The organism is Candidatus Nitrospira nitrosa, assembly GCF_001458735.1.
In the GTDB taxonomy this organism is placed as follows: domain Bacteria; phylum Nitrospirota; class Nitrospiria; order Nitrospirales; family Nitrospiraceae; genus Nitrospira_D; species Nitrospira_D nitrosa.
This window is the reverse complement of the sequence record NZ_CZQA01000010.1, coordinates 56,938-287,623: the sequence shown is the minus strand read 5'-3', so window position 1 is coordinate 287,623 and position 230,686 is coordinate 56,938. Positions and strand designations below refer to the sequence as shown.

Sequence of the window (230,686 nt, the reverse complement as noted above, 5' to 3'; positions counted from 1 at the left end):
TTGGTCGGCGTCAGTGAGCCGATGCAACAGGTGCTGGAGTTTGTGCAAAAGGTCGCCGACAGCGACAGTACGGTCATGATCCAAGGTGAGAGCGGCACCGGCAAAGAGTTGGTTGCCCGCATGCTCCACTTCAACAGCCTGCGGAGGGACCGCCCGCTGGTTCCGGTCAACTGCGGGGCCATTCCTGAAAACCTGCTGGAGTCCGAACTCTTTGGACACGAAAAGGGTGCCTTCACCGGCGCCACGCATTCGCGGATGGGTCGGTTTGAATTGGCGAACGGCGGGACGATCTTTCTTGATGAAATCGGCGAGATGAGTCTCCCGTTGCAAGTGAAACTCCTGCGGGTGTTGCAGGAACGGGAGTTTGAACGAGTCGGCGGCAATCGTACGATTCATGTGGATGTACGCATTATCGCGGCGACGAATCAGGATCTGGAGCTGCAGGTGGAGGAACGGCGATTTCGGAAGGATCTCTTCTATCGGCTCAATGTCATTCCCATTGTGATTCCTCCACTTCGAGAACGACGAAGTGATATCCCGTTGCTGATCGAGCACTTTCTGACTCGCTTCAATCAGAGTAAGCATACGGATGTGTCGGGCTTTTCGTCAGATGCGCTGCAGTTCTTGATCGAGTACGACTGGCCCGGCAACATTCGCGAGTTGGAGAATATGATCGAGCGATTGGTCGTTCTAAAAAAACAGGGGACGTTGGCGGTCGAAGACTTGCCTCCCAAAATCGGTCGCCGGTCGATCGCGCCTGAATTCAAGGAGCAGTTCATTCGGTTCAACGACGATGGGATCAACCTCTCGAGAGAGGTGGAGCAGTACGAAAAGCATCTCATCATGGAAGCGTTGCGCAAAGCGAATGGTGTCACCTCCAGAGCCGCGCAGTTACTCCACTTGAATCGAACGACGTTGGTTGAAAAGCTGAAACGCAAGGGGGTTGATCCTCGCTCCCATGTGGAAACCCTTCCGCTCTGGCCCCGCATATCCAGTCAAAAGATTGACGACCTTCCGACCTAGTCGATGCCAGTCCTGACGCGATTCGTGTAGATTCTCAATTCCTCGCGATAATTCTCCTGATTTTCCTCATGTTTTGGGCTGATGCGAAGGGCATGAGCCTTGCTGGTGTCTTCCCGCTGTGAATCTATGCCGTCTTCCATATGTCCGACTGATTGTCCTGCTCGTCGTCTGGACAGTCGTGCCTTCGGTGGCCATTGGACAGACACTTCCCTCCGGGAAGAGTTCCAGTAGCCCTGTCGGTAGCCGGCCGGCAGCGGTGAAAAGCCAGGCGCCGGTTGAACGACTTGCTCTGTTATTGCCGGACGATGGTCCACGGCTGGAAGGGCAGTCGACCGGGATCGATGGGTTGGCGTGGCAGGAGGGGCAGTCTGCCTACAAGAAGCAAGCGTGGGCAGAGGCGCAACGATTCTTTGCGAAGATTGTCACGGATTACCCTGAAAGCCCGCTTGTGCCGTCCGCGAAAGCGTTTCTCATTGAACTGGCTCTTCGTGAGGACTCCTCAGGCCAAGGTCGCGCGTTGGGAATCCAGGAGTACAAGAAACTCGTGCGAGACCATCCGCAGTCGGTCAATGCTCGGCGAGCAGAGTGGCGGATCGGGGATCTGTACTTTGAACAAGGCTGGTATCAAGAGGCTCAGGTCTTCTATGAGCAAGCGATGGCTCATGCGGAGAGCCGTCACTTTGACGGTCCACGCTCGTTGCTCGGTCTGGGCTATGCGTATATGGCCATGGGCAAGTGGAGCGAGGCTGAGCATGCCTTTTCAAATGTGCGCACACGGACTGAGCAAGAGCCGCTGTTGCAAGGTGCCACGTTGGGGATGGCCCATGCCTTGTATCGGCAACAGCGATACGCGGACGCGCAACCGCTCTTCGACCTCGCCTATCGACGGTGGCCTCGTCTGGTCAAAGCTGACCCACTTGCGCTTCAACGGTTCGCGGTGACGGAAATCAGGCTTCAGCATGAGGCATCCGCGAGAGAGTTGCTCCTGTTGTTATACAATTTATATCCCCGCCACGAACATACGCCTGCGGCGCTGTTGCAGCTTGCCGAGAGCCTAAGGGCCGGTGCCAACCAGCGACTCGCGGAGTTTGTGTACGCCCTCATTCCGGCGCTCTATCCCTATAGCGTGCCGGCCACGACGGCCAAGCTCCGCTTGGCGGTTCAGCAGACGGAGATGATGCAGGCCGGGGGAGTCGAGTCAATCGGCCGCACGGTCAGTGCCATGATGCACGATGTTCCGACCCCGTTCCAGAGTGCCGCATCGTATCGGTCCTTATTGGAAGACATTGCCACGCGAGAAGCGGCGAACCCAGCCGGGAGCGAGGCGCTCTTTTACCTGGCGAAGGCCGCAGAGCAGAGCAACGACATGCACCGGGCGATTGGCCTCTACCGGGATATCACTCTGAAGACGGGGCAGGTGAATGATCCCTGGGCTGCAAAAGCCGTCGACCGCCTGGCTGTACTGCTGACTCCATGGATTGAGGCAGCGATCGCATCTCAGGATGATCTGACGGTGGTCAGTCTGTTCCATCGGCAGGGAACCGTGGCGAGACAACGCTATGCGCGATCACCACTCTTGTTGCAGATTGCCGACGCGCATCGCCGGCTGGGATTCGCGGCAGAAGGCAGCAGTCTGTACCAGCAGGTGATTAAGGTCCACAACGATCCGGCGTTGATCGAGCCGGCTTTGATAGGGCTTGGGAAAATCTATCTGGATCAGCGCGACCCCGATGCGGCGCGGAAGGTGTTTGAACGATACCGTTTTCAGTTTCCGCTTGGAACCTACGAAGGGGAAGTCGTGCTGTTGCTGGTACAGGCGATGCGGCAGCAGCGAGACATGCAGGGCCTTCTGCATCTGTGCCGCACATGGCTGTTGCGCCATCCCGGTCATCGAGAGCGTCCGGCGATGTATCTTCAGCTGGCTAGGACGTTGGGAGAGCTGGACAAGCTTGAAGAGTCGGCTCTGGCCTATGAAGAAGGCTTCAAGGCCGGGGCCGTCGCGTCTTCCGAGACGCTGTTGGCGTACGCCGACACATTATCGCGGCTGAATCGCCACGAACGAGCGATCGCGGTGTATCAGTCGGTGTTGGAGAAGAAGCCTAAAGTGCGCCAAGCTGAATGGGCTCGCCTGCAAACGGCTCAGCATTGGACCGCGCTGAAGCAATACGATCGCGCCACGGTGGCTCTGGCAGAACTCGGTCGTGCGGATGATGAGATGGTAAATCGGCTCTCAGCATCGCTCAAGGGGGCTGCCCAAACGGTCCGGCAATCAGGAAAAGCGGAGGGGCTATGACCAACATGACGACAAACCCGGAGGAACGGGCCCTCTTACAGGCGGCTTTTCAGAGTTTTGACGAGGCGGCACACACGTTACAGCAATCCTATAGCGCACTCACGGCACGCGTGGAGGAGATGGATGCCGAACTCGCGCAGAGCAACGAGGCGCTTCGTCGACAGCTTGTCGACAACGAAGCCATGCGCGTGCGCTTAGATGGAATTCTTGAATCGTTGTCGACCGGGGTAGTGGTCGTGGACGAGCGTGGGATCATCACTCGTAGTAACCGCGCCGCGGAGCAGCTCCTAGGGAGGAGCGATGTGGAACTACACAGTCGTTGCATCCCGGAGGTCTTAGCGGATCGAGGGCTGACTGTTTCTGATCGTCCGCAACGCATTGGGCAGAGCGTAGTTTCCATCAGTCAGGTCCCGCTTCGAAACGACTCCGGTGAGGATTCCGGGCAGCTGGTTCTGCTTCAGGACATTACCCGGGTCTATCAACTCGAAGAACAATTGCAACGAAAGGATCGACTTGCCGCGATGGGTGAACTGATCGGTCGGATCGCGCACGAGATCCGTAATCCGTTGGGCAGTGTGGAACTTTTTGCGTCGTTGCTGCAACGCGACCTCAACGAGCATGAGCCCACGCAACGGTACGCGCAGCAGATTTCACAGGCCGTTCAGTTGATGGATGGTCTTCTGGCGAATCTGCTGCTGTACATGCGCCCGATGCACTTGACGCGATCGTGGCATCACGCGGAATCGTTACTCAACGAATCTCTGGAGTTGGCTGCGCATGCAATTGCCAAAGCGCCCGTAGACATTCGCATGGACATCAGCCGGGAGGTGCCGTCGATTTGGTGCCACGATGGGCAGTTGAAGCAGGTCGTTGTGAACTTGATCGTCAATGCCGTCCAAGCGATGCCGAACGGAGGCGAGTTAGCGATCAGTCTGTCCCCAGAGCCGCTTCAGTCGCTGGGAACATCAGCGGTGCGACTGACGGTCCGTGATTCCGGTATGGGGATCGATCCAGCGCATCGCTCTCGTTTGTTCGACCCATTTTTTACGACGAAAGACGAGGGGACCGGTCTGGGGCTCGCTATCGTACATTCCATTGTGGACGCCCACCATGGACGGATCGATATCGAGAGCACGGTGGGGCAGGGCACGGCCTGTTCAATCATCCTCCCTCATCCCTCAGTAGCCGGAGACGTAAGTCCTGAGGACGGCCCAGGTTGCGAAAGGGGTGCCGTCAAGAACGCCGAGCGAGCGGTTCGAGAGGTCGTCCTGATGGAGGATTCGTCTTATGACTGATCGTGAGAAGCAAATCCCGATGGCGGAAACCGGTGAGGAGCAGGAGCGGATTCTGGTCGTCGATGATGATCCGTCGATGCGTATCGCCTTGATGGAAACCATCAGGCGGCTTGGCTATGCCGTGCAGGGGGCGACTGATGGGACAGAGGCCTTGGAGCGAATCACGAAGTTTCGTCCATGGTTGGTCTTGACGGATTTGCGTATGCCTCGCCTGACGGGTCTCGAGCTGATCAAGGAGATGAAGGCGCGAGCCCCGCAAACGGCGATTGTCCTCATGACGGCCTACGGAACAGTTGAAACAGCCGTTGAGGCCATGAAGCTGGGGGCCAGCGAATATCTGTTGAAGCCATTTTCCATGGATGTCCTGGAGCGGGCGATTGCCAATCTCAAAGCCGGCCGTGAGGAAGGGATTGGACTGGGTCGGCCGATCCATCAGGTCGAGCACCGAGCGCTGCTCAGCCAAGACCCAGGGATGGTCAGACTCCTGAGCACGATTGAAGGAGTGGCTTCCAGTCAGGCCACCGTCCTGATTCATGGCGAAAGTGGAACGGGCAAAGAGTTGTTGGCACGGTTTATTCATTTGCGAAGTCCGCGGGCCCATCGACCGTTCATTGCGGTGAACTGTGCTGCGCTTCCTGATGGATTGCTGGAAAGTGAACTCTTCGGCCATGAGCGAGGGGCATTTACCGGTGCCGTCATCAGGAAAGTCGGGAAGTTTGAGATGGCCCATACAGGCACCTTGCTCTTGGACGAAATCAGCGAAATGAATCTGGCCCTCCAGGCGAAATTGTTGCGCGTCTTGCAGGAACGTGAGGTGGATCGGATCGGGGGGCGTGATCCGGTTCCGGTCAACATTCGCGTGATCGCCACGACGAATCGCATGCTCTATCGGGAGGTTGAGCAGGGCCGCTTTCGCGAAGATCTCTATTATCGATTAAACGTCTTCCCCGTGACGGTGCCACCGTTACGCGAGCGTGTCGTCGATATCCCCGTACTCGCGCGCCATTTTGTGAATCAATCAGCCATGAGAAATGGTCTGACTCCACCGACTCTGTCGGACAGTGCTCTGGCGCATTTACAACGCTTACCCTGGAAAGGAAATGTGCGTGAGTTGGAGAACGTGATGGAACGAGCGCTGTTGTTGGCAGGCCAAGGGCCTATTTTACCGGAACATTGTCCTCCTGAAAGGACCGAGGACGTCACGATCCCGTTGGTGCGTGCATCGCCACCGACGAATGGATCGCTGTGGGAGATGGAACGAGAGCTGATTTTCAAAACCTTGGCCCGTGTGAAAGACAATCGGACCCATGCGGCAAAAGAGTTGCCCATCTCGAAGGCTCCGGTCAAGAGGGCACAGCCGATCATGCCCTCCGTATCCTACAAACGGGGCGAGGTCTCCGACGACGTCTTCCCTCGCCATGGTGGTCGCGTGACTCCGTCGCATCCCGGTTGTCGTCGTCAGCAGTGTCAGCTCGGATTTGAGCCGCACCAGTCACCCATCAGGATCAAGGCGTGGGAGCGAGCCCCGTCGGGGATCCACTCCAGCCCCTGGCACCTCGTGCCCCAGACAACCGTCGGTTCCCGGCCGTGTCCAGCATACCTACGCACAGGACGTCTGGCTACCAGCGGGCTGGCGCCAACCCCATCATGGCTCACGGTCGAGGCGTCTCAGTCCCCACGCCAGTGGCGAGGGAGTTGAAGGGGGAAGACCGGGGCTAATCGGGAGTGCGAGGTGTGGCCTCAACCCCTTTGCGAGCTCCCAGCTCCCCCCAGCTCTGCCGCGCCTAGCCAAAAGCGCGGGACAGATCGAATGGCACCTGCGCACGGAGCATGTGATAGCAGGCCCGCGCCAATTTATGGGCCACGGCCTTCAGCGCCACAAGGGGATGCGTCCGTGCCTGCTTGCGCTGATAATACGTGCGAATCACGGCCTCATAGCGAATGGCGAAGTGCGCCGCCTCGATGAACGCCCAGCTTAAATACTTGTTGCCGTTCTTCGTGTTGCCAGCCCCTTTGCGTTTGCCGTTACTCACATGTTCGCTGCCGACACAGCGACAGTAGGAGGCGAAGTGTCCCACGGTCGCAAACCGCCGCAGGTCACCGGCTTCCAGGAGAATGGTGCCCGCCAAGATCGGCCCGATTCCGGGGACGGTCTGTAAGAGCACATAGCCCGGCTGAGTCCGCCCCGCTTCCCGAACCGTGCCCTCAATCGTGTGAATCTCGTGCTCCAGACATTGCAGCACAGCCAACGAACTGCTGACCGATTGCACATGTTCGGGAAATGGCACAAGTGCCTGAATGCCCTCTGGGGTGAGCTGTCGAAGCCGAGGGAGGGAGAGCCGATTGCCAGTCAGTCGTGTCAGCAGGCTTTGTAGGCTCAGCACGACCATGGTCTTGTGCCGAACCAACTGACTGCGCTTCCGCAACAAGTCCCGCACGGCCCGTTCCGCTTTGGGGTAAATGTACCCGGTAGGGAGCAAACCTAGCCGGAGTAAATGGGCTAACCACTGCGCATCGTGTTGATCGTCAACATGCTTGAGCCCACTATACTGCGGCAGGGCTGGTGCATGAGCGAGGTGGACCCGGTACCCTGCTTCCATGAGCCCGTCGACTAACCAGTACCAATTATAGGTGGACTCAACGACCACGCCCTGCAGCGTGGTCTGATACGGTGTTAAGGCCGTGAAGATCACGGCCAGGTCATTGCGGAGGCGTTTCTGATACAGCACTCGATCCGCTTCATCAATCACGACCAGCACACTATTCGTGGCATGGAGATCAATGCCCGCATAACACATCATCGCAACCTCCTCGGTTAAAGTGGATGAGCCCGTCGCGTTAGCAACGACTCTACTCTTCAAGAGAGGAGCCTTCGAGATGATTATCGGGTATCAGCATTCGTACCCTCCGTAACAAACTGCGGGAGTATCGGGAGGGTGAACACTCGGCCTCCAGTATGCCGGGAGGGTGACCACAATTGCCGATGGGCAAAATTGTCCCAGGCAATCACTGTGCTCAACAGAGTTCTGAAGAGGTGGGAGGGCTGAACACAAGGGATGTGGCCTAGGGCAGCACTCGTGGGTGACGTTTATACAGGGAGATCGGCACTCAGGTTGCAAGGACGATAGGGTGTCACCCTGAAAGGAGTAAAGAGCATGACGATCTTCGATCGAACGATGCGGTTGCTGGAGCGCACGCTTGACCTTCGCAGTGGCAGGCAACGGGTCATCGCCTCGAATCTCGCGAATGAAGAAACTCCGGGATATCGAGCCTCGGAGCTGACGTTCATGGATCAATTGCAGTCGGCGCACAAGGGGCGTCTCCCAATCGTCTTGGCGGCGACCCAGCCACGGCATTTTGGTCTTCACGGGGCGGAAGGAGTGCAGGCGGTGACGGGAAAGCTCGGTGAGGTGCCGGCCGGAGACATTCCGCTCGATGCCAACTCGGTCAATCTCGAATTGGAGATGGCGAAGTTGTCTGAGAACGTCATGCAGTACAACGCGGCTGCCACCATTCTTGCGAAGAAGTTCAACGGGCTGTTGAATGCCATACGGGAGGGACGATAACGATTGAGTGAGTGTTCCACAGCGGGAAGACGGTTGACGAGTCATTCTTGATACCGAGGAGGTTCACATGGAGATGTCAGACAGTCTGGCAGTTTCGGTTTCCGGGTTAGACGCTCAACGGCGACGACTCAACGTCATTGCCAGCAATCTCGCCAACGCGCAGTCGACGAAAACGCCGTCCGGCGGTCCGTATAAGCGGCGGGACGTGGTCTTTCGATCGACGGCAGTTCCCAGTGCATTTCAGCGATCGTTTCGGCAGGTGGCCGTGGGCCCATCGGCCCATGCGCTTGAAGGGGTTTCTGTCTCACGGGTGCAAGAAGATCCCAAGCCCGGGCAACTGATCTATGATCCGCACCATCCGGATGCCGACCCAAAAGGATTCGTCCGGCTTCCCAACGTCAATGTGATGGAGGAAATGGTGAATATGATCGGGGCGTCGCGCGCGTATGAAGCGAATGTGCAGGCGATCAATGCGACACGCACGATGTGGAACAAGGCGCTGGAAATCGGGAGGTAATCATGGGGCCAATCACTGGTGTGGCATCCGGCATCGCTCCTATTGTCGATGTGGCATCGACTGGATCCACGGGCACGACTGGAAAAACAGGCGGTCCAGGATTCCTGGATTCACTCAAGTCGGCGATCGGCAATGTCAACGATGCGCAAAAGGAAGCGGGTCGAGCGGTCGATGCGCTCATGACCGGCGATACGCAAGACATTCATCGGACCATGGTTGCGCTGCAGCAAGCCGATGTGTCGTTCCAATTGATGATGCAGGTCAGAAATAAGCTCGTGACCGCCTACGAGGAAATTCAACGGATGCAAATCTGATCGGTCGTCTCGGTTGACGAGTAAGGGGTGGGCATGTTCTCCAAGTTTTCCATCAATCAACGGATGATCATCCTCGTCGCCTTGGCGGGATCCATTGCCGGTCTGATCGCCATCGCCTTGTGGACGCAACAGCCCGACATGCAAGTGCTGTTCACCCACCTTGGCAGCGAAGACGCCGCCGCCATTATCGACAAGCTCAAAGAGACTAAGGTGCCGTACGAGACGACCGGCGGCGGTTCAACCGTACTGGTGCCCAGCGACCAGGTTCACGACCTGCGATTGCAACTTGCGACCCAAGGGCTTCCCCACGGCGGTGGAGTCGGATTTGAAATTTTCGACAAGACCTCAATTGGGATGTCCGAATTTGTTCAGAAGTTGAATTATCGTCGGGCATTGCAGGGAGAATTGGCGCGAACCATCGCTCAGATGCCGGAAGTGGAACGGGCGCGCGTCCATCTGGCCATGCCGGAGCGACGACTGTTCGCGAGTGAGCAGGAGAAGGCGAGAGCCTCTGTGATCGTCACGCTTCGTGGCGGGCAGCAACTCTCGCCGGCACAGGTGCAAGGGGTCATCCATTTGGTATCGAGCAGTGTGGAAGGGCTTCAATCCCGTGATGTGACCGTGGTGGACGGACACGGGCGTCTCCTGTCGGCGACGGTGACGGATGAGACGGCCGGGCTGACCAATACGCAACTCGATTATCAGCGCAGCATTGAAAAGGACATCGAGACGCGTATCCAAACGATGTTGGAACGGATCGTCGGACCCAATAAGGCCGTTGTTCGTGTGTCGAGTGTCGTGGATTTCAGAAAAATCGAGACGACGGAAGAGCGATATGATCCGAATAGCCAAGTCGTGAGAAGCGAACAGCGAGGCCAAGAAAAGTCCAATGGGAGCAACGGGGTTGGTGGCGGTGTACCCGGCGTTCAGTCCAACGTGCCGCCGGGAACCGATGCTGAGCCGGCACAAACCAGTTCAAACAGCAGTCAAACAAAAAACGAAACGGTCAACTATGAGATCAGCCGCACCGTGTCGAAAATTGTGGAACCTGTCGGTGCCATCAAGCAGCTGTCGGTCGCGGTGTTGGTCGACGGGGTGTATGAAGCGGCAAAGGCCGCTGAAGGTCAGGCGGGGGACGCTCCGGCTGCGGCGCGAAAGTATGTTCCGCGATCGGAAGAGGATCTCAAGCGTATCGAAGACATCGTGAAGAAGGCGATGGGCTTTTCTGCTGAACGGCAAGATCAGGTGCAAGTTGTGAACGTGCAGTTCGGGACCGAGGCTGAGGAACCGCAGGCGGGGACGACGGAAATTGCCTCAGAAGGGTTGAAACCCTGGATGCCCTATCTTCGATACGGAGTGGCGATACTTCTCTTTGCCGTGATTCTCTTGTTTGTCGTGCGGCCCTTGTTGGCCATGTTGGGAACAAATATAGAACAGGCACAGGCAGAGGCGTCCGTGGCCGAGCTTTCTGGTGGGAACCCAGCGGGTGGAGCGACGTTGGCGAATACGCCGGATCGAGCGCAGATCATTGATATGGCCAAAAAAAACCCTGATGCGACGGCTGTGGTGGTCAAAGAATGGTTGAAGAGTCCAAGCTAGAGTCTGGCGATGGCAAATACTCTGACCGGTGAACAAAAAGCGGCGATTCTGCTTCGTGCGATCGGAGAGGAAGCGGCTGCCCAAGTCATGAAGCAGCTGGATCCGAAGGAGATCAAGAAGCTGGGAAGCTTCATGAGCGGGACCGCACAGATCTCCCGAGAGGACGAAGAAGTGGTCATTTCCGATTTCCAGGCGGCCAGCGCGGCCGGAGGCATTCAATTCCAAGGACGAGAATTCATTAAAACGGTACTGACAAAGGCTTTGGGAGCAGACAAAGCGGCGCGGATTATTGAGTCCATGACGCAGAAAAATTATCCCGGGATTGAGGCATTGAAGTGGGTTGACGTGAAAACTCTCACGCAAATGTTGAAGATCGAACATGCGCAAACAGTCGCTGTGATCCTTGCACATCTGGAGAGCGACCAGGCCGGTCAAGTCCTGGCTGCGCTTCCGGAGGAGATGCGAGGGGACGTGGCGCTTCGGCTTGCAACCATGGAAGAGGTCCAGCCGGATGTGCTGGAGGAACTAAGCGACACGCTACAAGAAACCTTGCTGGCCGGCAAAGGGGTCGGCGCACATAGCGTGGGAGGCGCTGAGGTGATTGCCAATATTCTGATGCGAATGGATAAATCGAACGAAGGCGGCATCATGGCACGCATCACGGAGAAGAGTCAAACGCTTGCCGATAACATCCGGGCACTGATGTTCGTATTCGACGACATGGTGAAAGTGGACGATCGTGGAATCCAGGAATTAATGAAGGAGATCAGCAAGGAAGATTTGCCGGTGGCGCTGCGCGGCGCAAATCCGGAGGTGAAGGAAAAATTCTTTAAGAATATGTCGAGTCGTGCTGCGGAAATGTTGAAGGATGACATGGAAGCCAGGGGGCCGGTTAAAGTATCCGATGTCGAAAAATCACAACAAAATATCCTCAAAGTCTGCCGAAAGCTGGAGGACGAAGGCCGTATTGTCATCGCCGGCGTTGGAGAGGAGATGCTCTAGTGGCAGCTGCGGCCATGTCGTCGATGTCGTCTCAGGGGCAGGGACTCTCCAGAGTGCAGGGGACGGTCCTTGTCGTCGATGATGAAGAAAGCATTCGGAACCTCTTCCGTGAACTCTTCAGATCTGAGCGTATCAATGTCCGTGTTGCCGGTTCCCGACAGGAAGCGGTGGCGATGGTCAAGCAGATGGCGCCGACTCTGATGATTGTCGACGTGTTGCTGCCGGATGGAGACGGCATTGCCGTCCTGGAAGAAGTACAGAAACTGGACAATCGGATCATCGGCGCGGTGATGACCGGAGCGGCCACCATCGAGCTTGCCGTGCGAGCGATGAAAGCAGGGGCTGTCGAGTTCTTCTTGAAGCCGTTTCAGACTGAAGTGGTCAGTGCCACAGTTCGACGTTTGTTGGCGGTTCATCAGGCGCGCGGGGACAATGCGGTGGTGAAGCACGCGGCTGTCCGGTCTGGGGCGATCCGGCTACAGAATACACCCTTTCATACCTTTGATGAGGGTGGCATGTTTCGGGAAGCCGATGGTCCTGGGGAGTACGAGCGTGGATTGGCGGAGGGACGACAGCTCGTAGAGGATGAACGTCGACAGGTCTTGGCCGTGCTGACCAACGCCGCGAGACAGTTTGACCTCGCGCGAGGAACGGTGCGGCAGACGATGGAAGCGGACGTGGTCGAGTTGGCGTTTCAAGTGGCTTCCAAGATTCTGCATGAGTCGGCTGAATCGTCTCGGGAGCAGATCATCGTTCAGGCTAAGGCTGGGATCAATGCGTTGCGCGACGCCGAGAGCGTGGTGATACAGGCACATCCCTTGGATGCCGGTGTCTTGGAAGCGGCCAAGGCCGAGCTCGCAGGACAACGAGATATCTCTTTCGCAATCAACGTTGAAGCGGTTCCTTCACTCCCACGAGGGAGTTGTCTCTTGCATACCAGTACACGATTGGTCGATGCCTCCCTTGAGACGCAGTTGGCCCGTTTGGGTCATGCTGTGCAGCATGGAGTGCCTCATGACTCTTAGTCATCTTTTTGAGCACATCGAACCGCTTGAGAAATCCGGACGGGTCGCCCAGGCCGTGGGAATTGTGGATGCCTCCCTTGTGATGCAGTCAGCTCGCTTAGGACAGGCCGTGCAGCATGGAGTGCCTCATGAGTCTTAGTCATCTCCTTGAGCACATTGAACCGCTTGAGATATCCGGACGGGTGGCCCAGGCCGTGGGGGGGTGGTGGTAAAAGACTACGACCAGATGATGGCCGGTACAGGGATGGTGGATGCGTCCCTTGAGATGCAGGCAGCTCGTTTAGGGACGGGCCGTGCAGCATGGGGTGCCTCATGAGTCTTAGTCATCTTCTTGAGCACATCGAACCGCTTGAGATATCCGGACGAGTGGCCCAGGCCGTAGGGATGGTGGTGGAAGGCTATGGCCCGATGACGACCATCGGCGAGCTCTGCCGCATTACCAGGGAAGTGGGTGAAGCTCCGATTACGGCGGAGGTGGTCGGATTTCGTGGAGACCGTGTGTTGCTAATGCCGCTTGGAGATATGCGCGGGATCGGACCCGCTAGCCGCATCACCATGACCGGCCAAGTGGCGAGCCTCGCAGTCGGGTCCGGCTTGTTAGGCCGGATTCTGGATGGATGCGGGGATCCCATCGACGGTAAGGGAGCGTTGAAGACGAGTCATTCGTATCCGCTGCATACTGCCGCACCGAATCCTCTCAAGCGGGCTCGCATCCAGGATCCCCTTGATCTCGGTGTTCGTGCGATCAATGGATTCCTGACTTGTGGCCGTGGACAAAAGATGGGGATTTTTTCAGGGTCCGGGGTCGGAAAGAGCGTCCTGTTAGGGATGATTAGCCGCTACACAAAGGCAGATGTCAACGTCATTGCACTGATCGGAGAACGAGGACGAGAAGTCAACGAGTTTCTTGAGCGTGACCTGGGGGCCGATGCACTTGCGCGAAGCATCGTGGTCGTCGCAACGTCCGACCAAGCCCCTTTAATACGTCTGCGAGCCGCTTTGGTGGCCACGACAATTGCCGAATATTTCCGTGATGCAGGACAGCAGGTTCTCTTGTTGATGGATTCAGTCACGCGGCTGGCCTATAGCCAGAGAGAGGTCGGACTCGCCATCGGAGAGCCGCCGACAACGAAAGGGTATACGCCATCGGTGTTTGCGCTTCTGCCACAGCTCTTGGAGCGTGTGGGAACAGGGCCCGGACCAGGAACCATTACCGGTCTCTATACCGTATTAGTGGACGGCGATGACATGAATGATCCCATCGCCGATACCGTACGATCGATTTTAGATGGCCATATTGTGTTGTCGCGTACGTTGGCCGCGCGCAACCACTTTCCGGCCATTGACCTGCTCCAGAGCACGAGCCGTGTCATGCGGGATATCGTGGGGAAGACGCATCATGATGCCGCTAGGCGGGTGCTTGAATTGATGGCTCGCTATCAACAGTCCGAAGATCTCGTGTTATTAGGCGCGTACAAGGCTGGGATGAATGCGGTACTCGATAAAGCCGTTCAGGCCCAGGATTCGATCAACGGATATCTCCGACAAGCGACCGACCAGCCTGCCAGCTTGGCCTCCTCGGTGCAGGAACTTGAGGCGTTAGCGCGGCAAGCGACATGAGTCTTGATTCGATACGCAAGGTTCACGCACAGACTGTCGAGTCACTGATGATGGAATTATCGCATATCGTACAAGCGCTGACTCACAGTGAAGAGCAGTATCGCACCATGGAGGTCCAGCTTCAGGCGGATACTGAGACCTATGCTCAACAGGCCAGGCAGGGCCTGACGATCGAAGACCTGTTGCAATGGCAGGCGACGCTGGATGCCCAGCGGTCTGCGCTGCAGCAAGTCCGTGCCGCAATCGATCATGCGTCCGATCTGTGGCAGCAGACTCAGGAACGACTTCTTGTAGCCAGGCAAGAGTGCAAGCTTCTTGAACGAGTCGCTGAGCAGCGCCGGAGCGTGGTGCGTGCGGCACATGCTCGTCGGGAACAGTGGGCGACAGATGAGGCTGCCAGCCGTCAGGTCTCTATGCGAAGTCGGGTCGACTCATGACGAAGTATGTCAGACGCATGAAAGGTTCACGATGTACTCTCAGGACTCGCTGGTCGTGGTTCACACCGCGATTGAGGGGGAACCGGCGTGCACCCCTCTGGACGATGGTCGGGGGATTGGTCGTCTCGACGATTCTTTTTTGGATGATGGTGCAGTTGGGGCAAGCCTCTTCAGATTCCAAGCCCAAAGCTTCGCCGCCACAAAATTCCGTCAAGCAAGAAGGGCAAGCATCTGCCCAGGAGGGACCACTTCACGAGCCTGAAGCCAAGGAAGGGGCGACGGCCGCGGTCCGATCGGCGACTCAGGGACCGGCAATTGAGATGCCCCGCGAAATACTCGAGATGCTGGATCAACGAAAGCGCGACCTGGATCGACGGGAAGAGGTCCTTCGCCAGAATGAAGAACGACTCATGATCGTGCGGAGTCAGGTCGAGGAGCTCCTTGAACAGAACGAGGCGTTAGAAAAGCGGATGCAGAGCGCACGAGCCAAAGAGGAACGTCCTGCGGCTCAATCGACCAAGAACCAAGCGGACAAAGATCGTGGAGCACAGGAACAGCGGACTCAGCTGGCCAAAATCTTTGAATCGATGCCGGCGGAGGATGCTGCGGCACGTCTTGAACGGATGCCGGACAGAAAAGCGATTGAAATTCTACGAATCGTCAAGTCCAAGACGGCAGGAGCGATCCTTTCTCAGGTGAAAGCGGATCGAGCTGCTAAACTCACCGAACAGTTGCTGACACAAACGCCGTAGAGTTCCACCGTGCCGGTGGTTGTTCCAGCCACGCACATGAACTTCAGGCTCCTTCCGTCCGTCCTCAGGACGATCGATGGCTTGGCCGCTCTCTCGAAGGTTGCATTCTCTAAATAAATACTATACGATATAATAACTTGAAATATAATACGTATGTTATTAAATTTAATGGAGAACATTGTCATGTCTCAACGCAGCGCCTCTATTAGCCAGTCGCTACGAACAGCTCTGTCCAGAGCTTCGCTCTTGGCTTGTGCAATCATGGCTACGCTTGCGGCTCTTTCTGAGCCGGTGGTTGCCGGCCAGCAGGTTCCATTCACTGTCTCGAGTACACATGCGCAGAATACGCCTTGGTCGATCGATGAGGGTGACGTCAAGCCTGCTGGTCACAGTGGGCGGTTTATTGTGAGAGATCGGCACATCACGGGTACATTTGCGGGCGACATCAGTGGTGGCTTCACAGTCACCTATGATACCAATGTTCCGCTTGCCACCCAGTCTGGTCCCATTCACGCTCGAATGGTTGCCGGTGTGTATGAGGCAAATATGACGATGGTATCCAGTGTCGGGCCTACTCCGGTGCCCTGTGAGATACCGGATGGTACGACCTGTCTTGAGACACCGGTCGGCAACTTCGTGCCAGGACTGTTGCTGAACGGCAGAATGAATTTTCAAAGCGGGGCCAAAGGCAAGGGGAATGTGAGTGGATGGCTGATCGCGCTTCTTGACCAAGAAGGGCACATCACGAGTATTGTGGCCGGCCAGCTCACGATCGTCGGTCAGTGGGTGCAATGAAGGTAGAAGTTTTGGGGTAGATGCTGGAAACAGCGCACAGTGGCCGACGGACAGATGTTGTGAACCGGAGACACCTCGTATGACCTATCCCGTTCCCATTCAGATTGCTATTCAACCAAGCGGTACATCAGCTGGAGGATCACGTGGAAATCTCTGGTCATCCGAGCCAGGCTAACTCGATCACAAAGGGCCAATGATCGCTGCGGTCCAGGTACGATCCTGAAGGCAAGTCCAAGTCCGTTCGCCTCCGGAGTTTAGACAACTGGATTGGCATTTTCGGTTCAAACTTCCAGAAGAGCCTGGTACGGAGAATCAGCAACAGATGGAGCCTCCGTTCTAAAGAACGTTGAAACGAGCTCTTTCCCCATTCCGATTCCTTTTGCCTACCACCGAGTAAAATTTGCCTCTTTCCCTCTCTGTGATTGTAAGTTGAATCACAACCACTCGATATTTCAGATCATTAGGAACCGCTAGCCTGGCATGGGGCTTGTATTTCGTCCTGCCGGAATCTCACGAGGACGGATTGACATGGATTTCATTACCCCAGATCTACTCTCCACCACATCGAGCCCTACCTCAGGTGGGATAGTGCGGACTGCTCGTTCTGCTTCTTTCAGTGGTCCTGCCGTTCAGAAGAGTTTTTCTTCTGTTTTGCAAGGGGTTCGTGGCGAAGAGAGGAAGGGGAACATTCAGGAAGCGGAGAGTCCACGAGGATCCTATAAGGCCGAGGATCGACCGGATCCCAAGCAGAGTAAAGACCTTAGCTCTGCGGCGTCCCACACTGAACGGGCTGAGGCCGTACAGGCTCGTGCTTCAGGTAGTGAAAAGTTACGCGATAGTCAAAGTCAGACAACGGATAGCTCTCAGGACGAATCTGAATCGGCATTGTCGCAGAGTAACTCCGGATCAACAGCGGATGGATCAATGTTTGTGTCGATGACGTCCGCGAATGTGTCTCAGGCAGGAGCTCCGATGGTGGCTAATGTGGTACCGGAGACGCACAATGGCTTGCCGGTCTCAGACTGCGAATGTAGTTCCGATGAAGGATCTTCATCAACACCAATGGTGACTGACGCTTCAGTGCGACCAACCGAGAATCGTTCACTTGAGAAAGGAGCACCTCCTGTACCGGCTGATGGGCCGGAACAGGCTCAGGCTGCATCGCCGTCTCAGAAAGAAGCTGACCCCCACGTCAAGCAGACCGCTGAGCTGGGGGGCACCAAGGGTGATCATGACCTGCAGCGGAGCACAACCGATTCTGTAACCACTCACGCTGCGATTCAAACCTCACCATCAGGTGAAACCATGTCGGCTTCCGATCACACTATTGCTCGGCTTGTCCAGACCCATGACGGAAAGCTCTTACCAGAGAGTCAATTTGATCAAAACCTGGCAGCTTTTGGTCGAGGCGAACAGGGTGTCGCGCACCATTCAGCGGACAATCAGGGGCCTCTACTTGTGCCGGCTCACGAGGATCAGGGAGATGCTGGTCCAAAGACTCAGGGGATCACCCCTCATGGACAGCAACTCGTTGCTGCTCAGGAGGAACTGTTCAGTCAGTCAGGGCAGGAGCATGAGGGGCGACAGCAGGGCAATCCTGAGACCAAGCTCGTTCAGGGGGCGGTTGTCGACCCTCCATCCATGAATGGTCGTACAATGGAAAATTATGCGGCTGTCACGCAAAGTCAAGCCGTTTCCGTACCGACGGCACCTTCCCCAACGGTCAATGTGCCGCCGGCACATCCAGTCTCTCCAGTGCCTGATCTGACTCAGCCACCTACTCCTTCTGGCTTGCGCTCAGTGGTGTTGGAGGTGGCTCAGCCAGAGTTAGGGCATGTCAACATTCGTGTCGCCATGATGAACGAGTCCGTTCACGCTCACTTCTTGACGGATCGGGTGGAGGTTGGGCAGTTCCTGATCAACGGACAGGACAGACTTCAAAGCACGCTGCAAGCAAACGGACTCGACATGGGACAGTTTCGAGTCGATATCGACCGTCAGAGTGGTGGGCGCTCGTTCCAACAGGGATTCTTTCATGAACAAGGACAATCCGGACAGCAAGGATCCCAGGGGGGCGTACAGGAGCAGGCTCACGGGTGGTCGGATGAGATGTACCGTCCCCTCCAGGGGCGGCTGAACGTGGTGGCGTAAGAACAGGGAGACTTCAAATGGCTGAGATATCAGGAATCGGTTCTACATCGGTCACGTCGACGCCGGTACAGACCGGACCAAAAACGCTGGGGCAGGATGATTTTCTCAAGTTACTCGTGACACAGCTCAAGAATCAGGATCCATTGAAGCCGACAGACAATACCGAGTTTGTCTCGCAGCTCGCACAGTTCAGCCAGCTCGAACAAAGTGCAAAACAAGCGCAGCTGCTGCAGCAGAGCCTCGATGCACAAACGGCGTCTTTACAATTCACACTGCTTCCCATGGTTGGCCGTACGGTGACGATCGGTCACCCGTTGGTTCAGCTGGGAGAGGGCCCGGCCACGTTTGGGTACTCACTGGAGAAGAATGCCGCGAAAGTTCTCGTCAGCATTCAGAATGCAGACGGACAAGTCATGCGGACGCTAGAGTATCGTGATCGATTGGCCGGACCCAATGCTGCCGAGTGGGATGGAAAGAACCAGGACGGAGTGCAGATGCCGAAGGGGCTGTACCGGTATGTTATTTCCGCAGCAGACGGTGAAGGAAAGTCGGTGAAAGTTGAGGGGCGTGCCACCCTCACCGTGTCCGGTATCCGCATGGAAGAAGGGCAGGCGAAACTCCTGGTCGGTGATTTGTCGGTTGATCCGTCCGAGATCGTCGAGTTGAGATAACACAAGAGGAGGACTGTACCGATGGGAATTCTGTCGTCGCTTTTTACGGGCGTCAGCGGGCTGAACGCAAACGGCAATGCGCTATCGGTCGTGGGAAATAATATTGCGAATCTGAGCACGGTGGGATTCAAGTCCAGCCGCTCTGTCTTTGCCGACCTGATCAGTTCCTCGCTGGGAGGGGCGGGCGGAGCGATTCAGACCGGTCTGGGTGTCGCGCTCAACGGTGTGCAAGGGAACTTCAGTCAAGGTTCGCTCAGTACCACAAGCAACGCATTGGACTTGGCCGTAGACGGTAACGGATTTTTTGTCCTTCGCGACACAGCCGGGGCGGCGTTTTATTCTCGGGCGGGACAGTTTCATTTGAATTCGCAAAACCAGATCGTTGATCCAAGCGGATTTCTGCTCCAGGGTTTTCAGGTCAACACCAGTGGGCTGATCACTGCCAGCATCAGCGGCGTCACACTTCCGACGACCACGGCTCCACCGAATCCGACCAGCACCGTCGATATCGGCGCCAATCTCAATTCACAATCGGCGACCGATACATTTTCCCTTGCGGATCCGGCCGGGACGTCTCGGTTCTCCTCGTCGATCACGGTCTATGACTCCGTGGGTAACAGTCATCTCCTGACGAGTTATTTTACGAAGACGGCGGCGAACACCTGGACGTATAACGTGCTCGGCAGTACGAGCGAAATCGTGACGGGTAATTACCATACGTCGAATGTGAATACCTCGCTCGGACTGGTGCGGTTAGCCTCGGGAACGTTGACCTTTAACACCTCAGGCGCATTGGACACGGAGAGTGTCGTGACGAGCTACGATAGCGGCACGGCTGGAGGCACGGCCGGAGGTACGGTCGGACAGTCACAGATCGATTTTGTCGGCGCGACTGCCGATCAAGCGATCAGCTTCAACTTCGGTACAAGTGTCACGACCGATGGGGGGAACGGCATGAACCTGACCACTCAGTTCGGTGCCGCCTCAGGGCTCGTTCAGCAATCTCAAAATGGATTCGGGGCCGGAGCGCTCCAGACATTCAGTGTGGAGACCAACGGAATGATCAATGGAAGATTTTCAAATGGGCAGGTCCGGCCGCTGGCCCAGTTAGCGTTGGCGCGGTTCCCTGATCCCCTCGGGCTTGTGCGAACCGGAAAAAATACGTTTGCCGAATCCGGTACCTCCGGACAACCGTTGATCGGGGCAGCCACATCTGCTGGTCTTGGAAGAGTCCTTGCCAATACGCTTGAGTTGTCCAACGTCGATCTGGGGGAAAGTTTTATTGAGATGATTGCAGCCCAGCGAGGCTTCCAGGCAAATTCGAGGGTCATCACGACATCGGATGAAGTGCTTCAAGAGTTGGTGAATCTGAAACGATAGATGTATCGGTTGTAGCCCGGGAGGAAGATTCTTCCCGGGCCTCGTTCCACTCCTCGCGTCTTCCCATCATGTCAGTTTCTTGACGGTGTCAACGACTCGCCTGACGGTATGGCGGGAAGGTGCCGACTACCTGGCCCACCTCTCCTAAAACCTCGTGGAAATACATCTATTACAAAGCTCTGTGGCCGGCAACCACAAGCCGTGCAATGGCATATGCATTGCAGTTGCTTCACGGGGGCGATGAGGCCTTCAAGGAGGAGCTATGGCAGATGCAGCCGAGACAGACGACAAAACCGCTGGAGCGGCCCTCGCTCCGGCACTCCCGATCAAGTTGCTTATTATTGTGTCGGTGGTTGCTCTCCTGTTCGGTGTGGGAGGAGCGGTTGTCGCCGTCAAGTTCTTCGGCGGATCCGATAAAAGTGCGGAACATACCGAGGAGCATAAGACTGAGACAGCGGCTAAACCCGACCCACAAGGCGGAACAAGTGGAAAGCCGGGACAGACTGCCGCCCCAGGGGTGATGTTCGATTTGGATCCGTTCATCGTGAATCTGGCTGACGTTCCGGACGTCCGCTATTTGAAGCTGACCGTCAAGCTTGAAGTCGACAGTGATGCGGTTTCTGCCGATCTGTCCGCCCGGGTTCCCCAGGTCCGCGACGCAGTCCTGGTGTTACTCAGCAGTAAGGATGTGAATGCGGTCAGAACCACGCAAGGGAAGTTTCAATTGCGAGATGAGATTACGCAACGGATCAATGGCCTGCTCCCTAAGCCGGGTGTGCGATCCGCGTATTTCACGGATTTCGTCGTTCAGTAAAGATCACTCACATGGAAAAGATCCTATCGCAAGACGAAATTGATGCCCTTTTGAAGGGGGTCGTCTCGGGAGAAGTCGACACGACGCCCAAGGAAGGTGAAACGACCGCAAAGGGAGTCGCGCAATACGATCTTTTCAATCAAGAGCGGATCATTCGCGGGCGAATGCCCACGATGGAAATGATCAACGATCGGTTTATTCGCCGGCAATCCGTGGCCTGGACCAATATGTTTCGTGACGCCATTGATTTTGTGGTGGTCGGGACTCAAGTGATCAAGTTCGGCGAATTTCTCAAGAAAATCCCGCAGCCCTCTTCACTGAATGTGTTTCACATGTCACCCTTGCGCGGTAGCGCGCTCTATGTGATGGATGCATTTCTCGTCTACTTGATCATTGATTACTTCTTCGGTGGGAAGGGGCAGACTCATGTGAAACCGGAAGGCCGAGACTTTACTCCTGTGCAGTTACGCGTGATCAAAAAACTCCTGCTGCAGGCGTTGGTCGATCTTGAAAAGGCATGGCAGGCTGTCGCCCCGGTCAAGGTGGAATATGTACGATCGGAAAGTAACCCGCAGTTCGCGATGGTGGTGACGTCTTCCGAAATCGTAATGGTCGTGACGTTGCAGGTCGTGCTCGGTGAAACCGCTCGTGAACTCTACATTGTGTATCCCTATGCCATGCTCGAACCGATCAAAGAAAAATTGTATTCGGGCCTAGTATCCGACCAAGTCGATCAGAATGGAGACTGGAGTCAACGATTCCGAGAACGCCTGCATGAATGTCCTCTACCGATCGCCGTTCGGTTGGGAACTGCCACGGTGACGGTCAAGGATGTTCTCAATTTCTCCCCCGGGGATGTGGTGTTACTCAATCAGCGACCGGGTGATCCACTCGATTGCTTTATCGAAGGCTACCATAAATTTCAGGGGAGTCCCGGAGTCTATAAGGGCAATCACGCATGTCGCGTGACCAAAGTGCTGACCTAGGCGGGACCGGAGGACGCGAACGACCATGGCCGAATCAGATTCCACGACGCCTCGTGATTCCCAGACCGGTGGAGGGATGTCTCCACAGCTTGCATCGTTTCCGCCTGTTCAGGATTCAGAAACCGGAGGCAGCTCAAAGAATATCGACTTTATTTTAGATATTCCGATGAACGTCGCGGTGTATGTGGGATCCACCAAAATGGCGATCCGTGATCTGCTCCAGCTGGCGCAAGGGTCCGTCATCGAGCTCGACAAATTGGCAGGCGAACCAATGGAGGTGATGGTCAACAATAAGCTGGTCGCACGTGGCGAGGTCGTCGTGGTGAACGAAAAGTTCGGTATTCGGTTGACCGATGTGGTCAGTGCGGCCGAGCGAGTTCAGCAGCTCCGGTAAATGGTCAAAGGGAGAACGCGTGATTGACGTCTGGGATAGTCTGATTCGAACCGTCTTGGCGTTGGCCGTGGTGTTGGTCTGTATCGGCATCGTCGCATTTGTGGCCCGTCGGGTGATGGGGCCACGGGCAGGGAATTCCGGTGGCCGGCCGCTGGTTCAGGTGTTAGCGAGTGGGTATCTTGCTCCGCGCAAGACGATCAGTGTGGTGGAAGTCGCCGGCGAGTATCTGATCGTGGGAGCAACGGCAACCGATCTCATTTCCTTAGGACGGATCAACAATACGGCACATCTCCGTGAATTGCTGGGGATGCCGGCTCAGAAGCCTTCCCCTGAGATGACATCGGCCCCAGGAGCGGATGTGGCGTCATGGCTTCAACGACAACCGCTCCATTGGGCTGATCATGAGAAGGAACAGCATGGTCACTGATCGCGTTCATTCGCGACTTCTTGGCTGGACGCTTGTCGTCGGGGCGGGGATGCTGCTTTTGGCATCGGCGGCAGAAGCAGCCACAAACGGCCCGTCTGTCAGTATTGATTTGGGAGCCGGTGGCCCGAAACAAATGGCCGTCGTCATCCAGATTCTGATCCTGTTGACGGTGCTGTCTTTGGCACCGGCCTTATTCATCATGGTCACGTCCTTTACCAGGATCGTCATTGTCCTGGCTTTCCTCCGGCAAGCGCTCGGCACACAAGCCGTTCCTCCCAACCAAGTCTTATTATCCCTGGCCCTGTTTCTGACGATGTTCATTATGGCGCCGGTCGGGCAGTCCGTCTACAACAACGCGCTGCAGCCGTTGCTTGCCGAACAGATCTCCTACGAAGATGCGTGGAAGAAGGGGATTGAGCCGGTTCGTGGGTTCATGCTGAAACAGGTCCGGGACAAGGACCTTGAGTTGTTCATTCAGTTAAGTCACATCCCCAAACCGGATCGGGTTGAGGACGTTCCGACCCATGCCATCATTCCTGCCTTTATTCTGAGTGAGTTGCGAATCGCCTTTCAAATCGGCTTCTTGATCTACATTCCATTTCTGATCGTCGACATGGTTGTCGCGAGCATCTTGATGTCGATGGGTATGATGCTCCTGCCTCCGGTCGTCATCTCCCTCCCGTTCAAGTTGATTCTATTCGTGCTGGCCGACGGCTGGTATCTCGTTGTCGGCTCGATGGTGCGCAGTTTTCAATGACTCCATGGTCGTTTGAGTGACTGCGGCAACGGGAGTTGTGTGCGATGCGGCTGACGGCGACTCTGGATATGATTCAGTAGGGAGGAGTCGATGACACCTGAAATCGTGACGGAATTGGGCAGGCAGGCGTTGGAAACCACGTTGCTCGTGTCGGCTCCGATCTTAGGACTCAGTCTGCTCGTCGGCCTGATCATCAGTGCGTTCCAAGCCATGACTCAGCTGAATGAGGCCACGCTGACGTTCGTTCCCAAAGTCTTGACACTCTTCGGAGCATTAATAGTGTTTCTCCCGTGGATGTTGAACGTCATGACAACGTTTATGGCAAATCTCCTGATGAACATTCCGAATTACGTGCGCTAGCGGGCTTGTTGAAACACGATGGTGGAGACCTCGACACCTCGTCATCATGGGTGCCGCAGGACGTGATGGCGGGGCGCTCAGCGATGTAAGAATCAGCTTGGACGAATGGTTTCAACCGGATACTAGGAAGGAACGATGGCGTTAACACAAACCATTCAGGTGCTCCTTCCTGAGTTTCAAGCGTTCTTGGTCCTCATTTCTCGAATCGGAGGACTTCTCGCCGCATTGCCGGTCCTCAGTGGACGCTCAGTTCCATTGAAGGTGAAAGGAGCGTTGGTATTGGCGTTGGGAGTGCTGTTGGCTCCTTTGATCCATCTTCCGGCGGTGCCCTACGATCCCCTTGTGCTGGCTGCCGGGCTCCTCAGCGAACTGGTCATCGGGTTGGCTATTGGTTTGGCTGTCAGGCTGTTTTTTGGTGCGTTTGAGGTTGCGGGAGAAATGATCGGCGTACAGATGGGATTCGGTGTCGTGCAGCTTCTTGATCCCGCCACACAGCGCCAGACACCGCTGATGGCACAGTACTTCACCCTTCTGGCGTCCCTCGTCCTGCTCTCATTGAATGGCCACATGCTCATCGTGGCGACTATTTTGTCCAGCTATGAATCCATCCCGGCATTTGGAGCCTCTCTTCCGTCGGGAGCCGGAGATGAGGTGCTGCGCCTCTCCCAACACATGTTCATGATAGGGCTCAAGCTTGCCGCCCCGGTGCTCGTCATCATTCTGATGATCAACATTCTGCTCGCGATCCTCGGACGGGCGGTCAGTCAAATCAACGTGTTCGTGCTGAGCTTCCCTATCACTATTGTCGGTGGATTGGCGGTACTCAGCGTATCAATGCCGTTTACAGTGGAACTCCTGATTCAAGAAATCGAACGATTGCAGTTTACGATCTTTGGACTTCTGAAGGCGTTGGGACATGGCTGAGGACAAGGGAAATAAAACAGAGCCAGCGACTCCCAAACGCAAGGAGGAGGCGCGCAAGCAAGGACAGGTCGCCGTGAGTCGCGACGTGTCAACTGCGGCTGTGCTCTTAGGCGGCGTGGGATTGTTGGGTGCCATGTTGCCGGTTGGTCTTCTGAAAATGACGGAGATGACTCGCCAAGGGTTGACGCTCTCCTTTCCCGGAGAGTGGTATCGCCACATCTCGATTGAACAAGTCTATTCGATTCTTATTCAGACCGGTGTGACGGTAGGGGCGTTGAGTCTTCCGATCGTCGCGGGTGTCCTTATCTTGGGGAGTGTGGCCACACTCCTCCAAACAGGTTTGTTGTGGCGAACGAATGCCTTTCAACTCGATTGGAGTCGAATCAACCCCGCCAAAGGATTCGCACGTCTGGCCTCGTTGCGTTCCGTCATGGAACTCGTCAAGGGTCTGCTGAAGATCGCCATCATTACCGGAATCGGGCTGTGGGTCACCCGCCCTGACGTGTTGCGGATTCCAGAGTTGATTCAGTTTGAGTTGAGCGGCGTGTTACCGCTGGCGGGGAGTCTTGCGTTCAAGGTCGGGTTGGCGGTGTCGGGCGCGATTGCGGTGCTGGCTATTTTTGACTACGCCTATCAGCGATATGAATGGGAACGCAGTCTCCGCATGTCGAAGGAGGAGATCAAAGAAGAGCACAAGGCGGCAGAAGGAGATCCGCTGATTAAGAGTCGCGTACGAATTGCCCAGCGTGAGTTGGTGAAGAAACGCATGCTGGCGGCCGTCAAAACGGCTGATGTGGTGATTACGAACCCCACGCACTTGGCCGTCGCACTGAAGTATGACACCGCCACGATGACGGCTCCGGTCGTGGTGGCCAAAGGTGCCGGTGTGATTGCGGAACGAATCAGAGAGTTGGCACGACACCATAGCGTGCCGGTCGTGGAAAATAAGTTCGTCGCCAGGACGATATTCAGACTCGTCGATATCGGAAAAGAAATCCCGAATGATCTCTATCGCGCGGTGGCGGAGATCCTGGCCTTTGTGTATCGGGCGAGAGGGGGCGCGGCGTGAGTCGGTCGTAAGTTCGATCCATTATGGCAACCGTCACGGAACCAACGGGCTCAACTCATTTCATCAAGCACCCGGACGTGCTCATGTCCGTGGGGGTCGTCGCCATTCTCATGGTGATGCTCCTGCCGTTGCCGCGGTTTATCCTCGACTTGTTGCTCAGCTTCGACATCACTCTCTCTGTCATCATTCTCTTGGTCGGCCTTCAGGTACGCCGCCCCATCGAATTTTCAGTGTTCCCATCGATTCTCTTGATGATTACCTTGTTCCGATTGTCGCTGAATATCGCCTCGACGCGACTCATCCTTCTGCACGGCAACGAAGGGGCCGGGGCGGCCGGTGAGGTCATTCGGGCGTTCGGCAATTTCATCGTCGGCGGCAATTACACCGTCGGTCTCGTGGTCTTTACGATTCTCGTCGTCATCAATTTTGTGGTGGTCACGAAGGGAGCAGGCCGTGTCGCCGAAGTTGCGGCACGGTTCACGTTGGATGCGATGCCAGGGAAGCAGATGAGCATCGATGCGGATCTGAACGCCGGGTTGATCAACGAAGCCGACGCGCGCCGGCGAAGGCACGAAATCACCGAAGAGGCAGATTTCTACGGGTCGATGGACGGAGCCAGTAAGTTTGTTCGAGGTGACGCCATCGCCGCGGTGATCATCACCTTGGTAAATATCCTCGGCGGCCTGGCCATCGGTGTATTGCAGCAAGGGATGAGTCCGGGACTCGCCGCGCAAACCTACACGGTGCTGACCGTCGGTGAAGGACTGGTCGCGCAGATCCCCGCTCTCATTGTATCGACTGCAGCCGGTATTGTCGTGACGCGGGCTGCTTCAGATATGGACTTGGGGGGGGCGATGACAAAGCAACTGCTGATGTCCCCCAAGCCGGTCGGGATCGCAGCGGGGATTCTTCTCGCGCTTGGTTTAGTCCCTGGCCTGCCGCATCTGGCCTTCTTGGTATTAGGCAGCGCAGTGGCTTGGATGGCCTATCACTTGCACCAAGAGGAGCTTCGGGAAGCTACACCAATCCCGACACCTGCGGCTCCCAAAGTTGATGAGGGGCCAACCCGTGTGACGCCATTGGATCTGATGGAAGTGCAAGTGGGCTATGGACTGATTGGTCTGGTGGAAGGGACGCAGGGCACTGCGTTGCTCGATCGGATCAAAGCGCTCCGGCGGCAGTTTGCGGAGACGATGGGATTCGTGGTTCCACCCATTCACATCCGCGATAATTTACAGTTGAGACCCAACGAATACGCCATCATGTTGAAGGGGGTGGAGGTCGCCAAAGCGGATGTATTGCCTGGGCACCTGTTGGCGATTGATCCAGGGACGGGGCAGAAGGGGTTGGTCCAGGGCATTGCGACGAAGGAGCCTGCGTTCGGGCTGCCGGCACTGTGGATCCCGGAAGCTGGAAGAGAGCAGGCTCAGATTGCCGGGTATACCGTTGTAGATGCGAGTTCCGCGATCGCCACTCATCTTTCAGAGCTGGTGAAGCGGTATGGTCACGAATTGTTGGGGCGCCAGGAGGTTCAGGCGCTGCTGGATGAGGTTGGTAAATCCCATCCCAAGTTGGTGGAAGAGCTGATTCCGACGATGGTTCCATTGGGAACAGTTGTTCGGGTCCTCGGTAACCTGCTCAAAGAGGGCATTCCGATTCGAGACTTGCGCTCCATTCTGGAGGCGATTTCTGATCAAGCCTCGAACAGTAAAGATCCTGAACTGCTGACGGAATATGCCAGGCAGGCCTTGGCGAGGACGATTACCAAACAGTATCAAGCATCAGACGGAAGCCTCCAGGTGATTACGCTGGATCCTCGGCTAGACCGGTCGCTGGCCGACCAAGTTGCGGCACTTCCGCCCGGCGCGTCCTTACAACTTGATCCGACCGTGTCGCACAAGCTTCTGACGGGAATTAAACAGGCGGCTGAACGGGTTGCGGCTCGAGGGCAACAACCGATCGTGATCTGTTCACAGGCCGTACGGCGGCATCTTCGTCGCCACAGCGATCGCATTCTTCATTCGGTTCCGGTGATGGGGTTTAACGAGGTCGATTCGTTTGTTCGCTTACAGTCGCTTGATACGGTGCGAGTCGACTCCGAGTTGGCACAGTCATCCTAGGATAGCCTATGAAGGTCAAGACATTTCACGCGCTCACCATGCAGGATGCCCTCCGAGCCATCAAGGAGGAATTGGGACCGGATGCCATCATCCTGTCCTCCAAAGAGGTGCGCGAGGGGGGGCGACTGCTGCGAGTCTTCAATCACACCGTGTTGGAAGTGATGGCGGCAGCCGAGTACGAGCGTCCACAGGTTGTACGGGAGAGCAAACAGGCTCAAGAATCCGTGCCGACCGAACGAACGTCAGGGGACAGCCCTACGGCCGTTGATCCGGAGAAGACATTTCAGCATACCTTGCGAGGATTGTTGAAACCGATCAATGAGACGAAACGGAGAAAGCATCACCAACAGGAGCCACCACAGACGCCTGCCACATCGGCTGGGAATCCGAATCGGCGCCGCCAGGTACGAGCGATGTATGACGAACTGAGTCAGTTGTTGCGCAACCTTTCGCCGGAAGCAGATCCGGCAGGGAGTGGTCAATCGATTCCGGTTCTTTCAACTCTCCCTCTCGGTGATCCACCAGTCGGCGCTCCCTCGGCAGGGGGTGGTGGTCAATGGATTCCGGTTCTTTCAACTCTCCGTCAATCATTGTGCGATCAGGGGATGCATCCGTCCACGACCGAGTTGCTCCTCAGCGAGGTACTGAAGGTCGGGCGACTGGCGCATGTTCCAGACGAACAGATGATGAGACGCGCACTCCATCAGGAAGTTGTACGGCGTGTGCGCGTCACCAGCCCGTTGGATCATGGCCAGGCACGTCCGGCGATTGAACTGTTCATCGGCCCGAGCGGAGCGGGGAAGACGTCAGCCGTCGCCAAACTCGCTGCCTACTATCGCCAGGAGCAGCGGAAGTCGGTCGCGCTGATTACGTTTGACACCTATCGCGAAACCGCAGTGGAGCAGCTTCGGCGGTACGCCAAGATCATCGGAGTGCCGTTTGCCTGTGCGCTCTCGGCTCGGCAGGTGCAAGCCGGGCTGCGCCGCCATGCGAAGGTGGACCTTGTGTTGATGGATATGCCGGGGATTACCCCGGCGGACCTCGCCTTGGCGCAGGATCTTTGTCGGTTGTTGAAGCACGAGGCTATTACGACGCATCTGGTCTTGCCGGCCGCCATCAGAGCACGAGAGGCCTGTCGAATGACCGATTGCGTGAGGGCACTTCCGGATCTCCGGTTGTTCTTTACCAAACTCGACGAAACGGACTCTTCTGGAACGATCTTTGAAGTGGGACATGCAACCGGAGTTCCTCTGTCGTACTGGAGTGTTGGACGGCGGGTCCCAGGGGATATTGAGGTCGCCTCTCCGGAAGAGCTAGCCACCAAGCTTACGGCAGAAAGCTCGGAGCGTGCGCACGATCATGTCAGAGCGTCAGATCGCTCAGCGGAAGCGAACCTGGTGTTGGCGGCAACGGGAACTTATCACCGATAACGCGGTTGGAGGTCACACTATGCAGCTCAGATCCAAATCGTCTGCCCTGGTGCCGGAGCATGTCAGATGGGAAGGTGAGTCATTCCCCCAAGTGATTGCCGTCTCAAGCGGAAAAGGTGGCGTGGGAAAAACCAATGTGGTGGCCAATGTGGGCATGGCCCTGACCAAACTTGGGAAACGAGTCCTGATCCTGGATGCCGATCTCGGCCTGGGAAATCTCGATGTGCTGCTTGGCCTGGTCCCACGGCTCACGATCGAAGATGTGCTTGCCGGAACCCATACATTTGACGAAATCGTGCTGAAAGGCCCGGCAGGTATTCATGTTTTGCCGGCGAGCTCCGGGGTCCCACAGTTGACGACATTGACAGAGTCCCAACAGCTCATCATCCAGGATCAGTTAGCGCAGTTTTCCGGCGGGATGGATGTGCTGTTGATCGATACCGGTGCCGGTATTTCCCCAAGTGTGACATTTTTTGCCGCCTCGGCTGATGAAACCGTGGTCGTGGTGTCTCCAGAACCCACATCACTCACCGATGCCTATGCCTTGATCAAGGTCTTGGCGCGTCAATATCGTGCACGTCGCTTCAAGATATTAGTCAACCAAGCCAAGAGTCCTCGAGAGGCCTCCGAGGTGTTCGGAAAACTCGATGTCGCGGCGGATCGCTTTTTGCATGTTGCGCTCGAGTTGGTTGGAGCCATTCCGTATGACGACTATGTGCCGATGGCCGTCATGCAGCAGAAGGCAGTCCTGGAATTATTCCCTGAGGCGCCGGCGTCCGAAGCCTTTAAGAAGTTAGCCAGGCAGATCGTGCAATGGCCGAAGCCTGTGCTTCCGAAAAGCTCGATGCAGTTGGTGTGGCAACGGTCGGCGACGCACGCCGGCAACTAGCAAAAGGTTAGCAACTATTATGAGTAAGGCGGCATTACCACACGAGCGGAAAGCGTTCTCAGCAGAAGGGGCGAGACGTGAGCAACTGATCAAAGAGTTCGCCCATGTCATTCGCGCTATGGCCCATCGGTTGGCGTTCCGGCTGCCGGCCTATCTGGATGCAGAGGATCTGATTTCCGTCGGCACCATCGGATTGATGGATGCGATGACCAAGTATGATCCGACAAGGGAAGCCAAGTTCAAAACGTATGCGGAGTTTCGCATTCGAGGCGCCATGCTCGACGAGATCCGCGCTATGGATTGGATTCCGCGATCGGTCCACGAACGAATCTCCTTGCTCCAAAAAACCCACACCCTCCTGATGAGCCGACTCGGCCGACCGCCCCAGGATGAGGAGGTCGCGACCGAACTGAAAATGTCGTTGGAAGAGCTGGATGAGTTCATCACACGTGCCCGGGGGGCGGTCATGATTAGTGTCGACGATCTGAGCCTTCAGGAGCCGGACGGGCACAAAGTCGTGAAGATGTTGGCCGATACCCATACCCCTGATCCGCTCTCTTCATTGGTGAATGAGCGTGAACGCGAGTCCATTGCTGGGGCGATTCAGATGTTGCCGGAAAAGGAACGGCTGGTGCTCACGCTGTACTACTATGAAGAACTCACCATGAAAGAAATCGGAGAACTTCTCAAGGTGACAGAATCGCGAGTCTGCCAAATCCACACGAAAGCCATCATCCGACTCAAAGCCACCCTCGAAGCGATAAGTTAGCCCGCATTATTCATACTGACTTCTATTGAAACGAACCTGGCCGTGGTTTCCTGCGGCCGGGCTCGTTTCTCGTGACCTCATCATATTGCACAAGTATTCATCGACCGCTCATGGCTCCGGGTGCCAGCCTCGCATGGCATCTTGGTGGTTTTGTCGCTCGCCCCTTCGACCTTGCTCTGGGTTGAGCCTGAGTGGAATCGAAGGCTCGACGAGGCTCAGGGCCCTGAGCCACTGATGGGGCACGAATCGTTATGGTGTGATCCCTAAGTCTTTGTAGGCCGGATGGCACCACGGTCTGTCTGCTCGCCTTGAAGAATCCGTCTACTGTCGCGCCTGCTTGTCACAGATGACGAACCGCGTGAACAGGTCTGTATTGGGTGTGTGCCCGATCGTTTCGAATCGTCTTGGGGAAGAGAAGGGGCTTCGATGAGTATGATGGGGGTTGGGTGTCGTTCCAGGAAAAATATGCCGCTGACTGGGCAGATTATTTCCTGGTTGGCGACCGCTTCATTCGGCAGCGTGATATTCGGCATGTTCCACTGTCGTCATTCTCCTACATTTCAGTGGTTTTAGATTGGGAGACCTCGAAATGGGCAGGTTGATGACCTTGGCATAAGGGTTGCTGTCTTTGTGTCGGGACCAATAAGGAGTTGCTCAGATGAATCGTGGTATCTATCCAATCCTCTCCGGTGCGTTGGCTCATGAGCGGCGGATGCAAGTCTTCGCCAATAATATGGCGAATGTGAATACGGCCGGCTTCAAGCAAGATGAGCAGGCGTTCAAAGCCATTTTCCCCAAGTACCAAGCGGTCATTCCAGCGATCGGCCATAGTGGGGGACTCGCACAGCAGATCGTGGCCAGACCATTTGGAGCGACCGAACGTGCGTTCGTTGCACCGCACACGATGAAAACCACGTTCGAAGCCGGTCGCATCAGGCTGACCGGCAATCCGTTGGATCTGGCGATTCAGGGGAGAGGGTTTTTAGAGGTAGAGACGCCTCAAGGGGCTCGATACACCAGGAACGGCATGCTCTCATTGGACAGCCAGCGTAGGCTCGTCAATGGACTGGGCTATCCTGTGATGGGAGCGAAAGGGGAGATCAAGATTCCTCCAGGGAAGGTGGAAATCACTCCCCAAGGCGATATCAGAGTCGATGACAAGCCAGTGGCGACGATTAAAGTCATGGATTTTCCGGAAGACGAGATGCCGGTCAAGTCCGCCGAAGGGCTGTTCGCGTCCGAGAAAGGCAAACCCGTCAAGAATCCGCAACTCTTGGCCGGGCATATCGAGGAATCGAACGTCAATTCGATCGGTGAAATGGTGAAGATGATGGAAGGGATGCGGAGTTACGAGTCCGCACAAAAACTCATTCAAACGCTCGATCGGATGGCTGAAGTGGCGATTCAAGACATCGGGCGAGTCGCCTAAAGATAGCGTACACGTCATCGCAGGCAAGACCTGTCTGAATCACCAAGGTAAGGGAGAGTCACAATGATTCGTGCCATGTGGACCGCAGCAACGGGGATGACGGCGCAGCAGATCAATGTCGATACCATCGCGCACAACCTTGCCAACGTGAATACCAATTCCTTTAAGCGAAGCCGAGCCGAGTTTGCTGACTTGGTCTATCAAATCCAGCGACTCCCTGGCACTAACGCGTCGAATGTCGGAGTGTTCCCCGTTGGGATTCAGGTCGGCACCGGGGTTCGGCCGACGACTGTGGCTAAAGAATGGCTGCAAGGAAATATGCGTCAAACGAACAATGAGACGGATCTGGCGATCGATGGGAACGGATTTTTTCAAGTGTCCCGCCCGGACGGCACCATCATGTACACCAGGAACGGCTCATTCAAACGAGACAACGTCGGGAACCTCGTTACCGGTGACGGCGATCTTCTGAATCCGGTCATCACCATTCCGTCCGGCGCGCTCAAGGTGGATATCGGTCAAGATGGTACCGTGTCTGTGCTGCTCCCCGGTGTGACTCAAGCTTCACAGGTGGGGCAGATTCAGTTGACCAGGTTCGACAATCCCTCAGGTTTGGTAGCGATGGGGAACAACCTGTTCATCGATAGTTTTGCATCGGGTCCTCCCACACAAGGAACCGGGGGGTTCACGACCGGGTTCGGCACGATTCAACAGGGATTTCTGGAGAGCTCGAATGTCAATCTCGCGGAGGAGATGGTCAACATGATCATTGCCCAGCGCAGCTATGAAATCAATTCGAAGACGATTCAAGCCTCCGATGAGATGATGTCCATTGCCAACAATCTGCGACGGTAGGGGGGAAATATGGTGAGGATCGGGATCGTGCTCCTATCGCTCTGGGTGGGGTGGCTGAGCTGGACTGCGGTGGTCTCTGCAGGGAGCAGAGTCGATACCGGCTCCGTCACGCTGGTCAATCCGGGGCACGAGCCGAGATCTGTCGGGAAAGAGCGCGAGAAATCTGCCACGCAAGAGCTCACTGCCGAACTGTTCCAAGGAGCGATTCATCGCTATCTGGAGCAAGCGTGGTCACAAAAAGTGAAGACAATCACCGTGGCGGTGCTGGATCCAGCCGAACCGATTGCTGTGCCGTCAGGAATCATCGAGTTCCAAGTATTGCCGACAGGTTCCGACGATGGCCTTGGGAGACGTGTCTTCCCAGTTTCAGTTACGGTGGGTGGAAAAGCCTGGAAAACGATCCAGGTCTTGGCGGATGTCTCGGCCATGATCGAGGCCATCGTCCCCACTCGTCTGTTGAAAACGGAGGAGCTGATCGACGGCGCAGACCTCAAGAGCACGCGTATTCGAATCCATCAGTGGAATCACCCGTTTATGACTGATCGCGATGAGGTGGTCGGTAAGAGCGCCGCCCGCCCACTCCCGCCTGATACGCCATTGCGATCGACCTTCGTGAAGCTTCCACTCATCGTGAAGAAGGGCGACCGAGTCTTGATTGAGGCGCGTCGAGGAGGTCTGTCGATTCAGACCTATGGTATCACCAAAGCCAGCGGCCAAGTCGGACAGACCATTATGGTTGCGAATCTGGATTCCGGTCGAGAGTTGAGAGCGAAGGTTGTGGCGCCCAGTCTGGTACAGGTTGATTTCTAGGAGCGTATGGTGAGTGTCTCAGTATCTGCCCATCGAACACAGTTGAGACGTGCCATTGCGGGACTCGGGATCATGACCGTGATGGTCGTGTGCGGGTGTTCAAGTCCGCCAAGTCCGTCGAGCAAAGTGACTCTGCCGCTGATCCCTCCTCCGAAGACGCTTGGCTCGCTCTGGCAGGAAGAAAACGGACGAGCCTATCTGTACGAGGACATGCGCGCCATGCGGATCGGGGATATTCTGACCGTGAAAGTGTCCGAAGTTCATAAAGGGTCCAAGTCCGCCGATACGGCGGTTCAACGAGATTCGACGATTAAGAACGGCATGGTCGGGAGCGGGATGGGATATATCGGGCTTCCAGGGATCCGCTTCAGCGATGAAACGAAACGGGGGTTTGGAATCAATGCGACCGCCAATAACAAGTTCGACGGGAAAGGCTCCACCAATCGTGAGGGCACATTGACGGGGACCATCTCTGCGATCGTCACGGAGGTGCTTTCCAACGGGGATCTTCGGATCGAGGGGCGGCGCGAAGTCACCGTCAACAGCGAGAAGCAGCTGATGACCATCGGCGGGATCGTCCGTCGTGTGGACGTGGATACCAAGAATACCGTGGCGTCGAGTGCCATCGCAGATGCCAAAATCGAGTACTCAGGCCTTGGTGTATTGGATGATGTTCAGCGTCCTGGTTGGTTTGTTCGAATTCTTGACTGGGTGTATCCGTTCTGATGAGACGTCCAGCCACTAAAAGAATGATCTCTAAGCGGCGACTGGTGAATGTGCAATCGCTGCAACTGATGGTCAGAAGTGGTGTCGTCCGGAGGGCAGATTCCATGCCTCCACCTCCGCCTAAGCGAGCTCGCAGGCAACTATCAGATCAACCGCAAGGAACCGTTTGCAAAGAAGTCGTACAGGAGCAAGGGTGGTTGTCACGTGTCATTTTTGGCCCGAAGCCGAACCCCGCTCTCACGAAACGTTCCTCATTCGATGGAGGACAATAGCTGTATGGTGTCACGGTGGCTGGTGTTGCTGTTCTTCTTGACTGCTGGCTTCCTCTGGCCTGTGCATGCCGATGCCGTGAGGATCAAGGATATCGGTGCGATTGAGGGGGTGCGTGAAAACCAATTGCTCGGCTATGGCTTGGTGGTTGGGTTAGACAGCACAGGCGATCGTGTGATCGGTGGACAGTTTACGATTCAAGCGATGATGTCGATGTTGAACAAGATGGGGGTCCACCTCGTCATTGATCCCATTCAACTGCTGACGAGGAACATCGCGTCGGTGATGGTCACAGCGAAACTTCCTCCATTCTCGAAGCCCGGCATGACATTGGATGCTGTGGTCTCCTCAATGGCCAACGCGAAGAGTTTACAAGGAGGCACCTTACTATTGACGCCTCTTAAGGCAGCGAATCAGCAAGTATTTGCCGTGGCGCAAGGGCCCGTTTCGATAGGAGGATTTCTTGGCGGCACCGGCGGGGCCGGCGGGGCGACGGTGACCAAGAATCATCAGGCGGCAGGTGTGGTGCCTAGTGGAGCCATAATTGAAAAGGAACTTCCCGTCGATATCGATTCGTGGGAGACCGTCTCCGTTCTGCTACGTCAGCCAGATTTCACGACGGCGATTCGGACGGCCGAGGCGATTGAACATGCTTTTGGGAAGGGGAGTGCGTCAGCCGTCAACGCCGGCTCTATTAAGGCCACGATTCCTCCGGTTTTTCATGGCCGGGTTGTTGAATATATTGCGTCGATTGAAGGGCTTGATGTGTCCGTCGATGCCATTGCGAAGGTCGTTGTCAATGAGCGAACGGGTACGGTCGTGCTTGGGGAACACGTTCGGATCTCCACCTGTGCCATTTCTCATGGGAACCTCACAATTTCAGTTAAAAATACGCTGAATGTGTCTCAGCCGGCGGCGCCGCTTGTGGGGAGTGCTGCAGGACAAACCACTGTTACTCCCGATGTCCAGACTGAGGTCAAAGAGCAGGAGTCTCGGCTGATTGTTGTCGATGAAACGGTCACCTTGGGAGAGGTTGTTCAGGCCCTCAACGCCGTAGGGGTCACGCCTCGGGATCTGGTGGCGATTCTCTCGGCACTCAAGTCGGCCGGGGCTCTTCAGGCGAATCTGGAGATCATTTGAGGGCTTCTATGGATGGGATTACCCAAACAGGCTTGGAGAAGAGTCGGGCGTTGTTGTCGTCACCATTATATATGGATCCTGGGACACTGCTCCCCTCAGGTCAGCTGCGTAATTCTCATAACCCATTGATAGTGCAGGATGTTATGAAGGAGCGTCAGAAGCTTATCGAGGCCGGGAAACAGTTTGAGTCCTATTTTGTCTCACATTTACTAAAGGTTATGAGAGAAACCGTCCCTCAAGGAGCTATAGCCAATAAACAGGGCGCGTATTTCCATTCGTTCTATGATGAGGAAATCGGACGACGAGCGGCAGAATCTGGGGGGCTGGGCATTGCTCGGATGGTCCAAGAACACGCGGAAAAATATTTTGCAGGTCCCTCTGCAGAGCACTCAAGTTTTCCGGTGAGGGACCGATAAGGAACTCGACAGGGATAAAGGGCACTGATCGTTCAGGATGCGGGTTGGAGGAGTTGGGGAAGGAGTAGGACGATGCAGATTTCAGGTCATGGGAAAGTTGACCATCTAGCAAAAGTATTGCTTGGAGTGCATGAGGCTGAGAATGCAGCTGTTCGGCAACCGACGGCCCAGCCCAAGGTTGGTAAGGATGAGGTTCAGATCTCGGCTCAGGCCAAGGAGCTGCAACGGATTCGAGAGCTGGTCAATCAGCCGGATTCTTTGCGGGCAGAACATGTCGATCGCATCAAGCGTGCACTTGACAGCGGCACCTACGATATCAGCGGTCGTGCCGTTGGGGACGCGCTGATTAAGCAGGTTTTGACCGACGCTGTTCTTTAAGCGGTTAGCATCTATCTCCGTCGAGTCGTCACAGCAACGGATCCTCGATCTGGTCCATGGATGGGCAGGTTCCGACCGTGAATGCTTCAATCTCTCTCGCGCAGTTGCCGCATATTCTCGCCCGTGAGTCAGCGCACTGTGATCTCCTTGCACAGAATATTGTTCAGGAGCGAGATGCCATCAAACGGATGGCACTCGGCGAATTTCTTTCCATCAATCAATCCAGGATCTCGATCCTTGAGTCGCTTCACCAGTTGAAAGACGAGCTCGATCTGCTGCTTGACGACCTCGCCAACACGTATCAGGTGCCACTTTCCAATCGAACGGTTACGGAAATACTCCACCGAGTTCAAAGCCCACAGGCTGGGGTAATTCTGGAGCAGTATGAGCGACTGGCGGAAAAGGTTCGGGCGGTGAAACAGGATATTGCTGCCAACCAGGTGCTAATCCACAGCGTTCAATCGTTTCTCTTTCGAGCGCTGGAAGCGCACCGCCAGTCATTGCCGGACGGAGATCTGTATTCGGAGTTGGGCGCTCGACAACAGCACCATGTGCCGGCTGCAGTCATCAGGCGGCAAGGGTGAGGATCTATGGGACTTAGTGCATTAATGGACATTGCCAAGACGGCCCTGTTTACGGCGCAACAGGGACTGACCGTCACGGGCCACAATATTGGCAATGTCAATACTCCGGGTTTCTCCAGACAGCAAGTCGTCCTGACCGAAGAGCGGCCGGTCGATGGAAGCCCGGGGCAAGTCGGAACCGGCGTAAGAATTGCCGAGATCCGACGAGCGGTGGACGTCTTTCTGAACCGTGAGGTGAAGGAATCTCATGAAGATCTCGGGCAATTCACGGTCCTTCGAGATGAGTTAAATCGACTCGAGAGCCTCTTCGGGGATGCTCGAGGTCAGGGGCTCTCAGGAAAACTCAACGAGTTGTTCAAGGCTTTCCAGGATGCGACGACCACACCATCACAAGTCTCCTCACGCTCAGTAGTGCTGGGAAGAGCTTCGACCTTGGCAGGAGCGTTTCACCAGATCAATACGGACTTGGTTGAAACTCGTCGAGCGATCGATGTCCAAGTGGGGGTGACGATTGACGAGGTCAATACGCTGACCGCCAAAATTGCAGAGTTCAATACCCAAATAAAGTCGGCCGAGGTGAGCGGGCAGAATGCCAACGATCTTCGCGATCAACGAGATCTTGCCGTCAACGAGTTGGCGACGAGAGTTGAAGTGTTCACGCTCGATCGATCAGATGGCACCATCTCGGTCTTTACCGCTCGTGGTCTTGTGCTCGTTGATCAGGAGACGACCCGTCACTTGGTGGGGGTTGAATCGACGGACAACCAGGGTCTTCTTGAAATCGGGTACGATATTGGGGGAACTCAACCGGCTATCATTAGTGACTTGATTTCAACCGGACGCCTTCGTGGGCTGTTAGATGTTCGAGACCAATCTATTCCGTCGGTTCAACGTGGGATTGATGCGCTGGCAGGATCGCTGATCAATGAGGTGAACCAACTTCACCGTGTGGGATACGGCCTTGACGGTTCCACCGGGAATGATGTCTTCTCGGGATTGTCGGTCACGACGAACGCACCGACGACAAATACGGGGTCCAGCTCGATCGGCAGCGGAGCCATCACGGCGCCAAGCTCCCTGACGTTCCATGACTACGAAGTGCGGTTCAGCGGCACGAACAGCTATAGCATTGTCGATGCGACAACGGGGGCTGGAATTCATGGGAATTACACCGGAACAGCCATTACCCCTCCAACAGTAGATACTCCGTTCAATATCGTCTCTGGGGTAAACGACACGTTGGTTGTGTCGGTTGACGGGACAACGTCAGGGACCATCACACTTAATGGAGCCGCATCACCAGGTCAGCCCTATGCGTCAGGCAGCGCATTGGCTACTGAACTGCAGAACAAAATCAACGCAGATGCGACACTGACTGCAGCAGGCCGACGGGTCGCGGTAAATTTTGACAGTACAACGAACCGCTTGCTGGTGCGATCCAATTTGACTGGTGGGGCGAGTGCCGTCGACGTCACCGGCGGGACGGCACGAGCAGGCCTCGGCCTATCTGGGGGAACGGCTACCGCAGCTTCCGGGACCTACAGTGGTCCTCAAACGTTTCATGTTGACGGTATTGCCGTGACGGTATCGGGAGCGCCGGCGGCCAACGATGTTTTGGCGTTCAACAGTCGGGAGAATGCCGCGAGAGACATTCTTGTCGCGCTGTCCGATCCATCAAAACTTGCACTCTCGTCGACACGAGCGGGTGTCCCAGGGAACAATCAGAACGGCCTCAATCTTGTTGCGCTGCAATCGAAAACTATCACGAGCCTCGATAATGCAACACTGCTTGATTCCTATCGCAAGACAACGGCGGATTTAGGAGTGGCCTCCCAGGTTGCCGCACAGCGACTTGATACGGAGGAAGTTCGCCAAGAACAGCTCCAAAGTTTTCACGCCCAGGTGTCTGGTGTCTCGCTTGACGAGGAGCTGGTCAATTTACTCAAGTTTCAACGAGCGTTTGAAGCTGCTTCGCGTATGATCGTCGCGGCCGATGAAATGATGTCGACCTTGATTTCGCTCAAGCGATAGACCAAGGAGTACGCCATGCGCGTGACGGAACAGCAGGTCTTTGGATTCCTCGTCAACAGCTATCAACGGTCTCGATCACGAGCGCTGCAATTGCAGGAACATCTTGCAACCGGCAAGCAGGTGTTGCAGCCGTCTGACGATCCCGGGCGATTCCATCGGATCGTCGGAGAAAAAACCACCTTAGCGAAACTGGAACAGCATCTTCGAAATATTTCTTCGGCAACGGTCCGACTGGATCTGGCCGATACGGCATTGCAGGGTACGACATCGACCCTCTCTCGAGTGCGACAATTGGCGGTTCAGTATGCCTCTGATACCAATGGTGCGGCGGAGCGAGCCGCAGGCGGGCAAGAAGTCAAGGCTCTCCTCCAGCACCTTCTTCAACTTGGAAATGCCGAATACGATGAGAATCAACCGGTGTTTGGTGGTACAAGCCGCCACGGATTTGCTGCAGGATTGCCCCTGTCCTCGCCTGTGACGCTGACGAATGCGGTTACCGATACGCTGACGGTCACCGTGGATGGCGTGACTTCCGGCACGATTGATTTGACCGGAGGTACAGAGACGTTGACCAGTTCTGAGCTAGCTGCGCGTGTACAGAGCCGAATCAATGCCGATACGACGTTAGCCGTTGCGGGAAAGAGCGTGTCCGTCCGATATGAGGATGCGCGTCTTGTCATAGTGTCCGATTCTGAGGGAGCAAGCTCCACAGTGGACGTGTCCGGGGGGTCGGCCCGTACGCTGCTCGGATTCAACGGAGGGAGTTCAGGTAACGGTGGTGCGACGTTTGCGACGACCGTGGCGACTCATGTTGCGTCGACAAACAGCGGGGGAGCCTTGATCTCTCAAGGACAGGTGCTGAATCCTAGTACGACCTCCTACGACAACTACGTCGTTCGATTTAGTGGGGCGACAACGTTTGATGTTCTCAATGTCTCGACTCCTCTCTCGGTCTCGCCGAATTCTGCCAATGTCGGCCGGGTGGGTGTCGCTGATGCTGGGGTCGTTGATCCACAAGAAATTACACTCGACACATACGAAATACAGTTTACGTCATCGTCCCAGTATTCCGTGCGAAACACCACCACGGGTGCAACGCTTTCATCCGGGAATACCTATGTGTCCGGTGGCGCCATCGAATTTGAAGGTGTTCGTGTCGTGCTTTCCAATGCACAGGGGGCCGGGCCTGTCACCGGAGATCGATTTACCCTCGCTCTGACTTCACAAACAGTCCTCGCCAATCAAGCCTATACAGCTGGTGCTCCGATTACATTCGATGGAATTCAATTCCGAATCACTCATAGCGCGTCTGCACCGGCTGCAGGAGATCTGTTTCACGTGACTGCACATACTCGGTATGCTGGAGATGCCGGCAACCAACAGATTGAAGTCGCTGATGGAGAGGTTGTCAGCACCGGTGTGCGCGGGGATGAGGCTTTTAGCGGTTCCGACGTGAATCTGTTTGATACGGTACAACAACTTCTGGCAGCCCTTCGAGGAAATTTCAAGGCAGGGATTGTTGAGAGCTTAGATAGTTTGGACCGCGCGATCAGTCAAGTCGCGGCAGCGCAGGGAGACGTGGGTGCGTTGACGAACCGCTTGGAGTCTACGTCGCTGGCTTTGGATGATGCCAAGGAACTTGCCACTAATACGCTGTCGTCGTTCGAGGATATTGATTTGGCACGGACCATCTCTGATTTGACGCTGCAAGAGTATGCGATTCAAGCCGCAGGGGCATCCCTTGGTCGGATCTTCGACAATACTCTCCTCAAGTACCTGCGTTAGGACGGCTTCTCAAGTTTGTTGCAGTCATGGCCGATAGTGCTCTGAAGGACTATTCGGCCAAGGAAGGCAGGTATGCTGGTATTGACCCGTCGATGTGGAGAAAGCGTCACGATTGGCCCTGATATCAGAGTCGTCGTACTTGGCCTGAAAAGCGGGCAAGTTCGTTTGGGGATTGAGGCTCCTCCGGCGGTCGCTGTGCATCGGGAGGAAGTCCACACACGGATTCAAGAAGAAAATCGCTTGGCGGCTAAAACCCAAGCCGTCCCTCTCGATGCGTTTCGCCGACTGATCCCTGGAAAACGTGGAATGGTCTCATAAGGATGCCGAGATGAAATGTAGATCGACCCGATTTGGGTCATTCGAGGTCTCAGACGACAGCATTGTACGGTTTCCCGTAGGTTTGTTGGGATTTCCGGAGTCCCAACGGTATGTCATTCTGGATCATGACACAGAGGCTCCGTTTAAATGGCTCCAGTCGATCGATGAACCTGGGTTGGCATTCGTGATTCTTGATCCTGCCATATTCCACACTGACTATCGGGTCAGCGTGCCAGCCGACATTTTAGCCGAGATGAACGGCGGGAAAGAGCAAGATCTGGCACTGGCCGTCATCTTGACCATTCCCTCTGACGATCCGGCTCACATTACGGCAAATCTACGCGGTCCGTTGGTGATGAGTCACAAGACGAGATTAGGTACACAGTTGGTGCTTTCTGAAGAATATCCAACTCGGTTTCCGCTCTTCCCTGCATCGTCCTCCCAGCCATCAATTTCCTTAGAGCCACGGTCTGCTGCAAAGTGCCCTGCATAGGATCGTGTGGCTATGCCGGCCTTTGTAATCCCTGTTGTTCATGACGGTTTGTGACGAAGTGTGAGCATTGCACGCGGCTTCACAGCCGACCTATAGCCTTCAGTAGTAGCGTGGCAGTTGGAGTAAGAGCGCTCGTGAATATTGCGGGTCAGGCGGCTGCTTGTGTCATGGCAGGGTACCCATTGCGATAGGATTCCAGTACTTGAACCAGTCGCCCGACTTCGATTTCAAGTTGTGCGTACACGGGGGGAGCGTCGTGAAGCGCTTGAAGGCGACCGACTGCCTCAAGGCGACTGGCGATCAATCCGACCTCCGAGGCACATAGATTTCCCGCAGTTCCTTTAAATGTGTGTGCTGATCGTTCGACGGCAGACGAATTTCCATCAGCTAGAGCCGTTCGAATGTCGGCCAGCATCGTTTGATAACGATCCAAAAAGAGACGGATGAGTTGGCCAAACAGCTCATTGTCACTCCCAATGTTCTGATACATCTGTGCGTGGTCGAAAATGCCTTGGGCAGGATCGGTAGTGCCAGGAGGCAGCATCGGCTTGGTCGCCTGGACCTTCTGAGGGGGAGCCGGCGTCCAGCGCGCGAGTGCGGCCCGTAGTTCATTGAGCTTGATCGGCTTCGAGAGGTAGTCATCCATGCCTGCAGCTAAGCAACGCTCACGATCGCCCTGCATGGCATTGGCGGTGACGGCGATAATTGGTATATGTCGGTGAGTTTCAATCGGCGAGTGGCGGATGTCATCGTGGCCGCCTGTATTGCCAGGCCTTGAATCTGAACCTGGTAACGCCGAACTCGAACCAGTGTCGGACGCTTCGCGTTCACGAATGATTCTGGTTGTCTCAAAGCCATCCATGAGGGGCATCTGACAATCCATCAGAATTGCGGCATATCGTCCTTTCGCCAGCGCCACCAAGGCTTCCTGCCCATTATCGACGACATCCGGTCGGTATCCCAGCTTCTCGACCATCCGAACGGCAAGCTTCTGGTTGACAATATTGTCTTCTACGACCAACACATGTTGGTGCTCAACATTCTCGGCAATGGTATGTCTCGTGACCAGTTGCGGGACAATGGAACCGATCTGTTCAGTTGTCCGTTCTTGATCATCCTGCATCCCGAGAACGGTTCTGAGGCACCCCCGTAACTCGTCGTGGCGAACAGGTTTGGGGAGGTAGCCCATGGCGCCTGACGATCGGGCCTGTTCGGCGTGTCCGCGCTGAAGAATGGACGTCATGACCACAAGACGTGTATGAGACCTCTCGGGATGACTGTTGAGCTCGCGCGCGAGCTGCAAGCCGTCCTTTCCCGGCATGATGACATCCAAAATGGCGAGATCGTACGGTGTCCCTCTCTGATTGGCCTCTGTAATACGTTGCCAAGCCGACTCGGCATCTTCGGCCAGGTCGTCCACCATTCCCCATCCGGAAACGAGATGATGGAGAATCATTCGGTTTGATTCATTGTCGTCAACAATCAGGACCCGCTTTCCCGCGAGCTCACCGGATGGAAGAATGGCACGCAGAGAGCCAGCCTGCTTCTGGAAGCGTGCGGTACACCAGAAGGTACTTCCTTGACCTTCAATACTACGGACTCCAATCTGACCTCCCATCAGTTCCACCAACTGCTTTGAAATCGACAGGCCAAGGCCGGTCCCTCCGTATTTTCTTGTCGTCGAGCTGTCTGCTTGAACGAAGGGGCGAAAGAGCTTGTCAATGGTGGTGGAACTCATGCCCATTCCACTGTCCGTGACTTCGAATCGGACCTCCACGGTATCCGCAGAGTCGCTCTCAAGATACGCTTGGAGGGCCACATCTCCTTTGTCCGTAAATTTCACGGCATTGGCAACCAGATTGGTGAGGACCTGCCGAAGGCGTCCTGGATCTCCCTTAAGCCCTGTCGGAACGGACGCGTGTACCAACCCTGTGAGTTCGATTCCTTTCGTCTCAGCCCGTTCGGCAAACTGTGCTAATACCTGTTCCACGGTGGTTCTCAGATTGAAATCCAGGCACTCTAACTCCAGTTTCCCGGCTTCGATTTTGCTGCACTCCAGTACGTCATTGATCAACTGCAACAGTGCTTCACCGCACTGACGAATGGTCTCCGCATAGGAGTGCTGTTCAGGCGTCAACGGAGTCTCCATCAGCAGGCTCGTCATGCCGATCACGCCGTTCATGGGTGTGCGCAATTCATGGCTGACCGTGGCCAAGAATGCAGACTTCACACGTGCGGATTCCGTCGCCTTCTCAAGCGCCTGATCGAGGCGTTGGTTGCTCTCACCAAGTTGGGTGGCGGTTTCTTGGAGTGCCTGTTGTGTCGTGTAGACGGTGGTCATATCCGTTGCGTACCCGCGGACGACTCCGTGGGGGAGGACCGGACAAAAGGTCCATGAAAAACTGGCTTTGGGAAGCATGACTTCTTGCCCGTGCAGGATCTGGCCGGTTGAGAGACATCGTTGAATGATCGTCATGAGCTGAGCGGGTGCCACGCTGGGAAATCCTTCAAGGCTATAGCCGAATCGAGAGAGCAACGAAATCATGGCGGGGTTGGCATACAGGAGGCTGCCATGTCGGTCCAACTCGATCATGGGTGAAGGACTTTCATGCGCAATGGCGGCAAGGCGGTCGCGCTCGTGCTTGGCCTCCATTTCTTGGGACAAGTCCCGGATGCAGATCATCAGCACAGTGACGTCGCCGAATGTGCTTGGAGTACATGTCCATTCGACAGGAACGAGGATGCCCGTCCGTTTCATCTGGAGCTGTTGTCTCGAGGCAATTGGGTGGCCGCTTCGTAATACTCTGGTGAGTTGTGCCGCGATCAGGTCCGCATCAGATGCCGTGAGCGTCGACCAGAAGGCGGGAAAGGATTGTTTCATCGGGAGCCGTGATCGTGGTCCCAGGAACCGGCGTCCTTCCCGGTTGACGGCGAGAATCGTGAGCTCGGGATTAAGGATAAGGGCTCCGATCGGCAAGCCCTCAAGCAGGTCGGCCATGTTGGGAATGCGCCATGAGTTGACTGCCGGCCGACGGCGAGAGGCTCCTTGCTTTCTCCGGGATTGCGGCATTACGCGGCTCGCAGGTCAGAATTGTCCAGGTGAATCCCGATGTTGACTCGTTCACGAATTGGGTCGAGCACACGAAGGACCGAGCGTACCGTATGGTCTGCAGATGGTGTGGCGAGATCCACCTCGATCGGAGTGGGATAGGAGCCTCCCTGTGGGTCGGTCGTGATCTTGACGAGTGGTTTGAGTCGCTGCTGAGGGTTGACTCCAACGACCACAGCTTGTTCTCCAGTATTGAGTCTGACCAAACTTCCCACTGGGTAGACGCCGATGCTTCGGATCATCAGTTCCACGAGAGACTTCTCGAATTGGCCGCGCTCTCCGGCCAGGAACAGTTGTCGAACGGCGTCGTGAGGCATCATAGAGGGACGTGTGCCACGTCGGCTCACCATGCCGTCATAAAAGTCGACGATGCCGACGATTTGCGCGAGTTGGGAAGTCTGATCGTGGTGGAGGGCCGCAGGAAATCCGCTCCCATCGCTCCGCTCATGATGCTCTTTTACGACGCGCAAGACATCCTCGGGCATCCCTGGCTGTTCAGCGAGCACAGCGACACCTAGTTTGCAGTGCTGCTCCAGAAGGGTCTTGTCCTGTCCGGTGCATTCATCTCGCTTGCGCACTAAATTGCGAGGCAATCGCACATAGCCGGAATCGTGCAGCAACGCCCCCATTCCAACGAGTTCCTGGGTTGGCTGATCCAGTCCGATCTCAAGGGCTACGATGAGTGACAGAATGCAGGTATCCAGTGCATGGGTTGTCAGGGATCGGTCAAACTGTTTGATTTTTTGAATGGCAAGCTGAGTAGCCATCGCAGCATGATCGCTGAGTACGTGCGCCAGGACGGTCGACACGATGGCTTTGGTTGCTTCGGGTGAGGGAGGAATACCACGTTCAAGATCAGAGAAGATGCGCTCTACAGCTTCCTGAGCTTGGGCATAGATGACCGAGGGCAGCTGATGAGCATCACACGTTGCTATTCCAGCAGGTGCGATCGTGTTCGCAGGTGGGGGTGATTCAAGATGGGGCGGTTCTGGCTGTGCGCTGTGCTCGAGGCTTTCCGGACTGGTCGGGGAAGGGGTCGATGGCACATCAAGTCCCTTACTCGTGTCGATCGTGACCATCCTGATCCCATGACGCTTCATGAGGTGAATGGTGTCCAGGTCCTTAATAGCAAATTTATGGGAAAGAAACGGCGTGCGGTACCATGGGACGTCCATGTCAACGAGGTACATCCCGAGAATCAGTTGATCGATTGAAATACGTTTTGTGGCCATGGTCGCAGGCTCCAGATCAGAATATCATCGAAGGGACTTTCAAATTACAGCTGGTTTGCGTGCGTTATCGGCGAAAGAAACGTCGTACTTGATCGGTGGGTGCCAGACGATGTGCGTTGCAATTCATTGGGAATCAATGCGTTCCGTCTCGCATCCTTAATGCTCAAGAATAGCCTCTGATAGGCCGATAGAGCCCATCAGCAAGTGTTTGTAGCGAGTGCTCAACGAGGAAGAATCACGATGAACGAAGTAGTCGAAGCGACTCCCTCTCCAGCAGCGTTCTTATCAGTCGGATTGGCCGTCAAACTTTCTCTGACGCTCGATGGGCAGAAGGTGATGTATGGCTCAACGCTGTTGGGTTGGAAGGATCACGCCTGGCTTGTCTGTGCATGGCCTCTGCCCCTGAGCCCTGACCAGCTGGTGGAGAGGGGGACTCCGTGCACCATAAGCTATCTTCACGAGGGGAAACTGGTTGGGTATCGAACTGAAATTCGCGATCTGATTACGTCGCCGGTGCCGTTACTCTTTGTCGCCTATCCGAAGGCCGTGGAAGAAATGCATCTACGCAAACATCTTCGGGCATCCGCTAATGAACCGATCCTATTGATGCAAGTGGACAGGACAACTCCATCAACCTCTGTGTTGCCTGCCGGCAGCTATTTTGGTGGTTTGTTGAAAGATCTCAGTGGGGGAGGATGCAGTGTCATCATGGTTCGAAGACCAGCGTGGTTGCGCGCCGGATCGACTGTTCGTCTGGAATTCGAGCTTCCTGGACTGGGGCATATTACCAATCTGACCGGTGTTGTGAAGAGCGTCGAGGTGCGGCATGGCAGTGAAGCGATTGGGATTGAGTTTCGGTTCGATGAAATGGAGTACATCGAATATCGCGGCTGGGGTGGATCAGTCAGGAGTGCGATTGAGCAGTGGGCGACACAGAAAATGATCTCGCTGTCATCATCTTGACAGCCGAGAGCAGGTATCCTTCGTGAGGAATTGTTTTCCTGCCAGATCGGTAAATACTGCCGACTTCTTCGTCTTCTAAACCCAAAAACCTTCATCTAGATGCCATATTCGAGTAGGTTGCCTGGCATGTGTCTTGAAGTACGTTTCTGCGCAGATCTGATCTCAAGGAAGAGAGCATCATGAACGGTCCACCTACGACGCAACACGAGCTCAATCCTCGATGGTGTTTGGCGTACGACACAATCGACCGTCACGACACTGATCGCCTGATCGAGTGGCTTCGTACGTATCCCCGATTAACGAAGGGGACTGTTACGTGCGACTTTGAGTCGCGTTGGTCAAGCTGGTTGAATTCCTCGCACTCCATATTCTGCAACTCTGGGTCGTCCGCCAATCTCTTGATGTACTACGCGCTTCTGGCCTCAGGGCGGTTGCGTAACAAGAAAGTGATCGTTCCCAGCGTGGGCTGGGTCACATCGATTGCGCCGGCGATCCAATTCGGTTTTGAGCCCATTATGTGTGAGGCTGATTCGGAGACGTTCGGTCTCGACTTAGATCATCTCGAAACGCTACTAAAACAGCATCACGCTCAGACCGTCATGCTCGTCCAAGTGCTTGGTGTCCCTCACAAAATGCGGGAACTGATGGCATTGAAGGCTCGCTATGAGTTCGTGCTTCTCGAAGACGCGTGTGCGGCAATCGGAGCGACCTACGAGGGGCGGAGAGTCGGCTCATTTGGTGATATGGGCAGTTTCTCATTTTACTTCGGCCATCAAATGTCGACGATCGAGGGCGGCATGGTCTCTACCGATGATCCCAAGATGAGAGATCTACTGCTCATGCTCAGAAGCCACGGCTGGAGCAAGGACTTGGACAGAGCGACACATCACTCGCTTGTAACGCGATACGGTATCGATGATTTTCATTCACCCTTTGTGTTTTATGAGCCGGGCTTCAACCTCCGGTCGACAGACTTGAACGCGTTCATCGGGATCGGGCAACTGGAAAAGCTGGATTGGATGACGGAGCAGCGCCGGCAGAACCATGCTCGCTATTTGGATCGCTTGAGTGGAAGTTTCTACGTTCAACGTCATCCGGCAGATAGTGAAGTAGCCAGCATTTCTGTCGGACTCTTGGCGGAGTCTCGTCAACAGCGGCAGCGCATCGTCCGAGCCCTCTCTGCCCGTGGCGTGGAGACACGCATTTTCTCAGCCGGCAATCTTGGTCTGCATCCGTTCTGGATGAACCGCTATGGGGCAGCCAGCTTCCCGGTCGCCGATCGGATTCATCACTGTGGGTTCTTTCTACCGAATCACCCAAGCCTGAGCGAAGAAGACATTGCGACGATTTCCACTATCGTTCTGGAGGCAGCGTGACAGCTCCCTTACTTGTCACCGGCGGAACGGGGTTGTTAGGGCAGGCCGTGCGCCGTTTGAGACCTGATGCGGTCTACCTGTCCAGGAAGGACGGAGATCTTCGCGATCGAAGCGTCGCCGAGCGGCTGTTGCAATCTATTCAGCCCGGCCAGATCTTGCATTTGGCCGGCGTGGTCGGAGGGGTCAAAGCCAATGCCGTCGACAATGCGCGGTTTCTCGAAGAGAACATTCTGATCAATACGGCTGTCCTGTCGGCCGCACGGCAGCTGCGCATCCCGCGCCTCACAACGATGTTATCCAGTTGCGCGTTTCCCTTTTATGCGGATCGCCAAACCACGGAAACCGACTTGCTGAGTGCATCGCCCTATGACGGAAACGCCGGCTACGCCTATGCGAAGCGCATGCTCGACCTTCAGGTCAGACTCGCGGCCACGGAGGCGGGACTTGCGTGGAACAGCCTCACACCCGTGACCATGTACGGGCCGCATGACTCTTTCGACCTGGAATCGGGGCATGTGGTGGGCGCGCTGATCCGCCGTTGTCATGACGCCCACACGAACGGCGCTGTCTTTACGGTCTGGGGTACCGGACGGGCCGTTCGTCAATTTGTGTACGTCGACGATGTGGCGCGTTTAGCTCTTGGAGCCCTAGCGGGTGCTTGGGGATCAGATACGACGATTGTGACTCCGGACGAAGGGATTTCGATCGCTCACCTCGCCCGTACGATCGGCCAGGTCATGGACTATCCCGGTCCTATTGTCTTCGACGCCACCAAGCCGGAAGGGATGCTCGTAAAGCGCTTGCGGAGTACTACCTTCGAAGCACGATTTCCAGGTAACCGATTCACCAGTCTCACTGACGGGCTCACAGAGACCGTGCGATGGTTTTTCAGCCGACAAGTCGGACGATCCCAGCGTCATCTTGAGTCATCGTTGTGCGGTCATTCGTAAGGAGTCAACATGAACATGATGACATCGCAAGAACACGTCGTGATCACGGGCGGAGCAGGCTACATCGGATCCGTGCTGTCTCGCCACTTACTCAATCGCGGGTATAGGGTCACGGTCATCGACAATTTCATGTACCGGCAGAATAGCCTCCTGGATTGTTGCAGCGACGACAGGTTTAGCGTGATCCGCGGTGATTGTCGGGATGAACGACTCATGACGGATGTGATTCGTGACGGCGATATCCTCATTCCGTTGGCGGCATTAGTGGGTGCACCGCTGTGCAATCGGGACCGGATCGGTGCCTATTCGATTAATTTGGATGCGGTTCACATGCTGTGTAAGCTCTCTTCGCTGACTCAGCGCATCATCTTTCCTGTCACCAACAGTGGATATGGGATCGGTCAACCTGGAATTCCCTGCACCGAAGAGTCGCCGCTCCGTCCCATTAGTCTCTACGGTGAGACCAAAGTAAAAGCCGAACGGGTCGTACTCGATCGGGGCAATGCCATCACGCTTCGGCTTGCGACGGTCTTCGGTGCTTCGCCCCGGATGCGAATGGACCTCCTCGTGAACGATTTTGTCTGGCGGGCGGTCCATGATCGAGCCGTCACAGTCTTCGAAGGCCACTGTAAGCGCAACTATATTCATGTTCGGGACGTGACCAAGGCTTTCCTCCATGCGATCGAGCATTTCGACTCCATGAAGGACTCCCCATACAATGTCGGGCTGGACGATGCCAACTTGTCAAAGTTGGAACTGTGCGCTGAAATCAAACGGCAGGTGCCGCAGTTCGTCTATTCGGAGGCCCCGATCGGGGAAGATCCGGACAAGCGGGATTACATCGTCTCCAACAAACGGATACTCGCCACAGGCTTCACACCCGATTGGTCGCTCGCACGTGGCATCCGGGAGCTGACTAAGTGCTACACCGTCATCGGCGGAACCGGATACGGCAATGTGTAAGGCCAGCACGATCGCACAGAGGGGAGTCGTACGATGATCATCAGCCGCACACCCTTCCGCATCTCATTTTTCGGTGGTGGCACGGACTATCCGGTGTGGTTTCGCGAACATGGGGGCGCTGTGTTGGCAACGACCATCGACAAGTATTGTTACATCTCCTGCCGGTATCTGCCGCCGTTCTTTGAACACAGAACACGCATTGCCTACTCACGTATCGAGCAAGCCAAATCGAATAATGAGATCAAACATCCTGCGGTCCGTGGTGTACTCCAGCATATGGGCATAACCGATGGTCTTGAAATTCACCACGATGGCGATTTGCCTGCGCGCACCGGATTGGGATCGAGTTCTTCGTTCACCGTCGGCCTATTGCATTCCTTGTACGCCTTGCAACACACCATGCCGAGCAAAGCAGAATTGGCTCAGACAGCGATTCACATCGAACAGAACGTCTTGCAGGAGTCCGTTGGCTGCCAGGATCAGGTGTTGGCGGCGCACGGCGGGTTGTGCCGCGTTAATTTTTCATCGAACGGTGACATCGGATACACCTCGCTCGTGATGAAACCGGAGAGACTGACCGATTTTCAGGATCATCTATTGCTCTATTTTACAGGATTTTCACGCACGGCATCCGAAATCGCGAAGGAGCAAATTGAAAAAACAAAGCAGCGGCGTGTCGAACTCTTCGCCATGTTACAGATGGTTCAAGAGGGTATCTCGATCATGGTTGGAGATCGCGATCTCGGTGAGTTCGGTGAGTTGCTGCATGAGGCTTGGATGGTCAAGCGAGGTCTGACGTCCCAGATCACCACGCCGATGATCGACGACATCTACGATGCAGCAAGGAGAGCGGGAGCGCTTGGCGGCAAACTGCTTGGTGCAGGGGGTGGTGGATTTATGCTGTTCTTCGCCAAACCGGAGGTGCATCAAAGAATCCATGCTGCCTTGCCTGGGCTTCTTCGGGTTCCCTTCCGATTCGAAGGGCTTGGCAGCCAGATCGTATTCTATCAACAGGAAACACCGATAGTGCGGGACTTTGGATGGACGGATGAGCAGGCGTCCGCCGCTGGTCGGAACGCATTCCCGTTGGAGAAAGCGGCATGACCATAGGTGCCGGCGGTTGTGATCTCGTCGTTCTGTGTGGTGGGCTTGGCACAAGGCTGCGTCCGGCGGTGAGCGACCGGCCGAAAGCAATGGCCCTAATTCATGACCGACCTTTTCTCGATTTCATTCTTGAGCACTTTGTCGTTCACGGAATGACACGTATTATTCTGTGTACTGGATACCTGGGTGGGCATATCGCCCAGCGATACGCCGGTATACGGCATCCCTATGAAGTAGTGATTTCGCATGAGCCTTTCCAGATGGGAACGGCGGGCGCTGTCAAACATGCGGCCGCCCTGACCCAGAGCGATCCTTTCATGGTTGTCAACGGTGATTCGTTGATCGAAATTGATCCGAACCAGCTGCTCGAATTTCATGCTGCCAAGCAAGGATGGGCAACCATCGCACTAGCCTCAGCAGGAGCACGGAGTGATGTTGGTTTTGTGACGGTCAATTCACACGCACAAGTCACGGCTTTTACCGAGAAACAACCCGGTACGGCGTCGCAATATCATAATGCCGGCCTGTATGTATTCAGGAGGGACGTGCTGAAGGAGATTCCGGATCATCGCCTCTCATCCATTGAGAGGGACGTGCTCCCGACGCTACTGCCTCGCGGCGTGTACGGACTTGTCAGCGACGCCGCGCTATACGATATCGGCACCCCGGAGCGGCTGGCAGAGTTCGCAAGCTCTCGGCATGAGTGGCGGAGAGGAGTCCTGTCATGATCGCCGTCAGAAACTGGCGGATGGAAGAGTTCGTAAGCCGAAGAGGATTGCGATGACCTATTCTCATGCATTGACGACATTGCCGTTTTCTTCCCGAGGAGATCGGCTCATCGGCCAGGAGATGTTCAAGGTGTTGGATCGAGCCCAGAGCCTGGAGCTGGACGGGCAATATGTCTATCACCTTGAGCTGGGCAACCCGCGTATGGCACCTCCCACTGAAATTATCGAGGCGACCGTGGAGGCCGTCCGGGGGAGGCAACTTGGGTATACCCCGATGGCAGGCCTTCGAGAATTACGGACTGCCCTGGCTGCTCGGTACGCTTTGAGAACAGGACGAATCCTCGACGACAGTCATGTCGTGATCAGCCCGGCGAACTTGCTGATCAGCCAGTTTCTGGACCTCACGTGCAATCCCGGCGACAGAGTTGTGCTCTTCACTCCGGCATTTCCATCGTATTGGGCGGCGACGGCGCACATAGGTCTTGACGTGACATCAGTTTCGTTGGCGCAAGACAACGGGTTTCATCTGTCTGAGGCACATATTGAAGCAGCCATCTCTGCATCTCCTAAAGCCATCATTGTCAATTCCGCCAACAATCCAACAGGTGCCGTCTATACCAGGGCAATGCTGGAACTGCTGGCGCAACGGTGTGACCAGGAGAGTATTTGGCTGTTGAGCGACGAAACCTACGGCGAGTTGTCTTTCAGCTGGCCATTCTTCAGTTTGGCTTCATGTGACATGCCTCAGTTGGTCGTGATGTCATCTTTTTCGAAACTGTGTTCGATTCCTGGATACCGTATCGGCTATGCGATCGCACATCCTTCAGTTGCAGAGAAGCTGGCACTCTCATCATCCACGCTAATCTCCTGTCTGCCGGCGTTCACGCAACTGGGATGTCTTGCGGGTCTTCCGATACTCGATCAATACGTTGCGCAGGTCAAGGCACATTGTAACCGCGTGGCAAGCAGGTGTGCCGCTTCTGTCAACGGCTCGGGAATTTTGCGTACGGCCTCGCCGGAATCAGGCTTCTACTTGTTTGTCGATATCGGTGGGACGGGCCTGGACGATATGACGTTCTGTAAACAGCTGCTGGAAGAACGACATACCGCGGTGACACCGGGACGAAGTTTTGGCGCCGACTGCTCCACCTTTATCCGGATCGCCACCTGCGGACAAGAGCAGGATGTCATGGAAGGTGTTCGACGTGTCGTGGCATTGGCCCATGATGTTGGAGGCATGCATGTCGCAGCGTAGTGATGTCCTGTTTGTGACGCCACCAAGCCGTGTGCAGGTTTATCAGAGTCTCAGTCGCGATTTGGCTGCGATTGAGCCCCCTGTATGGGCAGGAATGATGGCATCCTTCATTCGGGATCGTGGGTATGACGTCGGGATTCTAGATGCGGAGGCGAAAGGATTTACCCATGTGCAAACCGCCCATGCCATTGCACAGGCCGATCCCCGCTTGGTGGTGTTCGTCATTTATGGACAGCAGCCCTCTGCTTCAACGCAATGCATGCCGGCTGGGCGGCGCGTCTGCGAAGAGCTGCGGGCTTTGTCAGATGTTCCGACGCTGGTGATGGGGACGCATCCGTCGGCGTTGCCCAGACGAACACTGCTGGAAGAGCCCTATACCTACGTGTGTCAGGGAGAAGGACCGTACACTGTGCTGGGCCTTCTACGGCTACTGCGGGATGGTGTGGGATCGCTCAAGGACGTGCCGGGCTTGTGGTATCAGGAGCAGAGTCAGATCCACTCGAATCCACCTGCGTCGCTGATTGCCGATCTGGACCGGGAGTTGTCGGGGCAAGGCTGGGAGTTGCTCGAGATGAGTCGCTATCGTGCCCACAATTGGCACTGCTTCGACCGTCTCGAGGCGCGCAGCCCCTACGCTTCGTTACAAACGAGCCTGGGATGCCCATTTAAATGTTCGTTTTGTTGCATCAATGCGCCGTTTGACACGCCGATGCTTCGTACCTGGAGTCCCGATCATGTCATTCGTCTGATTGATCGGCTGGTCCTAGACTATGGCGTCACCAACATCAAGATTCCGGACGAGATGTTTGTGTTGAACCGACGGCATGTGCTGGGTATTTGCGACCGGATCATTGAGCGAGGCTACCGCCTTAATATTTGGGCCTATGCTCGTGTGGATACCGTACAAGACCAGGTTCTCGAAAAACTGAAGGCGGCTGGGTTCAACTGGTTGGGGCTGGGTATCGAGTCCGGCAGCCAACATGTCCGCGACGGTGTAGAGAAAGGGCGGTTCGGAGACCGGGAGATCGTCGCAACGGTAGAGCGCATTCGGTCGCATGGTATCTATGTCGCGGCCAATTACATTTTTGGGCTGCCTGACGACACGCTGGTCAGCATGCGGACGACACTGGACTTGGCGCTCGAACTGAACACGGAGTGGGCCAATTTCTACTGTGCCATGGCCTATCCGGGATCACCCTTGTATGGCCTGGCGAAAGAGACAGGGTGGCCGCTTCCTGATGATCCGGGGGGACCAGGGTGGATCGGGTATTCGCAGCATGCCTATGAGACGCTGCCGTTACCGACCGAACAGTTGTCGGCTACCGACGTATTGGATTTCCGTGATCGAGCCTTCCTGGAGTATTTCCAGCACCCGTCGTATCTTGGGTTGCTGCACCGGACTTTTGGCCAGCATGTGGCCGATCATGTCACGGAGATGTGTTCTCATCACGTCCAACGGCGTCATCACGACGCCACGGCCATACCGGCGGTCTGATAAAAACCGCGAAGGAGTCCTATGATCAAAGTGGCGGACTACATTATCAATACTCTCGCAGAACGAGGCATCGACAAGATATTCGTCGTCTATGGCGCGGCCAACGGCGACTTGATCGATGCGTTCACCAGGACGGCAGCCACGGAGTATGTGGCGGTCATGCACGAACAGGCCGGCGGATTCGCCGCGGAAGGGTATGCCAAGGTCAAAGGCATTCCTGGTGTGGCGATCGCGACGAGCGGACCAGGTGGCATGAATCTTCTCACATCGATGGGGAATTGTTTCTATGACTCGATTCCTTGTGTGTTTTTGACCGGTCAGATCAACTCGAGGTTTCTGCGGCCGGATCCTTCGATTCGGCAGGTCGGATTTCAAGAAACGGACATCGTTGCAATGGCAGCGCCGGTGACGAAGTACGCCAAGATGATCGTGAAGGCGGAGGACGTCCGCTACGAAGTGGAGAAGGCGCTGTGGCTTTGCCAGAGCGGACGTCCGGGACCAGTCTTACTCGATATTCCGCTCGATATTCAAAAAGCCAAGATTGATGTGAAGCAATTGGTTGGGTTCGAACCGCCAGCCGTCGCCAGCTACGACCTGGATGTGGTGGACCGGCAGATCCACAAGTTGCTGGATGATCTACGATGCGCGGAACGGCCGGTTATCCTCGTAGGCGGGGGCGTCCGGCTGGCGGACGCGCAGGACGACGTTCGCGAGCTGGGACGTCGGTTGGAGATTCCTTGCTTCCCGACCTGGAACGCGTTGGACGTTATTACGTCCGACTATGAGTTCTATGGCGGGCGTATCGGGACTTACGGAGGTGCTGGGCGGAACTTCGGCATTCAGAACAGCGATCTCCTGATCTCGATCGGCAGCCGGATTTCCGGACGCATCACGGGAGGCAATGTGCAGAGTTTTGCCAGGCAGGCCAGAAAATACTTGGTCGAAATCGATCCGGCTATGGTGCAGCGGAAGTTCCAGCAAGTGCCGTTCGACGTCAACATCCTCTGCGACGCCAAGGCGTTCGTGCGGCGGCTGCTGGTCGCGCTGGACAAGAATCCAAAAGCGATTCCTCACCGTGCGAGCTGGACCGAACGGGTGATGGAATGGAAGCGGAAGTACGATCCCGTGCGTCCCGAGTTCTTCAAGCAGAAAGAAAGAGTCCACCCCTATGCCTTCATGCGCCGCCTGTCCGAGAAGATGGGTGCAACCGACGTCCTGGTCGGTGATTGCGGCGGCAACATCGTCGTCAGCAACCATGCATTCGAGACCAAGTACGGACAGCGTAACCTGACGAACAATGGTAATTCGCCGATGGGCTTTTCCTTTGCCGGAGCCATGGGGGCCTGGTTCGCGGATCCAACCCGCCAGGTGGTCTGCACGATTGGTGACGGTGGTTTCAATATGAACCTGCAAGAGTTGCAGACGTTCCTCAACTATGGTGTGAAGGTCAAAACGTTCATTTTGAACAACCATATTTACGGGATCACTAAAGCGTATCAGGAGACCAACTTCCAGGGGCGTGCAGAGGCCTGCGGACCAAAGGGCTATCGGCCTCCGAATTTCATCAAACTGGCACAAGCTTACGGGGTCAAATCCATGATAATCGGTAACCATGCCGAGATGAACGCCAAGATCGATGAAGTGCTGCAGTACGACGGACCGGTGGTCTGTGACGTAGATATGGATGAGTACCATACCTACGAACCGAGAATCTTCGGATGGAAGACGCCGATCGAAGACATGTACCCCTACCTCTCACGCGAGGAGTTCAGGGACAACATGGTGATCGAGCCAGTGGAAGGGTGGATGTGTCCAGAGTATCCAGATGTTGTGAAGTCGATGCAGCCGTGAGGATGGAGCTCGTGCTCATTCGAGCGGGACGGACCGGAGGTATGAGATGAAGGTGCTTTTCCTATATCCAAGCTGGACGGGATCCTACGGTCTCTTTGGTCATTTTGCGAGACGGAACTCAACCTGGCCTCCGCTGAATCTGGCTCTGCTGGCTGCGATCTCCGAACGGCATGGTCACGAGGTGACCATCATGGACGGTGAAGCCGAGCAGATCACACTAGAGGACATGGCTCAACGGGCGGTGGCGCTCAAACCAGACATGATCGGATTTACTGCGACAAGTCCATTTTTTCATATCAGTAAGGCAGTTGCGGAAGGGATCAGACGCATCGCCCCGCACATTCCAATTGCCGTGGGTGGTCCTCACATCACAATCATGAAGGAACAGGCGCTGCTCGCCGCATTTGACTATGCGTTTGTTGGAGAAGCAGAACAGTCATGGCCGGAGTTTCTCAGCCGGTATGAGAAGAAGCAAGATCTCTCATCCGTAGCCGGAATCATTTATCGAGATCAAGGTCGGGTAGTTTCTACGGGACAGCCAGCGGATATCAGCAATCTGGATGTACTGCCAGCTCCCGCCAGGCATCGCCTGAACATGCCGTTGTACAAGCTAGGCACACTTCGTGGCCGATTACCGTTCACGTCGATTCAGACGATGCGAGGCTGCCCCTGGAAATGCATTTTCTGTGCATCCGAGGCCTTGAAGACAACCCAAATGAGAGTGCGGTCACCGCGTTCGGTGGTCGATGAAATAAAGCAGGTGGTTGAGCGGTTTGGGACCAGACATTTCTATATTGTCGATGACGTGATGACATTGTGGAAGGACCATATTCTGGCAATCTGTGACCTCATCGACCAGGAAGGATTGAAGATCACGTTTGAAGGCAGCACCCGGGCGAATCTCGTTGAGGACGAGGTTATGGCGCGTCTGGTGCGCAGCGGCTTAATTCGATTGTCGTTTGGGTTAGAAACCGTAGATCCTGAGATCCGGCGAACCATGAAGAAGCAGGTGCCATTGGAGCACTACGTCAGGGCCAATGGTATCTGTAATAAGCACGGTGTTGAAGCCTTGAACAGCGTGATGATCGGGCTGCCTGGCGAGACGAGGGATACGGTTCGAGCGACGCTGCGGTTTCTACGCAATGCGCGAGAAGTGAAACAGGCAAACTTTGCCATTGCCGTGCCTTATCCAGGAACAGAGTTTCACGAGTTGGCGGTAAAAGGGGATAAAGGTGTGAAGTTGATGACGAAGGACTTTTCAGAGTATCGACGCTATGGGTCCGCCGTCACGGCTGTTGGCGATCTGACGCCCCAGGATTTGATCGATCTGCAAAACGAAGGTTTCGTCAGCATCTACAGCGCCCCCTGGCGCTGGATTCCTATGCTGCAAAAGCATGGTGCGATCGGGGGATCGCTTATGTTGATCCGAGTCGCACGGCTTCTGTCGAAGAAGCTGTTCGCGCCGTCCGGTCAACGGCAGAGTGAGCAATTGGTCAGTCTCGGTGATGGTGGTTTCGGGAGTGTTCAGGATATGCCGGTGGCGATGATGGCTGATCAGGCACCGATGACCAGTTCACCAGACCTCTTACAGATCGAATCTCCGGAGAAGGACCTTGTCGCTCCAGCCGGCCACTATGGATCGCCAGCCAGGCCGAACGGCTGAGCGCAGGCAGGACTAACGCGGATGAATCGTCGTACCGCACCAAAGGTGTTGTTGCTGCAGTTGGAGTTTCCGACCTGGGCTCAGGCGAGAGCTTGGACTTATCCTGCCTGTTTCGGTGTCGGTGAAGGTTTGCGTGCCGCCGGTGCGACCTGCACCACGTTACCATTGTTCGCGAATACGGCGTTGTCGCCGGATCGATGGCTCGAACAAAGTCGGGCTGCGGTCGATGGCCAACGATTCGACCAAGTGTGGGTTTGGCTCGTCCATGCGCCCTTGACCGTATCTATACTTGAGTGGATCTCCGGTCTGGCGCCGGTCCGTGTTGGGATCGTGATGGAGTCGCTGACGTATGATAAAGCCGATTATGACTGGGCGGGACATCTTCGTGGCAGAATGCAGACAGTAGCGGAGCAGGCCAGCGTTCTCACACATGTGCTGGTACCAGACGAACGGGACGTCGAACCCTTGGCGCAGCGCGCTGGCGTTCAGTCTTTATGGTGGCCGACGATGGTGCCTGAACGATTCATTGTTCCGAGTACGTCCGAGCCGTGTTTTTCAACTGGTGTGTTCCATGGCCATCCATACGGCCCTCGACGGGCTTGGGTAGAAAACGCACGGTTGCAGGCACACATGACGTTTGTGGGGCCCTGCGCGCCGTCGACTCGTTTTCAGACCTGGTTTGACCAGCTGCAAGCTTCGGCAATCACGCGCTGGTACTCCCCTGCGACCATGTCGGCACACCAGATCGCAGACTATATCACCATGCTGCAGGAGGTGCGCGAAGGTGAATTTCGGGAATGGATGGCACAGCTCCCGCAGTGGGCCGCTATTGTGAATTTGCCGAGTTTGGCAAAGTTCTACGGCGGTCGTGTGTATGAGGGCATGGCGGCCGGTCGTCCTGTGCTCACCTATCAAGTGCCAGATCGTCCGTGCAACAACTCGTTGTTCGTCGAGGGCGAGGAGGTCTTGTGCTTTGTGCCGGACGAGCCAGAATCGCTCCATGCTTGTCTTGATAGGGTATTGCACGATCGTGCCTTGGCCCAGCGTATCGCGGCGAACGCTCAACGCAAGATGCGGCGCTACCATACGAGTGAGAGACGATTGGCGGATACTCTCCGCTGGATCGAATCGGGCGAGCGTCCGGATTACGGCATAGCTCAGTCATCGGAGTTGAGAGTCGAAGCGCTCTCGGTTCCCCAGCCGGTGGGTTCGAGTGATCCGAAGACGACGGTCTTCGTGCTCACCGTGGACGATCCAGCCTTACCGGCGTGCAGGGCGGCACTCGCGGCGCAGCAGGCGACCTCATTCACATTAGAGATCATCCGGAACGTCAGTCCGTTCAGCGTGGCGGCGCAGAAGATGATCACGGATTGCACGACTGAGTTCTTTATACAGGTCGATGAGGACATGGTCTTGCAGCCGGACGCTGTTGCCATGATGGAAGCAGTTATGCGGAAGGCTCCGGATGATGTTGGCATGATCTGCTTTCATCTTTTCGATGATGACCGCGAGTTGAAGATTCAGGGGGTGAAAATCTATCGAGCGAGCCTGATGCGAAAAGTATCGTTTCAGGATGTCAAAGCCAGCGAGATGGATCTGCTCGAACAGATGGGACAACTGGGAATTAAGTGGATATTGCATCCAGACGTTAAAGGACGCCACGGCACGTGCTACACGCCCGAGACCATCTATCGCCGCTACAAAACCATGTATGAAAAGGACATCCGGCAATGGAATTGCCTGACGGCTGATGTAAGACGGAAAGCCGATCGCTTTCGAGAAACAGGTGATCCTCTGCAGTTGTTCGCGCTTCTGGGAGCCGTTCATGGAATCATTGGCGCGCCTCACGTTGAGAACCGAGAGAAGGATTCCCGTCGATACGATCTCAGAGAACTGGACGTATTCAAACGCCTGTTTTTGTCCGTGCCTCCGCCGACTCAGCTATACGACTTCGAGAAACCCGGTATTTCTGTCGGCAATCCGCCAATCCCTTTTGCACAGGTCCAATGGAGTCACGACCGGATTCAATCTGTACCGTCAGATCCTGAGCATATCTCTACCACTCCGGTCGCTCCAACGATGGCGGGACCAATCGGGCGCGAGATGTCCCAGACGAAGAATATTCTCATCGTGACGCCTTATTTCTGGCCTTCCGTCGGTGGGGTGGAAATGGTGGCGGAGGATTTAGGTGCTGGCTTGACGGAGGCCGGATTTTCCATACAGGTCGCGTGCCACCGTGAGGCGGATCGGGCGTCGCTGGTGCATCGTGGCATCGAGATTATCGAAGTAGCTGGTCCCGAGGTGATGCGCAATGGCTTGCCGGTGGCCGGGGGCGAGGTGGCGGAATTGGTGGCGTCGGGCCGGTATGAGGCGGTGATTCTGCTCGGCTCCCCAATCAATTCCTTCTTTTATGCCATGCTGGAGATTCCTGACCTGAAGGCCAGGCGTATCTTCTTCCAGCCTACGATCAACCAGGAAGGCTATGACTTTTTGCGCAGCCGCCCGCATGTTCGGTCGCTATTCAAGCAGCTTGCCGACAAGACTGTCGCGGTGATTGTCCTGGGCGAGCAGACACTCGATGCCCGCTACTGCCGGGAAGAAGGGATTCCTGTCACGATCATTCCGAATGGCACCAAGACGCTCGTGCCAACCGGAGATTTCCGACTGCGGCATGGGATAGCCAAGGACACATTCGTGTTACTCCAGGTAGCAAATTTGTATCGCGTGAAGAATCATCTCGGATTGCTCAAAACCATCACGCCGGTGCCGTCCGGTGCCAAGCTGGTGATGATTGGCCATGAGACACATGAAACTGAGTATGTCGCCGAGGTGCGCATGGCGCTGGCGGCCCGACCAGAGGTGCTGTTTATCCCTGGTCTGGATCGGCAGGGGGTGGCTGAGGCGATGCAGGCGTCGGATCTGGTCCTGTTGTCTTCCCAGGGGGAAGTTTTCCCACTGTGCCTGCTGGAAGCCATGAGCCTCCGACGCCCATGGCTCGCGACACCGGAGTGTGGGACTGTGACAGCACAGGCCGGTGGGCTGGTGCTGCCACTGGCTGAATTTCCGGAAGCAGTCCAGATACTGAGGCGGCATCCAGATTTTCGATCCCGGTTGGGCCAGGCTGGGTATGAACATTGGGCCACGTGCTTCCAATGGGAGATGGTGTTGGCCGGCTGGATCGCTCTGGTGGAGACCGGCAAGCTAGTCAAGCCGTTTGAGATGTCTGCGAAGGTGGCGCAGGAGCGGGGTTCACTTTGGGCTGCGTATGGACGGCTTAGGCCGGATAGCCCTGCGAGCTCACAGGACAGCATGAGGGCCACTGCCAAAGCTCCGGTGGCGGACGCGATACGAGGGTGTGGGGAGCAGCGCCCGACTACACAAGACGCAATGATCTCATCATACGAGGGTTCCATGAATCAGGATCAATTCTACGTCAACTTGTTCGTCGACAGCCCCCATTGGTCCACGCCGGAGCCGAATCCTGACGAGGCGGCCCGCTGGTCCAAAATCGCGGCGTTTCTCGAACACATCCTAAGGCGTATGCGCAAGGACCGTCCGGACGCCTCGTTGCGGATCATCGAGATCGGGTGCGGCCGCGGGTGGCTGACCAATCTGGTCTCGGCATACGGCACGGTGGAAGGAGTCGAGCCGGTGACTGGGGTTGTGGCGCATGCCAGAAAGCTTTTTCCTCACTATCGATTCGAGACGGGAACGGCTGAGACAGTGCTCGCGAGATCAGATTTCCGTCCCTATGATGTCGTGGTGTGTTCTGAAGTCATCGAGCATGTCCCGCATGAGAAGAAACCGACCTTCTTGGAGGGGCTCAAGCGGCTGTTGACACCGGACGGCTATCTGATTCTCACCACGCCACGAGGGGAGATGTGGGAGCGCTGGCAAACCATTGCGCCGCCCAATCAGCCGGTGGAGGCCTGGGTGACCGAACAACAATTGGAAGGCTACCTCATCGGGCAGGGATTCGTCCCGGTGGATGTTGAGCGGATTCATGTCGAGGTTCCCACCCTGCGCTATATCCCGTCAGTGACGGCGCATGACCTGAAGACACGAGAGTTGGTCCCGATTTATCAGGTATGGGTCTCGCAGCGGGCGTCGGCGAAGGCAGGTCGGCCGTTGATGAACCGTCCGCCCATGGTCAGCGTCATCATCCCGACCCACAACCGGCCCGGTCGGCTGCGGACAGCCATCGAGAGCGTGCTGAGACAGGAGTATCAGAATTTCCAGATCATCGTCGTGAATGATGGAACAGAGCCGGTCGAAGCCGTTGTGTCGGAAATGAACCGAGATGGACGGATCACGCTGGTGACGCATGATCGGAATCGCGGGCTCGCGGCATCCCGTAACACAGGCCTGCGTCAAGCCACGGGCAAATATGTCTGCTATCTGGACGACGATGACCGATTCCTTCCGGACCATCTGGGGACGCTCGTAAAGCGACTGGAGGTTGGTGATTGTAAGGTGGCCTATACCGATGCCTGGCGCGTGCATGAACGGACGGTCAACGGACAGATCACTGAAGTCCAACGTGATCGCCCATATTCTCAGGAGTTCAATGCCCATCAACTCCTGATCAATAACTACATGCCGGTGCTCTGTGTCATGCATGAGCGGGCGTGTTTGGACGAAGTAGGGGGATTCGACGAAAGTCTCTATGTGCATGAAGATTGGGACCTCTGGATCAGACTCGCGACTTGCTATTCGTTCATCCATATCGCGAAGACGACCGCAGAATTTGCCTGGCGGATAGATGGTTCGACGATGTCGAGCCAGTCACGAGAGATTTTTGCCAGAACGGCGGAAATCATCTATCGCAAATATGCGCCCTACGCTGCACCGCATGCCCAGGTCGTCCAGCAGCAGTGTGAACGCCTGGCCTCTTTGCGACGGGAGGCTGCCGCAAAGCGATTCGACTGTTCCATCATTATTCCCGTATGGAACAAGGTAGACTTGACCACCCAGTGCCTGGTTGCTCTGTCAGAGGTGACGGACGGCGTTTCCTACGAGGTCATTGTCGTAGATAACGGTTCAACTGATGGAACTCAGGAGTTCCTGAAGTCCTTGAGCGGTGATGTGCGAGTGATTCGGAATCGGGAGAATTTAGGATTTGCCAAGGCTTGCAATCAAGGTGCTGCTGCCGCCACAGGGGATTACCTGGTGTTTCTCAATAATGACACGATACCCGTGAAGGGGTGGCTCAGTGCGCTGGTGAATGAGGTCAAGGCTCATCCGGACGTGGCCATTGTGGGGAGCAAGCTGCTCTACCAGGACCGGACCGTGCAGCATGCCGGGGTAGCGATCGATCGGCGCAGTCATACGCCTTACCATATCTACCGAGGATTTGCGGAAACCCATCCGGCAGTGAACAAGCGGCGTGAGCTGAATGCGGTGACCGGCGCCTGTCTCTTGATCCGGCCTCCGTTGTTCCGGGATGTGGGCGGATTTGACGAGGGCTATCTCAATGGCTTTGAGGACGTGGATCTCTGCTTCAAAGTGCGTGAACGAGGCCATGTCATCGTGTACCAGCCGAAGAGCGTGGTGTTCCACTTGGAAAGCCAAACGCCGGGTCGTAAGCAACACGATGCGGAGAATGGACGGCGGTTGCTGCAGCACTGGGGGAGGGCTTGGTGGCTGGTCGATGATGACAGTCTCTTTGTCGGTGATGGATATAAGCCTGTCGTGGTTTGTCAAAACGGACGAACCGAGCACGGGTTGCAGTTATTGGAACATTCCAAGGATCGGCAGGCATGGGAAGTGGTGGCAGAAACTCAACAGGCGGGCAAACGACGTGATGAGGTTGCAGTTGCACGCCAGCTGGCCCGCTATGATGAGTGGCCGGCTGACCGTGATGTGCTGATGTGGGCCGCTGGAGTGGCCGACGCCGTGAAGCAGCCAACGATTGCCGAAGCGTTCAAACGGCGGGTGGCCACGCTTGATGGCTCCAATGGCGAACAGATCACCATCATTCGTGAGGCCTTGACCAAGGGTGAGGTGGCCACGGCCGAAGCCCGTTTGGAATTGCTACTGAAAGATGATCCGGCACATGCCGAGGGGCTCCTGCTCAAAGGCATTCTCTGTATGCAGCGAGAGCAGTATGAACAAGCAGAGACGGCATTTGGGGCTGCACTTCAGAGTGGGATTGAACGCCGGAAGTGTCTGATGGGAATGGGCATGGCTGCAATGGGAAGAGCCTATCCGCAAGGGGCTTGGGAACGGTTTCTTGCGGTGCTGAATGAACATCCAGATGATGCCGAAGCGATCTATTGGTTGCTCCGAGCCGGGGCCTCACAAAACCGTTGGCAGGAGTTGAGTGAGCACCTGCATCTGTATACGGCTAGAAATCCAGCGGACCTGGCAGCACGATTTGCCTTCACCAGCATTCTGTTTCGCGGTGAGCAGATCGAGAGTGCTCGCCGTGAATATGATGCCTTGTGCAAGGTTGACCCACGTTATGACGGACTAGCTCAACTTGGCCAGGCAATTGCCGGAAGGGAAGCGGCCCTTGCCATGGAAGCTGCCTCGACCTAGTTCGATGACACAGCGCGTACTCGTGATCCAATTGGCCAGACTCGGGGATCTCGTTCAAACGAGTCCCGCTATCAGGGCATTGAAGGACGCTCACGTGAATTGGACTGTTGATCTTCTGTGCCCTGCACACTTGGAGGACATCGGGCGGGCACTTCCTGGAATTTCTACAGTGGTGACATGGGATGGAGCTGGGTGGAAGCAACGTGCGCTCCAGGCTGAGAAAGAATTCCGACCGGAATATCTCGTTGAGGCCGACACCGATATTCGCGCGATCGTGAAAGAGACTTATGACTGTGCGTTCGTCCTCAACCAACATCCTCGAGCGATCCTGGCCGGTGCACTCCTGGCACGGGATAGCATGGGAGCAATTTCAGGAGGTCCGCTCGATCACAAATTATCACCGTGGGCGACCTATGTGCGAAGTGTTGCCAGCGACAAAGGAGACAACCGCGTTCATTTGGCCGACGCGTTCTGCGGGATGTGCGGGGTAGCTCCACCGAAAGAGATGATGCCCCTGCAAGTTCTCTCCGCACCACTTCCCCCCGATCTTGATGCGATCAGGCAATCTGATGAAGCCTGGATCGGACTACTCGTGGGTGCGGGAGATTCGGAGCGAGTCATTCCTGCCTCGGTCTTGGTGCAGCTGATCACCGCCTGCCTGAATAGACTCCCACACGGTCGAGTCGTGCTCCTCGGGAGTCGGCACGAACAAGAACGGGCTCACTGGATTCAGACGAAGCTTTCTCCGTCCCTGTTAGGCCGTGTGTGGGACACCATCGGTCGACTGTCCTTGTCCGAACTCGCGCTTGTGCTTACCCGCTGTCAGGTTGTCATCGGGGCAGATACCGGGCCGCTTCATCTGGCAGCTGCTGTAGGGACAAAGGTGATTGGCTGGTACTTTGCTAGAGCGAGGCTTCACGAAACGGGGCCCTATGGACCACACCATTGGGTCTGGCAAGCAACCGGAGGTGCGGGGCACGCTCAGCCGGCGATCATCCCACATCGTTGGCCAATCGATGAGACGATCGCACTTCTGTCGGGCGAGCAGGTCGATTCGGTTCCAGGCTGGTCACTGTGGGAAAGTCATCGAGATCAGTGGGGGGCCTACTATGTTCAGGCCGGGCGGGAAGCGATCGCTCCACTTCAACGAGAACACGTGTGGACGGACTTACATCTCGCTGTGGGGTGAGGGAGGAATGCGGTGCAGTATCTGAATCACAACATAGAGAGACTTCGCCAGAGCGCTCCGGAACTTGCGGAAGCCGTGCGGCACAGTGTCGGTGGAGTCTTGACGATCGTTCCATCGCGAGAGGGTTCTCCTTCCGCTACTCATGAAGGGCAATGGGTCCACAGCGCCTATGATCCAAAGAAAGAGGCTGGGTCATGGGCGGAACAGCAGCGCAAGGAATGGAAAACTGAAGAGGTGGCTGTAATTCTTGGGGTTGGCCTTCTCTATCACGTGGAGGCGCTCGCCCTTGCTCACTCTCCAGATGCTCGAATCGTCGTCGTGGTACCGGATGTGTCCGTATTGAAAGATGCAATGGGTGCGAGGCCCATCGGGCAGTGGGTCGATAGGATTCACTGGGTGGCCGGGACACCGGAGGAAATGGCCACGCAGTTGACTGCACAATCCTCCCCGTTGCGGTTCTTAACCTATGGGCCGGCGGCACGGTTGCATGCGGATGTGCATGAGCGACTCCAGACGAGCCTCAGTCGGCTGATGGCTAGAAAGGCGGGAGGCCAGCTGCATGTGGCGGTGGTCGGCCCAATCTATGGAGGGTCATTGCCGATTGCTCGCTATGTCGTATCGGCGTTGAATCAGTTGGGACATCGAGTTAGTTGGCTTGATCACCATGTTCATCAAGGTAGCTATGAGGCGTTCGGATCCTATCGCGAAGCGCGCCATCGCCTGATGCTTCAAAGTCGATTTGCCGATGTGCTCAGCTTGAGCACGATGGCGCATCTGGCGGAAGATCCACCCGATCTGGTTCTGGCTATTGCCCAAGCTCCGTTGGGTTTGGCGGTGTTGCAACATCTGCGTAAGAAGAAGTTTCTAACCGCCATGTGGTTTGTGGAGAACTATCGTCATCTGACCTACTGGCAACAGTTGGCGGCGGGATATGACTACTGGTTTGTTATCCAGCAAGGGAGCTGTCTCGATGCGTTGAAGCGGGCTGGGGCGGCTCACGTGCACTACCTGCCTATGGCAGCAGATCCCACGGTGCATCGTCCAATGACTCTGACAGCGGCTGAGTACCGGGAGTATGGATCCGACGTCTCGTTTGTCGGGGCTGGTTATGCCAACCGAAGAACACTCTTGCCACAGTGGCTCTCTCACGAGTGGACGATGAAACTGTGGGGGAATGAATGGGACGGTGCCGCCGCGCTTTCAGGAGTGCTTCAACGCGACGGTGCCAGAATCGATACAGATACCTGTATGAAGGTGTTCAACGCCACCGCCGTGAATTTGAATCTGCATTCATGCTCAGGGACGGGCATGGATCCTCAACCGGACTTTGTGAACCCTCGTACGTTTGAATTGGCGGCCTGCGGCGCGTTTCAGCTCGTGGATGACAGGACACTTCTTCCCGCTCTGTTTACGTCGGATGAGGTGGAGTCCTTTCGTCGCACCGAAGATGTCCCACCGCTGATCCGGAGATGGCTCACGGATGCGGACGGTCGCCGTCGCTATGCTGAGGCGTCGCGTCAACGGGTGTTGCGCGATCATACCTATGGCCACCGTCTACAAGAGCTCCTTGCCACAGTGGGCCTTTCTCAACCCGATCGCATTGGCTCGATCTTGCGAGGAGACCGGCTCACAGTTGGCCTCAAGGAACGAGCCGCTTCCGTGCCGGAGCTGCTTCCCTTGCTCAATCGTTTTCCAGCTGGGCAACGAGTTGAGTTGAAGGATCTTGCGGCTGATATTCGAGCGCGAGCTTCTGGACGGCAACTGGCTCGAGAGGAGTTGTTGGTCCTGATGATGGATAGTTACCGAGCCGAAACAAAAGATCTGGTTTAACGTGAAGCGTGGGCCGCGCGGGCAAGATGGGTACGTTGCGGTGAAACAAGTCCTGATCATTAATATCACCCGGATGGGCGATCTCGTCCAGATGGGCGCATTGTTGAATCGACTCCATGACGAATGGCCTGGGGTTGCCGTTGATCTTGTAGTGGATCGCCGGTTTGCACCTGTCGCGTCATTGCTGACGGGCTTACGCGAGGTGATTGCTTTAGATTTTCACGCGCTCATCGATGAGAGCCGTGCACTCGTGAAGGATGTGGTGGCGCTGTACCAAGATGTGGCGGCCTGGGCGAAGCCATTGGCGGAGCAGCGGTACGATCGAGTCATCAATCTGACGTTCAACAGGCCGAGCGCACTATTGACCGGATTCATTGGAGCATCCGATATTCGTGGGGCACAAAGCGCATGGGATGGTGGGATGGTCGTCGAGAATCCCTGGATGGGGTATTTCTGTGATTTCCACCAGTTTCGCCGACTCAATCGGTTCAATCTCGTTGACATCTATGCCCTTGGTGGCAGTGGCCCAGGGACATTTTCCCCGCTCCGACTGTCTCTTTCTCATGAGGATCACACGTGGGCGCGAGACGCCCTGACAGGGGTGACAGGGTGGATTGCCGTACAGGCCGGGGCGAGCGACAGTATGAAGGCCTGGCGCCCACATCTGTTTGGCCTTGCCTTGGCGAATGTGAGTAAACGATGGCAAGGCGGCATACTCTTCATCGGAAGCCGAGAAGAGGAAGCAACCATTGCAGAAGTCGTACAGGTCTACCGGGAAGCCGGAGGGAAGAGCCCAGTCAAGACTTTCGCTGGCCGCACAACGTTGAACCAACTCGCAGGTTTGCTGGCGGAATGTCGATTATTGCTGACCAACGATACGGGACCGATGCATATCGGGGTGGCGGTCGGCACATCGGTGATCGACCTTTCGGTGGGACATGTCGATTTTCAGGAAACTGGCCCCTATGGGTCTGGCCATTGGGTGGTTCAACCGGAGTTGGACTGTGCTCCCTGCGGGTTCGACCAAGTCTGTGCCCATCATGCGTGCAAGGACCGCATCTCACCGGATCTTGTGGCCGATCTCATGTGCCATGTGTTGGATATCGGATTGTGCCCATCACAGGGATTCGGGGCACGTCTCTACGAGTCCGGAGTGGATGAGGATGGGCTGGGTACCTTTCGCTTGAAGGTAGGAACGGAGTCTCCTATCACGGCGTGGTATGCCGCATTCTGGCGTCACTACTGGTATGAAGCCCATACCGGATCGCGGAGCCAATGTTCACTTCCCGAGGGCCCGCCTCCCGATGTATCGGAAGTGAATGTCCAGCTGCGGGCCCTGCGGCCTCTGCTTAAGCTAGCCTGTAAAAGAGCTGATGAGATTGCGCGCCTGGCTCGTCGGACATCGGTAGATATTCTGCAGCTGAAACGCCTTCAGCACGAACAACGAGCTGATCAGGAGCGGTTGCTTCGCATTGGGATGACCACTGAGGCGCTGGCTCCCCTCGCGGCTGCCTTCGAGCGTCACATGCGAAACGACAACCTCATCGGGTTGGACCGGCTTGCGAAGCATCAGGCTGGTGCCTATCACACATGGTTGAGACGTCTGGTAGAGGTCGAGCGGTGTCTGATTGGCACTGATCGGTCGGTCACACCTGGTCATAGGGGAAAGCTGATCGTGGTTGGGTCGGAGCGGCACGCGGCATGAACTGGATGATTGTATGGGGGAGATAACACATGAACATTCAATTGGACAGCGAGCAATGGCAAGCTGGCAGTACTTCAACGCTTGGGGACATTCTGATCGATCTGAGTGAACGCGCGCATGCTCGGTCTCGAATCGTAACGACCGTCATGTTGGACAGTCGTCGGATTACGGATCGAGACCTCGATCCACAGCTACTCCAGCAACCTTCCGCTCACTACCGTGAGTTGGTCGTGACTTCGGCGACACAGCAGGAGATCATTGAATCTGCACATGGTGCAATTGAGCGATATCGTAGGTTGGTCGTGGACGAGGGCACCTCGCTGGCCAATCAGTTCCGGATGGGTGGACAAGATCTGTCCTCATTCGACATGTGGCTTGGGAAAGTCGCGGATGCGGTCGAGATCATCGAGAATGGGCAGAAACAGCCTGGAACGGAGTCTCCTGGGCAGGTCATCGCGGGATGGATTGAAGAGCTTCTGGCTGCAAGGCGTCTGCACGATACGGTGAGGATGGCGGATCTCCTGGAATACGAGATTCTTCCAAGGATTGCTGCCTGACTCTGTGATGTTCATTCGTTCCCATTCTAGCGAGGTAGCCCTCATCTGTTCGAATTGCTTTAGAAACTCAAGTCCCTGGGAGATCGGCCGATAAGACAGGCACGCCACGTACGAGGCGTGATAAACGAAAGCCTCTGCACGGATGTCGGAGGCAAACAAGGGGTCTTGTCTTAGTTTCAAGGAGGAAGGGCAATGGCACTTATCGTTAACAACAATCCCGCGTCGATTGCGGCTCAGCGAAATCTTTCGATTAACACGCTGAGCTTGAACCGTTCGGTTGAGCATTTATCATCCGGTCTTCGAATCACGCGCGCCGCGGATGATGCCGCTGGTCTCGGACTGTCGGAGTCCTTGCGGGCGCAGATTCGTAGTATCAACCAGGCGACGCGAAATGCCAATGATGGTATCAGTTTGACGCAGATCGCCGACGGGGCGGCAGCGACCATTGGGTCGCTGTTGGCACGGCTTCGCGAACTGTCGTCCCAGTCCGCGAGCGGCACGGTGGGTAATACTGAGCGCTCCTACATTGACCAGGAGTTTCTCGCGCTGCGTTCAGAAATTGATCGTATCGCTCAGGTGACCGAATTCAACGGTCAGGCACTAACAAGTGGTTCATCGATCAGCTTCTCCATCGCGATCGGGTTCCGGAGTGGTAGCGGCAACACGTTGAGCCTGGACCTGAACGATATCACCACGACGTCGTTGGGACTCAGCAGTGTGAACGTTTCGACATCCGCCAATGCTACAAGCGCATTAGCAAATGTCGACAGCGCGATCAGCGCGATTGCAACCGCACGAGCCGAATACGGTTCGATTCAGAACCGGTTCGAGGCGACGATTGCCAATCTGCAGGTGACGAGTGAGAATCTTACCTCTGCAGAATCACGGATCCGCGATGCGGACATCGCGCTTGAGACGTCCATCTTCACCAAGAATCAGATCTTGGTGCAGGCCGGTATCGCAACGTTGGCGCAGGCCAACACGCTACCGCAACAAGCGCTGGCGTTACTCAGAGGATAATGGCGGCACACCGTCCACCGCCCCTCTCCTAACTGGGAGAGGGGGTCGGTGAACGGAGTGAAATAGGGGGTATTATGGTCACCAATGTAACATCGAAGGTGGATCTCCCGGCCGCTGCCAATAACAAAAGTCAGGCCGCTGTTCCTCCCAGGACGAAGCCTGTGGTCGAACCAGCTCAGGGTGCTGACTTTTCGTTCGCCTCTCCCACGGATCGGGTAGCGCTTGAGCAAGCCGTGAGTAAAGTGAAGGAAGCGTTCCAGCAATCGGGCTCACAACTGCAGATCGAAGTCGATCCTGACCTCGAACGAGTCATCGTCAAAATTCTCAGCGGAGATTCCGGGGAAGTGATTCGACAGATTCCCCCTAAAGAAGTGATCGACTTGGCCAAGAATCTTCCGGGAGCAAAAGGGCTGTTGTTCGAAGAACATGGCTAACGTGGCACACAAGGATGTGGCATGCCGACAATAAGCTTCGGTGGACTCGGAAACGGGCTTGATTTCGGACAGGTCGTCGATCAACTGGTCAAAGTTGCCCAACTGCCGGTTGATCGACTGACCAAAAAGAAAGCCGATCTCAACAGCAAGTTCACGGACCTCACCACCGTGAGCACGAAAGTGGCGGCGTTGCAGAGCGCCGCTCAGGCGCTACGGCTTTCAACCTCTTTTGATCGTACGACGGCATCCGTGACGGACACCTCGGTCCTGTCCGTTTCGGCCTCGTCTTCCTCAAGCTCGGGAACCTATAGCGTCCGAGTCCTTCAGCTGGCCCAAGCCCATCAAGTTGTTAGTAAGGCTACCAAGGCCGTCTCGTCAGAAACTTCGGATATCGTGAGTGGTGGGTCGGCAACCTTCACCTTCAAGGTTGGAACTGGTACGAATCAGACGGTGACGCTTGGCGCGACCGGGACAGTGACCGACTTGCGTGATCAGATTAATAACTTGGGAGCCGGTGTCACGGCTTCTCTCATCAATACGGGTACAGAGGTAGCACCATCCTATCGATTGGCCCTGTCCTCGAGCAATACCGGCAGTGCGAATGCGATCACCCTTGTGGCGGATGGGACAGATTTGGATCTCCTGAACGGAACTGGGACCGGCGGCATCGATACCCTTGCGGCAGCGCAAAATTCCCAAGTTCAGATCGGTGATCAGGCATTGAATCCGTTGACGGTTGAACGGAGTTCCAACACCGTGTCGGATGTGATCTCCGGTGTGACGCTGACGCTGACGAAGACTACGGGAACTGGGACCGTCCAAGTCAGCCTCTCGCAAGATGTGGAGGCTGTAAAGACGAACATTAAGGCGGTAGCGACTGCGTACAACGAAGTCGTGAAGTTCATTAACGAACGAAATACCTACGACGTGACGACGAAGCAGGGAGGCGTCTTCTTTAACGAAGCCGCAGCGAAAGCGACCTTATCACAGCTTCGAACAGCATTCTCGTCCTCGGTGAGCGGGGCTACAGTATTTTCAAGCGTCGGGCAAATCGGGTTCAAGACCGAACGAGACGGCACGATCACGGTTGATGACGGACAGCTGTCCACGGCATTGAATACGAACTATAGCGGAGTCAAAGCGTTGTTTAGTAACCAGGGCGCGGTGACCGGTCTGGCGCAGACTATTGTGACTGCGGTGGATACGCTCAATGACATCACCGGAGGTGCCCTGACGCTCCGCAAGAAGGGTCTTACGAATGAGATCGATCGAGTTGGTAACGATATTACCAGACAAGAGGATTCGGTGAGTCGGTATGAGGAGCGGCTTCGGCGGCAGTTTGCCGCTCTCGACGGACTGTTACGTCAACTTGAAGGACAAAGTGGATTTCTCCAGGCCCAGTCGACGCAGAGGCAACAATAAGGACGAGGGACAGAGCCCATGATGATGCAGTATGCCCGTCAATATGAACAGACTCAGGTGGTGACATCGTCCGGTGTTCAGCTGGTCGTCCTGCTCTACGATGCGGCGATTCAATCCATGGAGATGGCACGACGAGAAATTCAAGAGAAGAATGTCCGGGAGAAAGCGCGACATCTGGGGCGTGCCATTGCCATCATCGGTGAACTCAATAGCGTACTCGACCTTGAACAGGGAGGAGAAATTGCGCGGTCACTGCGACGGCTGTACGATTACATGCTGATCGAATTGGTCGAGGCCAATGCACGCAATAATGAGCAAAAATTAGAGAGCCCGCTGCGTTGCCTGAGCACGCTCCGGGAAGCATGGCGCGAGGTGGCCAGCCAGCAACAGCCTCGTTTGGTCGGTACTCGATGAGTACGCCAGTGAGCGGACGCCAAGCCGAGATCGTGCGATTGACCAAGGCGGCAGGTGAGGCGGCTCAGCAGGGGCGATGGGATCAGGTCATTCAGTGCTACAGCGAACGAGGCCTACTCCTAGCCGCGATCTCTGATTCGGGGCTCCCTATCGATGAGCTGCTGAGGATGGATGACGAACTGCGTGACCGCATCCATACTGCTCAAACCCTGTTGGAACATCTCTTAGCCGAGGCGCAAACGACAAAACTACAGGTGCAAGGGTTACGTCGGCGTCTTGCTGTCCAGCCATCACAACCCGAAGCTGTGTCCATCGAAGCATAATTTGTATTTCGTGAAGCGTATCACGTTCCGGATTCAGCCATGTCACCCTTCACGTTTCACATACAACGTTTCACGCTTCCCAAACGACGCGTAGTGGGACAGTGGCCTAGTGACGGTCGTCGGAGAAGGGCCTGGAAGTAATACGGGTCAGCATGAGGACGAGGGGTATTTGAATCATGGCGTCATCGATGATAAGTGCGTCGTCGAAGTCTCACAGTGTGGAGCCGGACGAACGCCGGGAATGGATCAGGATTGAGGATCGGGTCCTGATGGAATATCGACTGGTGACCGAGGGAGAAACCAGTGTGCCGGTCGAACGGAACCCTGCAACTCCAGAATCGATTGCCGCAGCCGTGGGCAAACCAACCTTGGATCTTCTGGCTCGCTCCAGTGAGATCATCGTCGATTCAGCGGTTCTCCCTTGGATTCGGAAGGTCGACTACCTGCTCGAAGTGATTCTGAATGCTCTTGCCACCAGTCAGCCGGCCAGCGTTACAATGGCACAGCCTATGGCGGTTAGTTTGAGCGGGGGGGGGATCGGGTTCGTCTCCATGCGGGAATTCGCCGCCGATGATCAACTGGCGGTCAAGCTCATCCTTCCACCGTTCACCATGATCCGGGCGCATGTGAAAGTCATTCGTGCGGTGCGAGAAGCCGATGGCCAAGGGTTCACGATAGCCACTGAGTTCGTCGATCTGACGCCTGATGATCAAGAGCACTTAATTCGCCACATCTTGCATGTGCAAGCCCAACGATTGCGCGCAGGTCGAGGTCAACCCAACTAGACGCCCCTCATACGAAGACTCGGTTCTTGAGCATGTACTCATGAGTCGATCCAGCATCAAAGAAATCATCACGAAAGTCGAGAAGCGGATCGATGCCTGCCGAAATGAAAACGCGAGAATCAGCAGCCCAATCACGACTCTCTGACTGAACGCTACCATTGAAGCGGTAAGAGCCGGTGAGGCGGAACGCGGGTTTGGCGTCGTCGCAAACGAAGTGCGAACGCTGGCATCCCAGGCGGCCACGGCAGCGGAAGATCTCGGAGGCTTGCGGAATGAGTTGCTGCAACAGTTCACGCAGCGAGAATTGGACCGACTTTCCGATACCGCGCAAACGCCGGTGCGGTTGGTCGTTTGCAATCTCTATGAACGGACGGCCGACGTCCGATGGTGGGCTGCGGATGAAGCATTGGTGCATGGGTTAGAATCTCTGGAAAGTGCCTCGCTCAAGCATGAGGAAGAGCGGCTCAGTCTTATCAACCGATTGTATTCGGGCTATTTAAATTTGGTGGTGGTAGGGATGAACGGAGAGGTTCTTGGCTGCTCACGCCCGACACAATTCCCCAAGGTCGTGGGTTTGAATCTCTCGCGATCTTTCTGGTTCAAGAAGGCCGTGGCCACGACGGCAGGTGATCAGTGTGCCGTCGATGATATTATGCATGATGTTGCGCGGGACGGTCGATTGGCCGCAGTGTTTGCGGCAGCCGTACGGCAGGCCGCGAAGGTGGACGGAGAGAGTATTGGTGTGCTGGGAGTGGTGTTCGATTGGGAACATCAGGCAGAACCATCGTTTGAAAAGAGGTAAAGATGCCCGCCGCAACGTGGAGGCGCAGCCGAGTGATGTTGCCCGACAACAATCTGTGGGTGATTGCATCGTCCGACGACAAAGGGCTGCTCCAACCATTTATGCTGGAGCATAAGGGACAGTCGAAGGGCTATTACATGAATATTGATTGGGAGGTCGTTGCGCTTGCGAAGACGATCGGATACCGGGAGTCTGACGGGTTGGGATGGTATGCCGTGCGCGTCCAGAAGCAGTGATGAGGGTTGCCGAGAGAATATGCACACCCGTGCCACTCAGGCGGCCGAAGAAGTGGCTGTCGCCAGGGTTGCCAACAGGGCATCAGCGATTCGTCCCAGGGCCAGTGCAGCAGGAGAATTTGGGTTATGCTGGATCACCGGGACATAGGCCCGTACGGATTGTTCCATTGCAGGATCCTCAGGAATTTCCCCAAGCAAGGTTAAATCCCCTCCGACATATTCCTTGAGGAGTTTCTTGAGCTGCGGCACGTTCACGCGGGCACGTCCTGAGGTGCGGTTAAGGATAAGCGCCGGGTGAAACGCCTGCAACGTGTTTTCTGCAACCCTGCGACCGGATTCATCCGTCTTGCCTGCGACGTCCAGCACCTCTTCCACGCTACTGTAGTCTCGGTTCGCAAGACCTTCTGCCGTCACGTCTCGCATCAGGAACATCGAAAGGACACGGCGGATAGCCGCAAGCTTAATGAATCGATAGAGGTCTAAGACCGATGTCGGGTCCGGGGTTGCGACGGCAATATGACGGTCAGCCATCAGGAAAAAGTCGAGCGCATGATAGCTCGTTCCGGCTCCGATATCGACGAGAATAACGTCCGCGTGGATGTCTTGGAAATGGCGGATCAAACGCCTTTTCTGTGAATAGGGCATATTGGCGGTCGCCAAGGTATCGCCGGTTCCTGGAATGATTCTCAAGTTGGGATGAAGCGGGAGTCGTTGAGCCAGCGCATCCAACTGTTCGACTTGATGGGTGAGAAAGTCGGTCAGGGTCATAGGAGGGTTGAGCAGGCCGAGTAAGATATGAGCATCAGCCCCTCCGACGTCCAGGTCTGCGAGCACCACCTGCTTTCCCTTCCTGGCAAGGAGTAGGGCCAGATTCGTCGCGACTACGCTCTTCCCAACCCCACCTTTTCCTGACGCCACAGAGATGATCTGTGCCATTGAGCTCCGTTCCTGTTGATTTGAGAACACTGTCACAGTCCTCTTCGGTTGCCGCCCGTGAAATCTGAATAGACCGGCCTCTATCTGCACAGAGTGGAGAGAAATGATCACTGATGACGGAGAGGTGGTCTGAATCGCAGCTTAAGTTTCCCAGCGGATACGCCGATACGTCACTCGTTATGAACAGTGATGTATCTGCTGAAACCGGCACTCAGTCTGAAACAGATGCCACTCGGGACGGAGAAATTCTCACCGTCATGGAGGTGGCGCGGTTTCTGCGCGTGCCTAAATCTACCGTCTATAAGCTGGCACGAGGCGGTGAACTACCGGCGTCCAAAATCGGAAAGCATTGGCGCTTTCTCCGACGTGATATTCATGAGTGGATGCACAGCCGGTCCAAGCAAGCCGCGTGACGAGCCGACCATCGCGAGATCTGTCGGAGCATGGCCATTCGCGATCGCGGTGCATGCCAGATGAGGTTGCGGGATGATCGGTATGTGGCTGGCGGCTTCTGATGTGGGCATGCGAGTGAGCCGTTTGCCACAGGCACAGATGAGCTCCTCTCTGCGTGGTGCGAGTCAAGAGCAGTCGTCCCTCAGGTATCAGGTCGTTCAACAAATATTCCGAGCGATGGTGAAGGATTAGGCCATTCTCAACCGAACATTCACAGCGGTTGGAGCGTCGGCCATGAGCTGAGAACAGGAGGCAATATGCCAGCCGATCCAAGCATGAAAATTCTCATCGTGGATGACATGGTCACGATGCGAAGAATTGTCAAAAACGTTCTGAAGCAACTCGGCTTCTCAAATATCGACGAAGCCGAGAACGGCCAGGATGGTCTGCAAAAACTCAAATCCAGCAAGTATGACTTCGTCGTCTCAGATTGGAACATGCCCGTGATGACGGGGATCGACATGCTCCGGGCGATCCGGGCGGACGAACAGTTAAAAGCCATACCGGTTCTTATGGTGACGGCTGAGGCGCAACAGAAAAATTTAGTGGAGGCGGTACAGGCGGGCGTCAGCAATTACATCGTAAAGCCGTTCACGGCCGAGACGATGCAAGAAAAACTCGCAAAGATATTCAAATAACGTGGAGTGCACGGGACATTGAGCATGAAGGGACCCGAGGGAGGCAAGCGTGAAAAAAGGCGGACATAAACTCTACAAAGAGCTCGGTGACTTGGCACGGTTCGTCGAAAACGCGATGAAGGCCATTTCCAACGCCGGTCCACAGCTCATCTCCAGCAGCCAACAGTTGCCGACGGCATCCTCGCATCTGAGTGACCTCAATAAGATGACGGAAGAAGGGACGCTTGAGGTGATGCGATTGACAGAGTTGATCCAGGATGAGCACAGCCATATCGGGAAGGAGCTGAGGGCGGTCATTGAGGTCTTACAGACCATGGACTGTAGCAAGCTTGCGGAACGACTGGAGAGCATCAATACCCTCGTGGGCCAAGAGGGGAAATATTTGACCGAAATCATGACAGCATTGTCCTTCCAGGACTTGGTGGCACAACGGGTGAAGAAGCTCGTCTCGATTCTCGACGAAGTGCAACATAAGTTAATGGAGCTCGTGGTGGTGTTTGGGTTGCAAGAGAACGGAGAGAAGGTGGTGATCGAAGGCACGGCGGGGCATCTATTGAAACAACTCGAGGAGTCCAAGACCACCGCCATGAAGCAGAAAGTGGCCGACGATATCCTGGCGCAATTTGGGTTCAAATAGGACTCCAGGGAGCAGTTTCCGTTCCTGGTTTTGACGCTCATGTTGTCCGAAAACTCGAAGCCAAAGGCGTTCAAACAGAAACCGGCAACGCCTCATCGGTTGCATGCATGAGGGCGATGGCGAATGGATATCGCAACAATCCTTGGGATCGTGATCGCGTTGGGCTCCATTATCGGAGGCCAGGTGCTCGAAGGTGGACACCTGGGTTCGATCATGCAGCTGACGGCTTTCATTATCGTGATCGGCGGCACGTTTGGTGCTATTTGCATACAGAACCCATTGCCGGTCGTGATCAGGGCATTCGGCGCGCTGAGCATCGCAATTTCAGGCCCCCACATCGACAACAAGGGTACGATTAAACTCATCCTGGAGCTTGCCAATATCTCGCGGAAACAAGGCCTGCTGGCATTAGAAGGAAAACTCAAAACCATCACGGATCCGTTCATGAAAAAGGGTGTCCAGCTTATTGTCGACGGGACGGAGCCCAAAGCGGTGATCGAGATTCTCGAAATTGAGGTGGAGCACCACGAGGAGCAAGGTGTGATTGCGGCGAAGGTCTGGGAAGCAGCCGGCGGCTATGCCCCAACCGTCGGCATTATCGGAGCCGTGCTTGGTCTCATTCACGTGATGGAAAATCTGGCCGATCCGTCAAAGTTGGGCGGCGGAATCGCGGTGGCGTTCGTGGCGACCGTCTATGGAGTGGGAGCGGCAAACCTCTTTTTTTTGCCATTGGCCAATAAGATCAAATTGAAACTGAAAGAGGAAGCCGGTTCCAGAAACTTAATGATTATGGGGCTGGCTGGGCTTGCGCAAGGAGAAAACCCCCGACTTTTGCAGGAGAAGTTGGAAAGCGTGCTGCCGCACAGTGAGCGGACGAAAGAGGGGAAAAAGTAACACGTGAAACCCAAGGCATCACAAGCAGTTCACGCTTCACGGTGACGCATGGCGAAACACAAGCATGAGGAGCATGAAAATCACGAGCGATGGCTCGTCTCCTATGCTGACTTTATTACCTTGCTGTTCGCTTTTTTCGTCGTGATGTACTCGATCTCCTCAGTCAATGTGGGAAAGTACCGAACCGTCAGCGAGTCGATCAAAGCCGCGCTGAATCCCATCGTCAGCCCGCCGTCTTCCCCGACCCCGTTGGCATTGAGTGCCAGCAAGCAGGCAGTGACGGCACCCGATACTCCAGGGAGCAAGGATGTGGCGATCCGCAAATTACGAAATCTCGTGAAAGGGATTAAAGCCTCGCCGCAGCTATCGCTGGTACGGATCACGGAACGGGTCAACGGAGATATCGTGATTACGATTCCGGATCAGTTGCTGTTCAATAGCGGCGAAGCAGCCGTGCGCAGCGAAGCGCTGCCGTTTCTGGAAGGCCTGAGCGCGGCTATTGTGGAACTCAACCGGTATACCAGGGTCGAGGGGCATACGGACAACGTTCCCATACGCACGGCACAATTCCCGTCAAATTGGGAACTTTCTGCCGCCCGTGCGGTCATGGTCGTCAGGGTCTTGTCAGAGTTGTTTGCCGTGCCGTCTGAGCGGTTGGCGGCGGTGGGGCACGCCGATACGAGGCCTGTGACCCCCAACCTGGATATGGAGCAGCGGGCCAAGAATCGGCGAGTCGAGGTCGTCATTCTCGAACAGGCGCCACCAGCTCCTCAGTATGAGACGGCGAATACTGCTGGTTCAGGGGAGCCATCGGTGGAGGAGGGGGCATCAAGTCCGTTGCCCTAGGGGTTGCGCGATCTAGAGGTGGGCATGTCAGGCCCATCAGAAAGAAAGACCAAAGTTGATGGCAGGCACTCAAGTCATAAAGGACAATTGCCGACATAACACGTTAGTGCGTCAATCTAAGAGGTCCTACAAGCGATGATGACGGAACCGTCTGGAACCAATACGCCTCAGGCACAAGCAGAGAACCCAAGACATCTTGCCCCTATAGGAGACCTCTCCATTTTTGAAGCAGGAGAATTCAAGGAGGCATTGGTGAAGTTGATGGCCAACGAAGGGTTGGTGTCCTTGGATCTCAGCAACGTCGATCGGGTGGATACAGCCGCAATCCAGCTGATGCTAGCGGCTCGCAAGCAGGCGCGCATGCTGGTGATGGGGATCCCAGAAGATTTACAGGACAAACTCAAACAACTCGGCTTCACAGGCCAGTTGAGTGAATAAGGCGTACTGGCTGTATGACGAACAGTCTGGTGTTTCATCGTGAGGCAAGTTGTCAGCCCAGGGTCTGCGTCGTCCTCGGACAGCCGACCATAACCAATAGACTCGAACAATGAGGACTGTGAGCGCTCAAGAAGGAGACTCTCAGAGGTCCTCTGTTGGGGAGAAGAGCTCGGTCACGGAGCTGCTCGCCCATCACCGAGCGTGGAATACGTTTGCCGACGGGGTCGTCCGCACGATCCCAGTATTGAAGGCGCAGATGAGCGCGGTAACAGCCGAAACTGAGCGTGCTGCGGTCGAACTACTGGTGCAGTTGCAAGCGCTCGCGTCGGGTGCCGAGACCATGACATCCGTCGCACGGGCCGAAGTGATCTCCAAGGTCGTCATGGCGATGCAGTTCCAGGACATTACTCGGCAAAAGTTGGAGCATGTGGGGCAAGCGTTAGATCAATTCAAACGGCATCTTCAGATTCTGCAAGAAGGTCCGCTTACAGAGGAGACGGCCCAAGAGCTGGCTGGACTTGAACGGATCGAGGAAAACTACACCATGGAGGCAGAGCGCCGTCTGCATCAGGCTGCGCTTCAACCTCAATATCAAGAGCCTGTGCCGGTGGAGGCCTCCGACAACGGCGAGGATTCAGTGACGCTGTTTTAGTCATGCGGAAGGGTTTCGCTTAGAAAGGCGGGAAGTCTAGTCATGGTCATGAATAACCGACACGCGCAAGAGATTGGCCCTGGAGGGGAATATGAGTAAGACCGCGCTGATCGTGGATGATTCGCCGACGATGCGCCAGATGGTCGCCTTTACACTGACCAATGCCGGCTTTACGGTCGTCGAAGCCGAGCATGGGAAAGACGCCGTGAACAAGGTTGCGGCGGCGGGTAAGATGGATATTGTGGTGACCGATCTCAATATGCCTGAGATGGATGGGATTACCCTCATCAAGGAATTGCGCAAATTGAGCGCGTTCAAATATACGCCGATTCTAATGCTCACGACCGAATCCGCGATCGAGAAGAAGCAAGCGGGGAAGGAAGCCGGAGCAACGGGATGGCTCGTCAAGCCGTTCAACCCTGAAACACTTCTGAAGACCATCGCAAAGGTACTGCCGGCATAAATGTCGTAAAAGTGAAACAGAAGATGCATAAAGTGAGAGGTATGGGAAGTTCCTTAGCGTTTCACATCTCAGGTTTCACATCTCACGAGGCCCTATGAGTGATGAATTCGCACAATTTCAGGAAGCCTTTTTCGAAGAAGCAGCCGAGCATTTGGCGATCGTCGAGGAAGGCTTGCTGGCGCTGGAACAGCATCCACAGGATCTTGAGTTGCTCGCCAAGATCTTCCGTTCGGCCCATTCGATCAAGGGGGCGAGCGGGATGTTCGGATTCAACGCGGTGACGCAATTTACCCATAAGATGGAGACCTTGCTCGATTTGCTCAGAACCGGGGAGAAAGCGGTGTCTCCGCCGATCGCCGACTTGCTGCTCAAGTCCACCGATTGCTTGAAGACGTTAATCGAAGCGGTGAAATCCGGGGTGGCGGTGGACGATGAGGTGGTTCAGCGCCTGACGGCAGAGCTGGCGACTGCATCCGGTGCGCAGCCACCCGCCGTGCCACAGAAGCAGTCCGTCGCCGCTCCGACGCAGTCCGACAGTCAAGAACGCAGCTATGTTATCAAGTGGACGCCCCCGGAGTGGTTGTTCCAACGCGGACTTGACCCGCTACAGGTTTTAAAGGAGTTGAACGGTCTTGGAGATCTGAGTTCGGTGACACTCGATATGTCTCGAGTCCCGGATTTGGCCGAGATCGACCCGGAAAAGTGCTACCTCTCCTGGGAGTTACAACTCCTCACCGGTAAGGATCAAAAGACCATTGAGTCTGCCTTCGAGTTTGTCCGTGAGGACAGCAAGCTCGTCATCGAGGCGCAGACCATTGCGAGTTCCGAGTTTCAGGCTGCGAGCCAGAACCCTCAATACGAAACTCGAAACCAGCCACCAGAAACTGTCGAAGGTGGCCTTAAGCCTCTCGGCGCGATTCTGGTTGAAAGCGGCGTCGTTTCACCGGCTGTCCTTGAACAGGCATTGTCCCAGCAGAAGCGAGTCGGCGAGATTCTGGTTGAGCAGAAGGCCGTCACTCCACATCAGTTGGAACAAGCGCTCAATACCCAACGGCAACAGGAGGCTGCGTCCCACACGAAAAAAACCGACACGACCTCCATTCGCGTGGATACGGCAAAGATCGACAAATTGATCAATCTGGTGGGAGAGCTGGTGATCACCCAATCCATGTTGAGCGATTTGGGGTCGCGTTTCGAGATCAAGCAGTTGCCGGTCTTGCTCGAGCGGGTCGCACAGTTGGAGCGCAATACCAGAGAAATTCAAGAACGGGTCATGGGTATCCGCATGCTTCCGATCGGGACCGCATTCAGCCGGTTTCCGAGATTGGTCCGCGATTTGTCGACCAAAGCGGGAAAGAAGATTCAGTTGGTGCTCTCCGGAGAAGAAACCGAGTTGGATAAGACAGTCATCGAATCCATCGGCGATCCGTTGACGCATCTGGTCAGGAATTCAGCCGATCATGGGCTGGAGCCACCGGAAGAACGGCTCGACAACAATAAGTCGGAAGTGGGAACGATCCGGCTCAATGCATTTCACGAAGGTGGCAACATTTGCATCACGGTGGAAGACGACGGACGGGGCCTGAACCGCGACAAAATCGTCGCGAAGGCCGTCAAACAGGGGTTGATCGGGGAAAACGAAAAACTCTCCGACGACCAGATTTGGCCGTTGATTTTCCGGCCTGGATTTTCCACAGCCGAAAAGGTGACGGATGTTTCCGGTCGCGGCGTCGGCATGGATGTCGTCAAGCGGAACATTGAAGCCCTCGGAGGGACAGTCAGTATCAAGACCGTCACAGGAAAGGGGACGACGTTCACGCTGAAGTTGCCGCTCACACTTGCCATCATCGAAGGGATGACGGTTCGGGTCGGCAAGGAAACCTACATTGTCCCGTTGCTCTCGATTCTGGAGTCGATTCAACCTAAAGCCGGAACCATCAAGACCGTGGTCGGCAAGGGCGAACTGATCAATGTCCGAGGCACCTATCTGCCGATGATTCGAATGTACGAGGTGTTTGTCCTGGAGCCCGAATATACCAACCCCATGAAATCGATCTTATTGATTCTCGAAACCGAAGGGGAACGGGTGGCGGTCATGGTGGACGAAATTCTCGGGCAGCAGCAGGTCGTGATCAAGAGCATGGAGCAAAACTTCAGGAAGGTCGAAGGGATTGCCGGGGCCACGATCCTGGGGGACGGCACAGTCGGATTTATTCTCGATGTGCGAGGGCTGCTGGAGATCGCGCGGCATAACACGCCGGTTGCAGCGTAGGGGCAATCCTGGTCCAAGTTATGCCTTTCAAGTTTTGAGTTCTAGGGAAGATCCGATTAATTCAGCTTTTTAACCAACCCGCTCTCAAAACACTGGAGATTGGACTGGCTTGTGATCGAAATTCAGAATAAATCAGACCTTCGCTAGGTTTTGGATTGGGAGTGTGAGAATCGGAACGTGTCCTTCGCAACCCGCAATACGAAACTCCTAACCGGGACGTGAAATGAAGCCGAAGACATTTGACAGCATCGAAGGCGCGCTCCGTGACATCAAACAAGGCAAGTTCATCATCTTGGTCGATGACGAAGACCGGGAGAATGAGGGTGATCTCGTCATTGCCGCTCAATTCACGACTTCCCGCGCGATCAATTTTATGGCTCAACATGCACGTGGGTTGATCTGTCTGGCCTTGACACCTGAACGGGTTGAAGAGCTCCACCTTCCCCAGCAAGCAGCAGACAATACCGCAACATTCGGGACGGCCTTCACCGTGTCAGTCGACGCAAAACAGGGCATCACAACGGGGATTTCATCCGCCGACAGGGCCAAAACGATTCAGGTCGCCATCAATCCTAAGAGCAAGCCTGCCGATCTTGCCAGACCGGGTCATGTCTTTCCGCTCAAGGCGCAGCACGGAGGGGTTTTGAAGCGTGCCGGGCAGACGGAGGGATCCGTCGATCTGGCACGGTTGGCCGGACTGTATCCGGCGGGCGTGATCTGCGAGATCATGAATGAGGACGGCACGATGGCCCGGGTCCCGGCCTTGTCGCGCTTTGCGGCCAAGCACAAACTCAAGATGATCACCATCAAATCGCTCATTGAATACCGAATGAAACGAGAGCCCTTCGTGACGCGAGTGGCGAGCACGCAGTTGCCCACCAAGTTCGGAGCGTTCGAGGCGATCGCCTATCAGAATACGATCGACGGCAGCACGCATCTGGCGCTGGTGAAAGGCTCCATTGAGGGAAGCCGACCCACGCTGGTCCGTGTGCACTCCGGCTGTCTGACGGCCGATGTCCTCGGATCATTGCGTTGTGATTGCGGGGATCAGCTGCATCGGGCGATGGAATTGATCGAGCGGGAAGGCCGTGGGGTGTTGTTGTATCTCAATCAGGAAGGGCGGGGGATCGGTCTCCTCAACAAGATCAAAGCCTACGGACTCCAAGATCGAGGCAGCGACACGGTTGAAGCCAATTTACAGCTCGGGTTTCAGGCCGATCTGCGGGACTACGGCGTTGGAGCGCAGATTCTGGCCGACCTCGGTCTTCGATCCATCCGGCTCATGACGAATAACCCAAGAAAAATCATCGGCATCGAAGGGTATGGCTTAAAAGTCGTGGAGCGAGTGCCGTTGGAGATCCATCCGGGCCGGATGAATCTCAAGTACCTGCGGACCAAGAAAGAGAAGATGGGGCATCTCCTGCTGGCGGTGTGAACGTGTCACCTTCACATGTGAACGATGAGAGGTACCATCATGGCGTTGCTCATCAATAACAATTGCATCTCTTGTGACGCCTGTCTGGCAGCCTGCCCCAATCAGGCGATTTTCGAGAAACGTGGCGATGCCGAATCCAATGGCTATCGCGTGAGCGCCGGACAGGGGCTCGACGGGACTACCTACGTCATTTCTCACGATCGGTGTACGGAATGTGTCGGCCATTTTGCCGAGCCTCAATGTGCGTCCGCCTGTCCGATCGGGGACTGTTGCGTGCCGGATCCGCAGTTCCCTGAATCCACGGGTGTGTTACTGGAACGCGCACGACGACTCCATCCCCACAAGGAGATCCGGTATGACATGGTCTGGCCGGGAGTACGCGGGTAGAAGGAGTGAAGGAGTAAAGTTTTTTGTGTGAGAACCGATAGAGCCCTGTCGAGCCCGACATACGGTCGAGGGCAATGGATGTCGTACGAGGGGCGGCAGGCCCAATGAAGGAGGCGCTATGGCGGCAGCAGCACTCGAAACCGCGACCAAAGAGTTGCATCAGCAGATCGGGCTGACCACGGACGGGAGCCAGTTTCTCACGTTTAATTTGGGGGAGGAGCTCTACGGCGTGGATATTCTCCGCGTCCAGGAGATTAAGGGTTATACCGCCGTTACGAAGATCCCCAATACGCCCTCGCATATCAAGGGGGTGTTGAATCTGCGCGGCACCATCGTGCCGATCATCGAACTTCGCACCAAATTCAATATGCAGACCATCGATTACACGGCTTTTACCGTGATCATTGTCGTCGTCGTGCGTGACAAGGTCATGGGGTTGGTGGTGGATGCGGTTTCGGACGTGTTGAATATCGACAAGAAAGACATTCAACCGCCGCCGCAGTTCGGAGCCAAGGTGGACGTGAGCTTCTTGAATGGGATCGGGAAATCGAACGACAAGTTGGTGGCGCTCCTGGATATGGATCGCCTGTTGCTCGATGACGAGATGCAGGATGGCGCGAAAGCACCGAAAGCGGCGTAATTATGAGGAAAGAGGGGAGTGCAGCATGGACCCTGAGTTGACTCACAACGAACACGAGACGTCTGTCGAGGCATCCGATGATTCTGCGATGCGGCATCGCATCCAGCACACTAATAAGGAGGGAGGACGATCCATGGACAATGTGAATGTCGAAGAGCTGGTTGCGAAACTGAAGGCGATTGACCAAGTGCAGGCCATCATTGAATTCAATATGGATGGGACGGTCATCACCGCCAACGACAATTTCTTGAAGACGCTCGGGTACACCCTCGATGAGATCAAGGGACAGCACCATCGGATGTTCTGCGACAGTGCCTGGACAAACTCACCCGAATACTCTGCGTTTTGGCAGAAGTTGAATCGGGGCGAGTATGATGCCGGAACCTATCAGCGTGTCGGCAAGGGGGGCAAGGACGTCTGGATTCAGGCTGCCTACTACCCGTTGATGGATGCCAAGGGCAAACCCTACAAGGTCGTGAAGTTCGCTTCCGATGTGACGGCCAAGCAAACGGAAATCATGCACATGCGGGACGAGCTTGAGGTCCGTGAGAGCATCATGAACACGACCAGCATCGTGTCGGAAGCCAACCTCAAGGGCGACATTATGTCGGTGAACGAGAAGTTCCTTCAAGTGTCCAAATATCCGAAGAACGAGTTGGTCGGGTTCGGGCATAATACGACCAGGCACCCGGACATGCCCAAAGAGGTGTTTAAGCAGATGTGGGCGACCATCGGTCGCGGGCAGATCTTCCGGGGCGTCGTGAAGAATCGCGCGAAGGACGGAAATCCGTACTATGTCGATGCGGTGATTGCGCCGTTCGTCGATAAGAAGACTGGTAAGCCGCGCAAATATCTGGGAGTCCGGTATGACATTACGGAACAGGAACTTCAGCGCCAGAATGCGCAAGGTATCATGGATGCCATTAATAAGTCCTATGCCACTATCGAGTTCAAACTCGACGGCACGATTGTGACTGCGAATGAGAACTTCTTGAAAACGGTAGGATACAGCCTCGATGAGGTCAAGGGGCAGCACCACCGTATGTTCTGTGATGGGGCCTATACGAGTTCACCAGAATATTCTGCATTCTGGCAGAAGTTGAACCGGGGGGAGTTTGATGCCGGCGTCTATCGGCGCATCGGTAAGGGTGGAAAAGAGGTGTGGATTCAGGCCTCCTACAACCCGATCAAGGATGAGATGGGCAGAGCATTCAAAGTGGTGAAGTTTGCCATCGATATCACCGCGCAGAAACACGCGCAGACTCAGTTGGAAGCCTGTATGGTTGAAGCGCAACAGTCGCTCGGAGCCTTGGCACAGGGCGACTTGACGCTGTCGATGAGCGGCGCCTACGAGGGTGAGCTCGAGAAGATCAAGGCGAGCGTCAATGCCGCATTGACTAACTTGACCAATACCATGTCGACGGTGCGTGATGCCGTGGAGTCGGTGACGGCCGGCGCCGAGCAGATCACGAAGGGCAACGAAGATCTGTCGCAACGCACGAGCGAACAGGCCTCGGCGCTCGAAGAGACCTCCGCGTCGATGGAAGAGATGACTTCAACGGTGAAGCAGAACGCCGACAATGCCAAGCAGGCCAATCAGTTGGCCATCGCGGCACGTGATACGGCAGACAAGGGAGGCGCCGTCACGAAGAAGGCCGTCGATGCGATGGGCGAGATCAACAAGAGCAGCAAGAAGATCGCCGACATCATCACGGTGATCGATGAGATCGCGTTCCAAACCAACCTCTTGGCCTTGAACGCCGCCGTGGAAGCGGCCAGAGCCGGAGAACATGGCCGTGGATTTGCCGTCGTCGCGGCGGAGGTCCGCAACTTGGCACAACGGTCGGCTACTGCGGCAAAAGAAATCAAAGGATTGATCAATGAGTCGATCCAACGGGTGACCGACGGCAGCGAGCTGGTGAACCAGTCCGGCAAGACGCTGGAAGAGATCGTCAGCTCCGTCAAGCGTGTGACCGATATCATCGCGGAGATCACCGCAGCCTCACAGGAACAGGCAAGTGGTATCGATCAGGTGAATAAGGCCATCATGTCGATGGACGAAACGACACAGCAGAATGCGGCGCTCGTCGAGGAAACGACGTCCGCAGCTCAATCCATGAAGGACCAAGCCCAGGAGCTCATGCGGCAAGTGGAGGTCTTCAAGATTGCACAGTCTGAAGGCCATCACGCCGCACGGGCTTCGGTGAGCCAGACGAGCCCCAGACCGGTGGTCAAGCCGGTGCCCAAGCCTGCGGTCGGCAAGGTTGCGGTCAAAAAGCCGGTCGCTGGCAAGTCGGTGGAACACAAGCAACCGGCAGGCGTGGCGGCGGGCAATGGCAAAGACCGCCATAGCTCGGGCGATGACTTCGAAGAATTCTAGCCCGCTGCGAGAGTGACCCCATCAGATGCGGCGGCTGGATCATCCAGCCGCCGCACAAGACTCCCCCCTCACCCATTACAATCTGAGCCGACAGAGTCAGGGCGCTGCAAAGCCTGCTGCCTTTCCTCAGTTATTGTTCTAAGGCCATCCGTGTTGACAAAAGACTCTATAGACAACAGTCTGCAAAGGGCGTAGATCCTACCGCCATCTTGTTAACCGCACTGGAGGCTGGATGGATAAGGCTGTGCCATTAGGCCTATGTGAAGTTCATCCAACATCCGTTCCATTATCTCTTGCCAGAGTCCGTCTAGCGAGCCACTCACGAGCGCAGCGGCCCATGATCTCCTTGGCGATGGGTTTGTCATAACGCCAAGCCGATGGCGCTCCACGGCTGGAGGCGTGTGGGTTGTCCCGGACTGTATGCATTGAGGAGTCTTTTGAGTGATTGATCACGGTCCAAAGGGCAAGCAGGTTAGTTGCCGCCAGGAAGAAGATGACGAGAGGGCATGGTCCATGGTGCCATGTATCGTCAATTCAGTCGTGGGAAGAAAGCGGGGGAAGGGTAATCCGTGGCGCTGAGAGAAGAGTCAGCTCAACAGCTGTTACTCGCAATCAGCCGGATACAGTCTCTCTTCATCGAGGAAGTAGAGCCGGAGTCGGTCTGTCGCATGATGCTCCAAGAGCTCTTGAATCTCACTGGGAGTGAACATGGAATAGTCGGTGAGGTTCTTCAAGATGCGGGACAGAAGCCATATTTTCTGGCACAAGCCATTACAACTCTCGCTTTGAATGAAGAGGCGAAGGTTCTGCCGGCGCAAGCGGTTCCGAACCGCGAGCTTGGAGACCTCAAGGTGCTGTGTGAACAGGTGATGACGACCGGTCAGCCAGTTGTTGTGAACGATCGACATGCATGTGGGTTTCTCTTCATCCATTCTTCCGTGAGCACGCTTGTGGGTCTGCCGATCTATCGGGGTAAGCAGTTGACCGGTGTGATTGGGCTTGCGGATCGTCCGGGTGGATATGACGAAGCTGGGATCGCCTATCTCAACCCGTTTCTTTCCACGTGCGCCCAACTGTTCGAAGGTTTCCGGAACCGTCGCCTCCGAACGGAAGCCGAAGAAGCCTTGCGCCAAAGCGAGGATCGGGTCCGCGCCGTAGTCCAGGGGGGGAACGAAGGGATCTGGGATTGGAATCTGAAGACCGGTGATGTCTATTTCTCCCCTCGATGGAAATCCATGCTGGGATACGAAGACCACGAAATTGTCCCGACCTACAAGGAATGGGAAAGCCGTTTGCACCCTCAGGATCGAGACGGAATTTTAGCGGCACTCAACAAGTGCCTAGGGGGTAAGGCGGAGCAATACGATGTCGAATTTCGACTCCGCAAACAGGATGGGGAGTACTGTTGGATCCATGCCTGTGGGAGTGTGAGCTATGACGCCGACGGGAAACCTACTCGCATGGTGGGCTCACATACAGACATTACCGAGCGCAAACGGATTGAAGCGCTCCAGGATGCGGAAAAGGAAGCGTTGGAGCTTGTCGCGAAGAAGGAAACCCTTGAGTCCGTGCTGGGGTTTATCTGCAAGTCCGTCGAGACGCTTGCGCCTCCGATGCTCTGCTCGGTCATGCTCGCTGATGAGGAGGGGACGCATCTGCTATTGGCAACGGCGCCCAACCTTCCTCGCCAGTACAAGGAGGCCATCAAGCGAATTCCTATCGGGCCGACGGGTGGATCCTGTGGTAGTGCCGCCCACTTTCGACAGCCCGCCATCGCGGCAGATATTGCAACTGACCCTTTGTGGAAGGGCTACACTTCAGTGGCGCTCACCCATGGCCTGAAGGCCTGTTGGTCGATGCCCATCATCAGTTCCACCGGCAGACTGCTCGGAACACTCGCGGTCTACCATTGCGAGTCCCGTGAGCCGCAGCCGACTGATTTGAAGATCCTTGGAAGAGTCAGCCAGATTGCGGCCCTCGCCATCGAACATACCAGAATGACCGAGGCCTTGCGAGAAAGTGAGGCGCGATTCCAGGCCTTCATGGAGCATAGTCCGGCGATCGCGTTTATCAAAGATACTGAAGGGCGCTACATCTATGGGAATCCTCAGTTTGAAAAGCTGTCAGGCCTTTCGAGGGAAGAGTTAGTGTCTAAGACGGTATTTGACTTTATGCCGACGGATGTCGCAACCAGGCTTTCTCAACAGGACAAGGCGGTGTTGACATCGGGTCAGACTCTTGAGGCCGAAGAAATACTGCCGGGTCCGGACGGCACGGTTCGGGATTGGCTTACGAGTAAGTTTCCTCTGGAAGTTGGCCAACGGCCCTTGCTCGGAGGGATCGCGGTCGACATCACTAAACGGAAGTCGCTTGAACGAGCGAGCCAGGACCAAGCCGATCGTCTTCGTTTGGCGATGGATATTGCCCGACTAGCGACCTGGGATTGGAATATCCTCACCAACCAGATCATCTGGTCAGAGAACTGTGAGGAGGTAAAGGGGGTGCCTCGTGAGTCGTTCGACGGGACGTTTGAAACCTATCAACGACTGGTGCATCCGGAAGACCTGATAAAGCTGCTTGCGGATATCGAAGCCGCACTCGGCGGTCGGCAACCCTACCGAACGCAATACCGGATCCTCACGCCGATCGGCGACGTACAATGGATCGAAGGAAACGGCGTGGTCTATCGGGACGAGCTGGGCCGGCCCATTCGGATGGTGGGCACGCTGAGGAACATTACCGAGCAGAAACGCATGGAACAGGCCCTGCGGCTGAACGAGGATCGGTACGCCAGGGCCACGGCGGTAGGAAGAGTCGGAGTCTGGGAGCTCGATGTGCAAGCAGGGACCTATTATGGTGACACGAATCTCAAAGCGATGTTCGGATATCAGCCGGACGAGCTCTCAGCCGACCCGTTTGTCTGGCTGAATCTGGTGCACCCGGATGACCAGCCGATTGCGATGGCTCACTGGCAGCGAATCGTGACTCGTGCAGCCGACGAGTACAACTATGAATTACGCATGATCAGAAAAGACGGCACGGTGATCTGGACCGACATCCGAGGCCATGCCGTTCGTTCGGCTGATGGTCAGCTGACCCATCTCATTGGAGCAACCGTTGATATTACCGACCGTAAACTAGTCGAGACGAATCTCCTACGTACACAGTTTTCTATGGACCAAGCGGTGGATGCCGTGTATTGGATCGATCCGCAGGCCAAGATTCTCTATACGAATGAGGCGGCTAGTGCGATGTTGGGGTATACCGCAGAAGATTTCTTGCGGATGACGGTCCATGATCTGAATCCAGACTTTCCGGCGGAGGTGTGGCCTGGGTGGTGGGAGGAGGTCAGAGAGAAAAAGGTGGTGTCATTGGAGACAAACCATCTGACGAAAGATGGGCGGTTGATTCCGATCGATATCCGTGTGGTGTTCCTAGCCTATCAGGGGCAAGAGTTCCACTGTGCCTTCGTCCGTAATATCAGTGCGAGGAAAGCAGCCGATCAGGCATTGCGCGAGAGCCAAGAACGATTTGAATTGGCCCTTCAGGCGACCAACGACGGTATTTGGGACTGGAATATCAGGACTGGAGAACAGTTTTGGTCTGACCATCATCTTGAATTATTGGGGTTTGCGCCAGGTGACCTCGCCCCCACATACGACCTGTGGCTTTCACTGGTGCATCCCGATGACGTTGAATTGCTCCATCAAGCCACCTGCAGGCATCTTGAGACTCGCGAGCCCTACGATATCGAAGTGCGAGTGAGGATGAAAGACGGCTCCTATCGCTGGGTTCGTGATCGAGGCCAGGCGGTGTGGGACACGGCTGGCCGTCCGGTACGTATGGTTGGTTCTACCTCTGATGTGACGGAGCGCAGGGAGGCCGAAGAGGCCATCTGGAAGGCTAATGCGCAACTCGAACAGCGAGTATCGGAGCGGACAAAGCAGTTGGCTAGAGCCAATCGCGCGCTCGAACTGGAGATTGTTGAGCGGAAGCGCGTGGAAGACAGACTGCAGCGAACCCAATATGCCGTGGATCATGCCGCCGACCAAATTTTTGTTGTCGATTCAAGAGGATACCTCGTCGATGTTAATGAATCGGCTTGCCGCAGGCTGGGCTATCTGAAGGAAGAACTCTTGACGATGTCGGTGATGGACATTGATCCGGACTGTTCACGAGAGGCTTGGGATATCTGTTGGATGGAGTTAAGGCAGTCGGAACAGCTTCGCATTGAGCGCAGGCATCGCAGTAAGTCGGGAGAGATTTACCCGATAGAAGTGATGGCAAATTATCTTTGCCACGGAGGACAGGAACTTGTGTGTGCATTTGTGCGTGATATCAGTGAGCGAAAACGAGCGGAGGCGGAGATCCGTGAGAGCGAACTGCGGTACAAGTTGGTGACGGAGGCAACATTCGATGCGATCGCCCTTCACGATAACGGTATACTGTTTGAAGTCAATGCCGGGTTGGAGCGGATGTTTGGATATGAACCCGGCGAACTGCTTGGCCGATCGATCCTTGATCTCCTCGCTGATGAGTCTCGTGATCATGTTCAGCTGAATATGCAAGATGGTGTGACTGGGCCCTACGAAGCCGTGGGACGACGCAAGGACGGTACCACGTTTCCGGGTGAACTTGTGGTCCGACCGTATCGGTTTCGGGGCAAGGAAGTTCGTTTGGTTGCCGGCCGCGACATCACGGTACGCAAGCAGCTGGAACTACAGTTGTCACGCCATGCCGAGGAGCTTGAGCGTCAAGTTGAGGAGCGGACGTCCGAAATCGCGAAACTGGAAGCGCAACGAGCGCAGACGGAAAAATTGGCTGCCGTCGGTCAGATGGCCGCCGCGGTGGCTCACGAGATCAATAACCCCATTGCCGGTATCAGGAACGCGTTCACACTCGTGAAGCAGGCTGTGGATCCTACTCATCCTCACTATGAATTTGTCGGAATGATCGATCGGGAAATCTCACGGGTGGCCACGATCGTCCAGAATATGTATCAGTTGTACCGTAAAGAGCCTAGCAGGGTGGAGCCGGTCAATCTGGCGCTGCTCTTACGAGACTTGGAATCCTTATTCACGAAGCGGCTGTCCCAACTCGGCCTGACGCTGGTCGTGACTCAGACTCCACTGAGGAGGAGGCTGTTGGTCCCACAGAGCGATCTGCTGCAAGTCTTGATGAACTTGATTCAAAATGCCCTCGACTCGTCGCGTGAAGGGGGGACCATTACGTTGAATGTTCGTCAGGATGAGGACCATGTCCGGATCAGTGTGTCTGATGAGGGGGAGGGTATTGCGCCGGATGTGCTGCCGCATATCTTCGATCCCTTCTTTACGACGAAGACCGCGAAGGGGCAGAAGGGGATGGGCTTGGGCCTCTCCGTGTCCCAGAGTCTGGTGATGGCGATGGGCGGGAGGATTGAGGTGCAGACTCAACAGGGAGCGGGGTCGACTTTTTCGATTATTTTGATAGAGCCTGCGGTGGTGAATCAGTCTTTTGTTCACCAGAACATCATTCAGGAGGTTCTGACACATGAGACATGAGTCTCCCAAAGTTCTGCTTGCCGACGACGAAGATACCTTTCGTTTGTCTACGGCCAAGCTTCTGGAGCAAGAGGGGTATCGATGTGATTGCGCACAGGACTCCGAGGAAGCCAGTCGACTGTTGACGAATGAACACGACGTGCTTCTCTCCGATATTCGGATGCCAGGGAATATGCAGTTCGAATTTCTTCATGGGATTCGGAGGCGGTTCCCATCGCTTCCCATCGTGCTGGTGACAGGCTATCCCTCGGTGCAAACAGCTGTGGAAGCGCTCCGCCTGTCGTTCACCGATTACTTGCTCAAGCCGATCGACTGGCTGGATTTGCTTCGAGCCGTCAATCAGGCTGCGGAAAAGTCACGCATTCTGCGCATGACAGATGTCGCACGGGATGAAGCGGATCGAGTCGGGACTGCGCTGGATCATGTCCGGGAAATCCTGTCGAGACCGGGAGCGATGGGTAATGGGCGCGAGCTGGCCTGGTCGATCGAGGCTTTTCTGAGTCAAAGTGTCGGACAGATGGCCACCTTGGCGACGGGGATTCGTGCGGTCATGGCGAATCCATCGACGCCCCCAACTGCGGCGACGGCGGATGTGTGTCGCGTGCTGGACTGCCCAAGAGGCGTGGCCTATCGGGACGCGCTGGAGGGAACTGTGGAAGTCCTTGAGAAAACGAAGTTTGCTTTTCGATCCAAGGAACTGGGTCTCTTACGAAAAAAGATCGAGGATTTGCTCAAGGCGGATGGGATGGGCGGAGCTGGGGCACTGCTGAATGAAGACAGGACCGGAGGATGAGGCTGACTCGTGGGCTCTTGCACAGTGATGCGCCCGTCAGTCTGTACTTTATGTTTTTAGTTTCAGATCCAATAGCAGTTTGATACAGTCGAGATAGATTGGTCGAGTGAAAGACTCGAACCGCCTAGCGGGCAGGAGAAAGACCTGTCAGTTGATGGCGCATTCCGAGGCTCTTGTGCAAGAGCGGAGGGGTGCGCCTTTTGTATTTTCTAGGGGCACGATTTCGCCGCGTAGGCCGGACGCGACGTTCGCAAGCCTCTCCAACGCTGAAGGGGAGAATGGTCGATGCCCTGGTTGCCGCTTGATCCGGTCCTGCTTCGCCTCGGACTTTATATCAAAATCGATCACGGTTGGATGGAGCATCCCTTCGTCCGCAACGTGTTTACGGTCTCCTCCCCGACTGAAATCGCGATCATTCGGAAACACCGTCTCACGAAACTCTTGTACGATCCCGAGCTGTCACATGCCGATGTCGTGGAAGCCATTACCAATCCGTCCGGTCCCGTGCGTGAGTTCGAAATCGATGCGGAGACGGCGCAGGATGCCGAAGCCGATGAAGCCTCGATTCTGAAGGAAAAGCACCGGCAAATTCAGAGTGCCCTCGATCATCGGAAGGCGATTGAGGAGAACTTCCGTAGCTATACCGATTCCACGAACGAGGTCTCGGTCATGATGGCTATGGCCAATGCGGGACAGGCGGATATGTTGCGGTCGGCTGAAAAAATCCTGTCATCCATGACGGGCGTCGTCGGTCAGGGGGAGGTGGCCATCAGCCTGGTTTGTGCGGAAAGCCGACCTGAGCCGGGACAGGAGTTGGCGATGCAGAGTCTCAATGTCAGTGCATTGGCCACGATGACGGCGAAGACGCTCGGCCTGAGTCCTGAGGAGATAGCACATGCCGCGATGGGAGGGCTGTTCCACAATATCGGGATGGGTCGGGTGCCCTTGGCCGTTCGCGTGAAAAGCGAGGAGGATCTATCTCCGACCGAGACCAAACTGCTTCGCATGTATCCGCAGCTCGGTAAGGAAATCTTGGAGGCCATTGAAGGCGTCGCTCCGGAGGTCGTCGAGATTGTGTACCAACATCGGGAGTATCTCGACGGCACCGGGTTTCCCAAGCGTCTCATCAACGGCGACATTGCCAAGACCGCAAGGCTGGTGGGGACGGTTGTCGAATATAACCTCCTCTCCAGCGATCAACGTTCCGCCAGCTACATGGGACCAGCCAAGGCCTTGTCCTATGTGTATACAAAACTCAAGAATAAATTCGGCCCGGATGTGGTCGAGCCGTTTATTGCCACGGTGACGGTGTTTCCTCCCGGATCGTTTGTTGAACTGAACGACGGCAGCTTTGGACTGGTGTTGAAGAGTAATCCGCAGGAACGGTTGCGGCCCGTCATCATGCTCTATGAGCGGCACGCATCACATGATCAGCCAGCCATCATCGATCTAGCACGAGAACGTTCAATCTCAATTGAAAAAGCTCTCGATCCGAAAGGGCTTCCGGATCGGGTGAAAGATGCGCTGCTTACGACGAAGCTCAAAGGATATGTGATCACAGGAAAATAGTCGCTGTGGCCACCTCTCTGAGTGCAATGGGGTACTGAATCCATTTCGATACTGAATCCATTTCGATACTGAATCAGTTTCGATTCACTGTGTCGATAAGGACAATGTGCCCCATAGCTCCGGTTTGGTCCTAACCAATGTAACGTTTTGCGGGGATTCCCCATCTTTACTGGTGCGATGGTTCGTTGTTACTTCAGCCTCCTCAGCCGGATGTGATGTTGTTCAACCCAGTTCACGAGAGTTTCTTCTATTCCAACGCAAGGCACATGAATTGCTGCCGCACTGGTGGGCACATCTCGTTGAGTAGGTCTCGCTCCTCGCAAATGAAGCGGGTGGCGTATGTTCTGACAGCCCGTATTTGCCTGTTGCTTTGTCAAGAGCCAGATCGGAGCTCAATGGTGGCGGTGAAGCGCTTTCGTCGAATCGATCATCACGCATGAGTCTGCCGGTGGAAACTCGTGACCAAACGCGCGTGTTACTGGTGGATGCGTCACCGTTCGTCTTGCACGGGATACAGGAGATTCTGTCCAAGAACCCTCATGTGCGTGTCGTTGCAACCGCACAGTCCACAGCCGACGCGTTGTCTGCCCTAGAGACCTGTCGTCCGACTGTCGTGGTCTCGGAAGTGCAAGTGGGACGCGCGAGTGGGATCGACCTGTGCCGTACCATCCGAGAATCTTATCCCCAGACCAGTGTCCTGTTCTTCACCAATCGAGATGATCAGCATCTCTTGCGGTCCGCCATTCTTGCGGGCGCGCAGGGATATCTGTTGAAGAAGGCCTCGGCCGAGACGGTGGTCAGGGGAATTGAAATCGTCTCCGCAGGGATGGCCATCATGGATCCTCACTTGGTTCCCCACATCATCTCATGGGCCAGGGAACAGGGGAGGGAGGCACCGTTCCAACGGTTGAACGAGTGTTCTCAAGACGATCTTCGAGTGCTGGCGCTCATGAGCGAGGGAAAGACGAACAAAGAGATTGCACGAGAACTTAAGCTCTCTCCGGGGAAGCTGAGTACTCGCCTTCGGGCCATATACCGGCGGTTGAATATTTCACGACGAGCAGAGGCCACGAAGTATTTTGTGGAGTGGAGAAAGATGGATGAGACGTCATAGTCGATGCCTACGGTTGAATCGGTCAACATGAATGCATGAGAAGGTACTTGACCGACGTCTTTATGGTATTTAGCAGGCGGCTGACCAAAGCCTGCCAGCGGCATTCTCGCGTCGCTCAGAGAATCACCGTACAGGATAGAGTACGCGTTGCTTCTTCCCTCGCTGCGGCCTTTCTGAATAGGCGGCAGGACATTCTAATCCGGTCGATCCCCATACGCACCGATCCGCTTGGAAGGCAGCGCAGAGTTTGTCAACACACTGCAAGTACGGATCGTCGTCTCACTTCCCAGGAGAGGAGAGTTCTGATATTGTACAAAAACCTAACTAGTTTGAATGCAAAGTAAATTCTGAGGAGACGTCTGTACCGTGCCGTGGCTTCCACTTAATCCAACCTTACTTCGTCTAGGGCTCTATATCAAGATCGACCATCCCTGGTTGGATCACCCATTCGTCCGTAATGTCTTTACTGTTTCCTCGCCGACAGAAATCGCCATTATTCGGAAGTACCATCTCAATAGGTTGTTTTATGACACTGAGCGTTCCCACGCAGATGTCGTAGCCGCTATCACTGATCCGTCCGCCTCGGTGGAGGAGTTCCAAATCGACGCCGAAACGGCGCAGGATGCCGAAGCTGATGAGCAGTCGATCCTCAAAGAGAAAGAAAAACAGATTCAGAGCATCCTTCAGCATCGGAAGGAAGTTGAAGAAAATACACGCACATACATCGATGCAAGGAACGAGATCTCTGTCATGCTGGCTATGGCCAACGCCGGACAGGCGGATATGTTGCGTACGGCTACGAAGATCATGGGGAGTTTGGACAACGCCCTTCAGCAAAAGGATGTTGCGATTAGCCTCGTATGCGCAGAAAGTAATGGCGAGCCAGGACAGGAGCTCGCCATGCAGGCGATGAACGTGAGCGCATTGGCCGTCTTGACGGCGAAAACAATGGGTCTTGTACCGGAAGAGATTGAGCGAGTGGGGATGGGTGCGTTACTTCATAATATCGGCATGAGTCGCGTTCCCTTAGCCGTCCGTGTCAAAAGCGAAGAGGATATGTCTCCGACGGAGACGAAGCTTCTCCGGATGTATCCTCAGCTTGGCAAGGAAATCCTAGAAGTCATTCCAGGTATGGATGCTGAGGTTGTTGAGATTGTCCACCAGCATCGAGAATGGATCGATGGGACTGGATACCCCAAGCGATTATTTGCCGGGGATATCAACAAACTGGCTCGTTTGGTTGGGGTGATTGTAGAATACAACGCCATGACGAGCGACCGCCGTTCACCTCGATATCTTGGACCCGGGCAGGCATTGTCGCATCTCTATGCAAAAATGCAGCATAAGTATGGTCCGGATGTTATCGACGCCTTTATCGCAACCGTCACCGTGTTTCCTCCTGGTTCGTTTGTCGAGCTGAGCGATGGGAGCTTCGGGTTGGTCCTTAAATGCAATCTGGATGAGCGGCTGCGCCCCATCGTCATGCTGTACGAGCGGCAGGCGTCGCATGAGCAAGCCGCCATCATCGATCTGGCACGGGAACGATCACTCTCAATAGAAAGAAGTATAGATACTAAAACGTTGCCTGAGCGAGTGAAAAACGCCTTGCTCCCCACAAAGCTCAATGGATACGTGTTAACTACTACTCAGAAAAAACCGGAAGGGGGCAATGGATAACGGTCTTGAGGAACACGCATACATATTTGCGCAGTATCCATCCGTTCCGTACTGTGAATGTTTCGTTCGAGCCGGGTCTTGTAAATTGTGAACCGAGCCCGGCGAACGACAGGCTTTTCGATAGGCTTCCCCTGAGCTTGTTCGAAGGGCTCGCACGATCGAACCACGCCAGCGTATTTATGAAACCCTACACCGGATGGAGCTTGCTCGCTCACCTATCGCGGGTGTAGGAGGAGAGTCTCTACTATGGCGTGGCTCCCGCTTGATCCAACGCTGCTACGAGTCGGGCTCTATATCAAGATCGACCATTCGTGGATGGAACATCCCTTCGTCCGCAATGTTTTTACGGTCTCCTCACCGACGGAAATCGCGATTATTCGGAAACATCGCCTCACCAAGCTGTTTTATGACCCCCAACTCTCTCATGCTGATGTCGTCGAGTCCCTGACCAAGCCGTCGGTTCCCGTCCGTGCCTTTGAAATCGATGCCGAAACCGAGAAGGATGCCGAGGAGGACGAGCAGTCGATCCTCAAGGAAAAACAACGGCAGCTTCAGACGGCGCTGGAGCATCGCAAAGCCATCGAAGACAACTCGCGCACCTATGCCAAGGCGACCAATGATGTGTCGGTCGTCATGGCGATGGCCAATGCCGGACAGCCGAGCACCATGCAGGCGGCGACCAAGATCTTGGAGACGATGGGCAAGGTTACGGCACAGGAGCCTGTCTTGCTGAGTCTCGTCTGTGCAGAGAGTCGGGCGGAACCAGGCCAGGAGTTGGCCATGCATGCGCTGAATGTGAGTGCGCTTGCCAAACTCACGGCCAAGACGCTCGGTCTCAGCCCTGAAGAAACCGAGCACGTCGGGATAGGTGGACTCTTTCACAACATCGGGATGAATCGAGTTCCGTTGGCGGTCCGCCTGAAGAGCGAGGAGGACCTCTCGCCGACCGAGGCTAAATTACTTCGGATGTATCCTCAACTGGGGAAGGAGATCTTGGAAGGCATGCCTGATGTGGCTCCCGAGATCATTGAGATTGTCCACCAACACCGGGAATATCTCGACGGCACCGGATATCCTAAGAAGCTCATCAACGGGGATATCACCAAGACGGCACGATTGGTCGGGACGATCGTTGAGTACAATCTGAGGGTCAGTGATCGGCGGTCTGCGCGCTACCTCAGTCCAAGCCAAGCCTTGACGTATCTGTATACGAAACTGCGGAATAAGTATGGTCCGGACGTCATCGATCCGTTCATCGCGACCGTCACCGTCTTTCCGCCCGGCTCATTTGTGGAATTGAGCGATGGGAGCTTCGGGTTGGTGATCAAGACCAATAGCCAGGAGCGTTTGCGCCCGGTCATCATGCTGTATGAACGGAATGCCTCGCACGATCAAGCGGCGATCATTGATTTGGCGAGGGAACGATCGATCTCGATCGAGAAAAGCTTAGATCCCAAGACCCTGCCTGAACGGGTCAAGAATGCCTTGTTGCCGACGCAACTCAACGGGTATTTAATGACGGAAAAATAACGGCCGTGAGGCTTTTCCCGGTGAGATGCTCACCCTGTTCCGGCGGCCGGGAGCGGGTCAGTCGTAGGCGATCTGGATGTTGTTCAAATAGCTTTCCAAAGTGTGCAAGTGTTGCGTGATGCTCGAGGCATCTGCCGATTTGGCTGCCTGCTCAATCATGGCGGCGAGTTCAGTAACCCGGTCGAATCCGTAGCTCCCACCGACGCCTTTCATCCCATGTGCGACACTTCGCACCGTCTCAAAGTCCTGTTCTGTGAGGGCCTGCCGCATCGTGACGATTTCTTTTTTTCGATTGACCATAAAGCGCGGTATCAGCGGTTCGAAAGAGGCATCAACATGAACGATCTCCGGAGGCTCAGTCATTGATGGTGTATTCAGTGACGGGTCCGACATACGATGCTCCTTCTAGGCTGTACGACGTTTCAACCCAGGCGCTCGGAAACGGGCAAGCCGTGCCAGCAAGGACTCTCGCTTGAACGGCTTCAAGATATAGTCAGATGCACCCGCTACGATTGCCTTGCAGATGCGCGTTTGATCGCTGTCGGCGGTCAGCATGACGACCGGGGCACCGTTCCAGGTCGTCTTTTTCCGAATCTGGGCCAGGAGTTCAAGTCCATGCAGGTATGGAAGTTCCATATCCAGAAGCACGAGCGCCGGCGGTGGTAGTGCATTGATCTTGACCTGTGCCTGCCTGCCGTCGCTCGCGTGGATTATCTCGTAGCCTTCTTCTTCCATAATCATTCGAATGAGGGAGGCGGTATCTTCTTCGTCTTCAACCAGAAAAAGAATCGGTTTATCCATTCTTGAACCCCTCCTTCACCGGTCAGGCGGCTTGGTCTTGGATCAAAGCGGTATAACCCTCGATGGCCTTCAGCAAATCTGGCTTCTTGATCGGTTTTGTCAGATGGGCCGTATACCCTGCCGCCAGAGCCTTCTCTCGTTCTTCAGTCAGCGCCTGGGCTGTGAGAGCGATGATGGGTGTAGGTCGCCGACCTTCCGTCCGTTCCCATTGGCGGATCGTTGCTGTGGCTTGGAGACCGTCCATACGCGGCATCTGTACGTCCATGAGAACGATATCATACGAAGTGGTGCGAATCCTTTCGACCGCTTCCAAACCGTTTTCGGCTGTGTCCACTGAGTACGGCAGGCTTTTGAGGAAGAAGATGACGAGATCTCGATTGTCTTCCAAGTCGTCGACCAACAGGATTCGAAGTGGACGTCGACTCGTTCCAGCAGCATGGTCGGGATTGAGATTGACCGAGAGAGACTGTCCTGCGAGTGCGTCTCTGACCGTCACAAGTAACTTTGTCCGTGAAACCGGTTTGAGAATGGGATGCGTACGGGTAAGCTCTTGTAAATGCTTGCGGTCTGACTCTTGAGAATTCGAGAGTAGAAACAGGACCGGAAGGTCCTTCCCGGAGGGCATAGCCCGGACTGCTTGTACAAGTTCGAGGCCATCCATGTCAGGCATGCGATGATCCACAATCATGAGCTGCACCGGCTGATTATCGGTCTGAGCGGCCTGGAGGAAGCTCATCGCCAATGGACCTGAGGCTACGTCGCTGACGAGTGCGTCGGCTGCTGAGAGGATCTCAGTGATGACGAGGCGTGTCGGTTGGTGATCGTCCACGACGAGAATGCGTGTCTCTTTCAGGACATGGAGATCTAGGCCCGCCGGCGTCGTCTCAAGCGGTACGGTGGGCAAGGGAACCGTGAAGACAAAGTCGGAACCGATTCCAGGAGTGCTGGTCACGGAGATGTCGCCGTCCATCAGCTTCACGAGGCGTTTGCAGATGTTGAGGCCGAGCCCTGTGCCGCCATATTTTCTGGTTGTGGACGCATCGGCTTGAGAAAAGCCGTCAAAGATGGAATCGAGCTTCTCGGCCGGAATGCCGATGCCGGTATCCGAGACGGAAAACCGGACCTGGTTGGCTTCGGTCGATTCGACCTGAACCAGGACCTGACCCGTTTCCGTGAATTTTATCGCGTTGCCTACCAGATTCACGAGGATCTGACGGAGCCTCGTCGGATCTCCGGAGACTCCGTCAGGGAGGCCAGGGCATGCCCGCAGGACGAAGTCGATCTGTTTGGCATGAGCGCGCAAGGCCATCATCTCACCGACGTTCTCCAGAAGATTGTGTAGGTCGATGGGGACCGTTTCTAGTTCCAAATGTCCGGATTCAATTTTTGAGAGATCCAGAATGTCGTTGATCAGATCCAGTAAGTGATCGCTGGCTCGCCTGAGACGCTGTGTGTAGTCCTGTTGTTCAGGGGTGAGGGATGTTTCGCCGAGCAGCTGCGCCATGCCGACGATCGAGTTCATTGGAGTTCGGATCTCATGGCTCATGGATGCCAGGAAGGCGCTCTTCGTTTCGGTTGCTTCCCGCACCTCGTCATTCGCCATTTCCAGCTCGAGATTGATGCACTCCATTTGAATCGCCGCCTGCTCAAGTTTAGTTGCGGCTGCAGCGCGTTCAGTGATATCGCGTAGAATGCCGGTAAAGAGGCGACGCCCTTGCAAGTGAAGCTCACTGACGGCCAATTCAAGCGGAAAGGTCGACCCGTCTTTCCGTTGACCGACCACTTCGCGCCCGATCCCGATGATTTTCGGATGACCGCTTTTCTTGTAGTTATCAAGATAGCCGTCATGTTCTGATCGATACGGCTCCGGCATGAGCAGTTTGACATTCTGCCCGATGGCCTCGGCCGAGGTGTAGCCGAACATGCGCTCAGCCGCTAGGTTGAACGATTCGATGATGCCGCGGTCGTTGATTGTCACAATTCCGTCTACCGCATTACTGACGATCGCTTGCAGGCGCGTTTCCTGTTCATGTCGGGCAATCTCCGCCTCCTTTTGAGCTGTGATATCAGTGGCGAACTTGACAATTTTATAGATTTCGCCATTGGCGTTGAGGGTCGGGTTATAGGACGTTTGAATCCAGATGGGCTTTCCGCCTTTGGTGATCCGCTGGTACGTGCCGGTCTCGAAGTGTCCTTGAGCGAGCCTTTCCCAAAAAGTTGCGTAGTCGTTGCTCTTCACGTAAGTCGGATCGCACAAAATCCGGTGATGGGAGCCAATCAATTCATCCTTGGCATACCCGCTCAATCTTAAGAAGTTTTCGTTTGCGCCGATGATCGTCCCGTCCAAGTTGAACTCGATGATGGAATAGGTATGATCGATAGCCATCATCGTGTGTTTTGCTTCGAGTACGTCTGCCACATCGGTCTCGATCTTCGCCGCCATCTCATTGAACGCCTGTGCCAGTTGTCCGATTTCATCTTGTGAGGTGAGGTTCGCTCGGGCCTGAAGCTGGCCGGATCTCATCGCGGTGGTCGCCGTGACGATGTTGTTTAGGCCAGCTGAGATCTTCCGGGAGATGTTCCATCCCAGGAACAGTCCAGAGGCCAATCCTCCAAGCGTAATCAGGAGCATGTAGTGGATGACATCTGACACCTCTGTCGTGTTGGCGGTATACGCGTCCGCAGCCAGCTCCTTGTTCAGCTCGATAAGCCGTTGAATCGCCGCAGTGAATGCCGCAAGCTGGACAGCCCCTTCGCCTCGTTGGATATCGTCAGCGGCATCTTTACTATAGAGCCTACTCAGGTGGAGCACCTTCGCTCGCGCAGCTTGAACGTCGTGCCACCGTGCCATGATGTCCTCGTAGAGTGCCTGCTCTTCTCGTGATATGACATATTTCGCATAGCCTTTCAGCTGTACGTGGAATGCCTCGTCTAATGCGGCAATCTCAGTTTCTTGGGTCTCCATCATGGCCGATCCATAGGCCAGAATATGCCGGACAATCGCTGTTTGCATTTTGAAACTTGTGGCGCGCAGATCGTAGAGGTGAGTGGTTGGAAGTACGTGGGTCTGGTAGAGAGTATCGATACGATCATGGAACTGGATAGTACTTCGAACGGAGAGCACACTCATTCCAACCAGCAGCAGCTCCATGAAGCCAAACGCTATGGCCAGTTTACTCAGAATGCTCAGGTCTCGAAATCTCTTCATGCACCCCTCCAGCCCAGTGAGTAGGGTGTTTGCTCGAGTGTGCAACAGTAACAATGGGCCATCGTACGATCTCCGGCAACGTCCTATGCTGCTCGCTCGGTGTCCGGCGAGATATAATCGCTGATTGCTCTGAGCAGCGTCTGCTTTTTAATCGGCTTGGTTAAATGTGCGGTGCAGCCGGCATCCAGGCTTTTCTTCGCATCCTCCTCAAGGGCATGGGCGGTGAGCGCAAGAATCGGGGTGGGGATACGGTGGTGAGCCCGCTCCCATTGACGAATCGCGCTGGTGGCCTGAAGCCCGTCCATAAGCGGCATTTGCACATCCATGAGCACAAGGTCGTACCTGCCTGTCTGAAATTTCTCGACGGCCATTTGGCCATTTTCAGCCATCTCGATGACATAGTAACTGTTCTTCAGGTAGTGCGCCACAATCGCACGATTATCTTCGAGATCGTCGACGACCAAAATATTGAGCCGTCGCGATGACGGTGCGGAGACCGGCTCGGTTTGTTCCCGAACGTGGCTATTTGCTAGCGGTGTCACTGTGTCGATCACGCTCGGCAAACGGATGGTGAATTCAAACGTCGAGCCGACCCCGACGGTGCTTGTTGCTTTAAGTTGCCCCTTCATCAGGGAGACTAATTGCTGGCAAATGGAGAGTCCTAGACCCGTGCCGCCGTACTTCCGGGTGGTGCTCGCATCTCCTTGTGTGAAGCTCTCAAAGATGAACGGAAGCTTGTCCGGCGGAATCCCGATGCCGGTATCCGAGACCACAAACCGCATGCAATCGGGGCCTGCGGCATTGACCGTCAGCACGACCTGTCCGTGCTCCGTGAACTTGATGGCATTCCCGACAAGATTCATGAGGACTTGTCGTAGACGCATGGGATCGCCGGTGACAGTGGAGGGAAGATCGGGATGCATCTGCACGTCCAGCGTGAGTTGCTTGGTCTCGGCATTCACAGCCATCAAGTCTTGCACTGTGGTCACCAGTTCATGAGGATTGAAGGAGATCTGTTCTAGCCGCAGCTCGCCGGCTTCGATCTTGGAAAGGTCCAGGATACTGTTGATCAAGCCCATGAGATGGTCGGCGGCTTGGCCGAAGAGTTGGACATAGTCTGCCTGGTCTTGGCTCAGAGAGGTTTCTTGGAGCAAGTCGGCCATCCCGATAATTGCGTTCAATGGTGTACGGATTTCGTGGCTCATGGATGCCAGGAAGACACTCTTGGCCTCGGCTGACTTCTTGGCCTGTTCGTGTGCGACGACGAGTGCCTGGTTCTGCTTCTCCATGATCCCCGCAGCCTCTTCCAGCTGTCTTGCGACCGCATTGTGTTCAGTGATATCCACATGGGTGCCGACCATGCGTACGGGCTTCCCATTCTGATCTCGAACGATCATTGCTCTGGACAGGATATCGACCCAGTGGCCGTCTTTGTGACGCATCCGGAACTCAGACCTAAACCCATTGCTTTTTCCATAGAGACAGTCATGAATGAGCCCCATGGTCCGTACCCGGCCGGCTTCGTCCACTAACCGTTCCCAGGTGGCGAAGCTGTCGTCGAGCTCCTTGTCCGCATAGCCCAGCATCGCTTTCCATTGAGGGGACAGGTACGTGATCTGGGTCTCAATGTTCCAGTCCCACAGGCCGTCCGTCGCGGCTTGCATAGCCAAGGTGAAGCGCTCTTCTGATGCACGTAACCGGGCTTCTGTGGCTCGCTGTTCCGAAATATCTTCGTATGTACCCAATACACCGATGATCTGGTTTTCCTGATTTTTGAGCGGCACCTTCGAGGTCCGTAACCAGGCTGTCTGGCCGGACGGGGTGGTTTGCGGCTCGTCGAAGGCCATCCTCGGGCTTTCGGACGTGATAACCGTCATGTCATCGGTTTGATATTGAGCTGCCTCGTTTGCCCAGACGAGATCATAATCGCTTTTACCAAGCAGCTCACTGGGATCGCTTTTTCCGGCATCCCGTGCGAAGGCAGGATTACAGCCGAGGTAGCGCAATGCTCGATCTTTCCAGAATACACGCACGGGAACGGTATCGATGATGGCCTGCAAGAGATCGCTTTTCAGGGCCAGCTGTTGAGTGCGCTCTTCGACTTGTGTTTGTACGTGGTTCGTGGTCCCGGTGATCAGAAGCAACACGGCTCCCAGCAAGGCATCCCCCAGGATGCCTCCGAGCAGCAGACCCCAGCTTTGCCAGTCGGGAAAGGCGGCGACGATTGCTGAGGATGGCTTGATGGATAGGTGATACTGCCTTCCACCGAACCGCAGGCTGTGTGTAGATACCGTCTCATGAGCTGTCGTTAGGCGAGTCCCGTAGATCATCGTATTCTGCTCGACGTCCACGAGACTGACCGTCAGTTCACCTCCCTCGGGAAGTAACTTCCCGATGAAGTCACCTGCTCGTAAGACCGTGATGACGAATCCCGGTGCATTGGCACCGGATTGAATGCGTCGGATCAGCAGGATGCCCTGTTGAGTACCCTGCTCCTGTACAAGCGTGACTGGCTCGGTCGCGATGGGGCTCTCGGCTTGGCGCGCCTGTAAAACTGCTGCTTTGCGGGTCGGGGTTGAGCCTAGATCAAAGCCGAGAGCTTTCCGGTTTTGGGCGAGCGGCTCGACATAGGTGACCGGGTAGTAGATGGGCCGGTCCAGTACGGGGACGATCGTGCCTGACTCGTTACGCTGGGTAATCACAAACTCCGGAAGCCATTGTTTCTGGGACGCTTCGAACATCGCGCGTCGGTCCAACGGAATCTCCGGTGCCCACTCGATCGCTTGTAGCATGGGAAACCGACTCAACGCGGGCTGCGCAAGCGCTCCAAAGGCTTTATGGCTTATTGGTTCACGCTGAGACATGGACAGGGCCCTATCCAGCTGCTCAAGGATGAATTCCTGTTCGTCAAAATGATCCTGGATCTTCTTAGCCAGACGGTCGGCTTGGAAGTGAAAGCGCTGGGTTATTTGTGCCGACTCGATCTGGTGGGTACTGACATACGCAATCCCCACGAGCGTGACGGAAACGGCCATGATCGACGAGACGATCAACCGACGACCTCTCCAGACCGAGTCGGGTTTGCCGAAGAGTGCCAGCATAATCGGGAAGATCGACACCATGCCCAAGGTATCGCCGATCGCCCATGTCAGCCATGCCACGAAGGCCTGATCCGATGGAATGACTCTCAGCTGAACCAGGCTGGCCACGGACAAAGACGCGCCCATGAGGCAGATGAATGGAGCGGCCAGGAGGTACCCGCCGATATGTTCGATGGTCTCAAGACCCGTTGTCAGGCCAACGGTGCGTTGCAACACAGCCCGTCCGAACCACGACTGTAAAGCAGAAGCCATGGCGATACAGAGGGCAGCCACAGTCGCTGAGGTCTGTAGGGGAGCGGCAGTGACCGAGAGGTTGAGCGTAAGAGATCCCAGAACGATCCATGGAAGCGCTGGACTTCCCCAGAGATAGGCCGCGGCAATTGCCAGACCTGCAGGTGGAAAGATTCCTGAGGCGTATCCCGGCTGGATGGCCAGCATGAGCCCGAGTTTGCCAAGGACGACATAGGCTATGGCAAGCATCAAGCCGGAGTAGATAGAGAACGGAGGTGTCATCTGTTTGTTCATGGAGGAATCGGTGGTCCGACTTCCGACCCAGCCGGGAGTGACCGGTGCTTCAGGCGCATGTGAGTGGTCGTCTTGTGTCCCAAAAGCCATATTGGGAAGGTGCGGCATTGAACAGATTCCAGGTGTTTGGGGTCCTGCTGCGATGTGAAAAATGATGTCTCTTCTTATCGGATGATTTCGGCCCTTCTTGAATTGACGTGAGCACTAACATCGCGAAACTGCTCAGATCATCTCCAATCGAGCATCCTGTCAAGAATCGATCGCAACCGACCGATAAAGCCAAGACTTTACAGGAGTGGGTAGGAACTTGGCGTATCAGATTCACCTGGTGGAGTGACTATGGATTATGGGATTACTTCCGATGAGTTTCTTCGTTTTCGCAAACTGATTTATGACGAAAGCGGTATTTCGCTCGGGGATCAAAAACAAACGCTGTTGGCGTCTCGGCTGTCGAAGCGATTGCGAGACCTCGGGTTGACGACGTTCACGGAATATTATGAGCAAATCACGGGTGATGCGACGAAGGAAGAGTTCACCCGAATGTTGGACCTGATCTCGACCAACAAGACCGACTTTTTCAGAGAACCCAAGCACTTCGATTATCTGCGCGAGCGGATCCTGCCGGAATTGGAGAAAGACAAGCGCGTTCGTATTTGGTCCTCCGCTTGCTCGACCGGTGAAGAGCCCTACACGATCGCCATGACGCTCTACGAAGGTGTTTCTGATCCTCAACGGTGGGACTTCAAGATTCTAGCCTCTGATTTGTCGACCCGCGTCTTGGCGAAAGCGGCAGCGGGCCGGTATGAGGCAGACCGCATGCGCGATGTGTCGCCCGAGCTCGTTAAACGGCATTTTTTACGCGGGAGAGGGGAAAGTGAAGGTTTGTTGAAGGTCAAGCCGCATCTGGCCTCGATGATCCAGTTCAGACGGTTGAATCTCATGGATGCGCGGTTCCCGATTAAGAGCCCATTGGACCTCATTTTTTGCCGGAATGTCATGATCTATTTCGATCGCCCCACTCAGGAGCAGCTTGTGAACAAGTTCTATCAGTATCTGAAGCCGGGGGGGCATCTGTTCATCGGTCATTCCGAAAGCCTGCAGTGGGTCGAGCATCCATTCAAGGTCATGGGCCCCACCATCTACCAGAAGGAGCGCTAATCGCATGGTACCCAGCGCCGCGAACCCGTTTTCGCATATTCGACGGATGCGAGATAGTCGGTTTCCTCATGAGATCGCGGCGATCTTGCCCGGGGAGTTTTTTGTCAGTTCCACTCCCATGATTGTGTATACCGTGCTCGGGTCCTGTATCTCCGCCTGTATCCGTGATCCGATCACGGGTGTGGGTGGAATGAATCATTTCATGTTGCCCAAGCCAAAAGACGGCGGAAACGACTCCTGGGGTGAATCGACTCGATACGGCTCCTATGCGATGGAATCGTTGATCAATGAAATCTTGAAATTGGGAGGCGTAAAGAGTCGGCTGGAGGTAAAGCTCTTCGGGGCCGGGAAAATCTACGAGGGGAATATCGACGTCGGAGCTCGAAATGCTGAGTGGGTCCTCACCTTTCTTGAAACAGAGGGACTCAAGGCGGTGAAAACGGATTTGGGAGACGTCTGTCCGCGCAAAGTTTATTATTTTACAGACTCCGGCCGCGTGCTCCTTAAAAAGATAGAACGGTTGAAGAATAAGACCATTCTTGAACGTGAGAATGAATATGCCACAAAGATCCAAACGGTCGAGAAGCCGGTGGAGGAGGATGTGACGCTCTTTTAGCTGACGTAGGCGGTTCTCATTTCATGGTCCTTGTTTGAAATTGTCCGAGAACAAGAAGCCTGAAACCCGAAACGTAGGGGTGTTCATGAAGAAGATTCGAGTCCTCAACGTGGATGATTCGGCATTGATGCGCCAGGTCCTGGCATCGTTGCTCGCAAAGGATCAGGAGATCGAAGTCATCGGTTCGGCACCTGACCCCTATATCGCGCGAGAGAAGATCAAGGCGTTGAATCCCGATGTCATTACCCTGGATGTTGAAATGCCGAGGATGGATGGCATCACATTTCTCGAAAAACTCATGCGGGGGCACCCGATGCCTGTCGTGATGGTGAGCTCTCTTACCGAAGCAGGCTGTCAAACGACGCTCCGGGCCCTCGAACTCGGTGCGGTAGATTTTATTACCAAACCAAAAATCGACCTTCGTGAAGGAATGGATGAGGTGGCCCAGGATCTGATCGCAAAAGTCAAAGCAGCCGCCTGTGCCAATCTGAAGCGCATCTCACTCGGGGATCGCCCTACGGCCTCTGCGCAGCCGAGCCAGGTGTCAGGTCGCAACGGATCACAGGCCATGATCAAGACGACTGATACGATTATCGCCATCGGTTCCTCTACCGGGGGGACGGAAGCTGTCAAAGATGTCTTGGAGGTCCTTCCTCCCAATACGCCGCCTGTTCTGATTACGCAACACATGCCTGAGCGGTTTACGAAGACCTGGGCTGATAGGATGAATGGGCTCTGTCGGATCTCTGTCAAGGAGGCAGAAGACGGGGATAGCGTGTTGCCGGGACATGCCTTGGTTGCTCCTGGCGGCTATCATATGGCGCTGGAACGGAGCGGCGCCCGGTATACCGTTCGCATCAATCAGGATCCTCCGGTCAATCGGCATCGGCCATCGGTGGACGTCCTGTTTGCCTCCGTGGCGCGTTATGCCGGTGCCAATGCTATCGGGGTGATTTTGACCGGGATGGGTGGGGATGGTGCAAAGGAATTGTTGACGATGAAACAGGCGGGTGCGTTCACGATCGCGCAAGATGAGGCGAGCTGCGTCGTGTTTGGTATGCCGAAAGAAGCGATCAAAGCAGGAGCAGTGGATAAGGTGCTCCCCCTGGGCGATATTGCCGGGGCCATCTTAACGCATGTGAGCCGTTGATGAGAGTGACGTGTGAGGCTTGAAGCGTATCTCGATTTGGATTCGGACGCTTCACGTGCATACAGCAATCGCGATGGTTCTTAATTAAGGAGGTTGATATGGCGATGCAGACGAAAGAGCGCCCGGTCTTGAATGGCGTGGTGCTCGAGTTGACCGGGGATCTCACCTATGCCAATCGTGAGCAATTTAAAACGGCGGTGGAGGCCATTCGGCAAAAGGGTTGCCGGCATTTGATCCTGAATATGGCTGAAGTCCGCTTTGTCGATAGTTCAGGGCTTGGACTGCTGGCGCTTGTGTCTCAGAATTTTAAACTGAGCCAGGGAAAAGTCAGCATGTTGAAACCGCAAAGCTATGTGCGTGAAATCATGAGTCTTGCAAATATTCAGAAACTGATCCCTGTGTATGACAATGAGCAGGATGCATTGGCGGCACAGCAGAAAGCAGCCTAGACGGACGTCGTGCCGCCTTGTTCCTGAAACGTATTGTGTGTAGGAATCGTACGGTTCGAGTTGCTTGTTTCAGGTTTCATGCTGCCTACACAGGGCCTCCAAGACCTGGAACTCGGAACCAAAAATCTAAAGCCCCACCCCAACTCAGGGTGCCCAATGCCCTCAACCTCGGTTGAACACAGGACGCACGTCACACCTCAAACCGTGCTCATCATAGACGATGAGCCGACGGCTCGTGTTGCGTTGGCGGCTCGACTCAAACGGCTAGGGTATCGAGTCCTACAGGCTGATGACGGCAAGGTCGGGTTGGACATGCTCCGCCGTGAGCGTCCGGATTTGACGATCTTGGACTGGATGATGCCCGAGATGGATGGCCCCTCGTTCTGTGAACTGGTTCGCCAGGACCCAGAACTCTTGTCGAGTCAAATTCTGATGATGACGAGCAATGATCAACCGGAGCAGATCGCGGAAGGGTTGGCTCGCGGAGCGGATGATTTTCTCAGCAAGGCCGCCAGTAAGTATGAAATCACAGCTCGCGTGCAAGCCGGGATCCGTGCTGCGGGTTTGATCAGACGCCTGGAAGACGTCACGGCGGAGATCCGTCGAAAGCAAGACACACTCGAACGTGAATTACAGTCGGCGGCGCGGTATGTCGAGTCATTGCTTCCCGTGTCGGGGACGATCGTTCCCGGTGTAGAGATGGTTCGTGTGTATCGACCATCACTCGGGTTAGGCGGAGATCTCTTTAACGTGGTCCCGTGGAGTGACAACCTGTTGGGGCTGTATCTGCTTGATGCGTCTGGTCACGGCGTTTCACCGGCCTTGCGATCTGCGTCCTTTGCCACGTTTCTTCGCCGAGAGAGCTTGCTCCGTCATGTCGGGTCGAGTGATCCCGGGGCGATCCTGACTGAAGCCAACAAGCACTTTCCACTCACGGAGAACGGGCACTATTTCACGATCGTGTTTGCGACGCTTGATATCCGCTCTCATACCCTCTCTTACGCGACGGCGGGGCATAGCGGGGTATTTCTTCATCGCAAGTCCGGCGAGGTCTATTGGATCGCGAAACCGAATCTCCCGCTGGGGTTTGATTCGTCGACAATCTACGGCACGGAAGTGCTTTCGGTTGACCCCGGTGATCGGCTCTATGTGTTGAGTGACGGTCTCTATGAAGTGCCGGACGCAACTGGCAATCTGTGGGGACAAGATCGTTTAGAGCAGCTCGTTTGTACGCTTGGCCGGCAACCTCTGTCGGAGGTCTTGTCCAGTGCGGTCAACGAGGCAGTTCGGTGGCTGGGGCATGAGCAATTCCCTGATGATGTGGCGGTCATGGCGGTGGAATTGAGGGAGACACAGACTCATGAATGATCGTCTGAATCAGGAACCAGCTTTTAACTATGAAGAGGCGCTTGCTCGTGTGGATCAGGACCTCGAGACGCTCCTGATGATGATTGAGCTGTTTCTAGAGCATGGTCCCAAAGATTTGGCTCAAGCCCAGGCGGCTCTCGCTGCTGGAGATGCTGCTGCGGTGGCGCGATCCAGTCATCGATTGAAGGGGGCAATTTTACAGTTTTGTGCTCCGGCTGCTCTCCTGGCCTGCAAAGAATTAGAAGAGTCCGCGAAAGCCGGAAACCTGACCAAGGGTGGGGATCTCTATGCCACGTTGGAGCAGGAGCTTCATCGCCTGCTGGCTAGCCTGCGTCCGATCCTTGACCAAGGAATGGCTGCATGAATATGCCGTTACCAGTGGATCAACTGTTGGTCATCGATCCCTGCGTGGAGACGCAATCGCAAATTGCCCGTTACGTGCAAGGCCGAGGGTTTGCGGTGACGAGCGTTCCCGACCCTGTGGTTGCAATGGCCAAAATTGAGGAGGCGGCTCCGGATGTTGTGATCACCGACATGTTTCTTCCGGGCGGTGCCGGAGTGGCGTTGGTCAAGGAGCTCAAGGCCCGGCATGAGCCATGTCCGGTGATCGTCATGGCGCAGAATGCGCCGGAACGACTGATCGTCGAGGCATTGCGTGGCGGGGCATTTGATTACCTGCACAAGCCCGTTGCCGAGGAAGAACTGTACTCCGTGCTGCAGCGTGCTCAGGACTTCCTGCCTTGTCATCCGCTGGATGTGCCGGGGGCTCGACAATTTGACTATGAGTTGACCATTGATTCTGATCCTGGGTATATCCCCGGAGTCATTTCGTGGCTGCTCAAGATGACCGCTTTTGCATTACCGCCGGTTCAGAGAATCCATATTCAGGGTGCGCTGCAAGAATTACTCTTCAATGCCGTTGAACATGGGAATCTCGAGATTCAAGACCTGGAAAAACAGGAGGCTCTGGCCAGTGGTTGTTATGATCAGTTGCTGGCTCAACGGGTGGCGCAACCGCGTCTCAGAGCACGCCGTGTGACAATTCGTGTGTTTCACGAGCGGAGTGAGAACCATCTGGAGTATCGGATCACTGATGAAGGAAAGGGATTCCCCTGGAGGACGGTGCTGGCACGATCTCAGGAAATCCGCGAATCGGAGGGTGCGAGTGGCCGAGGGATCGTTCTGACGCGAGCTTTTTTCCCAAGTCTGACCTACAATGAACGGGGGAATGAAGTCACGATCACAGTGCCACTAGGCGGGTGAGATGCATGGTTTCCTGTTTCGTGTTGCGGGATTCTGGTGTCCGACAAGAAACGTGAGACTTGCACCGCGAAGCTCAACCCCCCTCATGTTCCGCTAGAGAATCCGCAAGTATTCCACCGTACTATCTCCCTTGCCGGCATCTCGTTTCAAAATGACCAGCGAGCTCTTGGTGGTTTCATTGACGGTGATAGCCAGACGTGCCGAAAAATAATCAGACTTAATGTCGTAATCGTTTCGCAGTGTCCGGCCGATTTCTTGAAAGCTGCTGACCCGGTCGAGTTCCACTTTGGTCTTGAACGGTCGCCCCTGCACGATCTCCATCGCTACGGATTGAGTGACGGCCGGGTCTAAGGTCTGAAGCACGATCGGATCGGCCGTGTTGACATTCATGGCGGCACTGCCCTCCATGGGAAAGACGGTGATGTAGGGCGTGATCCGCTCGATGACCTCCGGCGTAAATCCCTTGATGAGCCTCAAATCCCCCAAGCCCGGGAGGGGACTGTTGGCGGCGCGGTAGGGTGGTCTCAAAGATTGATAGTAGAGGCTCTCGGCGCCGGCCGGCTGAGGGGCTTCGTCCTGGTCCACCCAATCGATGAGCGCATCAACCAGATTGGGGCTGATTCTCAGCAACTCAAAGAGTCGTTTGACCCGGGCCACCTTCTTCTTTTGCTCCAGCTCACCTCCTGAGGTCGAGGCAAGATCGTTTAGGTTCACTTTCCCCGTCTCGTCCCGGATCTGAGCGGTGAGGAACCCGTCGCCGATCGGCAACTGCTTGATCGGCATAGCCCAGATATCGGTCGGACCGTCGTATTTCTGGCCGGTCATCTTTTCCCGCAACAGATCTTGGAGCAGCACGGCTTTTGTGGCCTGGACGGCGGCCCGGGTCAGCATGGTGGCTTTATAGTCGTCGCGAAAGGTGGCGGCTGCTCGGTATTCTCGTCTGGCCTCTGCGTCGAATTCGAGTATGAGGGCGGTGAGGAGGGTCAGGACCAGGAGCGCAAGCAGTAATGCGATACCGCGATCATCAGCTCTTGGCATAACTCAAGACTCGAACGGTGGCATCGAGATTGACGGGGTTGTCGAATTTTGGACGGATCTGCAGATGGCGAACGTGTAGGTCATAGGGAGCCTGATTGATCGCAGCCAGTAACGCCAATAACTCTGGGAGTTGGACGCCTTCCAATCGGAGATCGACCGCGGTCTCTTGGTAGCCCTGCGCTAAGGACTGGACATGCGGCTGCATGCCGGTAATCTGTTCTCGTACCTGTGCCGTCGTCGCCGCCTCTTCGATGAAGGTGAGGAGCGAGAAATGGCTCTCAGGTTGAGGCATGCGGCTCTCGATCATGCTCAAGCGATCTCGCTTCGCGAGATAGGATTGGCCGAGTTGAGCCAATTCGGCAAGATCCTTCTGTTTGCGCGTGGCTTGGCGCTCCAGGCGCTCCAGATTGTCCAACAGTGGGTCGACAATCAGGACGAACAACACACTGAGTCCAAGCACGATCCCACCTGCGAGCAGGAGCGTCCGCTCTCGCCGAGACATGTGATGCCAGCGTTCTTTGAAGCCCTGTATCATGGCTTCTCCACCGTGACGGATATGCGAAAAACGACTTGATTGGGTGAGGCGCCCACGCGGGTTTCCGTGACGGAGACCTCCGCTAAGCGTGGGCTTGCTGCAAACGCTTGCTTGATTCGCTCCACCGCATCGAATGAGGAGGTTTCTCCCTCCATGAGGATGACCGCCCCATCCACGGTCAGCTCGCGTACCTTGATCATCGTACCAGGTGGAAGTTGTTTCACGAACGTCGAGAGAGTGAAGAGGACTTTTCCATCCGTGGCATCGACCAACCCGAGGGCCTTATCGAGGACGCCGATGCGGTATTTTGCTTGATCGACTTCCTCCCCGGGCGAGGCGCCCGTCCCGGTCCCAAAGACTTGCTCGTACTGACTGAGGAGCGCGGCTCTCAATCGTGTGACACGCTGGTCTTGCAGAAAGTAGTGAACCGAGAAGTCCAGGAGCGCCAGCACGGCGATGACTAGCCCTGCAATGATCGCCAAGCGGCGATTTTGCTTCATGGTGGCCACATCCGGTGATGCGGCGTCGGACACGCTTTTGAGGTCGAGCGCGAGCCCCAAGGGGGAGGACTTGAATCGCCACCGTGGGCGAACAATCTTGGGGTGAATGGCCAATCCGAATGCAATGGAAAATGCTCTTGGGGTGTCGGCTCCAAACCCCTGTCGTGGCCCGACTGCGTAGAGTCCTAATTGTCGAGAGAGGTGTCCGCCGATCTCCACCATCTTTGATCCGCCTCCGCAAATCCAGCAGTGGGTTAACCGACTCCGCTCGTTCCCTTGGTAGGCCTGCAAGGTAATACGAAGCTCCTTCACGATCGGCTCCAGCAAGCCGCTCACCTGGTCCACCGCGATGGTTCGTTTGTGGCGTTCGGCATCGGCGAAGCTGTAGGCATGTTGGGCGGCCAACGCATGTGTGAGGTGGTTGCCGCCCCACAGAATCGTTCGGAGCATGACCGGGCGTCCACCTTCTACCAGGCAGAGCGTGGTTTTGGAGGCACCGATATCGATGATCGCCAAGTCTTGCGGAACGGTTGCTCCTTCTCCTTGAAGGTATTGCGTCACGGAAAACAGCGCCATGGCATCGACGTTGATCGCGGAGGGTTCGATATCGGCCTGGGCCAGGAATCGGAGGTGCTCGGCGACTTTGTCCCTGGGTGCCGCCGTGACCAGCACCTCGGAGCCTTTGCTGTCGCGAGGAGGTCCTTCGAGAGACTGGCCGGGAGGCAAGACGAGGCTGTCGACCGCCAGGTCCTCAAGCGCCATTGGGACGAGGTTCTCAACTTCAAACGGAACGACTTGCGCCAGTTTGGCTGCATCGTTGAAGGGGAAGGAGAGGGTACGAACAAAGAGGTCTTGACAGGGGATCGCCGTGACCAATCGATCGGTGGCGTAGAGTCCGTGGCGCCAGAGGAAGCCTCGAAGGGATTGGACGCGCCGAGCCGGCTCCAGATCCTCCGGGCGGGAAAACGGCAAGGAATGTTGAAAGTAATCGACGGTTTCGCGTCCGCTTAGTCGGCGACGGAACCGGACGGCCTTCAACCCCGTTTGTCCGATATCCAACCCGACACATTCATTGACAATCGCCATGAATTCAGCCTTTACCTTCGTTTCGAGTTTCTAGTGTCGTGTGTCAATCCTACCGACAACATGCGACCTGGCACGCACAACCAGACACTCGACACCTGAAACTTTCCGACTACTTTACAACGCGATCCGTGCCTGTGCCAAGGTTCCTATGATCTTGACGGTGATGGGAGTTCCAGGAGGAAACGATGGGAGGCCGAGGGTTGCCGCCTTTGAGGCAAACCCAGGACCAGGGATCAGCGTCACCGTCAGCGCCAGTTGACTATTTGGGATCTGGTTTTGCAGAGTAATCTGTCCTTGGCCTTCAAACGATCCATCCAACCCCTCACCCTTCAATTGCGTGACATCGCAGACGAGGTTTCTACAGGAAAGCCCGGCTGCGGCCCTGCTGAATGTCAGCGACAAGATTTTGCCATTGCCAAGCGGAATCTGGTCGATCTCCAAGTCCGTGGCCTCTGCGGTCCAGGTTCCCTCGCTCCTCAGGACGTTGGGGGAAGAGGGATCGGAAGCCACTCGATGAGAAAATTCTCCGTTGAGAGTCCCCCGGGTGACGTATCGACGGATGAGTTTCGGTAAATCGACCTGTTGGAGTTGTCCCTTGAGTGTCAGCGGGCCGGCCATGGAGAACGTCGCTGCGGTGAGCGTCCCCTTGACGAAGTTTGTGCGAGGAGTCGGTTCGCTCAGTTGGACAAGAACGTCGAGGCCGAGGGTGCCTCGAAGTGCCTCGAAGACACCGAGCCGGGCCTGCAGGCTGGTCAGCTCAACCGGATCGAGGTTCGGTTTTGAGAGACTCACATTCCGCCATTCCAGGCTGAGCGGCAGTCCGATCGTCCAATCCGCAATGCGGATGTCCAGGCCGGTGGCTCGTTTCAGTTCTGCCACGACACGGTTCTGGAGCGCACTATAGGGGAAGGTGGCAATCAGGCAGAGGGCAAGGATGCTGATCCCGCCGATGGTCCATGACAGAATTTCTTTCCAGGCGTCAGGCCATTTGATGGTCATGATGTTCCAATGGTGACCCATTCCCGCACCGTCCACGGTGCGGCATCGGGATACTGAAATGTTATTTCAAGTAACACGGCTTTAGGCAACTTGCTGGCGTTTGGCCATTCGTCGAGCCAGACACGGTTCTGCTCATCGTAATAGCGGATATTGAACGCGTGAACTCGGTCGGCTAATTCCATTTGATCAAGCGATTCGTTGGTATCCGTCAAGGTATAGAGGTTTTTTCGAACGAACCGAATCAATCGATCGCGTTCGCGCGTATACACGACTCGAACGGCGTCGCTTTCCTTGGCCGTGGTGGTCACGGTAAGTAGCTCCTGGCTCATGGCGAGGATCGCCAGGGTATCGGCGGGCTGGCCGTCTTGTGTCCCGTTCATCCCAACCCACGGGTACGCGATCGACCGCTTGCTGAGTGCAATCTCTTCCGCCATCAAGCGGAGAATCTTCCTGACGGTTTGTTCTCGGGTCGTGTGTTCTCTCCCTGCCTCTACGGTCTGTGTCGTCGTCAAGAGTGACGCGAAGACCATGGCCGCGATGGTGCCGAGCAGCGTCACGGCGACCAGGACTTCAACGAGGGTGAATCCTTGTTGCCTGGTTGCCTTACGAGGGGAGGCGGGTTGCGAGCACATAGGTGCTGACCTCCAACGATTCTTCTCGCTCACCGCGCGGCCACGATATTTTGATGCGAACTTCTCGAACAAAATCGAGCGGAGTCGGTACAATGGTGCGCTTCCATCGATAGCCCACTGCTCGTGGAACCGCTTGAAGCGCGGTCTGAGATCCCAGCGGGAGAGGCGAGAACTCTCCCAGGGTTTCTCCAACGGCATACTGACCAGCGAGTTCAACCTCAAGAAGTTTCTCCTGTGCCAACAGGGTTGCGGCGGTGAGCTCGGTCGCCCGGCTTTGGAGATCGAGGTCAAAGTTTCTCAGACCAAGAAGGACGGGTAGCGCGATGGCCAGTACCGCAATGGCCAGGAGGACTTCAAGGAGCGTGAATCCACGCTCACCGGCCATGGGGTAGTTTGTCACAGAAATCATTGCACCCCGCGGGGGGGTGGGGGGCCTCCTCGTGCCGCTCCACCGGCGTCTGCTTGGGTGCTGGCTTTTAGGAGGATCTTCACACGGTCAGGGGTCAGGCGGTTTAGCGGTAGATCGAACCGTTCGTCACTGACCCGAATGGCCCCGGTCAAGGAATCGACCGCTACCCCCAAGAGATGACTTTTGTCGTCCATGAGATATATCGTCACCGGCTCGATCCGTCCATTGGGGAAGAATGTCACTCCCACTCGTCCCGACATACGTTTGTCTTGTCCGATGGAGACCTCAGTCAAGCGAATGGATTCCGGAAGCGGTCGCGGTAATTTCCATGCAGGATCCAGAGGAAGCCGTTCTTCTTTTCCTTCCACCACCATCATCCAGTAGAGTCCCTGGTCCAGGTCCAGGTAGAGCCTGAGCGGTGTTTGATCGATGGCCGCTTGGCCTTGGAAGGTTCGCAGCAGTCCGACCAGTTTCCTCCCGGTAGAGCGCAAGTCTTCCTCAAAGGTGATGCGAGGCAAGATCACGGCTAGGACTCCACCCAGCAAAAACAAGGCGATCAGCATTTCCAGGAGGGTGAAGCCCGACGATGAGCGTAGGTCGTGAAGGGTGAAGGGTGAGGGGTAGGAGGCGGAGGATTGCTCCTGAAGAGCTGATGACCGATGGCTGATCGCTGATAGCCTGATGCCGAGCCAATGATGAATCACCATTGATGTCTTTACTCTTTGTCGAGATTCCAATTCGTGATGTCGGCGTTGATGCCCTCACCCCCGACTTCACCATCGGTGCCGAGTGAGGTCACTTCGTAATCAAGTTTCTGATCCGCCCGTTGCACCGGGCTGAGATACTTGTAGGGATTGCCCCATGGATCTTCTGGCAGCTTGGGGAGGTATCCGCCGATCTTCCATTTCTTGGGGATCACTCCAACCGACGGCTTTTCAACCAACGCCTTGAGGCCCTGTTCCGTGGTGGGATAGATGCCATTATCCAGTTTATAGAGCTGGAGCGCCCCCTCGAGATTGCGAATCTGTACTTTAGCCGCTGTGCGCTTGGCATCATCGGTTCGGCCCATGATGCGCGGGACGACCAGCGCCGCAAGGATGGCCAAAATGGCCACGACAACCATAATTTCAATGAAGGTAAAACCGGCTGAGTTTGCCGTCGTTCGAAGGAACAGGTTGAGAGCCCCACAATGGTGTGCGCGCTGTTCCAGAATTTGAGTGCGGTGTGGGCCCTGAGTGTCGGAATCTGTCATGGTCAGTCCCCCTTTAGCTCGTTCACAGTTGTCAGTGCGCATATGTGAGTTTGTTTTCTTAATGGACCATTTGGCCCATCTCAAAGATGGGTAATAGTATCGCAACGACGATGAAAAATACGATCACGCCCATCACGAGAATCATGATCGGTTCCATCAGTGAGGTCAACCGTGTAATGACCCGTTCGACTTCGCCGTCATAGATGTGGCTCACCCGGCGTAACATCTCCTCCATCTCACCGCTTTTTTCTCCGACGGCGATCATGTGCGTGACGAGAGCGGGGAATTCTCCGCTGCGCTTCAGTGGATCAGCGATCGTCTCACCCTCGCGGATATTCTGCCTGGCGCTTTCAACCGTTTCCTCAAGCACTCGATTGTTCATGACCCGCTTGGAGACATCCAAGGCATCGAGCAACTGCACACCGCTTCCCAACATTGTGGACAACGTGCTTGTCAGTCGGGAGATGGAGACCATCCGTGCGACGTCTCCGATCAACGGGAGCTTCAATGTCAGGCGGTCCACCACCATGCGGCCTCGTTCCGTGCGGATAAATTGTCGAATTCCATAGATGCCGGCGAGAACCAGCCCGATCAACACCATCCAATAATCAGAGAAAACCTGGCTGGTCGACATGAGGGCGACGGTCGGCCATGGCAAAGCCTGTTTTTGTTGGGCAAAGACCTGCGTGATCTTGGGAACGACGAAGGTAATGAGGAAAAATAGGATGACGGTTCCGATGACCAACATGATCACCGGGTAGAGCATCGCATTGGTCACTTTGGTTCGGAGGGCTTGCTGTTTTTCAAGAAACTCCGCCAGTCTGAATAAAATCTGATCGAGTGCCCCACTCGCTTCACCGGCTCGAACCATATGGACATAGATAGGGGAAAAATCCTTGTCGTACGTTTCCAAGACGACGCTCAACGCTTTTCCCCCACGGACTTGCTCCCTGATGTCGGCGAGCAGGGACTTGATCGGTTTCTTTTCGGCCTGATCGACGAGTACGCCAAGGGCATCGACCAGCGGTAAACCAGCGACGAGCAGCGTGGCAAACTGCCTAGTGAGCAGGGATAGATCGTTGGCCGTGAGTACCGATGTTCGTCCGATGACCCGTGAGGGTTTGGTGCGGGTTGTGGATGCTGTTCGACTGGACGTTTGTCCCTGCTCTACGACATCGGTTGGGTAGACACCCTCTTTGCGAAGTTTCAACCGCGCGACTTTGACGTTTTCAGCGTCGATGATTCCAGTCGCTGTTCCCCCGTCACTGCGGTATCCCTGGTATTGGTAGACGGGCATGATCAACCGATTTCAGGAACGACCCAAGCCGGCGATGCAGCCTGATGCTGGTGGGACCGGACGTGGTGAGGGATGGAGAAATAGAATTGCATCAGTCTACGTCGATCTCTTGTTGGGTGATCCGCATGACTTCTTCCAATGTGGTCTGGCCCTGGATGACTCGCTCCGCACCTTCCTGCTTCAATGTCACCATGCCTTTTGCGATCGCTGTCTGTTTGATGGCAGTCGAGTCCGCCTTGCCGCCGATGAGTCGTCGAATGTCATCGTCCAATACCATCAGTTCAAAGATGCCGATACGTCCGCGATAGCCGGTTTGGGAACAGGCGGCGCAGCCGGCTCCTCGATACAGTGTCACTGCGGAACCAGGCGGTAAGTCCAGCCGACCCAGTTCGTCTTCACTGGCCCGATAGGGGCGCTTGCAGTCGGGACAAATCCGTCTGAGTAACCGTTGCGCCAGCACGGCGACGACCGATGAGGCGACCAGAAAGGGCTCAATCCCCATGTCAATAAGCCGTGTGGCGGCGCTCGCGGCGTCGTTCGTATGGAGTGTCGAGAAGACCAAATGTCCGGTGAGTGACGCGTGGATGGCGATCTCCGCCGTTTCACGGTCGCGGATTTCCCCGATCATGATCACATCAGGATCCTGTCGAAGAATCGACCGTAGCCCGGCGGCAAACGTGAGATTGATTTTCGGGTTGACCTGCATTTGCCCGACGCCAAGCAGCTGGTATTCGACCGGATCCTCAACGGTGATGATGTTCTTGTCCGGCGAGTTAATGTGGGTCAGTGCGGCATAGAGGGTGGTTGTTTTCCCGCTTCCCGTTGGGCCGGTGACGAGTATGATCCCGTGTGCCAGTTGGATGAGCTGGTGAATGACCACCAGACGGTCTTTGGAAAACCCCATCTCAGAGAGATTCAGTAGACGATTCTCCTTTTCCAGTAAGCGCAACACAACCCGCTCACCATGCGAGGTGGGGAGGACAGACACGCGGAGATCGACGTCCTTTCCGGCCGTTCGAATCGCGAACCGACCGTCCTGCGGCAGCCGTTTCTCGGCAATATTCAATCCGGCCATGATCTTGAGGCGTGCGATGATGCTGGCTTGCAAGTGTTTGGGCGGTGTGAGGACCGGGTAGAGGACGCCGTCGATACGATAGCGGACCACCAACCCCCGTTCGAACGATTCGAAGTGGATGTCACTGGCTCGTTGCCGAACCGCCTGGAATAGGACCGAGTTGACGAGTCGGATGATCGGGGCCTCGTCGGTCGCATCGAGCAGATCTTGCGGCTCGTCGAGTTCGTGCGCCAGCTGGTCGAGGCTTTCGTTCGCCGCGATATCCTCCATCACTTCTTCGGCGCCTGCCGGATTCGCAATGTCGTCGTAGGCTCGATTGAGCCTCGCGAGGAGCGCGACAGTACTGGTCAAGACCGGCGCGATCGGTTTCCCCAACAACAAGCGAAGATCATCCATGGCGACGGTTTCCAACGGATCACTCGATGCCGTAAGAATGGCTCCGTTTTCGTCTCGCATCGGCAGAACGCGGTAGCGCCGGCAGAAGGCGATCGGAACCTTCTTGATGACCTCATGATCGACATGTGTGCTGTCAAGGTGGGGGATCCAGGTCATGTCGAATTGCTGGGCCAGGGCTTCCAGCACCTGTTCTTCCCGCAGTATGCGCAGGTGCAACAGCACTTCTCCCAACCGACCACCCTTCTCCTGCTGGTAGGCGAGCGCTTCCTCAAGCTTCAGTTCCGAGAGGTGAAACTTTTCCCTGAGAATCTCTCCCAGGCGTGGCCGCGTCACACTGACATTGGGTCGCTGGGGCTCGTCTTGTTCAGACACGTATTCTCTGACCTCTTACCCGTAACTCACGTACTTGAGATGGGGGTTCGCTATCGAGTCTTACTATCTTTCCAAGGGTAAAGATACTCTCCCTGAGGACGACCTGGCAAGAACATGGAAAGATTGTTACGGAAAATCGAGGCCTTGTGCCTGTCGTTCAGAGTGATCTTTCGTGACACATCGAGTTTCAGGTTTCACGATTCGGAGCTCAGGTATTGAGCAGGCACCAGCAACTTGACGTGAGAAACTCGAAAATCTTCGGCTGTTGCGTTCCGTAGATTGTGCCACTGCCAACGGTGGGATCAGCGAAGTTCGTACGTGATGGTCGATCGTTGGTTGTTTCGGACCAGGTCGAGTTTCACGGTCTGCTCGTTTTTGAGTTGCTGAAGTAGATTCAACATGGTACTTGGATCTCGAATATCGACGCCATTGACCCGCTGCAGCACATCTCCAGTCTGGACCCCGATTTTTTCGTAAAAGCTCGCGGGTGCAATGTAGTCCAGACGAAACCCGTTGATGGCGCCGTTGACCGTATTCGGTACCGCTCGTGCCTGTGAGAGGAGTTTCGGGAGGTCATTCATGGCCTGTTCCACTTCACGACGATCCACCACTTTGCGAAGCGGCGACATTGGTGGGGCGGTCGCCTGGGGACCGGGAATAGCGCCAGGAGTACCCATCTGCGCGGCCAGTCCTTCCGAGATCCCCAGTTCCAACAACTCTTCGACATTGCCTTGACGGATGATAATTCCCTTCCGACGGATCTCGGTGACTTCGCCGAGATCGAGTACGGAGTCGTGCAAGTGGTACAACGATTGCTGTTTCGAGGAAAGTTCTTCTACGATGGCAAAGACACCACGCTGATCACCGAGTACCGTGCCGATCAAGCGAAGCTTCCCAGCCAGCCCGAGGGACGCTCGAACTACTGGACCGCTGGATCCTCGTCGGCCAGACGAGGTGCCGCCGGTCGATCCATTCTCAGGAGTCTGTGGAAGCAAAAAGAGACCACTGGAGCGAATATGCTCGATGGCCTGCGTCGGCGAATAGGACGCGATCAACGGCGTCCCTGCCGAGGGGCCATTCCCGGATCCCGCAGCCCGTTCCGGAATAACGTAGAGGGTATCGGCCACAAACGCATTGATGGCATGTGCCAGGAGTAACCCGGAGACCCCCATACACAGCAACAAGCCGATGCGGCGAACATTTTGAGGAGCAACAGTTGCCACAGACAATAGTCTCTCCGCTCTCGATGATGGAGTATGGTATCTGGTCTGCCTTCGTCGCCGCAAGATTCTTTTATTAACGATTTATTTACATGATGTGGGTAGACTAGTCCATCGAAGCTGGCAATAATCCCTTTGCCTGATGGTAGAAGAGGAGGTTCTCACTCGTGAAGAAAGCACTCATTACCGGGATTACGGGCCAGGATGGTTCCTATCTATCGGAGTTTCTCCTTGGCCGAGGATACGAAGTCTACGGGATTATCCGTCGGTCCAGCTCGTTCAATACGGGGCGTATCGATCCTATTTATGAGGATCCACACGTACCGCATCGGCGGCTCCATTTGATCTACGGCGATCTGAACGATGCCAGTTCTCTGAATCGGATCTTGCGTACGGTCCAACCTGACGAAATCTACAACCTTGGCGCTCAGAGTCACGTCCGGGTCAGTTTTGATATTCCCGAGTATACGGGGGAGATTACAGGACTGGGCACGATTCGGCTTCTGGAAGCCATTCGAGAGTCGGGACTCAAGCCGAAATTCTATCAGGCCTCGTCCAGTGAGATGTTCGGCAAGGTGCTGGAGGTGCCCCAGAAAGAAACAACGCCGTTCTATCCAAGGAGCCCCTATGGAGCGGCGAAGGTCTACTCCTACTGGATTACCGTCAACTACCGGGAGGCCTACAATCTCTTTGCATGCAACGGTATTTTGTTCAATCACGAATCACCCAGGCGTGGTGAGACCTTTGTCACGAGGAAAATCACCAAGGCCGCCGCCCGGATCAAGCTCGGCGTCCAGCAAGATTTGTTTTTGGGTAATCTCGACGCGAAGCGTGATTGGGGCTATGCCGGTGACTACATCGAAGCCATGTGGATGATGCTGCAGGCTCCGACTCCGGATGACTATGTCATTGCCACGGGGGAGACTCATACGGTCAAGGAAATGCTTGAGCTGGCCTTCGATCGCCTGCAACTCGATTGGAAGAAGCACGTGAAGATCGATGCCACATACTATCGCCCGACGGAGGTTGATCTCCTCATCGGTGATGCCGGCAAGGCGAAGAAACAGCTTGGTTGGCAGCCTAAGGTGCGCTTTGAAGAGCTGATCGCCATGATGGTCGATGCCGATCTGGCAGCGGAAAAAGAGAAGTTAGACGGGACTAGGAAGCGAAGCTAGGACATGGAGTAAGGTGGAAGAGATGTCATTTTGGAAGGATAAGCGTGTCGTTGTGACCGGGGGGGCTGGGTTTCTGGGCTCATTCGTCGTCGATCTGTTGCGAGACAAAGGGTGTCGCCAGATCGTCGTTCCACGGAGCAAGGACTACGATTTGGTGCAGATGGATGCTGTTCAGCGACTCTACAGTGACGCACGGCCTGATCTGGTGATCCATTTGGCGGCGCGCGTTGGCGGGATCGGGGCGAACCAGGCGAACCCCGGTCGGTTCTTCTATGACAACCTGATGATGGGCACGCAGCTGATCGAAGTTGGACGCCAAGGGGGGCTGAAGAAGTTTGTGGCGCTTGGCACCATCTGTGCGTATCCCAAGTTCGCTCCCATTCCCTTTAAGGAAGACGACATTTGGAATGGATATCCAGAAGAAACCAATGCGCCGTACGGGCTGGCGAAGAAAATGATGTTGGCACAGTCGCAGGCGTATCGTGATCAATACGGATTTAACTCGATCGTCCTCTTCCCGGTGAATCTGTACGGCCCGCGAGACAACTTCGATTTACAGACCTCGCATGTGATTCCAGCGTTGATACGAAAATGTGTCTCGGCGAAGGAGGAGGGGCGCACGGAGATTACGCTGTGGGGAGACGGATCCCCGACCAGAGAATTCTTGTACGTCGAGGATGCTGCCGAAGGTATTCTGCTTGCCGCCGAGCAGTATGAGGGGAACCTTCCGGTCAATCTCGGGACGGGTGAAGAGATCTCGATTCGCGATCTGGCTCGATTGATTGCAGCCGAAGTCGGGTTTACCGGTCAGATTCAGTGGGATGTCACGAAGCCGAACGGCCAGCCTCGCCGCTGTCTTGATGTCAGCCGTGCTAAGCAGCTCTTTGGCTTTCAAGCCAGGCACGGGTTGAGCGATGGAGTCAGGAAAACCGTCCAGTGGTTTCAATCCCATAGCCAGTCGATCCGCGAAGTGCACTTCTGATGGTCTTCGTCATCGATACAATCGTCTCCCCGGCGATCACATCTATTGACCCGATACTACTATAAGGTTGCTCTCAGCATTGAGAGTGACTACCATCACGTGAGGTACGTGATTGGATCACTGCACATATGAGGTGTTGAGTGAAGCGCATTGATATCATTGCGGGGGCACGTCCCAATTTCATGAAAATCGCGCCGATCATCGAGGCGCTTAAGGCCGCTGAATGTCGAGGAGGACCGCTCCGGTACCGATTGATCCACACCGGTCAGCATTATGACCGAGCGATGTCGGGCAGCTTTTTTGAAGAACTTGGGATTCCCGATCCTGATATCAATCTCGAGGTGGGATCGGGGACTCAGGCCGAGCAAACTGCCGGCATTATGATCGGGTATGAGAAGATTCTATTGAAAGAACGGAGCGAGCTCTGTCTTGTCGTTGGCGATGTGACGTCGACGATGGCCTGTTCCATCGTGGCACGCAAGCTGGGTGTGCCGGTGGCACATGTCGAAGGTGGGATTCGATCAGGCGATTGGACGATGCCGGAGGAGATCAACCGAGTCGTGACCGACTCGATCACCAACTGGTTCTTTACGACCAGCGACACGGCCAATGAAAACCTGCGACATGCCGGTGTTACCGATGACCGGATCTTTTTTGTCGGCAATACGATGATCGATACCCTGCTCAAGAATGTGTCACGATTGAAACCTCCGGCCTGTTGGCCGTCGCTGAAGCTGGAGCCGCAACAGTATTTTGTGATCACGCTGCACCGCCCTGCCAATGTCGACGGAGAGCTGCAACTGCTCAAGCTGCTCCACGCGATTGCAGAGGGTACGCAAGGGTTACCCGTGATCTTTCCTGTCCATCCTCGAACAGCCAAGAATCTGCGAGAGGCAGGGCAGCAACTTCCATCACTGCACTATATCGATCCATTGGGCTACCTTGAGTTCAATTACCTTGTCAATCATGCCAAAGGAGTGATTACAGATTCCGGTGGGATTACTGAAGAGACGACGGTGTTGGGTGTGCCCTGCCTCACGCTGCGTGACAACACGGAGCGGCCGGAGACCATCACGATTGGCACAAATGAATTGATTGGAACCGATCCGAGCAAGCTCCCTCCCGCACTCGCGCGCTTGACGGCCGGGCGATGGAAGAAAGGAGCGATTCCTCCGCTGTGGGATGGGAAAGCGGCGGAGCGGATTGTAGAACATGTGGAGCGATTGCTGCAGTGACTCATGCCGGAGTTTATCGAAATGGTCAGGGACAATTTGCAACCTCTTTCCTGCTCCACGCTGTAGCTTGTCAAGGCAGTTATTCTGGAGCGATGGGTTCCTCGAAAACTACTTAACTAGTGTCAGTGCTGATTTCTTCCTGCCACCCAACTGGTCTGTCAAAAATTGATTTTAAGTTGTCACAGGTTCAGGCAACCAATATCATCATAAAACCATTCCGACTCAATTGGCCTGAGACCGTCGGCGCTCAGCTTCAAAAGCCATTATGACAGCGTACTCTAACCGATGAACAGTCGGGCATAGGACCTTATACGCTTGCCCCATATTTCACTAGGCGATAGCTCGGCCATGGAAGCCGGCCGGTGTTTTAGTGCCGTGCGGTGGCAAGATGGCAGAGAGGACTAGTATGACCGAGCATGTGGATGGAGTGAGGATGAGCGCCATTTACACGAGTGGAAAGTATCTGGAAGTAACACAGACATGGCATGCAGAGGACTCTCCGTGGAAGGCGTCTCAAATCCTAAAACTCCTGGTGAAGAATAATGTTGTGCCTCAGCGGGTTGCGGAGATCGGGTGCGGTGTTGGCGGTGTCCTTAGAGAGTTATCGAGGAAGGACCTCCTCTTGAATACGCAATTCCAGGGATACGATATTTCCCCAAAGGCGATTGAGTTGGCCAATCGAGCGAAAGAAGTAAATACCCAATTCCATTGTGAAGATCTGCTCTCAGACAGCAATACGGCATATTTTGATGTACTTCTTGCGGTCGATGTTTACGAGCATGTGCCAGACTACATGGGTTTCTTGGCTAAGTGTCAACAGAAGGCTATGTATAAAATATACCATATTCCGCTTGATCTGCATGTTTCATCAGTGCTTCGAAATACATTCATTGCAAATAGATATTCCATAGGACATCTGCACTACTTTACAGCCGACTCCGCAATTGCCACGTTAAAAGATACAGGGCATCAAATTGTAGACTGGGCCTACACCAATCCATCTTTTGAACTGTTCATGGAGCATCCATCGTTCAGAAAGGCCATGGCCAATGTTCCTCGTTATCTATGCTCGAAAGTGAGCGTGCCCTTCACGGCGCGGGTTCTGGGGGGGTATTCGCTGTTGGTCTTAGCACATTGAATAGAGGAATACGTGGGAAGCATTGTGCGGCGATCTAGACTCCGTGTGATGATCAGCATTCCAGTTCGGAAATGGCAAGAGCGATGGCAGATGTTACGTGTTTCTGCCAAGAGGGGATAGTGGTGCAATACAATTAGCTGTGAGGTGAAACGTGAAAATGTTTGCTAAGGTGCGGAAACCTCTGGCCCTGGTAGCAGGCGCCATTCTCCTGGGGTTTGGTGCCGTGTCCTACTTCAGCGTTCCCGGAAATGCTGCAACGTCCAATCTTGGCCCCATCCTTGTGCATATCGTGAATCCGATAAGTGGGCAACCGATCCTCCCCGATATCGTTTCCCTTCCAGGAAAGCCGCACACCGCTATAGGTATGGTCGCCTGCCGAGGTGAATACGAACCCGCGAGCTTCGTTATGCGACCCATGGTCCGCGATCTAGAGAACTTGCGGATTTCAGTCAGTGACCTTGTCGGTAGTGGTGGGACCATCCCTAGTTCCCATATGGACGTACGATTTGTGAAAGTATGGTTTCAGGCAGGCGGAGGTTGGAGTACGGTCGGCTTGTCTCATATGGGGCAGGCGAAGATTCTAGTGCCCGAACTTCTTCTCAAAGATGACGGTTTAGTTCAGCTCGATGAACAGTCAAAGGCCAATTTCCTCAGACTGAAGTTCCCCTCCGGTCCAAAGCTGGTATCAGTTAGCGAGCCAGCTGCGCTGAGCGGTCGCATTATGGGCTCTGTTACGGAATTTCCTATTGCCGATGCCGCTGAACTTCAACCGCTCACGATTCGTCGAGGTGATGCAAAGCAGCTGTGGTTAACCATGCATGTTCCCATTGATGCAAAAGATGGAAACTATAGTGGACGGCTGACCCTTACTGACGACAAGGGATTGAGTGAGACTCTCACTCTCAATGTTCAGGTCCTTCCTGTGGACCTTCATGCTCCAAGGATCCAATATAGCATCTATTATCGGGGAACGCTTTCGGAAGTCCCAAGTATTTCATCGGAACGAAAGGGGCAGGTGCAATTTCTTGCTGAGTTGCAAAACATGTTGGCACATGGAGTCACGTATCCGACGGTGTATCAGCCGCTAGATCGAGCGGCATTGGGAAAGACAATGGAACTACGCAAGAATGTTGGATTAGATTCATCCACGCTGTTTTATTTAGGGACTGGTACCGGAAACCCGGAGACACCTGGCGAACTCAATGGGCTGAAGCGACGGGTGAATGTCATCAAGGAGATAGCGGGTGAGTATGGTATTGAGAAGGTCTACCTGTACGGCATGGATGAAGCCAAGGGGGAAAAGCTAGTTTCCCAGCGGAGAGCGTGGCAACTGGTTAGAAATGAAGGGGTCAAGGTATTTACGGCCGGACAGGCAGAAGCATTTCCCGTAGTTGGAGACTTGCTGGATCTCCTTGTGATGGCTGGAAAATTACAGAAGGCTCAGGCGGAGAATGTTCATCGGGCCGGGCACAAGATTTTCTCTTACGCCAACCCGCCAACCGGGCCCGAGAATCCAGAGATATTCAGACGAAACTATGGGCTTGAGTTATGGAGAAATAACTATGATGGAGCCATGCCCTATGCCTACCAAGACTCGATGGCATTCACGTGGAATGATTTTGACCACGCCCGCTATCGCGACCATAATTTTACGTATCCAACCGTTGATGGTGTCATAGACACTCTTGCATGGGAAGGATTTCGAGAGGGCATTGATGATGTTCGTTATGTCACGACATTAGAAGATATGCTAGAAGCCGTTCCCGGGCCGCACACTCCTGCAACTATTGAAGCCAGACGATACGTTGAAAGTTTGCGATCAGCTCTTCCTCCAAACCTGCAAGAGGTGCGAGCCAAACTCGTCTATCACATTCTTCAATTATCTTCTCCCAGTCAGGCAGCGTCATCCGTTGTGCCGCTGCAGATTGATTGACAACAGCCCATCGTCATGCCGTTGAGCGACCGGTAAAGGGCACATCACATTGACTGGCACAGTAGACATTAGGGCCGGGATCAAGACCATTGTCCCGATCTTTATGAGCTTGGCAGGGTCTGGGTTCCTCGCTTTTCTCACTCAGGTGCTACTAGGGCAGAGTCTAACGGTTGAAGAATTCGGGCTACTCAGTATGGCGATGTCGATCGTCGTCATCATGAGTGGTGTCATAGGATTCGGTATGCCAAGTGTTTGGCTACTGATTTTTGGCCAAGAAGGATTGGGCGGGTTTCCATGGATAAGACGATCATTTAAGTTTCTGGCACTTTGGGGACCGCTGGTGCTGATGATAGCTTGGGTCATACTCCTGGGAGTATACGATGATCCGCGGCTGCTGGAAACGATTGGGTGGCTGCAGGTGATGGTTGTCATGCAAGTCCTGGTGGAATTGCTGATTGCCAAATTGCAAGTTGAAGCAAGGTATGGAGTACTTTCAATCTGGCAAATACTTCCACATCTGGGTCGCCTGATAGTCGCGGTTGAGATTTATCTTTCCACGGCTCCGACGCTCGAGATAGTTGTCAAAGGCTATGGGATTGTTTCGGCGTTTCTCATTGTGGCTTCAGGGGTTGGATTGTTGTCACTGACGCCAACGAGGATGCGGTTATCAGGGTACACATCGGAGAAAGATCCGGCGCAAAAGCTCTCACGCGACGACCCAAGTTTCAAGGCACTCCTGAATCTTGCATGGCCGTATGCCGGGTCTGCAGCCTTGGCCATGCTCTATGGTCGAGCTGATATCGTGCTGCTCGCAGCTCTGGTGAGCCCCAGTGCGGCTGGACAATTTGCCATGGCCGCAACATTTCTATTGGTCGTGTTTCTTATCCCTCAGGCGATATATCAAAAATTCCTTTCACCAAAAATACACCGCTGGTATTACGGGGATTGGCCGAAGTTTCTGTCTGTCTATCGTCTAGGCTGTGCCGTCATGACCATGTTGGGTGTTGGATGCACCGTCACGATGTATTTGTGGGGAGCATCTCTTGTGAGTGTGTTTTTTGGAGACAAGTACGGTCAGTCTGGCCACATCCTCTCCCTTTTGTCCGCCTGCATTGTGCTGCGGTTTGTCTCGAGCAGTGTGGAAAGTGCATTAATGTCGAGGGAGTTCGGGAAGTACAGGTTGTATTGCCAAGTTATGTCAACCTGTATAGGAGTCTCTTCTGCCTATGTACTTATAGTTCACTACGGGATCACCGGCGCAATTTGGAGTAGAATTATTACGGAATGTTCGCTGTTGGTAGGGTATGTGTATGTGTCGTCACGGTATGTTCTTGGTGAGCACATATGGCCTAGCTGGTCGCTGAAGCTTCATCAAGAGTGAGCCAAAGGCCCCGCAGAAGAATCGAGCATGAACCATTGGTGGTTACTATTTGTGCTTAACGTACCGCTTCTGCAGGAAGCTGTCAGGAAGTATCTGATTTACTCGGATCTCGTCTTCCTAGGGGGAGATGTTTTGGTGTTGGCGACGGCGATTGCTGTTGGCCTTCGAGGTCGATTGAATGTGAGAAATATTCCGATGGCGTTTGTCGTATTGAGCGCGGTATTTCTTTTCGTGACGGCAAGCCATTATACAATTAGTGGAAACCATATAGGAGTCTATGGGGTCGGGTTGCGGGCAACGTTTCTGCCCTTGGTGTATATGCTGGTCTCAGCCAGATATCTGTCTGCGGTCGACAGCGGCTATGAGCGCATATTCTCCTGCGTCAACGTCTGGATCATGATCATCGGTATCATGGCGATCATGCAGATTGTCCTGGGTAAGAATCATCCCATCAACGCAGTTTGGGGAACATCGGCGCTGGGAGTCGGGGACTTCGCCACAACGGATAAAGGGGTTCTGATCCCCGGTATGTTTCGGCCTACCTCCATTTTCACCCATACGGGAAAGTTCGGACAGGTCATCTTTACCCTTGTGCTTTTCAAGTGGTGCTACTTGCTATTTGCGGCTATAAAACGATCGCCATGGCCGTACGCGCTCATGCTGTTTGATTTGGCCATAATACTGATTTCCGGACAGCGTGCGGCCCTGATGTTTCTCGTGCTGTCTATCGGAATAGTGGCGTTGGGTACACGCCGACATGGCATAGGTGTTTGGAAGATTCTAGTCCTGGGCCTGCTCATTATTGGTGGAGTCTCCGGGGCGTGGGTTGCAAAGCCGGATATGGCCATGGCCGTCTATGAGCGTTTTGCCAGTGTCATCAATGCCATTCCTCTCCGGCTAGAGGGAAATCTATGGCTCCCCATCCAGACGGTCATGGAAGACCATCTCATGTCAGGGGAGGGGCTTGGCTATTTTACTTTTGGAGCCCGCAGTTTTGGCGGCACTCTGGTGTATGAGGGAATCAAGCTTGAAGGCCTGGGCGAGAGTTCTCTCATCCGACTCTCTGGAGAAGTGGGGCTTCTGGTTGCGATGACCATAATATTGGCTTACCTGACGGTGGTTGCTCGAGCCTGGCACTTTTATCGGGAACATCGCGGGTCTCCCGTCGCTTCCGGTGCATTGTTTTTTAGTATCTGGGTGATGTGTCTGATGTTGTGGTCAAACACGGCTGACGTGTTTGCAAATTCAATTGTAACCACTCTTGGATTTGCCTTAGGTGGGGCGACCTTGTGTAGTTTGCAAAGTATGCATGGAGGTGAGGTGGCTTCGGAGAGTGTGAGTAGCGACAGGTTGACCGAGGGTTCGCAAAGCCAAGGGTTAAACAGTCGAAATAAACTCTGGTTACTACAGGAGTGAGCGGAGCCGCATTCCCATGTCCTGCCTTTGCGTGAGTATGTATGAGGGGCTGAGAACGGAATGCAATATTCTTATGATCGTGTGTCGTTGATGAGGGAGTGTATATGAATAGGATGACTGATCAGACACTTGAGGACATCTTTCACAAACTACAAAACCTGTTCCCGTTTCATGGCTACTGTGACCGCACCATGCTGGAGGAAGTCTCGGTGATTGTTCGAGAGCTTCGCAAGTTTCTGCCGGATTTTGAGCAAAGGCGTTTGCTTGATATTGGGAGTGGCCCAATGGATAAGACAGCCATGTTCAAGTTTCTTGGCTTTCAATGTTGTGCCGCTGACGATCTTACCGACCCGTGGCATCAAAGAAATGGCAACGCTGGTAAAATTAAAGAGTTTGCTGCGCTGACGGGAATTGAGTTTTTTCATCAAACGCCAAATGATTACGCCATACCATTTGAGTCAGAGTCTTTTGATGTGGTGTCTGCGCTCGGAGTGATAGAGCATCTTCACGAGTCACCTCGAGCCTTACTGAACACAATGGGTAGGTTCGTTCGCCGAGATGGATTGCTTGTAATCGTCATGCCAAACTCAGTGAACCTCAGGAAGCGGCTATCGGTTGTGTTAGGGCAGACTAATTATCCATCCATCGATGCGTTCTACCACTCGGCTGGGCAGTGGCGAGGACATGTTCGCGAATACACCTTGAGCGAGACCGCCTTCATCTGTAAGGCAGCAGGTTTTGAAGTTCTTACCCAGCGTACGTTCGAACATCTCGCCTGCAAAAAATTGTCCACGCCTTTACGGGAGTTCTATCTGATGCTAACTTCGATCCTCCCTACATTGGGGAGTGGTTTGTTGGTGATTTGTAGGAAGCCCGCATCATGGAAACCTCAGGTAGAAGATCCTGAGGCCTTCAGGGCTGCGATATCCAGAGCGGTGCCGCAGGCCGTCGCCTAGGGTCTCCTAAATGGAAGCGCAGAGACTGAGTCTGACTGCCAGCATGCTGTGCTCTGATGAGGAGAGTGTAAAGACCTCATGCTTATTTGATCGCACCTAGCCGGGTTTGTCTATAGGGCCTGCTTACGCATGCCTCATACAAGTATGATCTTGCCGAAGCTGTCTTGAGAGCAAGAGAGTTTCCGTGGGGGGCGTTCCTATACGAACGTCGGTCACAGAGGTTTGCGTCGTCCCCCCTGCACGTGTACAGCTTGAGTGGAGGGCCTATCTTGCACGTTTTGCTTAATTGCTCAACGCTCGTAAAGGGAGGAGCGTTGCAAGCGGCGGTGTCGTTTATTGGTACTGCCCTCGCAAGAGTGGATCACATTAGGTGGCATTTTGTGATTTCACCGAACGTCGCTGTGGAACTTCAAAAGTCTGGCCTCAGGCCTCAGCCACAGCAGATGGCAGTCATCGACGAATCTCCGGCAAGAAGCAATCGAAGCCGGAAGATGCTTCAAACGTTAGTGAAAGAGATTAACCCTGATCTCGTGTTCACGTTCTTTGGTCCTGCGTACGCTGATTTTGAAACTCTACATCTCTGTGGAGTGGCAGATGGATGGGTGACTCATGGAGATCAATGGGCATGGAGGACCGTCCGTAGCCCCATCGAGGCCATTACGTTGTTGGGGACTATTCTGTATAAAGCATGGATGTTTAGAAGGGCAGATGCCTGGGTTACAGAATCCGAGACTGCAAAAACAGGGTTAGTCAGAAGACTGGGCATTTCCGAAGAGCGCATCGCAGTGGTCCCCAACAATTGTGCGGACCAATACCTGCATTCGGAGGCGATTGCAGCGATGCCATCACCGCATGAGACACTAAACATTCTCTGCTTGTCAGCCTATTATAAGCACAAGAATCTCGAGATCATACCTGCTGTTGCAAAAGAGCTTCAGGCTTGTTGCCCGAACCGTCAGGTGAAGTTTGTTCTGACCTTGCCAGGGGAGAGTCCTGGACTCAAGAAGATTCTCTCCCAGGCTGCTGCGCTTGGTGTGAGTGATCGGATTGTCAATGTGGGGCCTGTTCCAGTCAGCCGAGGCCCTGAAATGTATCAAACTTGCCAGATGCTCTTTCTTCCCTCAGTGCTTGAGACCTTTTCTGCAAACTACCCGGAAGCCATGGCGATGGGCCTGCCTATTATTACGACAAATCTAAGGTTTGCGAGGGATGTGTGTGGAGCATCGGGTGCCTATTTTGAACCAATGAATGCACGGGATGCTGCACTTACAATCGGGAGGGTCTGCGAGGATGAGAGGTTATGGACATCTTTGATTGCAGAGGGGAAGCGCATCCTTCGAACGTTGCCAACCCAAGCGATGAAGTATGAGCTGTACAGAAACTGTATTGACGAGTTGTATCATCGGTACGGCAGTCAGGGTCGGAAAGTGCTTAGGCATGACCAAGTCGATGCGCTGAACCACTAGGAGCCAATCCAGACGGCACATGATTTTTGTGGGAGATATAGCTATTCCAACCGCGGCATGTGGAGAACCGCCATTGACCGAACGTTATTTCGGTGCGAGCACGCTAGTGGCAAATCTTGAGGGGGCAATTCGTCACGAAGGTGTGGAGCCTCGGGGCACGCACTTATACAATGATCGGAGCGTGCTGGCCTATCTCCAGAGAAATCATGTTCGCTTGGTTTCGCTTGCGAACAACCACATTGTCGATATTGATCGTTCCCCGCGGGTTACGATTCGAATGCTACGCGAGCATGGGATCCTGTCGTGTGGCGCAGGCGATTCGTTGGAGGAAGCATCACGCCCAGTGCTTTTACAGGATGCAGAAGGTGATGTCGTATTTTTAAGTTTCGGTTGGGACATCATTGGATGTCGGGTAGCATCTGCGAATAAGGCCGGTGTAAACCCACTATCTTTGGATACGGTTCTTGCCAGTATTGATAAAGCGCAAAAGATATTTCCTGAGAAGCCGATTATCCTGCTCATGCACTGGGATTATGAGTTAGAGCTCTATCCTCAACCGATGCATCGCCAAATTGCCGGCATGGCCATAGATCGTGGAGCGTCTGCGGTAATTGGATGCCACAGCCATTGTGTTCAGGGCATCGAACTGTACAAGAACAAGCCCATTGTATATGGGCTTGGCAATTGGTTTTTCCCCGAAGGGCAGGTGTTTGGCCGAAATGTTCGATTTCCTGACTTCGCCCTGCGCCAGCTCGCGTTTGAATGGGTTCTGTCTACCCAGGAAATGAATTGTCATTGGTTTTCCTACAATCGAAGGACAGGTGCCGTTGACTACGACTTATCGGAGGCATTGCGAGAATCTGCAGATATTGCGCGGCTGACGCCATTTGCTGGTATGGAGCACCGCGAATATGTGAAATGGTTCAAGCACCACCGCCGAAAGAAAATTCTCCTTCCTGTGTATCAAGATTCTCGGTCTTACGTTGGGAATAAACTGAGAGATGTATGGGTGAAGGCGCGGCATCTGTTGGTCTGCTTTGCATCGGCGACTCAACTGAAGGGTGGTCTGCGTTGACCGAGGTGAATAGAGGAACCGTCCAGCAATTCCTCAAGTATGAATCTCATGGGATATGCCTGCGTTGCGTCAAGACCGTCGAGAAGAACAAGTGTTTGGGTACTATATCCGTGCATTGGGTTAAGATTGGCACTATCTAAGCCGTGGCTTTTCAGGGGAAAGACTGACCAATGACTGCCGAGGATGTGTACAAGTCCCTTCCTATTACCCTGCAACATGTGGCCTGCTCCGTGGAAGGTTGGAGATTATCCAATCGGAGATACAACCACGAGTTCCGGGAAATCCAGAGGACATTGGATAGGCGTGCAGGGAGTCTATTGGAGGAGCAGAGGCAACTCAGAAGGGTCCGTCTTCATGCACACGTCCAAGCTGCCCTCGGTTGTCCCTTCTGGAAGAAACGATTTGAACAGCATGGAGTAAACGCGTCAGTTGAAAACCTAGAGGATGAAGTGAGGAAGTTACCGGTCTTGACAAAACCTGAAGTACAAGAGCACGCAAAGGTGATTCGAAATCCTGGAGTGGAAGAGGACCGTCTTTTATCGAGTCATACGAGTGGGACGACCGGCAGCGGTTTGGTCTTTTATGAAACCGTGACTGCAGAGAAAGAACGATGGGCTGTTTGGTGGCGGTATCGAGCATGGCATGGCCTGACTCAAGACATGTGGTGCGGCTATTTTGGTGGTCGGTCGGTGGTTCCTTTGCGCCAGTCTGCTCCACCATTCTGGAGACTTAACTATCCTGCTCGACAGATTCTGTTTAGTGGATATCATCTGTCGCCTACCACGGCCGGTGCCTATCTCGACGCGCTTGATAAGTATTCTCCGCCATGGCTTCATGGCTACCCATCGCTACTCTCGCTGATCGCCAGTTATCTATTGGAAAGAGGAAAATCGTTGAAGAGAACTCCGACCGTCGTCACGACCGGTGCAGAGAATTTGCTTCCCCAGCAAAAGCAGTTGATGGAAAAGGCGTTTGGCTGCCCCGTCCGACAACATTACGGACAGGCAGAATCTGTTGCCAATATTTCCGAATGCCCTGATGGTCACCTCCATGTGGATGAGGACTTTTCACTTGTGGAGTTTCTTCCGGTAGACGAGCAATCCGATGTATATAAAATTGTTGGAACCAATTGGAGCAATCCAGCTTTTCCATTAATTCGTTATGATACAGGCGATCATGTGCGGCTTCCCACCGAGAGACCATCGTGCCAGATGTCCGGTCGAGTGGTGGAATCCATTGACGGCAGAAAAGAGGATTATGTTGTTCTCCCGTCTGGAGTTCGATTGGGCCGGCTAGACCATATCTTCAAAGACTTAACCCAGGTCAGGGAAGCACAAATTTGCCAACCCGAGCGCAAGACAATCATCTTTAAGATTGTCAAACGGGAAGGCTATGGCCCTGAGGATGAACGACGTCTTCTGGATGAAGCCTGTAAACGCCTAGGCCGCGAAGTAGCTATCAGAGTGGAATATGTGTCATTCCTTAAACGCAGCCGAACGGGAAAACTTCGTTTTGTAGTAAGCGAGGTATCATGAAACAAATCTTGCAGAACCTCGCCTCCGGAGGGACCAGTCTTGCTGATATTCCAACCCCAAAGATCAGGGAAAATCATCTTCTGATTCGAACCACGCGGTCGCAGGTGTCGGTAGGAACCGAGCGCATGCTTGTCGAATTTGGTAAGGCCAACCTGCTGGACAAGGCACGCCAGCAGCCGGAAAAAGTACGAATGGTGCTCGATAAGATTAAGACAGATGGAGTCCTGCCCACACTTGAGGCCGTCCGGAACAAATTAGATCAGCCATTACCCATGGGGTATTGCAATGTTGGGGTGGTGGTCGAGGTCGGTCGTGGGGTGGCTGGCTTTTCCGTAGGGGATCGTGTGGCATCAAACGGCAAACATGCAGAGATGGTCTGTGTGCCGAAAAACCTATGTGCGCGAATCCCTGATTCTGTAAGTGATGAAGCGGCTGCGTTTACCGTGATCGGTGCGATTGGGCTACAAGGGATCCGGCTGGTCCAGCCAACTCTTGGTGAAGCTGTGGTAGTGACAGGACTTGGGTTGATTGGACTGATGACCGTTCAGTTATTGAGAGCGCATGGGTGTCGAGTGTTGGGATTGGATTATGACCAGAATAAGTTGGCGCTTGCTCAGCAGCTGGGAGCAGAAACGGTTGATCTAAATCAGAATGCCGATCCGCTAGGAGCGGCGATGGTATTTTCAAGGGGGCGAGGCGTGGATGCGGTGATTATTACCGCTTCTACAAAGAGCAATGAGCCGGTGCATCAAGCGGCTCTAATGTGCCGAAAACGAGCTCGAATTGTACTTGTGGGAGTTGCAGGCCTGGAACTGTCGCGTGCTGACTTCTATGAGAAGGAGCTGAGTTTTCAGGTGTCGTGTTCTTATGGGCCAGGTCGCTATGATAGCACCTATGAGGAGAGTGGCCACGACTATCCTGTTGGCTTTGTCCGATGGACGGAGCAGCGAAATTTTGAGGCGATTCTTGACATGGTGGCGGACGGTCGTCTCCAAACCGACGTGCTCATATCGCATCGTATCCCATTTGATCAAGCCACGACTGCCTACGATTTGATCTCGAGTCGATCTCCCTCGCTCGGAATAATTTTAGAATATCCTGAATCGGACGTGTTTTCACAGGGTCGCTTGCTGAAGCGAACGCTGTCGCGTTCCAATGAGCTGCTCACAGGCGATCGTTCTTCTGCGGAACCAGTCGTGGGGTGTATTGGCGCAGGAAACTATGCCACGCAAGTTCTGTTGCCGGCTTTTAAAAAAACGGGAATCGCCTTCAGAACGGTTGCAAGCAGCATGGGTGTGAGTGCGGCTCATGCCGGCAGTAAGTTTGGATTTTTAGAAGTCACAAGCGACAATCGGTGTGTGATTGAATCTGCTGACAACAATACTGTCATCATCGCGACCAGGCACGATAGCCATGCGACATTCGCCGGTGAAGCATTGAAGGCTGGCAAGCATGTGTTTGTAGAAAAACCGTTGGCAATTACGAGAGAAGAACTGACGACGCTGTGTCACGTCTACGAAGACTGCCTCAGGTCACAGGCATCGCCACCCCTCGTGATGGTAGGATTCAATCGTCGGTTTGCCCCACAGATTCAGCAAATGAAACAGTTACTTGCTGGAATCTCAGAACCTAAGACGTTTGCTATGACGATCAATGCGGGCCATATTCCCCGTGACCACTGGACTCAGGATCGACTGATCGGAGGAGGGAGGATCATCGGCGAAGGATGCCATTTTGTGGACCTGCTTCGGTTTCTCGCTGCATCGCCGATTATTGGTATCCAAGCGATGTCGGCGGGCGAGGACAATGTGACGGTCACGTTACGATTTGCGGACGGATCGATTGGTACGGTCCATTACTTCTCAAACGGCCATAAATCATTTCCGAAAGAGCAGCTTGAGGTGTTTTGTAGTGGCAAGGTGCTGCGGTTGGAAAACTTCAGGAAACTTCGTGGCTACGGCTGGCCAGGATTTCGAAAAATGGATCTGTGGAGCCAGGACAAGGGACAGGCGGCGTGTGTCACAGCTTTTGTGGATGCCATTCGTCGAGGTGCCTGCTCCCCAATTCCCTGGGATGAACTCGTCGAGGTGACGCAAGTCACCTTTGACATCATGGATGCACTTGCATAGGTGCCTTCCTTTGATGAAGCAATTGGGCCTCTATGCCAGGACGCTCGTATATCTTCGTCCTTTACAGGTTGCATACTTTTTCCAGCGACGAATCCTTCCACAGGTTCGGTCTGTAGCCAAAGCAGCTAACGTCAGAAGGCGTTCAGGCGTCTCAATACTTCCTGGCATCTCAGTATCCAATCCTACCGGAGACGATTCGCAGCTGTGTTTCCTGAGGCAGTCAAAGTGTATCCCGTTGAGAAATGTTGATTGGGTTTGTAAGGACATGCCTAAGCTCTGGCGCTATAACCTGCACTATTTTGATTATCTCCATGATCCCCAGCGCTCTTATGAAAATAAGTGTTTCCTCATGAGTGATTGGATTCAGCACAATCCGCCAGGGACGGAGGACGCGTGGGAACCCTATACGGTTTCGCTCCGGAGCGTGAACTGGATCAAGTGGTTTCTGTTGCCGGAGAGAGGTAGTCTTGAAGAACCGCGTGAACGGCATCCGCAGCAGGCGTGGGTGGAAAGTCTCTATCAACAGGTACAATGGCTGGAGCACAACATAGAATATCATCTCTTGGCAAATCACTATCTGAAGAATGGTGTCGCGCTATTGTTCGCCGGACTGTATTTCCAAGGAACTGATGCTGAAAGGTGGCTTCAAAAAGGCCTAAGGATTCTGCGGGATGAACTCACGGAACAGTTTCTTGCCGATGGCGGACACTTTGAAAGAAGCCCGATGTATCACTCAATCAGTGTCGTTGACTATCTTGATGTCTTGAACCTCACGCAAAATTCATCCACAGCGATCACACGTGAGATCACACGCGAATTTGCCTGTAAGGTGACGACAGCGTTGGACTTCCTGAGTGGCATCTGCTTGCCCGATGGAGAGATTCCTCTGTTCAATGATTCTGCATTCGGTATCGCTCCAGCTCCGTCTCACATCTTCGGCTACGCCGAACGGGTGATCGGATACAAGCAGCCACAGCGATCAACGAACCTGACGATCGAGGCGTTTGCGCCGAGCGGGTATTATGTTTGTCGTAAAGCGAGCGATATGATCATCATTGACTGTGGGCCGATTGGCCCTGACTACAACCCGGCTCATGCCCATTGCGACACCCTCAGTTATGAGCTTGCACTCGAGGGGCGACGAGTTGTTGTAGATTGCGGAGTATTTGACTATGAGCCAAGTCATGAACGGGCTTATGCACGAAGTACGAAGGCTCATAATACTGTCATCCTTGATGGGGTGGAGCAATCGGAGATATGGGACGTGTTTCGGGTGGGGCAACGGGCGAGACCGATTCAATCACATATCAAAAGGACAGAGAATGAATCAGTTGTGTTTGAAGGCGCACATGATGGATATAGGAGATTGAAAGGGAAGCCGATTCACAAGAGACGGATTTGTTACGATGGGGATGGAAGTTGGGTCGTGACGGATGAATTGGGAGGAATGGGAATGCATCACATGGAGAGTGTCGTCCACCTTCATCCAGATCTCACGATCGTAGCGTCGGGAGATCGGATCTTTCGCGTCGAGCGAGGTAGGGAGGTGATCGCAACAATCGAACTGTTGGGTGTTGGCCGGGCCACAAGTGAGTCGGGGTGCTATTTTCCAGAGTTTGGTTTGAGCTACAAAAATCCCGTGATAGCCTTTTCTTGTTCTGGAGAGGTTCCTCTCCAGCTGAGTTATCGAATCCAGAAAGCGAGAGACCTGTCCACTGAGGCTCACCGGCATGCGAATCCTCTTCCTATCACACTACTTTCCTCCAGAGGTAAACGCCCCGGCAACTAGGACCTTTGAACATTGTCGGCAATGGGTCAAAGACGGACATCGCGTAACCGTCGTCACCTGTGCACCAAATCATCCTCAGGGACGGGTCTACGAGGGTTATCGTAATCGGATTTATCAACGGGAAATAAAGGACGGGATCACTGTAATCAGGGTTTGGACCTTTGTAACGGCAAACGAAGGCTTCTTAAAACGAACGCTGAACTATATCTCATACATGTGCTCTGCGGTCGTTGTCTCTCTTTTCCTGCCAAAGGCAGACGTCGTTCTCTCTACCTCACCACAATTCTTTAATGGTCTCGCCGGATACTTTGTCGGCAAGATGAGAAGGATTCCTTGGGTGCTGGAGATCCGTGATCTCTGGCCAGAATCAATCGTTGCCGTGGGGGCCATCAAGAGTCAGGCTATCATCAAGACGCTGGAATGGGTCGAACGATTCGCCTATCACAACGCAGACCTCATTGTTCCTGTGACCGATTCGTTCAAAGCGTACATGATCGGCAAGGGTATTGAGGCGAACAAGATTGCCGTCGTGAAGAATGGTGTGGATCTTGCTCACTATACCCCAGTTGATGGCGCACCCGCGCTTGCCGAAGAACTTGGGCTCACGGGAAAGTTTGTTGTGTCCTACTTTGGGACCCACGGCATGGCTCACCACTTAGAGACGATCTTGGAGGCAGCCCGTCGATTGAGTCACATCCCAAACATCGTCTTTCTAATGGTAGGTGATGGAGCCGAACGGCAGGTGCTCGTTCAAATGCGAAACGCAATGGGGCTTCAGAACGTGATGATGCTTGATCAGCAACCGAAAAGCCGTATGCCGGACTTCTGGGCCCTTTCAGCTGTCAGTCTTGTCCTCCTCAAAAAGTCTGATTTGTTCAAAACGGTCATACCCTCGAAGATATTTGAAAGCCTGGCTATGGCGAAACCGATTGTTCTAGGCGTAGAGGGGGAGAGTGCGGAGTTGCTTCAGGTTGCTCAGGCGGGGCTCTGGATTGAACCTGAGGATGCTGATCAGTTGGTTGCTCGTGTATTGGCGCTTTCAAACGACAAGGAGCTGTGTCAACGATTGGGCAGGAACGGAAGAAGGTTTGTGATGGAACATTTTGATCGCATCGTCCTGGCCAGAAAGCTTGTTTCTGCGATTGAGATAGTTTGCGGAAGGTCCCCTGTTCAAGCTCCAGAATTGTCGATTCCTGCTCGATGAATTTATGCCAGGGGTTCCATCAATTCGGCATCGCATTATGGGGCAATCATTGCAAGTTTGAATTCAAGACAAAGGTGATTTGGTGACAGTGATGATTGGCTGGACGGCTGTTGTGTACGCATCGGTTCTACTGCCCAGGAGCATCGCGTTACCATCCTTAGTAGAGCATTCGTCCGGGTACGGAGTAGCGAGAAGTTTTTGCCGAGTGATTCAGTGCCGTTACATATTTGAACGCTGCTGCAGGAATGTTGACACAGTTATGAGCAGGGGGGGTACGTCTGCTACCTTAGTTTTCAGAGACATAGGAGGTTTGTGGTTTGGCCTGAGGATTGCTAGCCAATCATCTATTCATGCGTGTTCCTAATAGCGTAACTATTCGGCAACCTTTAACAGGAGTTGTGGTATGCAGATGATGAAACGATGGTTTAGGAGGGGATTTGCGCTGCCGGTTGCAGCGATCTGTGCCCTCTCGGTTCCGGTCACGGGAGCGCAAGCAGCATTGATGACGTATTCGTTTGCCGGCAATCTGGATGGTGACACGACTGGCTCCTTTCAAATTTCCGGACTGTTTAAATATGACAACTCAACGGTCGGGAGTGGTGGTGTCTACAATGGCACGGTAAAGGATTACAGCTTCAAGATGAGCTTTAATGGGACTGACCTCTATACGTCATCGTTCGCGGCAGGTGCTAATGCCGTCACGCTTTCGAAGAATATTTCGCTGGGGGGGGGCAATGGCGACCGATGGGAATTGGTTACTGCTGCCAGCGGTAATTCCCTATCGGATGGCAGCACTCCATTCAGTTTTGGGCTTCGCCTTAACCAGATTGGAGGAGGATTGAATCTGAACGTTCAGGATCCTCCTAGTTTGGACAGTCTGAACGGTGGGAGTGCCAGATGGCGACTCCTTTTTGAGGACGGCGATGGAGTTCCAGGCGCCTATGTAGGGTCGATCAGTAGTTTGACGGCAGTACCGCTGCCGACGGCGGTTCTTCTGTTCGGCGCGGGGCTGATTTCTTTAGTGGGGTTGGGAGCGGGAGGATTGAGAAATCTTCGTACGTCCAAAGTCTAGGTAACTTCCTCATTTCTGGTCATTAGGGGCTTGGTATCTCTCAGGAGATATCAAGCCCGTTCTTTCTCCGAAATCAATCGACAGAGTTACGGTTCCAATAGACAATCAGGTTTCGCCCCGCTTGGTCGGATCGGCGTCGCTTGTTTTATTCATTTCTCACTAGTGGTTGGGTGAAGCTGTCTTATGGCGAGTACACGCGCTCTATTCGTTTCATCGGTCTTGATCGTCTCATTCTTGCTTTATCTATATGCCGATAGTCTTCTGTTTCTGATCAGCCGATGGCTGGAGAGCGAGGACTACAGTCACGGATTGTTCGTTCCTCTCATCTCAGGGGTTCTTATATGGCAATCCCGACACCAGTTGTCCAACATGCCAACGAAGCAATCATGGTGGGGCTTGGCCGTTATCGGTTGTGGCCTCCTTCTTTATGTGGTGGGGGAACTCTCGACCCTCTTTCTTGTCCTACATCTTTCTTTATGGATTGTACTGGTCGGACTGGCTATGACGCTCATTGGGATTCACGGAACAAAGGTGATTGCGTTTCCCCTTGGCTATCTCCTGACAGCGATACCGCTTCCCACCTTTGTTTATGCGAATCTCTCAAGCCAACTTCAATTGTGGTCCTCATCGCTCGGCGTCGGCTGCCTCCAGCTTGTTGGGGTAATGGCATTTCGTGAAGGCAATGTCATCGATCTAGGGCCTGTTCAGCTGCAGGTCGTGGAAGCCTGCAGTGGGATTCGGTATCTGCTGCCCCTGCTCTCGCTTGCGTTACTCTGCGCCTATCTCTTTAAGGACAAGATATGGAAGAGAGTCATCTTAGTCCTCTCAGCCATTCCCATCTCTATACTGATTAATGGTTTTCGGATTGGCATGATCGGCGTGTTGGTAGAGCTGCATGGGAAAGGTGCTGCAGAAGGCTTCTACCATCTCTTTGAAGGCTGGGTCATTTTCATGGTGAGTTTTGGGTTACTGATTCTCGAGATGGCGTGGTTAGGAAGACTCGGCACGGAAGCACCTCGAAGATCGTTGCGGGAGCATTTGAAATGGCGAAATCCGGAAGTAGGGGCCGTCGCGAAACGTGAGGTGAGCGTTCTCCCTAACCGGATCTTCTCACCCGGCCCCGCCTACTTATGCAGTGTGGCGTTGTTTGCGCCATGTGCGTTGCTTGGCACTCTGCTTATGGATCGTGAAGAAAGTCCTCCTCAACGAACCGCCTTTGTCGATTTTCCGATGCAGATCAACGGATGGCGCGGTCAGCCATTTCCTCTCGAACAGCAGTATATCGATGTCCTTCGGTTTGATGATTATGTTCTGGCGGATTATAGATTGAATCCCCAGCAGCAGATAAATTTCTATGCCGCCTACTATCGGTCACAGCGGAAAGGGCAGTCGGCTCATTCACCTCAAAGCTGTCTGCCTGGCGGCGGGTGGGAAATTGAGTCATTAACGCAAGTGGAATTACCAATCTCAGATATGAGCATGCAGCCGCTGAGGGCCAATCGTGTTGTCATTCAGAAAGGCGGTCAAAAGCAAATCGTCTTGTATTGGTTTAAACAACGCGAGCGTAATCTCACAAGCGAATACTTGGTCAAGATGTACTTATTGTGGGACGCATTTTCTCGACAGCGGACCGACGGAGCGCTGGTCAGGTTGGCTGCGCTCGTCGGCCCCGGTGAATCAGAATTCATGGTCGACCAACGTCTCCAGGATTTCGCCGTAGCCATTGGGGGAGAGTTGGCGAGATTTATACCGGACTGAACAGCACTGTGTATGAGGAGTGAGAATACCCATGCTGAATGAACTCTTTTTCAGTTCCATGACCGCTTTGCTGGTCTGCATGGCTCTGATTCCGCTCTTACGGATTGTGGCAGAGCGCTTCCAGATCATGGATCAGCCGGGAGGGCGGAAGGTTCATGAGCATGCGGTGCCACGGATCGGTGGGATTGCGTTTGCTGTCGGCGCCTGCGCCTCGATTGCCTGGTGGGGCCCTAAAGATACCACGACATTCTCAGTGTTATTAGGCTGCGGGATTATCGTAAGTTTCGGTGTGTGGGACGACCGAGTTGATCTTGGCTACAGAACCAAAGTTGTCGGCCAACTGTTCGCTGCGCTTGTTGTGGTGATCTGCGGAGATATCTGGTTTACCACGCTTCCCTTTCTCCCTGATGTGGAAGTGCCTGCCTGGATTGGGATGTTCGTGACGGTCGCATTTCTGATCGGCGTCTCAAACGCGGTGAATCTGACAGATGGCTTAGACGGCCTGGCCGGTGGGTTGTCGTTCTTAACGCTCAGTGGGATTGCCTATCTGGCGTATCTCTCTAGTGACTTGACGGTTCTCGTGCTCACGGTTCCATTTCTTGGCGCGATTTTGGGGTTCTTGCGGTACAACACGTATCCTGCCCGCATTTTCATGGGGGACGGAGGCAGCCAACTCCTGGGATTCATGATGGGGGTACTGGCCGTCTTGCTGACGGATTCATCGCGTGGGCCATTCACGCCGAGTCTTGCCCTATTTCTCCTGGGCCTTCCGTTTTTGGATACGCTCGGAGTCACGGGGCAACGATTAGCCGAGGGGCGGTCGCCATTCGTTGGAGATCGAGCTCATATCCATCATAAGTTGCTCACAGTTGGACTGACTCACTACGAAGCTGTGACTGTGATCTATCTCATACAGGCTAGTATGTTGGGTGTGGCCTATCTGTTACGGTGGCAGTCAGACAGACTCATCGTGCCGCTCTACCTTGTGTTGGCGCTCTCGGTTCTCATGTTATTTATTGCCGTGGGACGAGGACTTCTTCACACCCCAGCGTCACGAGCAGGCTCTGTTCTCTCAAATGCCAGCATCAGCAAATTTGTCAACGGGCCTTGGCTGACGGATGTCCCAATCCAGTTTTTGGCCGTGACCGTTCCATTGTTCTTGATTGCCTTGGTATTTCTTCCATCGACGGTTCCTAGTGACGTGGGATATGTCTCGATTGCCCTATTCGCAGTCGTATTGATCGGACTCTCATGCTCTTCGAGGGTTGCTCCATACTTCGTGCGCGGGGGGCTCTATGTCGGAACCACGTTTTTGCTCTATGTCTGTGAAGGATCTCGAGTTGGTACTGTTTCTGCCGTCGTGATGGCGGACAACGTGTTTTTTATCGTCGCCGCGATCATGGTGCTGTTAAGTCTTCGATTCAATCAAGAGAGCCGTTTTCAGACGACACCGCTCGACTATTTGATGGTGTTCTTGGCCGTGACATTTCCACTTCTCCCAGAGGTCAGTGCCAATGTCTCGCATTTGGGTATCTTCGCTGCCAAACTGGTGGTGCTCTTCTTCTCCTTCGAGTTGCTCCTCCATGCATTTTCCACTCGTGTCAGACAATTAGGACTGGTGTCGCTCTGGATCCTCTTCGGGTTGGGAATTCGGATTTTGTTGTAGCGAATCGCGTTACGTAATAACTTACAAGCATGAATTGTGGATACGTACATAAGCGCTGTGCGCAGAGTGTCAACAGGAGTCGATGTGTCGGCATTATTCTCCTGGCGGGTATCATCGTGACCGCTTGTGGCGGTCCTGAGGAGCGAAAGGCAAAGTACTTTGCGCGAGCGACTGAGTATATGGATGCCGCGAATTATCCCAAGGCGAGAGTGGCCCTGAGAAATGTGTTGAAAATTGATCCAAAGGATGCGGATGCCTATGTCCTCTTTGCTCGGGTTGAGGAAAAGGAAAAGAATTGGCGTAATGCGGTGCAGCTGTATCAGGAGGCCATACGGCTGAACCCTGATCATGCCGCGGCATTGATTACGTTGGGCAAATACTACCTGGAGGCTCGATTGCCCGACCATGTGACGGAAGTGGCAGAGGCGGTACTCAAGAGAAATCCCGGCCACGCTCAGGCGCAGGCGCTAATGATTGCCTCACAGGTCGTTTCTGGCGAGGCGGTTCTTTCTGCCATTCCTAAGGCGGAGGCACTCATCAAGAAGTTCCCGACGGAGCCAGATGTCGCGATTCTTCTTGCGACGTTGTATGGCCAACGTCAGCGATATCGTGACGCCGAGGGCACGTTGCAAGGCGCCTTGGAGGCGCATCCTAAAGATCTGGATCTGCTGAATAATTTGAATGCGGTATTGACCAGAGCCAATGATTTAGCCGGTGCGGAGAGAGTGATCCGTCGGATGATCGACGTCGAACCGGAATCGCTTGATCATCGGATGAGATTGGCGCAGTTCTATGTCAAGCAGACCGCCTATGGTCAGGCGGAAACCGTGCTTCGTGACGCCGTGGCGCGTGATCCTCACAGTGAGCAACGCAGGCTTGTATTAGCGGAGTTCTTTGTGAATAGAAATGATCTCGCGTCTGCCGAACGCGTGCTATTGGAGGCTACAGTCCAGTTACCATATGCCAGCCAACTTCAATTTGGAGTTGCCGCACTCTACAGAAAGATGGGGCAAGACGACAAAGCCCGCGATCGGTATATCGCGTTGACTCATGAATACAACGAGAAGCCGATTGGCCTGGAAGCCAAGGTGAAACTGGCGGAGATGGATTTTCTGACCGGTAAGCAGGTCGACGCGGAACGTCAAGTGCGCGATGTTTTGCAACAGAATCCTCGATCAACTGAAGGATTGATTCTTACTGGGCGGATGGCCTTAACCAGAAGAAACGGGAAGGATGCCGTGCAGGCGTTTCGCACTGTCTTGCATGACCAACCAGAGTTAGCCACTGTGCATTATTTGCTTGGTCAGGCCTATCAGCTTGCCGGCGATATTACTCTCGCTAAGGATAGTTTGGAGAGAGCCGTGGCGCTGTACCCAGATCAGGTGGATGCTAAGCGATCCTTGGCGTTACTAGACAGCAGAAGTGGACGGCACCAGCAGGCCCGTGCGCGCCTTGAGGATCTCTTGAGGCAGCGGCCCAATGATATCACCGCGCTCGACATGCTGATGACGTTGGATGTGGTGACGAAGAATTGGCACGAGGCAGAGCGAACGTTGTCGCGACTTCGCCAGGTGTCAGGTGGCAATCAGTCCGTGGCCCTGTTGGCTGAGGGGCGGTTTTACGAGGCGCAGCACCGCCTGAGGGAAGCGAGTCTGGCCTACGAACGAGCAACTGCGGTCGCTCCAAATGAAGCGGAGCCGTTACTGTTGCTTGTGAAGGTGGAGGTGGGGTTAGGGCAGGTTGCCCGTTCCAGAGCCAGGCTGGAGTCTATCTTGGCTTCCAATAAGGATCATCCCTTCGCGCACGGGCTCCTGGGCGAGGTCTTATCACGTTCACAGTTTCACGAGGAGGCTGCATCACACTATCGGGAAGCCGTCCGAGTCAATCCGAAGTGGATGACCCCATGGCTCAACTGGGCCACGGCGTCCTTGTCGCAGGGTAAGCCTGAAGTGGCGTTACACATTGTGCAGGAGGCGCTTGCAGCCAGCCCTGACAGCGAGGAGTTGTACATGCTGTTAGCGTCGGTGCAGTCCGAGCGGGGACAGTTCGATCTGGCCATGGGAGCGTATGAAGCGACCTTGAGGATCAATCCGGACAACGTATTGGCGGCAAATAACCTGGCTGTCTTACTCGTTGATCACAAAGGGGATCCAGCAAGCCTGCAGAAAGCCTTTGGTCTTAGCAAAGAGTTTGAGAAGGATGCTCCACACCCTTTGTTCATCGATACACTCGGATGGGTTCGATTGAAGATGGGACAATCAGAAGAAGCGATCCGTTTAATGAAGCACGCAGTCGCTAAATCTCCCGACATGTCTGTCCTAAATTATCATCTAGGGATCGCCTTGTTTCAGTCCGGTCAACGATCTGAGGCTCGCACTCACCTATCTAGAGCACTCAAGAGTCAGGATCCGTTTGAAGGGCGACGAGAGGCCGAGCAGGTCCTCGCACAGCTAAGGGGGTAAAAAGGTCATGGTTCGTTCGGTGCGACCAATGCTGAGTACGGGACTGATGATGGGTATCATGCTCGCGGCGATGCCTGTTTATGCTGAGGATCCGATGCCTGCCGCTCTGGTGTCGCAGCTTGAGCCAGGATATCGACTGGGTGCAGAGGATGTCTTACTGGTATCAGTATGGAAAGATGAGCAGCTAACACGTGAGGTTGTAGTTCGTCCGGACGGCATGTTCTCGTTTCCCCTCGTCGGAGACATTCCGGCGGAAAATCAGACAGTCGACGATATTCGTGGAGAGCTGGTCAAACGCCTCACAAAGTTTATCCCGAATCCCAATGTCTCTGTGGCCGTGACGAAAGTTGCGAGCTACAAGGTCTATGTCGTTGGTCGAGTCAACAAGCCCGGTGAATATGTGATGGGCCATTATGCCGATGTACTCCAGGCGCTCAGTCTTGCCGGAGGGCTGACCCCGTTTGCCGGAGAAAACGATATTAAGGTGATGCGCCGAGTAAGAGGAGAGCAGCAGGCCATTCCCTTCCGCTATGGAGATATTCGAAAAGGGAGAGACTTGGAGCAGAATATTCTTCTCCAGCGCGGTGACGTCGTCATGGTGCCGTAACCAATGCAGGGAAGAGATGACGTTGGAGGCCGTGATGACAGTCGATATGTGAGGGGCGTTGGGCGGTTAGCAGTGCTGCTTTGCCTTTTGGGATTCGGCATGGCATACCAAAGCGAGGCAGCAGAATGGTCTCTGTCTCCATCCATTGGGTTGAAGGGAGTGTATAACAGTAACCTTTTGTTGACGCCGCTTCCGCATCACGACACCTACGGGTATTGGGTGACGCCATCGGCGGAGTTTGTGGGAAAGACCGAGCGGCTCGACGTAAGTAGCAAGCTCGCAGCGGATGTTGTCGGATATTTCGGGGAAGAAAACAGGCAATTTACGAACATCGTTGCTCCCTTGTCGATGCACTATCGAATGGAACAGGATCTCTTTGGATTCAATGGAGGATTTACCAGAGACAATACGTTGCTCGGTGAATTGCAGGCAACAGGGGTTGTTCTGCAGTTCGCCCAGCGTAATCAGTGGACCTTTAATCCAACGTGGACCAGGACGGTGACGGAAAAGTTATCAATTCAATCAAGTGTACAGTTGTCCGACACGGCGTATGAAACGGCCAGGTTGGCTGACCATCGGGTGGTGGGTGGATCCAGTGGATTGCAGTATCAGTTGACAGAGCGTGACCAGATTCAACTATCAGGCTCCTATACGGATTTCCGCACAACGGATGCACTCTTCCCATTTCGAGCGAACTTTCCAGGAATTAATATGAGCCTCACGCATGCGTTTGATGAATCGTTGACGGGAACGGTCCATGGCGGTCCCAGGTTTCTGTCCTCCGATACAGAGACACCGGTCGGCTCTATCGGTGCCAAGGAGACCGTGTGGTTGGCCGGGGCGAGTATGACAAAAAAGTTTGAACGGGCTTTGGTTCAGGTTATGTTTGCACGAGATCTGAGCCCCAGCGGATTGGGACTTTTAATTCAGACCAATCGAGGCGAGGTCTCCGGTATCTATGCGGTTTCGGAAACCTTGACCGTCGGGCTGAATGTGGTTGGAATGCTCACGACCGCAAAGGCGGGCACGACTATCGGTGGAACCTTTCCAGAAAGCCGCTATGTCAGTGTAGCCCCGAAGTTGACGTGGCAGTTTCTCGAATGGTGGCGTGCAGAGGTATCGTACATGTACCGATGGCGCGATACCGACAGCGCAATCAGCTCGGCCGAATCTCATGCGACAACATTTATGGTGACGTATTCCCCTCCTCACTTCTCGTTCTCTCACTAACGGTATGGCACAGTCACAAGGATCTGGACAGCATTCCGAGCGAGTCATGGGCGTGAACGACTATTTCGTCGCATTTCATCGGCGTCGCAAGCTTGTCCTCCTCACCACCCTTGGTCTTTTGACGGTGTCATTGCTTTTGGCGTTTCTCTGGCCGCCGACGTATAAGTCAACGGCCACGATCCTGATCGAGGAACAAGAGATTCCGTCGGATCTTGTCAGGTCAACGATTACGAGTTATGCCGACCAACGGATTGAAACGATCAAGCAACAAGTGATGAGTCGCACGACACTTTGGAAAGTGGTCGAGCAATTTAATCTGTACCAGGACCTTCGTGAAAATACGCCGGTCGAGGAGATCGTCAAGCGATTCATCAAAGATATTGAAGTCGAGGTGATCAGCGCAGATGTCGTGGATAAGCGTACACAACATGCCACCAAGGCCACCATTGCCTTTACGGTGTCCTATCAAAACCGAACACCCGAATTGGCGCAGAAGGTGGCGAATGAGCTGACCAGCTTATTCTTGGGAGAGAACTTGAAGAGCCGTGAACGACAAGCGCAGGAGGCCACGTCGTTCCTGCAGCAGGAAGCTGAAAACCTGGCGCGTCATATCAAAGAAATCGATGAGCGCATCGCATTGTTCAAGCACCGAGCGAAAGGGGCGCTTCCAGAATTGATGCCCTTGAATCAGCAACTGCTGAATCAAGCCGAACGTGAATCGATGGATGTCGATCAGCAGATTCGGAGTCTGGAAGAACGCAAGACCTATCTTGAAGGGGAATTGGCGACTGTGAAGCCGAATACACCGATTTTATCCGTGACCGGGGAACGTATCCTCGATTCAACGGAACGTCTGCGCGCTCTGCGCGCTGAATATGCGGGGGCCGCCGCGAATTTATCCCATGAGCATCCTGACATCATGAGGATGAAACAGGAAATCGAAGCGTTGGAGAAGGAGGCGGGGGAGACATCCGATTCCGACGAAGCTTTGAAACGGCTGACTGAAGCGCGTACAGCGCTGGCAGCGGATTCAGAACGATTGGGGTCCGAGCACCCCGATGTTCTGCAGGCTCGTAGAAAAGTAGCCGGCCTTGAACAGGAAGTGCATCGACTGGGAACCGTACCAAGAAAGGTCGTCAATCAACGACCTGAGAATCCAGCTTATATCAATCTGCAGGCCCAGCTGAATTCCGTAACCGCTTCATTGGACGGGCTCCGAAATACCCGCACCGATATCAAACGACGACTGCAAGGGTACGCGACGCGCCTGGAACGGGGGCCTGAGATTGAGCCGGAATATCTGGTCCTGATGCGAGACCGAGATACGTCCGGACAAAAGTATCAAGAAATTCGTTCCAGACTGCTGGAAGCAAAGGTCTCGGAAGGATTAGAGGTTCAGCGAAAAGGCGAACGCTTTTCGCTCATCGACCCGCCGAGTCTTCCCGAGAAGCCATATAAACCCAATCGGCTCGCCATCGTTCTGCTTGGATTCCTTCTCGCGGTGGGCGGGGGGATTGGCGTGGGAGCTGCTGCGGAATCGGTTGACCATTCCATCCGGACGCCCGATCAGCTTGTGGCTTTGACGCAACAGTTCCCGCTCGCGGTGATTCCGTTCATGCCGAACGAAGAAGACCTGTCCCAGGTCAAGCTCAGGCGAAGGGTCGTCCAAACGGCGGGCGTTGGGGTTGTCGCGACGGCAATCGTCTTGGTACACGTCTTTGTGACCCCATTGGATGTCCTATGGTTTTCTGCGTTGAGACGGTTTGGGGTGGAGTAGGCTGGAAGGCTATTATGGATCGTATCCGTACCGCACTTGAGCTGTATAAGGACTGCAGGGGTTCTTCTCCCAGTGGTGAGACCTCCGGGCGAACGAGGGCACAGTCAGTGCCGTCTTCGATTACGTACACACGGACCAGATCACTGAGCATTCCGCACACGGTGTTACGGGGGCATCGCGTGATGGCCGCGCACAAGAAGGGGCCATTCGTCGACGCCTATAAAATTCTTCGAACCCAAGTCACACAGCGGCTTCGGGAAAATGGATGGAATGTCGTCGGCGTGACAAGTCCTGGTTACGGAGAAGGGAAAACCCTGACGGCCGTCAACTTGGCGGTCAGTCTCGCCATGGAAACAACGCAGACAGTGCTGTTGGTGGATTCTGATCTTCAAGACCCTACGGTACACCAGGTATTCGGCTTGAAAGATTGTCTCGGGCTGGCCGACTACTTGCTTGATGATCAGCCTGTGGAAGACTTGCTGTTGCATCCCGGGATCGGGCGATTCGTCTTGCTGCCAGGGGGTCGTGCCATCTCAAATTCAACTGAGATCCTGACCTCACCCAAAATGGTTGCGCTGGTGGAAGAATTGAAGCATCGCTATCCCTCTCGAGTCGTGATTTTTGATCTCCCTCCATTGCTCCATACGGCTGACGTCTTGGCGTTCTCTCCGTACACGGATGCGTTGCTGATGGTCGTTGAGGAGGGAAAGACGACGGGTGAGGAATTGCAGCGTGCGCTCTCGTTGGTCAAAAATTCACGGCCAGTCTTAGGAACGGTGTTAAACAAGGCGGGACGATCGTCCTTGACCCTTGCGGACATGAAAGCAATGTTGGCCACTTAGCCTGCACTGTCGTGTCTAGAACGGCTGACCCCCATGTACGAATCCTTCTATCGGCTCAAGGCTAAACCGTTTGCTCTCCTGCCAGACAGCAGTTTTTTATATCAAGGCTCAGAGCATCAGGCGGCCTATAGTCTATTGGAATATGGCATCCTGAGTGAGGCCCCGTTTATGGTGCTCACGGGCGATCCCGGTGTCGGGAAGACCTCCCTTCTCCAGAAGCTCATGGCTGAGCATGGGACCCGGCACAAAATTGGCTTAGTGACGAATGCCCGGTACGATATCGAGCAGCTCTTACCATGGATCCTGTTATCTCTTGGGTTAAGCACCAAACGACTTGATCCCATCGAAGCCTACCACCTCTTTTCAGAGTTTCTGTCCCAAGAGTCGAAACGATCACGACGTGTCATTCTGGTTATTGATGAAGCTCAAAGTTTAGGTGCCGAGTTGCTTGAAGAGTTGCGATTATTGTCGAATATGAACGACGGGAAGACATTAAAGTTGCAGATCATCCTCTCGGGTCAGCCCGATCTCTATACATTGCTTCAACGGATCGATATGACTCAATTTGCACAGCGGATCGTCGTCGACTATCATCTCAAGCCATTGTCAGAGACCGATACGACGAACTTTATTCGCCATCGGCTGCAGGTCGCAGGTGGGCGTCCAGCGCTTTTTACTGATCAGGCCTGTGGGCTTGTGCATCGATTGAGCCAAGGGAATCCACGACTGATCAATCAGGTGGCAGATATTACCTTGACCTATGGATACGCTGAACAAGCAAGTAGTATCACCGCAAAGTTAGTCGCTCAGGCCGCCCTTGACCGGATCAAAGGAAGAATTCTCCCGTTGGCCGCCACAGAAGAGTTAGCTCAGCTTGCCGCTGCTGTCGACGAACCCTTGGAACACCACGGTCCCAGCCGCATACTCTCAGCGGGTTTGGTTGCCGACGCGCCGTCTGAGGCTGCGTTGAGCCAGTCTTCGGAGGAGGACTATCAAGGCGCAATAGCCTTAAAGGAGCGAGGGCAATTCATAGAGGCTATAGAACTCTTTCATATCGCGGCCAGAGACAAGTCTCTATGGTTCAAGGCCTATGCGCAGGTCGGATTTTGTTATGTCAAGATGCGGGAGCCTCAGGCGGCGATCCAGGCCTTTCGGACGGCCTTGGAGGATCCGATGGCCGGGCCGAACGAAGTGATGGATGTCCTCTATTGTTTGGGGCGCAGTCTTGAATCCGTTGGAAAGGTCGATCAGGCGAGAGAGGTCTATGCCCAGATCAATCAAAGCGCTCCCGCTTTCAGAGATGTCGCGAATCGACTCACCCAAGTGAAAGAGTCTCCGAAGCCCCCACGGAAAGTCGATGAACAGTTCAACGCAAGACCTTCTTGGGTCAGCGGGATGATTGACAATGTTCAACGATTTCTTATCGGCAGCCAGAAGTGACTCGCCTCCAGTAATGCAACTCCCCGTAACCCATTGTGTGGAATGTTCAGATTCACGGTGATTGGTGAAGGCGCTCATGTCTGATTCATCACAGGATCTCTCCGATCCGTCCGTCAGTCCCGAAGAGCGCTATGAGCGAGGACTTGCGCTGAAACAGGCCGGCCTGCATAAGGCGGCAATCGACCAGTTTGAAATGGCAGCCGTCGAGACGGCATTGGCGGTAAAGGCGTATGCGCAGATCGGACTTTGCTATAAGCTGGTTGGTTGCTATGAGGAGGCTGTCCCAGCTTTTCAAAAGGCGTTGAATGTAACCACGGCCTCATCAAAAGAAACAGTTCAGATTCTCTATGTCCTTGGTCGCACGCTGGAATCATTAGGGCGCGTTGGGGAAACCCTCGAAGCCTACCGGTGGATTCGAAGGGAAGATCCGGACTATCGAGATGTGACAGAGCGGATTGAGCGTTTGAGCACCAGGCGTCAGGCTGTTGCCACGAAAAGAATTAGTGCCTCGACAAAAACCTCCTAGTGGCTCGCCGTTCGTAATTACATCCTCACTGATGCAAGATGAGGAGTTCTCAGTCTGGACATGGGAACTTCAATTGGGTCATTGCCCCAACATGCCATGTCGGGCTTGATGGCAAAAGGATTTAGCTCCCAGGTTCACTTACAGCCTGGAACAGAAGCCACATCCTGCGCCCCCCCCCTGTAGCTATCTCGATCGGCTCACACAATCGTTGCGGTATTCAGAGGGGGGATGATTTGATGAGAGAGTCGGCTGATAAAGTTTATGGCCTGGAGTAAATTGAATATCGTCAGTGAGGTGCCGTCGTGAGCAGCATGGATTCTATTATGATTTTCTGGCTTCTATCGGTACGCCAGTGAATTGAACACGGCGGCGAAAGACTTGTTCAAAAAGATCAGCGCGGCTCTTCGCGGCCCAGAGTTCCATCTCTGCGTCGCCCGTAAGGTGCACGTCGATAGCAACCAGCTTCCCAAGTTTGACCTGCAGGCGTTGAATCAGTGAAAAATGGGTCCGGTCGAGTCCATCTGCGATTCGCAAGAGCGAAGCAAGGATCTTGACGGTGCGTTGGAGGCGGGGCGGCAGGCTCGTGAATTCTTCATGTTTGACGGTCGGCAAGGCGCGTCGGTGATAGCGGGCGATATTAGCGATTACGTCGATATCTTCAGCGGTCAATCCGCCGAGATCGCTGTGTTTAATAAGATAGTACGCGTGCTTGTGATGTTGTCTGGGATTGATGTGATACCCCACGTCGTGCAGGATGGCGGCATATTCGAGCCAGGTTCGTGCCTGGTCTCCGAGGTGATGCTCTCGCTGGGTCTGGTCAAACAACTGCAAGGCCAAGTTTGCGACATGGAGCGAATGGGCTTCTGGGGCATGGCAGCGCCGAGCGAGACCGATCACATTCCGACGGCGGACGTCGGGAAAATCCTGTTCGGCCTTCAACCCTTCGCGATGACGGGCGATAAAGTCGTAGATGACTCCTTCCCGAATGGCTTTGTCACAAAGCGTGATTTCTTGTAGCCCGGATAGTTCGAGCAAGCATCGCAGCACGACAGTCGTGGGCAGCAGCGTATCGACGCGTTTGGGATCCAGACCTGGAATGGCCAAGCGGTCTTTCACCGATGAACGAGCCAGCTCGGCTTCAAGGCTTCGGATATGCTTCAAGGGAACGGTGGCCAGGTTATGTTGTGGCAGCGGGCGACCCGTTTGACGGAGATGGATGACCTCACCCACGTTGCCCGCCATCCCTGAGGTGGCGACCAGGGAGTGAAACTTCTTCATCTTAAAGGATCCAAAGGCGTCACGGAGGTGAGTGGTGACGACGGTTTCAAGCGCGCGCATCATGGATTCTGATGGTGGGCTCTTTGTGAGGCATTGTTCGGTGAGCCGGATGGCTCCCAGTTTGAGACTGGTGCCGTGCATGAGGCCCTCTCGATTCCCCACGATCAGCTCGACCGATCCGCCACCGATATCGACGACCAATGTCGCTCCGTCCGGCAGCGCAATACTGTTCTTGACTCCGAGGAAGATCAACCGAGCTTCCTCTACCCCGCTGATGACACGTACTCTCAGCCCAATCTGCTCCAGAATCATCGCCACAAACTCGCCGCCGTTTTGAGATTCACGTACGGCACTGGTGGCGACGGCGATGATTCGCTCAAACCCCTTATTACGGGCAAGTGTGACCAACGTCTTCAGTACAGTCATCGCACGAGCCAGGGACTCGTCGGAAAGACGCTTCGTGGCGAACACGCCGTTGCCCAATCGGGTTATGTCCTTGAACCGATCCAGAATTTTAAAGCTGGCATCAGGCAACACCTCTGCCAGCACCATGTGAATGGAGTTCGTTCCGATATCGATGACGGCTAGTTTGGACACGACGCGACCTCTCTCGTAAACGAGTAGGGACCTTAATGAACAACTAGGGATCTGTCAAGAAGTGGAGTGTGAACAATATGTAACAATCGTGGGGGAGTCTGCCAGCGTGGCGCAGTCCTATTTCTATGGCCTATTGGACGACCAGATGAACACTCCGATTTTTTTGTCGACATTCGCTGCTGTGTTCAAAGCAGAGCGGACGGTCTTTCCCATAACTGGTCGTTGAGACGTCGATGGAGATACCGAGTCGCCGGAGATAGGACTTGACGTTCTTGGCTCGACGCTCGCCCAGCACGAGATTGTACGCGGATGTACCGATATCATCGCCGCGTCCCTCCAAAATGAGGCGGGTGATACTGTCTTGCTGCAGCTGTTTTGCATCGGACTCCAACACGTGGAGGGCGTCACCTTGGATGGCCTCTTGATCAAACTCAAACAAGATGTCGGCCAACATGCTCGATTCCAAACCAGTGGCATTTCGTGCTGTCAGTTCAGACTGCATGGCAGGATTTGTCCGTGACCCGGTGAGGTGGGCATCGGTCGGAGGGATCTCTTTAATGACTGGTTCCGCGATCCGTTCTTCCTGCCCCCGTAGATCTTGCCCGATAAGGGAACCAGATTTAGAAGAACATCCATGCATCAGCAGAACACTAAGGCCAAAGAGGCTGACGAGCGTCACACTGCGTACCGGTGTCATAGGTGTGCCTCTGAGTGAAGAGCATGCCGATCGTCACTGAAGGAGTGACTGGGCTTCTGCATAGATCGGCCGGGTCTCGCTGATCGGCGTCCAGTTCAAGACGGCTAATGAATCCTCAACATACTTCGGTGTTCGCATGCCGTTTAAGACACAAGTAATTCCTGGTGTGCTGCTGAGGATCCAGCACATCTGCTGAGAGAGAGCGGCGGTACGGTGAGTGTCGGGCAAGAGTGGCCTGATCGTGCGTGCAATCCGTTCGGTTTGGACTCGACTCCGCAGCGTGGCCTCGTGCCTGAATGCACGCAGAAGAGCCAGGAGTTCAGGAATGTATCGTTGCCGCCAGTGCTCCCACTGTTCAGCCGTTGTTCCAGAGAGCTGGCGAGACAGCAGCTGGAGGACCTGATTGACGCGCGGCGCAACCATATGGTGCTCAATCTGTTCCCAATGCTCGAGCCCCTGGATCTGTGGTTGGATGCGACGTAGTTCTCCGGACCAGACGAAATAGTCGTTTGGACTTGTCTCGGCGCCTGCCTGTTGGATATTCGGGGCAAGAGCGGTTCGGTATTCCTGTTCAAGTACGTCGACGATACCGAGCTGTCGCTCAATGTCGATTGACGCGTCTTCGACCGGGAGGTCCGCGAGCCGTATCATTGTGTTGCGTGCGACCATGGCATTGAGCGGCCGATTCACCAGCACGGCGATGTGGTGCTCGCGTGCATAGTCAAGAACCGTCTGCGCGTTTGATGGGCCCGTATTAGCGCTTGTGGCAGGGCCTGATTCAAAGAGATTCATCGGGCACTGCAGAACCTGAAAATGATGAGTGGAAGCCCCGACCGATCGTGCTGCTTGTTCAGCTGCATGGACCATGCGCGAGAGGGATGTCCCTTCTGGGTCATCGGCAGATGATGCGACCGTGTTGGAGGATACACCATAATATTGAAGGCGTCCAGCCGCCACTTGTGCTTCAAAATAGGCAAAGGCTCGCTGAAGACGATCGTAGAAATCCGTGCGCAGCCCATCCGAATCTGGTGTGCCGCGATGTCGAGCGTCCAAGAGGAAATATTCAGGATTATGAAGCAGACAGATGTCCAGCGTCGTGAGCCCAAGGCGATCCAATGACAACGCCAGTTGATCCGCCAAGAATTCGGGATGCATGCAATGCCAAATCCCGTCACCGTATTTCACCAGTTCAGGATAGGCCCGGCCGGATCGTTCTCTGGCCTCGGCGAGTGCGAGATTCTGACCCTGGATGTAGCCGATTTTAGACACGATGATGAGTTCATCTCGTCGAATCTCACCGGACGCTGCAAGTTCATGCAGTACGGATCCGACCAATCGTTCACTGTCGCCGTCCGTGTAGTTCGTAGAGGTGTCGATGAGGTTGCACGACGTTCGTATGGCCTGTGTGAGCGCAGACCGATGTTCGGCATGCTGGGTGTCGACGCGATAGGTGCCGAATCCGATGCGTGTGGTGGTGAGCCCGCTCGTACCAAGCAGCGTCAATCCCTGTGCCAGGCCAGCCTGTCCGCTGCGCGTCAGCATGCGCGATGCGTAGGTCGCCGTCCCCTGCGCGGTTGCCTGTCCAGACAGCAACGCGCCGCTCAGCAGTCTTGGCTCACTCTGCAGATCCAAGGAGCTGGACTGCTCAGTCTGTAAGGCCTGCGCAACGGTGCGAGGATCTGTGATCGGCTGTCGACAGGTATAATCCCGACAAATGTAAAGGGTGGGCAGACCGGAAACGGCTGGTCTGTCCTTCAAGAGAGGAAGAGACGACGGGGTCAACGGCGAGCCTGTCGCGATAATGCGATTGGGCAGATAGCATTGGGCTACGGCTTGGCGAAGCGAACCCAGCGTGTTCTGCGCGGGATCCCCGATGAGTGCCAGCTCCACCGGGCCTTCGGTCAAAAAGTCCACAACCGCAAGACTCTTGGCAAACGCTCGAGGATAGCGAATGACCTGTCGGCCGTAGGCACGTACCGCAGTCGTCGCCGCACGGCGCCAGTCATCTCGATCACAGTGGAAGGACAGCCGAGCAAGGGCTGACGCGGCTACAGCATTGGCGCTCGGTGTGGCCCCGTCAGTGCCTTCGCGGTGACGCAAGATAAGTGCTTCATGTTGTTGTGCCGTAGTGAAAAATCCGCCCTGCTCCTTATCCTCAAAGTCTGAGATCAGATGGTCGGCCAATCGTGCGGCGGCATGGAGATACGATTCAGCGGCGCCGGCTTCATAGAGATCGACGAACCCTTCTGCCAAGTAGGCATAGTCTTCCAGATAGGCATCGAGATGCGCGCGACCGGCCCGTGAGGTGCGGAATAAGCGTCCATCGGGTTTGGCATGGTATCGCAACAAGTAATCGGCCGTCCTCGAGGCATGCTGGAGGTATCGGGCGTCGTCAAAGACGCGTGCGGCTTCGGCCATGGCCGAGAGCATCATACCGTTCCAGGCGGTGATGATCTTGTCATCAAGTCCAGGGGGGACACGCTTTCGTCTCGCTTCATACAGCAGGGGCTTCACACGGGATGCGCTGTCCAGCAATTCGTCGGTGGTCAGATTCAGCTGCCTGGCGATGTCGTCGATTGGTCGCAGCCGATTGGGAATATTCGTGTGTTCCCAATTGCCTGCCTCCGTGATGTCATACAGCCCACAAAATCGCCGAGTGTCTTCGTCGTTTTGGAGGACTTCCTGGACCTGAGTCGGTGTCCAAACAAAGAACTTGCCTTCAACACCTTCCGAGTCGGCATCGGTCGAGGAGTAGAACCCTCCTTCGGGACCGGTCATCTCGCGGCAGATATAGTTGAGCACATCGGTTGCGACATGGCGATAGAGCGGTGCCTTGGTGACTTGATAGGCCTCAACATACACGCGGGCCAGCAGCGCGTTGTCATAGAGCATCTTTTCGAAATGCGGGACCAGCCATCGGGCATCCGTCGAGTAGCGCGCGAATCCGCCGCCGATATGGTCGTAGATGCCGCCTGCGGCCATCATGTCGAGCGTCTTGGTCACCATGGTGAGGGTCTGTGAGTCTCCCGATCGCCGGTGACTCCTCAATAAGAACGACAAGCCCATCGCCGGGGGAAACTTCGGCGCCGTACCGAATCCACCATGGGTTTCGTCGAAGTCGTCCTTGAATTGAGAGACGGCTTCGGTCAGTACCGATTCGCTGATGGAGATCGGAGAGGGGGGCTGCTTCGTGCCTTGTAATTGCGCAGTCAGCTCCTTGGCTTGATCGCGGACGTCCGAGGATCGTGTGTCCCAATAGTCGGCAATCTTCTTGAGGACGGAGCCGAAACCTGGCCGGCCCCAGCGGTCTTCAGGCGGGAAGTACGTTCCGGCAAAGAAGGGTTCCTGCTCCGGCGTTAGAAACACCGTCATCGGCCACCCCCCCTGACCATGATTCATCGTGACGGTGGCGGCCATGTAGATCTCGTCCAGGTCAGGGCGTTCTTCTCGATCGACCTTGATACAGACGAACCAGCGATTCATGAGTTCGGCAATGGCCTCGTTCTCGAACGATTCCCGCTCCATGACATGGCACCAGTGGCAGGCGGAATACCCGATGGACAAGAGGATGGGACGGTTCTGATCCTTGGCTGCCTTCAGGGCTTCCGGTCCCCAGGGATACCAGTTAACGGGGTTATGGGCATGTTGCAGCAGGTAGGGGCTGGTTTCGTGGATAAGCCGATTAGGCTTGCCGGTTGTAGATGACGACATGGGCTCAACCTAGCATCAGGACGCAAAGAGCGTCAACGGAACGATGCCCGTATCACGTGAGATGTATCTCGTCTTTCGTAACAAAAAGATGCGATAGGAATTCTTTCCGCCACGCGCTTTACGCTTCACGAACGACGTGTTTGTGGTAGGCTTCATTCGACGAAGGGGGAAATAAGGACACCCATGAGAGACATCGGTCCCTACTCCAATTATCGATTGACGGTCAGACTGGAACTGGCGAATAAACCAGGCATTTTTGCGCAGGTTGCGGCGCTATTGGCGGAGGAGCAGGCGAATCTTGGGGCAGTCGACCTGGTGTCGGCGACCAAGACGCGTATGGTTCGGGACATTACCTTCGACGTCCAGAGCGAGGAACATGGTGAAAAGGTTCTGCTACGGTTAAGTGCAATGCCCGATGTCACCGTGCTGTCGGCTTCCGACCGTATTTTCCTTCTGCATCTTGGCGGTAAGATTCGGGTGGGTAGTAAAGTACCGATCAGCACTAGGAACGTGCTCTCGATGGTGTATACGCCGGGAGTGGGACGGGTGTCCCAGGCCATCGCAAAGGAGAAGTCCAAGGTCTATACCTTTACGAGTAAGAGTAATAGTGTCGCGGTCGTCTCGGACGGCTCGGCCGTGCTGGGGTTGGGGAATCTTGGTCCGGAGGCGGCGCTTCCGGTCATGGAAGGCAAGGTGATGCTCTTCAAAGAGCTGGCAGGAATCGATGCGTGGCCCATTTGTCTCGGTACGCAAGATCCGGATGCCATTGTCCAAATCGTTCAGGGAATCGCGCCAGGGTTCGGCGGCATTAATTTGGAAGACATCAGTGCGCCGCGTTGTTTTGAAATTGAACAGAAACTGAAACAAGCTCTGGATATCCCTGTGATGCATGATGATCAGCATGGCACGGCGGTGGTGTTACTTGCTGCGTTGACGAACGCGCTCCGGGTCACAGGGAAGCAACTGGATCAGGCCAGGATCGTGGTCAATGGGCTGGGTGCCGCCGGTACGGCCTGTTGTCGTATGTTACTGGCGGCCGGTGCCACGCATGTATTGGGATGCGACAAGGAGGGCATCATTCTCTATGGGGAAGCCGAGCAACTCCGGGCCTGCCGAACCGACCTCCGTGCCTGTTTGACCAGAGACAATCCCAAAGGCACGTTGCGCGATGCGTTGAAAGGTGCCGATGTTTTTATCGGTCTTTCCGTCGGCAATGTGGTGACGGCGGATGATCTTGAGTTGATGGCTCCCGCTCGAATTGTGTTTGCCTTGGCGAACCCGGATCCGGAGGTTCCTCCTGAAGTCGGTAGCGCCCATAGCACGATCTTCGCGACGGGGCGCTCGGATTATCCGAATCAAATCAACAATGCATTGGCATTTCCTGGGATCTTTCGAGGGGCGCTCGACGCACAGGCGAGTGAGATCAACGAGGCGATGAAGCTTGCGGCGGCCCAGGCCATCGCCCATGTGATCCCGGAGAATACGTTAAGCGAGGATTACATTATTCCCAGTGTCTTCGATAAGGAAGTCGTCCCCCGTGTGGCGCGGGCCGTGGCGGCCGCCGCCCGCGCCAGCGGCGTGGCCAGAAGACGGGCTAAAGTGGACGATTTCCCCCCGCCTGAGTAGGTCCTTTCCCTTCATTCAGCTGGTTTTGCGAGGTTTCTTGAGCCTTCAGACCGACGTAGCCCCTGTGGTAGAATGCGCCCCTTGGAAGTCAGGGGAGTACGATGCCGTTTTCCACCGCCAAATTTTTGAAGTTTCGAACAGGCATGCAGAAGCGGATCGGTTCATTGCGCGCGAAAACCGAAGAGAGCCTGGACATGGCGGTCGAGAGCATGATGGAAGAGCGGGTGGATGGGTTTTTTCAAGTGGAACATGGCCTGGAGGAAGTCATCAAATCGCTGATCGAAATTGAGGAAGAGCTCGAGGTGATTCGGGATTTGAGCGGCGCCATGCGGCTAGAGTCTCGGTTGGAATTTGTCGAAGATCGATGGGATGAGTTCGATAGTGAAATTCGGGAACGTCCACGTCGGCGGCGTAAGCGGGTCAGTCTGGCCGACATGTTGAAAGCGGCCAGTGGAGCAGGGGCCTTGTCGGAGAATCCGACCGGTGTGAATAACGCGGTGGATGCCTATGCCATCATGGGAGTTGAGTTCGGGAGCTCGTTAGCCGATGTGACGGCGTCATTCCGAGTGAAGGCCAAGCAACTCCATCCGGATGCCAATAACGGTGATCGGAGTTCTGAACCTGAACTCCGTCGGATGCTGGAAGCCTATCAATTCCTCAAGGAATACCTCAGTCTGAGCAATACAGAACCGATGCGACCGCCGGATCGCCCTTATAACCCTTCGGAATGATGCATCGGTAATGATGTCCACTTCACCACAGTATATTACGAGTGCCAGTGAGCTTAGTGAGTTGTGCGAGCAACTTCGTGAGAGTTCCCGCTTGGCATTGGATACCGAATTTGTCGGGGAAGACAGTTTCGTTCCCAAGCTGGAGCTTATCCAAGTCGCGACCGAACAGACAGCGGCGATTATCGATTTTCCAGCAGTGTCGTCGGAGGGTGGCCTCGATAAATTCTGGGAAGTCGTCTGCGATGAGCGGGTTCAGAAGGTCGTGCATGCCGGGCGACAAGATCTGGATCTTTTTGCGGTCCATGCCGGCCAGATACCCAAACCGTTTTTCGATACTCAGATCGCGGCAGCCATGGTGGGCTTTGGCCCGCAGGTTGCCTATGCCAATCTTGTTCAGCGGGTGCATGGGAGACGACTGGACAAGGCCCATACGTTTACCAATTGGAGTGCTCGCCCGCTCTCTCACGATCAACTGGCCTATGCATTGGAAGACGTGACGTTTCTCCTGGCGATCCATGATCATCTGCAGACCAAGTTGTCCAAACTCGGTCGGTTGCCGTGGGTCCATGAGGAGTTTGCGCGTCTGGAAGGAGCGGTCGGCGAGTCTCGACGGGAGCCGCAAGAACGCTATCAACGGATACGGGGATGGGATCAGCTAAAGCCGAAAGCGGCGGCCGTTCTTCGCGAGCTCGCGGCGTGGCGCGAAGGCGAAGCGAAGCGGCGCAATGTGCCTCGCAGCCGGGTCGTGCGGGACGAAGTCTTGCTCCAATTGGCGCGGCATCCGCCACGGCACCAGGATGAGTTACGTCAGGTGAGGGGGCTTCACGGTTCCGAGATTGACCGTAATGGAGAATCGATTTTCGCGACGATTCAGGCTGCGCTCGCGCTTCCGTCGACCGCCTGGCCGGTGCTCAACAAAGAGCGCAAACCCGAACCGGAGTTCAATGGATTGGTGGAGTTGTTGCAGGCGATCGTGAAGGCGCGAGCGTTTCAAGAAGAGATCGCCCCAACCTTGTTGGCCACGACGTCTGATCTTCAAGAGTTGGTTGATGCTAAAGTCGACCGGTCGACGTTGGATCTTCCCCTCCTCAAGGGATGGCGACGAATCTTGGTCGGGGATCTATTACTCGGGGCGTTAGATGGGAAGCTGGTTTTTACCGTCGACCCAACCACACGCGCGATCCGGTGGTCGCCCTCCGAGCCGACCACCGATCGCTGAGTTTTCCAAGCTGGTAAAAAGTCTACAGGCTATAGCAGTTTCTTGATGGAGTCTGCCGGCCTTGCCAGCAGGGCCTGGTCGCCTTTCTCCACGATCGGCCGCTGAATCAGATCCGGGTGTTTGACCATGAGGTCGAGCAGCTCATCATCAGAAAGCTGTTTCTTGGCCAGGCCAAGCTCCTGATAAATCTCTTCTTTGCTGCGAAGCACATCCCGAGGAGAAAGGTGGGCCTTTTTCAATAAGCGCTGTAACTGATCTTTTGTAAAAGGTTGTTCATAATAGTTGATCGATGTGTATGGTTTCCCGCTGTCTTTGAGCAGCTGGACGGCCTGTCGGCATGTGGTGCATGTTGGTTTCTGATAGATCGTAACATTTGCCATAGTGACTCCTTGGTGAAAAAGACCTGTCTTGACGGCTTTTTTTAGTCTATGGTACTCCCTCGCAACCATCTTGCTTGAGAATTGGAGTGAATGATGCCTTGGGTTGGAACGAGTTCCGCCGGTCAATTTGCCTGTGCCACGGCCTCTCAACGAACGTTAAAGGATCTTCGCATCAAACGTAAGGGCCAGCCGGTCTTTGTCTTGGGGCATGTACTGAGTCGCAAAGCTCAGGAGGCGACCTTTGAAGCCTTCAACGACCGACTCGCTGTGGTACGGTTCAGCGATGAGGCGCTTGTAGGGTATGAGCCGAGAGAGCTTCTTCTTCCGACCGAAATCGACGAACAGGCAGTTCCGTACTTCGAGATCCGTTCCTGCCGCTCCTGTGAGCTGCTCTTTCCTCTGACGATTGAAGAGCTGGAGTCCGATCCGGAACCTGAGCAGTGCCCCGACTGTACCTCATCATCAACTGAACACACAGGATAGTGAAACAGACATTTGGTTTCACCTACCCAACCTTGGCTCGCGGCGCGACTCAGCTCGCCTAAGTCCCCGGCGTGCCTATCACCGAACAAGGCCGCAGTTCCCTACAGCTTCTTCCGCTGTTCTACCCTGCAATCACGCCTCACGAAAGATGCTTCACCAGTCTTCACAATCGTGTAGGAACGAAGCAGGAAGTCTCCTGCAGCATCCTGATAGATGTTAATCGACAAAGGGAGCCACTTCCAATGCTTTTTTCAACAGGCAATCTCCTTCAAAGCCCTGCAATACCATCGGTAACATGGCACCATCAATGGCGCGCACCGTTTGGACAAGAAATCCTTCAGAGGTTTTATATCCCTCCAGCTTCAACGCATGACAGAGTTCCAGCTGCTTCCACGCCAAATTCGACAGGATTTGATCGGAAGCCAGCAGCGTCATGTCGGCGACTGTTCCCTCAACGGCCACTTTGGCGGAAACCCGAGTCCTGTCCTTCGGAATCTCATTGACGACGGCAAAGGCGAGGACACTTTCTTCTGCTAAGGCGGAGAATGCTTGCACGACGCTCGCACAGAGAACAAGAAGGCTTCCAATGAGGAAGGCGATCAGTCTCATCTCCGTCCGCAGTTCCCTGTCTGGCATGGCCATTGGTCAGTATGCTTATGCAAATGAAGTATGCCAAGCAGGATGGCCTATTGCAAGAATGACGCACAGCTATGATTGGGGTATGATAGTGAGAGGAGCGTTGAGACTCATACGTTCTTGGTACGTTTGAGGGGGGGGCCATGCCACATGATTTCATGCCAGGTCTTGCCGGAGTGCCGGCTGCAACCTCATCGATCAGCGATGTCGACGGGCAGCGTGGAATTCTCGAATATCGTGGGATCCGAGTGGAGACGCTTTGCGTGGATTCCTCCTACTTGGAAACGGCGTATCTCCTTCTCTTCGGCCATTTGCCATCGAAGAGTGAATTGCTACAATGGACGACGGACGTCACCCAGCATCGACGCATCAAGTTCCGGATCATCGATTTGCTGAAATGCTTGCCGGAATCGGGGCATCCCATGGATGCGCTGCAGGCGGCTGTGGCGGCACTCGGGATGTTCTATCCTGGCCGTAACGTCAAGGATGTCGAGAATAACTACTGGAGTGCGGTCCGGCTTGTCGCCAAGCTGCCGACGATCGTGGCGGCCTGGGCGCGACTGCGTCATGGTGACGATCCCATTTCTCCTCGTGATGATCTCGGGTTCAGCGAAAACTTCTTGTACATGCTGACTGAGTCGGTCACACCACCCGTGTGGGCGGAAGTGTTTGATGACTGCCTGATTCTCCATGCCGAACACACCATGAATGCCTCTACGTTTACAGGGCTCGTTACGGCGTCCACGCTTGCCGATCCGTATACCGTCGTGGCCTCGTCGATCGGCGCGCTGAAGGGGCCTCTGCACGGAGGAGCGAACGAAGAAGTCGTGATGATGCTGAAGGAGATCGGCACGACCGAGAACGCACGGGCCTATGTTGAGGGCGCGCTGCAGAACAAGAAAAAGCTGATGGGATTCGGCCACCGTGTCTACAAGGTCAAAGATCCTCGGGCCACGGTGCTGCAGGAACTTTGTCGGCGATTGTTCAAGGAATGCGGGAGCTCTCCTTTGTATGAGGTGGCGCTCGAGATTGAACAGGCGGCGGGCGAATCGCTGAATCGCAAGGGGATCTATCCGAACGTCGATTTCTATTCCGGCATCATCTACGACAAAATGGGGATTGAGGTCGATCTCTTTACGCCTCTCTTTGCCATGGCACGGGTATCGGGCTGGTTAGCCCATTGGTTGGAGCAGTTGCGAGAAAATAAACTCTTTCGACCGGATCAGATCTATGCCGGCGAGCATAACCGGCCCTACATCCCCTTGAGCCAGCGGTAATCCGCGTATTTCCAAGGCGCTTCAGACTCTTGACTTCCCACCGGGCCGATTTATCTCTTGGATAAGCAGGTGAATCGGCGCAGCGCCAGCGCAAATAACAAGAAATCCTAAATCAAGGAGGGTGTTATGACGCTCGTACGATGGGATCCATTCCGAGAATTAGAAGAAGTGTCAGATCGGTTGAATCGCATGTTTGCTCGTCCGGCTGCGCCGCGCACGAGTGGTAAGGAAACAATGATCGTGGCCGACTGGACGCCGTCGGTCGATATCAGCGAGACAGAGGGGGAGTATCAGATCAAGGCTGAGATTCCCGATGTGAAGAAAGAGGATGTGAAGGTGACGCTGGAAGACGGCGTGCTCACGATCCAGGGTGAGCGGAAGCATGAAAAGGAAGAGAAGGCGAAGAAATATCATCGGATTGAGCGCTCCTATGGGAGCTTTGTCCGGACCTTCTCGCTGCCCGATGTGATCGATGAGGAGAAGGTGAAAGCCGAGTTCAAGGATGGAGTGTTGAATCTCTATCTGCCGAAGTCGGAGAAGGCGAAACCAAAGGCCATCGACGTGAAGGTGGTATAAGTTGGTCGAAAGAGGTCTCCTGAACCAAAGGCCCGCCTGGTAAGGCGGGCCTTTGTATTTGCATCTCCTATCTTGTTCTGTTTCAATTCTTTCATGCGACAAGTCACGATGATCGCTGGGATCCCCCGGTGGATGCTGCTTTGCTTGGGTGCCCTAGGCTTCATGCCTCTGTGGGCAAACGCCCAGGTTTTGGATTCGGCGGACCCTATTGTTGTGGCGGTCGGAGACATCGCCTGTTCGTCCTCGGGCACAGGGGACAAGCGGGGGCCCGCCCTGGTCGAGGTCTGTCGACAGATGGAGACTTCTGATTTGGCGCTGCAGGTCGATGGTTTGGCTGCGGTCTTCACATTAGGAGACAATCAATATCCCACTGGTGCCCTTTCAGATTTTCAGCGTTCATACGATCGCTCATGGGGTCGATTGAAGTCGATGACCCATCCCAGCATCGGGAACCATGAAGGACTTGGAGCGGGCTATTATATGTACTTTGGAGCTGCGGCAGGACCTCGGGAGCAAGGGTATTACAGCTTCGATATCGGAGCATGGCACGTGATTGCCTTGAACAGTAACAGCGAATGTCGGATCGTGGCATGTGATTCGACATCGGCCCAGTTCGCGTGGCTTCATGAAGATTTGGCCGCACATCACTCACGCTGTACGCTGGCCTACTGGCATCATCCAAGATTTTCGTCCGGTCGGCACCAGAACAACAAAGTGATGAACGCAATCTGGGAAGAACTATATGTCTCGGGAGTCGATGTCGTGCTGTCCGGCCATGATCATGACTATGAGCGGTTCGCACCGCTGGATGCCGATGGTCGAGTCGACGAGACCCGCGGGATCCGCTCGTTCATTGTGGGGACGGGTGGTGCACACCATGCTGAGTTCAGCACCATCCAGACCGGGAGCAACGTGCGAAATAACGATACATTCGGCATCCTCAAACTGATCCTCCATCCGACCGGCTACGAATGGGAGTTTCTGCCTGAGGCTGGGAAAACCTTCGTCGATAAGGGGAAGGGCCGCTGTCACTAGCCTGCACTGATTAAGGCCATTCACCAACCCAGGCTCAATCTCCTCTCAGTTTGCTGAAGATCTCGTAGCCCCAAGCCTCGTCGAGCGTTCAGCTTCGGCGGATTGTGTGAATTGGTTTAGTCAAAACGTTTGGTAATTAGGGCGAAACGTAACCAAAGAAGCACCGTACGAAGAGCTTGAAGAGGTTCTCTTTGCGGTGGTTAAACCGATACTCGATTTCCTTTAGATACATCCAGATACATCGGGAAATGATATTTGGACACGCCTCGATAATTGTAGAGAATATGTTTCGCAAACGACCAGAAGCCTGCGATCCCGTTGATAGGGTTCTTGGTTCGACGATCCACGAGACTCTTGCTGTGGTTGACGGTGTGATGTTTGCCATAACGTCGCAACGATTGATAGCCCCGAAAGGCATCCGTGTAGTAGACGGAACCTTTGCGGGTCGTGGTCTGAATGTGGGCCATGAGGGTGTCCGCCGACACGTGCTCGACTACCTTGGTATAGACCCGCCCATCACGCTCCAGCAGCCCGAAGACGACGCTTTTACCTGCTGCCCCTCTTCCGCGACGGCCCTTGCATCGTCCGTCAAAATAGGCTTCGCCCAGCTCGATTTCGCCGGAGAGTTTACTGGCCATACTTTCTAATTCGGCGACATGAAATAATGCCACCCGCAACTTCTGGTAGACCCGACTAATAACTTTGGGGTCGACTCCCAGATCATGCGCCAACCGATAGGCTGGCACCTGCTGATAGAACCCCTGCAGGATCGCAATCTCTCGCCGAAGCTTTGCAAGGCTCTTCTGCTTGCTACATTTCCGGCACTTCACATAGCCGCGTTGCGTCCGGTTGGTCTTAAACGAACCGCAGAACACACATTTGCGACCACGCAAAAAGTTGGCCGTACACCCAAAAGCACGCTGAGATCCGGTAACCATGCGGCCTCCAGCCTACCAGATGGTTACGAAACGCCCTAATTACCCAACGTTTAGATTTCCAATTTTCACTTTCTGGGCTGCCCACCTTAGAGACGTTGAACATGAAACCTGAAATTTGTAATCGCAGGAACAATCGTCGAAAGGTGAATCAAAAAAGATACTGCATCTAATTAGATACAAGTTTCTGCGACCCGAGGGTGAGATCTGGTAAGGTGTCATGATCAACCTCATCTCAACGAGAAATGAAATCCTGTCACATGTCGCTACCAATCAGGTGATTCTGTCATTTCGCAGAATGATGAGTTGTCACGACAAGATGCTGGTGGCGACGTCTCAGCTATGTAGCGATGCCCGGAATGCTATTTGCTGCGATAAGCGCCGGCATTCACGCGGTGAATGAAGCAAGATGCGTGCTGGTTGTCTCCATAAAGTTTTTTGGACGGAAATGTTATCAGAAATGAAATTTCCCCATCATTTCTCTTTCCATAGCGAACGAGACTGTTGTAGAACCAGATCCCTCATCGGAGATGATTGGTCAAAAAAACCTCGGAGAGCGAGGTGCCGTAGGGGGACCTGTGCATCGGCCGTGCTGCTGAGCAGTGTTGAAATTCGTACGCCCAAGGATTCCTTCGAAGACATGATTCTTGTTTGAATGATCAAAAAAAGGAGTGACCGATGCATGATGTGATGAGGGGGTCGACAATCCGGAAGTGGGTAGCGGGCTTAAAGCGGGCGACGCGTCCAGCCGAGTCATCACGACCAGCTTCTGAGTTTATGCTGGAACCACTCGAGCCGCGCCTCTTACTGGCAGCTGATCTGACCGGTCTGGTGACGGCCCATACCTTGGCGGATCCCAGCGTGCCGACCAACGTCGAAACGGCGACGGTTCAAGTGAAGAATCAAGGGACCACAGCGGCTACCGTGTCCACGCAAGTCCGCGTCTATGCCTCGACCGATAGTACGTTCAGTACGTCGGATGTCTTACTCGGGACGACGACCACGGCAGCTCTTAGTGCCGGGCAGTCTCGTAGCGTGTTGGTCAATCTGACGATGCCAAATACCTTGGCGGCCGGGACCTATAAGTTACTCTCGCGGGTGGATGCAACTAACGTTGTGGCGGAAGGCACGACCGGCGAAGCCAACAATACCGGGGTGGGTCCCTCGTTTACGGTCGCGTGGCAATTCGGCGCGGTACCGGGGCGTGCAGGCAACACCGTGCTCACGCTGCGTGATGCCGATGGGACTGCCGTCACCTTCAAATTGACTGGGCCCGGAGTGGGGACCGTCCTCAAGGACGGGACCAATTGGGATCTGCGATTGACCGGCACGACCACTACCTCCGCTGTGACCATCACGACCAGTGGTGGCAACGGTCGGGTGTTGTTGAATGACGTGCATGCCTTTGGGCCGCTCGCATCGTTGACGGGCGCGACCACGGATGTCAACGGCGCGCTGGCGATCGATGGTGCAATCACCACGCTGACCATCGGCGATAAACTCGGCGGGAGCCTCGCGGCCAAATCCATCACCACCTTCACCGCTCGCAATCTGACAGGAGCAAATCTATACATCGGGACCATGCTGGGCGCAGACGGCAAACTGGGAGGAACGAGTACCAATCTCGACACCTATGGCTTAGGGCGTCTGCAGACGTTTGTCCTGACTGGATCGATGACGAACAGTACCGTGCGGGTCAGCGTCAATCCTGTGGATGGGATCTTTGGGAACGGGAATGACCGGTTTGTCACCGGCACGCCCACTGGGATCGGCAGCATCAAGATACAGGGCACACTGAGTGCCGACAGCCGGTTTATCACGCCGACGATTCCGACCACCTATTTGCTTGCGGGGCAGACACGGACCACCACCGGCGATGTGCACTTCCTCACCAACTTGACCAATCAACCCCCCGTCGCGGTCAACGATGCGTTCACGGTAAAGAAGAATGGCGTCCTGTCCGAGATTACTACCCTCGTCAAGGACATTCGGCCGGGGGCTAGCGGTGCTTTCCCACGTGGCGGAAATGAACTAGTCAATGTCAATGGCATCCTCTACTTCACAGCCAACAACGGCAGTAATGGCTGGGAGCTCTGGAGGAGTGACGGAACTGCTACAGGTACGGTACTGGTCAAGGACATCGTCGCTGGATCCGGCAGTTCGAATCCTGAGCAACTCACGAATGTGAATGGGAAGTTGTTCTTCACGGCTGAAACTGCAGCCACTGGTCGGGAGCTGTGGAAGAGTGACGGGACAGCGGCAGGCACGGTGCTGGTCAAGGACATCAAGCCGGGGACTGGGTATGGAATCTCGTTTTTGCTCAATGATCTTCTTGTCAATGTCAATGGCACCCTCTTCTTCACTGCCGATAATGGGGTGAATGGACGGGAGCTCTGGAAGAGCAACGGGACAGCGACCGGAACGGTCATGGTTAAAGACATCTGGGCTGGTTCACTTGACTCGAGAATCGATGAGTTGACAGCCGTCAACGGCACGCTTTTCTTTGTCGCGAATGATGGGGTGACAGGACCCAACCTCTGGAAAAGCGATGCAACAGGGACTCAACGCGTCGGAGGATTCGCGCCAAATAGCTGGATTGATGTCAGTAACCTCGAAGCGGTCAACAGTACCCTCTTCTTCACCGCTGATAATGGTTTCAGTAATCACAATAAGCTGTGGAAGACAGACGGTACGACTGTCGGGACGATAATGGTGAAGGAGTTCACCCAGGAAGGCATCAGTTCCGCGCCCAGTGAGCTCACAAATGTCAACGGCACCTTGTACTTTACGGCCTTCACATGGGCGAACGGCCTGGAGCTCTGGAAAAGCGATGGGACGACAGCGGGAACCGCCCTGATCAAAGACATCACGCCGGGTGCAGGGAACACCACTTTTACAGATCTCACACAGATCGGTAGCCAGCTCTTCTTCCGTAGTTTTGTGCCTGGCGGAAACATGCAGCTGTGGAAGAGTAACGGGACTGCGGCAGGGACTCTTGCGCTGGGTGCAGTGTTGCCTGGATTGGCTAACGGGAGCCCGTTGATTACGGATGTCAACGGGGTAGCGTACTTCAGATCCGCTGCTAACGACCTGTGGAAAAGTGATGGAACGGTGGCCGGGACCGTGCAGGTCATGGATAGTGGACCATACATGGGTAGTCTCACCAACGTGAACGGGACACTGTTTTTCGTGGATGGATGGCTCGGCTTAGACGACAATCTCGAACTCGTCAAACTTACTAAAAGCAATGTTCTGACCAACGACCGAGATCCAGAGGGCAAGCCCCTTACTGCCGTGCGCGTGAGTGGTCCGACCAATGGCACACTCACACTGAACAGCAATGGCACGTTCACCTATCGGCCCAATACCGGCTTCGTTGGCACGGACAGCTTTACCTACCGAGCCAGCGATGGCACGGCTACTTCAAACCTAGCGACGGTGACGATCACGGTAACGGCGTAATTGGAAGGTATGAAGTGTGAAGCGTGGTTCGCCATTCGTGAAGGATATGGCATGAGAGGGTGACGTGATAAATGTGAGGCGAGCACGAGGGGTCTATCACTCGTGCTCGTCTTCCAGTTAGGTATTCGATACGTAGCTTTGGACAGACCCGCCAAGAAGTAGTCGGTCTTCTCCCAGAAACACCAGCCCTCATGAACGAACAGGTCAGCTCACAGCGTGCGCGGTTCAATGAAGAAGCAGAGACATTGGTTTCGACGCTGACGCAGGCTGATGCAACCCAGGATGATGCACTCTGGACCGCCTTTGCCAAAGCGACAACCGTCGACGCCTTTTGCCGGAGCTGGCTGGCGCTGCAATGTCGCATGATCGAGAGTGTGCGGGCGGGCATGGTGCTCTTCGGTCCGGCTGATCGTGGTCCCTTCTCTCCCGTCGCGATCTGGCCCGAGGGGCTCCAGCATCTCACCCAGCTCACCCATACCGCTGAACGGACGTTGGCAGAACGGCGGCGTCTTGTTGTGTGTGGTGCGTCGGCTGAGGATGGGACACTGAACGGCTCCTGCGAAATCGGCTATCCCATCGAAGTCGGCGGTTCATTGCATGGCGCCGTCGTGCTGGAAGTCGCATCGAGATCCGGGTCGGAGCTGCAAGGGCTGATGCGGCGGCTGCAGTGGGGGGCTGCCTGGCTCGAACTGCTGTTTGCGCGGGAAACGGTGGCTCTTGAAAAAGGCACGTGTAAACGGATCCAAGCTGCTCTGGATTTGGTCGCTACCGCTGTTGGACATGACCGGTTTTACGCGTCGGCCATGGCCTTGGTGAATGCGCTGGCGACCACGCTCTCGTGTGATCGCGTCACGCTGGGTTTCGTGAAGCGCGGCCATGCTTGCGTGGCTGCGGTATCCCACAGTGCGGAATTCAAAGCACAGACCAATGTGATTCGTGGGTTGGCCGAGGCCATGGATGAAGCGATTGATCAACGCGAAGCGATCGTTTTTCCCCCGCCGGCGGAAGGGGCCGGAGTTGTGATGCAGGCCCATGCGGCGTTTGCCAAAGACCATGGGAGTGGAGCGTTGCTGTGCGTGCCGCTGGAAGCGAACGGGCAGGTTGTCGGTGCCCTCTTGCTGGAACGGCCGGCGGACCGACTGTTCGACGACCAGAGTGTGGTGCTCTGCCGGTCGGTCGCGGCACTGATCGGTCCGGTGCTGGAGATCCATCGTCGCGACGATCGTTGGATCGGGGCCAAAGTTTGGGATGCGCTCACTCGCTATGTTTGTGACCTGCTGGGCCTCAGTCATGTGGCGGTGAAGGTGACGACCGCGACTCTCGCGGGCCTCGTGCTCTTCTGTCTCCTGGCGGAGGGCGACTATCGCGTCTCGACCAAGACGGTCTTGGAGCCGGTCGTTCAACGGACGGCTGCAGCGCCGTTCAACGGTTATATTCGAGAGGCCCCTCTTCGCGCCGGTGATGTGGTGCGTTCCGGCGATGTTCTGTGTACGCTGGATGACCGAGAATTGCGGCTCGAACGAGTGAAGTCTTTCAGCAAACTTGAAGAGTATCGCAAGGAGTATCACAAGGCGATGGCCGAGCGGGAGGCCGCCAAGGTTGAGATTGCCACCGCGCAGATGCATCAGGTGGAGTCGGAACTGGCCCTCGTCGATGATCAACTTGCACACACGCGCGTGATGGCGCCGTTCGATGGGATCGTCGTCAGCGGCGACCTGAGCCAGTCACTGGGTTCACCGGTTGAAAAGGGCAAGGTGCTGTTCGAGATCGCCCCGCTCGACAGCTACCGGGTGGTGCTGGAAGTCGACGAGCGTGACATCGCGGACGTGCGGGTTGGCCAGCACGGACAGCTGTTGCTCGCGGCCTTTCCGTCTGACCCGGTGGGGGTTACGGTTGCCAAGATGACGCCCCTGTCGACGGCAAAGGATGGGCGCAACTTCTTCCGTGTGGAAGCGGCGCTCGATCAGCCGCATGACCGGCTGCGTCCGGCGATGGAAGGCGCAGGGAAGATCGAGATCGATCGGCGTTCGTTGATCTGGATCTGGACGCATCAGGTTGTGGATTGGGTCCGACTGACTGTCTGGACATGGTTGCCGTAACGCGCATGGTACGGAGGAGTTTCGTGTTTCATGTTTCTGGTTTCAGGTTGGGGAACGTGCCGGTCACTTGAGACATGAAACTGGAAATGTGAAACTGTATGTCTGAAGCGTTATTTAGTCCCTCCTGGTACCGTGTGGCGTCCCTGACCCCGCGGCTTCGCGGTCATGCCCAACTGCATCGGCATCGCTATCGCGGACAGATTTGGTATGTCGTGCAGGACCTGGCGAACGAGCGATTCCACCGGTTTTCTCCGACCGCGTTCTCCTTCATCGGCTTGATGGACGGCACGCGCTCAGTCCAGGCCATATGGGAGCATTGCTCGACCAAGCTTGGAGACCAGGCGCCGACTCAACCGGATGTGGTCCAACTGCTGAGTCAGCTCCATGCTGCGGACCTGTTGCAGTGCGACATTCCTCCGGACACTGCTGAGCTCTTGGCTCGCCATGACAAGCAGCGGCAGCGGAAGTGGCAGAAGCGATTGATGAGTGTCTTCGCCTGGCAGTTTCCCCTCGTTGATCCTGAACGGTTTCTGCAACAATTCGCCCCGCTTGTTCGCCCCTTCTTCTCCTGGTGGGGTGCTATCCTCTGGGGTCTGATCGTCGCCCCGGCTGTTGTACTTGGTGCCGCGCACTGGTCCGATCTCAGCGCGAATCTGATTGATCGTGTGACCGCGCCGCAGAATCTCGTGCTGTTGTGGCTGCTCTTTCCCGTGATCAAAGCCCTGCATGAATTCGGCCATGCCTTTGCCGTCAAGGTGTTCGGCGGCGAGGTGCATGACATGGGGCTCATGCTCCTGGTTCTCTCGCCGGTGCCCTATGTGGAGGCTTCCGCCTCGTCTGCGTTCGCCGATAAATGGCAGCGTGTCGTCGTCGGGGCCGCGGGGATGATCGTGGAATTGGTGCTGGCCGCGATGGCCGTGTATGTGTGGGTCAGCGTCGAACCAGGTCTCGTTCGAACCCTTGCCTACAACACCATCTTTATCGCCGGGATCTCCACGGTCCTCTTCAATGCCAATCCCTTACTGAAATTTGATGGGTATTACATCCTGGCGGACTTTCTGGAAATTCCGAATCTCCGTCAGCGTGCCCATACCTATCTCGGATATCTCTGTGAGCGATACCTGTTTGGGCGGGACGATGCGTCGGTGCCTCATGCGACCGAAGGCGAGCGGGCTTGGTTCATCACGTATGCCGTATCATCCTTCATCTATCGGGTGGTGGTCGTCGTCGCCATTCTTCTCTATCTCACGGATCAGTTATTTGTCCTGGGTGTCATCTTTGCGATCTTGACGGCCGGCACCTGGTTTGTGCTGCCCCTCGGGAAAGGTATCCATTATCTCTTCACCAGTCCCAGGATCAGACGGGTGCGCGGGCGAGCCGTGGCCGTCAGTCTGGCGCTGGTTGCCGGGGTGATAGTCCTGCTGACGCTTCTTCCGGTGCCGTTCCGGACCAGGGCGGAGGGCGTCGTCTGGATTCCGGATGAGGCGTTTGTGCGGGTGCAGATTGATGGGTTTGTTGAACAGGTGGTAGCGGTGCCTGGTTCAACGGTTCGCCCTGGCGATCTGCTCGTGGTCTGTTCAGACCCTGCGGTCCATGCAGATGTGAAGATGATCGAGGGGCAGCTGCACGAGATCAAATCGCGGGTGCGAGAGCAACTCGTCGACAACCTGGTGAAGGCAAAAATGTTGGAAGAGGAGCAGCGGTACATCGAAGAGCGTTTGGCTCGAGCGAAGGAGCGACAGTCGGAGCTTGAACTCAGAAGTCGGGTGGCAGGGACATTTATCCTTCCAAAGGCCGAGGATCTGCCCGGGCACTTTGTGAAGCGGGGTGATGTGCTAGCTCATATCGTGGACCTCAAGATGATGACCGTCCGCACGATTGTTGATCAAGGTGATATCGACTTGATTCGGCATCAGACCCAGGCCGTGGAAGTGCGACTGTCGGAGCGGTTGGCTGACCCGATGCGGGCGACAATCTCACGTCTGGTACCGGCAGCCAGCGACGAGCTGCCGAGTCCGGCCTTGGGCAGCGAGGGGGGAGGACAGGTGCCACTCGATCCACACGATGCGAAAGGACACACGGCGCTCAAAAAGCTCTTCCAGATCGATTTGGCGCTGCCGCTTCAGAAGGGTCTTCTCAACGTCGGCGGGAGGGTCTACGTCCGATTCGATCACGGACGCGAATCGTTAGCGATTCAATGGTATCGGCAGGGGCGTCAGGTGTTCCTGGCGCGTTTCAATGTTTGATCCGGCGCGCGAACGCAGAGCATTACACAGTGCCTATCCGGAACGATCTGTCTCTCAGGAGGGTTGGTTCGACCGGCAAGGGGCTCGCCTGTTCAGCTCACTGCGGCGTCGGCACCGAGTGCGATTGTGCCGAAACACGACGATTGTCGAACAGGTGGCAGCGCAGGGCCACGAGCTCTCAAGGTTGTCGGACGAGCAACTCACTGAACGAGCGATGCAGGTGCGTCAGAGCTTGCGTCGGGATGGTCTTTCGGAGGAGCGGGTGTGCCGGTCCTTTGCCCTGATCCGGGAGGTGGCGCAGCGGACGCTTGGTCAACGGCACTACGACGTACAAATTCTCGGTGGCTGGGTCTTGCTGAACGGCTGCATCGCGGAAATGGCGACGGGAGAAGGCAAGACGCTCACCGCGACCTTGGCCGCAGCAACCATTGCGATGGCAGGGGTGCCGGTCCATGTGATCACGGTCAACGACTATCTGACGGGACGGGACGCCCGTGAGATGGCCCCTCTCTATGAGAGGCTCGGGCTCAGCGTCGGTGCTGTGATCCATGAGCTTGATCCGGTTGCGCGACGGAGTGCGTACGGTTGTGACGTGACGTACTGCTGCAATAAGGAACTGGCGTTCGACTATCTCCGGGACCGGTTGGTGGTCGGGCGGCAGCCGAATCGCATCCAACTTCAACTGGAGCGGCTCTACGGTGATGAGGCGAGGGTGCGGCAGTTGGTCTTACGGGGCTTGTGTTTCGGCATCGTCGATGAAGCCGACAGTGTATTGGTGGATGAAGCGCGGGTGCCCTTGATCATTTCCGGGGCCGGAGGCGAGGTGCCGGAGAAGATTATCTATCAGATGGCTCTGGATTTCGCTCGCGGTCTGGTGCGCGGGCAAGATTTCTCGTTGGACGGACGGGAGCGAACCATCAGGCTCACTTCAAGTGGTCGAACCACGCTCACCAATCGGGTGGTAGGGTTCACAGGCCTCTGGTCTGGACCGAGGCGGAGGGAAGAGCTGGTTCGGCAGGCGTTGACGGCGCTCCATTTGTTTCAGCGCGATGTGCACTACCTTGTGCGCGGTGAAAAGGTGCAGATCATCGATGAATATACGGGACGTGTCATGGGAGATCGGTCATGGGAACATGGGTTGCATCAAATGATCGAGTTGAAGGAAGGGTGCCCCGTGACGCCGATGAACCGGCCGCTGGCGCGCATCACCTATCAGCGATTGTTTCGACGCTATCTCTGGCTTTCCGGAATGACCGGGACTGCGCAGGAGGTAGCCGGTGAACTATGGAACGTCTATCGACTTGCGACCGTCACGGTTCCGACGAATCGCCCGCTTCAGCGCCGGTGGATGGGTGAGCGCCTGTTCGCCACGGCGGATCAGAAGTGGGAGGCGGTCGTGGAGCGGATCCGAGCGTTGCGGGAACAAGGACGTCCTGTTCTCGTCGGAACCAGGTCCGTGGAAGCCTCTGAGATCCTGAGTCAGCAACTCACAAATGCACAAATCGAGCATGTAGTGCTCAATGCGAGGCAAGATCAGGAAGAGGCCGCGGTCGTTGCCGCAGCCGGTGAGTCCGGACGAGTCACGGTGGCGACGAACATGGCGGGGCGCGGTACCGATATCAAAGTGCTTCGTTCCGTGGCTCAGGCCGGCGGGTTGCATGTGATCGCAACCGAACGGCACGAAGCCACACGTATCGATCGGCAGCTCTATGGGAGGACTGGTCGGCAAGGAGATCCCGGCAGTTACGAAACCGTGATGTCTCTGGATGATGAACTGTTGGTCGCTTCTCGGGGAAGGGTCATCCGGTGGGTTGCCTCACTGCTCCTGAAACCGGGGACCCCCCTGCAAGGATGCCCAACGCAATGGCTCGTGCGTCTGGCCCAGCGGTCGGCGGAACGGCTGCATGCCCGCATGCGCCGGGATTTGCTCCAGCATGAAGATCAACTCGAATCCGCGCTGGCGTTTTCTGGACGGGTGGAATGATGGGGGCGAATGTACGATGGTGAGGATGGATTCAGAGTCGTTCCTCAGATATATCAGGAATGGGTTGCGTTTTTGTCGATGTGTGAGATGGGTATCAATTTGTCTTGCCGTCAGTTGGTGTGGGTGGCCTATAGCGAGTGACGCCTCCGACAATCTGGCCTGCATCATGAAACCCTATACGGAAGTGTCCATTGGATCGCCGGTCGAAGGCATCATCCAGACGGTGCATGTCGAACGGGGCGATTGGGTGACCAAAGGGCAGGCCGTGGTTACACTAGAGGCCAGTGTGGAAAGAGCCACGGTCGAGCTGGCTAAGGCAAAGGCCGAGGCCGAGGCCACGCTCAAGAGCATCCAGGCGAAAATGGCCTTCAGTGCCAGGAAGCTTGAACGGGCGACGGACTTGTACAAATCTAACTCGATCGCCAAGCATGAATTCGATGAGGCCCAGACGGAAAAGGTACTCGTAGAAACGGCGTATCTGGAGGCCACCGAAAAGAAACGGATCGACGAACTAGAGTGGCATCGGGCCACGGCGGCGCTCAATCTCCGCACCATCTCGAGCCCGCTGACGGGTGTCGTCGTCGACCGGCTATTGTCTCCCGGTGAGTTGGCTGGCAAGATGCCAATTTTGAAGTTGGCGCAGATCAATCCGCTGCGCATCGAAGTCTTCGCGCCATTGAGCCTGCTGGGAAAAATCACACTCGGCATGAAGGCGGATGTGCATCCGGAAGGCGGCGGCTCAACCACCTATCAGGCACATGTGACGGTGGTCAACCGGGTAGTTGATAGCGCGAGCGGCACGTTCGGGGTCCGCCTGGAAATGCCGAATCCCAATAACGCTTTGCCGGCGGGGCTAGCCTGCACGGTGAAGTTTCAGACGGCGAAATAGAAGGGTGACTCGATGAGAGGCAGATCGCCATCTCGGGTGAGTGGCCGAGGGGTGGAGTCGTTGAGTCGACAACCATGGGGGCTTATCATTCCTAGTCGAGCTCTTCTCGGTGTTGTCGTCCTGGCTTGGCTATGCTCGGCCAGTGTGGTTGTATGCGCGCAAGAGGTTGCAGCACTTCCGATGCCGTCGGAGAACCCGCCTGTTTTGAAGATGTCCTTGGCGGAGGCCGTTGATTTGGCCATCGGCAAGAGTCCGAACGTTCGTGTATATCGAGAGAAAATTGAGGCCGCACGTGCGGTAACCCGGACACAGTTGGGTGCGCTTCTTCCGAACGTTGCCGCCTTTGGTAAGTACAACCACCAAACATTTTTCCTCGGGACCATCGGCGGAAGACCGGTGAGGACCGATCCGTTCGATATCATCGACGGCCGCGCCTCCTTTACTCAGTCCCTGTTCAGTCTGAGTTTGATCGAACGGTGGCGTGCCTCGCGGTCCGCCTTACAGGTCGCCGAACTGGATTCGGCCACTACGGAGAACGACACTGTGGCCAAGGTGGCCCTGTCCTACTTCGAGGTGCTGCGCAACCAGGAAACGGTCGACGCGCGAACGGCCAATGTGGCTCTCTATGAAGATCTCGTGGCATTCGTGAAAAACCGGCAAGTGGGGGGGATGGCCACTGGCCTCGATGCGGCGCGGTTGGAATCACAACTCGAGAATGAACGGCAGCGCCTTGAATTGGCCAAGGGCGAAGTCGAACGGGCCAAGTTCATGCTCCTGAACGCCATCGGGATCGGATACGATCTAGCGCTTCAACTCACGGATTCACTGAAGGCCTATGAAGGAGCGCTTCCCACACTACACAGTGCATTGGAGGTTGCCGGAACCGAGCGGCCGGAGCTCAAAGCTCAGGTGCAACGGATCAGGACAGCGGAATTGGGTATACGTTCGATCAAAGGGGAGCGCCTTCCCTCGCTGTCTGCGGAAGGGAATTACGGATTGATCGGAAACCGATTCGAGAATAATGCCGGGACCTACAACGTCGGCGTTCAGCTATCGATTCCGATTTTTGATGGAGGTCAACGGGAAGGCCGCATCGGGCAGAGTGTGAGCGAATATAATCAAGAGGCGTACAAACTGGATCTGGTGAAGAATCAGATCGGCATGGAAGTGCGGGACGCGCTGGTGACTCTGAAGGCCTCACTCGAACAGCAGCGGATCGCGAAAGATGGTCTTAAAGCTTCCATGACTGAAGTGAGTCTGGCTCGCGAGCGTATCCGAACCTTGAGCTCGAACACATTGGAATTGTCGAATGCCTTGTTCTCCCTCGTGCGGGCGAAAGACAACATGATCGATGCTCTCTTTCGCGTGCACGCCTCGCGGGTGAATCTGGCCAGAGGGCAGGGGCGTATTGAAGATCTACGCCATTAATTTGCTCCAGTTCCCTCCGACGAGTAAGGCCAAGCCTATCAAGTACAGATCTCAGGCGCCTTCCGTCCCGCAGATTCCTGGAGCATAGCGCTTGTTCTGTGCATTACGACATAGCCGAAACTGGTTCCCCTTATAACAGTATGGCCGACCATGCCTTGACGCCGACGAACATCGCTCATCGTCAAGAGGGACAACTTCCCCGCTCAAAAGGGTGACCGCCCTATTGGGCCGTGGTTTACCAACAATTGAGAGGGGCCTCAAAATGCATACACTGGTTGAGGTTAATCATTCATGAGTTATGCTCTTGATCTACTCAAGTTCTTACACACATGGTGATGCTGGGTTCTGTACTATTCCGAGTGAGAGCAGGGTACGAAACAGCGATATATTCGGCATCCTCAAACTGATCCTCCATCCGACCGGCTACGAATGGGAGTTTCTGCCTGAGGCAGGGAAAACCTTCGTCGATAAGGGGAAGGGCCGCTGTCACTAGCCCACCGAGTTTCTCGCCATTCATCATCCTTCGCCAAACCTCGTCTTAGTTTGCTGAAGACTTCAGGGCCCGGCTATTCGATGCTGAGGTTGTACCGGTCCAATCAGATCTATACGCCAGAGACATTCTGCTGGATTGCACTGGTGGTGAAATCGAGTAGAGTGCCCTTGGGATTCCATCCGTTGTGGTCCTGTGAGCTACATTATAAGTGTGGTGTGTAGGGCGCGATGCAGGCGTTGGGATTAAGGAAGTAGGGTTTCCGTTCGACTATTAAACTGGTTCATATACCTGACCGGTTGAGGAGGCAAGGATGAAAACACTCTGCTACGTGCTGATGACGGTTGGCATGGTCCTGGCGCTTGGAGGGGTCGTGGCGGTCTTCAGTTTCGACCAACCTTCGGACATGTTTTCATGGGTGTGGTGGATGATCGTCGGTGGATGGTCTCTTGCCTTGATCGGGATGGGTATCGACATCCTGCATTTATTCCAGGTGGTGACACCGAAGGCCGCATACACGTTTCAGCCGGAGGTTGAGAGCGGCAACCGGGCTGAGCAAGAGGGCACTCGGGTGTGAGAGTCACAAAACAGCACCATACGCGTAGTACAAGGTTTGACAACAGGCTGCTCATGTCCAAAATTCTCACGAGATCCTGGGCCATGAATCCGGTATCCCAGTGTGTAGTGCCTGTCTCTTCTGCCATACGCATTCTTCAGCTGTGTCCCTCCATCGGATAGGTCAGTCTTCCGATTGTCGGTTTCGATGGAGATCATCCTACTGGAGGGATTCCCCACTAACGATTGGCTATCACGATCACTCTGTCGATGGTCTGACTGGATGAGAGCGAGTTTTTCGGGGATGAACGCTAAAGGTCTGGTGACGCGTCGGCGGTCAGTTTGCTGCCCATGCTCTTGTGAAAGTTGGCGGCCAACGTTTATCATGACGACTGAAACGGAGTGGAACCACTTAACGATGGAGTGCGACGCATGAAACAGGGGCAATCATCCGTACCGACCAGAATTGAGCGAGATACCATGGGGGAACTCGCCGTGCCGACTGAGGCCTACTTTGGAGTGCAGACGGCCAGGGCGATTGAAAACTTTCCGATCAGTTCACTCCGGATGCCGCGATCCGTCATCCGAGCGATGGGAATGCTCAAACGAGCGGCTGCGGCGGTGAACCACTCCTTGGGGTTGTTGGACAAAAAGCCGGCTGCGGCGATTAAACGGGCGGCGACCGAAGTTGTGGATGGCCGGCTGGATGCCGAGTTTCCTGTCGATATTTTTCAGACCGGCTCCGGTACGTCTACCAACATGAACACCAACGAGGTGATCTCCAACCGTGCCACGGAATTGCTCGGTGGTGCGCGCGGCAGCAAGCTGGTGCATCCGAATGACCATGTCAACCTCGGCCAATCGAGCAATGACGTGATTCCTACGGCCATTCACATTGCCGCGTCGGAGATGATGCAGCACCAGCTTCTTCCTGCATTGACTCGACTACACAAGGCGTTAAGGAACAAAGCGAAGGAGTTCGACAAGATCGTCAAGATCGGACGAACGCACCTCCAAGATGCCACGCCGGTTCGCCTGGGACAAGAATTCGGTGGCTATGCTCGTCAGATCGAGCTGGGTATTCAGCGAGTCAAGCAAGCCCAGGCCGCCTTGAGTGAGGTGGCGCTGGGAGGAACTGCCGTGGGTACGGGGCTGAACTGCCATCCCAAGTTTTCCTCGAAGGTGATGTCGATTATTTCGAGAGAGACGGGCTGTTCGTTCAAGGAAGCCAAGAATCATTTTGAAGCTCAGTCGGCTCAAGACTCGTTGGTCGAGGCGAGTGGGCAGCTACGGATTATTGCTGTGAGTCTGATGAAGATCGCCAACGACATTCGCTGGCTTGGTTCCGGTCCTCGTTGCGGACTTGGTGAAATCAATCTACCGGAGACGCAACCGGGCTCTTCCATCATGCCGGGGAAGGTCAATCCCGTCATTGCCGAGTCTGTGACCATGGTCTGCGCCCAGGTGATCGGCAATGATGTCACGGTGACGGTCGGCGGGCAGGCGGCAAATTTTGAACTGATCGTGATGATGCCGGTGATGGCCTATAACCTGCTCCAGTCTATCGAACTGCTCGCCACAGCGTCGGACAACTTTGCTGTAAAATGTATCGAAGGCATCAAAGCCAACGAAGAACGCTGTAAGAGTCTCATTGAGGAAAGTCTGGCCATGTGCACGGCCTTGGCGCCGGAGATCGGGTACGAAGCGGCGGCCAAACTGGCGAAGGACGCATATAAGTCCGGGAAGACCGTGCGGCAGGCGGCGAAAGAACAGAAGGTCCTCGCCGAGAAGCGTCTAGTGGAACTGCTCGATCCCTGGCGTATGACTGAACCAGGTGGGCCGGTAGGCAGTGCGGGAGGGTAATCGCAGGTTGGGAAAGCGCAGAGGATGTGAGCAGGGAAGCGTTGTGCGGAACTGCTTGATCTGCGGCGCATGACGGAACCGGACCGGTCGGTGGGGGGCGCGGGAATGGAATAGTGGAATGAGCAAGCAGGTATTGTCTTCCAGGAGCGTATCTGTATACTGAAGGACAATGAATCCAGCCTCGTCCCGTTTTTGTTGCACCGCAGGGCTTCTTGCCTTCTTGCTTGCCGCAACACTTGCCGGCTGTGTCGCCAGCGCACGTCAGTCAGGCTCTCCTGATCGGATGGTGGTTCCTACGATGGGAACGCGCGGAACGTCGTGCTGTGCCATGGCGAAGGGGATGCCACGGCAGACGGCACTAGCCAAAACGGCGGTGCGATTTGTCGGACAGTCTCGGGTTCAGATTGGTGGCCGAAATTATAATCCGGATTGTTCTGGTTTTGTTCAAGGGGTCTATGCCTCACAGCGTGTCGATTTGTATAGTGGATTGGGAAAACTGGATGGAGGAAACGGGGTCGGGCGCATCTACACCCATGTGATGGAACATGGGCGGATTCATTATGGGCCGACCGTCCATCCCGGTGATCTCGTATTTTTCCATAACACCTGGGATTTCAATGGAGATGGCTTACCCAACGACCCGCTCACGCATATTGGAGTGGTTGAGACGGTAGAGCCCGATGGGACGGTGCTCTTCGTGAGTTCACTGTCACGTGGGATTCAACGGTATCGGATGAACCTTCAGAATCCGGACACACACAAAGCCGCGGATGGAAGGGTTCTGAACGATTTTTTACGGCGCAGGCATTGGGGCGACTCTCCAGGCACCTACTATCTGACGGGACGATTATTCGCCGCTTTTGGCACTCTCGCCCGTTAACTCATGTACGAATGTCCAGTGATGTTCTCCTTTAGCTCGGACTACCGTATTCCCGGTATGACGTTTCTTTTTCCATTTCTCAGAGAGCGCGGACTGCTCACGCGTTCGGAAGGATAGGCGGTTGATACCGATGACAACTGAGACGACCGAAACAATTCAAGTCGACACCAATGCGCGGCAGCGCAAGATCGTTCCGATCATCGCCAAAGAGCTTGGTGTTGGGGGGGCGCAAGTAGCTGCTGCGGTGGCATTACTCGATGAAGGAGCGACGGTTCCTTTTATTGCACGGTATCGGAAAGAGGCGACGGGAAACCTTGACGATACACAACTACGGACTTTGGAAGACCGTCTGCGCTATTTACGTGAGCTGGAGGAGCGGCGTGCCGCCGTGCTGGCTTCCATCGAGGAACAAGGGAAGCTCACGGATGCATTGCGCACGACGATCGAAGCGGCCACGACCAAACAAGTCGTCGAAGATCTGTATCTTCCCTTCAAGCCGAAACGCCGCACGCGGGCCCAGATTGCGCGCGAAGCAGGGCTGGAGCCGTTGGCGGATGGGCTCTTGACCGATCCCTTAGTAAATCCGGAACAGGAAGCACTCAAGTATGTGCGTGCCGTGGCGGCTGCTGAAGGCATGGAGGCCGTCAATGTGCCGGATGCCAAAGCTGCACTCGAAGGGGCACGAGATATTCTGATGGAACGATTCGCGGAAACTGCTGATCTGCTGGCTGCGATCCGGACACGCTTGTGGAACGAAGGCGTCTTGACGTCGACGGTGATGAAGGACAAGGAAACGGCTGAGGAAGAAAAGTTTCGCGACTACTACGCCTATTCGGAACCAATCAAAGTCATTCCCTCACATCGGGCTCTGGCGCTGTTCCGAGGTCGCACGCTCGGGGTCTTGAAACTTGAGCTGGGCTTGGGAGAGGTGCTCGATGCCATGGTGCCGCATCCCTGTGTTGCCATGATTGCCGCCCATGCTGGTATTGCTGATCGAGGGCGACCGGCGGATAAGTGGTTGGCGAGTGTCTGTGACTGGACGTGGCGAGTGAAGATGCATCTGACCATCGGTGCCGAGTTGCTCGTGCAATTGCGAGAAGCGGCCGAGGCCGAGGCCATCAGAATCTTTGCAAGGAACCTGCATGAACTGTTGTTAGCGGCGCCGGCTGGACCCAAGGCCATTCTGGGTTTGGATCCCGGTATCCGCACAGGGTGTAAAGTGGCTGTTGTTGATGCGACAGGGAAACTGTTGGACACTGAGACGATCTATCCACATCAACCGCGTAACGATTGGAACGGAGCATTAGAGACTCTGGTACGTCTGATAGTTCGTCATGGCGTCGAGTTAGTGGCGATCGGTAACGGCACTGCGAGCCGGGAGACGGACAAGCTGGCAGGCGAGGTCACCAAACTCGTCGCGGCCAAAATGCCCGAACACAAATTGGCGAAGATCGTGGTGAGTGAGGCGGGGGCATCGGTCTACTCTGCGTCGGCCTTCGCCGCAGCCGAGTTCCCTGAGCTGGATGTCAGTTTACGAGGGGCCGTGTCGATCGCGCGACGACTCCAGGATCCGCTCGCCGAGTTGGTGAAGATCGAGCCAAAGGCGATCGGGGTCGGTCAATATCAGCATGACGTGGATCAGAAGGCATTGGCGAGATCGCTCGATGCCACGGTCGAAGATTGCGTCAACGCCGTCGGCGTCAATGTGAATACGGCGTCGGTTCCGCTACTCGAACGGGTGTCAGGTCTCAATAAAGCTTTGGCTCGAAACATTGTGGACTATCGCAATACAAATGGACCGTTCTCCAACCGGACCGCGATCCGTAAAGTCCCTCGTCTTGGTGATAAGACATTCGAGCAAGCGGCAGGCTTCCTGCGCATTCCAGACGGTGACAATCCGTTGGACTGTTCTGCCGTCCACCCGGAGGCCTATCCGGTCGTTGAACGGATTCTGACTCGGTTGGGAACAGGGATCGCTGAGGTGATGGGAAAGCCCGCCGTTTTGAAGGGGGTATCGGCGGAGAACTTTATCGATGAGAAATTTGGCCTGCCGACGGTGCGAGATATTTTTAGCGAACTGGAAAAGCCTGGCCGCGATCCCAGACCTGAATTCAAGACGGCGACGTTCCGTGAAGGAGTCGAGTCTGTTAGCGATCTGCAGCCAGGCATGGTGCTCGAGGGGGTGGTCACGAATGTCGCGGCATTCGGAGCATTCGTCGACATCGGGGTGCATCAGGACGGGTTGGTGCATGTCTCCGCGCTGGCCAATCGATTCATCAAGGATCCACACGAAGTGGTCAAGCCCGGGCAGGTGGTCAAGGTGAAGGTGATCGACGTCGATCTGAAGCGCCAACGCATCGCGCTGACGATGCGGCTTGAGGATGCTGCGAGCCGCCAGACCCTGTCGACACAGCCTGGAAATAACACAGCTGGTGGTCAGCCTGCGCGAAGACCATCTGGTGCGAACCAGGCAGCACAACCGTCTCAGCCGCTCAGCGCCATGGCCATGGCGCTGGCCAAGGCGAGACAGAAGTCGTAGCGCAGGTCTGTTTTCCCGCTGGATCTGACTGACTCGATACGATGATTTATGACTAGCAGCTGCGCGGCGGTTGCAGACCGTTAGAAATTTCTTTGGCGCTTTTGTGCTCAAGTTGAGAGAGGCAACTTTCCCACTATCCATACCTGATTTTTAGCGCGATGATTCCAGCTTGGAGGAGCAGAGTCACGGCGTTCGCGAGAATGACGGGCAACGAATCAATCCAGATGCCGTAGATGAGCCACAGCAGCACCCCTGTGCTAAAGGTCGTCACCATCCCCCAGGACAGATCCCCGGTTGATTTTGACCGCCAGGCCTTTGCGATCTGGGGAATGAATGCGATGGTGGTCAGTGTTCCGGCTATCAGCCCCAGCGTCGTGACTCCGTCCACTTCTTACACCGGCCACTTTTCTTCACGCCAGGCCATGTCCCAGAACATCCATTCGTACCGCGAACTGATGATGAAGGAGTCTTCCATTCGCCGTAATTCGTCTTTTCCGGCTGTCTTGGCCCACTGATCCACTTTCTTCCGCATCCATACCTGAACTTCCGCAAACTCAGGAGATGCATAAAGCATGAGCCAATCACGGTAGGGATGGTGCTTGGCCGGTGGGCCTTTTTGTAGTAAGTGTTGTCCTACCACGCAATAGACCCATGCGCAGGGGAGAGCCACGACAGTAATTTCCGTCGCGGTTCCCGTAGCGGCTACGGCTAACATGTGCCTGGTGTACGCATAATTTGTCGGTGCCATGGGAACGGATGTCATCTGTTTTGCGGTCATGTTCCAGCGCTTGCCGTAATTCTCATGCAGGCTGCGCTCGACGACGATCGTCTCCTCTGCCAGCTTGTTGAAGCGGAGGGCGCTTTCTGAGTCCGGCGCTTTGACGGCTCCTGAGGACAACACACGAGCAAGATCGCCGAGAAACCGTGCATCCTGCAGGATGTAGTATTTGAACTTCTGTTCAGACAACGTTCCATCGCCGAGTGCGACGACGAAGGGATGAGTCAATTGGGAATCCCAGATCGAGCTGGCGAGTTTGCGGAGGTGGTTTGAGAATGACATGGGTGCTCCGGTTCGAGACGTCGTTGGTTTTGAGCAGTTCGTGTTAAGTTGAAACGTACGATTCAACAGTCACAACTAAGCACGTGCCGTTCTATGTTCCCACATTACAGAAATGGAATCCAAGGTCTGGAGAGTCGATTCATTCCGTCCAATGCCGCGACTTTGTAGCATTCCGCCAAGGTCGGATAATTGAAGACTGTATCGATAAAGTAATCGATCTTACCATGAAAGGCGATCACGGCTTGACCAATGTGGATCAGTTCCGTGGCGCCTTCTCCGATGGCATGCACGCCCAACAGATGTCGAGTGTGTCTGTGAAATAGGAGCTTCAGCATGCCGGTTTCGTCGCCCATCAGCAGCCCGCGGGCGATTTCGTTGTAATGCGCAATGCCAACGCCGTAGGGCACGTCGGCTTGTTTCAGCTCTTCTTCGTTTCTACCGACCATGGAGATTTCAGGAATGGCATAGATGCCGTAGGGGAGGAGTGCGGTATCCATGCGATCGGGATGACCAAAAGCATGGCTGGCAGCGTGCCGACCCTGTTGCATGGATGTCGAGGCTAGAGCCGGGAATCCGATGACATCGCCGGCTGCATAGACGTGAGACAGCGTGGTTTGGAAATGTTCATTTACGATCAACCGTCCACGGGCATCTGGTTGGAGACCGATCGATTCCAGATGCAGGGCTGCGGTTGCTCCGACGCGGCCGATGGCATATAGGAGTGTCGTGGTGTGAAGCGGCGGATGCTTTCGTAAGGACACCTGGACCGCCTGGTTTCCCTGTCGTGTGATCGCGACCACTTCCTCGTCGTGATAGAGGGTGATGCCCAATTTCCCCATCTGCTGCTGGAGCGTCTCGATGATTTCTGTGTCGACGAACTCCAACAGCCGGGGACGTTTATCGATGAGCGTGACGGGTACCCCCAAGGCGGCAAGCATGGACGCATACTCGGTTCCGATCACGCCTCCACCGACAATGACGAGCGATTTTGGAATATGTCGTAGGGACAGCAGTCCGTCCGTATCGATAATCGCCTGGTCATCAAAGGGAACCTCAGGTGGACGAGCGGGCTCGGTTCCGACGGCAATGATGAAGAAGTCAGACGTGAGTTCGAATGTCCGATGGGAGGTGCGTATTTGAAGCCGATGTGGGTCGAGAAAGCTGGCCGTTCCGAAATACATATCCACTTGGTTGCGGGCCATCTGCTGCTGGACGATCTGAATTTCATGTTTGATGATGTGATCGGCACGGAAGGCCAGGTCTTCGATCGTGATCGTCTTTTTCAGCCGGTACTCGCCGCCGTAGATGTTGCGCTGTCGAAATCCGGACAGGTACAGGACGGCTTCACGGAGTGATTTACTGGGAATCGTTCCCGTATTGATGCAGACGCCGCCGAGGACCATCTTGCGTTCGATGATCCCGACTTTCTTGCCGAGTTTAGCCGCCTGGATGGCAGCTTTCTGCCCTGCCGGTCCCGTACCGATGACGAGTAAATCATAGTGAGACATGGGATTCTTGAACGGAGGAGGTTAAGGTTGAGGGGGACCACATTCTCATACACCTCAGGGGCGAGCTGAGGCCTCAACCTTAACCGCATTTCCTCCTAACTTTCGGTTACCAAGCGACGGGCGAATTGGAATGCTTCTTCCATGTCAGGGAGTTGAGCAATCTCGGGGGTGATTTGAAGATAGCGGATGGTGTTTGTCTTGTCGACGACCATGACCGCTCTCGTCAAGATGTGGGGGCCTTCCAAAAAGAGGCCATGGGTTTTCCCAAATTCACCTCCACGATAGTCGGACAGGAAAGTCACATTGGCAATCTTGGCTTCTCCTGCGAATCGCTTTTGAGCGAAGGGCGTATCGACGCTGACGGTGATCAGTTCCACCATCTTATCAAGGCCTTTATTGCGCTCACTCAGAATATGGGTCTGCTGTTCGCAGACCGGGGTGTCGAGCGACGGCACCACGCTGATGATGCGGACCTTACCGGAGCCTTTGGTCTCTGCAATCTTCACGAGGGACAAGTCGTTCTGTGTCACTTTGACATCACGGAGCACGTCGCCGATTTTGACCCCGCTACCGGTGAGTGTCAGCGGGTTGCCCTTAAAGAGGACCTTATTGCCTTCGCCCGCGACTGCCGTGCCGTCGGATACGGGCATGTTTTTGTACAAGAACGTGTTGCTTGCTGTTGTCTGACAACCGACGAGTCCAAGAGAGAAACAAATCACCGTAACCATGACAGCCGAAGATCCCGTGCGCATAGTGAACTCCTTTCTGATGCTGTGAGTGGGGAGATCCCACTTCCCGTACTGTGTTCAGGGTAACGAGTGAATATACTCGATCAGCGAGCGGTTCACCAGCTCCGGCCGTTCCCATTGCGGCATATGTCCTGCCTGGGGGATTGTGACGAACATTGATCCTCGAATTTTCTGGTGAAGCTCTTCTCCCACCGCCATTGGAAATACTCGGTCATGCTCGCCCCAGATGATCAGGGTGGGGTGTGGGATGTCCTTGATGCGAGGGGCGAAGTCGGTTTCCCAGAAGGGGAGGGTATCTTTCATGGCCATGAGAGGCTTGATGATACCGGGGCGCCGGCGATTACGATTGGAGCGTTCAAGGACTGCCGGCGTCAAGAGGCGATGGTCGTGGATCACTTCCTTCAGAACGGAGCTGGTGACCAGCCCACCAAACAGCCGATTCCCGAATGACACGAGCCACCACGGGGCTTTTGATTCCAGCGATCGACGGAACGATCGGCTCGTGAGATTGTTCAGAATATCCGATGGCAATCCATCGATGAGGACGAGTTTGTCGACACGGGTTGGATGTGTCAATGCCATGCTGATAGCCAAGCCGGCTCCCAGAGAATTTCCGACGAGTGTGGCCTGGGGGATTTCCAATGCGTCCATGAATCCAAGACAGAAGTCCACCATCTGAGACGGTCGGTAGTCGATATCGGGTTTATCAGACAGTCCAGAACCAGGGAGGTCAAGCGTCAGTATGCGGAAATGTTGAGACAAGATCTGTTGCTGATGTTCCCATTGCCACATGGATCCGCCGAACCCATGGATCAAGATCACCGGTGGGCCGGTCCCCACATTAAGATAGGCAATCCGTTGACCATGGACGAGAACCGTTTTGATCGGGAGCGGTTCAACCGGAGTGCGTGCGAGTGGCTCGAAGTAGGGGGGAATATGTGTGGGAGACGCACAGGCCGTCATGAGCAAAGTGAGGAGACAGGGAAGGAGCAGCCCCCGTTTCCATGGCGTGCATGGGGTGGGCGGGAGAGGAACGTAGGGACTACTCCAGTTGGATGACCGTTTCATCCGTCTTGACGTTGTCACCGTCGTTGACCAAGATCGCCGAGACTTTCCCGTCAATCGGTGCCGGAACCCGGCTTTCCATCTTCATCGCTTCGATGATCAACAGCGGATCACCCACCTTCACGGAGTCATTCACGGCAACAAGAACCTTCACCACGCGCCCAGGCATGGGCGGCGCCACATCACCTGGTTTGGTAGGCTTTGGACGTTTGGGTTTTCCTCCCGTCCCAATCTCTTGGGATTCAGGCACACCAGCGAGTACTTCCTGAATCGGTTCGAGCGAGACTTCCTCCAGCTTATCGTTGACACGGATGTAGTAGGGCTTGCGACCGTCGACCTTACGGCCTGAGCCCGAGACCTTCACATGATAGGTTTCACCATGGACAGTGACATTGAACTCGACCGGAGCCAAATGCAATTCATGTGCAGTCGACGGGCCTTTGGCTGATCCAACGTCCAGCGGGTCTGGAGTCAAATCCCCCTTCTCACGCGCCTCAAAAAAGTCAGATGCGATGGCGGGGAACAGCACGAACGACAGCTGATCCTCGATGCTCTGGGCCGAAGCCGGCAGCTCTTTCTTGGCCTCATCCAACTCCGGTTCCAGCCGATCAGCCGGCCTGCTCTTGATCGGGGTTTCGTCACCGGTTGCACGTGCCATGACATCGAGATCGACCTGTCCCGGCGCGCGGCCATAGAGCCCCAAGAAATAGTTCTTGGTCTCGGTGGTGATGACTTTGTACCGTTCTCCGGTCAGCACATTGAGTGTTGCCTGCGTGCCAACGATCTGGCTGGTCGGGGTGACGAGCGGAGGGTAGCCCATTTCTTTTCGTACACGGGGAACCTCGTCGAGCACTTCTTTCATCCGGTCGAGGGCATTTTGCTCGGTCAGCTGAGCAGCTAAGTTCGACAGCATGCCGCCGGGAATCTGCGACGTGAGAATTTCTGCATCGACACCGGTAAAGTCGCTCTCGAATTGGCGATATTTACGGCGAACCGTTCGGAAATGCTCGGTGATCGGCTGGAAATTCGTAAGATCCAGCCTCGTGTCGTAGGGGGTGTTTTGGAGTGAGGCTACCAATGTTTCCGTCGCCGGATGGGATGTTCCACCTGCCAGTGGGGAAATGGAGGTGTCGAGCATGTCGAGCCCTCCAAGAATGGCCATCAAGGAGGCCATGGAAGCCATTCCGGAGGTGTAATGCGAATGGAGATGAAGCGGAACCTTCACGGCGGCCTTCAGTCGACGTACCAGGTGATAGGCATCAAGCGGAGCCAGCAATCCGGCCATATCTTTGATGCAAATCGTGTCGGTTCCGAGATCTTCGAGTTTCTTGGCCAAATCTACAAACCGATCGATGCTATGGACCGGACTGACGGTGTAGCAGATCGTGGCTTCCGCGTGTTTGCCACAGGCCTTCACTTCGCTCACGGCCCGGTCAAGGTTTCGGACGTCATTCAGCGCATCAAAGATGCGGAAGACATCGATACCGTTAGTTGCTGACCGCTCGATGAACCGTTCCACCACATCGTCGGCATAATGGCGATAGCCGACGAGATTCTGGCCCCGTAGCAACATCTGTAGCTTGGTATTGGGCATGGCTGCCCGTAACGCTCTGAGGCGCTCCCAGGGATCTTCCTTCAAAAAACGGAGGCAGGTATCGAAAGTCGCTCCCCCCCAGACTTCCAGGGACCAATAGCCGACCGCGTCCAGCTTTTGGGCAATCGGCAACATATCCTCGGTTCGCATTCGCGTGGCGAGCAGGGATTGGTGCCCGTCCCGCAATCCCACATCGGTGATGAAGACCGGCTTACCGATGGCCGGCGTGATGCTTAATTCACCGGGTCGAGAGCCGAGCGTCTTTGACGTCTTGCTCGCTGAGATCGACGGTCTGGTCTTTTTTTGAGGTTTCTTTGTTGGGGGTCGTCTTTTTGCCATGATGGTTAATGCGTCTCTTTAGGAACAGAGGGTTTATTCGAATTAGAGTCCTTCGTAGGCGGCGATCGCTGCAGAGAGCGCCAGGACCAAGTCTTCCGGTGGTTCAAATTCGTGGTATCCGTACAGCTCCTGGTGAGTATCCAGATAGGAGGTGTCGAACCGCCCTGCGATAAAGTCGGGTTCCTGCATGATCGCTTCCATAAAGGGAATCGTCGTCTTGAGCCCTCGAATGACATACTCTTCGAGTGAGCGCCTCATGCGGCTGACGGTTTCTTCCCACGTACGGCCTCGGACTGTCAGCTTGGCCAGCAGGGCGTCATAGTAGGGCGGAACGGTATAATCCTTATAGACCGCTCCGTCGATGCGAACACCGATCCCACCGGGAGAGAGATAGGCTGTGACGGTTCCTGTACAAGGCAGAAAATTGTTTTTGGGGTCCTCCGCGTTGATCCGACATTGAATCGCGTGACCTTGCAAAATCACGTCTTTCTGTTGGATGCTGAGCGGGAGGCCTGCCGCGATCTTAATTTGATTCCGTACGATATCAATGGCCGTAATCTGCTCGGTGACGGTATGTTCGACTTGGAGTCGTGGATTCATTTCGATAAAGTAGAACTTACCCTCTTGGTCGAGGAGAAACTCCACGGTTCCCGCGTTGTCATAGTTGACCGCGCGGGCGATGGCGATGGCGGCGTTGCCCATCTCTTCACGGAGCTCCTGCGTCAAGATCAAGGATGGCGCGATCTCGATCAATTTCTGATGTCGCCGCTGGATCGAACAGTCCCGTTCTCCGAGATGGATAATGTTGCCGTGCCGGTCTCCCAGGATCTGAAACTCAATATGATGCGGTCGCTCGATGTATTTCTCGATAAACACGCTGCCGTCGCCAAAAGATGCTTGGGCCTCGCGTGCCGCGACTTCCATGTTTTCGCGAAGCTCCTCATCGGACCGGACCACACGTAACCCGCGCCCGCCCCCACCGGCGCTCGCCTTGATCATCACCGGATAGCCAGCTTTGTGGGCGAAGGCCAGCGCTTCTTTGACATTGGTAATGGCGCCGTCCGTACCTGGCACGATCGGCACGCCTGCTGATTCGGCAAGTTCGCGGGCCTTGACCTTGCTGCCCATCAGAGTAATGGCGTGGGTAGACGGGCCGATGAATGTAATATTGGATGCTTCGCAGAGTTCGGCAAACTCTGCGTTCTCCGAGAGAAATCCGTAGCCTGGATGGATTGCATCCGCACCGATGCGCGTGGCAAGGTCCACGATCTGTTTGCTATCGAGGAAGCCTTTCACCGGCCCTGGTCCGACCAGATACGACTCGTCGGCCTTCTTAACGTAGATGCCGGTTGAATCCGCTTCGGAGTAAATGGCGGCGGTCGCAATGTTCAATTCGCGGCAGGCGCGGATGATCCGCATGGCGATTTCACCGCGATTGGCGACTAAGATTTTCCTGAACATGTTTGCGCCTGTGAACTCTCGTATCGAAAGGAGTGCGTATAGAAAAGCAAGCGCGTAAGCTAGCATAGGATCGAGAGGCCTGTCGAGAGATGCAGGGATAAATCAGTTGGTGCGAGTTGTGCAGAAGAAGGATTAATCGGTGTGGGTTATCAATGAATTTTCAGTCAAATTTAGTCGAGACCTTTGTGCGAGTCATGTAGAATTCGTTCGCTATTCGGCATTTCTACTTTCCGGGTCTGTTCCTTGATACGCGTGCTGTAGCCAGGCACGATGTTCCTAATGGAGGGGCGGTTGTTCACGATGAAGCGGAAGATTGCGTTTGACAGAGCATCAAGGCCAAAGCAACGAAGAGTGACCCTGATCGGTGGGGCTCTGCTACTACTTGCAGGCGGGATATCTACTCCAGCCTGGAGTGAAAATCCTGCCCCGTCGGTGCATTGGGGGAGCGTGGCATTCCCGGATCAATATACGATGGTCACCTCCGGACTGACGCTCAATCGATTCACACCAGTAGATGGCGTAGGCAATAAATATGACTCCACGGTGGGCAATACGCTCGGCTTCAATCTCATGACGCTCAGCTGGACTCAGCATTGGACCGGAATGCTGGAGGGATGGAGCACCAATCTGACTGCCGGCGTCAGTCCCACGAGTGACGAACCGAGCCAGTATTTTCAGAATAAGGTTGTCCATCAGCTTCGCCAACTGCCGTCTGTGCCTACAGTGGCCCCTCGGAAGGAAACCGATGTGACGATCGATGGGTCGATCACTCGGTGGATATCCCTGTGTGATCGGAAGGTCCTTTTTGCCGGTGGAGGGTTTTCCGTTGGAACCATTTACCAACAAGGGTTTCTGCGAGGCGGCATTCGTCGGCTACAGATTACTCCGTCGGTCTGGCATTCGGAGAAATGGGGTGATATCAACGTCCGGGCCTCCGCCATGGGGCGGATCAGTTATCAGAGCAACGGAGCGGCACTCCATTCCGTCAGAAGCACGGCGGCGCTAGTACAGCCGGCGATTGCCATCGGCCAGTATCGGACAACGGCCACTGGTGAAACGATTCCAACCTGGGAAATCGAATTGGCGCTGATGTGGGATTCCGGGATCTTCGTGAATACCATGGGGCAGAGCCAAAAACAGTTTGCTTGGTCACTGGCAGCCTCCGCTGGGCCCGTGCGCTTCGAAACTTGGAATGACAGCATGGGGCATCTTTCTGAGCGTGACTATGGCCCCTCCTATGGTGCAGCGCTGACCGTTGATGTGTTGCGAGTCTGGAACATCATCCAAGAGTTTCGAGTGATGCCTACCACGGACCAGTCGGCGTCGTCATAAGGATTGGTCCGGGTTTGAGTCGCCAGCCTCAATATCCTCACAACTCCTCGTCACAACCATAGCGGCGCAAGCAGGTTTGGCCTGACCTTGGACCTGCATCAATTATTCGGCTCCGTTTGGCGAATGGATGAGAGTCGTCTATTGAAATCGCCCAAGGAAGACTCTGACTGACTCCTCAGCAAGAGCCTCCTTGGGAGATTGATGAGATTGATCAGGCCAGTGACTACGAGTTGAGCGATTCTGCGGCCTTCCTGCGTGTCGTCCACATGATGATTCCCAAGCCTGTAAGCAACAACAATGCCGTAGTAGGCTCAGGAACTGGATTTACGGAGGCAACGGTGAAATTCAAGAGACCGAACGACCCATCAACGCCGTCAAGCCGCAACCCGTGAGGGGCATAGGTAGGATCATAAAGTGGGAACAACCCGGCTGGATTCGTCACGATACTTTGGTTTGACAAGGTCGTCGTCGGCATACCAAGAAACTGAACAAAAAACGTGCTTGGTGTGAGAGAACCTAACGCAGGTGTGGAATAGGTACCAGTTTCATTAATGACTGAAAATCCATCGCCACCAGGTCCATCGTCAAAAATACGGTATTCCGCAGCGCCTGCGAAGGTCTTCCCGCTGATAGTGGCGCTGAAGGTGGCATGGTAGTAGCTCAGATAGGGTAGCCCCGTTGTGTTTTGCGTTGCCGTAGTATCAAAGCTCCAGAAGCCGGTGACGGGATCGCCAACGGCAAAGTTGGACCCAAACGTCCCTGAATCATCGTCCAGGACGCCGGACACCTGCCCTTGGAATACGAAGGTCAGTGGGGTAGCCAGAGAGACGGCGCTGGTGGCCAGCACAAGCACAGATACGGCGGTTGCGAGACCAAAGGCTATGGCTAACGCTTTCTTCATTGGGCTACCTCCTTGTGATTGACTGAGCCGCCAAGCTTCCTAATCTCAGATATATTGTTTGGATTGTTCTAACCAAGGATATGGAGCAGCACCCTTGAGAAAATGTTGAACTTCTCCTTATTTACGCCGAAACATCTGTTCCTGCATCACCACTCACAACGACCGTGGTTTCAGTACAGGCCTTATCGAGAAGATGTGGGTATTAATAGCATCTTAGGAATGCTTCCACTACGTCCTTTTGAGGTAGGGACGAGCGGCCAATCAGTCTAGGTGCAAACAGCACTATGAAATGACAGGCTGTCAGTCTGCGTTGCCTAGGATCTATTGACAAACGAGAAGACAACATCCGACATGACGCTGAGGGTGAGATTGTCGATGGTCGTTGAATAGTCCACCGCTGTTTAGAAAGGTTGTCCAGAAAGGCCACGGCAAGCGAAGAGGCGAAGCATATTCTGTTGAGCTTTTGATCGATGAGAGACGCGACGGGCTGGGTTTGTCAACAGCCGCTGGCCGAGTTGCGGGAGTATGGATGAAGCATAAGGGGAGATCTTCATCTACCCACTGTTACTCATGCTGGTGCGGGGCGGCTGAGGCGGTCGGCATTTTGGCCGAGATACATCCCTCAATGATCTCAACCTTGCATTGCCAGGAGGATGCGGCTTCGTTGACCCGTTTCAACACATCTTCCGGCTTCACGCTGCTGGGCGTAATGTCGACAAGCACATGGTCGGGGATACGGTTGAAATCGACACTAAGGACACCAGGAATGGCTTGCAAAATCTTGTTAATCTCCGCCTCTTTCCCGCTGCAACCGGCTCCGCTCATCGTTAAGGGAAGGCGTTCTTTGACCGGTGGGGTTGCCAAAGCTGGTAGTGAGGTAAATAGGCCGACAGCAAGGAATACGGTGGATAGAGCTTGTTGAGACGAAGAGTATGGCATCTAGCGAACTCTCTTTTGTGAAGTGCTTACGTGTAGAACAGGCATCTATCGGTATCATATATAGGCTACACGATCCTGCCTTCCCTTGTCGAGGCATCCGGAAACGGAATTGGTCATGGCCTCACCAAGATGGTTCCTCACATCTGCCTACCCGTGGGTGTTGCTAGGTATGGGAAGGGAAATCCTCATAGCGCCGTACCAACATGTCTGGACTCATCGCATGAATCCAGCGATAATACCGCTCTCATGACTGCTCCTCTTGCCGATCCGCCGCCTCGTTCCTGGCCTGAAGTCGTCGGGCTCATTCCGGCTGCTGGACAGGCCAAGCGCCTCCAACCGTTTCCTTGTAGCAAGGAGTTGTTCCCTGTCGGTTTCACGAAAGATCCGAAGAGCGGGATGCCACGACCCAAAGTGGCGTCGCAGTATCTGCTGGAAAAATTCAAGGCGGCGGGGGTGTCCAAGACGTTCATCGTGATCCGTGAGGGGAAATGGGATATTCCAAACTATTTTCAGGAGGGCATAGGGGTAGGGATGTCGCTTGCCTATCTCGTGATTCCCGGCTCGCTGGGGCCTCCTGACACGCTTGATCGAGCCTACTCCTTTGTTTCCAAGTACCGGGTTGCCTTCGGGTTTCCCGATATTTTGTTTGGGCCGCCGGATGCCTACCGGTACCTCATCGAACAACAGGAACGAACGGCTGCGGATGTCGTGCTTGGTCTGCATCGGATTGAAGATCCTCGTATCTGGGACATGGTGGATTGTGATAACGAGGGATGGGTTCGTGGGATTGAGATGAAACCTGCTTCGACGACGCTCACGTTCGGCTGGTGTTTTGCTGTCTGGACCCCGGTCTTTTCCGAGTTTCTCCATCGATTTCTGCATGCGGATGAGACGAAGCAGAGCATGGGTGTCCTGGCAAACACCTCCAATGATCCTGGAGGAGATTTAGCCGTCGGGGTAGTTTTCCAAGAGGCTCTCAAGCTAGGTCTTCGGATACAGAGTGTGAAGTTTCCGCATGATCGCTATCTGGACATTGGGACCCCAGATAATCTTGTCAAAGCCGTCCGGCAGCAGACTGCTGAGTGATCGGTTCCCTCCCCTTATGCAGATGCTGTGACACGCTGCAATCGTCGAGGAGCAATCGGCCTACTTGGGTTGTACCAAAAAGGCTTTTGAACGGGCATTGCCGCCGCCAGCCACAACATCGATGAATGACATGCCGGGCTGGATATCGGGCACGGTGACTTCTAACGTCGTCTCATTCACAAACTTGTAATCGATCTTGGTGGGACCAGCCGCACTGAACGCGACACCCCGAAAACAATCTCTCGTCCCGAAGTTCTCCCCCTTCAGCGTAATGGTTTGCCCGGGCTTAGCCTCATCCGGCTCCACGCGCAGGATTTTTGGCTTTCGGCTGCTATCGCAGACGGGGTCTTTTTCCAGTTGTTGTTCGTCATGTCCTTTGATGGATTCCGCGTCGTGCAGTGTATACCCGGCGCCATCGACGATCACTCCCTCTTCGGCGAGGGTAACCTGCAATCCAGCATGGCTCAGCACCAACCACGAGAGGAACAAGAAGAAGTGGAACGGGATTGTCATCAGAACCTCCCTACGTGCAGCGTGAGGGGATCATTTGTTCGACATGGCCACATAGAGTTCTCCGACAATGGCCTGACCAGGAGGAGATAGCGCAAACGTGATAAAGCTTTCAACAAGAGGATTCGCCTCCCGTTTCGATAGCAGGAGCAGTGGACGTCGCAGACTGTATCGGCCGTCTCGGACCGTTGGAACCTCCGGTTCGATCTTGTCGACCGGCAGCAGACGGACGGCCACTCCATTGGAGACGGCGGAGAGCCCGGTACTCAGCGACACATAGGCCACAGCAGAGAGCGGCGGAAGGGTGCCCACGAGGGTTTTGATGACCGTGTCGTCCGGTCCGATGACCTTTGCGGTTCCGGGAATCTTTCCGGTGATCCCGAGGTGAGACTCAAACGTCTCACGAATGGTTTGGGTGCGGAGTCTGTCAATCAGCAGGATTCTTGTCTCGGGGCCACCCAGTTCCGACCACTCCCTGATCTTTCCTGAAAACATGTCGGCGACCTGCTGCGTCGTCACTTCTTTGGTGAAGTTCGCGAGATGCACAAGAATCCCGATACCGTCCCAGCCGATTTGTGAAGCCACCAGTGTCGCGTCTCCCACACCAGTGACGGCAATTTGCGCCTGGTCGGACGTCACTAATTGGGCTGGTGTTGAGTCTTCGTTCCATAGAATATCAACATAGGCACGGGGATTGGCTTTTTCAAAGGCGCGTGCCAGCGCTTCGATGGTCGCTTGTTCAGGACCGTTGCCGGCGATGATCAGGTTTCCCCTAACTTGAGCTGATGCCTGGAGAGGGGAGAAAAAGAGAATCAGGCCCATACAGAGTTGAGTGATGAGCAATCGTCCCATCATAGATGCTCTCCACGACTAGAGATCCGATGACTCTTGCGGCGTAGCCAGGCCCGAGGAGAACGGTGTACCATGGTTACGACTCAGACGTGGTTCGGTCTGCCGACGAGGACTCGGATTCGGATGACATATTCGGTGGTGGGACATTGCGTTTTGCGTTCAACGGCGGCAATTTGACGAATCGCTCCATCCGTTCCTCGTTCATGGCCTTAGCTTTGATCTCGGTAAATCCAGGTTTCCGAGATCCGACCACGTTGGATGAAAACGCAGACAGAAGGCGCGTCGCCTCTTTTGCATGGCAATCAGGACACTCAGTGTCTTCTACCCTGGCATAGACTGACTGAGTGACTTCAAACTGCTTCTCACACCGTCCACAACGGTATTCATAGAGTGGCACAGGATCTTATCCTTTCTCTTGGCTCGCGTGCGTTTCCTTTCGCATCCATTTGCCAAGGACATGCCCTGAATGATGCATTTGTGGGAGGGTGGTGGTACCGTCTCCGGTAATGCCTCTCACGTACGAGCATGGTACAGCTTGCCGAGGGCCTCATTCCACCGCATGGAGCCGTTCAGATCTTGACAAACAACCCTTGTGCAAGCGATGCTGATCAGCTTACGATATTCTGCTCATTCTAACAACTTACGCGGCTCAACTGCCAGCTCCAGAGGAGGGTTTCGATGCCAGTGCTGATTCGACGGTACAAGGGGAACAACGGTGTGATGCAGGAAGAACGAATCGATGAAGATGATCGAATTGAGCGCTATATGAGGCTCTTCGAGAAGGATGATGTTAAAAAGCTGCAGACCGGCGTGAAGTGCTTCATCGAGAAGGATGAATGGCAGCTCCTCCCGTGAACCGGTCAGGGGGGAAAGGGGTATGGCGCGATCGTGAATGCTCCGTACCCGCTCACCCTTTAACCCTCACCGGCTAGCATGATCTACTGGTTGCATATTGCTCGCGCGATCGACCGTGTGACGCTCCACCGAGACCGATGTTCGGAGGTACCATCAACTGCTACTTCCAGCGATTTCTGGGAAGGCGGGTGGTTCGATTATCCGGATAAGGAACGGGCGATCCGGGCGATGGAACAGGCTGGAGTGAACCGGCAACGGCTGTGTCCACTCTGCAAACCCTAGAAAAATAAGTGTTACGTGCTGAGTGTTGAGTGAACGAGAGGGCCCCTAGGCTGAGCACTCAAGACTCAGCACTTTCTCATTCATGCCGAGACTTGCCCTCCTACTGACCTCCCTCATCTGGGGTGCGACTTTTCCTGCCACGAAAGCGGCACTGGAGCAGATTCCCCCGCTCTCGTTCTTGCTCCTCAGGTTTTTCCTCGGCACCCTGCTTATCCTTGTGTGGCTTGTCATCGGTCGCCGTCGATTACATCATGATCGTGCGGTGTTAATCGCTGCTGCATTCTCGACCCTGTTTCTTTTTCTCGGGTATCTGCTCCAAACCGTTGGGCTTGCGTACACCACGGCGTCCAATTCAGCCTTTCTCACCGCCCTCTATGTGATCTTCGTGCCGTTGATTCTTCTGCGGGTTGACCGGCGTGTGGTCTTGGCGACGGTGATTGCGGTGGTCGGGTTGTGGCTCCTCGTCAAACCCAATGCCTCCATGAATCGAGGCGATCTCATGACACTGGGGTGTGCCGTGGCGTTTGCGGGACATATCATTTGTCTTGAGCGATTTACCCGTCAGGTCGATGCCCCGTCGCTTCTTGTGTGGCAGATGGCGGCGATGACGGTGTTGTTTCTTCCAGCTCCGTGGTGGGAAGATGTTCCGGGGAGCGCGTTTTCCCCTACACCCGTTCTCCTCACGGGTCTTGTCGTGACGGGTGTGCTGGCGACGCTCGCATTCGCCGTGCAGATGTGGGCTCAGCGACTGGTTCCGGCCCAGCAGGTAGCGCTTCTCTTTGCATCCGAGCCAGTCTACGCGGCTTGGCTTTCATGGTATGTTCTTGGAGAGACGTTAGATGTACAAGGCTGGATCGGCAGCGCACTGATCATCTTGGCGGTTATCATTGGAGCGGTCGGCGGCTGATCGTTCCTTAAAGAGCGGAGAGGTATATGGCACAAAAGTTCGGCAATGGACGGTGGGTGCGCGAAGGATTTCTTGATAACCGTGTGGAGGGGACGGTTGTCGGACAGGTCGTATTTGCGGTCATTGGGCCGGTGGATTTTTATTTGCGCGGCAATTTTAAGCCTGATATTGCCGGTGAGGTGATTCGATTCAGAAACAGCCGTTTTGAAGATGACGAGGTGGCGGGGCAAGTCATCGGCGATATGGCCAATCCTCAGATCGGCACCGTCAATCTTATTTCACTCGACCCGCATCCAAACCTGGAGCCACACCCGTATGTCGAGTGGTTCACGCTCCACGAAGAGCACTATCGGTTTCAATTGAGTGCCGGGGATGCGTGGGTATTGTCCGATGAGGAACGAAAGACAATCGAGGGAGAGAGCCAGCGGATTCGGGAGACCCTGGCCGATCAGGTTGCTGAGCGACCAAGGTCAAAGGCTGAATCCGATTGGGTCTAGGGAGGTGTGAGTTCCAGTTGTGGTGGCGGTGCCGGAAGTTCCGCCGACTTGACGGCAGCTTCGATCTTCTTCTTGAGTACGCTACGGTCTGAATCTTGTCGGGTCTTTCCCTCGCGGACATACTCTGGAACGTCACGAATATCCCAGATCAACCCCAGCCATTCGAGCCCCTTCAAGCAATAATAGGTCATGTCGATTTCCCACCAGTAGAATCCTTGTCTGGTCGAAGCCGGATAATAATGGTGGTTGTTGTGCCAGCCTTCTCCCATGGTGATTAAGGCCAGGAAGAAGTTGTTTCGGCTATCGTCACCGGTCTCGTATCGTTGTGAGCCATAGACATGCGACAACGAATTGATCGTACAGGTTCCATGAAACAGTGCGACGGTCGAGATGAAATACCCCCAGATCAGCATCTGGATGCCGTTGGTGCCAAGTTCAGGTGCATAGGTTTCCAACAACCTACCCAATCCGAACATGCCGAAGCCGGTCAAGACGGGTACGAGGACATCGTATCGGTCAAGAAACCGTAGCTCTGGGAACTTGGCAAAATCAGCAATGCTCTTCAATCGCGGCGCATAAAAGGTCTGCGACATAATCCAGCCCATGTGTGCCCAAAGAAATCCCTTTTGACGTGGAGAATGCACATCCTCCGGCGTATCGGAGGCAATATGGTGATGCCGATGATGGCCAGCCCACCACAAGGGACCACGTTGGGTGCAGGTGCCGCCTAATAGGGCAAAAAGAAACTGGACCGTACGAGACGTCTTGAATGTGCGATGTGAGAAGTATCGATGGTACCACCCGGTAATCGCAAACATACGAATGTAATAAAAGGCGATAGCCACGGCAACTGCGGTGAAGCTCCAGCCGACTAAGATGGCGCAAAAACACATTAAGTGCATGAAAATAAAGGGGACACTTCGAATCCAGTCGACCTTCGGCGGGCCGTCTGATTTCGTCAGTTCAAGGCCAGCCCAAGAGTCAAACCAGCGCAGAAAGGAATACCAGATCTGCTGAGCCTTGGTTGGTGGATATGCTTGCACGTCGGACATACAATTCTCCTCATAGGTCGGGGGATCGGCAAAGCCACTGTGGTGGGAGACAGGGAGCCGTGGTCCCAATTAAGCTAATTGAGCGTCCCGGTTAGGTTGGTCCTTTATTATACAGAGAATCGGAGGAAAGTAAAACCTGATTTTTTCCTGAGTGATGCCTGGTTGTCGCGTCCTTCACGAGCTTCAGTCGACTGTCCCGGTGACGGAAGTTTCCGAACGCAGGAGAGTAAGGGGCCTCTAGGCCTGTTTGACAGGACTCCTTCTTCGTCACTAAAATGCCGCCACGATGAACGATCGATTTTTGAAAGCCTGCCGTCGCGAGCCAGTTGATTGTACCCCTGTGTGGTTCATGCGCCAGGCGGGGCGGTACATGTCCGAATACAGGACGTTACGGGCAAAACATTCCATCCTTGAGATGTGCAAAACTCCTGAGCTGGCGGCCCAGGTGACACTGCAGCCTATCGATCGATTCCCGCTGGATGCGGCCATTATCTTTGCGGATATCTTGCTCCCGTTGGAACCGATGGGCCTCAATCTCGAGTTTGCGGCGGGCGAGGGTCCGGTGATCCACAATCCGGTACGCGACCGGGCGGCGGTGGATCACCTGAAAGTGATCGACGGCGATGAACTGGACTACGTGGCGGAGGCCATCAGGCAGACGCGGCGTGCGCTCAACGGGCGGGTGCCGCTCATTGGATTTGCCGGCGCGCCATTCACGTTGGCGAGTTATGCCATTGAAGGTGGGGGATCGCGTAATTATTTAAATACCAAGCAGATGATGTACAGCGATCCTACGGCCTGGCATCGGCTGATGGATAAGTTCGCCCGTGTGCTCACCGGGTATCTTCGTCGACAGATCAAGGCTGGGGCGCAAGCGATTCAACTGTTCGATAGTTGGGTCGGGTGTCTTTCCGCCGGGGACTATGTCGAATATGTGATGCCACATGTCCAGCGGATTTTCGATGGACTGAAGCACGAAGGGGTGCCGATGATTCATTTCGGCACCGGCACGACGGCGATCCTGCGTCAAATGCGGGAGGCAGGCGGCGACGTCATCGGCATCGATTGGCGGGTTCATCTGGATGAAGCCTGGACCATGGTGGGACATGATCGGGCCGTGCAAGGCAATCTTGATCCCCTGGCTCTCTTTGCGCCACTCCATGAAATTGAACGCCGCGTGGAGGATATCTTGCGTAGAGCCGGAGGGCGTCTCGGGCATATCTTCAATCTCGGCCACGGTATCCTTCCGACGACGCCGGTCGATCACGTAGCCGCGACGATCGACATGGTCCATAAACTCAGCCAACGGTAGGTAAGGGGAAAGGGTTGGGTAACGCGTTTCTGGTTTTGAGTCTCGTGCTCAACGCTCACCCCAGGTTTTTCTCCCGATCCGCAACGTGAAATCCGAACCCCGCGTCATTAGGGTGAAGCACTTTGTACGAGAGGGACAATGAACAACACGCGACGTCACACGGCTGTTTTGTTGATGGCGATGGGTGGGCCCGATTCTTTGGAGAACGTGGAGCCGTTCTTGCGTGATGTCCGAGGTGGACGACCAACGCCACCGGAACTCGTTGAAGAGATTCGTGAACGGTACCGAGCAACAGGGGGGAAATCTCCGGCTGTCGGTATCACCCAAGCTGTGGCAAAAAAACTCGAACAACAGCTGAACAAATCGGGAGACGCCCGATACCGAGTATATGTGGGGCTGCGGCATTGGCATCCCTTCATTAAAGAAACCTATGCCGAGTTACTGCAAGACTCACCGGAGCAGGTTATTGGGGTCTGTATGGCTCCGCAACAATCGTCACTGAGTACGGGGGCATACCGAAAAAAAGTTGAGGAGGCGCGGGCCGGGCTAGAAGACCATACCCCGGTTACCTACCTCGGGAGTTGGAACCGGCATCCTCGACTGATTGCTGCGATTGTAGAGAATCTTCGGCTTGGGCTTCAGAAATTTCCAGCCGAGGTGCGTGCAACGGTACCGGTGTTGTTCACCGCGCATAGTTTGCCGGAACGGATTGTGGCGATGAAGGATCCCTATCCCGATGAAGTGAAGGGGACGGTTGAGGCTGTCACCGGATTACTGGGGAACCAACCGACGTACTTTGCCTATCAAAGTCAGGGACGCTCCAATGAACCATGGCTTGGACCGACGGTCGAAGCCATGTTGGAGACCATCCAGCAGGCCGGGCATCACCATGTGCTGGTGGCACCCATCGGCTTTATCTGTGACCATGTGGAAACGCTGTTTGATATCGACATTGAGCTCAAACAGTTGGCCGTGAGCAAAGGGCTGCATCTGGAGCGTATGGCGATGTTGAATGATTCTTCCGCGATTCTTGAGACGTTGAGCGACGTCCTGGCTGCACACGAATCCACCTCCTGTCTTCCGTCGTGACTCGACCGCGTACAGTCGTCATTGTGGGAGGCGGCATTTCTGGTCTCGCCACCGCCTTTTCGCTGCAAGAAAAAGCGACCCAAGCAGGTCTCCCCATCCGCTGCATCATGCTTGAATCCGACCCATCCTGGGGAGGGAAGATCGTTACCCATCGGATCGGTAACCTTGTGACCGAAGCTGGTCCGGATTCATTCCTTTCCCAAAAACAGGCAGGTCTCGACCTCTGTATGAAACTGGGGCTTGCCGACCAGCTGATCAATACCAACGAAACAGGGAAGAAGGCCTGTGTCCTTCACCGCGGGAGGCTGCACGATTTACCCGAGGGACTCCTCTCGTTTGTGCCGAAACAACTGGGGTCGTTCTTGCATAGTGGACTACTCACCTGGCCGGGGTTGGCGAGGATGGGACTTGAATTCGCCGTGCCTCCCGGTTCTTCAAGAGACGATGAGTCCTTGGCCGTCTTCCTCTCTCGTCGATTTGGAGTTCAGGCGTATAAGCGGGTGCTAGAGCCGCTCATGGCAGGTATCTATGCCGGAGATGCCGAGCAGATGAGTCTCCGGGCGACGTTCCCACGGTTCTTTGAACTCGAGCAGCAGCACGGCAGCATTGTTCGCGGCATGATGGCTGCCAAGCAATCAGCCTCCTCTACGGCATCCGCTCGGCCACGGCGAACGATGTTCGTTAGCCTCAAAAATGGCCTTGGTGAGCTGGTGACGGCGCTCACAACGCGGTTGATACAGCAGGGCGTTGAGCTTCGTGTGGGTGCTCGAGTCGACGCGCTTCGAGTGAGATCGCACGAAGTGGGCCGTTGGATGTATGACCTCATTTTGCAGGATGGATCCGGACTGTCCGCCGAAAGCGTGGTCTTAGCCACACCAGCCTATGTATCAGCCGACTTATTGCGTCCGTTGACGCCTATCGCCGGTGGATTACTGGACCTGATTCCCTATGCCTCGACCGCCACGATCGCGATGGCGTTCCCACGGATACAGGCGAGTGCCATCGAGGGATTTGGATTTATTATCCCGAGAGTTGAGCAGCGGCATCTCATCGCCGCCACATGGACCTCGCTCAAGTGGCCTCATCGTGCGCCGTCAGACCAGTTACTGGCGCGCTGCTATCTGGGTGGTGTTGGGCGAGAAGATATTCTTCAACGAGAGGACCAGGCATTGCTTGCCACCGTCAGAGAAGAGCTAACCAGTATATGCGGGATCACCGCGGAGCCAAGTTATACTGAGGTGAATCGATGGTGGAAGGCCATGCCGCAATATACCATTGGCCATCTGAGTCGATTGGAACAACTTGATGCGGCCGTGAGCCGTTACCCTGGACTCATTCTGACAGGGGCTGCCTATCGTGGAGTTGGGATTCCCGACTGTATCCGTGATGGCGCGTTGGCGGCTGAGCAAGTCATACAGTCCCTCTCGGGCAAGGCCCATCCAGATCGTTTGCACTGAATACGTGTAGCGTCACAACCTGTCATGCATCGGTGCATCCCGTTACATCGCTGTGTTCGCTGAGCGGAGCCATTGGCTTCAGGGGCTCGTCAGGTCTGCAATATCTTGCCCATAGTCAATTGCTAAACGAGTGTCAGGGGGCTTTCATGAGCGGAACTCTTACGGGAGGATGATGGCCTGTTCAGGATAACCCAGTTCCTTGAGGGTCGTTTCCACTGAGTCCACCATGGCAGGGGGGCCGCAGACGAACACGCAACTGTCGGCACCCGGAGGGGGAAGGTGCTGCCGCAGGAGATCAGGGGTGATTCGGCCTGTGCTATCCAACCATCCTGGGGGAGGCTCTTCCAGAACATGATGACAATGAAAGTTGTGATGCTCTCGGATATTTCGATCCCATTCCTGTCGGAAAATGATGTCTGATTCTGTCTTGTTCGCGAAAAGTAGATACAGTTCCGCATCAAGCTGGTTGATGAGGATCCAACGAATGATGGAGATCATCGGGGTAATCCCGGTGCCTCCTGCCACGAACCCGACACGCGTGGCCATTCCATCGACCCAATGCCCACCGGTATTCGGCCCACTCATCAGCACGGTCTCTCCGATCTTCTGATCGTGCAAGTACTTTGAAATGGAACCGGTGTCATATCGCTTGACTGTCAGGTCGAACGATCCCGTTGTGCCGGGCAGCGAGGACGGTGTGTAGGCCCGCTTGATGAGCTTGCCGTTGATCGTTGCGTGGACGTAGAGAAAGTCACCGGGCAACATGTCCAAGGTCGCGTTGTCCGGAAGATCAAACCGGAATGTCTTGGTGTCGTGGGTATCCGTTTCAATGTGAACCAACTTATACGGACTCGGCGTTTTGGTTTTGATGCGGGTGGCGGCGTTCATGGCAGAGGGAGCATCTTATGATATCGCATTTGTGATCGCAATGCAGATTTTCGAAAGGTTCCCCATCTCGCGTTTGATAATCGTGTGCTCTCGCGGTACTCTCCAGCACAGCTTCGCATTCGTGTTGGTATCCGACAAAATGGTCTATGAACCCTGACGTGCGCGATCTCATCTATGTCAGCTATAGCCACCAGGACAAAGCCTGGTTGGAAAAACTGTTTATCTTCCTCAAGCCTTATCAACGCAAAGGGCGGTTGGCGGTATGGGCCGATCCCTACATTCAGGTCGGAGATCTGTGGAGGCGAGAAATCGACCAGGCTTTACCGCGAGCCAAAGTTGGCTTGCTGCTCGTGAGTCCTCATTTCTTAGCGTCGGATTTCATCATGGACCAGGAGGTCCCTCCGTTGGAAATGGCCAGTGAGAATGGCCATGCCCGTCTCTTTTGTGTGCCACTCAGTTCGAGTGTGGTGGCTCCCACGGGGCTGGATAAATACCAATGGGCTCGCCCGCCGCATGAGGCCCTCGACCTGCTTCCGGAGCCTCAGCAGCATGCGGCGCTGGTGACCATCGCCCAACAGTTGGTCGAGGTGTTTCATGGAGTCCAGCCTGATGGTGTGTCCTGTGCGGCTCCAGAGAGTGATGTCGTCATTCCGCCGAGTCCGTCTCCGGCAGCCCAGCGCGTCGTTCAGCCTGTTGCTGTGAGCCTGGGGCCACAGGCCGCGCGCGCTGTGATCTATGGCGTCCCGTCCCAGCGCCCCCATTTTCAGGATCGGCCGGAGGAGTTGAATCGGTTGAAGTTGTCGCTCGTACAGGGACGCCATGGGGCCATCGGGCTCACGGGGGAGACGACCAAGATCGGGGTTCACGGACAGGGCGGGATAGGGAAGACCGTGTTGGCCATTGCCTTGACTAATGATGAAGAGGTGCAACGGGCGTTTCCGGACGGCATCTACTGGTTCACGCTTGGGCAGGAACCGGATCTCATCGCCTGCCAAGTCGAGTGGTTGAAAGCGCTGGGTGACCAGGCGCCAGTGGTCTCCAGTGCGAGCCAGGGTAAGCAACAATTGCAGCGGTATCTTGCAGAGAAGACCTGTCTACTGATTCTGGATGACGTGTGGCAGACCGAGCACGCCGTGGCATTGGACGTGATCGGTCCAAAATCCCGCCTCCTGATAACGACGAGGGATGCCACGATTCTGACCGCCGTCGGCGCGAAGGAAGAGTCGGTCGGAGTGTTGAGCGAGCAGGCGGCGGTGCAGCTACTGGCCGAATGGAGCGGGGTTGATCCTACTAAGTTGCCTCCCGAAGCCGTACAGGTGGCCGACAGTTGCCAAGGCGTGCCGTTGGCACTCGCATTGGCTGGGGCGCAGATTCACGAAGGGATGGACTGGGCCACCCTCTTGCTTGCCCTCACCGAGGGCGATCTGGAATTTCTGGACCATCCCTATGGCAGTATTTTTAAATCCATGAAATTGAGCGTGCAGGCCCTTTCGGAGGCGGATCGGGGGCGTTATCTGGAACTGGTCATCTTTCCGGAAGATGCCCATGTGCCGGATGTGGTCATTGAGCGGCTCTGGCACGAGACCGCAGGCCTCACGGCTGCACAGTCGCAAAAACTGTTGTCGCGGTTTGCCAGAAAGAGTCTTTTGCTGCGAAAGGACGAACGTAGTCGTTTTGGGATCAGCTTCCATGATTTGCAGCATGACTTCTTGAGATTGCTGACACCGGATGCTGCGTCAGTGCATCGCCGACTCTTGGAGAGTTATGGGCCTTGCGCGCAACGTGAGACATCGGACTGGTCGTGGTCGAACCTTGCGGAAGGCGACAGCTATGGCTGGAGATATCTGGCCTATCATCTGATCCAGGGGAACCGGCGAAGTGAATTGACGATGGCCGCCAAAGACCTGCGATACCTGGGGAAGAAAATATGGCTCATGGGGTCGAATACAGTGGAAGGTGATATTCAATTCGCCTTGCATGGTGCGGAGCACGACCAAGCGCTGCAGCGCCTGCAACGAGTGTTGTCGCAATCGGCTCATCTTGTGACTAATCAGCCTTATTTGGAAGGAGTACTGACGACACTCTTAAGCCGTGTGCAGGGTGAGCCGATGCTGCAAGGCGAGTCCCAGCAATTGGAGTCCTCGATGCACCTTCCATACGTCAAGGCGGTCTGGCCGATACCAGACAAGCCCGATCCGGCACTGGTACGCACGTTGGGGGGGCACGGTGATTGGGTCAGGAGCTGTGCGATCAATGTGACGGGTCAGTGGATCGTGTCGGGAGCGGATGATCAGATGATCAAGGTTTGGGATCGGCATACGGGTGAGTGCCTGCGTACATTGAAGGGCCACAGTGGTGAGGTCAGGAGCTGCGCGATCGATCCGACCGGTCAGTGGATTGTCTCGGGCTCGAGCGATGGGATGGTCAAGATTTGGGATCTCCATACAGGGGACTGCCTGCGTACATTGAAGGGCCACAGTGCTGAGGTCACGAGTTGCGCAATTGATCCGACAGGCCAGTGGATTGTGTCGGGCTCGAGCGATGGGACGGTCAAGATTTGGGATCACCGTACGGGGAGGTGTCTGCGTAGGTTGGAGGGCCACAGCGACGAGGTCACGAGTTGCGCAATTGATCCGACAGGCCAGTGGATTGTGTCGGGCTCGGGTGATCAGACGCTCAGGATTTGGGATCGGCGAACCGGGGAATGTCTTCGCACATTGGAAGGTCGTGGTACCTGGATCACGAGTTGCGCAATTGATCCGACTGGCCAGTGGATTGTGTCGGGCTCGAGCGATGGGACGGTCAAGGTTTGGGATCGGCATACGGGTGAGTGCCTGCGTACATTGAAGGGCCACAGTGATTGGGTCAGGAACTGTGTGATCGATCTAACGGGCCACTGGATCGTGTCAGGAGCGGATGATCAGACGGTCAAGGTTTGGGATCGGCGTACGGGGGAGTGCCAGCGCACGTTGGAGGGGCACAGCGGTCCGGTCACGAGCTGTGTGATCGATCCGACAGGCCAGTGGATTGTCTCGGGCTCGGGTGATCAGACGCTCAGGATTTGGGATCGACGCACGGGGGAGTACCCCCGCACATTGGAAAGCCATGGTGATTGGGTTACGAGCTGTGCGATCGATCCGACGGGCCAGTGGATTGTCTCGGGCTCGGGTGATCAGACGCTCAGGATTTGGGATCGACGCACGGGGGAGTGTCTGCGCACGTTGGAGGGGCACAGCGGTCCGGTTACGAGCTGTGTGATCGATCCGACAGGCCAGTGGATTGTCTCGGGCTCGGGTGATCAGACGCTCAGGGTTTGGGATCGACGCATGGGGGAGTGCCTGCGCAGGTTGGAGGGACATGATGATGGGGTCAGGAGCTGTGCGATCGATCCGACGGGCCAGTGGATTGTCTCGGGCTCGGGTGATCAGACGCTCAGGATTTGGGATCGACGCACGGGGGAGTGTCTGCGTAAATTGGAGGGCCATGATGGCGGGGTCAGGAGCTGTGCGATCGACCCGACGGGCCAGTGGATTGTCTCGGGTTCGAGTGATCAGACGCTCAGGATTTGGGATCGACGCACGGGGGAGTGCCTGCGCAGGTTGGAGGGACATGATGATGGGGTCAGGAGCTGTGCGATCGATCCGACGGGCCAGTGGCTCGTCTCAGGGCTTGGCGATGGGACGCTCAAGGTTTGGGATTGGCGTACGGGGGAGTGCCTGCGCAGGTTGGAAGGTCACAGTGATGGAGTCTGGAGCTGTGCGATCGATCCAATGGGCCAGTGGCTCGTCTCAGGCTCGGCTGATCGCGGAATTCGTGTTTGGGATTTGGCAACAGGCAGATTGATGAGTCTGCTACGGGTTGATGGTGGAATATGGGGAGTTGCTTGGGTTCCCCATATCAATCAGTTTGTCGCAGTTGGTGTGCGGGGGATCTATGTGTTCGAATTGGTCCTGCCTCCTAGGAGATCGTAAGTGCAGAACGGGTGTCATCTACGAAGCCTTCGGTTCAGGGTGGCGCGTGGGCGGAACGAGAGAAGCGGGTGCCAGTTCCAACCGTCAATTTTCTTCAGTTCTGCTGCTTACGAGGTTTTGCTTGTTCAGCTGCGTGAAGATGGGAATTGGCACGCGGCGATATCGGTAGATTGGCAAGCACCGGCTGGGCTGCGGCGATCTTGTGTTCCACAGCCTGGGCCAACCAGCGTCGTGCTTGGCTGATATCTTGTTCGACCCCACGTCCATAGGCGTACATGACGCCGAGAACATACATGGCTTGGCCATTTCCGGTCTCCGCGAGAAGATGTAATCCGACAAACGCTTTCTTATACCAACTGATGGATTCTGGCGTCTGTCAGCCCTCCTGCTGCGCAAAATACCGTCCGAGGTGATCCCGCTTGATGTATTTCCCCATTCGGTTAGTAGATCGGTGTGTCGATCACTCCTCGATGAATCCTTAATATGGTTCGTTCCTGCCCCGTACTTATTCGCGTTTAATGCGCGTAATTCTGGCTAATATCTTTAGGCAGCTATCCATTTTCATCGCGACTACTGTATCTTCGCCAACGATTTACGGGTATAGGCGTATCGATTCAGATACAACTTTGAACAAATTGGATACAGCTCTGTTCATTCGTATACCATATATTTATAAAGTAATGCGTGAAACGCCAGCAATTCAAGCTGGTACGAGTATTGCTTTAGCCGGCTTCGACATCGGGCGGACCGTGGGGATCAGGTCAGCTCGACTTTTTGGGCGGTCCCACAACATTTTCGGGAGGAAGATGATGCTGAGGTATCGGAACCGGCTTCGTGCCGTCGTGGCAGGAGTACTTTTCTGTGGGGTGAGTGTTAGTCATCTCGCATTTGCTGATAATGATGGAAGAGGTCATGGGAATGATCACGAAAAGAAAAAGGATACGTCTTTCACCAGGATGTTTCATGATCTCCCTCCTGGCTTGCCTCCGACGGACGAGGCTCGTGATTTGGTCAAGCGGTTGGGGGCCAAAGATGGGCTTATCGATGCACAAGATATCCTCACCGATCCCGTGCTGTCGATTACGAATCCGGCGGTGTTCAGTCCGAACAATCCGGACAACCCAAGTATGACTGCAGGCATGACGTTTGTGGGGCAGTTTCTAGATCATGATCTCACGTTTGATCCGAATTCTCCGTTGCTCGAAAAGACGAATCCCAAGAAAACGACCAACTTTCGCACCCCGAAATTTGACCTGGATAGTGTGTATGGAGGTGGACCGGAGCAATCTCCCGAGCTGTATGATCTGAGCTCCGGATTCATCAAGCTTCGAGTCGAGGCAATTCCTGGTTCAGAGGAGTTCTCACGAAACGGAGCCGTTCGCTTCGATCTCCCGCGCGATCATGGGACGATGACCGCTCTGTTGGGGGATCGACGCAATGACGAGAATGTGATCTTGTCACAGCTGCATGTGGCGATGCTCAAGTTTCATAATGCGGTAACTGATCGTCTGCAAACTGATCCCGCTCATGCCGGGGATTCCGCTCAGGAGATTTTCAAGAAGGCTAGGCGGCAAGTCCGTTGGCACTATCAGTGGATCATTGTTCATGAATTTCTACCGCTGACGATAGGACAGGCACGCGTTGATGATATTCTCCGGCGTGGCGTCCGATTCTATGATGTCGATGATGATCGGCCACAGATCCCGATTGAGTTTTCCGTCGGTGCCTATCGATTCGGCCATTCCCAGATTCGACCAAGCTATCGGTTGAATTTTGGTCGGCCAGACCAAGGGCATAGTCCGTTCTTTGCTTTTATCTTCGATGATGCCCAAGACCCAAATGATCCCGACCCCAACGACCTCCGAGGTGGCAAGCGAGCACCGCGACGCTTTGTCGATTGGCAGACGTTCTTCAACTTCGGTGATGGGAACTTCAGGCCGAACAAGAAGATCGATAGCAAGCTCTCAAGCGTCGTGATGTTGCTGCCGGGCTTCCGTGGGCCTGCTCCAGGCCTACCTGGGGATGGTGTCCAATCCTTGGCATCTCGGAACTTGATGCGCCACGTGAATTTCAGTATTCCGTCCGGGCAAGCAATCGCCAGACGAATGGGCCTGCCTGTGTTGACTCCGGCTCAGCTCGATTCGCTGTCGTCATTTGGGTTGGAGCGGAACACGCCCCTGTGGCTGTACATCATGAAAGAAGCGGAGGTGATGGAAAATGGTCTTCGCCTCGGACCGGTTGGAGGTCAGATAGTTGGTGAGGTGTTTATCGGATTATTGAAAGCCGATGAAACATCCTATCTGGCGTCGAGTCCTAATTGGATGCCGGTGTTGCCTTCCGCGACCCCGGGTGAGTTTCGTATGACCGACTTGCTCACATTTGCGGGGGTAGTGCCTCCGTTGAACTAAGCTCACGGATAGTAGTGGCAGAGGACATTGCGCTGTGATAGGCAATGTCCTCTGTCCGCTATTGTTCGTGTGCTCGGTTCAGAATAGCACTGTCTCAGTAGTTCGACCGGAAGTCTCACCGTTCAACCAGCAGTCTGAATCCTCCAATAATTACCAGTAACATGATCAGTGCCTCACGACCGAGGGTTGCAAGATATTCAGACTGGCGTTGCGTGTGCAACATCTGGCATGGAGATGGTCATTGATGTGTGTGCAGGCCCAGGCGTAATGGTTCTCTGCCATTACCGTGAGAAATTGTTCCGATGTTGAGAGAGCAACGGCGCTTAGTTCTGCTGTTTTCTGGCTTTTGCTTGTTCGGCTGCGTGAAGATGGGAATTGGCACGCGGCGATATCGGTAGATTGGCAAGCACCGGCTGGGCTGCGGCGATCTTGTGTTCCACTGCCTGGGCCAACCAACGTCGTGCTTGGCTGATATCTCGTTCGACTCCACGGCCATAGGCGTACATGACGCCGAGAACATACATGGCTTGGCCATTTCCGGCCTCCGCGAGACGATGTAGTCCGACGAACGCTTTCTTATACCAACTGACGGATTCTGGCGCCTGTCGGCCCTCCTGCTTCGCAAAATGGCGTCCGAGGCGATACTGCGCAAAGGGGTCGCCTTGTTCGGCAAGGTGTGTGTCACTCTCCTGATTCACGACCGGCTTTTCCTGCGGACGAGCGACCGCTGATTTCTCCTGGTCTGAGTTTTTAACCTGTGGTTCTATGTGAGGTTCGGTCGGGGCAGTATGCGCCGGTGCCGGATGCTCCACCATGGGCGGAGTCCGAGACGGTTCCCGATCCGATTGAGAGCTAGTTGGCAGCGGTGACGCTTCGACCAGGGCTGCAACCGATGAGGATTGTGTCAGGCTCAACTCGCTTGGATGCGTTTCGACGTCCGTGGTTGATGCCGCTGTGCTACAGTCGTTCGCGGAACTTCCCGGGCCTGATTGACCGGCTTCGGATTGGCAGGGTGTGGTGTTGTCGGAGGCCGGGGGCTGGGCTGTAAAAGTCCAGATGGTCCAGATAACGGCGACAAGAACAAGTGCGCCTCGCACAATCCGACGTCGTAAAATCGTCCGATCACTGGGTGGGACTAAGACCAGCCCGGGGTAGGCTTTACTGACTACGCTCGGATTCGATGGAGGGTGTTTCCCGCCGTCGTCTTGCTGATCAGAAAACTGAAACATGCCTTCGATCTCCATGCCCCTGCTGGTCGTGGCGAGTACCCACCCTCGGAGAGTGTGCCCAAGCCGCAGTGCCCCAGAGAGGGAGATTGAATTACTTCTATAAAATAATAAAATAGCCTCTTGTCCAGGCGAAGTGCAAGCTCTTATAGTAGGCTGTCTGCCTTTCAGACACTTTTTGTCCCAGGAGTGCTGTGCCGATGCCGTCCAGTGAAAGTAGCCTCACCATCATCAGTGTGAGCGGCCCATTTCGCGAGCCGAGAGAGCAGGTGTTTTCGTACGATTACGCTGTCCAACGATCGACCTGGCCGACGCCGCATGGCGTGCGGGTCAAGATTTCTCTCCCGCATGAGCTGGAGGTGTTCAAGAGCAGGCTCCTTGGGGTGGTGACCGGCTCACCTGGCCAGCAATTGATGATCACGAACCTCGTGGCGAAGAACCTTGCCGGGTGGAAGCTCCAAATCGCTGAAGGAGAAGGGTTTTTTCTTGAACGGCGCGATGTGATGCTGGCCCCGTTTGTGGGGCCCTTGGCCCATCTGTTTACAAAACTCGAAGAGCGGTTTCAATCCGAACGAGCCGTGATTCGAGAAGAGGTGAAGCAACGCGCCGGACTGTAATCCGTCGTGATGCCTTGACGACTCCGTCCCTCCGCAACTCAAAAAATTCTGCGGTACTGTTTGGAGTGCACGCCGGATTCGTCTGCGAACCCCAGCGATCCTTTGTCAGGGCTGGCGGTATCGTTCAGGTCGATCCGGTAGTAGCCGCGGACTTGTTCCATCGCCACCTCGAACGGGACCGCGTTTGGGTAGAGGGTGCCAGGCGCATGCGCCCCCCGTGCCAACGTGCGAATGGTATCTGGCTCTGCAAATTGTTTTTCTGAAAAGATGTAGATGTCGGCAATGGCTTGGTCGCCCAGTTTATGGCCAGGCGTTGTGGCTGGGAGTTGTGCAGTGAGGGAGCCATCAAGACGTGCGTCCTTCAATCGTTTCAGCAGCGCGACGATCTGGCTATCCGTGGCCTGTGGCGGCACGACGAGGCTCACCGTGTTCATCTCCAGAATGGTCGTCTGGACTTTGAACATGACGGGAGCCGCTTCCGGATCTTCGATCACCGAGACATTCGGCCCTTCGGTGCCAGCGGCCTGCTTATTTTTCGAGCTGGGGACGATCAGGGCGACAAACAGCCACAGGCCGATCAAGATTCCAAACACTACGAGCAGCGGGTGGGCTCCGGCACGTTTTCCTTCTTCGTAGGGTCCTTGATCCTGGGTCATGGCTTGTGCTCTCCGTGCTGTTGAGGCGAACCTGGTTGGGCACCATGCAATCGACGCTTAGCCTCCTCCCAGAGTTCGTCCATGTCTGCAAGTGTCATCTCTGTCAGCGGTCGGCCCTGTTGTGCGGCGCCTGCTTCCACGAGTTGAAAACGATCGACAAATCGGTTGGTCGCGCGACGCAAGGCCTCTTCTGGATTAACCTTGATGAAGCGAGCCAGGTTAACCAAAGAAAAGAGGATATCGCCTAATTCCGCTTCAATCTGGTCCGTTCCAGTGGCGTGACGAAGTGCCGCGTCTGGTTTGGTCTGTTGCTGCGCGTGAGCGAGCGCTTCCCGTAGTTCTTCCACCTCTTCGGTGATCTTGGCAAAGACCTGCTGGAGGCCCGTGCTGTTGTGGGGCCAATCGAATCCCACCCGTGCCGCTCTCGCCTGAACCTGATAGGCTCGCAACAACGCTGGTAAGGTCTTCGGTACGCCATCGAGCGCCGACTGCTTGGTTCCTGCCGCCTCACGCTCGGCTTGCTTGATCTGTTCCCATTGGCTCAAGACCTGCTCGCTGCTCGTCACGTCGGTCACTTGATCGCTTGTACCAAAGACGTGGGGGTGCCGGCGGATGAGTTTGGTGGCCAGGGTTTCCAAGACATCCTCGACCGTAAAGGACTCGGCCTCTGCCGCAATCTGACTGTGGAAGAGCACTTGCAACAGCACGTCGCCTAATTCTTCCTTGAGCTTCTGAGCATCACGCTGATCGATTGTCTCCAGTACCTCGTACGTTTCTTCGAGCAGGTAGGGTTTCAATGACTCGTGGGTTTGCTTGCGATCCCACGGACAGCCGTTCACGGCGCGCAGCGCCGCCATGACTTCCACCACTTTGGTAAATCGTTCAGACATGGTGCGCCACTGTATACCGAGGGTGGTGGTGGCTTCAATGGTGACGGTGAGCGCACCTCGGAGGAGACTACGCGCGGTTTGTTCTTGGTTCGTAATAAGCAGCGCGTATAACGGATGATGATGCTATGATGAGTGAAAGCAGTTCTGACATTCGAACAGTTTAGGAGTTGTTAGAGTATCGTGAAGCCAAAATGACGATGATCTGTTGGCAGATCCTTCATTGATGGCTGTCTAGTGTACGCAGTCTGCCTGGCGAAATTATGCCATATGGTTTACGAACCGTAACTGTGTGATAGACGGTGACAGCTCAGGCTCTTATACTGATCGGTTAGGCATCAGGGAAGCATCGCATCTGTCGACTTCCGTCGCAAGCTATTAGGAGCATACGATGAGACTTCCTGGTACTGAGACAATTGTCAATTCATGGGCTGAACTTGTAGGCGAATTGCACTCGCGTGAGATCATTCCGGTCCGGGAGGATGAAGGTGGCCACTTGCGGTCGCCGTACGTCTTTCGTGGCGCCGACAGCGCCAAATGGCCTCTTGAAACCAGTATTGTTAGATTACCGGGATTCATTCCTTCCAATAGCAAGACTGTTGAGCGCTCACTCATTCGAAGTTTTAGGAAGTATGCGAAGGCCGGGACGTTCGACGACAAATCCGAGTGGTATGTACTGGCTGTCGCTCAGCACAACGGTCTTCCCACAAGGTGCTTGGACTGGTGCGCTTCACCGTTTGTGGCGGCGCATTTCGCCTGTGGCGATGAAACCAGAAAGTTGGAGGACGGCGTGATTTGGTGTCTGCACGCCGGCGCGCTTAGAGCAATTAACCGAGAACACCATCAATCAACACGAACACTTGATCGTGTCGCGTGGGTCTACGATACGCGGCTCCTCGAATCGCAGTTTCGAGACCTCGATGCTTTGGATGCCTCGTACGAACCTCAGCAACCTAGCACACGGCTCATGTTACTGTGGGAACCTCCGTCCCTCGATGATCGGATTGCCAATCAATCGGGGATGCTGACTATCATGAACAGCGCGACCGGGTCCCAGAATAGTTTCCTCGCGGACTATAGCGCACAACATGCAGCGTTGGTTCATCGGATCGTCATAGCTGCAGCCGTCAAGCCAGAGATACGTGCGATGCTGGATCAGAACAACATCTCTGAACGGACACTCTTTCCAGGGTTGCCTGGGCTTTGCGCGTGGCTCAAGCGATACTACGCAAAGGCGTGGTGATGCCTAACAAGCCCATGACGCTGGCGACTGCGTGATGCTATAGAGATTGTACGTTCGAGAAAAGTAGTACGGAGTTGGCTCTTGAATCGTGCCTGCACGCGAAATGAGATGGCAGGGCTGAGGTACAGGAAAATTGCCTATGAGGTCGGATCTTGTATTGTGCATCCCTGAAGCAGGCAACGGCAGGTCAGATTGCCTAGAGCAAGGTGCGACCTCAATTCCGGCCCGTACAATTGAATTGAATCGTCTTCATGGTCGGTCATAGAATTACTCTGTGATTGATTGGTCCTCTTGTCCAGCCGTTGAGCATGACCCTGAACGTGTGAGTGGCGCCTGGGTGTTTCGCGGCACGCGTGTGCCTGTGACCGCCCTTTTCCAGAACCTTGAAGATGGGGCACAAGTCTCGGATTTTATTGCCTTGTTTCCTGGCGTCACGCTTGCGCAAGTCCGCGCCGTGTTTGAGCACCTGGCCCGCTCTCTAGAAGCGGCCTAAGTGCGTGTTCTTTCGACCAGGGTACTCCAATCCCTCTTCGCAAGTATCTTGTCACCCATCAGGTCGCGACAACCTTTGAATGGGGTTGGGGTAATCTCAAAAACGGTGAACTACTGCAACAATCCGAAGCGAGAGGTTTTTCTGTTCTGGTCACGACCTACCAGAATCTCCGATATCAGCAGAATCTCACGGGTCGCACAATCGCAATCGTTGTGCTGACGACAACCAGTTGGCCGCGCATTGAACGAGCGGTGGATCTCGTGGCAACGGCCATTGAGTCAGCCGTGCCAGGCAGTTATGTCGAGGTTCCTATCCCATGACCGCTACTTCTGTGCGTAGCCTGTTTCACCTCGTCGAATTACTCTGACCTGCTCCTTGATCTCGTTAAGATCATCCAATCCTTATTGGTCATGTTAGGACGATGTATCGTCACGTCGTAAGACCATCTATCCAATATGGTTCCTGGCTTGCGACCGATAAGCCCCTATGGTAGGGTACCCCACCATTTATGGTGGAGGTAGGAGTCCCATGGCAGAACAGGAACAAGGGTTTGTGATTCGCGATCGGCGGGCGAGCGGAGGCGCGGAGGTTGCTTCTGCGGCTGTTTCGACCACTCACGAATCTCAACCGACAGCTGCCCCCACGACGACTGAATCCTCCCAATCGGCTCCAGCACCCCCTGTTACATTCTCGTCTTTCGTCATCTCGCTCGGCTCGTCGTCTCTCATGCTGATGGGAGAACAGTTCGATCCTCAGCAGCCGGCGATGTCCGTGAATTTGCCGCAGGCCAAGGAAATCATCGATCTCTTGTCCGTCTTGGAAGACAAGACCAAGGGCAATCTGACCTCTGACGAACAGACGGTCCTGCGCGACATGCTCTATGCCCTTCGTATGAAGTATGTCACGCTCGCTTCGCCGAAGTAGTCTCCCTTCTTACGGTTTGTTGTCTGACTCGGTTTACGGACACTGCTAGTTGTGCGGTAGGCTTTGAGACTGCTCGGTATGTCGGCTATAGTGATACCCAAACCTGTTAGTCCGTCTTGAGGGTGCCCGAGGACACGTGCATGCCTGAGCCGAATCATCCGAACGGGACATTTCGACGAGCATCGGGAGAAGTCGACGAAGTTCAACCCATCGTGTTCAGTCGGAGTATGCATCGGTCCTTGCCCGACCATTCACGGAAATTTGACCCGAAACCACGCCATCTCCGTCCGGTGTGGATCGTTCTCATCCTCCTGATCCCTTGCGTTGCCCTGACGCTGTATTACTCGCAGGTGGTCGCTCCGGGGAGCGAAGAGACGGGCTCGTTCCTTCCGACGACCAGCTACGCGCTGGTTCTGCTCTTGGTCAATCTGGACCTGATCGGTTTTGTAGTCCTGGTCCTCCTGCTGTCCCGGAATTTGATCAAAGCCTATTTCGAGCGCCGGCATCGGCTGGTTGGCGCCGGGTTCCGCACGAAACTGATTGCGGCGTTTATCGGGTTTTCACTGATTCCAACCGTCTTGTTGGCCATCGTGGCGAGCGGATTGGTGAACAAAGCCGTCGAGGTCTGGTTCAGCGAACAGATCGAAAAGGTGATGAAAGACTCCTATGAGGTGGCTCGGATGCAGCATGCGGGGCATGTCGCACTGGCTGTGAACAGTGCCCGGGCGATCTCCCAGGAATTGTTTCGGGAGGATTTGCTGACGCCGGTCCAGCGGGATCTTTTGATTGCGGCCATGGCGAGAAAGCGTATGGAATACGGGGTAGCGGGGATCGAGGTGTTTTCAAATCGGATGGAGACCCTGACCAAAGCCTTGGATGCCGACGTTCCACTCGGAGTCTTGGATTTGCCGATCAGTCAATTGGTCTTACAAGTCATTAACGGCAAGCAGGAGTTTACCTCGGTTCAGGAGGCGAAAACCGGGAGATTGGTTCGCGCGGCGATTCCGGTGGTTTCCGCGAGCCGGCGTGGCGAGATCGAAGGTGTCGTGGTCGTCGAAACCTACGTTCCCGAGTCGTTGTTGACCAAGATGGAGGGGATCGGTCGACAATATACGGAATATAAACAGATCAAGGCGATGAAAAATCCGATCAAGGCCGGGGCCTATCTGTTTGTGGCGGTGGTGACGGTTTTGATTCTCTTCAGTGCCACGTGGTTCGGATTTTATGTGGCCCGTGGTATCACCGTGCCGATTCAACGCTTGGCGGAGGCCACCGAGGCGGTGGCCCATGGGGATCTGACCGTACAAATCGATGCTAAAGCGACGGATGAAATCGGGACCTTGATTGCGTCGTTCAATCGCATGACCCAAGATCTTCAGGGGAGTAAGTCCAAGTTGGAGGAGACCAACTTGACGCTGCGTCATACCAACGTCGAGCTGGATCGCCGCCGCGCCTACATTGAAACGGTGGTTGATACGATTGCCGCCGGCCTCTTGTCGATCGATCGGAATGGGGTGATTACCACCTTTAATCCCTCGGCTGAGCGCATCTTGGGCCTCGCCGGGGATCAGTTGCGAGGGCGCCCGGCCAACGATGTCTTCAAGGAGTTCGGTCTGGACTTGTTTCAGACGGCCTATGTCCGTATGTTGAGCGATGAGCGCGATGACTTTGATTTAGAGGGCCAGTTGGATAGCCAGGGCAAGTTACTCACGATCGGCTTAAAAGGTTCTCGAATGCGGGATGAAGCCAACAAAGATCTTGGATTTGTGTTGGTGTTTGAAGATCTGACGGAGTTGATCAAGGCGCAGAAAGTTGCGGCTTGGCAGGAGGTAGCCAAGCGGGTCGCGCATGAGATTAAGAATCCACTCACGCCGATCCAATTGTCGGCCCAGCGGTTGCGCAAGAAGTTCTTCGAGAAATCTCCCGATCTCGACCGAGTCTTTGATGATGCCACGAACGTCATCATCAACGAGGTCGGCAGTCTCAAACATATGTTGGATGAGTTTTCAAAATTTGCCCGTCTCCCCGCGCCACAAATGACTCGGCAGTCCCTGCACGACGTGCTTCGCGATGTCGTGACGCTGTATCGTGAGGCGCAGAAAGATATTCAGTTCGTCATCGAGTTGGATGACACGTTGCCGCCCATCAACTTTGATCGCGAACAGCTGCGGCGGGTGTTCGTCAATCTGTTTGACAATGCTGTTCAAGCCATGAACCAACGGGGGAGACTGTGGGTCGGCACGCGATACGACACCAAGCGCAGACGTGCGGTGGTTGCTGTTGCGGACGAAGGCCCAGGCATCGCGCCGGAAGATCATGACAAGCTGTTTGTGCCCTATTTTACTCGCAAAAAAACGGGAACCGGATTGGGATTGGCGATCGTTCGCCGAATCATCACTGATCACGAAGGGCAGATTCAGGTTGGCAACAATCAGCCGAGAGGCGCCGTGTTTAAATTCGATCTCCCAGTGTAACAAGATGTGTGAGGGGTTCTACGACAGCCGAAACGAGGAACGGTCGCCGACCGATTGTCGATGTTCTTGGAGGGGTAAATGTCAGCATCGATTTTGATCGTAGATGATGAGGAGGCCATTCGCACGTCTCTACGAAGTATTCTTGAAGATGAAGGATATGAGGTTGCTGTTGCAGCCAACGGGCTTGAAGCGCTGAAGATCTATGGAACGGATCCTCCGGACCTTATGATCCTGGATATTTGGATGCCGGAGATGGATGGTCTGGAAACTCTGCGGCGGGTGAAGGAGTTTGTGCCGACTACCCAGGTGATGATGATCTCTGGTCATGGGTCCATCGAAACGGCGGTGAAGGCGATTAAGCTGGGAGCCTATGACTATATTGAGAAGCCGCTGTCGCTGGAAAACGTCACGTTTCGCGTGAAACAAGCGTTGGAACAGTATCGCTTGGCTCAGGAGAATCGGGCCTTACGGAGTAAGGTCGAGCGGAAATTTGAGCTGGTCGGACAATCTCCGGTGATGCAACGGCTACGAGAGCTCATCGCAACAGCCGGTCCCACGAATAGTCGGGTTTTGATCGGGGGAGAGAACGGAACCGGAAAGGAGCTCGTCGCCAGAGCGATCCATCTCCATAGTCCGCGAGTGGATCATCCCTTTGTGGCGGTGAATTGCGCCGCCATTCCTGAGACATTAATCGAGAGCGAGCTGTTCGGCCACGAGAAGGGGTCCTTCACGGGTGCCATCTCCATGAAACGGGGACAATTCGAACAGGCGAACGGCGGCACGCTCTTTCTCGATGAAATCGGTGACATGAGCCTCAGTACGCAAGCCAAAGTCTTGCGAGCTCTGCAAGAGCAACAGTTTACGCGTGTTGGTGGAACGAAGTTGATGAAGGTGGACGTGCGGGTGTTGGCGGCATCCAATAAGGACTTAGAAAAGGAAATTGGTAAGGGGCAATTTCGAGAGGATTTGTACTACCGCCTCAATGTGGTCCCAATTGTGGTCCCGCCATTGCGAGAGCGGCGGGAAGATATTCCGGCGCTCGTCCAACACTTTATGAGGTTGCATGCCGAAGAACAAGGTCTGCGGATGAAGGATGTCTCTCCGGAAGCGATGGGCGTCTTCCAGCAATACGATTGGCCAGGGAATATCCGGGAACTTCGGAATTTGATCGAGCGGCTCATGATCATGGTGCCGGGATTTACGATTGAAGCCGCACAGGCCACGCTCTCATTACAGGGACGAACCACCGGAGTTGTCCCAACGAACACATCTTCGGCAACTCCGCTTCTGAGTAAGTCCTACGACTCGCTCCGTGATGCCCGGAACGCCTTTGAA

191 protein-coding genes and 1 pseudogene (2 of these 192 running past the window's edge) are annotated in these 230,686 nt (G+C 55.1%); 149 read left to right on the top strand and 43 right to left on the bottom strand.

What is annotated here, in order from left to right; all coding sequences use genetic code 11:
- The 4 genes from COMA1_RS15805 to COMA1_RS15790 all read left to right on the top strand — a co-directional run.
- Window positions 1–1,023 carry the 3' portion of a sigma-54-dependent transcriptional regulator gene (locus COMA1_RS15805; protein WP_090750290.1) on the top strand. The gene continues 429 nt to the left of window position 1, outside the view, so 1,023 of the gene's 1,452 nt are visible here — the last part of the coding sequence; the start codon falls outside the window, past its left edge; the stop codon is at window positions 1,021–1,023.
- A gap of 118 nt (window positions 1,024–1,141) precedes the next feature.
- Window positions 1,142–3,316, top strand: coding sequence for a tetratricopeptide repeat protein (locus tag COMA1_RS15800; protein ID WP_141654370.1), 2,175 nt, complete (start codon window positions 1,142–1,144; stop codon window positions 3,314–3,316).
- Window positions 3,313–4,611 (top strand): two-component system sensor histidine kinase NtrB, encoded by a 1,299-nt coding sequence (locus COMA1_RS15795; protein WP_090750285.1) that lies wholly within the window; start codon window positions 3,313–3,315, stop codon window positions 4,609–4,611. Before COMA1_RS15800 ends, COMA1_RS15795 begins: the two co-directional genes overlap by 4 nt.
- Window positions 4,604–6,310: a sigma-54-dependent transcriptional regulator gene (locus COMA1_RS15790; RefSeq protein ID WP_090750283.1), complete on the top strand. Its 1,707-nt coding sequence runs from the start codon at window positions 4,604–4,606 to the stop codon at window positions 6,308–6,310. The genes COMA1_RS15795 and COMA1_RS15790 overlap by 8 nt, the downstream gene beginning before the upstream one ends.
- Before the next feature lie 85 nt (window positions 6,311–6,395).
- Here the strand turns inward: COMA1_RS15790 and COMA1_RS15785 are convergent, their stop codons facing one another.
- Complete coding sequence (locus tag COMA1_RS15785; RefSeq protein WP_090742717.1) at window positions 6,396–7,412, bottom strand: IS110 family RNA-guided transposase; 1,017 nt, start codon at window positions 7,410–7,412, stop codon at window positions 6,396–6,398.
- Window positions 7,413–7,766: 354 nt separating this feature from the next.
- Here COMA1_RS15785 and flgB point away from each other — a divergent pair, with 354 nt between their 5' ends.
- The 38 genes and pseudogenes from flgB to fliW all read left to right on the top strand — a co-directional run bounded on the left by flgB (window position 7,767) and on the right by fliW (window position 42,614).
- A complete protein-coding gene (gene flgB, locus COMA1_RS15780; RefSeq protein WP_090750281.1) occupies window positions 7,767–8,177 on the top strand; it encodes a flagellar basal body rod protein FlgB in 411 nt (136 codons plus the stop codon).
- Between the two features lie 67 nt (window positions 8,178–8,244).
- Window positions 8,245–8,694 (top strand): flagellar basal body rod protein FlgC, encoded by a 450-nt coding sequence (gene flgC, locus COMA1_RS15775; protein ID WP_090750279.1) that lies wholly within the window; start codon window positions 8,245–8,247, stop codon window positions 8,692–8,694.
- Between the two features lie 2 nt (window positions 8,695–8,696).
- Complete coding sequence (gene fliE, locus COMA1_RS15770) at window positions 8,697–9,008, top strand: flagellar hook-basal body complex protein FliE (RefSeq protein WP_090750277.1); 312 nt, start codon at window positions 8,697–8,699, stop codon at window positions 9,006–9,008.
- A 33-nt stretch (window positions 9,009–9,041) separates the two neighbouring features.
- Window positions 9,042–10,607: a flagellar basal-body MS-ring/collar protein FliF gene (gene fliF / locus COMA1_RS15765; RefSeq protein WP_090750275.1), complete on the top strand. Its 1,566-nt coding sequence runs from the start codon at window positions 9,042–9,044 to the stop codon at window positions 10,605–10,607.
- 9 nt (window positions 10,608–10,616) lie between these two features.
- Window positions 10,617–11,609: a flagellar motor switch protein FliG gene (gene fliG / locus COMA1_RS15760; RefSeq protein WP_090750272.1), complete on the top strand. Its 993-nt coding sequence runs from the start codon at window positions 10,617–10,619 to the stop codon at window positions 11,607–11,609.
- The gene (locus tag COMA1_RS15755; RefSeq protein WP_090750269.1) at window positions 11,609–12,634 is read left to right on the top strand and encodes a response regulator; all 1,026 of its coding nucleotides are present in this window, start codon (window positions 11,609–11,611) and stop codon (window positions 12,632–12,634) included. Before fliG ends, COMA1_RS15755 begins: the two co-directional genes overlap by 1 nt.
- Entirely contained in the window at window positions 12,624–12,773 is a 150-nt protein-coding gene (locus COMA1_RS21140) for a hypothetical protein (RefSeq protein ID WP_176698112.1), read from the top strand. The genes COMA1_RS15755 and COMA1_RS21140 overlap by 11 nt, the downstream gene beginning before the upstream one ends.
- 173 nt (window positions 12,774–12,946) lie before the next feature.
- Entirely contained in the window at window positions 12,947–14,254 is a 1,308-nt protein-coding gene (locus COMA1_RS15750; protein WP_090750687.1) for a FliI/YscN family ATPase, read from the top strand.
- A gap of 47 nt (window positions 14,255–14,301) precedes the next feature.
- The gene (locus tag COMA1_RS15745) at window positions 14,302–14,691 is read left to right on the top strand and encodes a flagellar export protein FliJ (RefSeq protein ID WP_176698111.1); all 390 of its coding nucleotides are present in this window, start codon (window positions 14,302–14,304) and stop codon (window positions 14,689–14,691) included.
- A 17-nt stretch (window positions 14,692–14,708) separates the two neighbouring features.
- Window positions 14,709–15,443 (top strand): MotE family protein, encoded by a 735-nt coding sequence (locus COMA1_RS15740; RefSeq protein WP_141654369.1) that lies wholly within the window; start codon window positions 14,709–14,711, stop codon window positions 15,441–15,443.
- Between the two features lie 183 nt (window positions 15,444–15,626).
- Window positions 15,627–16,238, top strand: a complete 612-nt coding sequence (locus COMA1_RS15735) for a hypothetical protein (RefSeq protein ID WP_090750262.1) — start codon at window positions 15,627–15,629, stop codon at window positions 16,236–16,238.
- A gap of 528 nt (window positions 16,239–16,766) precedes the next feature.
- Entirely contained in the window at window positions 16,767–18,389 is a 1,623-nt protein-coding gene (locus COMA1_RS15730; RefSeq protein WP_176698110.1) for a flagellar hook-length control protein FliK, read from the top strand.
- Between the two features lie 17 nt (window positions 18,390–18,406).
- Window positions 18,407–19,060, top strand: coding sequence for a flagellar hook assembly protein FlgD (locus COMA1_RS15725; RefSeq protein WP_090750259.1), 654 nt, complete (start codon window positions 18,407–18,409; stop codon window positions 19,058–19,060).
- 21 nt (window positions 19,061–19,081) lie between these two features.
- Window positions 19,082–20,440, top strand: a complete 1,359-nt coding sequence (locus tag COMA1_RS15720; protein ID WP_090750257.1) for a flagellar hook protein FlgE — start codon at window positions 19,082–19,084, stop codon at window positions 20,438–20,440.
- A 262-nt stretch (window positions 20,441–20,702) separates the two neighbouring features.
- Window positions 20,703–21,254, top strand: coding sequence for a flagellar basal body-associated FliL family protein (locus tag COMA1_RS15715; protein ID WP_090750255.1), 552 nt, complete (start codon window positions 20,703–20,705; stop codon window positions 21,252–21,254).
- Window positions 21,255–21,265: 11 nt separating this feature from the next.
- Entirely contained in the window at window positions 21,266–22,240 is a 975-nt protein-coding gene (gene fliM / locus COMA1_RS15710; protein WP_090750253.1) for a flagellar motor switch protein FliM, read from the top strand.
- A gap of 25 nt (window positions 22,241–22,265) precedes the next feature.
- Window positions 22,266–22,634: a flagellar motor switch protein FliN gene (gene fliN, locus COMA1_RS15705; protein WP_090750251.1), complete on the top strand. Its 369-nt coding sequence runs from the start codon at window positions 22,266–22,268 to the stop codon at window positions 22,632–22,634.
- A gap of 19 nt (window positions 22,635–22,653) precedes the next feature.
- Window positions 22,654–23,061, top strand: coding sequence for a FliO/MopB family protein (locus tag COMA1_RS15700; protein ID WP_176698109.1), 408 nt, complete (start codon window positions 22,654–22,656; stop codon window positions 23,059–23,061).
- Window positions 23,051–23,818 (top strand): flagellar type III secretion system pore protein FliP, encoded by a 768-nt coding sequence (gene fliP, locus COMA1_RS15695; RefSeq protein WP_090750247.1) that lies wholly within the window; start codon window positions 23,051–23,053, stop codon window positions 23,816–23,818. Before COMA1_RS15700 ends, fliP begins: the two co-directional genes overlap by 11 nt.
- A 90-nt stretch (window positions 23,819–23,908) precedes the next feature.
- Entirely contained in the window at window positions 23,909–24,178 is a 270-nt protein-coding gene (gene fliQ / locus COMA1_RS15690; protein ID WP_090750245.1) for a flagellar biosynthesis protein FliQ, read from the top strand.
- Window positions 24,179–24,415: 237 nt separating this feature from the next.
- A pseudogene (gene fliR, locus COMA1_RS15685) lies at window positions 24,416–25,102 on the top strand (flagellar biosynthetic protein FliR); the annotation flags it as partial.
- Window positions 25,095–26,171, top strand: coding sequence for a flagellar biosynthesis protein FlhB (flhB, locus tag COMA1_RS15680; RefSeq protein ID WP_090750241.1), 1,077 nt, complete (start codon window positions 25,095–25,097; stop codon window positions 26,169–26,171). The pseudogene fliR and the gene flhB, both read left to right, overlap by 8 nt.
- 23 nt (window positions 26,172–26,194) lie before the next feature.
- Window positions 26,195–28,291 carry a flagellar biosynthesis protein FlhA gene (gene flhA / locus COMA1_RS15675; RefSeq protein WP_090750239.1) on the top strand — a complete coding sequence of 699 codons (2,097 nt, stop codon included), beginning with the start codon at window positions 26,195–26,197 and terminating at the stop codon, window positions 28,289–28,291.
- Between the two features lie 8 nt (window positions 28,292–28,299).
- A complete protein-coding gene (gene flhF / locus COMA1_RS15670) occupies window positions 28,300–29,721 on the top strand; it encodes a flagellar biosynthesis GTPase FlhF (RefSeq protein WP_090750237.1) in 1,422 nt (473 codons plus the stop codon).
- A gap of 19 nt (window positions 29,722–29,740) precedes the next feature.
- On the top strand, window positions 29,741–30,610 hold the full coding sequence (locus COMA1_RS15665) for a MinD/ParA family protein (protein ID WP_090750235.1): 870 nt from the start codon (window positions 29,741–29,743) through the stop codon (window positions 30,608–30,610).
- A 19-nt stretch (window positions 30,611–30,629) separates the two neighbouring features.
- Entirely contained in the window at window positions 30,630–31,379 is a 750-nt protein-coding gene (locus COMA1_RS15660) for a sigma-70 family RNA polymerase sigma factor (protein WP_090750233.1), read from the top strand.
- A 658-nt stretch (window positions 31,380–32,037) separates the two neighbouring features.
- Window positions 32,038–32,808: a flagellar basal-body rod protein FlgF gene (flgF, locus tag COMA1_RS15655; RefSeq protein ID WP_090750232.1), complete on the top strand. Its 771-nt coding sequence runs from the start codon at window positions 32,038–32,040 to the stop codon at window positions 32,806–32,808.
- A 63-nt stretch (window positions 32,809–32,871) separates the two neighbouring features.
- Window positions 32,872–33,663, top strand: coding sequence for a flagellar basal-body rod protein FlgG (flgG, locus tag COMA1_RS15650; protein WP_090750231.1), 792 nt, complete (start codon window positions 32,872–32,874; stop codon window positions 33,661–33,663).
- A gap of 9 nt (window positions 33,664–33,672) precedes the next feature.
- Window positions 33,673–34,473 carry a flagellar basal body P-ring formation chaperone FlgA gene (gene flgA / locus COMA1_RS15645; RefSeq protein WP_090750228.1) on the top strand — a complete coding sequence of 267 codons (801 nt, stop codon included), beginning with the start codon at window positions 33,673–33,675 and terminating at the stop codon, window positions 34,471–34,473.
- A 6-nt stretch (window positions 34,474–34,479) separates the two neighbouring features.
- Window positions 34,480–35,199 (top strand): flagellar basal body L-ring protein FlgH, encoded by a 720-nt coding sequence (locus tag COMA1_RS15640; protein WP_090750225.1) that lies wholly within the window; start codon window positions 34,480–34,482, stop codon window positions 35,197–35,199.
- Window positions 35,200–35,475: 276 nt separating this feature from the next.
- Window positions 35,476–36,609, top strand: a complete 1,134-nt coding sequence (locus COMA1_RS15630) for a flagellar basal body P-ring protein FlgI (protein WP_090750221.1) — start codon at window positions 35,476–35,478, stop codon at window positions 36,607–36,609.
- Between the two features lie 143 nt (window positions 36,610–36,752).
- On the top strand, window positions 36,753–37,025 hold the full coding sequence (locus COMA1_RS15625) for a rod-binding protein (protein WP_176698108.1): 273 nt from the start codon (window positions 36,753–36,755) through the stop codon (window positions 37,023–37,025).
- A 72-nt stretch (window positions 37,026–37,097) separates the two neighbouring features.
- A complete protein-coding gene (flgM, locus tag COMA1_RS15620) occupies window positions 37,098–37,403 on the top strand; it encodes a flagellar biosynthesis anti-sigma factor FlgM (RefSeq protein WP_090750217.1) in 306 nt (101 codons plus the stop codon).
- A 56-nt stretch (window positions 37,404–37,459) separates the two neighbouring features.
- A complete protein-coding gene (gene flgN / locus COMA1_RS15615) occupies window positions 37,460–37,987 on the top strand; it encodes a flagellar export chaperone FlgN (protein WP_090750215.1) in 528 nt (175 codons plus the stop codon).
- Between the two features lie 6 nt (window positions 37,988–37,993).
- Window positions 37,994–40,018 (top strand): flagellar hook-associated protein FlgK, encoded by a 2,025-nt coding sequence (flgK, locus tag COMA1_RS15610; protein ID WP_090750214.1) that lies wholly within the window; start codon window positions 37,994–37,996, stop codon window positions 40,016–40,018.
- Window positions 40,019–40,033: 15 nt separating this feature from the next.
- Entirely contained in the window at window positions 40,034–41,803 is a 1,770-nt protein-coding gene (locus COMA1_RS15605; RefSeq protein ID WP_090750212.1) for a flagellin N-terminal helical domain-containing protein, read from the top strand.
- A 72-nt stretch (window positions 41,804–41,875) separates the two neighbouring features.
- On the top strand, window positions 41,876–42,121 hold the full coding sequence (gene csrA, locus COMA1_RS15600; RefSeq protein WP_090750210.1) for a carbon storage regulator CsrA: 246 nt from the start codon (window positions 41,876–41,878) through the stop codon (window positions 42,119–42,121).
- 10 nt (window positions 42,122–42,131) lie between these two features.
- Window positions 42,132–42,614, top strand: a complete 483-nt coding sequence (gene fliW / locus COMA1_RS15595) for a flagellar assembly protein FliW (RefSeq protein ID WP_090750208.1) — start codon at window positions 42,132–42,134, stop codon at window positions 42,612–42,614.
- Window positions 42,615–42,762: 148 nt separating this feature from the next.
- On the opposite strand, the gene COMA1_RS15590 is transcribed toward fliW, so the two are convergent.
- Window positions 42,763–45,612 carry a response regulator gene (locus COMA1_RS15590; RefSeq protein WP_176698107.1) on the bottom strand — a complete coding sequence of 950 codons (2,850 nt, stop codon included), beginning with the start codon at window positions 45,610–45,612 and terminating at the stop codon, window positions 42,763–42,765.
- 71 nt (window positions 45,613–45,683) lie between these two features.
- Window positions 45,684–46,955, bottom strand: coding sequence for a cyclic di-GMP phosphodiesterase (locus COMA1_RS15585; protein WP_090750204.1), 1,272 nt, complete (start codon window positions 46,953–46,955; stop codon window positions 45,684–45,686).
- 240 nt (window positions 46,956–47,195) lie between these two features.
- Between COMA1_RS15585 and COMA1_RS15580 the strand changes: the two genes are divergently transcribed.
- The 23 genes from COMA1_RS15580 (at window position 47,196) to COMA1_RS15470 (ending at window position 76,560) form a co-directional block, all read left to right on the top strand.
- Window positions 47,196–47,918: a flagellar brake protein gene (locus COMA1_RS15580; protein WP_090750202.1), complete on the top strand. Its 723-nt coding sequence runs from the start codon at window positions 47,196–47,198 to the stop codon at window positions 47,916–47,918.
- Window positions 47,919–48,097: 179 nt separating this feature from the next.
- On the top strand, window positions 48,098–49,294 hold the full coding sequence (locus tag COMA1_RS15575) for a DegT/DnrJ/EryC1/StrS family aminotransferase (protein WP_090750200.1): 1,197 nt from the start codon (window positions 48,098–48,100) through the stop codon (window positions 49,292–49,294).
- Window positions 49,291–50,244 (top strand): NAD-dependent epimerase/dehydratase family protein, encoded by a 954-nt coding sequence (locus COMA1_RS15570; RefSeq protein WP_176698106.1) that lies wholly within the window; start codon window positions 49,291–49,293, stop codon window positions 50,242–50,244. Before COMA1_RS15575 ends, COMA1_RS15570 begins: the two co-directional genes overlap by 4 nt.
- Window positions 50,245–50,259: 15 nt before the next feature.
- A complete protein-coding gene (locus COMA1_RS15565; protein WP_090750683.1) occupies window positions 50,260–51,207 on the top strand; it encodes an NAD-dependent epimerase/dehydratase family protein in 948 nt (315 codons plus the stop codon).
- A 33-nt stretch (window positions 51,208–51,240) separates the two neighbouring features.
- The gene (locus tag COMA1_RS15560; RefSeq protein ID WP_090750196.1) at window positions 51,241–52,311 is read left to right on the top strand and encodes a GHMP family kinase ATP-binding protein; all 1,071 of its coding nucleotides are present in this window, start codon (window positions 51,241–51,243) and stop codon (window positions 52,309–52,311) included.
- On the top strand, window positions 52,308–53,039 hold the full coding sequence (locus tag COMA1_RS15555) for a sugar phosphate nucleotidyltransferase (RefSeq protein WP_090750194.1): 732 nt from the start codon (window positions 52,308–52,310) through the stop codon (window positions 53,037–53,039). The genes COMA1_RS15560 and COMA1_RS15555 overlap by 4 nt, the downstream gene beginning before the upstream one ends.
- A gap of 52 nt (window positions 53,040–53,091) precedes the next feature.
- Window positions 53,092–54,294: a pyridoxal phosphate-dependent aminotransferase gene (locus COMA1_RS15550; RefSeq protein ID WP_176698105.1), complete on the top strand. Its 1,203-nt coding sequence runs from the start codon at window positions 53,092–53,094 to the stop codon at window positions 54,292–54,294.
- A complete protein-coding gene (locus COMA1_RS15545; protein WP_090750189.1) occupies window positions 54,281–55,789 on the top strand; it encodes a B12-binding domain-containing radical SAM protein in 1,509 nt (502 codons plus the stop codon). The genes COMA1_RS15550 and COMA1_RS15545 overlap by 14 nt, the downstream gene beginning before the upstream one ends.
- A 21-nt stretch (window positions 55,790–55,810) precedes the next feature.
- Window positions 55,811–57,640, top strand: a complete 1,830-nt coding sequence (locus COMA1_RS15540; RefSeq protein WP_090750187.1) for a thiamine pyrophosphate-binding protein — start codon at window positions 55,811–55,813, stop codon at window positions 57,638–57,640.
- 46 nt (window positions 57,641–57,686) lie between these two features.
- Entirely contained in the window at window positions 57,687–59,303 is a 1,617-nt protein-coding gene (locus tag COMA1_RS15535) for a B12-binding domain-containing radical SAM protein (RefSeq protein ID WP_090750185.1), read from the top strand.
- Between the two features lie 21 nt (window positions 59,304–59,324).
- Window positions 59,325–65,843 (top strand): glycosyltransferase, encoded by a 6,519-nt coding sequence (locus COMA1_RS15530; RefSeq protein WP_090750182.1) that lies wholly within the window; start codon window positions 59,325–59,327, stop codon window positions 65,841–65,843.
- Between the two features lie 94 nt (window positions 65,844–65,937).
- Complete coding sequence (locus COMA1_RS15525) at window positions 65,938–67,032, top strand: glycosyltransferase family 9 protein (RefSeq protein WP_176698104.1); 1,095 nt, start codon at window positions 65,938–65,940, stop codon at window positions 67,030–67,032.
- Between the two features lie 12 nt (window positions 67,033–67,044).
- Window positions 67,045–68,862, top strand: a complete 1,818-nt coding sequence (locus COMA1_RS15520) for a CgeB family protein (protein ID WP_090750178.1) — start codon at window positions 67,045–67,047, stop codon at window positions 68,860–68,862.
- Between the two features lies 1 nt (window position 68,863).
- Window positions 68,864–70,567, top strand: coding sequence for a glycosyltransferase family 9 protein (locus COMA1_RS15515; protein WP_090750176.1), 1,704 nt, complete (start codon window positions 68,864–68,866; stop codon window positions 70,565–70,567).
- A gap of 29 nt (window positions 70,568–70,596) precedes the next feature.
- Window positions 70,597–71,124: a hypothetical protein gene (locus COMA1_RS15510; protein ID WP_090750174.1), complete on the top strand. Its 528-nt coding sequence runs from the start codon at window positions 70,597–70,599 to the stop codon at window positions 71,122–71,124.
- Between the two features lie 192 nt (window positions 71,125–71,316).
- The gene (locus COMA1_RS15505; protein ID WP_090750172.1) at window positions 71,317–72,144 is read left to right on the top strand and encodes a flagellin N-terminal helical domain-containing protein; all 828 of its coding nucleotides are present in this window, start codon (window positions 71,317–71,319) and stop codon (window positions 72,142–72,144) included.
- A 74-nt stretch (window positions 72,145–72,218) separates the two neighbouring features.
- On the top strand, window positions 72,219–72,578 hold the full coding sequence (locus tag COMA1_RS15500) for a flagellar protein FlaG (RefSeq protein WP_090750170.1): 360 nt from the start codon (window positions 72,219–72,221) through the stop codon (window positions 72,576–72,578).
- A 21-nt stretch (window positions 72,579–72,599) separates the two neighbouring features.
- Entirely contained in the window at window positions 72,600–74,000 is a 1,401-nt protein-coding gene (gene fliD, locus COMA1_RS15495; RefSeq protein WP_090750168.1) for a flagellar filament capping protein FliD, read from the top strand.
- A gap of 18 nt (window positions 74,001–74,018) precedes the next feature.
- Window positions 74,019–74,414, top strand: coding sequence for a flagellar export chaperone FliS (gene fliS / locus COMA1_RS15490; protein ID WP_090750166.1), 396 nt, complete (start codon window positions 74,019–74,021; stop codon window positions 74,412–74,414).
- Window positions 74,415–74,422: 8 nt separating this feature from the next.
- Complete coding sequence (locus COMA1_RS15485; RefSeq protein WP_090750165.1) at window positions 74,423–74,737, top strand: hypothetical protein; 315 nt, start codon at window positions 74,423–74,425, stop codon at window positions 74,735–74,737.
- Between the two features lie 176 nt (window positions 74,738–74,913).
- Window positions 74,914–75,522 carry a PilZ domain-containing protein gene (locus COMA1_RS15480; protein ID WP_090750163.1) on the top strand — a complete coding sequence of 203 codons (609 nt, stop codon included), beginning with the start codon at window positions 74,914–74,916 and terminating at the stop codon, window positions 75,520–75,522.
- A 145-nt stretch (window positions 75,523–75,667) separates the two neighbouring features.
- Window positions 75,668–76,324 (top strand): methyl-accepting chemotaxis protein, encoded by a 657-nt coding sequence (locus COMA1_RS15475; RefSeq protein WP_090750161.1) that lies wholly within the window; start codon window positions 75,668–75,670, stop codon window positions 76,322–76,324.
- 2 nt (window positions 76,325–76,326) lie between these two features.
- Complete coding sequence (locus COMA1_RS15470; RefSeq protein ID WP_090750159.1) at window positions 76,327–76,560, top strand: hypothetical protein; 234 nt, start codon at window positions 76,327–76,329, stop codon at window positions 76,558–76,560.
- A gap of 36 nt (window positions 76,561–76,596) precedes the next feature.
- Here the strand turns inward: COMA1_RS15470 and COMA1_RS15465 are convergent, their stop codons facing one another.
- Entirely contained in the window at window positions 76,597–77,496 is a 900-nt protein-coding gene (locus tag COMA1_RS15465) for a P-loop NTPase (RefSeq protein ID WP_090750157.1), read from the bottom strand.
- A 113-nt stretch (window positions 77,497–77,609) separates the two neighbouring features.
- Between COMA1_RS15465 and COMA1_RS15460 the strand changes: the two genes are divergently transcribed.
- The 19 genes from COMA1_RS15460 to COMA1_RS15370 all read left to right on the top strand — a co-directional run bounded on the left by COMA1_RS15460 (window position 77,610) and on the right by COMA1_RS15370 (window position 101,857).
- Window positions 77,610–77,909 (top strand): helix-turn-helix domain-containing protein, encoded by a 300-nt coding sequence (locus COMA1_RS15460; protein WP_218055405.1) that lies wholly within the window; start codon window positions 77,610–77,612, stop codon window positions 77,907–77,909.
- 315 nt (window positions 77,910–78,224) lie between these two features.
- Complete coding sequence (locus COMA1_RS15455; RefSeq protein ID WP_090750679.1) at window positions 78,225–78,587, top strand: chemotaxis response regulator CheY; 363 nt, start codon at window positions 78,225–78,227, stop codon at window positions 78,585–78,587.
- Between the two features lie 49 nt (window positions 78,588–78,636).
- Entirely contained in the window at window positions 78,637–79,224 is a 588-nt protein-coding gene (locus tag COMA1_RS15450; protein ID WP_090750155.1) for a protein phosphatase CheZ, read from the top strand.
- A 123-nt stretch (window positions 79,225–79,347) separates the two neighbouring features.
- The gene (locus tag COMA1_RS15445; RefSeq protein WP_090750153.1) at window positions 79,348–80,118 is read left to right on the top strand and encodes a flagellar motor protein; all 771 of its coding nucleotides are present in this window, start codon (window positions 79,348–79,350) and stop codon (window positions 80,116–80,118) included.
- Between the two features lie 48 nt (window positions 80,119–80,166).
- Complete coding sequence (locus COMA1_RS15440; protein WP_090750151.1) at window positions 80,167–80,964, top strand: flagellar motor protein MotB; 798 nt, start codon at window positions 80,167–80,169, stop codon at window positions 80,962–80,964.
- Window positions 80,965–81,099: 135 nt separating this feature from the next.
- Window positions 81,100–81,402, top strand: a complete 303-nt coding sequence (locus tag COMA1_RS15435; RefSeq protein ID WP_090750149.1) for an STAS domain-containing protein — start codon at window positions 81,100–81,102, stop codon at window positions 81,400–81,402.
- Between the two features lie 118 nt (window positions 81,403–81,520).
- Window positions 81,521–82,054 carry a hypothetical protein gene (locus tag COMA1_RS15430; RefSeq protein ID WP_090750148.1) on the top strand — a complete coding sequence of 178 codons (534 nt, stop codon included), beginning with the start codon at window positions 81,521–81,523 and terminating at the stop codon, window positions 82,052–82,054.
- Window positions 82,055–82,145: 91 nt separating this feature from the next.
- On the top strand, window positions 82,146–82,517 hold the full coding sequence (locus tag COMA1_RS15425; RefSeq protein WP_090750146.1) for a response regulator: 372 nt from the start codon (window positions 82,146–82,148) through the stop codon (window positions 82,515–82,517).
- 94 nt (window positions 82,518–82,611) lie between these two features.
- Window positions 82,612–84,789 carry a chemotaxis protein CheA gene (locus COMA1_RS15420; RefSeq protein WP_090750144.1) on the top strand — a complete coding sequence of 726 codons (2,178 nt, stop codon included), beginning with the start codon at window positions 82,612–82,614 and terminating at the stop codon, window positions 84,787–84,789.
- A gap of 223 nt (window positions 84,790–85,012) precedes the next feature.
- The gene (locus tag COMA1_RS15415) at window positions 85,013–86,224 is read left to right on the top strand and encodes a bifunctional 3,4-dihydroxy-2-butanone-4-phosphate synthase/GTP cyclohydrolase II (RefSeq protein WP_090750142.1); all 1,212 of its coding nucleotides are present in this window, start codon (window positions 85,013–85,015) and stop codon (window positions 86,222–86,224) included.
- A gap of 39 nt (window positions 86,225–86,263) precedes the next feature.
- Complete coding sequence (locus COMA1_RS15410) at window positions 86,264–86,611, top strand: 4Fe-4S dicluster domain-containing protein (RefSeq protein WP_090750140.1); 348 nt, start codon at window positions 86,264–86,266, stop codon at window positions 86,609–86,611.
- A 154-nt stretch (window positions 86,612–86,765) separates the two neighbouring features.
- Entirely contained in the window at window positions 86,766–87,251 is a 486-nt protein-coding gene (locus COMA1_RS15405; RefSeq protein ID WP_407921322.1) for a chemotaxis protein CheW, read from the top strand.
- A gap of 25 nt (window positions 87,252–87,276) precedes the next feature.
- Window positions 87,277–89,631, top strand: a complete 2,355-nt coding sequence (locus tag COMA1_RS21875) for a methyl-accepting chemotaxis protein (RefSeq protein WP_176698103.1) — start codon at window positions 87,277–87,279, stop codon at window positions 89,629–89,631.
- A gap of 569 nt (window positions 89,632–90,200) precedes the next feature.
- A complete protein-coding gene (locus tag COMA1_RS15395; protein ID WP_090750132.1) occupies window positions 90,201–95,174 on the top strand; it encodes a PAS domain S-box protein in 4,974 nt (1,657 codons plus the stop codon).
- Entirely contained in the window at window positions 95,164–95,967 is an 804-nt protein-coding gene (locus COMA1_RS15390; RefSeq protein WP_090750130.1) for a response regulator, read from the top strand. The genes COMA1_RS15395 and COMA1_RS15390 overlap by 11 nt, the downstream gene beginning before the upstream one ends.
- Window positions 95,968–96,252: 285 nt before the next feature.
- A complete protein-coding gene (locus tag COMA1_RS15385) occupies window positions 96,253–97,536 on the top strand; it encodes an HD-GYP domain-containing protein (protein ID WP_090750128.1) in 1,284 nt (427 codons plus the stop codon).
- A 436-nt stretch (window positions 97,537–97,972) separates the two neighbouring features.
- Window positions 97,973–98,650 carry a response regulator transcription factor gene (locus tag COMA1_RS15380; protein WP_090750126.1) on the top strand — a complete coding sequence of 226 codons (678 nt, stop codon included), beginning with the start codon at window positions 97,973–97,975 and terminating at the stop codon, window positions 98,648–98,650.
- A 366-nt stretch (window positions 98,651–99,016) separates the two neighbouring features.
- Window positions 99,017–100,327: an HD-GYP domain-containing protein gene (locus tag COMA1_RS15375; RefSeq protein ID WP_090750124.1), complete on the top strand. Its 1,311-nt coding sequence runs from the start codon at window positions 99,017–99,019 to the stop codon at window positions 100,325–100,327.
- Between the two features lie 246 nt (window positions 100,328–100,573).
- Window positions 100,574–101,857: an HD-GYP domain-containing protein gene (locus COMA1_RS15370; protein WP_090750123.1), complete on the top strand. Its 1,284-nt coding sequence runs from the start codon at window positions 100,574–100,576 to the stop codon at window positions 101,855–101,857.
- Window positions 101,858–101,914: 57 nt separating this feature from the next.
- On the opposite strand, the gene COMA1_RS15365 is transcribed toward COMA1_RS15370, so the two are convergent.
- The 4 genes from COMA1_RS15365 to COMA1_RS15350 all read right to left on the bottom strand — a co-directional run bounded on the left by COMA1_RS15365 (window position 101,915) and on the right by COMA1_RS15350 (window position 109,600).
- Complete coding sequence (locus COMA1_RS15365; RefSeq protein ID WP_218055404.1) at window positions 101,915–102,250, bottom strand: Hpt domain-containing protein; 336 nt, start codon at window positions 102,248–102,250, stop codon at window positions 101,915–101,917.
- 12 nt (window positions 102,251–102,262) lie between these two features.
- Window positions 102,263–102,658 (bottom strand): response regulator, encoded by a 396-nt coding sequence (locus COMA1_RS15360; protein ID WP_090750120.1) that lies wholly within the window; start codon window positions 102,656–102,658, stop codon window positions 102,263–102,265.
- A gap of 22 nt (window positions 102,659–102,680) precedes the next feature.
- On the bottom strand, window positions 102,681–105,866 hold the full coding sequence (locus tag COMA1_RS15355) for a PAS domain S-box protein (protein ID WP_090750118.1): 3,186 nt from the start codon (window positions 105,864–105,866) through the stop codon (window positions 102,681–102,683).
- A gap of 83 nt (window positions 105,867–105,949) precedes the next feature.
- The gene (locus COMA1_RS15350; protein WP_090750116.1) at window positions 105,950–109,600 is read right to left on the bottom strand and encodes a CHASE domain-containing protein; all 3,651 of its coding nucleotides are present in this window, start codon (window positions 109,598–109,600) and stop codon (window positions 105,950–105,952) included.
- A gap of 231 nt (window positions 109,601–109,831) precedes the next feature.
- Between COMA1_RS15350 and COMA1_RS15345 the strand changes: the two genes are divergently transcribed.
- The 7 genes from COMA1_RS15345 to COMA1_RS15315 all read left to right on the top strand — a co-directional run bounded on the left by COMA1_RS15345 (window position 109,832) and on the right by COMA1_RS15315 (window position 115,496).
- Window positions 109,832–110,650 (top strand): CheR family methyltransferase, encoded by an 819-nt coding sequence (locus COMA1_RS15345; RefSeq protein ID WP_090750114.1) that lies wholly within the window; start codon window positions 109,832–109,834, stop codon window positions 110,648–110,650.
- 4 nt (window positions 110,651–110,654) lie between these two features.
- Window positions 110,655–111,266, top strand: a complete 612-nt coding sequence (gene cheD, locus COMA1_RS15340) for a chemoreceptor glutamine deamidase CheD (RefSeq protein WP_090750112.1) — start codon at window positions 110,655–110,657, stop codon at window positions 111,264–111,266.
- Window positions 111,267–111,351: 85 nt separating this feature from the next.
- Window positions 111,352–112,416, top strand: coding sequence for a protein-glutamate methylesterase/protein-glutamine glutaminase (locus COMA1_RS15335; RefSeq protein WP_090750111.1), 1,065 nt, complete (start codon window positions 111,352–111,354; stop codon window positions 112,414–112,416).
- A gap of 98 nt (window positions 112,417–112,514) precedes the next feature.
- A complete protein-coding gene (locus tag COMA1_RS15330; RefSeq protein ID WP_090750109.1) occupies window positions 112,515–112,865 on the top strand; it encodes an STAS domain-containing protein in 351 nt (116 codons plus the stop codon).
- Window positions 112,866–113,021: 156 nt separating this feature from the next.
- Complete coding sequence (locus COMA1_RS15325) at window positions 113,022–114,233, top strand: PP2C family protein-serine/threonine phosphatase (protein WP_176698102.1); 1,212 nt, start codon at window positions 113,022–113,024, stop codon at window positions 114,231–114,233.
- On the top strand, window positions 114,226–114,597 hold the full coding sequence (locus COMA1_RS15320) for an Hpt domain-containing protein (protein WP_090750105.1): 372 nt from the start codon (window positions 114,226–114,228) through the stop codon (window positions 114,595–114,597). The genes COMA1_RS15325 and COMA1_RS15320 overlap by 8 nt, the downstream gene beginning before the upstream one ends.
- Window positions 114,594–115,496, top strand: a complete 903-nt coding sequence (locus COMA1_RS15315) for an ATP-binding response regulator (protein ID WP_090750102.1) — start codon at window positions 114,594–114,596, stop codon at window positions 115,494–115,496. The genes COMA1_RS15320 and COMA1_RS15315 overlap by 4 nt, the downstream gene beginning before the upstream one ends.
- A 93-nt stretch (window positions 115,497–115,589) precedes the next feature.
- Here the strand turns inward: COMA1_RS15315 and gspK are convergent, their stop codons facing one another.
- From gspK to COMA1_RS15260, 11 genes are all read right to left on the bottom strand, one after another.
- Entirely contained in the window at window positions 115,590–116,534 is a 945-nt protein-coding gene (gene gspK, locus COMA1_RS15310; protein WP_090750100.1) for a type II secretion system minor pseudopilin GspK, read from the bottom strand.
- Entirely contained in the window at window positions 116,521–117,069 is a 549-nt protein-coding gene (gene gspM / locus COMA1_RS15305) for a type II secretion system protein GspM (protein WP_090750098.1), read from the bottom strand. The genes gspK and gspM overlap by 14 nt, the downstream gene beginning before the upstream one ends.
- The gene (gene pilM / locus COMA1_RS15300) at window positions 117,066–118,655 is read right to left on the bottom strand and encodes a pilus assembly protein PilM (protein WP_090750096.1); all 1,590 of its coding nucleotides are present in this window, start codon (window positions 118,653–118,655) and stop codon (window positions 117,066–117,068) included. The genes gspM and pilM overlap by 4 nt, the downstream gene beginning before the upstream one ends.
- 114 nt (window positions 118,656–118,769) lie before the next feature.
- Window positions 118,770–119,654 carry a type II secretion system protein GspN gene (gspN, locus tag COMA1_RS15295; RefSeq protein ID WP_176698101.1) on the bottom strand — a complete coding sequence of 295 codons (885 nt, stop codon included), beginning with the start codon at window positions 119,652–119,654 and terminating at the stop codon, window positions 118,770–118,772.
- The gene (locus tag COMA1_RS15290) at window positions 119,651–120,286 is read right to left on the bottom strand and encodes a type II secretion system protein GspJ (RefSeq protein ID WP_176698100.1); all 636 of its coding nucleotides are present in this window, start codon (window positions 120,284–120,286) and stop codon (window positions 119,651–119,653) included. Before COMA1_RS15290 ends, gspN begins: the two co-directional genes overlap by 4 nt.
- Window positions 120,258–120,686, bottom strand: a complete 429-nt coding sequence (locus tag COMA1_RS15285) for a prepilin-type N-terminal cleavage/methylation domain-containing protein (protein WP_176698099.1) — start codon at window positions 120,684–120,686, stop codon at window positions 120,258–120,260. Before COMA1_RS15285 ends, COMA1_RS15290 begins: the two co-directional genes overlap by 29 nt.
- Before the next feature lie 5 nt (window positions 120,687–120,691).
- Entirely contained in the window at window positions 120,692–121,402 is a 711-nt protein-coding gene (locus COMA1_RS15280) for a prepilin-type N-terminal cleavage/methylation domain-containing protein (protein ID WP_090750088.1), read from the bottom strand.
- Window positions 121,403–121,410: 8 nt separating this feature from the next.
- Window positions 121,411–121,947 carry a type II secretion system major pseudopilin GspG gene (gene gspG / locus COMA1_RS15275; protein ID WP_090750086.1) on the bottom strand — a complete coding sequence of 179 codons (537 nt, stop codon included), beginning with the start codon at window positions 121,945–121,947 and terminating at the stop codon, window positions 121,411–121,413.
- Between the two features lie 58 nt (window positions 121,948–122,005).
- Entirely contained in the window at window positions 122,006–123,244 is a 1,239-nt protein-coding gene (gspF, locus tag COMA1_RS15270) for a type II secretion system inner membrane protein GspF (RefSeq protein WP_090750084.1), read from the bottom strand.
- Between the two features lie 91 nt (window positions 123,245–123,335).
- Entirely contained in the window at window positions 123,336–125,087 is a 1,752-nt protein-coding gene (gene gspE, locus COMA1_RS15265) for a type II secretion system ATPase GspE (protein ID WP_245631120.1), read from the bottom strand.
- Window positions 125,088–125,389: 302 nt separating this feature from the next.
- Window positions 125,390–126,310, bottom strand: a complete 921-nt coding sequence (locus tag COMA1_RS15260; RefSeq protein ID WP_090750082.1) for a PDZ domain-containing protein — start codon at window positions 126,308–126,310, stop codon at window positions 125,390–125,392.
- A 164-nt stretch (window positions 126,311–126,474) separates the two neighbouring features.
- Between COMA1_RS15260 and gmd the strand changes: the two genes are divergently transcribed.
- From gmd to COMA1_RS15140, 24 genes are all read left to right on the top strand, one after another.
- Window positions 126,475–127,482: a GDP-mannose 4,6-dehydratase gene (gene gmd / locus COMA1_RS15255; protein ID WP_090750081.1), complete on the top strand. Its 1,008-nt coding sequence runs from the start codon at window positions 126,475–126,477 to the stop codon at window positions 127,480–127,482.
- Window positions 127,483–127,504: 22 nt separating this feature from the next.
- On the top strand, window positions 127,505–128,464 hold the full coding sequence (locus tag COMA1_RS15250; protein ID WP_090750079.1) for a GDP-L-fucose synthase family protein: 960 nt from the start codon (window positions 127,505–127,507) through the stop codon (window positions 128,462–128,464).
- 140 nt (window positions 128,465–128,604) lie between these two features.
- Entirely contained in the window at window positions 128,605–129,699 is a 1,095-nt protein-coding gene (wecB, locus tag COMA1_RS15245; RefSeq protein WP_090750077.1) for a non-hydrolyzing UDP-N-acetylglucosamine 2-epimerase, read from the top strand.
- A gap of 406 nt (window positions 129,700–130,105) precedes the next feature.
- On the top strand, window positions 130,106–130,837 hold the full coding sequence (locus COMA1_RS15240) for a class I SAM-dependent methyltransferase (protein ID WP_218055403.1): 732 nt from the start codon (window positions 130,106–130,108) through the stop codon (window positions 130,835–130,837).
- Between the two features lie 151 nt (window positions 130,838–130,988).
- Window positions 130,989–132,770: a glycoside hydrolase domain-containing protein gene (locus tag COMA1_RS15235; RefSeq protein ID WP_141654367.1), complete on the top strand. Its 1,782-nt coding sequence runs from the start codon at window positions 130,989–130,991 to the stop codon at window positions 132,768–132,770.
- Between the two features lie 49 nt (window positions 132,771–132,819).
- Window positions 132,820–134,151 carry a lipopolysaccharide biosynthesis protein gene (locus COMA1_RS15230; RefSeq protein ID WP_141654366.1) on the top strand — a complete coding sequence of 444 codons (1,332 nt, stop codon included), beginning with the start codon at window positions 132,820–132,822 and terminating at the stop codon, window positions 134,149–134,151.
- Window positions 134,152–134,178: 27 nt separating this feature from the next.
- Window positions 134,179–135,567: a hypothetical protein gene (locus COMA1_RS15225; protein WP_090750072.1), complete on the top strand. Its 1,389-nt coding sequence runs from the start codon at window positions 134,179–134,181 to the stop codon at window positions 135,565–135,567.
- Between the two features lie 104 nt (window positions 135,568–135,671).
- Window positions 135,672–136,523, top strand: a complete 852-nt coding sequence (locus tag COMA1_RS15220; RefSeq protein WP_090750070.1) for a class I SAM-dependent methyltransferase — start codon at window positions 135,672–135,674, stop codon at window positions 136,521–136,523.
- Between the two features lie 242 nt (window positions 136,524–136,765).
- A complete protein-coding gene (locus tag COMA1_RS15215) occupies window positions 136,766–137,989 on the top strand; it encodes a glycosyltransferase family 4 protein (RefSeq protein WP_342672706.1) in 1,224 nt (407 codons plus the stop codon).
- Between the two features lie 19 nt (window positions 137,990–138,008).
- Window positions 138,009–139,064: a CapA family protein gene (locus tag COMA1_RS15210; RefSeq protein ID WP_090750066.1), complete on the top strand. Its 1,056-nt coding sequence runs from the start codon at window positions 138,009–138,011 to the stop codon at window positions 139,062–139,064.
- Window positions 139,065–139,531: 467 nt separating this feature from the next.
- Window positions 139,532–140,599, top strand: a complete 1,068-nt coding sequence (locus COMA1_RS15205) for a phenylacetate--CoA ligase family protein (RefSeq protein ID WP_176698098.1) — start codon at window positions 139,532–139,534, stop codon at window positions 140,597–140,599.
- On the top strand, window positions 140,596–142,728 hold the full coding sequence (locus tag COMA1_RS15200; RefSeq protein WP_090750061.1) for a bi-domain-containing oxidoreductase: 2,133 nt from the start codon (window positions 140,596–140,598) through the stop codon (window positions 142,726–142,728). The genes COMA1_RS15205 and COMA1_RS15200 overlap by 4 nt, the downstream gene beginning before the upstream one ends.
- Before the next feature lie 265 nt (window positions 142,729–142,993).
- On the top strand, window positions 142,994–144,517 hold the full coding sequence (locus COMA1_RS15195) for a heparinase II/III family protein (protein WP_176698097.1): 1,524 nt from the start codon (window positions 142,994–142,996) through the stop codon (window positions 144,515–144,517).
- Window positions 144,459–145,721, top strand: a complete 1,263-nt coding sequence (locus tag COMA1_RS15190) for a glycosyltransferase family 4 protein (RefSeq protein WP_090750056.1) — start codon at window positions 144,459–144,461, stop codon at window positions 145,719–145,721. The genes COMA1_RS15195 and COMA1_RS15190 overlap by 59 nt, the downstream gene beginning before the upstream one ends.
- A 403-nt stretch (window positions 145,722–146,124) precedes the next feature.
- Window positions 146,125–146,793, top strand: coding sequence for a hypothetical protein (locus COMA1_RS15185; RefSeq protein WP_090750054.1), 669 nt, complete (start codon window positions 146,125–146,127; stop codon window positions 146,791–146,793).
- A gap of 183 nt (window positions 146,794–146,976) precedes the next feature.
- Window positions 146,977–148,551, top strand: a complete 1,575-nt coding sequence (gene xrtD, locus COMA1_RS15180) for a VPLPA-CTERM-specific exosortase XrtD (protein ID WP_090750053.1) — start codon at window positions 146,977–146,979, stop codon at window positions 148,549–148,551.
- A 31-nt stretch (window positions 148,552–148,582) separates the two neighbouring features.
- Window positions 148,583–150,217, top strand: coding sequence for a glycosyltransferase family 4 protein (locus COMA1_RS15175; protein ID WP_090750051.1), 1,635 nt, complete (start codon window positions 148,583–148,585; stop codon window positions 150,215–150,217).
- 29 nt (window positions 150,218–150,246) lie between these two features.
- Window positions 150,247–152,679, top strand: coding sequence for a tetratricopeptide repeat protein (locus tag COMA1_RS15170; RefSeq protein ID WP_090750049.1), 2,433 nt, complete (start codon window positions 150,247–150,249; stop codon window positions 152,677–152,679).
- 7 nt (window positions 152,680–152,686) lie between these two features.
- Window positions 152,687–153,286, top strand: a complete 600-nt coding sequence (locus COMA1_RS15165; protein ID WP_090750047.1) for a polysaccharide biosynthesis/export family protein — start codon at window positions 152,687–152,689, stop codon at window positions 153,284–153,286.
- Between the two features lie 99 nt (window positions 153,287–153,385).
- Window positions 153,386–154,516 carry a porin family protein gene (locus COMA1_RS15160; protein WP_141654364.1) on the top strand — a complete coding sequence of 377 codons (1,131 nt, stop codon included), beginning with the start codon at window positions 153,386–153,388 and terminating at the stop codon, window positions 154,514–154,516.
- 52 nt (window positions 154,517–154,568) lie between these two features.
- Window positions 154,569–156,293 (top strand): Wzz/FepE/Etk N-terminal domain-containing protein, encoded by a 1,725-nt coding sequence (locus tag COMA1_RS15155; RefSeq protein ID WP_176698096.1) that lies wholly within the window; start codon window positions 154,569–154,571, stop codon window positions 156,291–156,293.
- Between the two features lie 107 nt (window positions 156,294–156,400).
- Window positions 156,401–157,135, top strand: a complete 735-nt coding sequence (locus tag COMA1_RS15150; RefSeq protein ID WP_245631118.1) for a CpsD/CapB family tyrosine-protein kinase — start codon at window positions 156,401–156,403, stop codon at window positions 157,133–157,135.
- A 33-nt stretch (window positions 157,136–157,168) separates the two neighbouring features.
- The gene (locus COMA1_RS15145; RefSeq protein ID WP_090750038.1) at window positions 157,169–158,575 is read left to right on the top strand and encodes an AAA family ATPase; all 1,407 of its coding nucleotides are present in this window, start codon (window positions 157,169–157,171) and stop codon (window positions 158,573–158,575) included.
- Window positions 158,576–158,651: 76 nt separating this feature from the next.
- Window positions 158,652–159,101 (top strand): tetratricopeptide repeat protein, encoded by a 450-nt coding sequence (locus COMA1_RS15140; RefSeq protein WP_090750036.1) that lies wholly within the window; start codon window positions 158,652–158,654, stop codon window positions 159,099–159,101.
- A gap of 321 nt (window positions 159,102–159,422) precedes the next feature.
- Here COMA1_RS15140 and COMA1_RS15135 read toward each other — a convergent pair whose 3' ends face one another.
- From COMA1_RS15135 to COMA1_RS15125, 3 genes are all read right to left on the bottom strand, one after another.
- Window positions 159,423–160,976, bottom strand: coding sequence for a Ppx/GppA phosphatase family protein (locus COMA1_RS15135; protein WP_090750034.1), 1,554 nt, complete (start codon window positions 160,974–160,976; stop codon window positions 159,423–159,425).
- Window positions 160,977–161,106: 130 nt separating this feature from the next.
- The gene (locus COMA1_RS15130) at window positions 161,107–161,673 is read right to left on the bottom strand and encodes an OmpA family protein (protein WP_090750032.1); all 567 of its coding nucleotides are present in this window, start codon (window positions 161,671–161,673) and stop codon (window positions 161,107–161,109) included.
- Window positions 161,674–161,706: 33 nt separating this feature from the next.
- Complete coding sequence (locus COMA1_RS15125; protein WP_090750030.1) at window positions 161,707–165,384, bottom strand: aldo/keto reductase; 3,678 nt, start codon at window positions 165,382–165,384, stop codon at window positions 161,707–161,709.
- A gap of 183 nt (window positions 165,385–165,567) precedes the next feature.
- Here COMA1_RS15125 and COMA1_RS15120 point away from each other — a divergent pair, with 183 nt between their 5' ends.
- From COMA1_RS15120 to rnd, 3 genes are all read left to right on the top strand, one after another.
- Window positions 165,568–167,010, top strand: a complete 1,443-nt coding sequence (locus tag COMA1_RS15120) for an NAD-dependent malic enzyme (protein ID WP_090750028.1) — start codon at window positions 165,568–165,570, stop codon at window positions 167,008–167,010.
- A gap of 101 nt (window positions 167,011–167,111) precedes the next feature.
- On the top strand, window positions 167,112–167,741 hold the full coding sequence (locus COMA1_RS15115) for a J domain-containing protein (protein WP_090750026.1): 630 nt from the start codon (window positions 167,112–167,114) through the stop codon (window positions 167,739–167,741).
- A 10-nt stretch (window positions 167,742–167,751) separates the two neighbouring features.
- On the top strand, window positions 167,752–168,960 hold the full coding sequence (rnd, locus tag COMA1_RS15110; protein WP_090750024.1) for a ribonuclease D: 1,209 nt from the start codon (window positions 167,752–167,754) through the stop codon (window positions 168,958–168,960).
- Between the two features lie 29 nt (window positions 168,961–168,989).
- Here rnd and arsC read toward each other — a convergent pair whose 3' ends face one another.
- Window positions 168,990–169,340 (bottom strand): arsenate reductase (glutaredoxin), encoded by a 351-nt coding sequence (gene arsC / locus COMA1_RS15105; protein ID WP_090750023.1) that lies wholly within the window; start codon window positions 169,338–169,340, stop codon window positions 168,990–168,992.
- 90 nt (window positions 169,341–169,430) lie between these two features.
- Here arsC and COMA1_RS15100 point away from each other — a divergent pair, with 90 nt between their 5' ends.
- Window positions 169,431–169,823: a hypothetical protein gene (locus COMA1_RS15100; RefSeq protein WP_141654363.1), complete on the top strand. Its 393-nt coding sequence runs from the start codon at window positions 169,431–169,433 to the stop codon at window positions 169,821–169,823.
- A 216-nt stretch (window positions 169,824–170,039) separates the two neighbouring features.
- Here the strand turns inward: COMA1_RS15100 and COMA1_RS15095 are convergent, their stop codons facing one another.
- A complete protein-coding gene (locus tag COMA1_RS15095) occupies window positions 170,040–170,465 on the bottom strand; it encodes a hypothetical protein (protein WP_090750019.1) in 426 nt (141 codons plus the stop codon).
- A 137-nt stretch (window positions 170,466–170,602) separates the two neighbouring features.
- Here COMA1_RS15095 and COMA1_RS15090 point away from each other — a divergent pair, with 137 nt between their 5' ends.
- The 3 genes from COMA1_RS15090 (at window position 170,603) to COMA1_RS15080 (ending at window position 173,347) form a co-directional block, all read left to right on the top strand.
- Window positions 170,603–171,736 carry a citrate synthase gene (locus COMA1_RS15090; RefSeq protein WP_090750018.1) on the top strand — a complete coding sequence of 378 codons (1,134 nt, stop codon included), beginning with the start codon at window positions 170,603–170,605 and terminating at the stop codon, window positions 171,734–171,736.
- A gap of 126 nt (window positions 171,737–171,862) precedes the next feature.
- Entirely contained in the window at window positions 171,863–172,312 is a 450-nt protein-coding gene (locus tag COMA1_RS15085) for an Hsp20/alpha crystallin family protein (protein ID WP_090750016.1), read from the top strand.
- Between the two features lie 93 nt (window positions 172,313–172,405).
- Window positions 172,406–173,347 (top strand): metallophosphoesterase family protein, encoded by a 942-nt coding sequence (locus tag COMA1_RS15080; RefSeq protein ID WP_090750014.1) that lies wholly within the window; start codon window positions 172,406–172,408, stop codon window positions 173,345–173,347.
- Window positions 173,348–173,547: 200 nt separating this feature from the next.
- Here COMA1_RS15080 and COMA1_RS15075 read toward each other — a convergent pair whose 3' ends face one another.
- A complete protein-coding gene (locus COMA1_RS15075; protein WP_090750012.1) occupies window positions 173,548–174,285 on the bottom strand; it encodes an IS1595 family transposase in 738 nt (245 codons plus the stop codon).
- Between the two features lie 675 nt (window positions 174,286–174,960).
- Here COMA1_RS15075 and COMA1_RS15070 point away from each other — a divergent pair.
- From COMA1_RS15070 to COMA1_RS15020, 10 genes are all read left to right on the top strand, one after another.
- Entirely contained in the window at window positions 174,961–177,744 is a 2,784-nt protein-coding gene (locus tag COMA1_RS15070; protein ID WP_090750010.1) for an ELWxxDGT repeat protein, read from the top strand.
- A 191-nt stretch (window positions 177,745–177,935) separates the two neighbouring features.
- The gene (locus COMA1_RS15065) at window positions 177,936–179,843 is read left to right on the top strand and encodes a GAF domain-containing protein (RefSeq protein WP_090750008.1); all 1,908 of its coding nucleotides are present in this window, start codon (window positions 177,936–177,938) and stop codon (window positions 179,841–179,843) included.
- 98 nt (window positions 179,844–179,941) lie between these two features.
- Window positions 179,942–182,089, top strand: a complete 2,148-nt coding sequence (locus COMA1_RS15060) for an HlyD family efflux transporter periplasmic adaptor subunit (RefSeq protein WP_090750006.1) — start codon at window positions 179,942–179,944, stop codon at window positions 182,087–182,089.
- Complete coding sequence (locus COMA1_RS15055; protein ID WP_090750004.1) at window positions 182,082–184,073, top strand: preprotein translocase subunit SecA; 1,992 nt, start codon at window positions 182,082–182,084, stop codon at window positions 184,071–184,073. Before COMA1_RS15060 ends, COMA1_RS15055 begins: the two co-directional genes overlap by 8 nt.
- A 166-nt stretch (window positions 184,074–184,239) precedes the next feature.
- Complete coding sequence (locus COMA1_RS15050; RefSeq protein ID WP_176698095.1) at window positions 184,240–184,962, top strand: efflux RND transporter periplasmic adaptor subunit; 723 nt, start codon at window positions 184,240–184,242, stop codon at window positions 184,960–184,962.
- A 12-nt stretch (window positions 184,963–184,974) separates the two neighbouring features.
- Window positions 184,975–186,390, top strand: a complete 1,416-nt coding sequence (locus COMA1_RS15045) for a TolC family protein (RefSeq protein ID WP_090749999.1) — start codon at window positions 184,975–184,977, stop codon at window positions 186,388–186,390.
- A gap of 803 nt (window positions 186,391–187,193) precedes the next feature.
- A complete protein-coding gene (locus COMA1_RS15035; RefSeq protein ID WP_090749996.1) occupies window positions 187,194–187,457 on the top strand; it encodes a hypothetical protein in 264 nt (87 codons plus the stop codon).
- A gap of 410 nt (window positions 187,458–187,867) precedes the next feature.
- On the top strand, window positions 187,868–189,298 hold the full coding sequence (locus tag COMA1_RS15030) for a class II fumarate hydratase (RefSeq protein WP_090749994.1): 1,431 nt from the start codon (window positions 187,868–187,870) through the stop codon (window positions 189,296–189,298).
- 169 nt (window positions 189,299–189,467) lie between these two features.
- A complete protein-coding gene (locus COMA1_RS15025; RefSeq protein ID WP_090749992.1) occupies window positions 189,468–190,178 on the top strand; it encodes a hypothetical protein in 711 nt (236 codons plus the stop codon).
- A gap of 130 nt (window positions 190,179–190,308) precedes the next feature.
- Window positions 190,309–192,717, top strand: coding sequence for a Tex family protein (locus COMA1_RS15020; protein ID WP_090749990.1), 2,409 nt, complete (start codon window positions 190,309–190,311; stop codon window positions 192,715–192,717).
- Between the two features lie 133 nt (window positions 192,718–192,850).
- On the opposite strand, the gene COMA1_RS15015 is transcribed toward COMA1_RS15020, so the two are convergent.
- The 7 genes from COMA1_RS15015 to accC form a co-directional block, all read right to left on the bottom strand.
- Window positions 192,851–193,105, bottom strand: a complete 255-nt coding sequence (locus COMA1_RS15015; protein ID WP_090749988.1) for a SemiSWEET transporter — start codon at window positions 193,103–193,105, stop codon at window positions 192,851–192,853.
- A gap of 3 nt (window positions 193,106–193,108) precedes the next feature.
- Entirely contained in the window at window positions 193,109–193,777 is a 669-nt protein-coding gene (gene tenA, locus COMA1_RS15010) for a thiaminase II (RefSeq protein ID WP_090749986.1), read from the bottom strand.
- A 104-nt stretch (window positions 193,778–193,881) separates the two neighbouring features.
- Window positions 193,882–195,285 (bottom strand): Si-specific NAD(P)(+) transhydrogenase, encoded by a 1,404-nt coding sequence (gene sthA / locus COMA1_RS15005; RefSeq protein WP_090749984.1) that lies wholly within the window; start codon window positions 195,283–195,285, stop codon window positions 193,882–193,884.
- 95 nt (window positions 195,286–195,380) lie between these two features.
- The gene (gene tpx / locus COMA1_RS15000; protein WP_090749982.1) at window positions 195,381–196,037 is read right to left on the bottom strand and encodes a thiol peroxidase; all 657 of its coding nucleotides are present in this window, start codon (window positions 196,035–196,037) and stop codon (window positions 195,381–195,383) included.
- Window positions 196,038–196,091: 54 nt separating this feature from the next.
- Window positions 196,092–197,102 (bottom strand): alpha/beta fold hydrolase, encoded by a 1,011-nt coding sequence (locus tag COMA1_RS14995; RefSeq protein ID WP_090749980.1) that lies wholly within the window; start codon window positions 197,100–197,102, stop codon window positions 196,092–196,094.
- Window positions 197,077–199,032 (bottom strand): sodium-extruding oxaloacetate decarboxylase subunit alpha, encoded by a 1,956-nt coding sequence (gene oadA, locus COMA1_RS14990; RefSeq protein WP_090749978.1) that lies wholly within the window; start codon window positions 199,030–199,032, stop codon window positions 197,077–197,079. The genes COMA1_RS14995 and oadA overlap by 26 nt, the downstream gene beginning before the upstream one ends.
- A 42-nt stretch (window positions 199,033–199,074) precedes the next feature.
- On the bottom strand, window positions 199,075–200,493 hold the full coding sequence (gene accC / locus COMA1_RS14985) for an acetyl-CoA carboxylase biotin carboxylase subunit (RefSeq protein ID WP_090749976.1): 1,419 nt from the start codon (window positions 200,491–200,493) through the stop codon (window positions 199,075–199,077).
- A 447-nt stretch (window positions 200,494–200,940) separates the two neighbouring features.
- On the opposite strand from accC, the gene COMA1_RS14980 reads away from it, so the two are divergent.
- Window positions 200,941–201,825 (top strand): hypothetical protein, encoded by an 885-nt coding sequence (locus COMA1_RS14980; RefSeq protein WP_141654361.1) that lies wholly within the window; start codon window positions 200,941–200,943, stop codon window positions 201,823–201,825.
- Window positions 201,826–202,048: 223 nt separating this feature from the next.
- Here the strand turns inward: COMA1_RS14980 and COMA1_RS14975 are convergent, their stop codons facing one another.
- On the bottom strand, window positions 202,049–202,726 hold the full coding sequence (locus COMA1_RS14975) for a PEP-CTERM sorting domain-containing protein (protein WP_090749972.1): 678 nt from the start codon (window positions 202,724–202,726) through the stop codon (window positions 202,049–202,051).
- Window positions 202,727–203,290: 564 nt separating this feature from the next.
- Complete coding sequence (locus COMA1_RS14970; protein ID WP_141654360.1) at window positions 203,291–203,665, bottom strand: heavy-metal-associated domain-containing protein; 375 nt, start codon at window positions 203,663–203,665, stop codon at window positions 203,291–203,293.
- A gap of 246 nt (window positions 203,666–203,911) precedes the next feature.
- Here COMA1_RS14970 and COMA1_RS14965 point away from each other — a divergent pair, with 246 nt between their 5' ends.
- Window positions 203,912–204,751, top strand: a complete 840-nt coding sequence (locus COMA1_RS14965) for a nucleotidyltransferase family protein (protein WP_090749968.1) — start codon at window positions 203,912–203,914, stop codon at window positions 204,749–204,751.
- Window positions 204,752–204,811: 60 nt separating this feature from the next.
- Here the strand turns inward: COMA1_RS14965 and COMA1_RS14960 are convergent, their stop codons facing one another.
- The 3 genes from COMA1_RS14960 to COMA1_RS14950 all read right to left on the bottom strand — a co-directional run bounded on the left by COMA1_RS14960 (window position 204,812) and on the right by COMA1_RS14950 (window position 206,510).
- A complete protein-coding gene (locus COMA1_RS14960) occupies window positions 204,812–205,264 on the bottom strand; it encodes an IPT/TIG domain-containing protein (protein WP_090749966.1) in 453 nt (150 codons plus the stop codon).
- A gap of 30 nt (window positions 205,265–205,294) precedes the next feature.
- Entirely contained in the window at window positions 205,295–206,116 is an 822-nt protein-coding gene (locus COMA1_RS14955; RefSeq protein ID WP_090749964.1) for a substrate-binding domain-containing protein, read from the bottom strand.
- 73 nt (window positions 206,117–206,189) lie between these two features.
- Window positions 206,190–206,510, bottom strand: a complete 321-nt coding sequence (locus tag COMA1_RS14950) for an FmdB family zinc ribbon protein (protein ID WP_090749962.1) — start codon at window positions 206,508–206,510, stop codon at window positions 206,190–206,192.
- 281 nt (window positions 206,511–206,791) lie between these two features.
- On the opposite strand from COMA1_RS14950, the gene COMA1_RS21135 reads away from it, so the two are divergent.
- The 4 genes from COMA1_RS21135 (at window position 206,792) to COMA1_RS14940 (ending at window position 208,654) form a co-directional block, all read left to right on the top strand.
- Window positions 206,792–206,968 (top strand): hypothetical protein, encoded by a 177-nt coding sequence (locus COMA1_RS21135; RefSeq protein WP_176698094.1) that lies wholly within the window; start codon window positions 206,792–206,794, stop codon window positions 206,966–206,968.
- 78 nt (window positions 206,969–207,046) lie between these two features.
- Entirely contained in the window at window positions 207,047–207,250 is a 204-nt protein-coding gene (locus tag COMA1_RS20670) for a hypothetical protein (protein WP_141654359.1), read from the top strand.
- A gap of 82 nt (window positions 207,251–207,332) precedes the next feature.
- Complete coding sequence (locus tag COMA1_RS14945) at window positions 207,333–208,157, top strand: DMT family transporter (RefSeq protein ID WP_090749960.1); 825 nt, start codon at window positions 207,333–207,335, stop codon at window positions 208,155–208,157.
- A gap of 26 nt (window positions 208,158–208,183) precedes the next feature.
- The gene (locus COMA1_RS14940; RefSeq protein WP_090749959.1) at window positions 208,184–208,654 is read left to right on the top strand and encodes a hypothetical protein; all 471 of its coding nucleotides are present in this window, start codon (window positions 208,184–208,186) and stop codon (window positions 208,652–208,654) included.
- On the opposite strand, the gene COMA1_RS14935 is transcribed toward COMA1_RS14940, so the two are convergent.
- The gene (locus COMA1_RS14935) at window positions 208,651–209,706 is read right to left on the bottom strand and encodes an acyl-CoA desaturase (protein ID WP_090749957.1); all 1,056 of its coding nucleotides are present in this window, start codon (window positions 209,704–209,706) and stop codon (window positions 208,651–208,653) included. The two genes, COMA1_RS14940 and COMA1_RS14935, sit on opposite strands and share 4 nt — an antisense overlap.
- A gap of 286 nt (window positions 209,707–209,992) precedes the next feature.
- Here COMA1_RS14935 and hemE point away from each other — a divergent pair, with 286 nt between their 5' ends.
- The 3 genes from hemE (at window position 209,993) to hemG (ending at window position 213,564) form a co-directional block, all read left to right on the top strand.
- Window positions 209,993–211,018 (top strand): uroporphyrinogen decarboxylase, encoded by a 1,026-nt coding sequence (gene hemE / locus COMA1_RS14930; protein ID WP_090749955.1) that lies wholly within the window; start codon window positions 209,993–209,995, stop codon window positions 211,016–211,018.
- A gap of 138 nt (window positions 211,019–211,156) precedes the next feature.
- A complete protein-coding gene (hemH, locus tag COMA1_RS14925) occupies window positions 211,157–212,107 on the top strand; it encodes a ferrochelatase (RefSeq protein WP_090749953.1) in 951 nt (316 codons plus the stop codon).
- Window positions 212,104–213,564 carry a protoporphyrinogen oxidase gene (hemG, locus tag COMA1_RS14920; protein ID WP_176698093.1) on the top strand — a complete coding sequence of 487 codons (1,461 nt, stop codon included), beginning with the start codon at window positions 212,104–212,106 and terminating at the stop codon, window positions 213,562–213,564. The genes hemH and hemG overlap by 4 nt, the downstream gene beginning before the upstream one ends.
- A gap of 159 nt (window positions 213,565–213,723) precedes the next feature.
- On the opposite strand, the gene COMA1_RS14915 is transcribed toward hemG, so the two are convergent.
- Complete coding sequence (locus tag COMA1_RS14915; protein ID WP_090749949.1) at window positions 213,724–214,452, bottom strand: cytochrome b5 reductase family protein; 729 nt, start codon at window positions 214,450–214,452, stop codon at window positions 213,724–213,726.
- Window positions 214,453–214,610: 158 nt separating this feature from the next.
- On the opposite strand from COMA1_RS14915, the gene COMA1_RS14910 reads away from it, so the two are divergent.
- The gene (locus COMA1_RS14910; RefSeq protein WP_176698092.1) at window positions 214,611–218,423 is read left to right on the top strand and encodes an NB-ARC domain-containing protein; all 3,813 of its coding nucleotides are present in this window, start codon (window positions 214,611–214,613) and stop codon (window positions 218,421–218,423) included.
- A gap of 94 nt (window positions 218,424–218,517) precedes the next feature.
- Here COMA1_RS14910 and COMA1_RS14905 read toward each other — a convergent pair whose 3' ends face one another.
- Window positions 218,518–218,718: an SEL1-like repeat protein gene (locus tag COMA1_RS14905; RefSeq protein ID WP_090749945.1), complete on the bottom strand. Its 201-nt coding sequence runs from the start codon at window positions 218,716–218,718 to the stop codon at window positions 218,518–218,520.
- Between the two features lie 511 nt (window positions 218,719–219,229).
- Here COMA1_RS14905 and COMA1_RS14900 point away from each other — a divergent pair.
- Window positions 219,230–220,831: a peroxidase family protein gene (locus COMA1_RS14900; RefSeq protein WP_176698091.1), complete on the top strand. Its 1,602-nt coding sequence runs from the start codon at window positions 219,230–219,232 to the stop codon at window positions 220,829–220,831.
- Between the two features lie 323 nt (window positions 220,832–221,154).
- Here COMA1_RS14900 and COMA1_RS14895 read toward each other — a convergent pair whose 3' ends face one another.
- The gene (locus tag COMA1_RS14895; RefSeq protein WP_218055402.1) at window positions 221,155–222,060 is read right to left on the bottom strand and encodes a tetratricopeptide repeat protein; all 906 of its coding nucleotides are present in this window, start codon (window positions 222,058–222,060) and stop codon (window positions 221,155–221,157) included.
- A gap of 197 nt (window positions 222,061–222,257) precedes the next feature.
- On the opposite strand from COMA1_RS14895, the gene COMA1_RS14890 reads away from it, so the two are divergent.
- Window positions 222,258–222,674 (top strand): hypothetical protein, encoded by a 417-nt coding sequence (locus COMA1_RS14890; RefSeq protein ID WP_090749939.1) that lies wholly within the window; start codon window positions 222,258–222,260, stop codon window positions 222,672–222,674.
- 38 nt (window positions 222,675–222,712) lie between these two features.
- On the opposite strand, the gene COMA1_RS14885 is transcribed toward COMA1_RS14890, so the two are convergent.
- Entirely contained in the window at window positions 222,713–223,330 is a 618-nt protein-coding gene (locus COMA1_RS14885) for a hypothetical protein (RefSeq protein ID WP_090749937.1), read from the bottom strand.
- A complete protein-coding gene (gene mazG, locus COMA1_RS14880; protein ID WP_090749935.1) occupies window positions 223,327–224,220 on the bottom strand; it encodes a nucleoside triphosphate pyrophosphohydrolase in 894 nt (297 codons plus the stop codon). Before mazG ends, COMA1_RS14885 begins: the two co-directional genes overlap by 4 nt.
- 388 nt (window positions 224,221–224,608) lie before the next feature.
- On the opposite strand from mazG, the gene COMA1_RS14875 reads away from it, so the two are divergent.
- The 5 genes from COMA1_RS14875 to COMA1_RS14850 all read left to right on the top strand — a co-directional run.
- Entirely contained in the window at window positions 224,609–225,460 is an 852-nt protein-coding gene (locus COMA1_RS14875) for an FRG domain-containing protein (RefSeq protein ID WP_090749933.1), read from the top strand.
- Between the two features lie 274 nt (window positions 225,461–225,734).
- Entirely contained in the window at window positions 225,735–225,953 is a 219-nt protein-coding gene (locus COMA1_RS14870) for a DUF433 domain-containing protein (RefSeq protein ID WP_090749930.1), read from the top strand.
- Between the two features lie 528 nt (window positions 225,954–226,481).
- Complete coding sequence (locus COMA1_RS14860) at window positions 226,482–226,877, top strand: DUF1844 domain-containing protein (RefSeq protein WP_090749926.1); 396 nt, start codon at window positions 226,482–226,484, stop codon at window positions 226,875–226,877.
- A gap of 140 nt (window positions 226,878–227,017) precedes the next feature.
- Complete coding sequence (locus COMA1_RS14855) at window positions 227,018–229,351, top strand: sensor histidine kinase (RefSeq protein WP_090749924.1); 2,334 nt, start codon at window positions 227,018–227,020, stop codon at window positions 229,349–229,351.
- A gap of 78 nt (window positions 229,352–229,429) precedes the next feature.
- On the top strand, window positions 229,430–230,686 hold the 5' portion of the coding sequence (locus COMA1_RS14850) for a sigma-54-dependent transcriptional regulator (RefSeq protein ID WP_090749922.1). The gene runs 135 nt beyond the window's last position; 1,257 of the gene's 1,392 nt are visible here — the first part of the coding sequence; the start codon lies at window positions 229,430–229,432; the stop codon falls past the right edge of the window.

What these genes read in the sequence shown, in the direction of transcription:
- COMA1_RS15795 (WP_090750285.1), top strand. Translation starts at nt 3,313, where the DNA reads ATGACCAACATGACGACAAACCCGGAGGAACGGGCCCTCTTACAGGCG.
- COMA1_RS15790 (WP_090750283.1), top strand. Translation starts at nt 4,604, where the DNA reads ATGACTGATCGTGAGAAGCAAATCCCGATGGCGGAAACCGGTGAGGAG.
- COMA1_RS15785 (WP_090742717.1), bottom strand. Translation starts at nt 7,412, where the DNA reads ATGATGTGTTATGCGGGCATTGATCTCCATGCCACGAATAGTGTGCTG.
- flgB (WP_090750281.1), top strand. Translation starts at nt 7,767, where the DNA reads ATGACGATCTTCGATCGAACGATGCGGTTGCTGGAGCGCACGCTTGAC.
- flgC (WP_090750279.1), top strand. Translation starts at nt 8,245, where the DNA reads ATGGAGATGTCAGACAGTCTGGCAGTTTCGGTTTCCGGGTTAGACGCT.
- fliE (WP_090750277.1), top strand. Translation starts at nt 8,697, where the DNA reads ATGGGGCCAATCACTGGTGTGGCATCCGGCATCGCTCCTATTGTCGAT.
- fliF (WP_090750275.1), top strand. Translation starts at nt 9,042, where the DNA reads ATGTTCTCCAAGTTTTCCATCAATCAACGGATGATCATCCTCGTCGCC.
- fliG (WP_090750272.1), top strand. Translation starts at nt 10,617, where the DNA reads ATGGCAAATACTCTGACCGGTGAACAAAAAGCGGCGATTCTGCTTCGT.
- COMA1_RS21140 (WP_176698112.1), top strand. Translation starts at nt 12,624, where the DNA reads ATGACTCTTAGTCATCTTTTTGAGCACATCGAACCGCTTGAGAAATCC.
- COMA1_RS15750 (WP_090750687.1), top strand. Translation starts at nt 12,947, where the DNA reads ATGAGTCTTAGTCATCTTCTTGAGCACATCGAACCGCTTGAGATATCC.
- COMA1_RS15745 (WP_176698111.1), top strand. Translation starts at nt 14,302, where the DNA reads ATGATGGAATTATCGCATATCGTACAAGCGCTGACTCACAGTGAAGAG.
- COMA1_RS15740 (WP_141654369.1), top strand. Translation starts at nt 14,709, where the DNA reads ATGAAAGGTTCACGATGTACTCTCAGGACTCGCTGGTCGTGGTTCACA.
- COMA1_RS15735 (WP_090750262.1), top strand. Translation starts at nt 15,627, where the DNA reads ATGTCTCAACGCAGCGCCTCTATTAGCCAGTCGCTACGAACAGCTCTG.
- COMA1_RS15730 (WP_176698110.1), top strand. Translation starts at nt 16,767, where the DNA reads ATGGATTTCATTACCCCAGATCTACTCTCCACCACATCGAGCCCTACC.
- COMA1_RS15725 (WP_090750259.1), top strand. Translation starts at nt 18,407, where the DNA reads ATGGCTGAGATATCAGGAATCGGTTCTACATCGGTCACGTCGACGCCG.
- COMA1_RS15720 (WP_090750257.1), top strand. Translation starts at nt 19,082, where the DNA reads ATGGGAATTCTGTCGTCGCTTTTTACGGGCGTCAGCGGGCTGAACGCA.
- COMA1_RS15715 (WP_090750255.1), top strand. Translation starts at nt 20,703, where the DNA reads ATGGCAGATGCAGCCGAGACAGACGACAAAACCGCTGGAGCGGCCCTC.
- fliM (WP_090750253.1), top strand. Translation starts at nt 21,266, where the DNA reads ATGGAAAAGATCCTATCGCAAGACGAAATTGATGCCCTTTTGAAGGGG.
- fliN (WP_090750251.1), top strand. Translation starts at nt 22,266, where the DNA reads ATGGCCGAATCAGATTCCACGACGCCTCGTGATTCCCAGACCGGTGGA.
- fliP (WP_090750247.1), top strand. Translation starts at nt 23,051, where the DNA reads ATGGTCACTGATCGCGTTCATTCGCGACTTCTTGGCTGGACGCTTGTC.
- fliQ (WP_090750245.1), top strand. Translation starts at nt 23,909, where the DNA reads ATGACACCTGAAATCGTGACGGAATTGGGCAGGCAGGCGTTGGAAACC.
- flhB (WP_090750241.1), top strand. Translation starts at nt 25,095, where the DNA reads ATGGCTGAGGACAAGGGAAATAAAACAGAGCCAGCGACTCCCAAACGC.
- flhA (WP_090750239.1), top strand. Translation starts at nt 26,195, where the DNA reads ATGGCAACCGTCACGGAACCAACGGGCTCAACTCATTTCATCAAGCAC.
- flhF (WP_090750237.1), top strand. Translation starts at nt 28,300, where the DNA reads ATGAAGGTCAAGACATTTCACGCGCTCACCATGCAGGATGCCCTCCGA.
- COMA1_RS15665 (WP_090750235.1), top strand. Translation starts at nt 29,741, where the DNA reads ATGCAGCTCAGATCCAAATCGTCTGCCCTGGTGCCGGAGCATGTCAGA.
- COMA1_RS15660 (WP_090750233.1), top strand. Translation starts at nt 30,630, where the DNA reads ATGAGTAAGGCGGCATTACCACACGAGCGGAAAGCGTTCTCAGCAGAA.
- flgF (WP_090750232.1), top strand. Translation starts at nt 32,038, where the DNA reads ATGAATCGTGGTATCTATCCAATCCTCTCCGGTGCGTTGGCTCATGAG.
- flgG (WP_090750231.1), top strand. Translation starts at nt 32,872, where the DNA reads ATGATTCGTGCCATGTGGACCGCAGCAACGGGGATGACGGCGCAGCAG.
- flgA (WP_090750228.1), top strand. Translation starts at nt 33,673, where the DNA reads ATGGTGAGGATCGGGATCGTGCTCCTATCGCTCTGGGTGGGGTGGCTG.
- COMA1_RS15640 (WP_090750225.1), top strand. Translation starts at nt 34,480, where the DNA reads ATGGTGAGTGTCTCAGTATCTGCCCATCGAACACAGTTGAGACGTGCC.
- COMA1_RS15630 (WP_090750221.1), top strand. Translation starts at nt 35,476, where the DNA reads ATGGTGTCACGGTGGCTGGTGTTGCTGTTCTTCTTGACTGCTGGCTTC.
- COMA1_RS15625 (WP_176698108.1), top strand. Translation starts at nt 36,753, where the DNA reads ATGAAGGAGCGTCAGAAGCTTATCGAGGCCGGGAAACAGTTTGAGTCC.
- flgM (WP_090750217.1), top strand. Translation starts at nt 37,098, where the DNA reads ATGCAGATTTCAGGTCATGGGAAAGTTGACCATCTAGCAAAAGTATTG.
- flgN (WP_090750215.1), top strand. Translation starts at nt 37,460, where the DNA reads ATGGATGGGCAGGTTCCGACCGTGAATGCTTCAATCTCTCTCGCGCAG.
- flgK (WP_090750214.1), top strand. Translation starts at nt 37,994, where the DNA reads ATGGGACTTAGTGCATTAATGGACATTGCCAAGACGGCCCTGTTTACG.
- COMA1_RS15605 (WP_090750212.1), top strand. Translation starts at nt 40,034, where the DNA reads ATGCGCGTGACGGAACAGCAGGTCTTTGGATTCCTCGTCAACAGCTAT.
- csrA (WP_090750210.1), top strand. Translation starts at nt 41,876, where the DNA reads ATGCTGGTATTGACCCGTCGATGTGGAGAAAGCGTCACGATTGGCCCT.
- fliW (WP_090750208.1), top strand. Translation starts at nt 42,132, where the DNA reads ATGAAATGTAGATCGACCCGATTTGGGTCATTCGAGGTCTCAGACGAC.
- COMA1_RS15590 (WP_176698107.1), bottom strand. Translation starts at nt 45,612, where the DNA reads ATGGCCGACCTGCTTGAGGGCTTGCCGATCGGAGCCCTTATCCTTAAT.
- COMA1_RS15585 (WP_090750204.1), bottom strand. Translation starts at nt 46,955, where the DNA reads ATGGCCACAAAACGTATTTCAATCGATCAACTGATTCTCGGGATGTAC.
- COMA1_RS15580 (WP_090750202.1), top strand. Translation starts at nt 47,196, where the DNA reads ATGAACGAAGTAGTCGAAGCGACTCCCTCTCCAGCAGCGTTCTTATCA.
- COMA1_RS15575 (WP_090750200.1), top strand. Translation starts at nt 48,098, where the DNA reads ATGAACGGTCCACCTACGACGCAACACGAGCTCAATCCTCGATGGTGT.
- COMA1_RS15565 (WP_090750683.1), top strand. Translation starts at nt 50,260, where the DNA reads ATGATGACATCGCAAGAACACGTCGTGATCACGGGCGGAGCAGGCTAC.
- COMA1_RS15560 (WP_090750196.1), top strand. Translation starts at nt 51,241, where the DNA reads ATGATCATCAGCCGCACACCCTTCCGCATCTCATTTTTCGGTGGTGGC.
- COMA1_RS15555 (WP_090750194.1), top strand. Translation starts at nt 52,308, where the DNA reads ATGACCATAGGTGCCGGCGGTTGTGATCTCGTCGTTCTGTGTGGTGGG.
- COMA1_RS15550 (WP_176698105.1), top strand. Translation starts at nt 53,092, where the DNA reads ATGACCTATTCTCATGCATTGACGACATTGCCGTTTTCTTCCCGAGGA.
- COMA1_RS15545 (WP_090750189.1), top strand. Translation starts at nt 54,281, where the DNA reads ATGTCGCAGCGTAGTGATGTCCTGTTTGTGACGCCACCAAGCCGTGTG.
- COMA1_RS15540 (WP_090750187.1), top strand. Translation starts at nt 55,811, where the DNA reads ATGATCAAAGTGGCGGACTACATTATCAATACTCTCGCAGAACGAGGC.
- COMA1_RS15535 (WP_090750185.1), top strand. Translation starts at nt 57,687, where the DNA reads ATGAAGGTGCTTTTCCTATATCCAAGCTGGACGGGATCCTACGGTCTC.
- COMA1_RS15530 (WP_090750182.1), top strand. Translation starts at nt 59,325, where the DNA reads ATGAATCGTCGTACCGCACCAAAGGTGTTGTTGCTGCAGTTGGAGTTT.
- COMA1_RS15510 (WP_090750174.1), top strand. Translation starts at nt 70,597, where the DNA reads ATGAACATTCAATTGGACAGCGAGCAATGGCAAGCTGGCAGTACTTCA.
- COMA1_RS15505 (WP_090750172.1), top strand. Translation starts at nt 71,317, where the DNA reads ATGGCACTTATCGTTAACAACAATCCCGCGTCGATTGCGGCTCAGCGA.
- COMA1_RS15500 (WP_090750170.1), top strand. Translation starts at nt 72,219, where the DNA reads ATGGTCACCAATGTAACATCGAAGGTGGATCTCCCGGCCGCTGCCAAT.
- fliD (WP_090750168.1), top strand. Translation starts at nt 72,600, where the DNA reads ATGCCGACAATAAGCTTCGGTGGACTCGGAAACGGGCTTGATTTCGGA.
- fliS (WP_090750166.1), top strand. Translation starts at nt 74,019, where the DNA reads ATGATGATGCAGTATGCCCGTCAATATGAACAGACTCAGGTGGTGACA.
- COMA1_RS15480 (WP_090750163.1), top strand. Translation starts at nt 74,914, where the DNA reads ATGGCGTCATCGATGATAAGTGCGTCGTCGAAGTCTCACAGTGTGGAG.
- COMA1_RS15470 (WP_090750159.1), top strand. Translation starts at nt 76,327, where the DNA reads ATGCCCGCCGCAACGTGGAGGCGCAGCCGAGTGATGTTGCCCGACAAC.
- COMA1_RS15465 (WP_090750157.1), bottom strand. Translation starts at nt 77,496, where the DNA reads ATGGCACAGATCATCTCTGTGGCGTCAGGAAAAGGTGGGGTTGGGAAG.
- COMA1_RS15460 (WP_218055405.1), top strand. Translation starts at nt 77,610, where the DNA reads ATGACGGAGAGGTGGTCTGAATCGCAGCTTAAGTTTCCCAGCGGATAC.
- COMA1_RS15455 (WP_090750679.1), top strand. Translation starts at nt 78,225, where the DNA reads ATGAAAATTCTCATCGTGGATGACATGGTCACGATGCGAAGAATTGTC.
- COMA1_RS15445 (WP_090750153.1), top strand. Translation starts at nt 79,348, where the DNA reads ATGGATATCGCAACAATCCTTGGGATCGTGATCGCGTTGGGCTCCATT.
- COMA1_RS15440 (WP_090750151.1), top strand. Translation starts at nt 80,167, where the DNA reads ATGGCGAAACACAAGCATGAGGAGCATGAAAATCACGAGCGATGGCTC.
- COMA1_RS15435 (WP_090750149.1), top strand. Translation starts at nt 81,100, where the DNA reads ATGATGACGGAACCGTCTGGAACCAATACGCCTCAGGCACAAGCAGAG.
- COMA1_RS15425 (WP_090750146.1), top strand. Translation starts at nt 82,146, where the DNA reads ATGAGTAAGACCGCGCTGATCGTGGATGATTCGCCGACGATGCGCCAG.
- COMA1_RS15420 (WP_090750144.1), top strand. Translation starts at nt 82,612, where the DNA reads ATGAGTGATGAATTCGCACAATTTCAGGAAGCCTTTTTCGAAGAAGCA.
- COMA1_RS15415 (WP_090750142.1), top strand. Translation starts at nt 85,013, where the DNA reads ATGAAGCCGAAGACATTTGACAGCATCGAAGGCGCGCTCCGTGACATC.
- COMA1_RS15410 (WP_090750140.1), top strand. Translation starts at nt 86,264, where the DNA reads ATGGCGTTGCTCATCAATAACAATTGCATCTCTTGTGACGCCTGTCTG.
- COMA1_RS21875 (WP_176698103.1), top strand. Translation starts at nt 87,277, where the DNA reads ATGGACCCTGAGTTGACTCACAACGAACACGAGACGTCTGTCGAGGCA.
- COMA1_RS15390 (WP_090750130.1), top strand. Translation starts at nt 95,164, where the DNA reads ATGAGACATGAGTCTCCCAAAGTTCTGCTTGCCGACGACGAAGATACC.
- COMA1_RS15385 (WP_090750128.1), top strand. Translation starts at nt 96,253, where the DNA reads ATGCCCTGGTTGCCGCTTGATCCGGTCCTGCTTCGCCTCGGACTTTAT.
- COMA1_RS15380 (WP_090750126.1), top strand. Translation starts at nt 97,973, where the DNA reads ATGAGTCTGCCGGTGGAAACTCGTGACCAAACGCGCGTGTTACTGGTG.
- COMA1_RS15370 (WP_090750123.1), top strand. Translation starts at nt 100,574, where the DNA reads ATGGCGTGGCTCCCGCTTGATCCAACGCTGCTACGAGTCGGGCTCTAT.
- COMA1_RS15365 (WP_218055404.1), bottom strand. Translation starts at nt 102,250, where the DNA reads ATGTCGGACCCGTCACTGAATACACCATCAATGACTGAGCCTCCGGAG.
- COMA1_RS15360 (WP_090750120.1), bottom strand. Translation starts at nt 102,658, where the DNA reads ATGGATAAACCGATTCTTTTTCTGGTTGAAGACGAAGAAGATACCGCC.
- COMA1_RS15355 (WP_090750118.1), bottom strand. Translation starts at nt 105,866, where the DNA reads ATGAAGAGATTTCGAGACCTGAGCATTCTGAGTAAACTGGCCATAGCG.
- COMA1_RS15350 (WP_090750116.1), bottom strand. Translation starts at nt 109,600, where the DNA reads ATGCCGCACCTTCCCAATATGGCTTTTGGGACACAAGACGACCACTCA.
- COMA1_RS15345 (WP_090750114.1), top strand. Translation starts at nt 109,832, where the DNA reads ATGGATTATGGGATTACTTCCGATGAGTTTCTTCGTTTTCGCAAACTG.
- cheD (WP_090750112.1), top strand. Translation starts at nt 110,655, where the DNA reads ATGGTACCCAGCGCCGCGAACCCGTTTTCGCATATTCGACGGATGCGA.
- COMA1_RS15335 (WP_090750111.1), top strand. Translation starts at nt 111,352, where the DNA reads ATGAAGAAGATTCGAGTCCTCAACGTGGATGATTCGGCATTGATGCGC.
- COMA1_RS15330 (WP_090750109.1), top strand. Translation starts at nt 112,515, where the DNA reads ATGGCGATGCAGACGAAAGAGCGCCCGGTCTTGAATGGCGTGGTGCTC.
- COMA1_RS15325 (WP_176698102.1), top strand. Translation starts at nt 113,022, where the DNA reads ATGCCCTCAACCTCGGTTGAACACAGGACGCACGTCACACCTCAAACC.
- COMA1_RS15320 (WP_090750105.1), top strand. Translation starts at nt 114,226, where the DNA reads ATGAATGATCGTCTGAATCAGGAACCAGCTTTTAACTATGAAGAGGCG.
- COMA1_RS15315 (WP_090750102.1), top strand. Translation starts at nt 114,594, where the DNA reads ATGAATATGCCGTTACCAGTGGATCAACTGTTGGTCATCGATCCCTGC.
- gspK (WP_090750100.1), bottom strand. Translation starts at nt 116,534, where the DNA reads ATGCCAAGAGCTGATGATCGCGGTATCGCATTACTGCTTGCGCTCCTG.
- gspM (WP_090750098.1), bottom strand. Translation starts at nt 117,069, where the DNA reads ATGATACAGGGCTTCAAAGAACGCTGGCATCACATGTCTCGGCGAGAG.
- pilM (WP_090750096.1), bottom strand. Translation starts at nt 118,655, where the DNA reads ATGGCGATTGTCAATGAATGTGTCGGGTTGGATATCGGACAAACGGGG.
- gspN (WP_176698101.1), bottom strand. Translation starts at nt 119,654, where the DNA reads ATGACCATCAAATGGCCTGACGCCTGGAAAGAAATTCTGTCATGGACC.
- COMA1_RS15290 (WP_176698100.1), bottom strand. Translation starts at nt 120,286, where the DNA reads ATGTGCTCGCAACCCGCCTCCCCTCGTAAGGCAACCAGGCAACAAGGA.
- COMA1_RS15280 (WP_090750088.1), bottom strand. Translation starts at nt 121,402, where the DNA reads ATGGTGATTCATCATTGGCTCGGCATCAGGCTATCAGCGATCAGCCAT.
- gspG (WP_090750086.1), bottom strand. Translation starts at nt 121,947, where the DNA reads ATGACAGATTCCGACACTCAGGGCCCACACCGCACTCAAATTCTGGAA.
- gspF (WP_090750084.1), bottom strand. Translation starts at nt 123,244, where the DNA reads ATGCCCGTCTACCAATACCAGGGATACCGCAGTGACGGGGGAACAGCG.
- COMA1_RS15250 (WP_090750079.1), top strand. Translation starts at nt 127,505, where the DNA reads ATGTCATTTTGGAAGGATAAGCGTGTCGTTGTGACCGGGGGGGCTGGG.
- COMA1_RS15240 (WP_218055403.1), top strand. Translation starts at nt 130,106, where the DNA reads ATGACCGAGCATGTGGATGGAGTGAGGATGAGCGCCATTTACACGAGT.
- COMA1_RS15225 (WP_090750072.1), top strand. Translation starts at nt 134,179, where the DNA reads ATGAACCATTGGTGGTTACTATTTGTGCTTAACGTACCGCTTCTGCAG.
- COMA1_RS15220 (WP_090750070.1), top strand. Translation starts at nt 135,672, where the DNA reads ATGAATAGGATGACTGATCAGACACTTGAGGACATCTTTCACAAACTA.
- COMA1_RS15210 (WP_090750066.1), top strand. Translation starts at nt 138,009, where the DNA reads ATGATTTTTGTGGGAGATATAGCTATTCCAACCGCGGCATGTGGAGAA.
- COMA1_RS15200 (WP_090750061.1), top strand. Translation starts at nt 140,596, where the DNA reads ATGAAACAAATCTTGCAGAACCTCGCCTCCGGAGGGACCAGTCTTGCT.
- COMA1_RS15195 (WP_176698097.1), top strand. Translation starts at nt 142,994, where the DNA reads ATGCCTAAGCTCTGGCGCTATAACCTGCACTATTTTGATTATCTCCAT.
- COMA1_RS15190 (WP_090750056.1), top strand. Translation starts at nt 144,459, where the DNA reads ATGCGAATCCTCTTCCTATCACACTACTTTCCTCCAGAGGTAAACGCC.
- COMA1_RS15185 (WP_090750054.1), top strand. Translation starts at nt 146,125, where the DNA reads ATGCAGATGATGAAACGATGGTTTAGGAGGGGATTTGCGCTGCCGGTT.
- xrtD (WP_090750053.1), top strand. Translation starts at nt 146,977, where the DNA reads ATGGCGAGTACACGCGCTCTATTCGTTTCATCGGTCTTGATCGTCTCA.
- COMA1_RS15175 (WP_090750051.1), top strand. Translation starts at nt 148,583, where the DNA reads ATGCTGAATGAACTCTTTTTCAGTTCCATGACCGCTTTGCTGGTCTGC.
- COMA1_RS15170 (WP_090750049.1), top strand. Translation starts at nt 150,247, where the DNA reads ATGAATTGTGGATACGTACATAAGCGCTGTGCGCAGAGTGTCAACAGG.
- COMA1_RS15165 (WP_090750047.1), top strand. Translation starts at nt 152,687, where the DNA reads ATGGTTCGTTCGGTGCGACCAATGCTGAGTACGGGACTGATGATGGGT.
- COMA1_RS15160 (WP_141654364.1), top strand. Translation starts at nt 153,386, where the DNA reads ATGGCATACCAAAGCGAGGCAGCAGAATGGTCTCTGTCTCCATCCATT.
- COMA1_RS15145 (WP_090750038.1), top strand. Translation starts at nt 157,169, where the DNA reads ATGTACGAATCCTTCTATCGGCTCAAGGCTAAACCGTTTGCTCTCCTG.
- COMA1_RS15140 (WP_090750036.1), top strand. Translation starts at nt 158,652, where the DNA reads ATGTCTGATTCATCACAGGATCTCTCCGATCCGTCCGTCAGTCCCGAA.
- COMA1_RS15130 (WP_090750032.1), bottom strand. Translation starts at nt 161,673, where the DNA reads ATGACACCGGTACGCAGTGTGACGCTCGTCAGCCTCTTTGGCCTTAGT.
- COMA1_RS15125 (WP_090750030.1), bottom strand. Translation starts at nt 165,384, where the DNA reads ATGTCGTCATCTACAACCGGCAAGCCTAATCGGCTTATCCACGAAACC.
- COMA1_RS15120 (WP_090750028.1), top strand. Translation starts at nt 165,568, where the DNA reads ATGAGAGACATCGGTCCCTACTCCAATTATCGATTGACGGTCAGACTG.
- COMA1_RS15115 (WP_090750026.1), top strand. Translation starts at nt 167,112, where the DNA reads ATGCCGTTTTCCACCGCCAAATTTTTGAAGTTTCGAACAGGCATGCAG.
- rnd (WP_090750024.1), top strand. Translation starts at nt 167,752, where the DNA reads ATGATGTCCACTTCACCACAGTATATTACGAGTGCCAGTGAGCTTAGT.
- arsC (WP_090750023.1), bottom strand. Translation starts at nt 169,340, where the DNA reads ATGGCAAATGTTACGATCTATCAGAAACCAACATGCACCACATGCCGA.
- COMA1_RS15100 (WP_141654363.1), top strand. Translation starts at nt 169,431, where the DNA reads ATGATGCCTTGGGTTGGAACGAGTTCCGCCGGTCAATTTGCCTGTGCC.
- COMA1_RS15095 (WP_090750019.1), bottom strand. Translation starts at nt 170,465, where the DNA reads ATGGCCATGCCAGACAGGGAACTGCGGACGGAGATGAGACTGATCGCC.
- COMA1_RS15090 (WP_090750018.1), top strand. Translation starts at nt 170,603, where the DNA reads ATGCCACATGATTTCATGCCAGGTCTTGCCGGAGTGCCGGCTGCAACC.
- COMA1_RS15085 (WP_090750016.1), top strand. Translation starts at nt 171,863, where the DNA reads ATGACGCTCGTACGATGGGATCCATTCCGAGAATTAGAAGAAGTGTCA.
- COMA1_RS15080 (WP_090750014.1), top strand. Translation starts at nt 172,406, where the DNA reads ATGCGACAAGTCACGATGATCGCTGGGATCCCCCGGTGGATGCTGCTT.
- COMA1_RS15075 (WP_090750012.1), bottom strand. Translation starts at nt 174,285, where the DNA reads ATGGTTACCGGATCTCAGCGTGCTTTTGGGTGTACGGCCAACTTTTTG.
- COMA1_RS15070 (WP_090750010.1), top strand. Translation starts at nt 174,961, where the DNA reads ATGCATGATGTGATGAGGGGGTCGACAATCCGGAAGTGGGTAGCGGGC.
- COMA1_RS15065 (WP_090750008.1), top strand. Translation starts at nt 177,936, where the DNA reads ATGAACGAACAGGTCAGCTCACAGCGTGCGCGGTTCAATGAAGAAGCA.
- COMA1_RS15060 (WP_090750006.1), top strand. Translation starts at nt 179,942, where the DNA reads ATGTCTGAAGCGTTATTTAGTCCCTCCTGGTACCGTGTGGCGTCCCTG.
- COMA1_RS15055 (WP_090750004.1), top strand. Translation starts at nt 182,082, where the DNA reads ATGTTTGATCCGGCGCGCGAACGCAGAGCATTACACAGTGCCTATCCG.
- COMA1_RS15050 (WP_176698095.1), top strand. Translation starts at nt 184,240, where the DNA reads ATGAAACCCTATACGGAAGTGTCCATTGGATCGCCGGTCGAAGGCATC.
- COMA1_RS15045 (WP_090749999.1), top strand. Translation starts at nt 184,975, where the DNA reads ATGAGAGGCAGATCGCCATCTCGGGTGAGTGGCCGAGGGGTGGAGTCG.
- COMA1_RS15035 (WP_090749996.1), top strand. Translation starts at nt 187,194, where the DNA reads ATGAAAACACTCTGCTACGTGCTGATGACGGTTGGCATGGTCCTGGCG.
- COMA1_RS15030 (WP_090749994.1), top strand. Translation starts at nt 187,868, where the DNA reads ATGAAACAGGGGCAATCATCCGTACCGACCAGAATTGAGCGAGATACC.
- COMA1_RS15025 (WP_090749992.1), top strand. Translation starts at nt 189,468, where the DNA reads ATGAATCCAGCCTCGTCCCGTTTTTGTTGCACCGCAGGGCTTCTTGCC.
- COMA1_RS15020 (WP_090749990.1), top strand. Translation starts at nt 190,309, where the DNA reads ATGACAACTGAGACGACCGAAACAATTCAAGTCGACACCAATGCGCGG.
- tenA (WP_090749986.1), bottom strand. Translation starts at nt 193,777, where the DNA reads ATGTCATTCTCAAACCACCTCCGCAAACTCGCCAGCTCGATCTGGGAT.
- sthA (WP_090749984.1), bottom strand. Translation starts at nt 195,285, where the DNA reads ATGTCTCACTATGATTTACTCGTCATCGGTACGGGACCGGCAGGGCAG.
- tpx (WP_090749982.1), bottom strand. Translation starts at nt 196,037, where the DNA reads ATGCGCACGGGATCTTCGGCTGTCATGGTTACGGTGATTTGTTTCTCT.
- COMA1_RS14995 (WP_090749980.1), bottom strand. Translation starts at nt 197,102, where the DNA reads ATGAAACGGTCATCCAACTGGAGTAGTCCCTACGTTCCTCTCCCGCCC.
- oadA (WP_090749978.1), bottom strand. Translation starts at nt 199,032, where the DNA reads ATGGCAAAAAGACGACCCCCAACAAAGAAACCTCAAAAAAAGACCAGA.
- accC (WP_090749976.1), bottom strand. Translation starts at nt 200,493, where the DNA reads ATGTTCAGGAAAATCTTAGTCGCCAATCGCGGTGAAATCGCCATGCGG.
- COMA1_RS14975 (WP_090749972.1), bottom strand. Translation starts at nt 202,726, where the DNA reads ATGAAGAAAGCGTTAGCCATAGCCTTTGGTCTCGCAACCGCCGTATCT.
- COMA1_RS14970 (WP_141654360.1), bottom strand. Translation starts at nt 203,665, where the DNA reads ATGCCATACTCTTCGTCTCAACAAGCTCTATCCACCGTATTCCTTGCT.
- COMA1_RS14965 (WP_090749968.1), top strand. Translation starts at nt 203,912, where the DNA reads ATGACTGCTCCTCTTGCCGATCCGCCGCCTCGTTCCTGGCCTGAAGTC.
- COMA1_RS14960 (WP_090749966.1), bottom strand. Translation starts at nt 205,264, where the DNA reads ATGACAATCCCGTTCCACTTCTTCTTGTTCCTCTCGTGGTTGGTGCTG.
- COMA1_RS14955 (WP_090749964.1), bottom strand. Translation starts at nt 206,116, where the DNA reads ATGATGGGACGATTGCTCATCACTCAACTCTGTATGGGCCTGATTCTC.
- COMA1_RS21135 (WP_176698094.1), top strand. Translation starts at nt 206,792, where the DNA reads ATGCCAGTGCTGATTCGACGGTACAAGGGGAACAACGGTGTGATGCAG.
- COMA1_RS20670 (WP_141654359.1), top strand. Translation starts at nt 207,047, where the DNA reads ATGATCTACTGGTTGCATATTGCTCGCGCGATCGACCGTGTGACGCTC.
- COMA1_RS14945 (WP_090749960.1), top strand. Translation starts at nt 207,333, where the DNA reads ATGCCGAGACTTGCCCTCCTACTGACCTCCCTCATCTGGGGTGCGACT.
- COMA1_RS14940 (WP_090749959.1), top strand. Translation starts at nt 208,184, where the DNA reads ATGGCACAAAAGTTCGGCAATGGACGGTGGGTGCGCGAAGGATTTCTT.
- COMA1_RS14935 (WP_090749957.1), bottom strand. Translation starts at nt 209,706, where the DNA reads ATGTCCGACGTGCAAGCATATCCACCAACCAAGGCTCAGCAGATCTGG.
- hemE (WP_090749955.1), top strand. Translation starts at nt 209,993, where the DNA reads ATGAACGATCGATTTTTGAAAGCCTGCCGTCGCGAGCCAGTTGATTGT.
- hemH (WP_090749953.1), top strand. Translation starts at nt 211,157, where the DNA reads ATGAACAACACGCGACGTCACACGGCTGTTTTGTTGATGGCGATGGGT.
- COMA1_RS14915 (WP_090749949.1), bottom strand. Translation starts at nt 214,452, where the DNA reads ATGAACGCCGCCACCCGCATCAAAACCAAAACGCCGAGTCCGTATAAG.
- COMA1_RS14905 (WP_090749945.1), bottom strand. Translation starts at nt 218,718, where the DNA reads ATGTATGTTCTCGGCGTCATGTACGCCTATGGACGTGGGGTCGAACAA.
- COMA1_RS14900 (WP_176698091.1), top strand. Translation starts at nt 219,230, where the DNA reads ATGATGCTGAGGTATCGGAACCGGCTTCGTGCCGTCGTGGCAGGAGTA.
- COMA1_RS14895 (WP_218055402.1), bottom strand. Translation starts at nt 222,060, where the DNA reads ATGTTTCAGTTTTCTGATCAGCAAGACGACGGCGGGAAACACCCTCCA.
- COMA1_RS14890 (WP_090749939.1), top strand. Translation starts at nt 222,258, where the DNA reads ATGCCGTCCAGTGAAAGTAGCCTCACCATCATCAGTGTGAGCGGCCCA.
- COMA1_RS14885 (WP_090749937.1), bottom strand. Translation starts at nt 223,330, where the DNA reads ATGACCCAGGATCAAGGACCCTACGAAGAAGGAAAACGTGCCGGAGCC.
- mazG (WP_090749935.1), bottom strand. Translation starts at nt 224,220, where the DNA reads ATGTCTGAACGATTTACCAAAGTGGTGGAAGTCATGGCGGCGCTGCGC.
- COMA1_RS14875 (WP_090749933.1), top strand. Translation starts at nt 224,609, where the DNA reads ATGAGACTTCCTGGTACTGAGACAATTGTCAATTCATGGGCTGAACTT.
- COMA1_RS14860 (WP_090749926.1), top strand. Translation starts at nt 226,482, where the DNA reads ATGGCAGAACAGGAACAAGGGTTTGTGATTCGCGATCGGCGGGCGAGC.
- COMA1_RS14855 (WP_090749924.1), top strand. Translation starts at nt 227,018, where the DNA reads ATGCCTGAGCCGAATCATCCGAACGGGACATTTCGACGAGCATCGGGA.